Below are 230,169 nucleotides of genomic sequence, written 5' to 3'. Positions count from 1 at the left end.
CGGGCGCGCATGTGCCACTGCCTGATTTGACCGAGAACGTATCGTTCGATTCGCACGAACCCATCGGCAAGCAGATTTTCCGCGCGTTGCGGCAGGCGATTTTCGTCGGACAGATGGTACCCGGCACGCCGCTCTCGGAGAAGGAAGTGTCGGACATGTTTCAGGTATCGCGGCAGCCGGTGCGCGAGGCGTTCATCAAACTGGTCGAGGCCGGCGTGCTGCAGGTCTTGCCGCAACGCGGCACCTTCGTGAAGCGCATTTCGCCGCGCCAGGTCCGCGAAGGGCGTTTCATTCGCGAGGCCATCGAAACAGCGGTGGTGCGCAAAGCCGCCGTGTCTATTACTGACGAGCAATTGCAGGCCCTTGCCGACAATCTGCGTGACCAGAAGCTCGCGGCGAAGTCGAACGATACAGCCGCGTTCCTCGCGCTCGACGAGGCGTTTCACTACGCGATCGCCCAGGCCATAGATTGCACAGCGGCCTGGGAAACGATTCAGGACATCAAGGCGCAAATGGACCGCGTGCGCTATTTGAGCCTCCCTGACGTGTCCCCGCTCGATCTGCTCATCAAACAGCACGCGAAGATTCTGGCCGGCTTGCGCGCACACGATCCAACCGCCGCCGAAGACGCAATGCGCAGCCACCTGCGTGAAATCCTCGTGTCGCTCGGCCCGATTGCGGCGCGCAATCCCGCGTGGTTCGAAGCCGACGAACCGGAGCGCGTGCCGCTGTCCACGTGAAAACGTGACGCTGGCCTGGTCCCGCAAACCTTCGCATTGTGGCAAAGTGTGCCGTTTCAAAGCCACGAGGTGAGGGACCAATGACAGGTCGCCTGGTCTATGTGATGGGGCCGTCCGGCGCGGGTAAGGACGCACTGTTGGGTTTCGCGCGCAAGCGTTTGATGGGCGAGCCGATTCTGTTCGCGCATCGCTACATTACGCGGCCAAGCGGCAATGGCGAGGAGCATGTCGCGCTGAGCGTCGAGGAATTCGCCGCGCGTTCGCTGCTGGGTCTGTTCGCGCTGGAATGGTCGAGTCATTCGCTGCGCTACGGCATCGGTATCGAACTCGATGCGTGGCTCGCGCGCGGTTGTACTGTCGTCGTCAACGGATCGCGTCAGCATTTGCATCATGCTTTGGCGCGTTATTCTGGCGCCGAAGTCGTGCATGTGGACGCCGCGCCGCATATTCTCGAAGCGCGTCTCGGCGCGCGGGCGCGTGAATCGGCGGAACAGGTGGCCGCGCGGCTCGCGCGGCACGCGCCTTTTTCTCTGCCCGATGGCGTTCGGTGCCAGTCAATCGACAATTCCGGCGAACTCGAAGACGCGGGCCATGCGCTGATTGCATTCCTCAAGCAGCAAGCCGGACTATAGTTCCGGCGCTACGTTCGCCATATTCAATTTACGGAACCCATAGTCATGAGCGAAGCCGCGCGGTTTACCGAAGTATCCGACCTGATTCCTGCCACTGAAAGCCTGCGCGACATTCGCCATCACATTCATCACCATCCCGAGCTGGCTTACGAGGAGTTGCAAACCGGCGCGCTCGTTGCGGAGAAACTCGAGCAATGGGGCTGGCAGGTGACGCGCGGCGTCGGTCAAACGGGCGTGGTCGGCACGCTGAAACTGGGCGACGGCAAGCGCAGCATCGGCATTCGCGCGGACATGGACGCACTGCCTATCATCGAACAAACTGGCTTGTCTTATGCGAGCGGGACGCACGGCAAGATGCACGCATGTGGCCATGACGGCCACACGACGATGCTGCTCGGCGCTGCCCAGCGCCTCGCGGCCACGCGCAATTTCTCCGGCACCGTGCATCTGTACTTTCAGCCGGCCGAGGAAAGCGGCATTGATAGTGGCGCGAAGAAGATGATCGAAGACGGCCTGTTCGAGCGTTTTCCGTGCGACGCCGTGTTCGGCCTGCACAATCATCCCGGCGCGGAGCCGGGCGTGCTGTTGTTTCGCAAGGGGCCGTTCATGTCGGCGGGCGACAAGGCGGTCATCACGATTGAAGGCGTCGGAGGCCATGCGGCGCGTCCGCATCTGACGGTCGATCCGGTGGTAGTGGCGGCGAGCATCGTGATGGCGTTGCAGACGATCGTCGCGCGTAATGTCGATCCATCGCAGCCGGCTGTCGTGACGGTCGGCTCGATGCACGCAGGCACCGCGAGCAATGTGATCGCGAGTACGGCGACGCTCGAGCTGAGCGTGCGTTCGTTCAGCCCTGAAGTGCGCGCGCTGCTGAAAAAGCGCATTACCGAACTCGCGCAAACGCAAGCCGCGAGTTATGGCGGCAAGGCCGTCGTGGACTATGTCGAAGGCTATCCGGTCGTCATTAATTCGGATGACGAAACAGATTTCGCAGTTGAAGTAGCGCGCGAACTCGTTGGCGACGACAAGGTCATCGCGCAAACCGAGATGCTGATGGGCAGCGAGGACTTTGCGTTCATGCTGCAAAAGCGGCCGGGCACGTTTCTGCGAATCGGCAATGGAGTGGGCGAGGACGGCTGCATGGTCCACAACCCGCATTACGACTTCAACGACCGCAATCTGCCAGTCGGCGCGGCATTCTGGACGCGGCTGGTGGAGCGGTATCTCAGCCGCTAGGCGCCGCGTCCGCGCACGCAGGCCGCGGGCTTCGAGACTCAACGACAAATCGCCAGCGGCATCAACCGCGCCTTGCCACCATCTCCGAGACGGTTTGCGCGGCGTGTTGCAGCGGCTCCAGAAACACCTTGACCATTTGTCTCGCCGAATTGCGTTGCGCATTGCCGCTGATGTTCATCGCCGCGATCACGCGCCCCTGGCGGTTGCGGATCGGCGCGGAGAGTGAAATCAAACCGCCTTCCAGTTCCTGATCGACGATTGCCCAGCCCTGGCGGCGCACCTGCGCGATCAGCTTCTTCAGTTCTTCCTTGTCCGTTACGGTGCGCGGCGTGTGCGCGTAGAGCGGCGTGGAATTCAACGTTGCTTCGAGCGTTTCGTCGTCGAGTGCGGAGAGCAGTACGCGGCCCATCGACGTGCAATACGCCGGCAAGCGGCTGCCGATCGACAGGTTGATCGTCATGATCTTGTGTGTCGGCACGCGCAGCACATAGACGATCTCTGTGCGGTCGAGCACGGCCGCCGAGCAGCTTTCGTGCACCTGCGCGGACAGTTCTTCCATGACCGGTTCGGCCAGATTCCAGAATGGCATCGACGTCAGATACGCGAAGCCCAGGTCGAGAATCTTCGGCGTCAGACGAAACAGGCGCCCTTCGGCTTCAACGTAACCGAGCGTCTGCAAGGTCAACAGGATGCGGCGCGCGCCCGCGCGCGTGAGGCCGGTCGCGGCAGCGACGTCGGTGAGCGTCTGTTCGGGGCGCCTCGCGTCAAACGCGCGAATCACCGCGAGGCCGCGCGCGAACGACTGCACATATGAGTCGCCCGGTTTGTCCGGGGCTGGTTCGGCGCGGGTGGAAACGGCAGAAGACGGCGGCAGGGCTTTGCTCATGGACCTGAAAAGTGCGTTCGGAAAGTGCGTTTGGAAGGCTCGGACACCGTGCGCGGCGACTCAATCGCGGCGACAGTGCGCAAAGGCGTGACGATAGCTTAAGCCTTCTATTTCGCCAACTTCACGGGCGGCCGGATTAAAAACCCAGGGTTTGCGTGGATGCATCGAGCCTTCTAAAATTTGTATGATGACCCGATGACATGACAATCGAGGCATCGGATGTTCGAAAAGATTCCTGCCCGCGCACTGAGCGATACCGTCGCGCAGCAGCTTCTCAAGCAGATCGACAAGGGCACGTTCGAGCGCGGCGGCAAGCTGCCCACCGAGGCGGTGCTCGCGCAGCAGTTCGGCGTGAGCCGCACCGTGATCCGCGAGGCGATCTCGCGGCTGAAGAACGAAGGCGTGGTCGAGCCGCGGCAGGGCAGCGGCGTGTTTATCGCGGCGCACGGCGCGATTCGGCCGCTGCGCATCGATTACGCGGAAGCGGTCGAGCCGGGCTCGGTCGTGCAGATTCTCGCGCTGCGGCGGGCGATTGAAGCGGAGGTCGCGTCGGAGGCCGCGATGCGCCGGACCGACGCCGACATGATGTCCATCGACGCCGCGCTCGCGAAGATCGACGAGGCCGTGGCCGAAGGCGAAGACGGCGTGACCGAAGACGTCGCGTTTCATCGTGCGATTGCTGCGGCCACCGGCAATCCGTATTTCCTCAAGACGCTCACGTTTCTGAATCAGTATCTCGAAGCCGGCACGGTCGTCACCCGTCGCAACGAAGCATTGCGCGAGGACTTTTCGCGTCAGGTGCGCGAAGAGCACGCGGCCATTGCCGCCGCGATTCGTGCCGGCGATCCCATGGCCGCGCGCAACGCGGCGCAAACCCACATGTACAACGCGGCAAGGCGGCTCGCGGAAGCGGGCATCCGCTGATGTCGAATCGCGCCGGCGCATCGGCGCCAGGCGCATAACAGATTCCATAGAGGTTCAGCATGTCCAGAAATGTCGGTGTCATCGGTCTTGGCGCGATGGGTTTGGGTGTCGCGCGTTCGTTGCTGCGCGCGGGCTTGCAGGTTCACGCCTGCGATTTGCGCAGTGAAGTCCTGCAGGCGTTCGTGAAGGAAGGCGGCGTGGGTTGCGCATCGCCTGCGGAACTCGGCGCGCAATGCGAGGTGGTCGTCACGCTGGTCGTGAACGCCGCACAGACGGAGGGGGTGCTGTTCGGCGAGCAGGGCGCGGTCGCGGCGATGAAGCCCGGCGGCGTGGTGATCGCGAGCGCGACGGTCGCGCCGGACTTCGCAATCGAACTCGGCAAGCGCATTGAAGCAGCGGGTTTGCAGATGCTCGATGCGCCGGTTTCGGGCGGCGCGGCGCGCGCCGCATCCGGCGAGATGACGATGATGACGTCCGGCCCCGCAGCGGCTTACGCGGCGTGCGAGGACGTGCTCGCGGCGATGGCCGGCAAGGTCTATCGCCTGGGCTCCGGGCATGGCGCCGGGTCGAAAGTGAAGATCATCAACCAGTTGCTTGCCGGCGTGCATATCGCGGTGGCGGCCGAGGCAATGGCGCTCGGTTTGCGCGAAGGCGTCGACCCCGACGCGCTCTACGACGTGATCACGCATAGCGCAGGCAATTCGTGGATGTTCGAGAACCGCGTGCCGCACATACTGAAGGGCGATTACACGCCGCTGTCGGCCGTCGATATCTTCGTCAAGGATCTCGGCCTCGTGCTCGATACCGCGCGGCGTTCGAAATTCCCGTTGCCGCTGTCGGCGGCGGCGCATCAGATGTTCATGATGGCGTCGACGGCCGGTCACGGCGGCGAGGACGACTCCGCGGTCATCAAGATTTTCCCCGGCATCGACGTGCCGGCGGCGAAGTAAACCGGAGCGCCCGTCATGACGGCTACAACACAACGCGCGCTGCTCGGCTGCATCGCCGACGACTTCACCGGTGCAACGGACCTCGCGAACATGCTGGTGCGCGGCGGTATGCGTACGGTGCAAACCATCGGCGTGCCGGAACAGGGCGAAACAATCGAGGCCGACGCACTCGTGGTTGCGCTCAAATCGCGAACGATACCCGCCGCGGAGGCGGTCGCGCAATCGCTTGCCGCGCTCGACTGGTTGCGCGCGCAAGGGTGCCGCCAGTTCGTTTTCAAATACTGCTCGACCTTCGATTCGACCGATGCGGGCAACATCGGACCCGTGACGGATGCATTGCTCGACGCGCTATCCGCACAAGATAACGCGAGCGCTTTCACGATCGCCTGCCCGGCGTTCCCCGAGAACGGCCGCACGATTTTTCGCGGACATCTATTCGTGGGCGACGTGTTGCTCAACGAGTCCGGCATGGAAAATCATCCGCTCACGCCGATGCGCGACGCCAACCTCGTGCGCGTGCTGCAACGTCAAACGCAATCGAAAGTCGGCCTCGTGCGTTACGACGCGGTGGCCCAAGGCGTGTCGGCAGTGCGCGAATCGTTCGACGCGTTGCGCAACCAGGGCATGCGCATGGCGATTGCGGATGCGGTCTCCGACGCCGACCTCTACGTGCTCGGCGAAGCATGCGCCGATTTCACGCTGATCACGGGCGGCTCCGGCATCGCGTTGGGCTTACCCGCCAACTTCCGCCGCGCGGGCCTGCTTGAAGATTCCGTCGATGCCGCGCAACTGCCGCGCGTCGAAGGATTGTCGGCGGTGCTGGCCGGCAGCGCGTCGAAGGCAACCAACGCGCAAGTCGCGGCATGGCGCGAAACGCGGCCTGCGTTCCGCATTGATCCGCTCGCGGCGGCGCGCGGCGAAGCGGTCGTCGAACAGGCGCTGACATTCGCTCAGACCTACCTCGATAAAGCCGAGCCCATGCTGATCTACGCAACCGCCACGCCCGACGAAGTCAAAGCGGTGCAGCGCGAACTCGGCGTCGATAAGGCGGGGCATCTGGTCGAAACCACGTTGGCGTCGATTGCGCGCGGCTTGCATGAGCGTGGCGTGCGCAAGTTCGTCGTGGCCGGCGGCGAGACGTCGGGCGCGGTCGTGCAGGCGCTGAATGTCCGCACCTTGCGTATCGGCGCACAGATCGATCCGGGCGTGCCGGCGACGGCAACCACGGGCTCACAACCGCTGGCGCTCGCATTGAAATCCGGCAACTTCGGCACCACCGACTTCTTCGAAAAAGCGCTGCGTCATCTGAACGGAGCCACGCAATGAGCAACGCGCCCGCAATCCACACGACGAACGAAGCGCGCGTGCGCGAAGAAATCTGCGTGACAGGCGCGAGTCTTTATCAGCGAGGCTATACGGTGGGCAGCGCCGGCAACATCAGCGCGCGGCTCGATGACGGCTGGCTCATTACGCAGACCGATGCGTGCCTCGGCCGGCTCGATCCCGTCGATATCGCCAAAGTCGATTTGGACGGCAACGCGGTGTCCGGCGGCAAGCCGTCGAAAACCCTCGCACTGCATCGCGGCATCTATGCGCGCAGCGGCGGGGCGCGCGGCATCGTCCATACGCATTCGACGCATCTGGTCGCGCTCACACTCGCGGGCGTCTGGCGCGAGAGCGACGTACTGCCGCCGATCACCCCGTACTACGTGATGAAAGTGGGCCACGTACCGCTGATTCGTTATAGCCGGCCCGGCGATCCGCAAGTGGCCGCGCAAATCGCGGCGCTTGCCGACAGTGTTCGCGCGGTGCTGCTCGAACGCCTGGGTCCGGTGGTGTGGGAGCGCTCGGTCGCACATGCGTCGTATGCGCTCGAAGAGCTCGAAGAAACCGCGCGTTTGTGGCTCATGACCAATCCGCGGCCAGCGCCGCTGGACGAAGCATCGCTCGAAGAATTGCGCAGCGTGTTCGGCGCGCGCTGGTAGCACACCCGACTCAACACAGTCAGACAGATCGCCCAAGGCGACGCTTCACATTTCCATTCAAGGAGACATTGCATGAGTTCGTATCAGGCCGTATCGAGCCAGCCGATTGCGGCGGCCGTGGGACAACCCGGCGCCGCGGAAGTCGAGCGTACCTACAAGAAAGTGTTCTGGCGCATCGTGCCGTTTCTGATGCTCTGCTACGTGGTCGCCTATCTGGACCGCGTGAATGTGGGCTTTGCAAAGCTGCAGATGTCGCAAGATCTCGCATTCAGCGAAACGGTGTTCGGTCTCGGCGCGGGCGTGTTCTTTATCGGCTACTTTCTGTTTGAATTGCCGAGCAACATTCTGATGCACAAGCTCGGCGCACGCATCTGGATCGCGCGGATCATGATTACCTGGGGCGTGATGTCGGCGCTGTTCGTATTCGTCAAGACGCCGATGCAGTTCTATATCTTGCGCTTCCTGCTTGGCCTCGCCGAAGCCGGTTTCTATCCGGGCGTGATCCTGTATCTGACTTACTGGTTCCCGTCGCATCGGCGCGCGAAGATCATCGCGGTGTTCATGTCGGCCATTCCGGTCTCGGGCATCTTTGGAAATCCGCTATCCGGCTGGATCATGCAGGCGTTCCATAACAGCTCGGGTCTCGAAGGCTGGCAGTGGATGTTCCTGATCGAAGCGATTCCCGCGGTTGCAATCGGCATCGCCACGATCCTGTATCTCGACAACGGCATCGCGAGCGCAAAGTGGCTGAGCGAACGCGAAAAGCGCCTGCTCAACGATGAAATCGCCGCCGCACAGCCCAAGGAAAAAGCAAACGCGCATTCACTGCGCTCGGTGTTCCGCGACCCGCGCACATGGTGGATGTCGCTGATCTACTTCGCGTTCGTCACTGGGCAATACGGCCTGACATTCTGGATGCCGACGCTCGTCAAATCGACAGGCGTGAGCGGCGCGTTCAACATCGGTCTTCTGAGCGCGATTCCGTTTCTCTGTGCGATCGTCGTGATGAATCTGATGGGGCATAGCGCCGATAAACGCCGCGAGCGTCGCTGGCATCTGATCGTGCCGGCCTTGTTCGGCGCAGTGGGCTTCACGGTCGCGGCTTCGTTCGCGAGCAACACGGTGGTGTCGATCGCATTTCTGTCGCTCGCCGCGGCCGGCGTGCTGACCTGCGCGCCGCTTTTCTGGTCGCTGCCCACAGCTTTCATGTCGGGCGCGACCGCGGCGGCCGGCATCGCGATCATCAACTCGATCGGTAATCTGGCAGGCTTCGCGAGCCCTTACATGATCGGCTATCTGAAGGATCTCACGCACAGCACGCAGACCGGCATGTATGTGCTGGCCGGCATGCTGGTGATCGGTGCGATTGCCACCTGGCTCACACCGGCCAAACTGGTCAATCGTTAATCACCCGCGCGGTGCATATGTCGCTGCTATAGCTTCGGTTGCCGCGCGCTGAACACAGCTTGAAAGGAGTTGCCGCCATGCCTCGCTTCGCCGCCAATTTGTCGATGATGTACAACGAGCACGCTTTTCTGGACCGTTTCGCGGCTGCTGCAAGAGACGGTTTTAAAGCGGTCGAGTTTCTGTTCCCCTACGATTTCCGCGCCGGAGAAATCAAGGCGCGGCTCGACGCGAACGGTCTGACGCAAGCGCTCTTCAATGCGCCGCCCGGCGACTGGGCAGGCGGCGAGCGCGGCATCGCGACACTGCCCGGACGTGAGGACGAGTTTCACCGCAGCATCGACACTGCTCTCGAGTACGCACGTGTGATCGGCAATCGCAAGTTGCATGTGATGGCCGGCCTGATCGGCGCAGATCAGCCACGCGAACGGCATCGCGAGGTGTACCTGCAAAACCTCGCGTATGCCGCGAAGGCTGCGCAAGCCGAGGGCATCATGATTGTGATCGAGCCGATCAATACACGCGACATGCCGGGCTTTTTCCTCAACCGGCAGGACGAGGCACAGGCGATTTGTGCCGAAGTCGGCGAGCCGAATCTCAAGGTGCAGTTCGACTGTTACCACTGCCAGATCGTCGAAGGCGATCTCGCGATGAAACTCAAGCGCGATCACGCGGGCATCGGTCACATCCAGATTGCAGGCGTGCCCGAGCGGCATGAACCCGATACGGGCGAGATCAACTATCCGTATCTGTTCGACGTGATCGATTCGCTCGGCTACGACGGCTATATCGGTTGCGAATACCGTCCGCGCGCCGCGACTTCGGCGGGACTGGGCTGGCTCACGCGGTATCTGAACGCCGCCTGATCAATAAAGAGGACACAACCGAACCATGAAAATACTCATTACCGGCGGCGCGGGATTTCTCGGCCAACGTCTCGCACGTGAACTGCTCGCGCGCGGTTCGTTGAAAGACGCGCAGGGCGCGCCGCAAGCCATCACCGAACTGGTGTTGCTAGACGTCGTGCGAGCGAACGATTTCGGCGACAGCCGCGTGCGCACGGAAGTGGGGGATATCGCCGAGCGCAGCGTGCTGGAACGCGTGATCGACGGCAACACCGCGGCGATTTTTCACCTTGCCGCGGTCGTGAGCGGTCAGGCCGAAGCGGACTTCGATCTCGGTATGCGCATCAATCTCGATGCGTCGCGCTTGTTGCTGGACGTTTGCCGTCAACGCGGACACCGGCCGCGCGTGGTGTTCACGAGTTCGGTTGCGGTGTACGGCGGCGATTTGCCTGAAGTCGTGCAGAACGATACGGCGCTCAATCCGCAGTCGTCTTACGGCGCGCAGAAGGCCATCGCCGAATTGCTGCTCAACGATTACTCGCGGCGCGGTTTCGTCGACGGACGCGTGCTGCGCTTGCCGACCATCAGCGTGCGGCCCGGCCGGCCGAATGCGGCGGCGTCGTCGTTTGCGAGCGGCATTATCCGCGAGCCGCTGAACGGCGAAGAGGCCGTATGCCCGGTCAGCGGTTCGACGCGCCTGTGGCTGCTGTCGCCGCGTAAAGCGATTGAGTGCCTCATCGCCGGGCTCGAACTCGATGCCGCCGCGCTCAGCAACCAGCGCGTGCTGAATTTGCCGGGCATTTCCGTCAGCGTCGACGGGATGGTCGCGGCGCTGCGCGAAGTGGCCGGCGAGGAAGTCGCGAAACGCATCGTGTGGCAACCGGATGCGCGCGTGGAAAAAATTGTCGGCAGTTGGCCGGGGCGTTGGGATACCTCGCGCGCGGAGCAACTAGGCCTGCGCGGCGAGCAAAGTTTCGCCGACGTGATTCGCGGCTATATTGCGGACGAGGGCATCCAGATTCGCTGAAATTGTCCCCAAGCCTCGCGTCGCGGCCTTCAATGGGTTCGACGGCACGGGCGCATCAATCGTCAGACGCTTCTCCAGCGCCGCCGCGGCCTGCACGTATTCCCTGGTGCCGGCCGGCGCGCGCTTGACAGCGTTTCGGCGACACGCCTATTATCGAGCCTGGTTGTTCGATATGTGACCGTATGTTCGCAGAAAGAACAAAACGTTTGCCGACTCGAACGCATCGCTCACCATCCTGCGCTAAGCTGAATTGACGCGACGGCTGCCTGGCAGCCGCACGGCCGTGCCCACCCGGGCCGATGCCTCGACGCATCCGCCTGGCACCGCGCGCATCCATGCCTGCAGCGCGGCGCATGCAGCACATCACTGGAGACATCACATGACCGAAGCATTCCTGTGCGACGCGATTCGCACACCCATTGGCCGCTATGCGGGTTCGCTGTCGTCGGTTCGCGCTGACGATCTGGGCGCGGTGCCGCTCAAGGCGCTGATGGAGCGCAACAAGAACGTCGACTGGAACGCCATCGACGACGTGATCTACGGCTGTGCGAATCAGGCCGGCGAAGATAACCGCAACGTCGCGCGCATGTCGCTGCTGTTGGCGGGGCTGCCGAAAGACGTGCCGGGCTCGACGGTGAACCGTCTGTGCGGTTCGGGCATGGACGCAGTCGGCATCGCCGCGCGCGCGATCAAGTCCGGCGAGGCCGCGCTAATGGTGGCGGGCGGTGTCGAAAGCATGAGCCGTGCACCGTTCGTGATGAGCAAGGCGACTAGCGCGTTTTCGCGCCAGGCGGATATCTACGACACGACCATCGGCTGGCGTTTCGTCAATCCATTGATGAAGCAGATGTACGGCGTCGACTCGATGCCCGAGACCGGCGAAAACGTCGCGACCGACTACAACATCAGCCGCGCCGATCAGGACGCGTTCGCGCTGCGCAGCCAGCAGAAAGCGGCGCGGGCGCAGAAGGACGGCACGCTCGCGCAGGAAATCGTCGGCGTGACGATCGCGCAAAAGAAGGGCGATCCGATCACGGTCTCGCAAGACGAGCATCCGCGTGAGACGAGCCTCGAGACGCTCGCGAAACTGAAGGGCGTGGTGCGCCCGGACGGCACGGTGACGGCCGGCAACGCATCGGGCGTCAATGACGGCGCGGCGGCTCTGCTGCTCGCCAACGAAGAGACCGCCAAGCGCTTCGGCCTCACGCCTCGCGCTCGCGTGCTCGGTATTGCCACGGCCGGCGTCGCGCCGCGCGTGATGGGCATGGGCCCGGCGCCCGCCGCGCAGAAGTTGATGGCGCGCCTGAACATGACCATCGATCAGTTCGATGTGATCGAGCTCAACGAGGCGTTCGCTTCGCAAGGCATTGCGGTGCTGCGCACCCTCGGCGTGGCCGACGACGACGCACGCGTGAACCCGAACGGCGGTGCGATTGCGCTCGGCCATCCGCTTGGCATGAGCGGCGCGCGCCTCGTGACGACCGCGATGTATCAACTGCAACGCACGCAAGGGCGCTTTGCGCTGTGCACGATGTGCATCGGCGTGGGTCAAGGCATTGCAATCGCTATCGAGCGCGTGTGATGGTTTAGCGCGCATGCGGCGGCATGTGGCACATCGCTTCGCTTCGACAAACAGCCTCTTCGCGGCAGCGAAGAGGCTGTTTGTTTTTGTGCCGGTATTCCAGCTAAAGGCATTGGATGCGGCCATTTGGGCAATTGAAGCGTTCTATAAGACATATACAATCGTTACGCTGTGCCTTTAGTCAGGCATCCTGAATATATGGGCATTCAACGCGATGCGAAATGGGCACTAATCGCATGAGGCAATTTCTCAAGGAGAGCGTAAATGAAGGCAGCGACGATTGGTGCAGCGCTGGTGGCAGCCGTGCTCGCCGCGGCTCAACCGGCATGGGCGCAAGACGCAATGGCGAGCGCCGCGCAAGGTGTCGTCAGCGCGGTACGGCCGGTGCATATAAAGGCCACAATTGTCGGAATCGATCCAGGCAGCCGCACGCTCACGCTGAAGGGACCGAGCGGCAATGTGGTGATCGTGCTCGTGGGGCAGCAGGTCGCCGGTTTCGACAATCTGAAAGTGGGCGATCGTGTGGACGCGCTGTACAAGAACGCACTGCTCGTGAAGGCCGAGCGCGTTACGGGCAAAGAAAAGGGCATTCGCGAACGTGTCGATACGCAGGTCTACGCGCCTGCATCGGGCGGCTTCGAATCGGCGCGCCAGATCGAAGTGCTCGCGACCGTGCAGAAGATCGACCGCAAGCGGCGCCTCGTCACGTTGCGCGGCGCGTATCAGACGCAAACGCTCGAAGCCGGTCCGCAGGTTGATCTCACGGGCGTCAAGGTAGGAGACACAGTCCATGCGGTGTTCGTCTCGGCCGCGGCTGTGCAGATTACGCCGCAAGATGCGGCGCAAGACACGGCTCAATAACGCGTATGTTTTGCGCGGCGCGATGGCCTTGCGGGCCATCGCGCCGTTGCTTTTTCCACGCCTTCACTCCTGGCATGCCACTGATTTGCGCGAGAGATGCGCGAAGCATGTCAACGCGGCGTCGGCGGTCCCAGGCTCAAACACGCGAGTCGCGTCAGCCAGCGCTTGAAGATGCCGCCCTTCGCGGGCAACGCATAGGTCAGCGACACTTGCGCTGCGCGGTCACCGTCCGCGCTGACCCATATGCGTTCGCCACGTTGCAGCTGGAATGTCTGGCCCGGCGCGATCCAGTGATCGTAAGGCGAACAGATGCGCGTCAGCCAAAGGCGCGCGCCCTTCACGTCGAGCGTACTGTCCGCCTCCACACGCCATGTCAGCGTCGCGCCTGGCGTGACCGGGAAATGCACCACCACCTTGGGCAGACGCTCCTGCTGATGCGCAAAAAGCTGTGCATCGTCCATGCACTGCGGGCTTGCCTGATCCATCTTGCTCTCCGTTATCGAGCCGGCTCACGGAGGCGCCCATAAAACAAAAGGCCCCGTCCGTTACCGGCGGGGCCTTGGGGTCTTGTTTTGCAGATTCAGACTGCTAACGCGCACATGCTCCCAAAGGCCAGCCGATGATGGCTCGCTTCGGATGATTAATCGCTACGGCGATGGAGGTGTGCGTCAACATGCGAATGAGTGTGCCGTTTTGCCGCATGCCTTGTCAATCAAAATCGGCTGGCTTTTTCAGCGACATGCGGCGGCGCCATGCCCGGCCCAGGCAGCGATACAACGCGGCAATTCACCTGCAACAAACTATGTCGGAGTATGTCACGGCGCTGGAAAAACGCGCGCAAAGCCTCGTCCAGCATGCCTCGTTCGCGGTGAAACGGCATGACATATCTGCGCTGCTGATTGTTACGGCGAGTCCTTCTATAGTCCGTTCATCGCCACGCAGCGCAGCAGTCGCACGAAGTGGCCTGAATCCACGAAGGACATACCGTGAACACCCAATCATTCGCAGTCCCGGCCACGACGTCTTCTTCCGCTCGCGGCGCATTTCGCAAACTTGCGCTGACTGCGACCGCCGCAATGCTTGCATTCGGCAGCGCGTCGGCATTCGCGTGGTCGCAGCACGGCACCGCATACACGTCGCGGGGCGTCTATAACGAAGGGCATTACGGCTCGTGCGGCGGCGGCAGCTGCTCGCATGCGGGTGGCGTCGTCGGACCTTATGGCGGGGCTGCAACCAACACCGGCACGGTCACTCGCAATGCGCCCGGCCAGTTTTCGAACTCGGGCACCGCGACCGGCCGCTACGGGAATTCGGTGCAGCACTCAGGCGACACCAATTGCGCCGGCGGCACTTGCTCGCATGCGGGCACGCTTACAGGACCGGACGGTAAAACGGCCGCCACATCCGGCGATGTCACGAAGACGGGCGCAGGGCAGTACTCGTCGTCGGGATCGGTGACGGGTTCGAACGGCAACACGGTCAATCATTCTGCATCGACGGATTGCGCCGGGGCTTCATGCTCGCGTTCGGGTACCGTGACCGGTTCGGATGGCGGCACCGTCACGCACGCTGGAACCGCGACGCGTGTGGCGCCGGGTGTCGTAACGACCTCGACGAGCGCGACGGGCACGCACGGCAATACGGTGACGTCGAGCGGAACAGTGGTGACGACTGGCGTGGTCGCGACGGGCGGCACGACTGTAGTGGTTGCATCGAAGCCGGTCGTTTATGCGCCGCCGGTTGTGATCGCACCGAAGCCGGTCGTCTATGTGGCACCGCCCCCGCCGGCTGTCGTCGTGACGCCGAAGCCGGTGGTCTATGTACCGACGCCCCCGCCGCCGGTTGTAGTCGCGCCGCCTGTCGTGATCACGCCGAAGCCGGTCGTTTATGTGGCGCCGCCCGTCGTCTATGCCCCGCCGCCAGTCGTCTATGTCGCGCCGCGCCGGGTCTACATTGCGCCGGCGCCGCGCCCGGCGGTCTGGGTGCCGGCCCATTGGATCGGCAATCTGTACGTGCCGGCGCACTGGTCCTGATGAGCGAAGCCATGCCATTCAGACAGCGTCCTGGTCGCCTCAGCCGCCTCAGTTGTTTCAGTTGTTTCAGTTGTTTCAGCCGCGCACGAGCGATGCAACTTCGCCGGGCCACGGCGGACCCGCAGCGTCTCGCCATCCCGCATCGACGGCCGCTGCACGCATCGGAAACACGGACGGCTCGGAGGGCGGGTAGGTGGGCGACGATTATTGTGGCGACGGCATTGGTGATCGCCGCGCACAAGTTCATGGCGAACGCCGACGTACCACGCGAGCTTCGTGCGATCGTGCCGTCGACGAACTGCCCGGCACGCTACGCCGCCTTGCTCGATCTCGCGGAATTGGCGCGACGCGACGGCACATCGTCGGAAGTCGTGATGCGTGGATTGAGCGGCGCGGGCGGATCAATGAACGCGTGCCCGCGCATGAGCATCAGCGAAGAGACACATTAGCGGAGGGCCGCAACCGCGGCGCGGTCCACCGTTACTGCGGTTGCGTCAGCGTCAGCGGGAAACGGATCGTGAACGTCGTGCCCACGCCCTCGCGCGAGGAAAAATCAATGTGCCCGTCGAGCACCCGGCACAGTTCCTTGACGATTGCGAGACCGAGGCCGGTGCCCGGAATATCCTCTCCGGCGGCACGCTCGAACTCGTCGAACACGCGGTCGGCGTCGGCGGGCGCAATGCCCACGCCGGTATCCGACACGCGAATCGACCAATGTTCCGGACCTGCCATCGAGAAGCCCAGTTCGACTTGCCCGGACTTCGTGTACTTGATTGCGTTCGAGAGCAGATTGACAGCGATCTGTTTGAGCTTGAGACGGTTCGACGTCACCGCGGGCAGCGCTGCGTCGAACGCCGCGCGCAGCGTCAGCCCCTTCGCCTCGATGGAAGGCCGCGATGACGCGACGAGTTCATCGTAAAGCTCGCGCAGGTCCACCTGCTCGAGCGTCAGCGGCGTGCCGTCGCCGAGTATCACCGAGTACTCCACCATTTGCTCGACCAGCGCCTTCATGTCCGCGGCCTGCCGGTTCGCGAGCGCCAACGCGGTGTCGGCCTTCGCGGGCACGCGAGCAATCAGTTGCAGCGCCATCGAAAACGCGTTCAGAAAATTACGCAAATCGTGAACGACGCTGCGCGTGATATGCATGCGCGACTCATACAGTTCGCTGACGAGCCGCTGCTTCAGCGTCAATTCATGATTGGCGCGCTCGAGCCGGCCGGTGTATTCGTCGATCTTGCGGTCGCGTTCGCTGACCACTTCCTTGATCGACGTGAGCGTCACCATGCTGACCGTTTCCGCAATCATGCGGCGCGCGCGGCTTTCGTGGCGGCGCGTGAATGCGTTGTCGCACGCGGCGTATTCATCGAGCGCATCGGCAAGAACCTGGTGGAACAGATCGAGTTCGCGCACCAGCTCTTCGATCCGATAGCCCTGGCGCCAACGCACCATGCCGTGCCTTCGTGCGTCGCGTTCGATCACCGGTTCGACTCGTTCGAGATCTTCGATATCGAGCGCCGTGCACAAGCCCTCGAGAATCTCCGGCAAATGATCGGCGAGTTGCTGATACGTGAGCTTGTCGGCTTCGACCAGGTCGGCATCGCCGAAAACGGCGTTCATCCATTGCTCGGTAAACCGGACACGCCCGGCGCGAACGAAGTCGGCAAAATTGCGCAGCGGGCTAACGCGTGTGTCAGTCATGATCGTGCGGTGGATGAAGTTTTAAGAATATGCATGCGCTGTGATGGCGCAGCCCATTATCACCGTAAATTGACGACATAGCGCCGAAATCGCGGGGCGGCCGATTCATCCATTCCGGTCCCTTAGAAAATCGACGAACGCGCGCAGCGGCGCGGGCAAATGACGGCGCCCCGGATAGTAAAGAAACGGCCCTGAAAAGCATTGCCACCATGGTTCGAGAATCGGCTGCAATGCGCCGCTGTCCAGATGCGCGCGAAGCATGTCTTCGAACAGATGAATGACGCCGACGCCTGCGACCGCGGCGCTGACCGCAAGGTCGATCGCCGCGCCGGGCCGCACGAGCAGCGGGCCCGACGGATTCAGTTGCACGACTTCGCCGTCGCGCTCGAAGTACCAGGTCGGCGTGGCGCCGCCGGCAAACTGGCCGCGCAGGCACGCATGCGAAAGCAGTTCGCGCGGATGCTGCGGCCGTCCGTGGATGTCGAGATAATCCGGCGCAGCAGCCGTCGCAAAGCGTTGCACCCGTGGGCCAATCGGCACGGCGATCATGTCCTGTTCGAGCCGCTCGTCGTAACGGATGCCCGCGTCGCAGCCGATCGAAAGTACGTCGACAAAGCCGTCTTCCACGAGCACTTCCACGCGTATGTCAGGATAGGCTTTTAAAAACGGCGCGATGACGCCGGGCAGCACGATGCGCGCGGCGCTCGACGGCACGTTGAGCTTTAGCGTGCCGCTCGGTTTGTCGCGGAACACGTTGAGCACGTCGAGCGCGGCTTCCATCTCGCTGAAGAGCGGCGTCAGTTTCTCGAGCAGACGCAGGCCCGCCTCGGTTGGCGCGACGCTGCGCGTAGTGCGGTTCAGCAGGCGTAGACCGAGCTTCGTTTCGAGGCGGCGCACGGCGATACTGAGACTGGACGCGGAGACGCCGCTGCTGCGCGCCGCGTCGCGAAAGCCGCCTGCGCGTGCCACTGAAACGAAGGCGGTGAGGTCATTTAATTCCATGGCGACTGTGCAAGAATTTGAACAACCTGTGCACGTTAGCCCGCCTTATTAAACGGTGCAATCCCGGCCATACTGCGGTTCCATCCAGGCTCAACCAGGCTCAACCAGGCTCAACCAGGCTCAACCACTCACGAAGGAGAGCAGCCATGCCGAATTCCGACACCACGGACACTTTCGCGTTCGCCGGCCGCCCTGTGCGGCGCATGGGCTACGGCGCGATGCAGCTCGCCGGACCAGGCGTATTCGGCCCGCCAAAAGATCGCGACGCCGCCATTGCAGTGCTGCGCGAGGCGGTGGCCGCCGGCGTCAATCACATCGATACGAGCGATTTCTACGGGCCGCATATCACCAACCAGTTGATTCGCGAAGCGCTGCATCCTTATCCAGACGATCTCGTGATCGTCACCAAGGTCGGCGCGGTGCGCGGCAGCGACGGCGCATGGCTGCCGGCGCAGGAACCGGAGGACCTCGAGCGCGGCGTGCACGACAATCTGCGCAACCTTGGTCTCGACGCGCTGGAAGTGGTCAACATGCGCATCATGGGCGACGTACACGCGCCGAGCGAAGGATCGATCGAAAAGCAGGTGGCGGCACTTGCCGAGCTTCAGCAGCGCGGATTGATTCGCCACATCGGCCTGAGCAACGCGACGTCGAGGCAGGTTGACGAGGCACAGCGCATCGCGAAGATTGTCTGCGTTCAGAATCACTACAACCTCGTGCACCGCGCCGACGACGTGCTGATCGACGAACTGGCGGGCAAGGGCATCGCTTATGTGCCGTTCTTTCCGCTGGGCGGCTTTACGCCGATTCAGTCGTCGGCGCTGACGGACATCGCACGAACGATAGGCGCCACGCCGATGCAAGTCGCGCTCGCGTGGCTGCTACAGCGCGCGCCCAACATTCTGCTGATCCCGGGCACGTCGTCCACCAGGCATTTGCGCGAGAACCTGCAAGCCACACACCTGAACCTGACCGGCGAGCTTCTCGCGAAGCTCGATGCGATCGGTCGCGACAACGGTTGAAACGGCACGGCGCGGCTCACACCGAATCCGCAACATGCGCGCGCAACCACTGATGCGCCGGATCGCGATGCGAGCGCTCATGCCATAGCATCGCCATTTCATAGCCCGGCACCTCGACGGGCGGCTCGACCACGCACAGCGCGGCGTTGTTGCGCACCAACCGCGCGGGCACCATCGCCACGAGGTCGGTGCTCGCGAGCGCGGAGATCATGAACAGAAAGTGCGGGACAGACAGCACGACTCTGCGCGCGAGGCCGGATTTAGCAAGGGCTTCGTCGGTCGCGCCCGCAAAGCCGCCGCCCGTCCGGCGACACGATTACGTGCTCCATCTTGTCGAAGCATGCGTTCAAGAATGGACTGCAGAGCGCGGACATCGCAGCCGAGCAGGAAAAGCTCAAGTGGGCCGATGCGGTCATCCTGCAATTTCCGCTCTGGTGGTTCTCGATGCCGGCAATCCTCAAGGGATGGGTGGAGCGCGTCTACGCGTATGGCTTTGCATACGGCGTGGGAGAACATTCGGACGCGCGCTGGGGCGACCGTTACGGCGAGGGTATGCTCGCCGGAAAGCGCGCGATGCTGGTGGTCACGACAGGCGGATGGCAATCGCATTACAGCCCGCGCGGCATCAACGGTCCGATCGACGACGTGTTGTTCCCCATCCAGCATGGCATCCTGTACTACCCCGGCTTCGACGTACTGCCGCCGTTCGTGGTCGATCGCACGAGCCGCGTGGACGAAGCGAAATATGCGGAAGTACGCGACGCACTCGGTGAGCGCCTCGACAATCTCTGGAATACAGCGCCGATACCGTTCCGTCGGCAGAACGGCGGCGACTACATGATTCCGGAACTCACGCTGAAGGACGACATCGCTCCGGGTCGCGAGGGCTTTGGCGTGCATGTCAAATAGTTGCACTGCGGCCGCATGTTCTGTCGCATGCGTTACGCATCAAACCAGGGGATCGTAGGTTTCGCTGAAATTTGGCTGTAAGTCGCCGTTGCTAGAGTCGTCGCTGAAATTTGCTGCCGGTATACCCGTACGCCCGTATGCCGACTGTGTTCCCCGGACACGTAGAAAGGGAGAGCGACACACCATGACTAACGCACGCATGAGTTGCGCACGTCTCTGCTGGCTCGTTCTGATGCTGCTTGTCGCCGCTCCCGCATGGGCATTTCAGGCAAGGGTCGTGACGATTCCTAGCGCGGCAATGCACAAGTCTCTCGCCGCGACGGTGGTGCTGCCCGATCGCTACGCGCGCGGCAAGGCGGCTGATCGTTTTCCGGTTATCTATCTGCTGCATGGCTCGGGCGGCGATTACACAGACTGGAACGCGAATTCGTCTATCGGCAAACTTGCCGACCGCTATCACGTGATACTCGTGATGCCCGACGGCGGCCACGAGAGCTGGTACATCGATAGTCCGGTCGACCCGCGCAGCCGTTATGCCACCTACGTGGGCACCGAAGTGCTTGCCTACATCGACATGCACTTCCGCACGATTCCAACCAGAGAGGCGCGCGCGATCACCGGCCTGAGCATGGGCGGATTCGGCGCGCTGCATATCGCACTGGATCGGCCGGATGAATTCGGAGCGGCGGGAAGCATGAGCGGCGCAGTGGACCCACGCGGTTGCGAGGACGAACCGGGCATCGATCAGGTGTTCGGCGATCCCGCCCGGCATGCGGACTTCTGGGATGACGAGGCGATCGTCGAGCATGCGCACAGCTTTGCTAACGCACACATCGCGCTCACCATCGACTGCGGCATGAACGATTCGCTGGTGCAGTCGAACCGGATGCTGCATGCGCGGCTCCTCGAACTCGGCGTGCCGCATCATTATGCGGAGCGACCCGGCGGTCACACCTGGAAGTACTGGGCCAATGCGGTGCAGTATCAGGTGCAGTTCTTTGCTGACAGATTCAAGCGTAATGGAAGCAGTGCGATGGTTTGATGCGCTGCTTCGCCTTCACGCGTTTTTTTCGACGTTCAGATTCGAGATTTCAATTCGTAACCCGAACTAATTATTTTCGATTCAGTCGATGCCATGAAACACCGCGTCGTCCGGGCCGAGATAAACAGGCGGACGCCACGCTGCATCGCGCATGGAATGCTGAACCAGCTTTTCGACGCCGAGCAGCACTGCGAATATCGCCATCCGCACTGGAATGCCGTTGTCGGTTTGTCGGAAAATCGCGAGCCGCGAATCGTGATTCAGGTCGACGCTCAGATCGTTGGCGCCGGGCCGGCTGTCGCGCGGCAGCGGGTGCATGATCAGCGTATCGCTGCCGCACACGCTGTCCACTAATGCCTGATTGATCTGGAAGTCGGGTGTGTAGCCTTCGAAAGACTCATCGGTGAAACGCTCTTTCTGAATGCGTGTTGCGTACACCACGTCGGCGCCACGCAGTCCGTTCGTCAGATCGTGAGTCTGTTCGATCACATGCCCGTTACGCGAAATCTGCTCGATGATGTAGCCCGGCATTTCGAGCATGGGCGGCGATACAAGCGTGAACTTGATGCCGCGATAGAGCGCCAGCAGCTTGACCAGCGAGTGCACGGTGCGCCCATATTTGAGGTCGCCCACGAGTGCGATATGCGCGCCGTCGACGATCTTGCCGAGCCGTGAGAATTCGCGCTGAATGGTGTAGAGATCGAGCAGGGCCTGGCTTGGATGCTCGCCGGGGCCGTCGCCGCCGTTGATCACCGGCACGTTGGTCGCACGCGCGAATTCGGCCGCCGAGCCTTGCTCCGGATGACGGATCACCAGAGCGTCGACGTAACCGCTCATCACGCGGCTCGTGTCGTAGATCGACTCGCCCTTGGCCATCGACGAAAACGTGAAGCCGGTGGTGTCGCACACCGAGCCGCCCAGCCGGCAGAACGCCGCGCCGAAGCTCACGCGGGTTCGGGTGCTCGCCTCGAAAAAGAGATTGCCGAGCACCGCGCCTTCGAGCACGCGCGAGATTTTGCGGCGCCGGGCGATGGGCTGCATGATGTCCGCGACGCGAAACAGCGCCTCTACCGAGTCGCGCGAGAACTGGTCGACCGACAGCAACTGCGGCTTGCCTTCCCACAGCATCTGACTGGCCAACGACTGGGAGTCTACGCTTTGCGTATACTTTTCGCCGGGCTCGCCATGCACAACGATTTCCGACACGAAACGTTCGACGATCTCCGGCATGGCCCGCGATTCCTGCGAGTCGTCCGGCAAAAGCCATGTATCCAGCGCCCGACGCGACACGCCGATCCGGCCGGCGAAGGTGTCGCGCGTCATGTTCAGGCGACGCATGGCGTCACGGAGGAAGGCTTGTTGCGGGACGCTCATGGAGGCACCTGTCGAAAGAGTTGCGCGCTAATATACGCAGTGCGTATATTAGTTTGCCGGCTATAGAAGTCAAGCAATTTCGGGATGCACTTTGCCAACGCGCGGCAAGCGCGGTTACGCTGCACTTCATGCACCTTGGCCAAGCACTCCGACTCCGCTCGTCGACCGTGACCCACTACGTTTTCGCGAGCGTTGCGCACGCATGCGTGCGCCATTCGCTCGTCAGTGAACAGCGCAGCGAAGAGCGCACTTCGGAACTCAGCGCCAAAGCCAAAAAACAGCCGCTCATCTGACCGGAGCACGCTGTTCCGTCAGATGCGACGGAACAGCGGATCAAGCGCTTCGGCGGTCCTCCCTGTCTTTCCTCCTTCGCATGCTGCCGGAATCGATACGGTCGCTATACGACGTAAAGAGGAAAGACATGTCTATTTTTTCGGGTATCTGGGTTCCGCTCATCACGCCTTTCGCCGACGGTGCGGTCGATCACGCCGCGTTGCGCGCGCTCGTGCGCCGCTACGCCGACGCGGGAATCGCGGGGCTCGTCGCGCTCGGCACAACCGGCGAACCGTGCGGGCTTGACGCCGCTGAACAGGACGCCGTGCTCGCGACGATCCTCGATGCAGCGCAAGCGGGACGTACAAGCAGAAACACGAGCACAAACATCAGTGCGGAGACCGACCCGGCGCTGCCCGTGATTGTCGGCGTTTCGGGTAATTACACGGAGAGCATGCGCGAGCGTATCGAGCAACTAAACCCGCTGCCCATCGCCGGCGTGCTGATGGCCGCGCCGTATTACATCAGGCCCTCGCAGGCGGGCATCGTCAGTCACTTCATGACGCTCGCCGATGCCAGCGACAAGCCGGTCGTGCTCTACGACATTCCGTATCGGACCGGTGTTCGGCTCGAACTCGACACGCTGCTCACACTTGCCAGCCATCCGCGGATTCAGGCTGTGAAGGATTGCGCCGGGTCGCTCGACACGACGCTCGCGCTGATTCGCGACGGCCGCTTGCAGGTGCTCGCCGGTGAAGATCTGCAGACGTTCAACACGCTGTGTCTTGGCGGCAGCGGGGCGATCGCGGCGTCCGCGCATGTGCGGCCAGAGCAGTTCGTCGCGTTGTATCGCGCGCTCGCGGCGGGAGAACTCGATGAAGGCCGGCGCATTTTTCACACGCTCGTACCATTGATTCACGCGCTGTTCGCCGAACCGAATCCCGCGCCGGTGAAGGCGCTGCTTGCATCGCAAGGGCTGATCCGCGACGAACTGCGCCGGCCGATGACGCGTGCGAGCGACGAGTTAGCCGAGCGCCTGATTGCGTTGGACAACACTTGAGCGAAGCGAACTGCCGCGACGGGTCTATTTGAGATGCTGCTTTCGGCTGCGAGGCGATAATCGGCGCCCTCTATCCATTATCGCCGCCGGCATCTGTCCGGCTGACGCCGCATGCAGTCAGTTCTGTTCGTCCTTTTGGTCCTTTTCGTTCTTTTCGTCCGCTCCGTCCGTTTGATGTGTGGTCTGCATACGGTGGTGGCGCGCGGCAGACCGTGCAACACAGGCATCTCGCGCTCGGGGACGCGGTGATGCCGTCCATGTTTCGCGCACGGCGTCAGCTTGCCAGCGGCTCAGTCGGTTTCGTCACGCGCCGTTCGGCGTTGACGCTCGCGCTGGCCGCTGCGAGCGTGGCCGCTCTGCTGGCGCTGGCGGCGGGCATTGCCGTTGGCATGCATTGGTCCGCCAGCGACGGCTCCGGCATGCAGACGGCGAACCGCATCGAGCGCGATTATGCAATCGATCAACTCGGCAAGCTCAACGCGTCGGTGGCGCAGATTGAGCCGCGCATTGCGCGCCTCACCGCGCAAGTCGGCGCGCTGCACGATTTCGAAGCGCGTCTGAATACGCCGCGGCCCGCGCCGCGCGCGCCCGCTGCCGTGACTCCGGCTTCAGGCGCCGATGCCTCAGCAACTGACGGCGAAGGTGAGGGCGGTCCTTCGTTGCCGCCACGCCGCTGCAACGACGTCATGCGGCATCCTGGCGCTCACGCGAACGCCGAGCGGACCGGCCAGCAGATCGATTGCATCGCCGCCACCCTGGGTGCGCTGGAAGATCAGACTGCGGCGCACGCTATCGCTTATGCCGCGTTTCCCGGCCGCCTGCCCGCCGACGGCACGCGTTTCGGTTCGCCGTTCGGCAACCGCACCGATCCCTTCACACATCGGCTCAGTTTTCATCCGGGCCTCGATCTGGTCGCTAAAACGGGTACGCCGATTCTGGCGGCGGCAGGTGGCCGGGTAGCGTTCGCGGGCGAGAAGTCGGGCTATGGCAACGCGGTCGAAATCGATCACGGCAACGGACTCATGACACGCTACGGTCACGCGTCGCGCATTGCCGTGCATGTCGGCGATCTCGTGCTGCCACGTCAATATATTGCGGACGTCGGATCGACCGGCCGCTCGACGGGTCCGCATCTGCACTTCGAAGTGCTGGTCAACGGCGCGCCCGTCGATCCCGCGGCCTACCTGGCGCTCTTCGCACCCGTCCCTCATGGCTGACCGACCTTTCTCCCGCGACGCGGGCGGTCTGGCGCATCGCGCTTATACGCTTGAACCGGTTCGCAGCCTGCGCTTTCGCATGGCCGTATGGGCGATTGTTTGCGGACTTAGTGCGCTCGCCGGTGCGGCTGCTGTAGTGGTCGGCGAGGCACGGCGCACGGGCATTCCGCAGACGCAACAATGCCTGCCCGCGCCCGTCGATAAAAGCGCCGGGCAGACGGAGCTGGCCCGATCGCGCCTCGCGTTGGAGCAGGAGTCGGCGGCGCGCATGGCAGTGCAGAAGACGGCGGATAGCGCCGCAGCCGACGTCACCAGGCTCAACACCGAATTGCAGTTCCTGCGTGGCCAGAGCAAGGCCGCGCCGCACGCGCAGACGCCCACGCCGCGCCGTTGAGCGCGACGCAGCGTCGACGTATCGGCGCATCGCGCGACCACACTTTCATCTCCGGAGTACTGATGTTCAACAAGAAAAAAGGCGCGGGTATTCGGCAGGCCAAGCTCGCTACATTGATCGCTCACGATGTGCGCATCACGGGCGACCTTCAGTTCACCGACGGCCTGCGCCTCGACGGTCAAGTCAAGGGTAACGTCAGCGGTGAGCCGGGCAGCCAGACATTGCTCGTGCTAAGCGACCGCGGTTCGATCGAAGGCAACGTGCACGGCCACGACGTCGTGATCAACGGCAGGATAGTCGGCGACGTGATCGCGGACCATTTCGTCGAATTGCAGGTCAACGCTCACGTGACGGGCAACATCTACTATCAGCAGTTGCGCATGGATTGCGGCGCCTCGGTGGACGGCAAGCTCACGCGGCGCGACGGCGCTCAGGCGCCCACGCCGCTGACGTCGATGGCCGACGCCGGGCGCGACTGAGTTTTATATCATCCCTGGCAGCGATACGCGTTGCGCCGGTTTGTCGTAGCCGGGCGAGTCGCCGTGAGTGAGGTGCGAACCGGCTCGCGTTTGACGCGACATGGCGAGCCGTTCGCTCGCAGTGCGATCGAGCGTCGCGAGCATATCGCGTTCGACGATCACCAGTTTGAACGCCAGTACGATCAGACCGCTTGCGAGCAGTACGTCGCCCGCGAATACCACTGCATAGACCGCGGAAGTGGTCCGCGGGTTGCCGAGCAGCAGCGAGAGATTCGCGCGGTCGAGCAGCACGAGCGTGAGCGGCACGATCGCGCCAAGCGTCGCGATTGCCGCACCAATCGCAACGACGGAGCGCGCCAGACCGACATGGGGACGACGTCGGCGGCATATCTCATACAGCGTGGCGGCGCGGTAGGGCACGAAGAAGAGTGCGAGCAGAACGGCGCGCGGCAACATCGCCATCTCGAAGAACAGTGCGCTGCCGTAGACCACGCAAAACACGCCCGTGACGACGAGTCCCCTGCGCCACGACACGGCGACGCCGAACAGCTCGCGTGTGCCGGCCCAGATCAGAATGCGGCTTTGCAAAGCGAGCGCCGCGGTCGCGAAAAGAAGCAGATCGGTGCGCCAGATCCGATGCAACGCAAAGCATGCCGAAGCCGCCGCAAGCAGATAGAAACCAGTTGCCCAGAAGCGGAACGCGCTCACTTGCGCGAACATGCGCGACAGCACCGTGGCGATCAACGCGCAGCACAGGAACATAATCAACGACAGGGAAGTAAACGTCGCGACATCGAATTTCATGAAGTCTCCAGCACCAGTGCACTCGTTATTGTTCGCTGCTGAAACGGCCATCTGCAAAGCGGCGTCTGGACGACAACGTTTGCGCGACGGAGCGCGACGGAGCGCGGCGCGATGCAATCGCGTTGTGCCGCGTGTTGCGAAAGTCAGCGGACGTCCGCCGTCATCGCTCATCCTCCCAGCAATTCGCCGAAGTCGTCCGCTGTCAGCGGCTTGCCGGGCAGGAGCCTTGCACCCCTGTTATCGACACTTTTGCGGAGTTTATTTAATTGATCTTCAGCATGTTACCGATGGCGTTGGGCATTTCGCGGCACGGGCCGTGGCGCGCTGTAGTATTGTTGAATGCCGAGGTTCTGACTCGGCCCAGTACCGTGCAAGTTGGGCGCATCGGCTCATGAATCCGGACGGCAACTGGCCGGAGCGCCTGCAAACGGTTCAGACGAAACTCAGAGCGGTGTCGGCAGTGACAAGGGCATTGAAAATGTCGAGCGAATGGATGCGCCGCGTCAGGCTGTTTATTCAGCGTTTCTGGCAACCGACCAGCGCGTGCATGACCTGTATGCCAGGAAGTTGGGGCAATCTGATGAGCCTTGCCCACTGGACGATAGCATTCCGGACAGGTCTGCTGACCGGACTCCTGGCCGTACTTCTGACTTTCACACCAGCAGCGAAATTTTTCAGGCATCGATACGGCAATGCGCTGCTCGTCGGGTTGCTGACTACGATTGGCGACGCTTACTCGCACACGAGCCACTATCGCGTGCCCTATCTCGAGCACCTCGTGACGGGTGCAATTTCCGGCCTTCTGGCGCTGGCCGCCTCATATCTCTTCGAAGACCGCGCGAGGCGCCTGCGGGCGGTATGGGCGCGCGTTTTTGGTTAGGGAGCGCTTAAGGGCCAGCGCATGGAACAAGAGCAAATCGTCATACGCCGCGTTTCGCGAGATCGTCCGCACCTTGGGCGATATGACGCGCTACCTCGCGCTGCTCGGACTCGAAGAGAACCAGCGGATGTTGGATGGCTCCGAGTCTACGCATCGGTTTGATCTGCGGTGCGTTGGCTCTGGAGTCGCGTCCGCTGCTCGCGATTGATTCCCACCTCGGTCCCGACCGACTCGCCGATGCACGCGTCCGACGTCAACGCGAAGCCTTCATCCAGCCAGCCGGTGATGCCGCCCGCCATCAGCTTGACGGGGCGTCCGAGTTGCGCGAGCCGCAGCGCGCCGCGCGCGGCACCGTTGCAATGCGGACCCGCGCAATACGTGACGAAGAGCGTGTCGCCGCGATAGGCGGCCAGCTTGGACATGACGATCTTGCCGTGCGGCAGGTTCACCGCGCCCGGCACGTGACCGTGCGCAAAGAGCGCCGGGCTGCGCACATCGAGCAGCACGAAGCCGGGCGTGCCGCTTTGAAGCGCGGCGAATACATCGGCGCAATCGGTTTCGAATTCGAACGATGCCTGGAAATGGGCAATCGCGGCGGCGCATGGCGCGGCGGGCACAGCAGTGACGGCGTTGATATTGGGCATGACGAGGTCTCGGCAAAAGCGTGTGAAGGGTTTTCCTGGTTGTAGCGCGATATCAGGCAGATCGATTGTGGCGCTCGGGCCCGCATTGGATAAGTGGCGCAATCGTCAATCTTCGGTAACATCACGCCATGCACAATCATCTTGTCGTGGCGCTGGCCTATGACCGGCTCTGCACTTTCGAATTCGGCTGCGTGACCGAACTGTTCGCGCTCGAACGTCCCGAGCTCGGCGTGAACTGGTATCGCTTTGCCGTGTGTGCAGGCGAGGCCGGCCCGATTCGAGCGGCCGGCGGCATCGCGATCGCGGCACCGTACACGCTCAAGCTGCTGGATCGCGCGGACACCATCGTGATACCCGGTTGGCGCGATGCGGACGAAGTGCCGCCCGAACCCTTGCTGAAGAAAATTCGCGCCGCGTACCGGCGCGGCGCGCGGCTGTGCTCGATCTGCTCCGGCGTGTTCGTGCTGGCCGCCGCCGGCGTGCTTGACGGCAAGACCGTCACAACGCATTGGCGTTATGCCGCGAAATTGCAGGAGCGCTATCCGCAGTTGCGCGTGCAACCCGACGCGCTCTATGTCGATGAGAAGCAGATCATCACGTCCGCAGGATCGGCGGCGGGGCTCGACATGCTGCTGCACCTCGTGCGCCGCGATCATGGCAGCGCCGTGGCGAACCGGGTCGCGCAGCGGCTCGTGGTACCGCCGCATCGGGAGGGTGGCCAGGCGCAATTCGTGCCGCGGCCCGTGCCGCACGATGAAAGCGGACGCCTCGCGCGGCTGATGGACTGGCTGCGCAGTCATCCCGCGTTGCCGCACACGTTGCGCTCGCTCGCCGATCACGCGGCGATGAGTCCGCGCACCCTGCAGCGGCAGTTCCACAACGCGACCGGCATGGCGCCCTACGAATGGCTCGTGCGAGAGCGGGTGGCCATTGCGCGGGAGTTGCTTGAAGCGCCGACGCCGTTGCCGATGGCGCGCGTCGCGGAGCTCGCCGGCTTCGGTTCAGAAGAATCGCTGCGGCGGCATTTCAGGCGCATCGCACTGACGAGCCCCGGCGCGTATCGCAAGAAATTCGGCGCCCAGGCGGCACAGGGCGAACCTCGTGCAAAAGGACAACCATGATCGACATCCCGCAGACTATCGCCCGCTTCAATGCCGGCCGCGATCCCGAACGCCTCGCAATGAAATACAAGGCGATGCGCACGTCACCGTTCGTATTTTTGCGCGGCACATGCCATCTGTTTTACGAGCGCCTGCCGCAACATAAGGTGCTCGACGATGCGCCGCCGGTCTGGATCTGCGGCGACATGCATCTGGAGAATTTCGGCAGCTACAAGGCGGACAATCGCCTCATCTATTTCGACAACAACGATTTTGACGAAGCGTGCCTCGCGCCGAATTTGTACGAACTGGTGCGTCTATTGACGAGCGTGCTGGTCGGCGCGGGCGATCTGAAGTTGAGCCGCGCACAGGCGCTCGCGTTGTGTCACACGGCGGTGCAAGCTTATAGCGCGGCGCTCGCGTTCGGCAAAGCGCGCTGGGTCGAACGCGAAACGTCGTCCGGCATGGTCCGCGATCTGTTCGATGCACTGGCGAGCCGGACGCGCGCCGCGCATCTTGATCGGCGCACCACGCTCAAAGGCAAGAGCCGCTTGCTCAAGCTGGATGGCAAGAAAGCGCTCGCCGTGAGCGATGAACGACGCGCCGCGGTTACGCAGTTCATGCAGCAGTTCGCCGCCGGCGAGAGCGATCCTGACTTCTATCGCGTTCTCGATGTCGCGCGGCGAATCGCGGGCACCGGAAGCCTCGGCGTGGATCGTTATGTGATTCTGGTCGAAGGCAAAGGCTCGGCGGACGGCAACTATCTGATCGATCTGAAGGAGGCGCTGCCTTCTTCCGTCGTGCCGCACGTGCATACGCCGCAGCCGAAATGGCAAACCGAGGCACAGCGGGTCGTCGAAATTCAGCGGCGTAATCAGGCGGTCTCGCAGGCGTTTTTGCATGCAGTCGAATTCGATCAGCGCTCGTATGTGCTGCGCAGTTTGCAGCCGTCGGAAGATCGCGTCGCGTTGCAGGACTGGAACGGCAAGCTGCCGCGGCTCGAGGGTGTCGTCAACAGCATGGCGGAGCTCGGCGCATGGGCGCATTTGCGCAGCGGCGGGCGGCAGAAGTCGTCGATTGCGGATGAGCTGATCGCGTTCGGCAATCGCACGGATTGGCAAGTGCCGCTGATCGAACTCGCGACGCAATGCGAGGCGCAAGTCGCGGCGGATTGGAAAACGTATTGCGAGGCTTATGACCGCGACGCGTTCGCGGTGTAGCGCGATGCCCGCAATGCACGGCGGATGCGCTGGAGCGGCGCGTGCCAGCGCCGCTCCAGACCAACCCTGATTGCTGCGCGCAAGCGGCCACTGATCTCCTTCGCGGGTCGCTATAGAAGCGCTTCCGCTTTTGCACTGAGGACATTCCGTGGAACACGAAACTCTTTCCTCGCACTCGCCCGCCGACACCTTCACGCCGCCCGCCGACTCCGCGCTGTGGCGTAAGAACTTTCTATTGGGCGCGGCCACCGCTTCATACCAGATCGAAGGGGCGTACGCAGATGAGCTGGGAAGTGTATCCCGACGGTTTGCGTCACCTGCTGATCGGCTTTAAGCGCGAGTATGCAAATTTTCCGCCCGTCTGCGTTGACGAATGCGGCTGACATGACGGATGCCGCCGGGTCCGTAGGCGTGACGGACATGTCCGGCGTAGCGGACGCTGCGGATCTCACGCATCCGGCCACGTGGTCGTGCGTAATCTGACCATCCGGCTCAGCGCAAACACGTAATCGAAAACCTCGATCTGGACGTGCAAGCCGGCGAGTTCGTCGTGCTGCTCGGTCCGTCGGGTTGCGGCAAATCCACGTTGCTGCACAGCATTGCCGGGCTGATCGACGTGACCGATTGCAGCATTGAAATTGCCGGTGAAGACATGACATGGGCCGACCCGAAAGATCGCCGCGTTGCGCTCGTATTCCAGTCACGCTGGAGCAGCGCGACGGCTCGCTTTACTTTTGCACGGAGCACTGGCGGCTCGACGTGTCTAATTACGCGTTCACGAATTCGCGCGTGGATCCGCAATCGCAATTTCAGCCGCAGCCGTATGTGCTCGGCGTGCGGGCCGAAGACGTGCGCATAGGCGAACTGCGTGAAGGCCTGGCGGAGCACGCCAAAGTATTGCTCGTCGAGCCAATGGGCAACCACCGTGTCGTCTGGCTCGACTATGTGCAGATCGCGTCGATCGATCAGCGCAAAACGCCCGTGACGCCAGGCGATACGCTGTCGTTCTCGCTCCACAGCGCGCACGTCTCGCTGTTCGGCGCGGCGGGCGGCGTGCGCTTGCAGCGTGACCATTGGCGTCATTGAAAACAGCATGGTGTGACGGAGAACCGTGTGGCAACGCTGAAAGATGTCGCGGCACTGGCCGGTGTGGGCATGTCGACCGCTTCGCGCGTTATTTCGGGCAAGGGCCCCGTCTCGGCCGACGCGACCGCGCGCGTGCGAGCGGCAATCGAGCAGCTCAACTTTCGCCCGTCATCTATCGGCCGCGCGATGGCAACGCAGTCGCTCGGCATGATCGGCATTTTCGTGCCGACGTTTTTCGGCTCCTACTACGGCACGATCCTCAAGCAGACCGATGCGGAACTGCGCGCTGTGCGCCGTCATGTGGTGGTGGCAACTGGCTGCGGAGAAGCGTCGCCGCGCGAGCAGGCCATCGAGGCAGTGCGTTTTCTGATTGGCCGCGATTGCGACCGCGTTGTCGTAATCAGCCATGATCTCCACGACGAAGACCTGATCATGCTGCATCGGATGCACCCGAAAATGGTGTTCCTCAATCGCGCGTTCGATCAATTGCCGGAAGCGTCGTTTTGCGCGGATCATCGGCATGGCGGCGAACTGGCGGCGCGCACCCTGCTCGACCACGGGCACCGCGAAATCGCCGTGATTTCTGCGCCTTTTACGGTGTCGGACAACCTGACGCGGCTCGAAGGCTTTTTCGCCGAACTTGCGCGCGAAGGCATTGCTCGCCACGACGTGACCTTGATCGAATCGGACTTTTCGCCGGAAGGCGGCTATGCCGCTGCGCAAAAGCTACTCGATTCGGCGCGGTGTTTTACGGGTCTTTTCTGCGCGAACGATACGATGGCTGTCAGCGCGCTGGCGCGTTTTCATCAAGCGGGCATCTCGGTGCCGGACGAAGTCTCGGTGATCGGTTACGACGACGATTACTCCGCCGCTTATGCCGCGCCGGGCCTCACGTCAGTGCATATTCCAACGGCCGAACTCACGCAGAACGCGGTGCGCTGGCTCGTCAACCAGTGCTATCGAACCACGTGGGAGGTATTCCGCGAATTCCCGGTGAGCGTGACGATGCGCGAATCCGTGGGACCGGCGCCGGGTATCGAGCCCGCGTCGATGGGTGTGTCGCGCTTGAGCAGCACTTTATAGTTCGTTTCGAAGGCGGCCGCGCGATTTCACATCACGCGGCCTGATGCGGCTTATTGCCCGCTTACGTGCCGCTGCGCAGCGACTCTTCATAGCGCACACGCGCTTCTTCGTCGAGCCGCGTATCTTCGAGTTCCTGCAGTACGGCGTCGAGATCGACCGGCGTCGTGTCCAGTTCGACACGCCCCGTCAATTGCGCATCCACGTGCAAGGCGCCCGCCTCGTACAGCGCCCAGATTTCCTTGCCGTAACTCGTTTGCAACAGCGCCGGCGCGAAGCGTCCGAAATACGTGGCGAGATTGTTCACGTCGCGCTCGAGCATCGCGGGCGCTTCGAGATTGCCGGCAGCGTCCACGGCTTGCGGCAGATCGATAATGACCGGGCCGTCAGCGGCGAGCAGGATGTTGTATTCGGACAGGTCGCCGTGAATCATGCCGGCGCACAACATGCGCACCACCTGATTGACCAGCAGCGCGTGCAATTCGAGCGCACGCGTTTCGCTCATATCGACGTCGTTCAAACGCGGCGCCACGTTGCCGTCGGCGTCCGTCACGAGTTCCATCAGCAGCACGCCGTCGGTGCAAATAAAGGGCTGCGGCACGCGCACGCCGGCGTTGGCGAGCTGAAATAGTGCATCGACCTCGGCATTCTGCCAGGCCTGTTCCTGCACTTCGCGGCCGTAGCGGCTGCCTTTTTCCATCGCGCGTTGCTGACGGCTGTTCTTGACCTTGCGGCCTTCGCGGTACGACGCGGCCTGGCGGAAGCTGCGCTGCTTGGCGTCCTTATAGACCTTCGCGCAGCGCGTGGAGTCGCCGCTACGGACCACGTAGACCGTGGCTTCCTTGCCGCTCATCAACTGCGAAATGACTTCGTCGATCAGGCCTTCCTCGACGAGTGGGAGCAAGCGTTTTGGTGTTTTCATGCGGCCGCCGTGGCGTGGCCGGAAATGCGGCGGCGATATGCGGCCGGCGGCGAGGAACAGTGGTGCGGAATTCGAGTCATGCCGGATTATAAGGGGTGGAGCGCCACTCCTCTTTAAACACGGACGTGGCTGCCGCCGATGTGATTTTGCGCGAACCGCTGGAAGCGTCCGTTTAAGGCGTTTGGCGGATGCACCGGATTGGACGGATTGCGCGATACATGACGACAAGCGCGAAAACGTTTGCGCTTCGGCGCATACGGTTGCGTGCTCGCATCCGCGCTCATTCCGCGCGAGCAGCTCAACAGTTTTATCCCCTTTTTCCAGGGCCAAAATGCATTTCTATCTGACATGGTTGTAATAGTCGGCAACAGTGCTTTGCGGTTTTCCCCCATTCAATTCGGCGGGGTATCGCGTAGACTTGTCAGCAACAAAAAAGTGTTTACGGGGTGCGAGATGTTGGCCGTTTTCATCATCGCCTGTCCGATCTGCATTGCCGCGTTATTCGGTTTCGCGCGGCATGTCGATCCGCTGACAGGTCACTTCAAGCGTTGAATTTGAACGTCGAGAGTTTTAACAAAGCCGGCAAGTAAGCTCCGCTGCCGGCTTTTCGCCGTTGCGGGTTTCTCCGCGGGACTTGCTTTAAGGTGCCGAGTCGCGGCACGATGCGCGATAACCTGAGTTTAGGGCGGCATCGCGTATGCGAGATTTTCTGGCGAGATTGGCGTCGCGCGCGAGCGTGCTCAAGGGCGTGCTTCCATTGAGCCGCGCCGCGGCGGCGCGAGATGCGCTGGCGGGCGTGCAACTCGCGTCAATGGATATTCCGCAGGTGCTCGGCTATGCGCGCATTGCCGGCATGCCGGCCGTTACCGGGCTTTACACCGTTTTTCTGCCGCTGATCGCGTTCGCCTTTTTCGGGGCTTCGCGACAACTCGTGGTTGCCGCCGATTCCGCCACCGCCACAATTTTCGCAAGCCGTCTTTCGACGATGGCGCCCGTTTCGAGCGCCGAATATGCGTCGCTCGCCGCGATGGTTGCGTTGCTCACGGCGGCGTTGCTGCTCGTCGCGCGCATTTTCAAACTGGGCTTTCTCGCCGATTTCCTGTCGCGCACGGTGCTGGTCGGCTTTCTTGCCGGAGTTGGCATACAGGTAGGCATCGCGATGTTGGGCGATATGCTCGGCTTGCCCGGTCACGCTGCGCGCAGTACCGATCAGCTTGTTCTCGTCGCGCATGACTGGGCGCAGGTCAATGTTCCGACGCTCACCATGTCGGCGCTGGTTGTCGTGGCCGTTCTGTTCTTCAAACGTTTCTGGCCGCGTTTGCCGATGCCGCTGATCGTGGTCGTGGCGGGAATCGCCGCGAGCGATATCTATGGTTTTGCCGGGCAGGGCATTGCGGTGCTGGGTCCGGTCGCGGGCGGGCTGCCGCCGCTGCGCGTGCCGTCGGTCACCTGGCAGCAGATGCTCGATCTCGTGCCGGTCGCCGCCTCATGTTTCGTGATGATCGTCGCGCAAAGCGCCGCGGCGAGCCGCGTGTTTGCCGAGCGCCATCACGAAACGGCCGACACCAATGCGGACCTGCTCGGCATTGCCGCGGCCAACGCAGCGGCCGCGTTTTCGGGCGCGTTCGTGGTCAACGGCAGTCCGACGCAAACCGCCATGGCCGATCGTGCCGGCACACGCAGCCAGTTCGCGCAGCTCGTGTTCGCGGCGGTGGTGGTTGTGGTGTTGCTGTTTTTCAGCCGTTTTTTGCAGTATCTGCCGCGCTGCCTTCTCGCGAGCATCGTATTTACCATCGCGATCGGACTGATCGACCTCAAGACGTTGTTTGCCATTCGCCGCGAAAGTCCAGGCGAATTCGCGCTCGCCGTGTTTACCGCTGCGGCTGTGGTGCTGATCGGCGTCGAGCACGGCATTCTGGTGGCCGTCGCGCTGTCGTTGCTGCGCCACGTGCGCCACAGCTACCGTCCCCATACGATGATCCTCGCGCCCGGCGACGACGGCATGTGGGTGCCGGTGCCCGCGGTGCCCGGCACGCAGACCGCGCCGGGGCTGATCGTTTATCGCTTTGGGGCGGACCTGTTCTATGCGAACGACCATTTTTTCGTCGACGATACGCGCCGTCTGATCGCTCATGCGCCGAGCGCGGTGCGCTGGTTCGTGATCGACGCGAGCGCGATTACCGACCTCGACTATTCGGCGTCACGCTCGGTGGGCGAATTGTGCGGTCTGTTGAAACGCAATGGCATCAAGGTGATCTTCGCGCGCGTGAACCGCTATTTGCGCTCCGATATGGACCGGCACGGCATTACGCCGATCATCGACTCGAGCTGTATTTTCGGCACGTTGCACGAAGCGCTGCGCGCAGCAGGTGTCGAACAGCCCATGGCCAGTTGAAGCGCCGCCCGCCTAGCTCTTCGACGTCAGTATCTTGAGGCCGGCAAAGCCGAACATGATCGCGAGCGAACCGTCGAGCCAGCGCCGGATCGCCATATACACACGCCGCGCAGATGCCGTCGAAAACAGCACCGCGTAACTGCTGAACACCGATACGCCGATGCACATGCAGCCGAGCACGACGGGTGCGGTATGCGACGTGCCGCTCGCCGTCGACATGGCGAGCGAAACGATCGACATCCACACCAGAATGGCTTTCGGGTTCGTAAGATGCAGCAGCAGGCCGCGCAAATAGAGCCGCCTGAGCGGCTCGTCCTCGCGTGCCTCGCTCGCCGGCAATTTGCCTGGAGCGAAGGCCGAGCGCGCCGATTTGAAGCCGAGCCATAGCAGATAAAGCCCGCCGGCGATCTTGATGGCGACGAGGCATTGCGAGTAAGTAGCGAGCACCGCCGACAGACCCAACGACGCCAGCAGCGCCCAGAAGAACGAACCGGACACGACGCCCAGCGCGAAGATGAGCGCCGAACGACGGCCCGCGCTCATTGCCAGAGACATGATCGCCAGATTGCTCGGCCCAGGGCTTGCCGTGCCGACGAAGTACGCGCTGTAGGCGAACAGGACATCGGCGGTGAGAAAGGTGCTGGCGATCATGAGTTGAGCCTCGGGGCAGACAACGGGATCATCGATTCTGCGCGCCGCCGTGCGGCTCGCACAGATACAGTTGAGCGAGCGTCGATCGGCACAATCCTTCGTGTACGCCGCGTTTTATCCTTTTGCCGCGGTGCCGATGCAATCGGCTAGCGCGCCGGCCACCGCCTGCCGGCTATGCTTCGGACGTTGCACGAGGCCGATCTCGCGATCGAACGTCGCGTCTTCGAGCGGCAACGCGGCGACGCCGGCGGGCCATTTGCCGAGGCCCACGGTGTCCGGAATCAGCGCGACGCCAATGCCGCGCGCGACCAGTTGCACGATCGCCGGCAATTCGTCGAGCTCGAGCACGTCCTGCACATTGAGCCGTGAACGGCGCAGAAAACGGTCGACCAGCCGGCCGCCGAACGAGGCCCGGTCGTAGCGGATAAACGGCTCGCTCTTTAACAGTTCGCGCCACGATCGCTTGCCGCGTGTGAGTGCTTTCGGCACGAGTAGCACGAACGGTTCGGTGACGAGCGTGCGCCACTCCAGTTCCGACGGCAGTGCGAATGGCGGCTTGATGATGACGGCCAGATCAAGTTCGCCCGAGTCGACCTGTCCAAGCAGATTGAGCGACACGCCCGGCACGACGCGAATCCGCCAGCCTGGGTGGTCCTCGCGAAAGCGGGCCAATGCGTCGGCGACAAACGACACCTGCGCCGATGCAATTGCGCCTATGCGCAGCATGCCGCTTTCCGCCGCGCCTGCGCCGCGTTCAGAGAGGCGCGCATAGAGCGTCATCATTTCCTCGGCCAGCACGAGCGTTTCGCGCCCCGCGTCGTTGAGCGTGGCCGAGCGGCCCGTGCGGTCGAATAGCGCGAAGCCGAGTTGCTCTTCAAGCCGCTGCATCTGCGCGCTGACGGCCGACTGCGTCAGGCCGATGCGGGCGCCCGCGCCGGAAAACGTGCCGTACTGGCTCACGGCGATAAGGGTTCTGAGTTCGCTGAGCATCGTTGCTGATTGATCGATTCTGGTGTTGGTCAGCTCAAATATATATCGTTTTGCACCACTTTTACTTGTGGTTAAACTTTGAGCCAATAGTCCGCCGTGCCCAATGCGCGGCCCATTTCAACCTCCTCACAAACAGCGAGTCTTCACACCATGAGCGTTGCGCAAACCGTCTTGCCGCCGTTTCATCTGGCATTTCCCGTCCATAGCCTGACTGCGGCGCGGCAGTTCTATGGCGAGTTGCTGGGCTGCCCGGAAGGGCGCAGTTCGGAGGAGTGGGTCGATTTCAACTTTTATGGGCACCAGATCGTCGCGCATCTGGCGCCGGAAGAAGTTGGCCACCGTGAGACCAGCAAGGTCGACGGCGACGCCGTGCCGGTGCGCCACTTCGGCGCGGTGCTTTCCATGGAGCAATGGCAGGCCGCCGCGGACAAGCTGCAAAAGGCGGGCATCGACTTCATCATCGAACCGCACGTGCGTTTCAAGGGCGAAGTCGGCGAACAGGCGACGATGTTCTTCCTGGATCCATCGGGCAATGCGCTGGAATTTAAGGCGTTTGCCGATATGTCGTCGCTTTTCGCCAAGTGAACGTATGAAAAAAGCGTAGGCAAATTGAAATGAAAGGGCGGCCGGCCATTGTGCAGAGCCGCCTGGCAATACTCTTTTCTTACGATAAGCTTCCTGACAATTCCGCCATTTTCGCGCCATGCAGGTGTTGGTTCTAGCGATCTAGCATAAGCTCGAATTCACCTTCACCTTACTTCGGCGCGTTTCATGTGGATCGTCAACGTTGCGCTTAAGCGGCCCTACACGTTCATCGTGATGGCCATTCTGATCCTGCTGGCGACGCCTTTCGTGCTGTTCACCACGCCGGTCGACGTGCTGCCGGAAATCAACATTCCGGTGGTAAGTATCATCTGGACGTACAACGGTTTGTCCGCTGAGGACATGGCCCATCGGATCGCCTCGGTCAACGAACGCAGTTTAACGACCACGGTCAACGACATCGAGCACATCGAGTCGCAATCGCTCGCGGGCATCACGATCCTGAAGGTGTTTCTGCAGCCGAATGCGAACATTCAGACGGCGATTGCACAGACCGTGGCGGTCGAACAGGCACAGCTCAAGCAGATGCCGCCTGGCGCCACGCCGCCTCTGGTGATCAGCTATTCCGCGTCGAGCATTCCGGTGATCCAGCTTGGCTTGTCGAGCGCCAAGCTTTCCGAACAGCAACTCAACGATACGGCGCTGAACTTCCTGCGGCCGCAACTCGTGACGATCCCCGGCGCGGCCGTGCCCTATCCGTACGGCGGCAAATCGCGGCTGATTTCCGTCGACCTGAATACGCGCGCGTTGCTGACCAAAGGTCTTACGCCATTGGACGTGGTCAGTGCGTTCAATGCGCAAAACCTGATCCTGCCAACCGGGACAGCGAAGATCGGAAAGAAGGAATACACGATCAACATGAACGGCTCGCCGCCGACGCTGGAAGGACTCAACGATATTCCGGTGCGCACCGTCAACGGCGCGACGACGTATCTGCGCGAAGTCGCTCACGTGCGCGACGGTTTCTCGCCGCAAACCAATATCGTGCGGCAGAACGGTCATCGGGGCGTGTTGATATCGGTGCTGAAGAACGGCAGTGCGTCGACGCTTTCAATCGTCAATACGCTGCACGGTTTGTTGCCGACCGCACGCGCCGCGTTGCCGCCGGATCTGAACATCACGGCGTTGTTCGACCAGTCGGTATTCGTGAAGGCGGCAGTGCAGGGCGTGGTTCGCGAGGCTGTGATCGCCGCCGCGCTGACGGCCGCGATGATTCTGCTGTTTCTCGGCAACTGGCGCAGCACGTGCATCATCGCGGTCTCGATTCCGCTGTCGATTCTTTCTTCGCTGATCGCGTTGCATGCGCTCGGGCAGACCATCAACATCATGACGCTCGGCGGTCTCGCGCTTGCAGTGGGTATTCTCGTCGACGATGCCACGGTCACGATCGAGAACATCGAGCGGCATCTGCATATGGGCACGAATCTGCACGATGCGATTCTCGAAGGCGCCGGCGAAATCGCCGTTCCCGCGCTCGTCTCGACGCTGTGTATCTGCATCGTCTTCGTGCCGATGTTCTTTCTGACCGGCGTGGCGCGCTATCTGTTCGTGCCGCTGGCCGAGGCGGTCGTGTTCGCGATGCTCGCTTCGTACATTCTGTCGCGCACACTGGTGCCGACTTTGGCGATGCTGCTGATGGGCCACGCGCACAAGCCGAAGGCCGACGCGAAGCCCAGTCTGTTCGCGCGTCTTTATCGACGCTTCGACAACGGCTTTGAGCGCATGCGAGCGGCGTACATTGTGATTCTCAGCAGCCTGCTCGTGCGCCGCGGCCGATTCGGCAGCCTGTTTCTCGGCTTCTGCGTAGTTTCGATGGGTCTGGTTTTCGTGCTCGGCGAAGACTTCTTCCCGAGCGTCGACGCGGGCAATATCCGCTTGCATATGCGAGCGCCGACCGGCACGCGCATCGAGGAAACTGCCCGTCTTGCCGACGAGGTCGAGAAAGTGATTCGCGAGGTCGTGCCCCCGAAAGAACTCGGCACGATACTCGATAATCTCGGCTTGCCGTATAGCGGTATCAATCTTTCGTACAGCAATGCAGGGACGATCGGCACGCTCGACGGCGAGATTCAGATCGCGCTTAATGAAGGCCACGAGCCGACGCAAATCTATATAGACAAGCTACGCGCCATGTTGCCGCAACGCTTTCCCGGCGTGGAGTTCTTCTTTCAACCCGCCGACATCGTCACGCAGATCCTCAACTTCGGCCTTCCTGCAGCGGTGGACGTGCAAATTTCCGGCGTGGATCAACTGGGCAATTTCGACGTTGCGCGCAAGCTGTTGAAACAGGTACGCATGATTCCGGGTACCGTCGACACCCATATCCAGCAGAAGCTCGATGAGCCCGCGATCAACCTGCAGATGGACCGCACGCGTCTGCAGCAACTCAATCTGACCGCGAGCAATGTCGCGCAAAACGTGCTGATTTCGCTGTCGGGAAGCTCGCAGACGTCGCCCGGGTTCTGGTACAACGACCGCAACGGCGTCGAGTACAACGTGGCAGTGCAAACGCCGCAGTACCGCATTTCATCGATCGACGACCTGTTGCGCACGCCGGTGTCCGGCTCCGCAACGGGACCGACGCAACTGCTCGGCAATCTGGTGCGCGTGTCGCCGCAAAACCAGTTCGCGGTTGTCACGCACTACAACATCCGGCCCGTGATCAATCTGTATGTGAGCGTCGATAGACGCGATCTCGGCAGCGTCGCGGATCAGGTCGACAAGCTGGTCGACAACGCGCGCGCGTCGCTGCCGCGCGGCAGCCAGATCACCGTGCGTGGCCAGGTGCAGACCATGCGCAGTTCGTACTTCGGTCTTGGCCTCGGCGTGGCGATGGCGATCGTGCTCGTGTATCTGCTGATCGTGGTGAACTTCCAGTCGTGGGTCGATCCGCTGATTATCGTCAGCGCGTTGCCTGCGGCATTGGCCGGCATCGTATGGATACTCTTCCTGACGGGCACGCATTTGAGCGTGCCGGCACTGACCGGCGCGATCATGACGATGGGCGTCGCCACGGCCAACAGTATTCTGATGGTGGCGTTCGCGCGTCAGCGGCTTTCCGCCGGCGCGCCGCCGCTGACTGCCGCGCTCGAAGCGGGAGCGAGCCGCATTCGCCCGGTGTTGATGACCGCCTTCGCGATGATCATCGGCATGATTCCGATGGCGCTCGGTCTCGGCGAGGGCGCCGAGCAGAATGCGCCGCTCGGCCGCGCAGTGATTGGCGGATTGCTCTTTGCGACGGTGTCCACGCTGTTTTTCGTGCCACTGGTGTTCGCCGCCATTCATACGCGCCTCGCGCGCCGTCATCGTGACGGCGCTGAAGGCAATAGCGAGACGGCGCCGCCGAACCGGCCTGGCGTTGGATAATGAAGTTGAAGAAAACGGCTACCCAGGCTAACGGAGCTAGCTAACCGAGATGGCTAACTGAGATGACCGAAAAAACTCATGCATCGCTGGCGATTCCGTCGCGAGAGACCGAAGGCGGCCACGCACTGCCGCCGCGCAATCGCGAATGGAAGCGCGCGAAGATCGCCATCTGGATCGTGCTGACCTTGCTCGCCGTAGGCGCGTTACGCACGGTGATCGCGAATCTCATGCAAAACCGTTCCGTCGAACAAACGACGAAACAGAACGCCACGCAATACGTGAACGTGGTGAGCCCGACGCCGACCGAAGGCGGCGGCAGCACCACATTGCCGGGCACGTTGCGCGGCAATGTCGAGTCGCCGATCTATGCGCGCTCCACCGGTTATCTGCTGCACAGATACGTCGACATCGGCACGCGCGTGAAGCAGGGCCAATTGCTCGCTGAACTCGACACGCCTGAAATCGATCAGGAGCTCGCGCAAGCTTTGGCGCAGCGTCAGCAAACCAGTTCGAGTCTCGCGCTTGCGAAGAGCTCGCTCGAGCGCTGGCAGCAGCTTCGTCAACGGGATGCGGTATCGCAGCAGGAACTCGACGAACGGCAGAGCACCTACACGCAGGACGTCGCGAATCTCGCCGCCGCCGATGCAAACGTGCAGCGCTTGCGGCAGCTCGAATCGTTCAAGCGGATCGTGGCGCCGTTCGCGGGCGTGGTCACGCAACGCAATGTGGATGTCGGCGATCTGATCGACGCGGGCAGCGGCACGAGCCGCGCGCTGTTTGCGCTCGCGCAGTCGGACCCGCTGCGGGTTTTCGTGCAATTGCCGCAAGCGTATGCGCAAAACGTGTCGGTGGGACAGAACGTCGTCGTCACCCAGGCGGAACTGCCCGGCCACCAGTTTCATGGCGCCGTCACCCATATCTCGGGCGCGATCGATGTGCCCACTCGCTCGCTGCAAATCGAAGTGACGCTGCCGAATCCGGATAACACGCTGCGTCCCGGCGCGTATGTGCAGGTCGCGCTGCCTTCAGTGGCGCGCTCGCAATGGATGGTGCCGGGCAATGCGTTGCTGTTTCGCGCAGAAGGTCCGCGCGTTGCCGTGGTCGACGCAAACGGCAACGTGCAGTTGCGCAAGATCGTCATCGCGCAGGATTTCGGGCAGACGCTTGAAATAGAAAGCGGCATCGACGGGAACGACAGGATCATCATTAACCCGAGCGATTCGATTGCCGACGGCGATCACGTGCAGATCTCGCAGCCGCAAAAGAACACGAAGGGGGCGTCGTGAAGCGGAATTGCGCGGGCCGCATTGTCATCGTCCTTGCAGCGGCTACTAGTGCGGCCTTGCTCGCCGCGTGCACGGTAGGACCGGACTACAAGCGGCCGCAAGCGGACGTGCCGCCCGCATGGAACACGGATTCATACTGGCGCGTCGCGGCTCCGTCACACGCGCCGATAGAGCCGGACTGGTGGAACGTCTACCGCGATTCGACGCTTGCCGGGCTGGAAACGCAGGCGCTGGCGCAGAATCAGACGCTTGTCGCCGCGAGCGCGCACTATGCGCAAGCCAAGGCAACGCTCGCGAACACGCGCGCGCAGCAGGTGCCGGAAGTGGACCTCGCGGCATCGGCATCGCGCTTCAGAATTTCGCGGGACCGGCCGCGCACCAATTACTCGGTGCCGACCACGTCGACGGTGCAGAACAACCTGCAACTCGGCCCCACGATCAGCTACGACACCGATCTGTTCGGCCGCATACGGCGCCAGGTGGAAGGCGCGGCGGCTTCCGCGGAGCAATCGGCGGACGATCTCGCCAACGCGCGGCTCATTCTCACCACCGAAGTCGCGAGCGACTATTTCTCGTTGCGCGAGCTCGACACCGAGATCGACGTACTGAATCAATCGGTGAAGCTGCAGCAGAAAGCACTCGATTACGTGGGCTCCGAACATGAACTTGGCGCGGTGTCCGGGCTCGACGTATTGCAGCAGAAGTCGCTGCTCGACACCACACGGGTGCAGGCGCAACTGCTGCTGAATCAGCGCGCGCAGTTCGAGCATGCGATTGCCGCGCTCGTCGGCGTGCCTGCGCCGCAGTTCGCAATCGAGCCCAAGGTCCTCGACGTTCCGGTGCCGGCGATTGCGCTCGGCGTACCTAGCGACGTATTGCAGCGCCGGCCCGATATCGCGTCGGCCGAGCGCGCGATGGCGGCGGCCAACGCGCAGATCGGCGTCGCCAAGGCGGCGTTTTTTCCGAGCCTGACGCTGACACCGGGCATCGGCTGGGAAAGCACGCAGTTCGCGAGTTTGTTGAGCGCACCCACGCTGATGTGGACGCTCGGCGCGGCAGCGGGCCAGGTGCTGTTCGACGGCGGCCGCCGCGCGGCCAATGTGCAGTTCGCGAGCGAAGGCTACAAGGCGACCGAGGCGAACTATCGGCAAACGGTGCTCAACGCATTCCAGCAGGTGCAGGACGGCATCACGGGTCTTGCCGTGCTCGATGGTGCGGCCAGGCAGTCGGAGGAAGCGGTCGCGGATGCACAGCGTCTGCTTGCGCTCGCTAACGACCGCTATTCGGGCGGCCTCGTCGCGTATCTCGATGTGATCACCGCGCAGCAGTCGTTGCTCAACAGCAAGCGCCAGGACGCGCAGATTCACGGCCAGCAGATGACGCTATCCGTTGCGCTCGTCAAAGCGCTGGGCGGCGGTTGGGATGCGGGCATGGCGACGCCGGGCGTCGGGCAACAGGACATGAAGTCGAGCGGCACGCCGCAAGCACGAGTCGCCGCGCCGTGAGACGCCACATGGTGAAAGAAGCAATGCAAGGCGTTTCGTATAATGCAGACACTAGGGGACGCGCATGAAATTGCTGATTGTTGAAGACGAGCACAAGGTGGTGGATTACCTGCGCTCCGGTTTGACAGAGCAGGGCTGGGTCGTGGACGTCGCGCTCGATGGTGAAGAGGGCACACATCTGGCCACCGAATTCGATTACGACGTCATCGTGCTCGACGTGATGCTGCCCAAGCGCGACGGCTTCAGCGTGTTAAAGGCGCTGCGCATGCGCAAGTCGACGCCGGTCATCATGCTGACCGCGCGCGATCATGTGAACGACCGCGTGCGCGGTCTGCGCGAAGGCGCCGACGACTATCTCACCAAACCCTTTTCGTTTCTCGAACTGGTCGAGCGCCTGCACGCATTGGCGCGCCGTACCCGCTCGCAGGAGTCCACGCTGATTTCCGTCGGCGATCTGTTTGTCGATCTGATCGGACGGCGCGCGACGCGTGACGGTGTGCGCCTCGATCTGACCGCGAAGGAATTCCAACTGCTGAGTGTTTTGGCTCGCCGGCAAGGCGATATTCTGTCGAAGACCGCGATCACCGAACTCGTGTGGGATGTCAATTTCGACAGTCACACGAACGTCGTTGAAACCGCGATCAAACGATTGCGCGCGAAGCTCGACGGTCCGTTCCCATCGAAGCTGCTGCACACCGTGCGCGGCATGGGTTACGTGCTCGAAGTGCGCGAAGAGGCGGAGCAGTCATGAACCGCTCGATCGCGCGACGGCTCGCCCTGATGTTCGCGCTCGTCGCGCTGTTCGTGTTCACGCTCGTCGGCGCGGGGCTTTTTGCGGTGTTGCGCACGCAGCTCGAAAACCATTTGCGCGAATCGCTCGACGACCGCGCGCAAATTGCGCGGCTAATTTGCAATCACGGGCTGACGCCGGACAAATGGCGCATGTCGCGCGAGAAGCTCACCGACATGACGCCGCATGACCGCAGCACCGTGTACGCGGTAACGAGCATCGAGCCGTCGTATAACTACGGCAAGCCTATCGAAGGCTCGACTGTGAAGACGTGGCCCGGCGGCTACGCGCGCGTGAAGCCGGTGGACGGTGGCGAAGATATGCTCACCACCACCGTGTCCATCCCCGGCTATTCCACGCGTCCGCCGATGCAATTGCAGGTCGCGTCGAGCTATTCGCCGAATATTCGCACGATGCGCGTGTTCGGCTTCGCGCTCGCCGCGCTGTCGGCGTTAGGCAGCCTCGCGGTGCTGCTGCTCAGTTATTCGGTGACGCGCATCGGTCTCGCTCCGTTGACGCGCCTCACCCGCGACGCGTCCGCCGTCAGTCCGAACAATCGCTCGCAGCGGTTGAATACCGCGTCGTTGCCGCATGAATTGAACGACCTGGCTAATTCGTTCAACGGCGCACTCGAACGCCTCGACGGCGCATACTGCCGCCTCGAATCGTTCAATGCGGACGTCGCGCATGAACTGCGCACGCCGGTGACCATTCTGATCGGCCAGACCGAAGTCGCGTTGACACGCAACCGCTCCGTCGACGATTTGCGCCACACCTTGCAATCGAATCTCGAAGAGTTCGAACGCATGCGCGCCATCATCAACGACATGCTGTTCCTTGCGCGCGCCGATCAGGGCGAGCGCGCGACGGGGCTCATGGAAGTGTCGCTCGCCGCTGAAGTCGCACATACGCTGGAGTTTCTCGAGATTCCGCTTGAAGAAGCGCGAGTGCATGCACGCTTGCAAGGCGACGCGCTCGCGTGTGTGAACCGCTCGCTGTTCGGACGCGCCTGCACCAATCTGTTGATGAATGCGATCCAGCATTGCGAGCCGGGTGCCGTGATCAGCGTCAGGATCGTGCGCGAAGGGGACCAGGTGCGCGTTGAAGTGGCCAATCCCGGCGAGCCGATCGAGCCCGCCGTGCTCGAACATCTGTTCGACCGTTTCTATCGCGCGGAAGCTTCGCGCACCAATAGCCGCGAGAATCACGGCCTGGGTCTCGCGATTGTGAAGGCGATTGCGGAGATGCATCGAGGTAGCGTGTCGGTGCATAGCGCCCGTGGCATCAACACTTTTGCGTTTTCGATTGCGGCTTGGCGCGCGGAAAGTGTGGCGCCGAACGGGCGTTCAAGCGCCGGCGCGAATGCGGGTTCGAATGCGGGCTCGAATGTGAGCGCGAACGTAGGCCCGAACGTGCCCGATACCTCCGAGCCGGCAGCGGGCACTTATTCGTCGCTTGTGAAAGGCAAGTCGGCCTGAACCGGTAGACGCCTCTGCGGCGCTTGCTCGCTTGCCCGAGTCAGTGCGCTCACGCGCACGCCGAGCAGCCGCAGCTTGCGGTTCAGTTCGACTCGCCGCAGGCATTCGGTAGCCGCGCGCCGTATTTCGGCGGCATCCGCGGTCGGCGTGTCGAGTGTCAGGTCGCGCGTCACCGTGCGGAAATCGTCGTAGCGCAATTTGATGCCGACCGTCTTGCCCACATAGCCTTTGCGCACCAGATCTTCGGCGACTCGCATGCACAGGCCGGTAAATGAGCTGGACAGCGCGGGGCGATCATGACGCGGATGCAGATCGCGCTCGAAGGTGGTTTCGCGGCTCATCGACTTCGGTTCCGACTCGACCACCACCGGCCGTTCGTCGTGCCCTTGCGCAATCTGCATTAGCCACGCCGAGTAGCTGCGTCCGAAATGATCCTGCAACAAGCCCGCGTCTGCCGCGGCCAGATCGCCAACCGTGGCGATGCCGAGCGCCGTCAATTTTTCCGCCGCCTTGGGACCGATGCCGTTGACCTTGCGCACCGGCAACGGCCACACGCGCAGCGGCACGTCCGCCGGCGTAAGAATCGTGAGGCCGTCTGGCTTGTCGAGCTCGGAACCGATCTTCGCGAGCAGCTTGTTCGGCGCCACGCAGATCGAGCACGTGAGCCCTGTGGCCTGATTCACGGCCTGCTTGATGCGCGCCGCGATGTCGCGGGCATCGCCCGGCAACTCGGTGAGATCGATATAGATTTCGTCGATGCCCCGGTCTTCAATGCGATCCGTGAAGGTGGCGACCGCGGCCTTGAAGAGCCGCGAGTAATGACGGTACGAGTCGAAATCGGTGGGCAGCAGGATCGCATCGGGCGCGAGCACGGCCGCCTTCATCATGCCCATTGCGGAGAACACGCCGAGCGCGCGTGCTTCGTACGTGGATGTGGTCACCACGCCGCGCCCCGCATAATCGCGCAGTTTCGCGAAACGGCGGCTGCCGTCTTCGAGCGTTTGCGGCGCGCCGTTGCGGCCGCCGCCGATCACCACCGCCTTGCCGCGCAATTCCGGATAGCGCAACAGCTCGACGGACGCGTAGAACGCGTCCATGTCGAGATGCGCAATACGGCGGTCTGCTGAACTCATGACGGGCGGAAACGGATGGGACCCGTAATAGTACCTCGCTCCGCCGTCGCAAGTACTGCGTGCAAGCGATAGCTCACGCCAATCTGCAGCACGCGGTAGACCTTGTGGCGCTCGACCTTGTCGCCGAGCGAAAGCGTGGTTTGAGGCCTGCGCTAGCAAGCGGGCGTGAAGCGGCGCCCGCCCTGACGTTACTGCTTGATGCCTTCAGCCTGGATGTGCAGCGTGGTCTGCATCTTGAAGCCATAGGTCTTGCCGAAGTCGACGCCGAAATCGTCGCGGTTGAACGTCGCCGTCGATTCCGTGCCGCAGACTTCGCGCTTAAGCATCGGGTTCACGAAGCACTTGAACGATTCGATCTTCAGATTGACCGGTTTCGTCACGCCGTGCAGCGTCAGCGTGCCGATTACTTCGACCGGTTTGTCGCCGTCGAAACGGATTTGCGTGCCCTTGTAGGTCGCGCTCGGGTACGTCGCGACGTCGAAGAACTTGTTCGTGACCAGTTCCGAATCGAGCTTGTCATTGCCGATATCCACCGAGCTCATGTCGATTGTCACGTCGACCGTGCCGGTTCTTGCCGCGCGGTCGAGCACCACGGTGCCGCTGCTCTTCTTGAACTTGCCGCGCCAGGTCGACAGACCGCCGAAGTGATCCGTTTCAAAACTCGGGTACGTGTGCGTCGGATCGAGTTGATACGTGTCGGCAGCCATTGCGTTGAACGACAATGCGGCGGCCAGTGCGCCCGCGGCGAGCAGGAATTGTTTCTTCAAGATGTTCTCCAGGTTTCGAAAAGTGCTATGACGCTTTAGTGTTTCGTTCGAGTGTGTCTAATCACTTTCTGGAAGCGACGAGGTGAAATTTGATGACCACTTCGTCAGCGACGACCGACGTGTCTTTCCATTCACCGGTGCCGACGTCGAACTGCGAGCGCTTGATCGGCAGAGAGCCGTCGAAAGTCTGAGCCGAGCCCTGGCTTGCAATGGTGACCGGCACGACCACGGTTTGCGATTTGCCCTTGATGGTCAGCTTGCCGGTGATCTTGTACTGATTGCCGCCGGCCGGCGCAATCGCGCTGGAGACAAACGTAGCGGCCGGATATGCGGCGCTGTCGAACCATTCCTTGCCTTGCGCCTGTTTGTTGTAATCGTCGGCGCCGAGGTCGTAGCTGCCCGTGTCGATCGACACATTGGCGCTGCCCGCCGCCGGCTTCGCCGGATCGAAGGACAGTTGCGCCGAGAACTTTTTGAACTTGCCGTCAACGGGCACGTTCATCTGCTTCGTCGTTGCAATGACGGTGCTTTTGCTCGTGTCGATGTCGGCATGCGCGAGGCCCGCGCCGACGAACGAAAGGGCGGCGACGCCCGCAAGAATAGAACGATGGAAAGTGGTTTTCATAGTGGTACGCATCCTATCGAACCTGCGCGCGTTGATTGCGCGCAGTGGGGAATTTGATTGCCAACAAGCCGTAATGAATCGACGCCGATGATCTGCTAGTTGACGAATGGGCCGATGCAAGGCGATCGCGGCGCCGCGGAAACCGTCGGTATCGATAGAGCGGGATGTATCGTTCATTCGCAGGTCGTGAATTGTCGCGGTGACTGCGAATAGTAGGGATGTCAATCGAACCTGAATAGCCGGGTGCGACAGAACAGATCGTTGTAGTGGTAGCGCTAATGCCGCGGTGGCGCGTGGCTGCCAACAACGCTGAACGAAGCGTGAGCCGGACTCGAGTTGGGTTATCCTGCGCACCAGGCATTGCCTACGTACAACCATCCATTCGGGGCTTACGTTGTGACTTCGATTTTCCTTTCATGGGGCATCGCCGCATTCGCGACGGCTGGTGTCATCACCCGGCCTTTCAAATGGCCTGAGGCGGTGTGGGCCGTGGCCGGCGCATTGCTGCTGGTCTCGCTTGGGCTGCTGCCGGTCCACCTCGCGATAGAAGCCGTCGGCAAGGGCTCCGACGTCTATCTGTTTCTGTTCGGCATGATGCTGCTCTCGGAAGTGGGACGCCGCGAAGGGCTCTTCGACTGGGTCGCCGTCCTCGCGGTCAACCATGCGCAACGCTCGCCGCGCAAGCTCTTCCTGCTGGTCTATCTGGTCGGCGTGGTCATCACCGCCTTTCTTTCGAACGATGCCACCGCCGTCGTGCTGACGCCGGCTGTGTTTGCCGCGGCGAAAAAAGCGAAGACGGATCCGTTGCCGCTGCTGTTCGTCTGCGCGTTGATTGCGAACGCAGCGAGCTTCGTGCTGCCGATTTCCAATCCGGCCAACATCGTGCTGTACGGCAACCACACGCCCGCGCTCGGCGCGTGGCTGATGCGCTTCGCGCTGCCTTCGCTGCTGTCGATCGTCGCGACGTATGTGCTGCTGCGCTGGACGCAGCGCGAGGCGCTTGCCGGCGTCTGCGAGGCGAATCTCGAACCGCTTCGGTTATCGTCGAGCGGACGTGTCGCGCTGGCGGGTATCGGCGTAACGGCTGTCGTGCTGCTGGCGGTGTCCGCATTCGACATCCAGTTGGGCCTGCCCACCGCGATACTCGGCGCGGCGACCGCGCTCGTCGTGCTCATCCAGGAACGCAAATCGCCGCTGCCGATGATCCGCGAAATATCGTGGAGCGTGCTGCCGCTCGTGGCCGCGCTGTTCGTGCTCGTCGAAATGCTCGACCACACCGGCGTCATTAGCATGCTGGCCGCAATGACGCGCGCCGGAGCCGAACACAACCAAGTGACCACGGCGGGCTGGGCCGGCGCCGCCATCGCGATCGGCAGCAATCTGATGAACAACTTGCCGGCCGGTCTGATCGCGAGTTCCACGGTGATGCAGGCGCATAGCCCCGAGCGTGTGATCGACGCGCTGCTGATCGGCGTCGACCTCGGACCCAACATGTCGATCACCGGTTCGCTCGCGACGATTCTCTGGCTCAACGCAATCCGCCGCGAAGGCGAGGACGTCAGCTTCATGAAGTTCCTGAAGGTAGGCGTCGTGGTGATGCTGCCCGCGCTGGTGCTGGCGCTTGGTGCGCGGATTCTCATCGGCTGAACCGCTGGCTTTTAAGGGCCCACCGGGTTAGAAAACATGCGTCGGCCCGGCGCGCTTTCTATGTGTCGCCGCTCAACGATGGCCGTTTATCTCGGGCGCGATGGCGGCATGATTGAGCAGCGCGACAAGCGACATCCCGCCGACGGTATTGCCCACGAGCGTCGGCACCAGAAAGCGGAAGAAGTAGTCGTGCAAGCTCGCATCCCCGGTCATGAACGCGTAAGCGACCTCCGTCGATCCGGCGATGATGTGCGAAAGATGGCTGACGGCCACCACATACGTAATCAGCAGCACGGTCAACAAGCGGCCCGAGCGCGCACTCGGCAACAGCCACACCATCAGCGCGATCAGCCAGCCGGCGAAAATCGCTTTTACCATGGTGGGCAGCATATGCTCGGAGCCGACCGCCGCGCGCGACACGTCGCCAAATGCATCCACCACGGCGGGCGCGAACACATCGGGTATGCGCAGCATCGCCGCGAAAATCCACGTGCTGATCAGGTTGAAAGTGAGCACGATGCCCCATAAGCGCATGGCTTTGAGGAGCGTGAGCGGATCGCGCCGCGTCAACACGGGCAGCACGACGGTCAACGTGCTCTCGGTAAAAAGCTGCTGGCGCCCCATGATGACCAGCACGAAGCCCATCGAATAGCCGAAGCTCGACACCAGGTGACGCCATGGTGCATCCGGCAAGCCGGCTTCGAGCACCGCTTGCGTGAGAAACGAAAAGCCCATCGACAGTCCCGCAGCCAGCGACGACCAGATCAACGCGCCGATGGTTCGCTCGAGCGCCGCTTCGCCTTCTTCACGGACGATTTCATGCAGCACCAGCGCATGAGGCGCCATGTGGTGCGCCGCCTGATTCTGCTCGCCCTCGTTCAGATGCGGCGAGTCCGCCCCCGCGTCTTCGGCACGGGGAGCGTGATTCCCGGCACTTGCGGCAGGCGCTTCAGAACGCTCGTTCTTCGACGCCCCCGTCATAAACGGGCGCCCTTTAAGCTGCCCGGCGGCGCTTCACAAACGGTTTCCTCCGATTCCCGCAGCGCGGACAGCGTGGCTTCGAGCTTCACGATGCGCGCGCGCTGCGCGGGCATCAGCGCCGCGCTCGACAGCATGTCGAGCCGGTTCTGCCAATAGGAAAGCGGTATGCGGTCATTCACCGAGATCCGCCCGAACACGAGTTCGAGGTGGGCGATCTCTCTGTCCAGGTTCTGGTAGCTCATGACAAATCCAACAAAGGGTCAAGGTAGAGCGACTCCGACACTACATTCCGAGGGCAGCAAGTAGCGTTCCCTGATTCGTCAGGACAACGGGAATTTACCAGGCGTTGTTACCATCTGCATGTCCTATGCTGAAGCACGCGGCAATTACTGCAATCAGCACGTCAGACACAGGTCGACGCGGGACCAACAATACGCAAAGCACCGCAAAAACGGCAGCCAGCGTTCGTTTCATTCGATGTCACGTCACACCGCGTCGCCCTAGACGACGACATGCAGCACGGCGGTTGACGGCGATTCACCGGCCAGCGGAGGATTCATGACATCGAACGACATAACTCTGCAATTGCCTTCCGGCAGCGGTTCTACAAGAATTCGGCCTGTCATTGAACGGATCGCGGCACAAGCAGGCGACGCTCGGTGGCTCTATCCCAGGAGTCAGTCATGAAAAAATTGCTCGCCGCCGTCCTGTTGTGCTGCGCGTCCACTGTCACGTTCGCTCAGGCCGCGCCGCAAGGCGGCAACCCGCAGCGCATGGAGCGCATGGTCCAGCAGTTGCAAACGCGTTTTGCGAATGCCAACACCACGCATGACGGCAAGCTCACCAGAGAGCAGGCCGCGACGGGCATGCCGATGGTCGCGAGCCATTTCGACGAGATCGATACGCAGAAGACCGGCTACATCACGTTGCCGCAGATCGAGGCCTATATGCGCGAACGCGGGGCGGCGCACTGAGCCGCGCGCTTTGCCGCGGAACCTGGACGCCGGCGCCGTGCGCGGACTTTCATCTGCATCGAATCATTCACTCAGGCTTGGCGCCCGACACGCCCCACACGCGCGATGAAACCTGCCACGTCCAGCCGTCTGCGCCTTGCGAGTGCGTCGATCATCGTGTCGATGAGTGCGGTGCTGGCCGGTTGCGTGAGCGTCGGGCCCGATTTCCGGCAGCCGGACGTCACGTTGGAAAACCAGTGGCTCGAGAGCTTGCCGGCCTCGGCGCAGAGCGCGCCCGCTGCGCAGGCCGCATGGTGGACCGCGTTTAACGACCCGGTGCTGAGCGCGCTCGAACAGCGAGCGTATGAGCGCAACCTGTCGCTGCAAGTCGCCGGTTTGCATATCTTCAAGGCACGCGCGCAACTGGCGGTCAGCGCCGAGAATCTGCTGCCGCAATCGGGCAGCGTGTCGGCCGGTGCGAACCATATCAACACGAGCGGCGTCGGCCCGTTTCCGCCCACGCATTTATGGGCCGAGCATCTTCGTGTCAACGCCGGTTGGGAGCTCGATTTCTGGGGCAAATATCGCCGGCAGATCGAATCGGACCGCGCGCAATTGCGTGTGTCGGAAGCGGCATACGATAACGCGCTGGCGTCCATGTTCGCCGATGTGGCCAACGCCTACATCGATCTGCGCGCGCTGGAGCAACGCATCGCCGTGGCGCGGCAGAATCTGAAATCGGTTCAGGAAAGCCTCGCGCTGACAGAGGCGCGCTACAAACGCGGAGCATCCAGTCAGCTCGATGTCGAACAGGCTGCCACGCTGGTCGCTGAAACCGAGGCGCAAATCCCGCCGCTCATCAAGGCGCGCGCGCAGGATCGCGACACGCTCGCGGTGCTGCTCGCCGATCCGCCCGATGCCGTCGATGCGCAACTCAAAGGCAGCAACGCGGTTCCCGTGCCGCCGACGCAGATCGATGTAGGCATTCCCGCCGACCTGTTGCGGCGCCGGCCGGACGTGCGCCAGGCCGCGCTCAACGCGGCGGCGCAGTCGGCGTTGATCGGCGCGGCGAAGGCCAAGCTGTATCCGTCGTTGTCGTTGACCGGACTGTTCGGTTTGTCGTCAGGCGAACAACATGGCATCGGATTGTCGCAATGGGGCAGCAAAACGATCGGGCTTTTTTCGGCGGGCATCACGTTGCCCATTTTCGATCGCGGGCAACTGAAGAACGCAGTGCGCATCCAGGACGCGGTGTTTCAGGAAGCCGTGCTCGATTATCAGAACACGGTGCTGCAAGCGCAGAAAGAAGTGGAGGACGCGATTGCCGCGCTTCGCACGTCGCTGGATGCGCTCGCGGCGTCGTCGCGTGCCTCCGATGCATCGCAGCGCGCCTTGCGGCTCGCCACCGCGCAGTATCGCTCGGGCTCGGTCACGTACGACACGGTGCTGGACGCATCGCGTTCGGCGCTGCGCGACGGCGATTCGCTCGCGCAGAGCCAGGGGCTCGCCGCGCTTGCCGCAGTGTCGCTGTATCGCGCACTCGGCGGTGGATGGGAAGTCGCAGAGGGTCAGCAAGTGGTGAGCGAACGGATCGCCGAAGAGATGGCGCGGCGCACGGATTGGGGACGTCTGCTGAACCCGCCCGCCAGATCGCCGGTCGCGCGCGCGAACGCGGACTCGCCGCCGGACGGCAAATAACCATGCGGGGAATAACAACATGGCCAGACCAAGCGGAGTAAGCGGACCTACCGAGAATGCGTCTATGCGCGGCAAGCTGCGAGGACTCGCGTTTCGTGTCGCGTCTTGCCTCCCATTGAGCGCGCTGACCGGCATCGCATTGTTCGCGGCGCTATCCGCATGTCATGAGAGCAATGCACCGGCCGCGCAGAATGCGCCGCTGCCGCAAGTCAGCGTGACGCGACCCGCGCCGCGCGAGGTGCGCGAGCAACTCGACTTGACCGGCAGCGTCGCGCCTTCGGCGACCGTTACGCTCGTCGCGCGCGTGCAGGGCGTGCTAAAGGAAATCGGTTTCACGGACGGCGCTAACGTCAAACAGGGGCAAGTGCTGTTTCGTATCGAGCCGGACACGTACCGCGCGCAACTTGTCTACGACCAGGCCGCGCTTGATAACGCCGAGCAGGAACTCACGCGCCAGAAGCAGCTCACGTCGGATAATGCGACGTCGGAGTCGTCGCTGCAAAAGGCGCAAACCACGCGCGACCAGGCGCTCGCCAAACGCGACATGTCGCGTATCAATCTCGGCTATACGGAAATTCGCGCGCCGTTCGCGGGCCGCATTGGCGCACGTGCGTTCGATGTTGGCAACGTAGTGGGCGGATCGGATTCGACAAAGCTCGCCACGCTCGACCGCATTCAACCCGTCTACGTGAATTTCACGCTGAATGAACGCGACGCGAACCGCATCGGTCTCTTCACGCGAGCGCCGCACAGCGTGCGCGTCAATGTGCTGGGCGCGACACCGGAGCAAGGCGAGGACGCCACGCTTGAATTCGTCGATACGCGGGTGGACCCAGCCAGCGGGGCAATCAAGCTGCGCGCCGATGTCGCGAACCACGACGCGCATCTGATACCGGGTATGTCGGTTGAAGTGCATATCCCCGCCAGCGCGCCGCAAAACGTGCTGCTCGTGCCCGACACCGCGTTGCTGCGCGAACAGGCCGGCGCCTCGGTGCTGGTCGTGAACGGGGCGAACGTAGTCGAGAAACGAGGGGTCACCACCGGCGGCCTCTACGGCTCGCTGCGGGCGATCAAAAGCGGCCTCAGTGCATCGGATCACGTCGTGACGGGCGGGGGCCTCGCCGTGGTGCCGGGCATCAAGGTGCAGACGATCGACGCCGCCGCGCAGAGCCGCTCATGATCCGCTTTTTTGTCGAGCGCCCCGTATTCGCGAATGTGATCGCGCTGATCGTGATGCTGCTCGGCGCGGTCGCGCTGATCAATTTGCCGATTGCGCAATATCCGCCCATCACGCCGCCCACCGTGCAGGTCGTCGCGCACTTTCCAGGCGCGAGCGCCGCGACCGTGATCGACCGCGTGGCGTTGCCGATCGAAACGCAGGTCAACGGCGTGGAAAACGCGCTCTACATGCAGTCGACCAGCACGAATGACGGCAGCTACACGCTCACCGTCACGTTCGCAGTCGGCACGGATGTTGATAAGGCGCAGGTGTTGGTGCAGAACCGCGTGTCGGCCGCCACTGCGCAATTGCCGCAAGCGGTGCAGCAGCAGGGCGTGACCGTGCGCAAGCGTTCCACCGCGATCCTGCAGTTGTACACACTGCAATCGCCGGATCCGAAGTACAACTCGCTCTTTCTCAGCAACTACGCGGTCATCTATTTGCGCGACACGCTCGCGCGTTTGCCGGGCGTCGGCGACGTCACTGTGTTCGGCACGGGACAGTACAGCATGCGCGTCTGGCTCGATCCGCAGAAGCTCAGCGAGCGCAACCTGAGCGCCGCCGACGTAATGCAGGCCATTCAAAGCCAAAGCAAGGACGTGAGTGCGGGCCAGCTCGGCTCCGAACCGAACGCGGGCGGCCAGGCGTTCCAGCTCACCGTGACGATGCGCGGCGCGCTCTCCGATCCGCATGAATTCGACGACATCATCGTGAGAGCCGATTCGAGCGGCGGCGGCCATTTCGTGCGCATTCGCGACGTCGGGCGTACCGAGCTCGGCTCGTCGAGCTACGGCCAGTTCTTCAATCTGGACGGCAAGCCCGCCGCGGGCATCGCGATTTATCAGTTGCCCGAAGCAAATGCGCTGGAAGTCGGCAACGCGGTCAAGGCCACCATGGCGCGCCTCGCGAAAGACATGCCGAAAGGCGTCAGCTATCAATTGCCATTCGATACGACGATCTTCGTGCGGCAATCCGTGATCGACGTCTACAAGACGCTCTTCGAAGCGGCGTTGCTGGTGCTCGCGGTGATCCTGCTGTTCCTGCAAAACTGGCGCGCGATGCTCGTGCCCGCCACGACGATTCCTGTGACGATCATCGGCACGTTCGGCGCAATCTACTTGATGGGCTTTTCGATCAACCTGCTGACGTTGTTCGCGATCGTGCTCGCGATCGGCATTGTCGTGGACGATGCGATCGTCGTGGTCGAAGGGATCACGCAGCATATCGAGCAGGGCAAGACGCCGAAGCAGGCGGCCATCGACGCCATGCACGAATTGCTCGGGCCGATTGTCGGCATCACGCTCGTGCTGGTGTCCGTATTTTTGCCGTCGGCGTTTCTCGGTGGCGTCACGGGCCAGATGTACCGTCAATTCGCGCTCGTTGTGGTCGCGACCACGATCATCAGCGCAATCAATGCAGTGACGCTCAAGCCGGTGCAGAGCGTGCGCTGGTTGCGGCATCAGCGGGCGGCCAGGCCGAACGTGGTGTACCGCGTGTTCGACAAGGCTTATGCGCGTGTCGAAAAGGGCTATGTGGGCGTGGTTTCATGGTTCGTCGCGCGTTGCAAGCTCGCGCTCGTCATTGCGCTCGTGCTCGGCGCGGCCTCGGCATTTCTGCTCACGCGCGTGCCGACCAGTTTCATTCCGCTCGAAGATCAGGGCTATATGCTGATCGCCGCGCAACTCGCGGACGCTGCGTCGCTCGGACGAACGCGCGAGGCGAGTACCGAGATCGAGAAGCGGATCGGCGCGATTCCGGGCGTGAGTCATGTGGTGTCGATCGGCGGCATTTCGCCGCTCGATAACAACGCGTCGTTGCCGAATGCCGCGCTGATCTACGTGACGCTCGATGACTGGAGCAAGCGCGGCAAGGGCGAGGATCTGCGCTCGCTGTATCTGCGCATGAATAGCGAACTGGCGAAGCTGCCCGACGTGCGTTCCGTGGTTATCGTGCCGCCGCCGATTCAGGGTCTCGGCAATAGCGGCGGCGTGCAGATGCAAGTGATGTTGACCGACGGCTCACAGAATTATCAACGGCTGCAAAGCGCGACGGACGCGCTGATCGCGAACGTGTCGAAGCGGCCCGAATTGCAGCGCGTGTTCAGTCCGTTCCGTGCGTCGGTGCCGAACGTCGAACTCACGCTGGACCGCGCGAAGGCTGAGTCGCTGCAAGTGCCGGTCGGCGATGTGTTCGATCTGCTGCAAGACTACGTCGGTTCGAGTTACGTGAATCAGTTCACCACGTTCAATCATACGTTCCCGGTGTTCGTGCAGGCAGACGGCGCGTTTCGGCGCGAAACGGACGACATTCGCCGCTTGCAGATTCGCAGCAACAGCGGCCATATGGTCGAACTGGGGACTTTTATGGACGCGCGCCCTGGCGTCGGCCCCGCGGTTGCGACGCTCTACAACCTTGCACCGGCGGCGGCCATCAACGGCAATCCGGCAAGCGGCTACAGCACCGGCGATGCGATCAAGGCCTTCGAGCAGGAAGCCGCGCGGATTCTGCCGGCCGGCATTGGCTATGAATGGACGGCGATGTCATATCAGGAGAAGCTGGTGGGCAACTCGGCTTACTGGGTGTTCGCGGTGGGTGTGCTGCTGGTGTTCTGCGTGCTCGCCGCGCAATACGAAAGCTGGCTGCTGCCGGTCGCGGTGGTGCTCGCGGTGCCGCTCGCATTGCTCGGCACGGCGGGCACGCTTGCATTGCTCGGCGCCGCCAACAATCTGTACACGCAGATCGGCCTTGTTTTGCTGATCGCGTTGTCGGCGAAGAACGCCATTCTGATTGTCGAGTTCGCGCGGCATTTGCGCTCGCAAGGCGTCGGCATTGCCGAGGCGGCCGTCGAAGCAGCGCGGCTGCGTTTTCGGCCCATCATGATGACGTCGTTCGCGTTCATTCTCGGCGTCGTGCCGCTCGTGATCGCCACGGGCGCGAGTGCGAGCGCGCGCCGCTCGCTCGGTATCGCGGTGTTCTCCGGCATGCTCGCATCGACCTGTATCGCCGTGCTGTTCATTCCGTCGTTCTACGTGCTGTTGCAGCGCATTGCCGAACGGCAAGCCGCGCGCAAGACGCCGGCCGACGCCTGAAAACAAGGAGCTTTCGCATGGATCGCCCCGCCAAAATCATCGTGCTCGATGACGAAGTCGAACTGCGCAACATGCTGCAGCGTTTTTTGCGCGATCAGGGCTTCGACGTGAGAGTCGCGGAAGACGGCAAGCGGCTCGACCGCTATCTCGAGCGTGAGCCGTTCGATCTGCTGGTGCTCGATCTGATGATCGGCGAAGAAGACGGGCTCGCCATCTGCGCACGTCTGCGCGAGCAGGGCCAGACGTTGCCGATTCTGATGCTGACCGCGAAGGGCGATCCGCTCGACCGGGTGCTCGGCCTGGAAACGGGCGCCGACGATTATCTCGCCAAGCCGTTTCTTCCGCGCGAACTGGTCGCGCGAATCAATGCGCTGTTGCGTCGTCAGAAGATGGCTTCGGGCGAGGTCACCGTGACTTCGCAAAGCGTGCGCTTCGGCGAATTCACGCTCGATGTCGGCAAGCAGCAACTCTCGCGCGGCGGCACGCTGCTGGAGATTCATTCGGCGCAGATGCTGCTGCTCGCCGCGCTTGCGTCGTCGCCGAACCGGCCGGTGAGCCGCGACAATCTGCTCGCGCGCGCGAGGGGCCGCGATCACGATGCGCTCGATCGCAGCATCGACGTGCAGGTGCTGCGGCTGCGGCAGATCATCGAGGACGACCCCTCCAAGCCGCGCTTCATCAAGACCGTGTGGGGCGTGGGTTACATGCTGATCGCGGACGTCGACTCATGACGCGCCCGCTGTTGCACAGAGTGCTGCCGAGAACGCTACTCGCGCGCAATATCGCGTTGCTGATCGCGCTCGTCATGTTGAGCCAGGTGTGTTCGCTCGCGGTGCTGCTGCATTATGTGCAGCGGCCTCGCGTCGAGCGTGCGGCAGCCGTGTTCGCCACCTACGTGACGACGCTCGACAATCTGCTGCAGACGACGCCGCCTGCTGCTCGCAACGCATTGACCGCGCGTCTCGACGCACGCGGGGAGGTGCCGGGCAATGCTGACGCGCAACCGCCGCCGAGTTTGCTGCGCGCGTATCGCACGTATCAGCGCAAGGTATTCCTCACGAGTTTGCGCAAGCATCTTCCCGCCGACATGGAGGCGCGCTGGCAAACCGAAGGCGGCCAGCGCCTCTGGATTCGCATGCATGCGCCCGCGGTCGTGCCGGGCGCCGACGCGCCGGGAACTGGTGGGCTGGCCACGCCATACTGGATCGCGCTGCCGATTCCCGAAGATGCGCAGGGCAACGGACTCGACGCCGCGATAATTCTGTCACTGGGGCTCGCCGCGCTGGCGGCATTGACCGGCTACGCGATTCAGCTTCACCTGAACCGGCCGCTTCGGGAGTTGACGCGGGCGGCGAGCCGCCTGAGCGCCGGCGAAACGCCCGCGCCGCTGCCGACCGACGGGCCCGTCGAAATCGCCGCAGTGAGCAGCGCGTTCAATCAGATGACGCATGCGTTGCAGCAGGCCGAGGCGACGCGCGCGCTGATGCTCGCCGGCATTTCGCACGACATTCGTACGCCGCTCACCAAACTGCGCCTCTCGATGGCAATGGCGATGCCCGAGAACAGCGACAGCAGTTTCGTGGTGGCGGCCGAGTCGTACCTCGATCAGATCGAAACCATCTTGCAACAGTTCATGGATTACGCGGGAAGCGGCGAGCGGGAGCCAGCCGAGCCTGGCGATCTGAACGCGCTGATCGAGCGGCTTGCCGGCGATTTCGCGGGGCTCGGCCATGAGTTCGAGTTGTCGCTCGCGCGCTTGCCGGTTGTTGCCTATCGTCCGGTGAGCATGTTGCGGCTGCTGATGAACCTGATGCAGAACGCGATCGTGTACGGCGGTAGCGGACTGGCGGTGCGCAGTTGGGCAACCGACGACGCGGTGTACCTCGCGGTCGGCGATCGCGGCAAGGGCTTATCGGCGCAAGAGCTGGAGCAACTGAAGGCGCCGTTTCAACGCGGCCGCAACGCGCGGGCGCATAGCGGCGGCACGGGGCTGGGGCTTGCGATCGTCGAGCGGATCGCGCGGCTGCACGGAGGCAGGGTGGAGTTTCATGCGCGGGATGGGGGTGGGCTGGAGGTCTGGGTAGTGTTGCCGAGGGAGGGCAGTTAGGCGGACATCAATGACAATGCAGCCTGTTGCCCCATCCTCACTCCCGATCGAGCCACGCATCCAGCCCCACGCGAAACGCCACGCCCGCAATCACCGGCACCGTCAGCATGAGGATGATGCCGAAGTTCGGAATCGGGTCGCCGTAGGCAATCGGCTCGTACAGCACGACGCCGGCAACGGCCGCGAACACCAGCACGCCGACGGCTACCATCAGAAGATTGCGCGCCGTGATGGACAGCCCTTTGCGCTTTGCCTCGGCAGGGCTTGGGCTGGCAGTGGGGGCGTCGTCGTGTTGGGCAGGCATGATGGCTCTCGTGACAAAAGGGCGGCGGAAGGTACGGCGTCCATCGAACAGCGATACAGGCGCGCGCCTGGCATCATACCAGGGCATGCCCGTGCCGCGAACCTCATGCCGCGCGTGGCTTTATCGATATAAACCAATATATGCCGCATTCCGGGTCGCGGCGCGAAAAGCGCGTTGCCCTCGTCGCGCCGCCGCGCTTTACGACGCCGCTTGAGTCGGATGAAGCCACTGCGCGAGTTCCTGCCGCAACTGCGCGAGGTCGAGCGGTTTGCCGAGCAGCCGCGCGCCGGGAATGCTGTCGCCGATGGGCGCATCCGTGCCGTACCCGGACACCAGCAGCACGCGCACATTCGGCTGCTCACGCAACACAGCGCGCGCGAGGTTGTCGCCCGACATGCCAGGCAACGTGATGTCCGTGCAGAGGATGTCGTAGCGTTGCGCGGGCACGAGCGGCAGCGCTTCCTCCGCGCTTGCCACCGACGTGCAATCGAGCCCCAGCGCGCCGAGCAGACTGCTCAGCGCTTCGCGCGAATCCGCGTCGTCTTCGACGAGCAGCACGTGAGCCGGCGAGCGCACCGGTGCTGCTTCGGAGGCAATCTCGCGACGAGCTTCGGGTTCACGCATGTCCAGGCCCGACCCATCCACCGCCGACGGGTCGTACGCGACCGGCGGCACGCACGCGGCGATCTCCCTGTCGGTCACTTTGCCGACAGGCGGCACGCCGGCCGCTTCGCCTGCCGAGGCGCGCAGCACGCTGCGCACCTTGCGCGCGAGGTCGTCGCGGCGATACGGTTTGGACAGCAGCGTAATGCCGGCGTCGAGCTTGCCGTGATGAACGATCTCGTCGCGTGTATAGCCCGAGGTGAAGAGCGTCGGCACCGCGGGCGAGCGCGCCGCGGCACGCCGCGCCAGCTCGACGCTCTTGATCTTGCCGGGCATCACGACGTCCGTGAACAGCAAGTCGATCGGTACGTCGCTGTCGATGAATTCGAGCGCAACGTCGCCGCTCGATGCGGTCAGCACCTTGTAGCCGAGTTGCGCGAGCATTTCGACGGCGGTCAGGCGCACGTCGGCATCGTCCTCGACGACCAGGATCGTTTCGCCACCGCCCACGGGCGTGCTGGTTCGATCCGCGGCTTCCTCGGTTTCGGGCTCGCAGCAGCGCGGGAAAAACAGCGACACCGTGGTGCCGCGTCCCACTTTGCTTTCGATCAGCGTATGGCCGCCGCTTTGCCTGACGAAGCCGAACACCATGCTCAGGCCGAGGCCCGTGCCGTGACCGTCGGGCTTGGTCGTGAAGAACGGTTCGAAGACGCGCTCCAGTACTTCGGGCGGCATGCCGGCGCCCGTGTCGGTGACCGAAAACACCACGTATTCGCCCGGCGAAAGCTCGGCCTTGTCGCGGCAAAACGCAGCGTCAAGCACGCGGTTCGCGGCGCGCACGGTGAGCGTGCCGTCTGCCTTCATCGCGTCGCGCGCATTGATCGCGAGATTGAGCAGCGCGTTCTCGAGCTGGTTACGATCGGCCTGGACATGCCACAGATCGTCGCTTAATACCGTTTCGATCCTGACGGTTTCGCCGAGCGCGCGATGCAGCATCTCGCTCATGCCCGTAAGCAGTCGGCGCGGATTGAGTACAGTCGGCGAGAGCGGCTGGCGGCGCGCGAATGCGAGCAGATGCGCAGCCAGTTTCGCCCCGCGTTTCACGGCGTCGGTCGCTGCCGACAAACGGCGCAGCGTGGCGGGATTGTCGCCGGCGTCGGCGGCCATCATTTGAAGGTTGCCGTTGATTACTTGCAGCACGTTGTTGAAGTCGTGCGCGACGCCGCCCGTGAGGCTGCCGATCGCTTCCATCTTTTGCGCCTGGCGCAGCTGTTCTTCAGCGACAGCCCGTGCGGCAACCGCGTCGGCGACGCGCTGTTCGAGCGTCTCGGTCAACTGGCGCAACGACTGTTCGGCGACCTTGCGTTCGTGAATGTCGATCAGCACGCCGGGAAGGCGGGTGGGCTCGCCGTTCTCGTCGAACTCGCACTGGCCGTTCGCTTGCACCCACAGGTAGTCGCCATCGGGGCGGCGGATCCGGTATTCCGCGCGAAACGGCTGGCCCGCGCACATCGCTTCGCTGCTCAGACGCTCGATCAGCGACTGGTCATCCGGATGAATCATTTTCTTCGCGTCGCTGTGATCGACGCCTTTCGCGGCTTCTTCGACAGAAAACGAAAAGGTGCGGGCGAAGCGTTCGTCGCCGGTGATCTTTCCGGTGTGCATGTCGACCACCCACGTGCCGAGCACGGCGCCGGTATTGAGCGCGAGTTGCAGGCGTTCATTGGTCTCGTGCAACTCGGCTTCGGCGCGTTGCCGCCAGCGCTCGGTAAGCACACGTCCTGTGGTTTCGACGACGATCGCCAGTACGCCCGCGGGCGCGCCGCTGTCGTCGGCGACGGGGCTGTAGTACAGATCCATCCATACGTCTTCGGGCTTGCCTTCACGCAGCAGCACGAGTTCCTTGTCGCGATACGACAGCGTGCCGCCGGCAAGACACGTATTCATCACCTGACGATTGAATTCGGCAACCTCGGGCCAGCCGATCTCGACGGGGCAGCCCAACAGATACGGATGCCGTCCACCCGCAAAAACGGCGTACGCGTCGTTGTAGATCATATAGCCGGATTTGCCCCACAACAGCACGAGCGGCACAGGCGAGGCAAGCAGCAGTTGAACGGTCGCGGTCAAACTGCGGGGCCAGTCTGCGATGGCGCCGACACCGGTCGCCGACCAGTCGAATTCACTGATGCGCCGAGCCATTTCGCCGCTCCAGCCTTGGCAACCGTGATCTTGTGCCGGAAAGGGCATGCTGCGCTCCACAGAGGTCACGTTGATGAGTGTGTCTCCAGTCTGCCGGTTCACATTGCGTGGGTAAGAGGTTAAGGGGGTAAAGGGCTCGGCAGGGAGCGGGACGATCTTCGCCGTGTCCGCGTATCGCTAATCGCTAATCGCTTATCGGTTCGATGCGGGCTATCGGCTGCGACAATTGTAGGCCACAACGAGGCCGCGGTGACCTGCTTAAGCGATGCCGTGCGGGTTTAGTCTTACGCACTGCTGCACGCTCGCAAGTTTTACCGTGGAATTCGCGCGAGCCCGTTTTAAAGCGGAAAGAAGCGCTAATCGAAGTCCCTGTAAAGCGCCTCGCCGTGTTCTTGTTGCGGCTCATTGCGGCGATTTTCATCTCAAGTCGTTGGGTCGTTCGAGGCGCGCGGGTACTTACAGATTGCTTCACACCATAGGCGCGGGCATTGCCACAAATGTCCGATCGGCGCGCAGGCGGGCTGAAGCAAAGCGGCCTTTGGCGGCGTCATCAAGACCTGACGCGCCAAAGGCAAAACCAGACGGATGCTAGTTGGACAGCGACAGATAAGGCGAAGTGAGCGGCGTCGGCGGGAATGGTTGCAGACCCCTCTGCTTCGTGAAGCTGTAGCGCATATAGACCGCGGCGAGCCACTCGCGATATTGGTAAGCATTACCGAGCGACGCGGTTGCCCCGAACGCGAGTTGCGGCGCAAGCTGGTATTCGCCGACCGCGCTGAGCGAGTACGACACGCCGGTCTTGCTCTGGCTGGGGTACTGGGCGCCAGCGTCGAGCCCGCTGCCGGCAACAGCATCGGCAACGGCTGCGGCGAACCCCTGACGCCTCGAACCGTCGTTGAGCGGAAAATAGTTCGATGCGTCCTGCCGATAATGCTGAACCCCGATTGAACCCTTCACGTCATAGGTAAACGCACCATTGCGCCCCGTCCATTCGACCGGCAAGTTCAGGATCACATACTGTTGCGGGCTGAAATAGCCGCCCTGGCCATACGTAAAGTAGGAGAGGTTCCTGTTGTAGCGCATCAGCGTGCTGTTCACACCGACCGTCAGTGTCTGATCGGCGTCCTTGAACACACGCGTGTAGACGCCGCCGCCGCCCTTGACGGCGGCATTGCTCGACACGTTATGTCCGTCGTAATACTGGAAGGCCGCGTTCACGTACAGACCGTTCGTGCCGTCGTCCCACGCGAGACTGCCCTGCACGCCGCTTGACGTTACGCCGCCCCATTCGAGATTGGCCTCTTGATCGCGAGTGCCGGCGTACGACAACAGACTGTCGGTGACCGCGCGGCGCGCGACTGCGAGTGAGTAGGACACTTTGTCGGTCACGCCGCCGTTATAGCGCGCGCCGCCCACGATATTGACTTCCCGGAAGCCAAGCGGCGTGACGCCAATGTCGCCGCTTACGCTGCGGCCTTCATAGCCGACCGACAGACCTACGCCACTGGCGGTCTGGTCGCCATAGTTGGTGTTGCCGCGGGCCACCGCTAATAGAGACGAAAGCGTCGAGAGTCCCGCTCCGAAGCGCGCCTGCGTCAACGGATTGTCGCTGGCAGTGCCCGCATCGAGCGTGACGGGCGTCGCCGTCACGACGATGTGGCCATTGCCCGCCTTGATGCGACCCTGAACGGGCGCTTCGATGTCGGTGAGCGTGGACAGGCCGTCTTCGCCGGTGCGATTGCGAAACACGATGCCACCCGAGATCGTGCTCGCCTGCTCGCGATTGACCTGCGCCAGTTCATCGGCCACGCCGAGCGTCTGCGTGTTGGCGACGTTCGGCTGCCCGTAGTTGCCGCCATTGCCGTTCACCCCGGGCTGCTGCGGGTAATAGGCTTGTGCATAGCCGGTCGGCGGCTCCGGAATGTACGGCTGCTGCTGCGCGTAATAGCCCTGATTGCCGTAAGCCTGCTGTTGCGGCGGGTAGGGTTGATACGGCTGCTGACCATACGACTGCTGCTGCGGATACGATTGGTAAGGCTGTTGCGCGTAGCCCTGCGGCTGCTGTTGCTGTTGCTGTTGCGGATAGCCTTGCTGTCCGTAATAAGGCTGCTGTTGCGCATAGCCCGCTGTATTGCGGCTGGCTTTCGACGCGCTCTGCTTCTTGTTCGCCGTGCGTTTGCCACTGGCCGCGGCAGTCGTCGATCCATATGGTTGTTGCTGCATCGACCCGGCATTGGCTTGAGCCTGGCGCGCGGCGGGCGACATGGGCCAGGGCGTCGGCGCATAGCCATCCGGCGCGCCGTATTGCGGCTGCTGCGGATAGGGCGCCTGCTGTGCATAAGCCGGGTTGTACTGCTGCTGCGTTGGCTGCATCGGCTGCATCTGGGCTTGCGCCGGCATCCGCGACTGGCCTTGGCCCATTTGTCCCACTTGACCGGTTTGTCCAGGATACGCCTGCAACGGCGCACCGGACTGGCTTGAACCGTAGCTCTCCTGGCCGTAGCCGCCCGAGTCGGCGCCCTGGCGCGGCGCGTTGTATGGAAGCGCGGCGGGCGCGCTGTTCGGCGTATAAGGCTGCGCGGGCGCCGTATGAGGTGCGACGTACGGTGCGGGCTGCGTGGGAGGCGGATAGTTCGGCACGGTCTGCGTCGGCAAGGAAGACTGCGAGTAGGGAGGTGATGCGCGCGCGGCATTCGGACGATTGAAGCCGAGCGCAGCGTTGTCGGCGTCGATCGGCGTCACCGTCGCGGTTTTGCCTTCGAAGGGATTGGTGCCGGGCAGCGGCGCGGCGCCGATGCGGCGCATCGCCGTTTCCCAGCCGCGCGGCACATTGCTGGCTGCGCCATTGCGTGGCGCATTCGCCATCAGCGGCGTATTGGCGGCGACCAGCGAGCGTTGCAGATAAGTGGACGCGAGCGACAGCTTGCCTTCCGCGCGATACATGCGCCCGACGGTCGCGAGCACGCCCGGATCGTTGGGCGCGGCGTTCAAGAGCTGCGTCGCGAGCGTTTCGGCGTAGCTGAACTGCTTCGCTCCCGCCGCAGCGGAAATCGCGGCTTGCAGCAGGTTCAGATCGTCGGGCTTGCGCCGCAATGCGACGCGATAGCTCGGGAGCGCGCTGCGGTCGTCGCCGGCAGTCGCATACAGACGGCCGAGCGCCGCTTGCAGATCGGGATTGTCGGGCATCGACGCGAGCCATGGCGCGATCACGTCGTAGGCGCTGGCGAGATCGCCGCGCTGACGCACGAGGTCGCATTGCTTGATAACGATGCCAAGGTTCAGATTGCCGAAGTCGGTGCGCTGCTGTGGCGTCAATTGCATGGATGCGAGTCGGCGCATCACCATGCCAAGTTCGGCCTCCTGCTGCGTGGCCGACAGAATGCCTGCGTATTGCAGCAGCAAATCCGTATTGCCGGGCGCCGCGTTCATGGCGCCGCGCACGAGACTGAGCGCGCGGTTCGGATCGCCGGCCTGCTGGTAGCCGGCCGCGATCACGCCGATCAGTTCGGGACTGTTGCCTGCCACCGGCTCGGCGGCATGCAGCGTCGCGAGCGCCTGTTGCGTCTGGCCGCTGCGCGCCATGCGCGTGGCGAGCTCGGCTTGCTGATGCACCCACAAGCGATGCTGCAAGGCGGCCATTGCGTCGGTGCGCTGGGCGGTCGGAATGCGTTCGAGTTGCGCGAGACCGGCCGACCAGTCCTGCGTTTCCGCCGACAACAGCGCGCTTGCATACAGCGCGTCGGTCATGTCGGGATGCGTGGCGAGCAGGCCGTCCATCATGCTGCGCGCGTTGGCGACCGCACCTTGGCGCACGTAGATGCGCGCAAGGTCGAGGCGCAGCCACGCGTCGTCGGGCGTATTGAGCAGCGCGTCTTCGAAGAGACTGCGAGCGCTGCCCAGATCGCCGCGCGCTTCGGCCGCGCGCGCTTGCTCGGCCTGCGCTTCGCCTCGCAGACGGTTGATACCGCCGGCCTTCGATTGCTGTTCCGTGTTCAACTGATTGGCGAACTGCAACGCTTCGTCGCCGCGGCCTTGGGCGGCGAGCGCGCCGACGAGTCCGCGAATCGCATCGGGGTTGTCGGCCTGACGGCGCAGCGCCATCCGGTACGCCTGTTCCGCGCCTGCGGGATCGCGGTTCGCGAGCAGCATTTCGCCGAGCAGCAGTTGCGCGGTGACGTCGGACGGATTCAGCGCGATCGCGCGTTCGAACAGCGATTTCGCCTTCGCGAACTCGCCGTTGCTGCGCGCGCCGATCGCATCGCTCGTGTAGGTCCAGTAGGTCGCACTGTCGAGCGCGGTTTTCCAGCGCGCCGGATTACCGCTGCGCGAGGCGCGCTCCAGGTAGTTGCGCGCCTCGGCGAAGTGCTCCTGCTTCAATGCGGCGATGCCCATGCCGCCGAGCGCGTCGGTGTCGTTCGGACTATTGGCCAGGACCGACGAAAACTTCGCGCGCGCCGTGGCTGCATCGTTGCGATCGAGCGCGGTGAAACCATCGGCGATGGTGCGGCCGCGCGCGTCGACGGTGGCGTTTTCCTGCGCGCGCTCACGCGCCGCCTTGTCCTGCTGCACCATCGAATCGAACCGAGCCTTGACCGCGGCGTCGTCGTTCGCGTTTTGCAAATAGGCCTGATACAGCGCGGCGTCCGAGGGCCGCGCGTCCAGCCACAAGAGCGCCTGGCGCCAGCTTTTTTTCGCCGACGCGCCGACCGTGCTGTCGCCCGCGAGTTTTTGCAGCCGCGCGATACCGTCGCGGCGCGTGACGTCGCGATAGGTCAGATGCTGCGCAAAGGCGAGCGCGTAACGCGGATCGTCGGGGTTGTCGCGCGCCAGTTGTTCGAGCCCGCGACGCGCCTGATCCCAGCCTTGCGGCGTCGCTGAGAGCGCCTGGTAGTATTCGAGCTGCAACGCCGGCGTGGCCGGCTTGCCGGTCAAGGCGCGCTGATATTCCTGCACCGCGCTTGCGCTCTGGCCGCTTTGCGCGAGCCGCCGCGCGTCGTTCACGGTCTGGTCGCGCAGACTCGATTCGCCGAGCCGCCGGCCGAGTTCATCGAGGCTCGGATAGTTCGGCGCAACGGCTTTCAAACGCGACAGATATTGCTGCGCGCCCGCGCCGTCCTTGCGGTCGGCGAGCACCATGCCCATGCCGTACAACGCATCGGGCTGTTTGGGATCGATGCGCAGTACCTTCTGCCAGGCCTGCTCCGCGAGGTCGCCGCGATGGTGCGATTGCCAGTACTTGCCCTGATCGATCAATACATTCAATGGGTCTTTGGACCCTTGCCCCAGCGCCTGCGCCAACGCATCGGGCGCGGCTGCCGCCACGCAGCAGACGGTCGTGACGCTCAGCGCGAAGCGCAATGACAACGCGAGGGCGTTCAATCGCATGCGGTTCTCCAGCTCGGCACGAGACGGCCGCTTTCGTCGAAGCGATAGCGTCCGTCGATAAAACCCGTGCCGAACAAGCCCAGCACTCTGTCGTAGTAAACCGGATCGTGGCCCGGCACGTCAGCGTCGAGCGCGGCCAGATGCGTGCGCGCGAGGCCGAGGCCGTGCGCGTCGCCGAGCGCCTTGAAGTACGGCGCGAGCGCGCCCCAGTAGCTGAGCGGGCCTTCGCCGCTTGCCGAGCCGCTGGTGGATGAAACCTTCTCGGGCGGAAAGCCGTTTTGCGCGACTTTGGCGCGCATGCCGCCGAGCGCCGCGAGCCACGGCTTCGCGAGCGGATCGGCGGGTGAGGCGAGACCGGCCCACAAATACACGCGGATCGCGTCGTAGCTGCCCGTGTCGCCGTTTTTCGGATCGACCACGAACTGGCCGTTTTGCCACGCCGCCCAGTCGGGCGTGAAGCCTTGCGGCGCGGTCGTCTTGACGAGCGTGTAGGCGCTTTGCGCGAGCTTGCTCCACGGACCGTTCGGCATTTGATGTGCGAGCGCGCGCAGCACGGGCAACGGCAGATAGCTCGGATTCAGGCGGGTCACGCCGCCATCTCTGAAGCCTTGCGGCCCAGGCAGCAGCATGGGACCGACGCCGGGCAAGCTGGTCATCTCATCGCGGGCGATGCGCTCGGCGAGCGCCTCGCCGAGCTGCGTATAGCTCGCGTCGTGCCAGAGACGGCCGGCTTGCAGCAGATCGTAGGCGATCCACAAGTCGGAGTCGGACGCGGAATTGGGATCGAGCACGCCGTACGAACCGTCCGCTTTCTTGCCCCATTGCCACGAGGGCAAGCGCAGGTTTTGCGGATCGAACTGATTGCCCGCGAGATTGGTGCGGGTCCAGTTCAGAAGCCGGTCAAAGTTAGCGCGATCGTTCGCGACGAGCGCGAAGAACAGGCCGTACGACTGACCTTCGGAGGTGGTCTGTTGAGCCGGCGTCGAGTAGTCGATTACGCGGCCGTCTGCCTGCACGAAGCGCTGGACGAAAGTGCGATAGCCCGTCCAGTCGCCGCATGCTCCGGGTGCGGCGGCGTCCTGCGCGACCTTCGCCAGGTTGGCGAAACTCGCTGACGCCGCCAGTCCCATCCCCAGCCCGGCCATCAGTGCCATGCCTCGTTTCTTGTTGATTCGAACCCGCATATCAGTCCTGTTAGTCCTTCAGACGGCGTGCCGCGATGGCGCGCAGCATCCGGTAGAACAGCCCGGCGATGATCAGCGCCGCGAGCACGCCACCCAGCATCAACAGCAGCGGATGCGAGGACAGCGCCCAGCGCAGATACTCCTGCGGCGACAAGTGGCCGACAAAGTACGCGTCGCCGTTCGACGTGATGGTGACGGTGCGGCCATGGATCACGGCCATCGCGCCTTGAATCTCCGGCAGCACGTCGGCGTCGAGCAGCGCGGCCGACAGATCGGCGTCCGACTGGCCGGCTGCGCTGACGAGAGCCACTGCGCTGCGGGTCTTTTTCAGCGGCGATTCGAAGCCGGTCAGGAGCGCGTCGCCGTTCGAACTCACGAGCGTCAGGTCGGCGCGCGCGGGCAGGCGTTCGACGCCGCGTTCGCCATGCCACCAGTCCTCGAGCTTGAAGACGATGTCGGAGAGCTGGAAGGTGCGCGAGTTGCCGTCGCTGGAGAAGGGCATCGACTTGGCCCAGCGTTGCAAGAGCGGCTGCTTGCCTGGCGCGCCGAAGATCAGCAGGTCCTTGTCCGCGTATGTGTCGACGTCGTCGGCGGTGCCTACCGTCACGCCCGCCACCGGATAGCCGGTCGATGCACCCATGCGTCCCATGGTCAGCAGGTACAGGCTGTAGTCGCTCGAATCCGGGTCGTTCGGCAGAATCACCGCGGTTTCCGACAGATCCGCCATGCGCGTGAACGGGAAGCCGCTGTTCGCGAACGCCGCGAGATCGGGCAGCGCCATGTAATGCGGAAACGACGACAGGTCGATGGTCGAGTTCGGATCGACCGCGCCGATCACGTTCTCGAGCAGGCGGCCGTGACATTCGCCGGTATTCGGAATGTCGTAGTAAAAGTGCAGCCGCAGTTGTGCGCGCGGCGTCAACAGCAGCGGCGGAATGTGCACGGTGCGGCGTGCCTCGGCGGTCTTGTCGGGCAGCACATGCGCGAAATAACGGCCCAGTTCGAACACCGAGCTGGACTCGGCCGGAATCGGCAGCGCCTGCACGAAACCGCTGTTGACGCTCAGGTTCAGCGACGAGCGATCGCGCTGCGGACGCACCGTGTAGCGATAGCGCAGGTCGATCGGCGCGCCCTTGGTGTGCCACATGAACAGATCGGGTGGCACGCGCAGGTTCACGTGGACGGCGTCGGAGTCATAACCGGACACCGTCAGGTCGCGCGCGTCGGCAAGCTCGCCGAAACGCACCGGGCGATTGGTCGGCAGCCAGTTCGGCGCGTCGTACGGCGTGCGCTTCGCCAGCTCGTTCAGCCGCGTGACCGTCGCGCTCGGGCCGGTCAGCGTGTTCTGGCCGATGCCGAGCGCGCGCGCGGCGATCTTCAGCTCGGCTTCCGTGCGCCCAAGCACGAGCAGAAGCTTGCCGCGCGCCGGCGCTTCACGGTCGACTACCGCGATGGTCGGGCCGGAGATTGCCGGAATGGTGACGCCGGCCGGGCGTTGATCGTCGGTGGCAAAGACCACGGCGTTGCCCGACAGCGGCGCATTGTCCTGCTGCGCCGGGAAGATCGCGCCGCGATAGCCGGCGAGCGCGCCGAACCACGAGGCCACGATGCCGCCCGCTTCGAGCGTGCCGGCGGTCGGCTTCTGCGGAAACACGAACGGCAATTCGAGGCGCCGCACGTCGCGTCGGTCGAAGAACGGCTGCGGCAAAGCCGCGAGATCCGGCTTGCTGGCGAGCGACGCGTACGTCAGATCAAGCGAGCTCGCGTTGCTGACGGTCGCCCACAGCGACGAGTTCGCCGGATCTTCGCAGCTTGTCGTGTAATGGCCGATCAGCTGTACGTTCAGGTGATTGAATTCGGTGACGAAGCGCGGATCGATCGACACGTCGCGCGCGACCAGCATGCCGGCCTGTTCGCGCGGTAGGGGCAGGGTTGCCGCGACTTCGCCGTTCACCAGTACCTTGAGTTGCGAGATGTTCGGCAACAGCGCGGGCGAGTAGCTGTAAATCAGATGCAGGATCGCGCCGGTCACCACTTCGTCGCCGCGCACGGAGAACGCGACGCCGTTCTGGCCGTCGGTGCCGCGCAGTTGCAGCGGATCGAGCGCGCCAAGGTCGGCGAACGTGAGCGTCTGGCGGCGGCCGCCCGGCACCAGCGTGCCCGGCTCGGCAGTGGTCGGCGTCTTGACGCCCAGTGCTTTTACCGCCGACGCGGCGAGCGCCGGCGTCGGCGTCGCCAACGGCGTCTGCGGGAGCATGGTCGGATCGTAGGGCACGGCGGGGCTCGGCGCAGGGCCGTTGCCTGTGCCGGTGGCCAGATGCGTGGCCGCCGTGGCCGACGAGGTTGCTTGCGCCTTCTGCGTGGCTTGTGCGCCTGGCGCCGTTGTATCCGCCGTCTGCGCTGCGCCCGCCACTGCCGCTTCGGCCACCGACGCGAGCGGCGCCGCCAGCGCGGTCTGCAACGCGAGCCAGCACGCGAGGCCGCGCATCAGCCGTGAAGAGCGGGGGCGTTGCGCCTGGCGCGTCTGCCGGTCTGCCCCACTGCGGGTTTCAATGTGCTCGTGATTCGAGCGTTCGATGCTTCCCTTCGCCATCCTGTTGCGCATAGATCAGTCTTTGGTCTTTAGCTTCTTGACGTCCACCGGACGGCTTTTCATCGAGCTACGAAGGTCGTTGTAAAGATGCTCGAAGAGGCCCACGATGCCGCGCGCGCCGACCGTCAGCACGTGCGAGAGGCCGCGCAGCGGCGTGTCCTGCTGGCGTCCTTCGGCCCAGCCGGTCCAGGCGTCGGCGCGCGCAAAGGTGGTCTTGACGAACTCGTATTCCTGCTCGCGCGTCATCGTGGCAAAGCGCAGGCCCACGCGGCCGGGCGCCGTGAAGCCGACGGTCGCGGGGAACGCGTATTCCTCGTCGCCGCGAAAGAGCGACACGGTGACGCGCTCGTGCATCGGCACCTGAATGGAGGCGGGCAGCGCGACGCCCACGCCGCCTTCCGAGTAGTCGATGGTCTTGCACGCGAGCGTGCGGCCCGTCGAGAACTTGAGCATCACCGGCATTTCCATCGCCACGCGGTGCACCGCGCGAATCTGCCGGCGCTCGCGCGCGGCGGCCACGCTCGCGCCGAGAATCAGCATGTTGTAGGTAGTCCAGCCCAGATTCAGGAGCGTGGTCTGCACGACGCTGCGCGTATGCCAGTTCAGATAGATATGCACGACGCCCACGCAGAACCCGATCAGGTTCAGCAACAGCAGGAATAGATAGGGCCGCGAAATCGCCCAGTCGAAATAGTTGTTTTCGATCTGGCCGCCCTTGGCCGTCACGTTGAACTTGCCGAGCTTCGGATTGATGAGGGCGAGCAAGGTGGGCGCGGTGATGTAAGACGCCAGCACCGATTCATATACCTCGGCCCAGAACGAATGACGGAACGAGCGCTGCATCCGCGAATTGGTGATGCTCGCGTGCATCATGTGCGGCAGCGCGTAGATCGCGATGGTGCTCGCCGCGGCCTCGATCACGTGCGCGCCGAAGAACAGGTACGACAGCGGAGCGGTCAGAAACACGAGACGCGGGATGCCGTAGAAAAAGTGCATCATCGCGTTGAGATAGCAAAGACGCTGGCCGATCTTCAGGCCCTTGCCGGTAAGCGGATTGTCGATCCGGAAAATCTGCGTCATGCCGCGCGCCCAGCGAATCCGCTGGCCGATGTGGCCGGACAGGCTTTCGGTGGCGAGCCCCGCGGCTTGCGGAATCGCCAGATACGCGGTGGTGTAGCCGAGGCGGTGCAGCTTCAGCGCGGTGTGCGCGTCTTCGGTGACGGTTTCCACCGCGATACCGCCGATCTCTTCGACCATCGTCCGGCGCAGCAGTGCGCAGGAACCGCAGAAGAACGTCGCGTTCCACAGATCGTTGCCATCCTGCACGAGTCCATAGAAAAGCTCACCTTCGTTCGGCACTTTGCGGAAGGTGCCGAGATTGCGCTCGAACGGGTCGGCGGAAAAGAAGTGGTGCGGCGTTTGCAACATCGACAACAGCTTGTCGCGAAGGAACCAGCCGAGGCCGATCTGCAGGAACGAGCGGGTCGGGATGTGATCGCAGTCGAAAATCGCGAGGTATTCGCCGTTCGTGATCTTCAGCGCTTCGTTGATGTTGCCGGCCTTCGCATGGCGGTTGTGCGTGCGGATCGTCCAGTTGACGCCGACTTCCTCGCAGAACGCCTTGAACTCCGGACGCCGGCCGTCGTCGAGCACGTGAATCGACAGTTTCGCGGCCGGATAGTCGAGCGCGAGCGCCGCGTAGATGGTCGGCTTGACCACCGAAAGCGGTTCGTTATAAGTCGGAATGAAGACGTCGACCGTCGGCCATTCGTCGCGCGAGACGGGCAGCGGCATCGGCTTGCGCTTGAGGGGCCACGCGGTCTGGAAGTAGCCGAGCAGCAGCACGAGCGTCGAATAGACTTCGGCGGACACCAGCAGCAGACCCCATGCGGCGTCGAGCGGATGTTCCCAGTAAGTCGTCGACGTGAGTCGCCAATACATATACCGGCCCGACGTGACGACCGACAGCATGATCATCACCATCGTCGCGTAACGGCCATGCAGACGGCGAAACAGCAGCGCGGTGACGAAGCAGCAGGTGGCAAACGTCAGCTGTTCGTAAAAAGCGAGCGGCACCGTGAAGACGAAGTACAGCATCACGAGCGCAAACAGCGTGACGAGACCCGCGACGATGCGGCTATTCCAGAAGCGCGCATCGACGAAACGTTCGAGCCGTGCCGGTTCGATTGCTTCGATGTCCTCCGGATGACGCGTGCTCATGCCGCATTCCCTGGCGAGACAGCGATCGCGTCGACCGCCGACATCAGCCACGTGCCGCACGCGCGAAAGTCGGCGGCGGCCTGGCTAAGCGGATCGTAATGGATGAGCGTGGTGTCGCACGCGAGCGCTTCGCTCACGCCTTCGTCAAGATGAACCACGCCTGGAAACAGCTTGTCGCCCAGCATCTGGCGCAGCACCTTGAGTACGTCTTTGGTCAACTGGCGCGACTGGTCGATCTGGTTCACCACGTAGCCGACGCCCCCGAATTCGGCGCGCGGCGTCGCGTAAGTGTCGATCAGCCGCTCCATCTGCGGAATCGCCGCGTAAGAAGCGGCATCGGCGAGCACCACGTTCAGCGCGTAAGTCGCCGCGCACAACGCCGTGCGCACATAGGTGGACGAACCCGGCGGCGTGTCGATGATGACGACGTCGGAGGCTTCGAGCCGCAAGGTCCGCAGCGCGTGCGTGAGCCACAGCGGGTCGTGGTCGATGTGCGCTTCGAAGCGGCGGCGGTCGTCCTCGAGCACCGCGCCGTAGGGCAGCACGGTCACGCCGTCGACGCCGTCGAACATCACCGATTGCCACAGGTCGCCCGTCAACGTTGCGCGCGAGAGGCCGTCGATGCTGTCGAGCGGCACGCCGAAGTGCAGACGCAGCGCGTTCTGCGGATCGAGGTCGAGCGCGATTACGCGCCGGCCGCTTATGGCCAGCATGGAGGCGAGATTCGCGGCGAGGGTCGTCTTGCCGACCCCGCCCTTGGCGGACACTACCGCGATGACTTTCATGAGCGACGAGGGCCGCTGACGAGCCACGAGTTGTGCGCGGCATGGCCGGCGTTGTTTGCTGCGCTTGCTGTGTTTCGCGGCGCGGCAGTTGTGCCATGCGGCGTGCCGCGCAGGCGGTCGAACAGCGATTGCAGCGGCACAGATTCCGTAGCCGGTGCGGCGGCGCGCGGCGGCGCGGCTTTGGATTGCGGGGCGAACAGTTTGCCGAGGATCGACGCCGACGCCGGTTGTTTCGCGGTTGCGGGCGGGGCGGATGTCAACGTTGCTGGCGTTGCCGGGGTCGCAAAAGCGCGCGCGGGGGCCGGTGCCTGGACCCATGCCGGAGTCGGCCTGGCGGCTTGGGCGGACGCTGTCTGCATTGAAACCGTCGGCGGAACGCTGGCAGCCGGCGTGGTCGCCGTACCGGGTGGAATTGACACGACCGGCGCGATTGCTGCGATCGACGCAATCGGTGCGACGCTGGCCACGGCAACGTCGGCCGCCGCGGTTTGCTTTTGCTCCGCTATCGCCTGCACTGACGGCGGCACGGCGTCGACCCCGACCGGGGCGGGCGCTGCGGTGGCCTGACTCTTCGTTTCCGGCGAGCTGAAACGCGACGCGCCGCGCGGCGTCGCGGGCGGCGCCACGGCGACCGCGACCGGCGGAATGTCCCGCCGATGCGATCGCGTAAAAAGCGGCGCTTTCGCGCGCGTCACCGAAGCGGCGTCTTTCGGCGCGCCGTCCTGACGAGCTGTGGACGCCGCAGTATCGTCGGCAGTCGGCTGCGGCCTGGCTTCGGCGCGCTGCCCGATTGGGGGAATCGGCGGCTGTCTCAGATCCAGCGTCACCAGAAGCGGCCAGCGTGTGCGCGCCGTGTGTGCCTCGTTTTCGCGGCCAATTTCCTGGTACGCCTTGGCGTCGCCGCCGAAATGATCGAACAGTTTTTCGATGTCGCTTGATGAACTCATAATGCCGCCATTCTTTTCATGACCTGCGTTGCCCGGTCCTTACACTCGCTCGTGGCGCAAAACCATTGCGCAAGTGCCTGCCTGCTGCTGACGCGCACCGGTCTGCGCACAGCGTTATTGCCTGTTGTGCCGGTCACACCGCATGGCGGCTCAGACGGAACTCAATGGCCGTGTCGTCCGTGTAGTTGCTGGTTTGCGCGACCGACAGGCCCTGCGCGCCGAGCGCACTCAACCACGTCTGATAGGCGCCTTCGAGAAACGCCGGGGTCCAGGCGAGCGCACTTTTGCCGAAAGCCGGCAGCGGCGCGCAGTAATGGACGATGCGCAGCGACTCCGGTTCATCCGCGAGTTCGACATAGCCCCAATCCATTTCATGCCAACGCGCATTCAAGGTCAGCGCGAGGTCCGCGGTCGAGTCGCTAGCCGGCAGCGGATGCGCGGCGGCGAACCGGCCGCCCACGCGGTGCATCAAGTGACGTAGCTCATCGCGGCCAATCTGCGCTTCGAACTCCGACGCCAATGCGGAGAGCATGCCTCGCCATTGCGGTGACATCTGACGGTCCAGCAGGTAATCGAGAATTGGAACCATGTTTTCTGGAGAATGGCCGTCGCTTCAAATCGCCCAAACCGACGCCGACGACCGGAGGTGCAGGGAAAGTGGCTCGCGTGATTGCGCGCATTCGTGCGACCAGGTAGGACTTACCGCTTTTACCAGGCGCTAGCGCACATTTCGGAGCAGTCTACTTAAGACATTAACTTTTAGCCACATTCGGCCACTTTCATGGCGTGTCCGATAGGCACAAACGCGACAGTCGCGAATTTGTTGCCAAAAGCTCTAATATTCGTCAGATATTTGCCGATAAACATGGATAGAGTGACCGGACCCGCCTGTTAGCCACCCATGCTCTTTACCTTGCCGCAGCAATCCTCCGATACCGGCCTGCGCGAGCGCTTTCACCGGCGCTCGCTCGAACATCAGCGTCCGTTATCAACGGTGACGATGGCGTTCACGGTCGTCGCGTTCCTCTGCGTCGTGGCGGCGCGGGGCCTCGCCGACGGACCGGCGGCTCCGCTCGTCTATCGGCTTGGCTGCGCGTTTGTGTTGGCGTTGCTGGTGCTGGCCATTCCGCACGCAAAGTCGACGTGGACATTCGGCGCCATCGGCGTTGCGTTCTCGCTGGCGCTGCTAGGCGGCGTCGCGCTGAACGTCGCAGGCGTGCAACAACCGCTGCTGTGGACGCTGCCGGCAATGGTGGTGATACCGGTTTGCGCCGCGCCGCTGTGGCTCACGCCGACGCATTTCTTTGTCGGCAGCGCGCTCTTCTATGCGGCGGCGATCCCGATGCTGCTTGGTGCGCAGCGCACGGCCGACGTGGACATCGTTGTATGGATGTGGATCGCGGCGGTCGGTATGCCGACTTCCGTTGTCTTTCATTTCGGCTTCTACTCGTTCCGGCGCAATCACTATCTGCTCGAGAACCAGTTGGCTCAACTGGCGGCCACCGACCCGCTGACCGGCCTGCAAAATCGCCGCGCGTTCGTCGCGCAGGCCGAGCGACGCCTCGCCGACGTTGCACACGGCGCGCCGGTCAGTGCGATTTTTGTCGACATCGACAATTTCAAGTCGCTGAACGACCGGTTCGGTCATGCGGTGGGCGACCTTGCGTTGCACCAGGTCGCCCAGGTGCTGATGGAAGGCACGGGAGCCAGCGAGAGCGTGAGCCGCATCGGCGGCGAGGAGTTCGCCGTGCTCTTGTGCGATGGCCTGGCCGGCGCGCTGCGCCTCGCCGAGCGGCTGCGTGGCGCGATTGCCGCGATTGAACGCCCGGACGGTAATCTGACTGCAAGCTTCGGCGTAGCCGAGCACCGTAGCGGCGAAAGCATCATGGTGCTGCTCGATCGCGCCGACGAAGCCTTGCTACGCGCGAAGCATTCAGGCAGGAACCGCGTGTGCGCCGAGCGCCCGCTGCCTGACGCGCCGCTGCAACTGCTGATCGAGGACGCATGCGGCGTAGACGGTGCCGCGAGTTCGCGGCATCGATGGGAAGACTATTACCTGACCTCGCACTTTCAGCCGCTCTTCAGTTTGTCGCATCAGAAGCAGGTCGGCTTCGAGGCGCTGTTGCGCGGCGAACTCGACGACGGCACGCTGTTGCCGCCGGCCGTGCTATTCGCGCCCAAGCCGTCCGGCGACGAAGGCGTGCTCGATCGCGCGAGTCACGCCGTGCACCTGGCGAACGCGCGCCGGTCACTGCCCGCGGGCGACTGGCTGTTCCTCAACATTCTGCCGGCCACGTTTGTCGCCGAGGGCTATGCCGGTCAACTCGCGGCGATCGTCCGAAGAGTAGGGCTCGCACCGGAACAGGTGATCCTCGAGATTCTGGAATCGCGCGGCGGCAGTGTCGACGAGATGTCGCGCGTGGCGACGTCGTACCGTGAGCATGGTTTCCTGATCGCCGTCGATGATTTCGGCGCGGGTCAATCGAATCTCGACAGACTGCTGCGCATTCGTCCGGACATTGTGAAGCTCGACGGCGAACTGATCCGCGCGACCGGTCACGGAACCGGACAGCCGATCTTGCCGAAGCTCGTGTCGTTGCTGCATCAGGCCGGCATGCTGGTGGTAGTGGAAGGCGTGGAGACGACCGAGGAGCTGATTCTCGCGGTCGAATCGAATGTGGACTTCGCACAAGGGTATCTGCTCGGGCGGCCCGCGGCGGAGATCGCGCCGCCAGGCTCGGTGCATCTGCGAATCGACGATGCTTTCGATGTGATCGCGCAAGGCCGCGCGCATCAGCATGCGTTGTTCGAATCCGAAGTCGAGCCGTACCGGTCTGCGTTGCGAGAGGCCGCGGACGCATTGCGCTCAGGCGTCGACATGGATCGCGCGTTCGCGCTTGTCGCGACGTTCGAGCGTTGCATTAGCTGCTTCATTCTCGACGATGCGGGCAGGCAGGTCGGTCATGAGGTGCAGGGTCCTGCAGGGCTCACGGAGGGTGCGTCGCTGCACCCGGTGGCGAATCCGCGAGACGCGCGCTGGGACCATCGGCCGTACTATCGCAACGCGGTGCTGTTGCCGGGCGTGGCGATTGCGAGCAATCCTTATCTTTCGCTCGCAAGCGGAAGGCCGTGTATTGCGGTGACGCTCGCCCTGCAGTTCGCGGACGAGCGGTGGGTCATTGGCGTCGAGCTGGATTGGTCGGCGCATGGGTTGCCGTGGCCGGCGGGGGAGTGAGGGGACATTCGAGCCGTCCCCTTTGCGAACGGCTTTCCCCTGCGCTTGCGTTCAGTATCCGCCCTTCGCCGCGGCCTCCACTTGCAGGTTCTGTTTATACAAAGCCGCCAGATCCGCTGCCGCGCGGCTTAGCAAACCCGTATCCGTTCCGACCGCGACAAACGTAGCGCCCGCCGCAAGATACTCCGCGGCTATCGCCCGATCCGGCGCGAGCACGCCCGCCGCCTTGCCCGCGCGCCGCGCGCTTTCGATGCCGCCGCGAATTGCATCGCGCACGCTGGCATCGCCCGGTTTGCCGAGCAGGCCCATCGACGCGCTCAGATCAGCGGGACCGAAAAATACGCCATCGACGCCATGCACCGCGGCAATCGCCGACAGATTCTCCATGCCCTGCACGGTCTCCACTTGTACCAGCACGCACAGTTCTTCAGCGGCCCTGTTCAGATAGTCGGGAATTCGATTCCAGCGCGACGCGCGCGCCAATGCGCTGCCCACGCCGCGAATGCCCTGCGGCGGATAACGCGTCGCCGCGACTGCATCGGCGGCCTGTTCAGCGGTGTCGATCATCGGCAGCAACAAGGTTTGTGCGCCGATGTCGAGCAACTGCTTGATCAACGCGCTGTCGCTTCGGATCGGACGCACCACCGGATGCGATGCATAAGCCGCCACCGCCTGCAATTGCGCGAGCGTGCTGCGCACGTCGTTCGGCGCGTGTTCGTTGTCGATCAACAGCCAGTCGAAACCGGCCGTGGCCAGCAACTCGGTCACGTAGGCGTCGGCAAGCGCGGCCCAAAGGCCGAATTGCGGCGTACCTTCGCGCAGCGCGCGTTTGAATGTGTTCTGCGGCAGGGACATGTACGCGCTCAGATGAAGTTCAAACCAATGCCGCCGAGCGGACCATAGTCGACGTGAAAAGTGTCGCCCGCTTTGGCGGCAATCGGGCTCGTGAATGAGCCGCTCAGGATCACGTCGTTTGCATTGAGCATTTCATCGTACGGGGCGATCTTGTTGGCGAGCCACGCGACGCCGGTAGCCGGATGATTCAATACGGCCGCCGCGAGACCGCTTTCTTCGACTGCGCCGTTTTTATAAAGCAATGCGCCGACCCACCGAAGGTCGACGTCCAACGGACGCACAGGGCGCCCGCCCAGCACGATCCCCGCATTGGCCGCGAAGTCGGAGATCGTGTCGTAGACCTTGCGCGGCGCGCGCGTCTCACGGTCGAACTGCTCGATGCGCGCGTCGATAATCTCCACAGCCGGCGTGACATAAGCGGTTGCGTCGAGCACATCGAACAGCGTGACGCCTGGGCCCTTCAGCGGCTTGCTCAACACAAATGCCAATTCGACTTCGACACGTGGCGCAATGAATCGGTCGGCACGAATGTCCTGACCGTTTTCAATGAACATGCTGTCGAGCAGCGGCGCGTAGTCCGGCTCGTCGATCTGCGACGAACGCTGCATCGCACGGGACGTAAGGCCGATCTTGCGTCCCTTGATCACGTGTCCCTCGGCGAGCTTGAGCTTCACCCACTCGCGCTGAATCGCGTAACCGTCTTCGACGGTCATCTGCGGATACGCTGCGGAAAAGTGGCGCAATTGCGTGCGGGTCTTCTCCGCGTGATCGAGTTGCGCGGCGAGTTCGCGAATAGTTTGCTGGTCTAGCATGATGGGTTCTCTATGAGCCGCTATGAGTTTCTGCCGGCCCGCTATTGCGCTTTGAGCCGCGCATGGAGATTGTTGTGCTTCCACGTGCCGGCTACGCTGAATTCATTGATTTCCAGCGACAACGCGAGCCCGCTTTGTTCGAATTCAGCGGCGAAGTGCTGCTTGATCAGCGCGAATAGCGCATCGCCCGTTGCCTTTTTGGTGGCATCGGAGCGGCCCGCGGCGATCTTCAGGTTCGCGTGCAGAAACGCGGCGTCGGCGCGTCCATCGGCAATGCAGTACTGCTCGCAGCGCAGCGCGCGCACGCGGATGCCGCCGGTTGGATAGACACGCTGTTCGTTATCCCGCTGCTCATGGAGGCATTGCGCGAGTGCATTACACAGACGGCCGATACTTTCTGTGTTCGCGAGATTGGCGCTGTATTCGAGTGTCAAATGCGGCACAGTGGCCTCCTTGGTTTGGATTCAAACGGGCAGTGCAGTGACTGGGAAAATCGCATTGATCTGCCCAGTCCCCGAGCTGCCGAAATACGGCGTGACGACTTCCACTCTGCCCTCATAGCGATCCCAGCCGAGCGCGCCAAGCAGCATCGCCGTATCGTGCATGCCGCCTTCGCCCCAACATTTCTCGTTGTAGAGCGGCAGCATTTCGCAGAAGGTTTTCCAGTCACCGGCTTCCCACAACTCGACCACTCTGCGGTCCATCTGTTCGAGAAAGGGACTCCAGACCTTGTGCATGAACTGCTCGGCCGTGCCGTTATTGGCGAAGTGGTGACTCAGCGAACCGCTCGCGAGAATCGCCACAGTGCCGTCATAACGCTCTTCGATTGCCTTGCGCACGGCGAGGCCGAAGCGCGCGCTCGTTTCAAGGTCATGCCACATGCACCAGCCCGCTACGGACACGGCCTTGAAATGCTGATCGCCGTTCATGTAGCGCATCGGCACCAGCGTGCCGTATTCGAGTTCGAGCGTGGTCTCGCTGTGCGCGCGGCTTTTCACGCCCATTTCGTTCGCGACTTCCGCAATCAGATTGCCGAGCCCGACATTGCCGGGATACGCGTATGGCATGTTCTTGATGAAATGCGGCAGTTCGTTGCTCGTGTAAACGCCTTCGAATCTCGGCGCACAATTGATGTGGTATTCGCTATTCACGAGCCAGTGCACATCGAACACGACAATCGTATCCACCCCTGATTCGCGGCAACGCCGGCCGATTTCATGATGACCGTCGATCGCGGGCTGACGGCAGCCTTTATGCGGACCGTCAAGCTCGGACAGATATAACGACGGCACGTGAGTCACTTTTGCTGCCAGCGCGAGCTTGCCCATCGCGGTCTCCCTTTGTTTATGTCGCGAGACGCCGTGCGCGTCACGCGTGAAATGCCCGGCGTGTCAGACGCCCCAGCGCGGAATGTGGTGCGAACCGAGCGACACGCACACGTTCTTCGGTTCAAGGAATACTTCGTAACTCCACGTACCGCCTTCGCGGCCCACACCCGATGCCTTCGTGCCGCCAAACGGCTGGCGCAGATCGCGCACGTTCTGGCTATTGACGAAGCACATGCCTGCTTCGACGGCAGCCGCCACGCGATGCGCGCGCCCAGTGTTCTCGGTCCAGATGTAGCTCGACAAACCGTAGGAGATGTCGTTTGCGCGTCTGATCGCGTCGGCTTCGTCGTCGAATGGAATCAGGCACGCGACCGGACCGAAGATCTCTTCCTGCGCGATACGCATGCGGTTATCCACATCGACGAATACAGTGGGCATCACGAAGTTGCCTTTGCGCATCGAGTCGGGCACGTCAGGCATGTCCAGCCCTCCGCATGCGAGCGTTGCGCCTTCTTTCGGCCCAAGCTCGATATAGCTGCGCACTTTCGCCAGATGCCCCTGGCTGATCATCGGTCCGACAATCGTGCTATCGGAAAGCGGATCGCCCACTGTCAGGCGTTTTGCACGTTCGATAAAGCGCTCTGCGAATTTCGCATAGATCGACTTCTGCACCAGAATGCGCGAACCGGCGGTGCAGCGCTCGCCGTTGTTCGAGAAGATCATAAATACCGCGGCGTCGAGCGCGCGTTCGAAATCGGCGTCGTCGAAAATCACGAATGGCGATTTGCCGCCCAGTTCCATCGAGAACTTCTTGAGCCCGGCGCTCTGCACAATCCGATTGCCAGTGGCCGTCGATCCGGTGAAAGAAACCGCATGCACGTCCCGATGCGCGACAAGCGGCTCGCCCGTCTCCTTGCCGAAACCATGCACGACATTGAGCACGCCGGCAGGAATGCCCGCTTCGAGCGCGAGATTGCCGAGCATCGACGCGGTAAGCGGCGACAGCTCGCTCATCTTCAGAACAGCCGTGTTGCCGAACGCGAGGCAGGGCGCGACTTTCCACGTTGCCGTCATGAACGGCACATTCCATGGCGAAATCAGCGCACACACGCCGACTGGATGAAACAGCGTGTAGTTCAGATGCGTCTCGGTGGGGTACGTATGGCCGTCCACGCGCGTGCACATCTCGGCGAAGTAGCTGAAGTTGTCGGCGGCGCGCGGCACAAGTTGCTTGCGCGTCTGTGAAATCGTCTGGCCTGTGTCTTTTGTTTCGGCTTCCGAAATATCTGGCACGTTCTTCGCGATCAGTTCGCCGAGCTTGCGGATCAGCTTCGCGCGTTCCACGGCTGGCTTGCCGGCCCACGCGGGAAACGCTTCCTTTGCCGCTCGCACGGCGGCGTCGACCTCTTCCGCGCTGCCGCGCGCCACTTCGGCGAGCACTTCCTGCGTCGCCGGATTGACCGTTTCGAAATAGTCTTTCGCGCTGCCCGTATTGCCGTCGATCAGATGTTCGATTCGCATTGCGTTGTCCTTTACTTTTTGTGCTGCCGCTCAGGCGCGGCCGAAGTCCGCGTCTGATGCAATCGTATTCACGAGGCGGCCCAAGCCGTCGATCTCGCACACCACTTCGTCGCCCGCATTCACGTTGACGATGCCCTCCGGCGTGCCGGTCAGAATGACGTCGCCGGGCGCGAGCGTCATGAAGCTGCTCAGGTATTCGATCAGCGCGGGAATGCCGGTCACCAGATCGCGCGTGTTGCCGTGTTGTTGCACCATGCCGTTCACGAACGTGTGCAACTCTAGTTGCGTGACGTCTTCGATGTCGGCTGCGTCGACGAACCAGGGCCCAAGCACCGTGCCGCCGTCGCGATTCTTCACGCGCAGGTTGGGGCGGTAATAGTTTTCGAGGTAGTCGCGGATGGCGTAGTCGTTGGCGATCATGTAGCCGGCCACGTACTGCATCGCATTTTCACGCTTCACGTTGCGCGCGGTTCGGCCGATCACGACAGCGAGTTCGCACTCGTAATGCATGAAGGTCACATCGGCCGGACGGCGCGTGACACCGCGATGACCGATCACCGTGCCCGGTCCCTTGAGGAATACGAGTGGCTCTTCCTGCTTGTTGAACTGCAATTCCTTTGCATGTTCGGCGTAGTTCAGGCCGAGCGCGAAGACGGTGCCGACATCGATAGGTGCAAGCCAGACGACCTGGTCTTCGCGGCATACACGTCCGTCTGCAAGAACCACGCCTTCCGCATGCGGATAGGCTTCGTGAATCGCGCCTGCATACGCTACACGGCCGCGCATCATGGCTGTTCTCCGTCTTGCTCCGTTGCGCCGATAAACGACACACGCAGCGGTGGCAGCGCACCGATCGCCAACGTGGCCTCGTCGCCGATATGAGCGACGGGCGAGCCATGCGGCACGCCCAGCGTGATGACGTCGCCCGGTGAGAGCGTCATGAAGTCGGTGACGTCGGCGAGCAATCGGGCCACATTGCGTACCGACGACGCAGTGCTCGCAGCAAACGCGTCAGCACCGTTGAGCGAGACCTTGATTGCGAGTTCGTCTGGATTCGCGACGTGACGCGCCGCAACAACCGCGGGTCCGACAACGCAAAAGCCATCGCGAGCGCGGAACCGTACCGACGGCCTGTACACGCTTGCATGCGGCACGCTCAGATCGGCCACGAGCGTATAGCCCGCAATGTAGTCGAACGCGTGGTCCGCGCTGACACGCGTTGCAGTGCGCCCAATCACGATGCCAAGCGACGCGCCTACTTCAGCACCCAATGTATCGTCCGGTATGACGACTTTCGCGCGATGTCCCGCGAGCGTGTTGCGCGGCTTCAGGTAAAGAACCGGCGCTTTCGGCGGCGACTTGTACGGGGCGGCGTGCATTGCATCGCCTAGCGCATCGAGCGCGGCTCGGTCGTTGAGCAACGTGCCGTAGACCGCGCCGCGAACCGGCGCACGGCACGCAATGCCGCGCGCGAGCAGCGCTGCCGCGGCATGCGCATCCACATCGCGAGGCAACGCGTCGCCTTCAAGGTGCAGCAGATGATCGGCAAGTGCAAACATGACGTAGCGGTATCCGGGAATGAATGTCTGGCATAAACACTAACATGTTAGTAGTATTGCGCTTGGTATGATCCAGGGTCAATAGCCAGTCGGCTGATCGCGGGTTTTCCCTTAAGTTTCGACGGGCTGCTTTCAATCATCGTCCACTATGTCCGCTTCCGCTTCCACACGAGTTTTGCACCGCAACCTGCCAATGCTCTTGCTGCGCGCCAGAGAAAAGATGATGGAGCGTTTCCGGCCATTGATCACGGCGCATGGCTTGACCGAACAGCAATGGCGTGTGATTCGCGCGCTCAACGAGCACGGCCCGATGGAGCCGCGCCATATCTCCGATATCTGCACGATTTCGAGCCCGAGCATGGCCGGCGTGCTTGCGCGCATGGAGAGCATGGAACTGGTGACGAAGGAACGTTTCGCGGAAGATCAGCGCCGCGTGCTGGTTTCGCTAACCGACACGAGCGTTGAACTGGTGCGCGTGATCTCGAAGGATCTGGAGGCGCACTACCGCGAGCTCGAGCGCAAGGTGGGGCCGGAGATCGTCGAGCGGGTCTATCGCGCCGTCGACGATCTACTGGCGGGTCTCGAGGAAGAAGACGAGTGACGGTGCACGCTGTGAGCGCGCTTGCTCACCAGCCGTGAAAGCGCATCCATTGCACGCTGTGGCCGTCCGGCGTCACGGCGTGATACTCGGGAAACTGTGCGCCGGTCGAACACGCATGATTAGGCAGAATGCGCAGCTTCATGCCGATTGGAAAGCGCTGCGTAATGTCTTGGCTGTCTGCACGCGAGCCTTCATCCGCCGATGAAAGAATGCCGTGCTCCTGGTTCGCGCCGCTCACGACATAACCGGCCAGCGGCGTGCCGTTGAGCAAACACGGCTGGCCGTAGCCGAAGTCATGCGCCTGGTTCGACGTGCCGCGATCGCGGCTCATCGCCATCCAGCCTGCGTCGAGAATAGCCCAGCCCTTGTCGGCCTGATGCCCGATCACGGTGGCCAGCACGCTCAGCGCGATGTCTTCGAGTGAACACACGCCGATGTTGTGCATGACGAGATCGAACAGCACGTAGACGCCGGCGCGCACTTCGGTCACGCCTTCCAACTGCGCGGCGGCTAGTGCGGTTGGCGTCGATCCCACACTGACCTCGGGGCAAGCGATGCCCGCTTCGCGCAAGCGCTGCGCCGCGCGCACGCAGCCGGCGCGTTCCTGCTCCGCGAGCGCGGCGAGCGCTTCGGCGGTGTCGAGTTCGTAACTGGAACCGGCGTGCGTCATCACACCGCCGACCGTCATACCGTTCTCATGAAGAATTCTGCCCACATCGAGCAAGCTTTCGTGTTCTGGCGTGATGCCAGAGCGGTGTCCGTCGGTGTCCACTTCGATCCATACTTCGAAGCTTGCGCCGTGCTGATCGCCAAATGCGGCGATGGCCGCTGCGGCGGTGGGGTTGTCCACCACCAGCTTCAGATTGCAGCCTTGGCGGCGCAGTGCCAACGCTCGCGGCAGTTTCGAAGGGGCGATGCTGACCGCGTAAAGAATGTCGTCAACGCCGGCGGCATAAAACGCTTCCGCTTCTTTCAGCGTGGAAACGGTGATGCCGCGCGCGCCGGCCGCGATTTGCGCGCGCACCACATCGATGCATTTGGTGGTTTTCACATGCGGACGGAATGCGACGCCGAGCGTGTTCATATGGCCCTGCATACGCGCGATGTTCTTCTGCATCCGGGCGATGTCGATAAGGGCGGCGGGGGTGTCTATCTGTTCCAGTTTCATGCTTTCACCGGTAAATTAAGCGCTATTCGAGCGATATGCTTGCGAACGGAAAGGCGGCGGAGTCGGGCTTAATTATAGAGTTTGGCCCGTGACAGCGCGTTCACATGCGCTAACTTATAGATTCAGCGCAGCTTAACGCGACGCTCGCCAGGGCGGCAACGGCCGGAATCTTGCTTGCAAATACTGCATGAAAGTTCGCGTCCGCGCGGGCAGACCGGCGCATTGATGCGTGAGCGCCATGACGTCAGCGTCGGGTGCTTTCCACGCGGGCAGCAAACGGACGAGCTTTCCTTTCGCGATGTCGTCCGCCACGTCCCATTCCGAGCGCAGGATCACGCCACGGCCTTCACATGCCCATTGGCGAATAACGTCGCCGTCATTGCAGCTCAAGTGTGAGGAGACGCGTACGCTACGGCGAGTGCGTCCGCGGCTGAACTGCCACAGCGTAACGTCTTCATTGTTTTCGCGCAGTACGATGCAAGGCATTGTGCCCAGTTCATCGGGCGACTCGGGCGAGCCGAGGCGCTTGACGAGCGCGGGCGCGGCGCATACGAAGCGCGCGTTCGGTGCGATGGTGTAGCCCACGCGGTTCGATATCGGCAACTCGCCGATATGCACGACAATGTCGAAGCGTTCCGTGGTCTCCGTCAGAGGTCGATCGGAGAGTGTCAGCGCAACGTCGACATCCCGATGCTGCTGCTGAAAATCGGCGATGGCGGGCGCCACGTAGCGCCGCCCGAATCCGAGCGGCGCATTGACCTTCAGCGTGCCGATGAGACCCCCACGGCGCATTTGAAGGTCTTCGAACAGCATGTCGAACTGCTGCACGAGTTCCGCGCCGCGTTCGCACAGCAGCGTGCCTTCTTCCGTAAATTGCAGGCGGCGCGCGGTGCGGTTCAGCAGTTGGGCGCCGAGCTTCTTCTCGAGTTGCTGCAAGCGCTGAGTGATCGCCGACGCCGACAGGCCCAGTTTTCGCGCTGCGGCGACGAGGCTCCCGCTTTCGCGAATGGCCAGCAGGAAGCGGATATCGGCGGATTCGTTCATGGGGGCGCTTTTCCAGTTCGGGACTCTGGAGCTTAATGCGTTTGCACGCGCGCTTCCAGTGCCGGCCGGCGATGCAAGGTAAAGTGACGCTTCTGTAACGCAGCCGACAGCTCCAGACGCTACAGTATGCGTTGAACTATTCCCCGCCGCATTTATTCGAAGAGAAGTCCGATGCCGTTGTCACATGAGGCCGATGCCGCGCCCAAAAGTGCCCTGAAACGAGCCATTTTTCTGCACACAGGCTGGCGCAGCGCGGGCACCTGGGTCTGGTCCCGTCTGCGCGCGCTCGACGCCGCCACCGGTTTTTACGAGCCGCTCAGCAATGTACTCGCGGATTTAACCCTTGCCGATGTTTCCGCGAGCCGTCCCACGCTGACCTCCGGGCATCCGCCGCTCGAGGCGCCTTACTTCGACGAGTACCGGCCGTTTCTGCACGAAGGCGCGCGCGGCGTGGCCGGATACAGAAGGCAGTTCAGCATCGATCGTTTCGGTGGTGTGCCGGACGCGGAATTCGCCGCGCTGCATGCGTATTTACAAAATCTATGCGAGCACTCGGCGCGGCAGCGCAGCGTGCCGGTCCTCAAGTTTTGCCGCTCGTCGGGAAGATTGCCGTGGCTCAAGCACGCGTTTCCGGATGTGATGCATGTGGGCGTGCTGCGCAATCCCGCCTCGCAATTCGCTTCCGGCTGGCTGCTTGGCCAGCAATGGCGCAATCCGTTTTTTGTGGCCGCGCCGTTTCGCGTGCTCGGATTGAATCGTGCCGACCCGCTCGTCAAGCAGATCATCGAGATGTGCGATGTGAAGTTGCCGCCCGCCGTACCCGCTTCGGATGACGCCTACGCAATGGCGTGCGAACACTATGCGCGCAGTGCGGAGGGCAACAACGCATACCGCGCATTTGTCGCTTTATGGATGCTCTGCGCGTGGCGAATGGCGGAAGGCGTCGATTTGCTCGTCGATATGGATCTGCTTGGACAGTCGCGTGACTACGCGGCCGCTCTGTGTGCCGGGTTCGAAGCGCAGAGCGGCTTGTCGCCCGACTTCAGCAGCGCGCGTGATCTCGTTGACGAAACACGGCGGCATGCGGCGCGTATCGGCGCAATGGACGGCGGGTCGATGCGCGCCGTGCATTCCGCCGCTCTGAAATTCCTCAAGGCGCAGAGCGGTGTCGACGCTGCGTTTGTCGAACGGGTTCGCGAGAAAATGGTCCTCGCGAACGAGTTAACCGCGCAATGGCGCTGAGATAAAACACCTGTCCGTCACGGTGAAGCGACGGCCTTCTTCGACTCTGCCATCGTTTGAGCCCTCAGCTGGTCATAGCTGTGCTTGTCGAGCGGCATTGCACCGGGTTGACCCAGATCGCTGAGTTTGACGCGGTAGTTTTCGCGCGCACTCCATGCCGTCACAGCCGCGATGATGGTAATGCCGAACGTGATCGCCCCAATCGTGATCGGGACATTGTGCGATCCCGGCGGCGCGACATAGGCGAACAACGCAGGCAACAGCGCGGTAATCGTCGTGCCGATGTTCTGTCCGATCGCCATTGCGGAGACGCGCGAGCGCGTGGGAAACAGCTCCGGATAGAAGCTTGGGAACGTCGCGTTATAGCCTTGATAGATGATGCCCCACATGAGGATCGACATCACTATCGCCAGCGCCACGTTGTGAATGCTGATCGCGTACAGATACGCGAACGAGAGCAGCCCCGCGCCGAGTGCGCCGACGATGATCGGTAGTCGCCGCCCGATCTGGTCCGACAGATTGCCCACATACGGAATCACAAGCACGGCGACGATGTTGCCGATCACCGGAATCCACAAATAGACGCTCTTCGAGAAGCCGATACCGTACGACGCCTGCACCGCATACGCGGCCCCGAAAATCGTCGCGACCACGGGAATGACATTCATCAGCGAGCAGCCGACCACGCGCAACATGTCCTGCCAGTTGTAGCGGAACGCTTCCGCGATCGGCGATTTCGGCACGCCGCCCGAAGCGTCTTCGTTCGCGAAAGCCGGCGTTTCTTCAACCTCGCGGCGGATGATGTAGCCGGCCACCAGCACCAGTGCGCTAAGCAGGAATGGAACACGCCAGCCCCACGAATTGAACGAACTCTCGTCCATGTAATAGGCGAGCGGCAGAAACACGGCAGCAGCGAGAATCTGCCCGGCCTGCACGCCTTGCAGTGTGAAACTCGCGTAATAGCCGCGTCGTCCGAATGGCGCATGTTCGAGAATCATCGAACTGGCGCCCGAGATTTCGCCGGCGACCGCAAAGCCCTGGATCAAACGAAGCACGACGAGCAGCGCGGGCGCGAGCAGGCCGACGTGGTGATAGGTCGGCAGCAGGCCGACCGCCATAGTCGAGAAGCCCATCAGGAACATGCACAGCAGCAATACGTTTTTGCGGCCATGCGTATCGCCCCAATGCCCGAGCACGAACGCGCCGATTGGCCGCGCGACGTAACCCACGCCATAAGTTGCGAGCGACGCGACAATCGCGATCTTCGGATTGCCCGATGGAAAAAACAGTTGAGGAAAGATCAGCGCCGCTGCTTGTGCGTAGATGAAGAAATCGTAGTACTCGAGGGCTGAGCCGATCCAGCCGCTGGCGGTTGCTTTGCGAGCCTGCCCGCGATGCTTGCGGTCGCCCGCCGATGCATTCGTTGCCATGTCGCGCCTCCTGAGCCGGAAATGTTGTGACCTGCTCGTCCGGCTGCATCATTTGGCGTCGGGGACGCGAACAATGCAAGCCAGGATTTATACGCGAGGTAGGGCAGCCCGGAGCGCATGTTGCCCTGCAGCAGATGGCCGGTATGCGCGGCAAGGCCTCAATCGCCACTCAATACAGTTGCCGCGCGAGAACAACACAGTCAAGCGCTGTTCCGCTTCGCTGTGCGGGGAATATGAACCATCCCGTCGATACAGCTGGCGGTTCTCGAATCCGCCTGGACGGCGCAACAAAAAGCCCCGGCTGATCAATCAGCCGGGGCTATTCGCATCGCGCTTCTACACACCCGAGGACGATTCCTCTTCGGCTTCATCGAGCACAGCGTTTTGCACGGCCATGGCGGGGCTCACATAAGGCAGCGCCTGACGAGATTCCTCGATGCTATATCGCAGACGTCGGCCCTCGACGTACACACGCAAGCTCCGGTATTTGATGAGGTACAGCAAGCCCACGAGCGCCGCCGCGAAACCGGACGCCGCGCCGACGCCGAGCGCCCAGCGCGGGCCAAAACGATCAGCGACCCAGCCAACCACGGGCGCGCCGAGCGGTGTGCCGCCGAGCGCGATAGCGAGCAGAATCGCGATCACGCGGCCCCGCATGGCCGGTTCAGTGGAGAGTTGCACGAGACTGTTCGTGGACGTATTGAAGGTTTGCGTCGACACCCCGATCAAGGCAAGTACGATGCCGAACAGCACATAGTTCGGCATCAACGAAGCCGCCGTGCAGCCCACGCCGAACACCGCCGCCGCGCCGAGCAGCAACGCCATGCGCGGTTTGGCCCGGCGCGCGGCAAGCAGCGCGCCCGTGACGGAGCCGACCGCCATGGTCGAGCTCAATACGCCGTACTCGCCCGCGCCCGCATGAAAGGCGGTGACGGACATTGTCGAAATGAAGATCGGAAAGTTGAGCCCGAACGTGCCGATCAGAAACTGCATCAATAACGCGGCCTTCAGATCGGGACGGTTCCACACATACCTGAAGCCTTCGGCGAAGCTGCCCCGCGATGGCGCCATACGCGGCTTCGGGTGTAATTCGCCCACTCGCAGCTTGCGCAATGCACCGAGCACGGCAGCGAAAGACAGCGCGTTGATCAGAAACACCCAGCCCGTTCCGACCGATGCAATCAGCAAGCCCGCGACCGCGGGACCGATCATGCGCGCCGCGTTGAACGACGTGGAATTGAGCGCGACCGCATTCGACAGATCGTTTTCGCCGACCAGGTCGGACACGAAGGTCTGACGCGCGGGTGAATCGAAAGCAGTCACGCAGCCGAGGAGTCCCGCAAAAACGTAGACCTGCCAGAGCTGCACGAGGCCGGTTATGGTGAGCAGGCCGAGACCCAGCGCGAGGCTGCCCATCGCCGCCTGCGTGATGAACAACAGCTTGCGGCGGTCGAAGTGATCGGCCGCATAACCGGTGAGCGGCAACAGAAGCATTTGCGGCCCGAACTGCAGCGACATCACGATACCCACCGAAGTCGCATTGTGTTGCGTGAGTTCCGTGAGGACGAGCCAGTCCTGCGCGGTGCGTTGCATCCATGTACCGACGTTGGAGACGATCGCGCCGCTTGCCCACATCCGGTAATTGAAGTTGCGCAGCGAACGGAAGGTGCTGCTCACCTGAGCCCCCTCCATGCGAGAGTCAGCGGGGTGTATGGCTTCCAACGCACGGTCATGCGCGTGTTTCTTCAAGCAGATCGAGCACTTCCTGCGTCGTGCCGGTTTCGCCGAGGCGCGGGAAGATTCGCGTAAGGCTGTTGGTGTGAGCGTCCAGATGCAGGTCCGTCATAGCGTCGATGGCGAACGCGATATTCAGGCCGAGTTCATGTGCAAAACGCGCGGTGGATTCGATACCGATGCTGGTGGACACGCCCGCCAGCACGATCTGCGTGACGCCTTGCTCGCGCAGATACGCTTCGAGATCCGTATTCGTGAACGCGCCCCAAGTGCGCTTCGTCACCCGATGGTCCGACGCCTGCACGTTCAATTCGGGCACGAGGTCCGCGAATCCAGGCGGAAAGTCGCCCGTGGGGCGCGATTGCTCCGCGCGTCCCGGCGCGCCGCCCGCCACGTTGACGAGCACCACGGGCAGACTGTGGCGGCGAAACGCGTCGGCCAATGCGGCCGCGTGCTTGACGACCTCTCCGGTGGCATGAGCGGTGGGCAGCGCGACGATGCCTTGCTGCAAATCGATCACGACCAGCGCGGTTTTTGCATCGAGTGTAGTCAGTGCCATGGATGCTCCTGCTGTGGTGTGCTTGACGAGTTACGAGTCGATCAGACGTTTGAGCAAATCGACGCCGCTTGCCAGTTGCCGCTGCTCGGCCGCTGAAAAGCGCGTTTGAATAGTGCGAAACAGCCAGTCTTCGCGTGCCGTGCGGCTGGCCTTGATTTTCTTGCGGAAGGCGGGCGTGAGAGACAGAACGGTTTGCCGGCCGTCGTTCGGATCAGGGGCGCCGCTCACGAGACCCGCGGCTTTCAGGACCGAAAGCGTCTCGCCCATGGATTGCGGGCGCATGCCGTGTGCGCGTGCGAGTTCGGTGACCGTAGCCGGTCCGTCGCGCTCCAGCAGACCAAGAACCTGTATCTGCGAAGGCGTGAAATCGCCGAGATGTGCCTCTTCACGCAGACGGCGGCGCAGCTTGCCGTTCAGCACGCGCAGATCTTCGGCTAACGCGTGGAGAGAATCGGAGTCGAGCGCCGGATCGTTCTTACCCATGCGTGTCAGGAAATTTATGAAGGTTACCTGTGCAGGCTACCTTCTTAGATGGCCGCGGTCAAGCGCGCGCTCAGGCGGTGGGAAGCCGCTGCGGTTTCGCCCGAACTTGAGGCGGGTTGCGAGGAGGGGGTGTCTCGTCTTCTGCGCGAATGATCGCGAGCAGTTGTTCAAGCGACATCGGGCGGCCGGTCAGGAAGCCTTGAACCACATCGCAGTGCGCGTCGCACAGCCATTCGAGTTGCGCGGGATATTCGACGCCTTCCGCGACGACGAGCAGGCCGAAACTATGCGCCATCGAAATGATCGCGGTGACGATGGGTTGACCGCCGTTCGGCAATGGGCTGATGAAACTGCGATCGATCTTGATGCTATGCACTGGAAAAGATTGCAGATACGACAGCGACGAATAACCGGTGCCGAAGTCGTCGAGCGACAGACGCACGCCGGCAGCGCGCAATTCCTGCATCGCCTGAATACCCACCGACATGTTGGACATCAACTGGCTTTCCGTCAGTTCGAGTTCGAGCAGCGACGCGGGCAGGCCGCTTTTTTCCAAAGCATTGCACACTTCATTCGTGAAGCCGTCGGTTCGCAATTGACGCGCCGAAATGTTCACCGCCACGTGAACGCTCGCATTCATGCCGGCATTCCAGTTCGCCGCGTCGTGGCACGCGCGCGACAACACCCAACGGCCGAGCGCAACGATCAGGTCGCTGTTCTCGGCGATCGGAACGAATTCAGCTGGCGAAATAGGGCCTTCCGAAGGATGCGTCCAGCGGACTAGTGCTTCCGCGCCGAGCAGGCGGCCAGACAGGCAGTCAAACTGCGGCTGGTAGACGATCTCCAGCCCATCCTGATCCACGGCCTTGCGCAGTTCGGCCTCGATGCGCGCGCGCCGCTGCGCTTCCGCCGTCATCTCGCTCTGGAACTCCACGGCAACGCTCTTGCCCCGGCTTTTAGCAGAGTAGAGCGCGATATCCGCATTGCTGACGAGTTCCGCCATTTCGGTGGTGTCCTCGGGATAGACGCTGAACCCCACGCTTGCCGTCACGGCCGAATCGACGCCGTGCAGAATGAAAGGGCGCGACAGGTTGCGCGCGATGCGGCCCGCCGTCGAACGTGCGCGAACGCGGCTCGCATCGGGCCCGATGACCACGGCGAATTCGTCGCCGCCGATGCGGCTCACGAGGTCATGAGGCCGCACGACATTGAGTAGCGCCTGGGCGACCTGCTTGAGCAGTTCATCGCCGGCGCCATGGCCCAATGTATCGTTGACGGTCTTGAAGTTGTCGAGGTCCACCATCATCAGCGCGACGCGCTTTCTGGCTGCGCTTGCCTTGTGCAATCGCGTCTTCAGTTCATCGTAGAACGCGCGGCGGTTCGGCAGATCCGTCAGCGGATCGGTCGACGCCAGATATTCGAGGTCTTTCTCCACGCGCGACACGCGCTCGCGCATGCGCTTCATCACGAGCAGGGCGATCCATACCGAACACAACGACGCGCCCACCAGGAAGCAGCCGTACTGAACGAGCTGAATTTTTATCGCATCCGTTGTCGCCACGATCACAATATTGCCGAGCAACTGGTCGTTATGAACGATCGGTGCCGCGACGAAGACGTCTTCGAGTGAAAGGCGGCGCGAATCGCCGACGTGCGCCAGCGTGCCTTCGGCGTATTCGTTGCGGCTCAGGCCAGGACTTGCATAGCGCACAAAGAGTTCGCCGTCGGGCGTATAGACGGTCGCGCTTTCCACATGAGGGACTTTGCGCAGCGAATTGAGGACTTCCGCAGTCGAGTCGCGGTCGCCGAACATCGCGGACGCGGTGAGGTTTTCCGCGAGCACCGATGCCTGCACGCTGACGTCGTCGGTCAACGAGATGCGCAACGCGAACGCCTGATAGACCAGCAGCACGACACTGGAAATCAACAGCGCAATCGCGACGCCGACAAGATTGACATGCTCGCGTGGCCGCACCAACCTGGACCAGACCGAGAAGATTTTCATAGGACTGTCCTCGCGAGGCGCATGAGTTTTGAGCTGAGTGTGATGCGCCGGCGTGAAGCCTCGCTAACGTTGATATCGAACTTCAGATGATCGCCGTCGCGCACGAGGCGAATCACCCAGCCCTGCTCGGTTGCGTCGGCTTCGCTTACGATGACGACGGGCGCGTCGGAGGTGAGCAGGGCCTTCACCGCCGAAGTCAATGCAGTGCTCGCCGTCAGCACCGCGAGATGACAATCCACAGGTTTTTCCACGCGAGACAACGGGCGCACCCGCCACGCCTGCTTGCCGGTATGTTTGCCGTCGAGCTTCGCGAGCGCCTGGCCGAGCGGGCTGTCCTGATCCACGCAAACAGAGAGCAGGTTGTCGGTCGGCCGCCCCGATGGCCAGTCCGTGAATTGCGCGAAGTTGAAGATGTACGCCGCCTCGAGCGCGGACAGGTCGACCTGCGCGTCGACGGATGTCTGCGCGAGAAGCGGTGACGCGAATACGAAACAGGCCGCAATGATCCGGATGCGAACGCGATCCATGTCAGAACCCGTAGACGGCCTTGAAGAGGAAGGTTCGGCTTTGCTGCGCAACTGTCTCCTGTGTGAAGCCGGGACCCACTGGGTCGGCGTATCGTTTGTCGGTCAGGTTATAAATCGAAAACGACAGGTCGGCTCCGCGAATCAGCCGGCGTAAACCTAGCGTGAGATTCGCAAGACAGAAGCCGCCGGTGTGGCCGACCGCGGCAAGCCGCGGCGACGTGCATTGCACTTCGAGCCCCGTCATCAGCGCATTGGCGAAGAATGGCACCGCGAGGTTCGCTTTCGCGAGATGCCTCGGCGAGTTTTGCAGCGCGGCGCCTGTGTTCGAATCGTGAGCTATCTGGTACGAGTAGCTTGCGCGCAGGCGCGCGCCCGCCAGTTTTTGTTCGTAGGCCAGCTCAGCGCCTCTCGCCGTTGCGCGGCTGACGTTGCGGAAAATATAGAGGCCGGACACATCCTGCGTCGCGCTGATCAGATCGCGCGCGTTGTAATGGAACAACGAGAGCGTGGCGCGCCCTGTATCGGACACGGCTCTTTCGTAGACCAGTTCGGTGGTCGCGATATGCTCGGCCTTCAGCGATGGATTCTTCAACTGACCGTCTGTGCCACTCACCGCGTAGTACATCTCATACGCGTTCGGCGCGCGATACGCCTGGCCATACAGGAGCTTGAACGTATCACGCGGCGTCAGCTTGTAGACGAGCCCGATGCGTGGACTCAGGTTGCCGCCAGAGGCCGTCTGCTGGTCATAGCGCAAGCCAGCGTTCAGCATGAAACTGGCGGGCAGCGTGATTTCATCCTCGATATAGACACCGGCGCGGTTGCCGCTGTGATGATCGTCCAGTATTTGTGAATACGGGTCGACGTTGTTGTTGTACTGGTCGAGGCGCGCGTCTCTCGCGAAGTCAGTGCCGATCACAATGCGATGCTTCGCGATCGACGATATCGTCGCATGCACGTCGGCGCCGTACCACAGCGCGTGGCTGCCGTCCACGTTGGCTACATCCGGTTCGGGACCATACACGGACGGCATCCGGTAGTCATAGCGGCCCCAGTACAACTGGGATGCCAGCATGACGCCTTCCGACAGCGCATGCTGATAGGTGAGGTCGACATAGCTATGCGTATCGGTCACGCTGAACGGTGCATTGAAGACCACGCCGTACGGCGCGTCGGGAATCCCTTTGGTGCGATTTCCGTAGATGAAGCTGAGCCGGAAGTCGCCGTATGCGGCCTTGGCGAGAAAGTCCTGCGCGCGGTCGTAGTCGAGCCGGTTGGCCACGCCGTGGTTCTGATCGGGCGTGTCGAACGCCGCGTAGTGGAGATCCTGACCGCTTCGCCCATACGAGGTCGCCGAAAGCAGGATGTCCGCGCCTTGCGCGCCATGCCAGCCGTATGACGCGCGCGCTTTCTTTTCGCCGTAGCTGCCTACCGCGACTGCCGCCTCCGCGCCTGCCAGATCGCTGCCGTTCTTCGTGATTACGTTGATTACGCCGAAGAGCGCGTTCGCGCCATACACGGAGGAACCGGGGCCCGGCACATATTCGATGCGCTTGACGAGATCCATGTCGAGCGGAAAGTCCGTGCCGATCGGCGCCTGACCGAACACGCCGTCGTTCGTGCGCATGCCGTCGATCAACAGCAGAAACCGGCTGTTGTAGTCGCCGGGGCGCTGGAAGCCGCGCGCGCCGAGGTACTCGTACGAACGGTCATTGGTGACGTACAGGCCGGGCAGCGACGCGAGCGCCTCGGCGAGCGTGCGCCAGCCGAACTGACGGATGTCCTCGGCGGTAAGCACGACCACGGCGGCCGGTGCGTCGGTGACAGACTGGTCGAAACGGGACGCGGTATTGACGGTGACCTGCATCAGCGCCTCCAGTGGCATCGCGGCCAGTTCGGTTGAATCCGAACCGGGCGCCTCGCTCGCGCGAGGTTCGCTAGCGGCGAAAACGGCCGGCGAACTTAGCGTTGCCAGTGCGGCGACCGAATAAACGACGAGGCGGTGCGAAATGGAAAATGAAGCGCGCGTAGTGAGAGCCATGACAGCCGGTTGGTCTGGGAACGCTCCTTGAAATGGATCGTCATCTGTCAGTTATCGGCTGCGAGAAGGGAAGCTTGAATTACGGCGAGCTTGCGATCCTCTGTTCATGGGGACTCAGGTGTTGCCTCCAGCGGGTGGCGCAATTGTAAAAAGGGCATCGGTGCAGATGGTTTTTGCGCCGTGCATTGGCGCCAGAAAGTGAGGCGAAGCGCTGGTCGCGCCTTTGCTAGATACCCGACTTTAGCGCATGAAGCATGGATTTCGGCGGGACTGGCGTGGGCGGCGGCCGTATCGCGGCACGTGGCTTGCTACACGCCCTGCTTCTTTCCCGTTATTTTTGTGACCGTTATGCAAGCAACTTCCTCCTCCGGAGCATTGGACGCCATGCGACAGGCGATGATCGAACGCGATCTTGCTCATCTCGAACACGTGCTTCTGCGCGCGCGCGCCAGTGCCCGCGACAATTCCGCTTTCCCGCTTGACTACTGGCACGAGCGCCTGCGCCGCATCAAGGACGGCGGGCAACTGTGGGGCGTGCATCTGCGGAAGATCGACACGTTGCAGCGGATACTGAGCGGCGCGGTGCCACCGGGTTAACCCGCTTGTCACGAGCCGCACCGCGGGTCACGTTGCGCGTTACTGCGCGGGTGTCTCCGCAATGTCTCGTGAGTGCCTTGAAGACGCAGCAACGCGTGGTGAGTTGTCCTGGTTGCGCGAATGCATGTGTCAGTGTGGGGGCGTCGTTGACGTGTCGGCGCTCACTGAAGGCGTCGCTTGCTATCGCTTGTTATCGCTTCCATCAGCCGCTCTCCTTTACTGATCAGTGGTTCTCTCCCGCTCGCTGTTCGGTTCTCTCCCCCGTTTAATCTTCATTCGTCGACGCCTGCCCGTGGCGGCACCTCGCATCGCTAACCTACGTTCTCGACATGCCTAACGCGGCGCGCTTCTTGCGTCGTGACGGCAACGCATGCCGGAACTCCGGCAGCGCGGCCAGCGCAGTGCACCCTCGTGCGCGCAAACCACGGAGAGCGGACATGGAAACAGGAAAGGTGGAAGGGGTAGTGAACGAAATGGGCGGCAAGGTGCAGCAGACGGCGGGCGAAATGCTCGGCGACACCGGGACGCAAATGGCCGGCACGGCCCGCGAATTCAGCGGAAAAGCGCAGCAGGTGTGGGCCGATTTCACCGATGTCGTGCGCGAGTCGACCCTCGAGCGGCCGTTCACCGCGCTCGCGATTGCGGCGGCCGCGGGCTTCATTCTCGGTGCGCTGCGCTCGGCCACCGCGCGCGATGTTCGTAGCGACAGGGATTACCGTTAGATACGGTTGGCACAGAGTCGATTGCATCGTCTCGATGGAGGGTTCGTCGCCGGTTGAGGCATCCGGCGGCGAATCTCCTGCGACGGCGCAATTGCTGGCGGGAGATACAGGATGTCGATACATTCCAAAGTGAGCCAGTGGCGCAACGTGGCGCGCTTCTGTACCAATCGCGCCGTCGACTACGCCGAACTCCTGGCGCTCGAACTGGACGAGGCAAAAGCGCGCCTGGTTCGCGAAGTCATCGCAATGGTGGTGCTCGCGGTCGCCGCAATGTTCACGCTCTCTTTTCTTTGCGTGGCCATCATCGTCACGGCATGGAATACGCCATACGTTGTGGGCGTAGCGTGGGGCGTCGCCGCCGCGTGGCTGCTCATATCGATTGCCACCTTCGCGATGATGAGGACGCAGAAACCCGCCGAGCCGTTGCATGTGTTGCGCGACGAAATGTCCGCCGACCTCGAAGCCCTGAAGGATGCTCTCAAATGAAACATGATCCAGCGTGGCATCAGGAACGCCGCGCGGCCATTCTTCAGCGGATGGCCACTTCGCGCGCGCAATTGCTGTCTGCAAACCTGGCGCTGTATGCGCCGCGACGAACCACGAGGGCGGGTGTGCCGGCCGTCAACGTGATCACTTCGCTCGCCGACACGCCTTACGTGGCACTCGTTCTGGCGGCCGGTCTTGCCGCTGTCCTTCTCGGACCCCGCAAGGCGATCGGCACGCTGGCACGCTCCGGCGTGATGGCGTGGCTCACGAAGTCCGCGAGAAACGTGTTTCAGCGCTAACGTGGCCCGCGGCGCGCGCATGACGGTGCAACGGATTTACATGCGCGATGTAGCAACTATCGCGGGTTCTCCATCGCGGCGCGTTGCGATGCGCGCCAATATGCGCGTGTTTTCGCTGCTAGCGCGGTGACGCGCGACCTTCGTAACGATCATCCACTTGCTCAACGCATTCTCGCCCACATGTGCGCGTCCCGCTGTTATTGCCGGGTTCGCGGAATGGCCATTGCTCACCCTTGGAAACCTGTGGGGCGCGCCTGTCTTCGTCCCCGGACACCAGCGAACAAATGAACCGTTCAGTGCGGAGGGATATATGAAGGCGCTCAGATGGCATGGCAAGAAAGACATTCGATGCGACAGCGTACCTGATCCGAAGATCGAACATCCACGCGACGCGATCATCAAGGTTTCGAGTTGCGCGATATGCGGCTCGGACCTGCACCTCTATGACGGCTTCATGCCCGGCATGGAATCCGGCGACATCATGGGCCACGAATTCATGGGCGAAGTGATGGAAGTCGGCAACGAGAACACGGCGCTGAAGGTTGGCGACCGCGTCGTCGTGCCCTTTACGATCATCTGTGGCGAATGCGATCAGTGCAGGCGCGGCAATTTCTCGGTGTGCGAGCGCAGTAACCGCAATAAGGACCTCGCCGATAAACTGTTTGGCCACACTACGGCCGGACTTTTCGGCTACACGCATCTGACGGGCGGTTATCCAGGCGGGCAGGCGGAATTCGTTCGCGTGCCCTTTGCGGACAAAACGCACGTGAAGATTCCAGACGGCCTCACCGACGAGCAGGTGCTTTTCCTCGGCGACATTTTCCCGACCGGTTGGCAAGCCGCGGTGCAGTGCGATATCGAACCGACCGATACGGTCGCTATCTGGGGCGCGGGGCCGGTCGGTCAAATGGCGATTCGCAGCGCCGTGCTGCTCGGCGCGAAGCAGGTGATCGTAATCGATTGCGTGCCCGAACGTCTTTCTATGGCACGCGCGGGCGGCGCGATCACGATCGACTTCAAGGAAGAGAGCGTGCTGGAGCGCCTGAAGGAACTCACCGGCGGTAAAGGCCCCGAAAAATGTATCGACGCCGTCGGCATGGAATCGCACGCCACGCGCTCCGTGGATGCGATATACGACCGCGCGAAGCAGGCCGTGATGCTCGAAACCGACCGGCCGCATGTGCTGCGCGAAATGATCTACGTATGCCGTCCCGCCGGAACGTTGTCGGTGCCGGGCGTATATGGCGGATTGATCGACAAGGTGCCGTTCGGTGCGTCGATGAACAAGGGCCTGACGTGGCGCATGGGACAAACGCACGTGAACCGCTGGACCGACGACCTGTTGCGGCGAATCCAGGAAGGTCAGATCGATCCGTCGTTTGTCATCACGCACACGGTCGCGCTCGATGAAGGTCCGCGCATGTACAAGACGTTCCGCGACAAGGAAGACGGTTGCATCAAGGTCGTGCTCAAACCATAAACGGCTGCACGTCTCTGGTCCATTAATCCGGCGTGCTGGCCGGCCTCTATGATGAATGAAGGTGATGCAAATGGATTCTCGTTCTGAAGCGAAGCAGGAGAGCGGTCGCGCTCTGAAGGAAAGATTGCCGCAGCCGGATTCGGTCGCGCGTGGCCTTGGGTGGTTCAGCATCGCGCTCGGCCTCGCGGAACTCGTTGCACCGCGCATGATGGCGCGGGTCGCGGGCGTGGAGACCGGCGCGGGCGCGATGCGGTTCTATGGATTGCGTGAAGTGGCGTGCGGTGTCGGCATACTCGCATCGCGCAATCCGCGGCCATTTTTATGGGCACGTGTGGGCGGCGATGCACTCGATCTCGGCACGCTCGCGTTGTCGTCGAACAAACTCAGCGCGCGCGACCGGCAACGTGCGACGGTGGCGGCCGTGAACGTTGCATGCGTCACAGCGCTCGACGTCTATGCCGCCAATTGCGCGGCCAGTGCGCGGCGTTTGCCTTCGGTCGACTATCGCGATCGCACAGGCTTCGCGAACTCGCCCGCCGAGATGCGCGGCGCCGCGCTGTCGGACTTTGAAACACCTCGCGATATGCGCACGCCCGATGCGCTCGCGCCATACACGCGCGAACAGCAACCCGCGGCCAAGGTCGAACGCCGGCGAGCGGGCAGCGTCACAGGCGAAGCGTAAACACGAAAGTGTGCCTGCCGCGTGGCGGGCACGCTTTCTTGCGTTGGCTATGTCCGTGGACTTTTTTGCTAGCTGTTTCGGTGCCGCGCCGTCACGCGCTGCAATTCGAGCGGACAAATGTCAAGCGGACAAGTCCCGCTTACTGGTGGGATGCCCCTTAGCGCCACCCGGCTCGAGATCCGGATCGACGTGATCATGCTCAGGCGCATACGGCCCCTCGGACGGATGCTCTTTTCCTTTCGGAACGAGCGTTGCATCCATGTTTCCATGTGGGCGTTGCTCGACTGTGCCATCGGGTTTGACCTTCACGTCGCCGTCGCGAAGTGTTTCGCGCCGCTTGTCCGCGCGTTCGACGGGATCGGACGGTTCTTGACTCATGGCTTTCTCCTTTCAGGATTGATTCACGCTCGCAAGGGGTCGAGCAAGCGCGATACCCGCTGCGGCGCGTGTGGGTCTCTGTTTTGCTGCGTCGCTGAAGAGGCCCGCGGTTTCGATGCGCGCAAGCACGCGCGGGCCGCGACACTGTCCTGACCGAAAGAGAAGGAGAATGCACATGAAAGCAGTGGTATTTCACGGCATAGGGGACATTCGTCTCGACAACGTTCCCGAACCGAAACTGGAGCAGCCCACCGACGCGCTCGTGCGTCTCACGTCGAGCGCGATTTGCGGCACGGATCTGCATATGGTGCGGGGCACGATGGGCGGCATGGTGCCGGGCACGATTCTCGGCCATGAAGGAATCGGCATGATCGAGGAAGTGGGCCGCAGTGTGCGCAATCTGCGCAAGGGCGATCGCGTGCTGATTCCGTCGACGATCTCCTGTGGCTACTGTGCATACTGCCGCTCGGGCTACACCGCGCAATGCGACAACGCGAACCCGAATGGCGCGAGCGCCGGCACGGCATTCTTCGGGGGCCCCAAAACAACCGGCCCATTCCAGGGCCTCCAGGCACAATACGCGCGCACACCAATGGCGCACGCGAGCCTGATCCGCTTACCGGATGAAATCGACGACGACCGCGCGATCCTGCTCTCCGATATTTTTCCCACTGGCTATTTCGGCGCGCAGCTCGCGGGCATTCGTACCGGCGACACGGTGGCGATATTCGGCGCGGGACCGGTCGGCCAGTTCGCTATCGCGAGCGCGAAACTGATGGGCGCGGGCCGCGTCATTGCGGTGGACCGCATTGCGTCGCGCCTCGACATGGCGTGCACGCAAGGCGCCGAAGTCATCAATTTCGACGAGGAAGATCCCGTCGACATCATCCTGCAACTGACCGGCGGCATCGGCGTGGATCGGGTGATCGACGCGGTAGGCGTCGACGCCGCGCGTGCCGAGCGCGGTCCCGCCGCACAAAAAGAGCGCGATCGGCAACAGGCGTTCGACAAGGAAGTGAAGGACATCGCGCCGGATGCGAAGCCGGACGGCGATAACTGGCGGCCTGGCAGCGGACCGTCGCAAGTGTTGACGTGGTCGGTGAGGGCGGTTGCGAAAGCGGGCACCGTGTCGATTATCGGCGTGTATCCGCAGAACGATCGCGTTTTTCCGATTGGCGAAGCGATGAACCGTAATCTCGTCGTGCGCATGGGCAACTGCAACCATCGCGCGATTACACCGCATCTCGTCGAAATAGTGCGCAACGGGTCGTTCGATCCGCTTGCCGTGTTGACGCAGCGAGAGCCGATCACAGACGCGATCGAGGCTTACCGTGCCTTCGACAATCGCGAGCCGGGCTGGATCAAGGTGAAGCTGCAACCGTGAGGGAAGCGTCACGACGTTACCTGCGGGGACTTCCTTTCGCTTTCATATCACGGCGGGCGTCAATGCCCGCAAGGACTCCTGTTTCCAACCATGACAGTCGACCAGCGGCTTCGCAGCATGCGCAAGACCATGCGCGATATGTTCGGCATCGCGCGTTTGCGCGCCGGCCAGGAGGACATTATCCGCAGCGTCTTGCAACATCGGGACACGCTTGCCACGATGCCAACCGGCGCGGGCAAGTCGCTGTGCTACCAATTGCCCGCGCTGCATCTGGACGGCACGACGCTCGTCGTGTCGCCATTGATCGCGTTGATGAAGGACCAGGCCGACAAGCTGCTCGCGGCCGGCATCGACTGCACGCTCGTCAACAGCACGCTGCGTAGCCGTGCCGAACGCGAGGCGCTGCAACGCATCGCGGCGGGCGATAGCGGCATTGTGTTCGTGACGCCGGAGCGTCTTGCGCAGCCGGCTTTCATCGAGACGTTGCGTGCGCGCCCCGAAAATCGCGTGGGCCTCGTGGTGGTCGACGAGGCGCACTGCGTGTCGCAATGGGGACATGATTTTCGTCCTGCGTTTCTCGAGATCGCGGCCGCGGTGAAGGCGCTTGGGCAACCGCCTGTGCTCGCGTTAACCGCAACGGCCACGCCGCGCGTGATCGACGACATCGTGCATTCGCTCGCGTTGCGCGATCCGCGTGTGGTTCGGACGGGCACCTATCGCGAGAATCTGCGCTATCGCGTGGTGCAAGTTAGCGCGGCGGGCGGCAAGGACGGCGCGGCGCGCGCAATGGCCACCAAACGCGAGCAACTGTCGAAGCTGATTGCGTCGCTGAAGGGAACGGGCATCGTCTATGCGGCCACCGTTCGCGACGTCGATCGCATATACGGCTGGATGACGGAGGCCGGCGAATCGGTCTCGCGCTATCACGGACAAATGCGGACCGCCGCGCGCGAAGAAGCGCAGGAGCAGTTCATGTCGGGCGCCACGCGCTTGATGATCGCGACCAACGCGTTCGGCATGGGCATTGACAAAGCGGACATACGCTTCGTGATTCATTACCAGATTCCCGGCAGCCTCGACGCTTACTATCAGGAAACGGGCCGCGCGGGCCGCGACGGCGAACCGGCCGATTGTGTGCTGCTCTTCGATCTGAACGACCGGCGCATCCAGCAGTTCTTTCTGGCGGGACGCTATCCGAGCGTCGAACTCGCGCAACGGGTTTACGACACGCTGGCGGCGCGTATTGCCGAAGAACCCAGGGGCGTCACACTGGCCGCGCTCAAAGACGCATTAGCGGATGTGGGCGCGGGCAAACTGGAAGTTGCGCTGAACATGCTGGTCGACGCGCGTGTGGCCGGCCGCGACCGGCAGCGACGCTATCGGCTGCGAGCACGTGAAGACGCGCAGGAGTCCGCACGCGATACGGTTGCCCGAGCCGCCGCGCAATTCGAACAGATGAGCGCGCACGACAGGGAAACGCTGCAACAGATGATCGACTATGCACAAACTGGCCAATGCCGCTGGCGCGCGATTCTCGACTACTACGGCGACACTCCCGCTATCGAGCGTTGCGGCGTCTGCGACAACTGCGTGAACCCGCCGCAAATCGACGTCGCGCCGGACGCGCTCGTTGCGGCCGAAGCCTCGGCGAATCAGGTCGGGCCGCACGAGAAAAAGGAGCCGCAAAAAAAGGAGCCGCAAAAGCCGCATATCTGGGCGCCTGGCGACGCTGTGCGCGTGCCGCGCTATGGTGCGGGCGAGGTTGCGCTCGCGAGCGGGGAACAGGTGGCTGTGCAGTTCCCCGACGGCAGCACGCGCACGTTTCTGGCGAGTTATGTCAGAGCCGGACGCTGAGCCGCGGACTCGCGTGCGGAGGTTGCTTCGATCCGCGCGCGGAAGTAACGCACAGTCTCTTCAAGGCCGTCGTCAAGCGAGGTTTTCGGCTGCCAGCCGAGCAATTCGCGAGCGCGCGAAATATCCGGCTGACGATGCCACGGGTCATCCGTTGGCAACGGATGCAATTCGAGCGGCGAATTGGAGCCCGTAATCGCGACGATCCGTTGCGCGATCTCGCGCATACTGACCTCATACGGATTGCCGAGATTGACCGGGCCGCCGGGATCGTCGGCCGTATTCATCAAGCGGATAAACGCGTCGATCATGTCGTCCACGTAGCAGAACGAACGCGTTTGCGAGCCGTCGCCATACAGCGTGAGCGGCTCGCCGCGTAACGCCTGCATCATGAAGTTCGATACGACGCGGCCATCGGCGGGATGCATGCGCGGCCCATACGTATTGAAGATACGCGCGATGCGAATGGACAGCCCATGCTGACGGCGGTAATCCATGAAGAGCGTTTCCGCACAACGCTTGCCCTCGTCGTAACACGAGCGTGGGCCGATTGGATTCACGTGGCCCCAGTAATCTTCTTTCTGCGGATGCACGAGTGCATCGCCATACACTTCGCTTGTCGACGCCTGGAAGATTCTGGCTTGTAGGCGCTTGGCGAGGCCGAGCATATTGATCGCGCCGTGCACGCTCGTCTTGGTGGTTTGCACCGGATCGTGCTGATAGTGAATCGGCGAAGCGGGGCACGCGAGGTTATAAATCTGATCCACCTCGACGTAAAGCGGAAAGGTCACGTCGTGACGCATCAACTCGAAGTTCGCGCAGTCGAGCAGATGCGCGATGTTGTCCTTCGTGCCCGTATAGAAGTTGTCGACGCACAGCACGTCGTGACCTTGCGTCACGAGCCGCTCGCACAGGTGCGAGCCGAGAAAGCCGGCGCCGCCCGTGACCAGAATCCGCTTGCGGGTAAGTTCTTTCATGATGCGTCGTCCTTGCGATAGTTCGGCGAAACGCGGCCTTACGCGGTGACTTGCAGCAATACGTCGTGCCAGTCCTGCGCAAAACGGTCGATGTGAAACCGCTCCAGCGCGGTGCGCCGCGCGCCTTCGCTCAGACGCCGCGCCTCGTCGGGATTGCGCAGCAGTTCATGCATTGCGTCGACGAGCGCATTCACGTCCGTATGCACGAAGCCGTTTTCGCCGTTGCGGATAACGGTCGCGAGTTCGGTGGTCGCGAGACCGACAATCGGCATGCCGATCGTCATGGCTTCGACGATGGCGAGCCCGAGACTGGTCCAGCGAATCGGATTGAAGAAGAAGCGATAGCGCGCGCTGAACGCGGCCAGTTCGAGATTGCCGATTTCGCCGATGCCGTCGAGCCGCTGCGCATCCATGCCGACGAGATCGAGCGGCACACGGGTGCGTGTTTCGGCGAATACGTCCGCACCAAGCCGCCGCCCGCGCTGCGCGAGATGATTCACGACGACAATGCCGCGTTCGAGTTCGCCGCTATAGCGCACGCCTTCGGGCACCACCACGCCGTGTTCGATCACGCGCGTCGGCGTGACGCCGCAATCCCACATCAACTGATTGAAGTGCGTGACGTGGACTAGCAGCGTGTCCGGATCGTCGACCCAATGCCATTGCTGAAACGGATTTTCCTGCGGCGGATCGTGCTCGACATACACGCGCGGAAGCCGGCGCTGCGCTTCGCTCAGCACATGCTCGCGGTCGTATTCCCAATGCGTTTTATGCTGATACAGGATCACGTCGAATTCCTGATCGGGCACATCGTCCGCATTGATTTCGTGCACATTTTCGCCCCACGGCAGCACGCCCACTTTGCCCGCGTACCCGGGCGGATTGCCGGGCTTCGTGACGAGATAAAAATCGTGCGGCGCCTGGGTCAGGTAATACAGATAGTTGCCGTGCACGTGCCATGTCAGCACACGGAGACGGCGGCAGTCACGCAACATGATGCAACTCCTCGAACGGCCCGCCTTCGGGCTGTGTATGCAATGCGTACGGAGCGGCAGGATGAGCGCCGTGGACCTGAGTCAGTTGCGCGCGCGCCGTCTCGACGACGCGATCGACGCTGATATTGAGCGCGCAGGGATGGCCGTAAGGGCACTCGCGGAACATGCAGGGGCGGCACGGCGGATAGTCGGCGAGCACGCGATGCCGCGCGTGGTCGAGCGGCGCCCAGCGCTGCGTGTCGCTGCCCGAAGCGATCACAACGGATTCAGTGGCCATGGCCGCGGCAATGTGCGAAATGCCGGTGTCGTTGCAGACCACGAGCCGTGCGTGAGCGACCAGCGCGGCAAGTCCGCCGAGCGACGTCGTGCCGGCCAGATGCAACGCGGGCGCGGTCATCGCGCCGAGCACCGCGCCGGTGAGCGGCGCTTCTGCAGCGGTCCCGGTGATGGCGATCTGCCAGCCGTCGGCGGCGAGACGATCGGCGACTTCCGCGAAACGCTCTGCGGGCCAACGGCGCGACGGCAATTGCGCGCCAGGATGAACCAGCACGAGACGTTGAGCTTCGAGGCCGTGCGCGGCCATCAGCGAAGCATATTCGTCGCCGTCGCGTTCGCTGAGCGGAAACGACAGCTGCCGATTGGAAGTGTGAACGCCCAGCGCGCTCATCAATGCAAGGTAGCGTTCGGACTCGGGCAAGTCATCGGGCCAGCCGATGAATACACCATCGCGTTGCGGCTCGTCAGGCTGCACGAAGCCCGCGTAAGCGCGCGCGCCGAATTGAAGCAGCAGATCGTTCGCGATCCCGCCGCTGCCATGCAACTGGATCGCCAGATCGAAAGCTTGCGCGCGCATCTGCTCATAAAACGCGGGCAGTCCCTCGTTCGATTCGGGCTGCTCGGGAAAGCCCTCCGCGCCTGGAAACACGATCAGTTCATCGACAAGATCCGTGTAACGTTCGACGAACGACTGCGCCCACGGCAAGCCGATCAACGCGATATGCGCTTGTGGCACGGCCGCGCGTAGCGCGCGCAACGCGGGCACCGCGCACAGCATGTCGCCGAGTTGCAGTGCACGGAAAATCACGATGCGGCGCGGCGCGAGTGTCGCGAGGAACGAGGCTGCATTCATAGAAAGAGCACCTTGTAACGGACGGCGCCGTAGAGCCGCCAGAAGATCGAAAGAAACGGAATGGGAATGGACGTCCACGCCATTTCAGCGATGTGTCGCAAACCGCGATCCCGTCCGCGCAAACGCATCACGCAGAAATAGGTGGTCAGCACGAACCACGCCAGCAGTGCGATCGTCCATGTGGCCGCATCGCCGATGAGTGCGCCGATCAGCGCGGCCAATACGGCGCACAGGATCAGGTAGTAGAGCAGCGGAGGCGTCGAGCGAATGCGCGCCTTGAAGAGTTCGGGGTGCTTCTTGTAGAGCAGCGCGTCGAACTGGCTCTTCCTTTGTTGCGAGATGCTCACGCCCCAACGCGCGGGGCGCACGGGATGCACGACCACCGCCTCGTTCGCGCGCACAATCTTGCCGCCCGCTTGCAACAACGTGAATTGCAGATCGGAGTCTTCGCGCCAGGCCGACGTGAAGCGTTCGTCGAAGCCGCCTGTCATCGTCAGAAAGCTGCGGGCGACGAATACATTGGCGGTCGCGAACTCGGCGCTCTCCAGCCCGCTGGCGTCCGCTTCATAGTCGGTCGGCGAGGCCGGCAGCGGCACGACGATTCTGCCCGCGGCGGCAGCCGCGCCCTGGCGAATCGCTGCGAGACCCTCTTGCAGCCACTGCGGATCGGGCAAGGTGTCGTCGTCGGTGAAGGCGATCACTGGCGAGCGCGCTTGCTGCCAGCCGGCATTGCGCGCGCCCGCCGGGCCCTGGGTGCGGGTCACGGGTACATAGCGCACCGCGAGGCCGCGCTTGGCCTGCTCGGCCGCGATCCGTGCGACGCACGCGCGCGTGGCGTCGTCGGGACCGTCGTCGCAGACCACGATTTCGTAGCGGCCAGCGGGAAAGTCCTGAGCAGTCAGTGCGCGCAGGCAAGCGGCGAGCAGATCGGGCCGGCGATAAGTCGGCACGACCACCGACACATCCATGTGCGCCAGCAGCACACCCGGATAGCCGGCGGCAATCGGCTCGGCCGCGCTCTGCGGATTGCCGAATCTGGTTCCTACGTCGAGCGGTCCCGTAGCGGACGGACTCATGCGCCGCTCCGCGCTTTCTCGACGAGGAACGGACCGATCACGAGCGCGTCGAGCGGCGAAGTCCAGAACGACTCGACTGCATCGCGCGGCGAATTCACCATCGGTTCACCGCGCGTATTGAACGACGTGTTGACGAGAATCGGCACGCCGGTGCGCTCGTTGAACGCAGCCAGCAAGTCGTAGTAAAGCGGATGCTGCGAGCGGTTCACGGTCTGCACGCGTGCGGTGCCGTCCACATGCCGCACGGCCGGAATGCGCGCGGCCTTCTCGGCGCGCACGTCGAACACGAACAGCATGAACGGCGCGACGTTGCCGTTCACGAACCATTCGCTCGCGAGTTCTTCCATCACGACCGGCGCGACCGGACGGAAGTCCTCGCGGTCCTTGATCTCGTTGAGCCTGGCCTGCATGTGCGGATCGACCGGCGACGCGAGAATCGAGCGCGCGCCGAGCGCTCGCGGACCAAACTCCGTGCGGCCCTGATACCAGCCGATCACCTGGCCGTTGGCGAGCAGGTCGGCCGTTTCACCGGCAATGTCGCCAAGCCGCCGATAAGGCACCTTCGACCATTGCAGGAACTGTTCGATTTCCTCTTCCGGATACTCGGGGCCGAGGTACGCGTGATCCATTGTCCAATGACGCTTGCGGTCGCCGTTCTCGGCGCGGGTGCGGTAATCGATCCACAGCGCCGCGCCGAGCGCAGTGCCGGCGTCGCCTGCGGCGGGCTGCACCCATACGTCCTCGAAGGGGCCCGCGTCGCGCAGCTTCGAATTCATCACACAGTTCAGCGCGACGCCGCCCGCCATGGTGAGCTTGCTCAGACCCGTCTTTTCATGCAACCAGCCCGCGAGTTGCAGCACGGTTTCCTCCAGCACGCGCTGCAACGAATGCGCGATGTCGAAATGGCGCTGTTCGAGCGGACCACCGCGTTCGCGCGCCGGGCCGAAACGTTTGACGAGGCGCGGGGCGTCGACGGTATAGCTGCCGTCGCCACGATAGTGGACGATGTCGCGGAACACGTCGACGTATTCCGGCTTGCCGTACGAGGCGAGGGCCATCACCTTGTACTCGTCCGACGAATGCAGAAAGCCTAGCCAGTCCGTCACGGCTTCATAGAGCAGACCCAGCGAGTGCGGCAGTTCTACCTGTTTGAGCCGCGTGTATTCGCCGTCGACAAATTGCCCCATGCTGGTCGTCACGCCTTCGCCACGGCCGTCCATGGTGAGCACGGCGGTGTCGTCGTACGGCGCGGCGAGAAACGCGCTCGCCTCATGCGCGAGGTGATGCTCGACGAAGTGCCACTTGAAGCCGTTGTCGCGGTCCACGCCCTGAAAGCGTTTGCGCAGATGATGCGGCGCACCGTCGAGCAATTGCCCTTTGGCGTTCGCGATGTAGCTCAGAAACAGCGGGTCCCACGGCGACGCCGACGGGTCGGAGAGGCGCGTGTTGGCCGGATCGAACGGCAACTCGATGGTCGCGCCGGGACGCTTGGGCATGCCGCTGAAGAGGCTCGGATCGTAGGAGTACGCCACATGGTCGACGTCTCCCAGCGTGATGCCGGCGGCTTTCAGGCAGTAGTCGATCGCATCGAACGGCAGTTGCCAGGTCGAGAAGGGCACGGGGCGCTTCGCATGCTTGACGTGCGTGAAGCGTTCGTCTTCCGCTGCGGCGAGCACCACACCGTCGCGCAGCAAGGCTGCGGCGCTGTCGTGATAGACGGCATTGATTCCGAGTGTGTACATGGGCGTTCGCAGTAAGAGTGGGTTTCAGGGAGCCACGGGTTCATCGGCGAGCGGCGGCGCCGCGTCGCTGTGGTGGGCGTTGGATTGGTTTTCGGACGAACCGGATGTGCCGGAAGAGCTGGACGCGGCCGCCGCGGTGCGCGACTGCACTTGCGCGCGCAATTCGAGCGCCGCGTTCACGACCTCCCCAGGCGCCACGCCAAGCAGGCATGCGTGATGATGTTGCGGACATACGCTGCGATAGCACCAGCGGCATTCGACATCGCGAAACAGCACGCGATTCGGCGTTTGCCACGGCGTGTGCTGAGGATTGGTCAACGCATACAGATCGACGACCGGTGTGCCCAGCGCCGATGCGAGATGCACCGGCCCGCTGTTATTCGAAACGAGTACGCTTGCGCGTTCGATCAGCGCCGCAAGTTCGCCGAGCGTGAGCGCGCCGCTCAAATCGTGCAGTTGCCCGCGAACGGCAGGCGCGGCCGCGTCGATCACTGCATCGGCGAGAGAGCGCTCGCTCGCACTGCCGGAGATCAGCAGCGGCGCGCCGGTCTCGCGCGCGAGGCGCGTCGCCACCTGGCCGAAGCGCTCGGGCGGATATCGGCGCGATGCGGCGGTGGCACCTGGATGCAGCACGATCCATTGCGCTTTTTCCAGTGCGTTGCCTTGCGCCTTGCCGTGCGATTTATCGTCAATGCCTCTCGCGGTTAACTGCGCGTGCAGCGTCTCGCGATCGGACTGCTGCACTGCGAAACGCATGCGCGTGTCGGGCGCTTGCGCGCCAACCTGACGCACGAGGTCGAGCTGCCGCTCGACTTCATGACGCGTGCGCTGTTGGGGCTCCGGCTCGCGCAGCCAGTCCGTGAGCAGCGCATACGGGTTTTCGCGGCAATGCGCGAGCCGCCGTGGGACGCCCGCCAGATAGCACAGCATCGCCGCGGGCAACGGGCTCTGGCTATAGACGGTAAAGATCACGGCGGCGTCGAAGCCGCCGCGCCGCAAGCGTTCCTGCATGCGTCGATCGTCGGCGAGCGAGCGTGAACTCGCGAGCGGATTCGCGACCCACGGCGCTTCATATTCGATGACGTCGTCGACATCATCCAGAAACGGCGCCAGCGCCACGCCGCTGCGCGACGCGAGGAGCGTGATATGACGGCCGGGCGCCGACTCGCGCAATGCGTGCAGCGCGGGCGTGGTCATCAGCACGTCGCCGAGATTGTCGAGCCGCACGCACAGAATGCGCTTGATGTCCTCGCCCCAATGCGCGAGTTGCGGCGTGTCGGGCACGCGAGCGTGAGCGAACGTCGGTTGAACGATCAGAAGCGGCGCATTCATTGAGCGGTTTCCTCGCCGGCGGGCGCGGGGCGCGACGCGGCTTCGGCACTGCGCGCGACGATTTGCGCCGCTTCGTGCAGATCCGCGGCGCGCGCGGTCGGCACTCGCTGTGGTCCTTCTATCCACTCGGTTTCATGGCCGTTGTCGAGCAGAATCGTGCGGCATCGCGCGCGGTTGCCCGCTTCGACATCGTCGAGAATGTCTCCAATGAACCAGCTTCGCGCGAGATCGAGCTTGTGCTCGCGAGCCGCGCGCAGCAGCAATCCGGGCGCTGGCTTGCGGCAATCGCAGCCGGTCGCGTAGGGCGCCACCGTGCCGTCGGGATGATGCGGGCACCAGTACGCGCCGCAGAGCGTTGCGCCGCATTCGACGAACATGCGCGCGAGTTCGGCTTCCACTCCCTTTAACGCCGCGCGCTGGAACTTGCCGAGCGCGACGCCCGACTGATTGCTGATCACGAAGAGCGCGAACGGCTGGCTCGCGAGCAGTGTCAACGCGTCGCGCGCGCCGGGCGCGAGGCGCATCAGCGAGGGATCGATGTTGTAGGGCACGTCGTCGAGCAACGTACCGTCTTTGTCGAAAAACACAGCGGGTTGCAACATGATGAAGGCGGTGCGGAAAACGTGAGCGAATCGCCGGAAGCGGACAACGCGTCCGCCTCGGCTCGGCAAAACCAGGCTGTGTCGCAGCTAGCGTCGGTATGTGGCCTCCTAGCGGAACGACGCGCCGGCCGCGGCTCGCAACGGAACCGCCACGCGTTCCTCCGCGGTTTTCGCCGGCACGAGCCGCGCGGTGCGCATATAGATTTGCGCGAGCGATTCGCCCACGCCGCGCCAGGTGAACTCCTTGCGCGCGCGTTCGAGACCCGCTTCGCCCATGCGGCGCGCGAGCGCGGGGTCGCGCCGCAACAGGTTCAGACGCGCGGCCAGCGCGGCTGGATCGCGCGGCGGCACGAGGAAGCCGGTGATGCCGTCGGCTACCGAATAGCGGATTCCGCCCACATCGGCGCCGACTACCGGCGTGCCGCAGGCCATTGCTTCGACGGGCGTGATGCCGAACGGCTCGTACCATGGTGTCGTCACGAATACGTCCGCGGCGCTATAGAAGTAGCGCAATTGCGCGCGCCCGCGCCGTCCGACGAAGTTGGTCTGATCGGCCACGCCGCATTCGCGTGCGATGCCGCGCAAGCGCGCGATTTCCGGCGTGGCCTTCTCGTTCGGTGCGTCGGAGTTGCCGCCCACCACATAGAGTTGCGCGGACGTCCTGAACGCTTTCTTCAGAAGGCCGACGCCGCGCACCACGTTGTCGATGCCCTTGCGCTGCACAAGGCGCCCCAGTTGCAGCACGGTGAACTGGTCCTGCTGCCAGCCGAGCGCGTCACGGGCGGTGGCGCGATCCATCGGATGAAACTCGTCGGCGTCGAAACCGCACGGCACGATCTCGATGCGCGCGGGGTCGGCCTGGTAGTGTTCGATCAGGTCCGCTTCGTCCTGCGGGCATTCGGCAACTACCACGTCGGACTGCGCAACCAGGTCGTCCTCGATCGCGAAACGTTCGTCAGGGAAGCCGTCGTTTGCTCCCTGATGGATCCGGCGCACCCGGCCAAGCGCATGAAACGTCATAACGAGCGGCACGCCGAGCGCCGCTTTCACTGTCAACGCGGCGAGACCCGACATGAAGAAGTTCGCGTGCATCACGTCATAGGGCGTCTTCTCGCGGCGAAAGAACTCGATGAGAAATGCGGCGAATTCATCCATGAAAGGCAGCAGCAATTCCTTGGGCAACTGCATCGGCGGCCCGGCTGGAACATGAATGACGCGGACGCCCTCCATGTCGGACACGAGCGGCAGCAACGCGCGGTCGCGCCGCGTGAACACATCCACTTGATGACCCATCTCCTTCAGTTGACGCGCGACATTCGCGACGTAAATGTTCTGTCCTCCGCTGTCGACGCCTCCGGCAACGGCGAGGGGCGAGGCGTGTTCACTGATGAGGGCGATCTTCATTGACAATCCTTCGCGAGATGGCATTAGCGGGGCATCAATGGCGCGCTTTGCTGAGCACTCTTATGCAATTTCGCGCAATACGACGCTGTTACCCGGCCACAGCATGTCGTGTGCCTATAAGCTCGCGGCAGACCGCGAAGCGCAATATGGCGCGGGGTACGGAGAAGCGCTGTAGCGTTCCCTTTTTCAAAGGAAACAAGCGGTGTGGCGTTCCCTTTTTCTACAAGCGGTCATGTAAATTCGAGCAGCGGGCGAGGGAGAAGCGCGAAGTTTTTGCACGGCGATGCGCCCTTAATAGTGGCTGTCGTTCACGTTCTCGCTGTGCTAAGTTTTGTCCGATGGCGGGCTCAACGCTTGCTCGTTATGGGCCTCGGCGCGGCAAACCTGTTCCGCGTTTTTCGTTGCGCCGCTTTATGAACCCGCCTGCGAACCTGCTCAAGTTCACTTTTCGGCGGCGGCCCATTGCGCCGCGCCGACCCTCACAGGGACACCATGCCGAACCCCGCCACGCTGCCCCGTTCCCAGTTGACCCGCCGCATTGCCGCGGACCTCATGCGCGCGGTCTGGCGTTATCGCAATCAGACCGTAGCCGCGTTGCTGCTGATGATCGCGGCCAAGCTCTCCACCGTGCTGATGCCGCTCGCGCTGAAGCATGTTGTCGACGAATTGGGGCATCCTGTTGCGCAAGCGCTGTTTCCCGTATTCCTCGTACTAGCGTATGCGTTGCTGCGCTTTCTCGGCGACGCGCTGAACGAAGCGCGCGACGTGGTATTCAGCATCGTCACGCAGCGCACGGTGGCCGCGTTTACCGAGCGGACTTTCGCTCACCTGCATCGGATGAGTGCGCGCTTTCATACCAGGCGCGAGACCGGCGCAATCGTGCGCGACGTGCAGAAAGGCGCTGACGGCATCGGCTTTCTGCTCGGCGTCGCGTTGTTCACAATCGTGCCGACAGCCTTCGAGATCGCCACCATCGTCGCGATCATGATTCACAACTACGCGCGCGGGTTCATGATCGCGATTGCCGCGACTTTCGTCTGCTATGCGGCTTATACATTCATTTTCACGCGGCGGCGGGTCGCATTCCAGCGTGCAGTCAATGGTCTGGAGGCGCAGTCGGATGGCCGGCTCGTGGATAGTCTGCTCAACTACGACACCGTCAAATACTTCGCGACCGAAGACACCGAAACGCGGCGCCTCGGCGCCGTACTCGAGAAATGGGTGCATGCGAGAACCGCGAACCAGCGCGCGCTGACGGCGCTGCATGTGGGGCAAAGCGCGGTGATCGCGTTCGGCATCGGCGCGATCATGCTCCTCGCGGCGCAGCATGTGGTGGCCGGAAGTATGAGCGTCGGCGATCTGATTCTGGTGAACGCGTACGTCATCCAGATCTGCATGCCGTTGAACACGCTCGGCTTCGTATTTCGCGAGACCAACGACGCGATGGTCAACGTCGAGCGTATGTTTGAAATACTGATGGCCCGCGGCCGCGTGGGCGAAGATATCGACGAGCCCGCCGCGAAGCCGCTAATGGTGAGCGCCGGGCAAATCTCATTCGAGCACGTGGATTTCGGCTATGACCCAGCGCGGCAGATACTGCGCGACGTCGATTTCCACGCGTATCCGGGCAAGACGCTGGCGATAGTCGGCGGAAGCGGCTCGGGCAAGTCGACACTCGTGAAACTGCTGTTTCGTCTTTATCAGCCGAATGGCGGCAAGATCCGCATAGACGGCCAGGACATCGGGCAGGTTACGCAGAAGAGCCTGCGCGAAGCCATCGGCATCGTGCCGCAAGATACGGTGCTGTTCAACGAAACCATCGCCTACAACATCGCATACGGCCGGCCTTCCGCAACGCGCGCGGACGTTGTGCGTGCGGCGCGCGCGGCGCAGCTCGACGAATTCATCGAACGTTTGCCGGATCATTACGACACGCGCGTCGGCGAACGCGGCGTGCGGCTTTCGGGCGGCGAGCGGCAGCGCATCGCGATTGCGCGCGCGATCCTCAAGGACCCGCGCATCATTGTTTTCGACGAGGCCACGTCCGCGCTCGATACGCGCTCCGAACGGGCGATACAAACCGAATTGACGCGGCTCGCGCAGGGTCGCACGTCGATTGTGATTGCGCACAGGCTCTCAACGGTGGTCGACGCCGACTGGATTCTCGTGATGGAGCATGGCCGCGTGGTCGAGCAGGGCACGCACCGCGAACTGCTTGCGCGCGATGGCGTCTACGCGAAGATGTGGTCTCTGCAATGGCAGCAGGGAGAACTGGAGCACGCGCAGCGCAAGCTCACCGCGCAGTCGGTGAGTCTCGCGGCATTGATGGCCGGCGTGATCGATGCATTGCACGACGAAATCGCTGCGCGGCGCGTGACCTTGTACCCGGACATCAGCGACAACGATCTGCGCGTGACCGGCGATCCGAGTGTTCTTCAACCGCTGATCGCCGAACTGTGCCGCAATGAGATCGTGCAGGCGAAGCCGGGGCAGCGCATCGAATTGCGCGTCGAGCGGCACAACAATCACGCGTGGGTCAGCGTGCTGGGCATGGGCGAGGAGCCCGCCGAATTGTCGCAAGCGGCGGCGCGCTATATGGAAGAGGCGCTGTCCGCCGCGGGCGGCAGCTTCACGCTGATGCCGTTGAATGGCCGGCTTGCGTATGTGGCGATGTTGCCGCTGCGTCCGCTGGCCGACGCGGATTCGAGGTCGCCGGCGGCGCCGTGGCCGTTGGTGATCGACGGCGCATCGCCACTCGAAGGCCTCTTCGTCATGGCTATCGACGACCAGGAAGATGCACTCGACGCGCTCGAAGCGGTGCTCGCATCGAGCGGCGCACGTGTGCGAACCGCGTCGTCGGGCAAGGAAGCATTGGACTGGCTCGCGCATACGGCCACGACGCAATGGCCGCATGCATTGCTATGCGACATCGTGCTCACGGATGAAGACGGCTACGACGTACTGCGCCGTTTGCGGCGGCTCGAAGCCGAGCGGCAACTGCCGCTACAGGACCGCGTGCCGGCCATCGCGTTGACCGGCTATGCGCAGAGCGAAGACCGCATGCGCGCGAAGATGGCGGGTTTTCAGGCGCATCTGACAAAGCCGGTTTCGCCGGAGAAGCTGATCGGCGAGATTCGTAACCTCGCGATGGCGTCCGCGCGTACCGGCGCGTAGAACGATCGCACGGCGTAGTGGCTGAAGGTAGCCGTTGAGCAGTTCAGGTGCGCGCGTTCGCTTTGCTTACCGTAGGCTTCGCGCGAGTGTTCGGTGCCGGCGCTGCTATCTGCCGCTCGCCTGCGCGCACGCGCTCACGGAGATTCAGCACATGATGCGGCACCATGTTGCGCCGTCTCAACGCCCATGCGAGACCGCGCAGCATGGGAAGGCCGTCGCGCGCGAGCGTGCCTTCCCGTGCGAATGTGGTGAGCGCCTGCATGGTCGCGCGGCAGGCTTCGGGCCAAGGCAGGCGCAGCCACGCAATCCAGGCGGCGTTGCGCGCGAGCGTGCGCCGCCGCAAGCCGCTATCGCGCGCCGGCGACGGGTGATGATGCACGGTCAATTGATCGCAATAGACAATGGCGTGCTCCGATGCGAGCACATCGAGCGCGACGAGTTCTTCTTCGCCGCCGATAAAAAGGCGCGGCTCATAGCCCCCTAACTGGCGAAACAGCGATGTGCGAAACACGCACGCGCCCGCCATGTAGCCGATCAACGCGGGGCCAGGCAAGCCCTCGCTGCCGAGTGGACTGGCGCGCATCACCGAGCAGGTCGGGTCGGTGATCTTGTCTTCTCCTACCACGACGCGCGCGCTCAATACACCGACATTCGGCCACGCATCGAGGAGTTGCACCGCGCGTTGGAGAGAGCCTGGTTCCCACCAGGTGTCGTCGTCGCAAAACGCAACATAGTCCGTGCCGACGTAGGCAGCGGCGCGATTGCGCCCGGCCGCGCCGAGATTGCCTCTGCATTCGACGATGCATACGGTCGGAAACAGCGTCTTCACGAGCGCGACTGTATTGTCGTTCGAACCGTTATCCGCCACGAAGATGGGCGGGCTTTCTGGAAGGGCGACTAAGCGCTTGAGAGTAGCGACAAGTTCGTCGGCGCGGTTGTGTGTCAGAACGACTACCGAAATGCGCCGGGAAAGCGATGTCTTTTCCATGCTGTTCTTTTTTCTTAACGAGGCAATGCCCGCTTCAAGCAAACGATGTGCCTCCGGGTTTCAGTTTGTTTTCAAATCTTTGCAGCAGCCAATATTTTTCCGGTGAGTAGAGCGCGGCTTCGCCTTCTGGACCGAATGCGCGCAACTGGCTCGCATAGGCGGCGATTGCTTCGCGCTTCAGCCGCTCTTCTTGCGCGGTGCCGCAAGTGGCGGCGGTGTCGAGATCGTCTGGGACGCCCAGCATATAGCCGCGTTTCGTCAGTTCTGCAATGCGCCTCGGCACCAGGTCCTCCATGTGCCGATAGGGCACATCTTCATAGGCGAGGAACCGGACGCGACGCATGCCCGGCATTACCGCGAGGCACGCGTCGGACACCAGCGTGTGATCGGAGTGGAACAGGCCCAACGGGATCATCACTGTTTCCGGCTTGTGCTCATCTAACGTTTGTTCGAGTGCGTCGACCAAACTCTCGTGCGACGGAGTGAGCCGATATTGCGCATCGCAGAAGGGCAGATGGGCAGGCTGCGCGCCTAAGATCTGCAGCGCGTGAATGTCCTCTTTCTTACGGGCTTGCATGGCCTGCAACGCGTCGTCGAAGCCCGATTGGCGGTCCCAGTCGGTCAACATGTTCTCGCGGGGCGGCGCCGTGAAAACCGTGCAGACGACGGCGGACGGGTTTGCGGCGAGCAACATGCCGCAACTCAATACGGCGTCGTCGAGATGTGGAGAAACGACGAGTAGACGGTAGCGCGATTGCGTCATAGGTGATGGAAGTGCTTCTGAAGCGCGAACACAAATGGTTCATCAGCAAATCGCGGACCTCGTCCCCGGAGGAACTGCAAGCCGGGGACAAGAGGAACGCACTTTGCTATGCGTTGACTGTACTGTTTGACTACATGGGGCGTCGTGAGCGAATCGAAGAACCCGTCGGCGGCGGCCATACCCGTCGAAGTCCGTAAAGGGCAGGTCACGGAGCAACTTTCTCGCGAGGTCTTCCGCGAACGCTTCATGGCGCGGTTCTACGATCCGGCTTTTCGCGCGGAAGATGAATCGATTGCGCGACTGGAGGCTATCGCGTGGGACGCTTATTCGAACGCGCGCAAATCGCCGGTCACAGTTAAGGCCGGCGTTGGCTATGCCGATCCTGACTACGATCTGTCCGTCGAATGGCGCGCCGCGAGTGAACGGATCAAGGCCGCGCAAGCCCGGCAACGCGACCCGGCCACCCGTTCGCGTGTGCTGATCGTGAATGCCTCATCGCGAAACGACTATACGTGTCCCGGCGAAATGTCGAAGAGCTTCCGTCTCGCGAAGATCGCGCAAGGCGCTGTCGAGCGTCGGGCTTTCGACGTGGATTTTCTCGATCTGTCGCGCCTGAATTCCGATCGCGATCTGCATATCCATCCGTGCAAAGGCTGCGTGTCCACGGCAATGGCGCTTTGTCACTGGCCGTGCAGTTGCTATCCCAATCATTCGCTCGGTCTCGTCAACGACTGGATGAACGAGATCTACGAACGCTTTTCAGCGGCTCACGGCGTGATATTTGTCACTCCCGTCTATTGGTATCAGGTGAGCAGTCCGCTGAAATTACTGATGGATCGCCTCGTTTGTGCGGACGGCGGCAATCCTGACCCGACGTCGACCCATGGCAAGAAGGCCGACGAAGCAAAAAGAATCGAGCTTGCCGGCTGGGATTATCCAAAGCACCTGGCGGGCAGGGCGTACGGCATCGTCGTGCATGGCGACGTCGCGGGTATCGAGGGATCACGTCGTGCCTTGAGCGATTGGCTCGGCTGGATGGGTCTGATCGAATCCGGTCAGAAGTCGCAACTCGATCGCTTTATCGGCTACTACGAGCCATATGCGACGAGCCACGCGGCGTTGGACCGCGACGTCGATCTACAGAAAGAGGTCGTGAACGTGGCCGAGGCGGTGGCCGAATGCGTCGAGCAGATCCGCAACGGACGCAGACAGCCCGATGACGCGCTGGAAACGCCGCGTGCGAAGTGACAGTTACCGCGCTGCGGCTGAGACGGTGGCTGCGCATTAATAACGGACCGCAGCGGTATTTCGATTGTGAACGCAACCAGGAAGGGACGAGCATGACAGACAAGCGGGATGCAGCGACTGAACGACGGCGGCTCGGTGGCTGGCTGCCGACCAATGAGGCGCATCTTGCGCAATACCGCACGGACCTCGCCGAAAGAGCCCGCGCTCGCGCGGCCCACGCGCCGCGAATGGCTGCTGTGGAAAACCTCGCCGCGCTGGTAAACGGAGATCCGGTTCTCCGGATGGACATGACGCGCGCGATCAATCAGGCGCTCGAGGAAGGCTATGTACTCGGCTATTCGTCGATCGAAGAGTTGATGACAATCATCGACTACGTGATGACCTATGCGCCGCCGTTCAGCGAAACCAGTCTGATTCACTGCCCATTGAATGCGGTGCTCGATTGGCCGATGTGCATGCCTTCGGGCTACGCGCTCTTTCGCGATCCCGCGCTGAACGCGCAACTCAAGCGCGTGCTCAATTGCTGGTGCGGGTTTCTGAGTGGGCCGCACTCGCGAGAGCATTTGAATACTTCTGCACCGAATGGATGGTTCTCTCCGGCGGCCGAGAAGAAGATCGGCCTGTCGCAATTCGTTTGTGATCGGGACAAGCCGTATTGGGGCTTTGCTTCGTGGAACGACTTTTTCACGCGCCGGTTCCGCGAGGGCGCGAGACCGGTCGATCAGCCGGATAACGACAAGATCATTGTTAGTGCGTGCGAGGCGGCGCCCTATAACATCCAGACGGACGCCAAACTGAGCGACACTTTCTGGATCAAGGCGCAGCCTTATTCGCTGGTGGATATGTTCACCGCGAGCCAGCGGGAACTCGCCCAGCGCTTCGTCGGCGGGTCCATTCACCAGTGCTTTCTGAGCGCGTTCAACTACCACCGGTGGCATGCGCCGGTAAGCGGAGTCATCAGAAAGGCGTATGCGCTCGACGGCACGTATTACTCGAACGCCGATGCGGAAGGCCGTGACCCCGGCGGTCTGAACGACTCGCAGGGCTATATCACGGCGGTTGCGGCGCGCGCGGTGATCGTGATCGAAAGCGACGATCCCGCCATTGGCCAGGTCGGCTGCGTGTTCGTCGGCATGGCCGATGTGTCGTCGTGCATGATCGAGGCGCTGCCTGGACAACGCGTCGCGAAGGGCGACGAAATCGGCTTCTTCCAGTACGGCGGCTCGACGTGCTGCCTCGTGTTCGAACCGGGCGTGATTAGCAGTTTTGTTCCTCAACCTCCGTTTGAGCATGCGTCCGCAGTCAAGGTGAATACGCACGTTGCGACGGCGAGATAGTGGGAGCGAGGCAATCCGGCTGTTCGAAATGCCGCGAAACGCCAGGCGCTCCGCGGCATTTTTCTTACGAGGCGTCCCATCGCGGTACGCGCCGATTAGCCCGGTTGCTGCCCTGATCCCAGGTCCGCACCCGTCACCGGATCTGTCGTCGTATTGGAAGCGGTGCGCGAAGCCAGCGCGCCGAGCACTTCGACATCCGCTTGCGTCACGTTGACGGTCGGCAGACCGTCGCCGCCATCCACTGCGGGTTGTGGCGATTCGACGAATTCCCATTCCGGCCCTTCGTTCCATGGACCGCGTGCGTCGCCTTCGCCCGCCGACATGTTGTAGTACACATTTGTAAATTCGGGAACGCCCGGCAATTTACCTTGTGGGAAGTTCGGCTGGATAGAGTGCAGCGCTTTCTCGAATGACTTCTGGTGTGCGATTTCGCGTGTCATCAGAAAGCCGAGTGCTTCCTTGATGCCGGGATCGTCCGTGATGTTCAGAAGCCGCTCGTAGACGATCTTTGCGCGCGCCTCGGCCGCGATGTTCGAGCGCAGGTCGGCGGTCGGCTCGCCGATCGTGTCGATATAGGCGGCCGTCCACGGAACCCCCGCGGAGTTCGTCAGCGCAGGCCCGCCGCCGTACAGCAGCGCGGTCGTGTGCGAGTCATTGCCGCCGCCCGTCAGCGAGCGATACAAATCCGCCTCCTGCTCGACACCCTCGGCGAGCTGACCCTTCGCGCCCTTGTTCAACATCGCGACGATGGAGCCGATCACTTCGAGGTGACTCAGTTCTTCCGTTGCGATGTCGAACAGCAAATCTTTGCGGCCCGGGTCGTCTTCTGCGACGGCCTGGGTGAAGTACCGGCATGCGGCCGCAAGCTCTCCCTGAGGCCCGCCGAACTGCTCGAGCATCAGATTGGCAAGGCCCGGATTAGGGGTGGCGACACGCACTGTATATTGAAGTCGCTTGTTGTGAACGAACATTGGCTTCTCCGTTGAGCATGGTTGGGGAAACTGCGGACTGCATGGCAGCCCGCGCATGCGGCATACCCGGAACGAATGCGGTGCGCGCGAGTGGATTGAACGCGCGTTGCGCTCGCCGGGCACATCTGTTGCGCGATGATGGACTCCTGAACATGACTTGGAGTCGCACATGACACAGCGAAAGACCATAGACGATCTGTTCGTTCACATGCTTTCGGATATCTATAGCGCCGAAAAGCAATTGACCAAAGCATTAGCGAAACTCTCGCGGGCGGCGTCCGATCCGCAACTCAGCGAGGCGTTCAAGATTCACCTGGAGGAAACGCAAGGACAGGTAGAAAGAATCGATCAGGTTGTAGAAACGAGCGGCGTGAAGTTAAAGAGAATGAAGTGCGTCGCGATGGAAGGTCTGATCGAGGAAGGGCAGGAGCTTATCGACGAAATGGAAAGAGGCGCGGTACTCGATGCAGGTCTTGTCGCCGCCGCGCAGAAGGTAGAGCACTACGAGATCGCCACATATGGCAGCCTTTGCGCAATCGGCAAGCAGTTGGGCTTTACCGAAGCCGTGAATCTGCTGAAAGCAACGCTGGAAGAAGAAAAGGCCACGGACCTGAAGCTCACCGAATTCGCCGAGCGAGCCGGCAACGAGAAGGCGAAGCAGCAACGGTAAGCGTGGTGTCTTGCGCAGTGAAGAACGCAGCTAGCGCGGTACAGGTGTGTTGATGTTGATATCCCGCCCATTTCAGGGCGGGTTTTTGTATGTGCGGCGCACGCGCGGGTGCGTCCTCGCCCGCTACGCACGCGTCAGGTTTTGTCGCCGACAGCGCGGCTTCCGACCGCATCGAGTTTGCTCTGCAGTTCCGTCTTTCGTTTCGCGATCTTTTGGCTGAGTGCCTTCACATCGAAATTCGCTTTGCGCAATTCGGGAAACAGTTCGTTCTCTTCTTCCTCGACGTGATGCTGCACCATTTCGCTCATCACTTTGAACGTCGCATCGAAGCCTTTGTCGCCTGCCTTCAGCGTTTCGAATTTGCCGATCAACGTCTTGACGAGAAAATGCTCGACGTACGCTTCTTCGACGTCGACTACGTCGCTTGACGGCAGGGCTTCGCTCGCGGCCGGATAAAGCAGTTCTTCTTCAATGATGGTGTGAACGGTCAGTTCCTCACAGGCCCGTTGCGCCAAGGTTGCCTTCGCTTCCTGATCATTGTCTTTTGCCTGCTTGAACGCGGTGAAAAGCCGTTCAACCGCTCGATGATCCGCCATGAGCAATTCGAGTGCATCGTCGGTGTTGGGATTCGATGATTTTTCGGGCATGTCGCTCTCCATGGTGAACGCCGCCTGTCGGCACGTTTGAGGCGAGTACCGCAAGCACTGTGCCCATCGGAAAGCGGCTCAGCTTCTGCCTTTACGCGGCGCCGCAGCATTCATAAGCGGATTGAATGCGGCCGTTTTCGCCGGCGGTTTGGTGGACGTTTCGTCAGCTTTGGTCTTTGACTTGCCGCCACCGCTTGCACCGCGCGTGGTGCTCATGCTGCCCGTGCGACCGGATAATTGTTCAGCGAGTTCGGCACTATCGTCGTCTTCCGCTGACGGTTCTTCGTCTTCTTCTTTCGTCGGTTTGCGTGCGGACTTTTTCGCTTTCGCGGTGCCCGCAATGTGCTCGATCACGGACGTGAACGACTTGCGTGCCGCGCGTGGCGACTCGCCGGGCAGCATCGTCAGGGCAACAACTTCGTGCAGGGAACGTCCGTCCACGGAGCGCTCGGTGGGCTCAGTTTCCCAGTCGGGATTCGCTTGCGAGAATGCGGCGAGAAGCCGTTCAAGGACGGCGGGCGACAATACGCCGCCGTCGTACAGGCTGATGATTGCGCGCTCAGCCAGGTTGAACGGGCTAGCAGAAGTCTTGGCCACTGTTTTCCTCTCCTCGCCGCATGGGTGGCCGCACATTTAAGCTCGAAGTGTGCATCTTTGCCACAGTGCATCGGCGGAAAATGCTCTTCCTCCAAGCACGTTGCTATTCACGCATCGCCTGTGCCATGCGAGGCGGCGGTCAGAAGACGCGCAACGGACTCGACCTGCGTGCCGGCCCCATCGGGCTGCTTTCTTCAAGCAGTATCTGAACGATGCCGCGTGTCGACACGCTGACCCATGCCGCATGGATGTCTTGCACGCGAACCCAGCGGCATCGGCTGATTTCGTGGTCAGGTATCGGCTCGACGCCTTCGGGAATGCGCGCCGCGAATACATAGTGGCGAGTACGTACGCCCCAGAATTCGAAAATGTAGTGAAGCGTAATGTCGCTCAATCGCGTCTCCTCGAGAAGCTCGCGCACGGCGGCGTCCGACACAGGTTCACCGGCTTTGCACCGGCCGCCGGGCAGCGCCCATCTTCCGTTGGACCTTGCGACGAGCAGGATGCGATTGGCGCGCAGGCAGAGTACGGTAGCTCGGTGCTTCATGACATCTCATGCAAAAAAGGCGTGGTTACAAAGCATCCACCGTGCCTCGATGCCAAGGACGTCCGGGAACCGCAAATGCTACTGGCAAGGCGGTGCGTAGGGCCTGCCTGGGGCCATTTATGCAATTCAATTCGAATCATTGTCTGTAGAGGTGGTGAATATGTCGAAGCCACATCGGTTTCCCCCCGCGCTCGCGGTTCCCGCTGTCGTATTTATCATTATCGGCCTGGCGCTCGCCGCGGGCGGAGTCCCGCTTGTCGCGCTCGGCGGCTCACCCTATTACGTGGTGACGGGTGGCGCAATCGCGTTAACCGGCGTGCTGCTGGCCATTCGCCGGCGTTCGGCTCTGTGGCTGTTCGCGGTCATTCTGTTCGGCTCGACGATATGGGCGGTGGTGGAGGCGCGCTTCGACTTCTGGCAGTTGCTGCCGCGCCTATGGGTGTGGCTGGTGCTGGCGTTGTGGCTGCTATTGCCGCCAGTCACGCGCAAGCTCGTATTCGGGCCGCCTGCCGCGCATCGCGAAGGCGTGGTGCCATTAGCCGCCGCCGTCCTCTTGACGGTGCTGCTCGGCATCGTCACTGCGTTCAACCATCCGTACGATCATGCGGGCACGCTGGCGTCAACCGCTGCGGTTCCCGCCGCACCGCTTCCCGGCGATGCAAACCGGCAGGCTGCGGACTGGACCGATTACGGCGGCTCGCCGCTCGGTCAGCGCTATTCGCCGCTTACGCAAATCACGCCGGAAAATGCACGCCAGTTGAAAGTGGCGTGGCAGTTCGAAACAGGCGACAAGCCGGGGCCAGGAGATCCGACTGAAACGACCGATGAGAACACACCGATCAAGGTCGGCAACAAACTCTTTCTATGCACGCCACACAGTATGGTGATTGCACTCGATCCGGCCTCGGGCAAAGAAATCTGGCGTTACGACCCGCATATTCAGAGCCCCGTCGGCTTCAAGCACTGGGAACATATGACTTGCCGCGGCGTGTCTTACCATGACGACGCGATGTATCCCGCGAATGCCACCGTGGCGTCAGCGGCTAATGCTGCCGCAGCGTCGGGTTCCAGTGCGAATGCGGATACCGCCTCGGCATCCGCCACGGCCGCACCGAATGCCGAGGCCTCGGCTTCTGCTTCTGCACCGGTTGCGGACGCGGCGTCGGCAAGTACGGAAGCAGGCACTGCCGCTTCCGCCGCGACAGTCACTGCGGAAGCGGCATCGGGAGTCACTGCGGCTAGCGAGCCCTTGGCGGCCGCGCAGCAGACCGCCAATGCGGCCGCGAGCGCCGAATGCCCGCGCCGCATCTTCCTGCCGACCGCCGATGCCCGCCTGATCGCGCTCAATGCGGACACGGGCCAGCCTTGCACGCACTTCGGCAATAACGGTCAAATCGACCTGCGTGCGAATATCGGTCCATTCACGCCGGGTGGTTATTACTCGACGTCGCCGCCTGCGGTCACGCGTGACCTCGTCATTATTAGCGGCCACGTCACCGATAACGAATCGACCAATGAACCTTCAGGTGTCACTCGCGCGTTTGACGTGCACGACGGCCATCTGGTGTGGAATTGGGATGCAGGCAATCCCGATGCGACACAGCCAATTGGCGCCAATCAGACCTACGTGCGCAATTCGCCGAATATGTGGTCGGTGTTCAGCGTCGACGAAAAACTCGGCATGGTCTATTTGCCGCTCGGCAACCAGACGCCCGATCAGTGGGGCGGGCTGCGCACTCCTGCTTCCGAAAAGGTCGCGGCCGGCGTGGTCGCACTCGATCTCGCGACTGGCAAAATGCGCTGGAATTATCAGTTCACTCACCACGATCTATGGGATATGGACGTGGGCGGTCAACCTTCGCTGATCGATTTGCAGACACCCGGCGGTGTACAGCCGGCGCTGATTGCATCGACGAAACAAGGCAGTATCTATGTGCTGAACCGCGAGACCGGCAAGCCGATCGTGCCGATCACCGAAGAGCCGGTGCCTCAGGGCGCCGGCACCGGCGATCACACATCGCCCACGCAACCGTTCTCCGCACTTAACTTCAAGCCGCCGAAAGCGCGCGAGCGCGACATGTGGGGCACCAATCCTTTCGATCAGTTGTGGTGCCGCGTGAAGTTTAAATCGTTGCGCTATGACGGCATGTTCACGCCGCCGTCGGAACAGGGATCGCTCGTATTTCCCGGCAATTTCGGCGTATTCGACTGGGGCGGCATTGCGGTCGACCCGGTTCGCCAGGTGCTCATTGCGAATCCGAGCTACATGGCTTTTACGTCGAAGCTGATACCGCGCTCACAGATTCCATCCGATAACGGCGACAAGAAAGGCAGTGAGACGAGCGGCATCAAGCTCGCTCGCGGCACGCCGTACGGCTTTGAATTGAACGCGTTTCTTTCGCCTCTCGGCATTCCGTGCCAGGCGCCGCCGTGGGGCTATGTGGCGGGGGTCGATCTGCGCACGAATCGTATTGTGTGGGAACACAAGAACGGCACGATCCGCGATAGCGCGCCTTTGCCGATTCCGATGCCGCTCGGTGTGCCGAGCCTCGGCGGCATGATCACGACCGCTGGCGGCGTGGCGTTTCTCTCGGGTACGCTCGACTATTATTTGCGCGCCTATGATGTGCGCACCGGCGACCGCTTGTGGCAGGCCCGGTTGCCCGCAGGCGGCCAGGCGACCCCCATGACGTATGCCGATAGCAACGGCAAGCAGTATGTACTCGTCACGGCGGGCGGTCATGGCTCGCTTGGCACGAAACAGGGCGACTATGTGATTGCGTACACGCTGCCTTGAAGAACTTCCGATTAGAGGATTGCGCGCCGGCGGATGTCAGAAAGAAGAATCTCTCGATTCGCCGTGCGCCGCGTGCTCGCAGTGGGTGCGCTGGCATCCGCCCTGACTGCGTCCAGCCATGTGCCAGCACATAGGGTTGAAAACGTTACGCGTCAACGAGAAAACATTGCAGCCGCTGCGGCTCGCGCCCGGACTTTTTGTGAATCGCTCAACGCGGCGCCGCGTGTAATACAGCTTTCAATACGCCTGCGACAAGACCGACTGTCGCGACGCCGAGCAGCCACAAGCCGACAAACCATGCAAGTCGTCGCCACATGTCAGTGGTATCCCTCGCCGGGACGCATTTTGCCTTTGAAGACGGAATACGCGTAGACCGTGTAGCCCAGAATCATCGGAATGGTAATCGCGGCGCCTACGAGAAGGAATAGCAGGCTCGCGTGCGGCGCAGCCGCATCGCGGAAAGAAATGGCGGGCGGCACGAGATACGGATAGAGACTAATAAGAAGCCCCGCATAGCAAAGAATGAAGATGCCATAGGCGAAAAGCAAAGGCAGCACGTGGCGCCGCGAGGACAGGCTGCGCCAGAAGCCAGCCGCGAAAAGAATCAGCAACACGGGCACGGGCGCGGTCAATGCAATGGCCGGCCAACGGAACCAGCGCTCTGTTAGTGAGCCTTGCAGCATGGGCGTCCATAGCGTAACCACGACGATCAACGCGAGAACCGCAACGGCCGTGGCGCGTGCGTAACGTCGGCAGCGCTTGTGCAGTGCGCCTTCCGTGCGCCAGATGAGCCAGCACGATCCAAGCAGCGTGTAGCCGACGATAACTGCAAGGCCGCACAGTACGGTGAAACCGGTGAGCCAGTCCCACCAGCCGCCGGAATACGAAACGCCTTCGACGTGTATGCCCTGAAGCAGGCCCCCCAGCACGAGGCCCTGACATAACGCGGCCATGGCCGAGCCCGAGAAGAAAGCGACATCCCACCATGCGCGGCCCACACCTGTCGCGCGAAAACGAAATTCGAAGGCCACCCCGCGAAACACCAGTGCGAGCAGCATCGCGATGATCGGCGGATAGAGCGCGGGCAGGATGATCGAATACGCGAGCGGAAAGACCGCGAAGAGCCCGCCGCCGCCGAGCACCAGCCAGGTTTCATTGCCGTCCCATACAGGCGCAATGGAGTTCACCATCAGGTCGCGATCCTCGCGATGGCGCTCGACGGCGAACAGGATGCCCACGCCCAGATCGAAACCGTCGAGCAGCACATAGGCAAGCACGGCGAACGCGAGGATAGCCGCCCACACGAGCGGCAGATCAATCGTGGCGGATGTCATGGCGATTGTCCTCAGCAGTGGTCGATGCGGAATGCCGTTGCGCGGGTCCCGGTGTAATGCCCGCGCTGCGATGCGGTTTGTCCTTCGCGGGCCCCTGCGTGGCGAACGATGGCGGCCTCGCCATCAGCCGCAATACAAACACCATCGCGGCACCGAACACGATCAGGTACACCACGCCGAAGGCTGCGAGCGATGTCGCGACACCGGGCGCGGCGATGGGCGACACGCTGTCGGCCGTGCGCAAATGGCCATATACGGTGTACGGCTGGCGGCCCACTTCAGTGACAGTCCAACCGCACAGCAACGCGATCAGGCCAGAAGGCCCCATTGCAACCATGAGCCGATGCAGCCAGCGCGCCTGGTAAAGCGAGTGGCGCGCCCGAAGCGCGAGACTCGCGAAACCGGTCAGTGCCATCAGCACGCCAAGGGCGACCATGATGCGAAACGCCCAGAAAACCACCGGCGAAAACGGACGGTCGGCTGGTGGGAATTCCTTTAGCCCTTTAATCGAGCCGTTCCATGTATGCGTGAGAATCAGCGCGCCGAGGTGCGGAATCTCGACGGCGAAGTCGGTCCTCTCCTTTTGCATGTTTGGCATCCCGAACAATATGAGCGGCTGGCCCGGCTTCGATTCCCAATCGCCTTCGAGGGCGGCGATCTTCGCGGGTTGATGCTTGAGCGTGTTCACACCGTGCGCGTCGCCGGCCAGAATCTGGATCGGCGCGACGATGCACGCCATCCATAGCGCCATGGAGGCCATCAGGCGCGCGGGTTCATTGCTGGAGTCGCGCAACAGATGCCATGCGCCGACCGCGCCCACGATGAACGCCACGCTCAGATATGCCGCGAGCACCATATGCACGAGCCGATAGGGAAACGACGGATTGAAAATGATGCTCAGCCAGTCGGCGGGGAAGAAGCGACCGCCGACCAGTGTGAACCCCTGCGGCGTCTGCATCCATGAATTCACGGCGAGAATCCAGAAGGCGCTCATCAACGTGCCGATTGCAACGAGTACGGTGGCGAGAAAATGCAGCTTCGGACCGACGCGGTTCATGCCGAACAGCGTCACGCCGAGAAAGCCGGATTCCAGAAAAAAAGCGGTCAGCACTTCATAGCCCATCAGCGGACCCACAATCGGTCCGGCGCGATAGGCAAAGCCCGCCCAGTTGGTGCCGAACTCATACGACATGACGAGACCCGACACCACGCCCACGCCAAACACCACGGCAAAAATGGTCAACCAGTAGCGAAAGACGGCCAGATAGACCGGCTTGCGGGTGACGAGCCACGCGCCTTCCAGCACTGCGAGGTAGCTGGCCATTCCTATCGACATCGCCGGGAAAATGATGTGGAAGGCGATGGTGAAGCCAAATTGCGTCCGGGCCAGAAAGAGAGCGTCAACCGAGGGTGACATCGCGGTACCTCGAGTAATGGGCGGAAATTAGTGTGCGTGAGTTTTTCAGCGCCTCCATGACAGTGGGCAGCAAGGTCGCCCACGCTCGCATTGGCCGGCATCCGCACCTCATTTTGCACTGCAAGGCGCGTTTGCACAGGGAGCAAACCTGCGGCCCGATCGCGAACGCCCTATGAGACGTCAAGCGCAATGAAAAGCAGCGGTAATACGATTGTCAGGAGCATGCGCTCTTTCAGCGCACAGGTATAGCCTTTGCTCTCCGTTCGTATTGACGTATTCAGATTTTGACGTTCAGGCGGAGACGGCGATGAAAGACAAGGACACGACTCGAGACTACCCCTACGCATCCGGAGGATGGGGATCGCTCAAGGCAGTAACGACAATCCTCACGCAAGAGCATGTCAGTGTGAAAGACAGTGCGGTGCTTGCAAAGCAGAATAAACCGGACGGCTTCATGTGCGTGAGCTGCTCGTGGGCCAAGCCGGCCGACCCCCACGTGTTCGAGTTTTGCGAAAGCGGTGCGAAGGCAACGGCGTGGGATCTCACATCGAAGCGAATGACGCCGGAGTTCTTTCAACTGCACACGGTGACCGAACTGTTGTCCTGGCACGACCACGATCTGGAAGAAGCAGGGCGGCTTACGGCGCCTTTGCGCTACGATCCCGCCACCGACAAATACGTGCAAGTGGAGTGGCAGCAGGCCTTCGATGAAATCGGCCGCGAGCTGAACAGCCTCGCGCCGGACAGCGTGGTGTTCTATACGTCGGGCCGTGCCTCGCTCGAAACCTCATACATGTACCAGCTTCTGGCGCGCATGTACGGCACGAACAATCTTCCCGACAGTTCGAACATGTGCCACGAGAGCACCAGTGTCGGGCTGAAGGAAGCGATCGGAGTAGGCGTGGGCACCATTACGCTCGACGACTTCGAGAAGACCGACCTGATGTTCTTTTTCGGCCAGAACGTCGGCACGAACAGTCCACGCATGCTTCATCAGTTGCAGGACGCACGCAACCGCGGCGTGCCGATTATCACGTTCAATCCGCTTCGCGAGCCGGGACTTATACGGTTCGCGAATCCGCAGTCGCCGGTGCAGATGCTCACGCCCGACAACACGCAAATCAGCACGCAATATCATCAGGTCAAGACAGGCGGCGATACCGCTGCAATTCTCGGCATGTGCAAGGCTGTGATTGCCGCTGACGACCTGGCCGTCGAGCAAGGCCGGCCGCGTGTCGTGGATGTGGATTTCCTCCGCGATCACACGACCGGTTATGAAGCATTCGCGAACTATGCACGCGAGGCGTCGTGGGCGGACATCGAAAAAGTCAGCGGTCTGACCCGCGAAGCGATAGAGGCCGCAGCCGGCGAATACATAAAGGCCAATGCCGTGATGATCCATTACGGAATGGGACTGACGCAGCACAGACTCGGTGTGCAAAACGTCCGCATGGTGTGCAACCTGCTCTTTCTGCGCGGCAATATCGGCAAGCCAGGCGCCGGACCTTCTCCTGTGCGCGGCCATTCGAATGTGCAGGGACAGCGCACCGTCGGCATCACCGAGAAGCCCGAATTGGCGCCGCTCGACGAACTGGCCAGTCAGTTCTCGTTCGAACCGCCCCGCAAAAAAGGCCTCAATACGGTCGAGGCATTTGAGGCCATGCTGAGAGGAGAGATCAAGGGCGTTTTCAATCTGGGCGGCAATCTCGTGCGTTCCGTGCCCGACCGCTTGCGGACGGAACCTGCATGGCGAGGTCTGCGGCTAAATGTGAACGTGGCGACGAAACTGAACCGCAGCCATCTGGTGCACGGCCAGATCTCCTACATTCTGCCTTGCCTGAGCCGAATAGAGATCGATCGGCAGGCGAGCGGCGATCAGGCTGTCTCCATGGAAGACAGTACGGCCTGCATGCACGGATCGCGTGGCGTGGCCGAGCCCGCTAGTCAGAACATTCGCTCGGAGCCGTACATCATCGCGGGCATTGCGAAGGCGACGCTAGGTGCGCGCTCCACGGTCGACTGGGACGCGTGGCGAGACGACTACTCGGTGGTACGCGAGGAAATTGCGAAGACCTATCCGAAGATTTTTCACGACTTCAATGAGCGCATGTGGACCCCGGGCGGATTTCACAAGCCCCTGCCGGCACGCGAGCGGAAATGGGAGACGAAGAGCGGCAAGGCCGAATTCCTGGTGCCCAAAGCTCTCGGAGAAGACCCCGACATGCCCGAGCGAGAAACCGACGCGCTGCGGCTGATGACCCTGCGCTCGGACAGTCAGTTCAATACGACGATTTACGGTCTGGACGACCGTTTTCGCGGCGTAAAAGGCAGCCGCATGATCATACTGATGAATAAGGACGACATAGCCGCGAGCGGTCTTTCGGAGGGCGACAGGGTCGGCTTGCAGACCATTGCCGACGACGGCTTCGAGCGGCGCGTAAGCGGCCTCACCATCAAGGCGTACGACATCCCTCGCGGATGCATTGCCGGCTATTATCCGGAGTGCAATCCGCTACTGCCGCTTTGGCATTACGCGGAGGAGAGCAAAGTGCCCGGTGCCAAGTCCATTCCTGTGAGGATCGTCGACAAGCCAGGCGCCCGGCCTTCTGCGTGAGAGATTCGCCGGGCGCGAATTTACCCGGCGAAACTGTCTTTACGCTTTCTCGCCGCTCTCTCTGTGCTATTAATCGGCGTACCGCGTTCTGCGAGACTTCGGTATGCAGTGCGTCGCGCCGATTACTAGCAGAGACCCGAGCAGGAACGTGGCAATGGGGAACGTGCCGGCCGTATTCACGGCGATTTCACGCGGACGCTCGCCGAGAAGCTGAAGTCTGCGACGCGTCATTCTGGCGCCAAGCGAACGCAACTCACTCTTCAATGCGCGCTCGGCCGCGGGCAGCAGCACGGTTTCCTCATCGGCCACATGATGCATGACCTCGCGCATCAGTTGCTGAAACAGGCCGTCATAGGCTGCATCCTCAGGCCCTGTCGCGCGCAGCTTGGCGATGGTCGCGCGCATTTCGTCATGCTCCGGGCGGCTCTTTTCGAGCGTTTGGTCCGCGCTGAGTACGCCGCCCAGCGCCGGGTAGAAGATTTCTTCCTCCAGTTGCGCGTGAATTTCCAGAGCGGCACAAACGGAATTGACAATGGCGCGCTTGCGCCACCACGCGGTGTCAGCGTGATAGCGATGGAATGCGGTGAGTACATGCATATGATCCAGACGGATCATCGCGGTGATGCTTGGCGACATCGACGAATTGGTCTCGGGCATGGCAGTTCTCCAGAATGACGCGGCGCCTGGCGTCGGTAGGTGGGGATAGTCGGCACGCGAAATCAACATGCGGGCGCTCGCGGATGCGCGACATGCCGCATTCGGCGTACCTGCAACGTCCCGCTCAGTCCGGAATCTTTTCGATGTCTTGCAGCCAGACCGTTGCCTCGCTATCGCTCGGCGCGCGCCAGTCGCCGCGCGGCGATAGCGAGCCGCCCGAGCCGACCTTCGGCGCATTGGGAATGCACGAGCGCTTGAACTGGCTCGTGCGGAAAAAGCGATCCGCGAATATCGCGAGATTGCGCTTGATGTCGGCCAACGTGTATTCGTTGCGCGCCATCTTCTCGCCCGCGGGCCACACGCCGCGCTCGCGATCGCTCCATGCGCAAAGCGCGAGAAACGCGACCTTCGACGGCGTAAAGCCAAAGCGCAACAGGTAATACAGATTGAAGTCCTGCAATTCGTACGGGCCGATCACGCTTTCGGTTTTCTGGTCGATGACCTTATCTACTTTGCCCGGTACGAGTTCCGGGCTGATGTCGGTGTCCAGAATCTGCTCCAGCACACGCGAGCCCGCGTCGCCGACCTGGCCGGATTCGGCGACCCATCGGACGAGATGGGTAATCAGCGTCTTGGGCACGCTCGCGTTCACGCTGTAATGCGACATGTGATCGCCCACGCCGTATGTACACCATCCCAGCGCCAATTCGCTCAGGTCGCCCGTGCCTATCACGATTGCTCGATGGAAATTGGCGAGCCTGAAAAGATGGCTGGTGCGCTCGCCCGCCTGCACGTTTTCGAACGTGACGTCATATTGCTTCTCACCCGAGGCGAAGGGATGGTGCAGATCCTTGAGCATTTGCAGGCAGCCAGGGCGTATGTCGATTTCTTCCATGGAGCAGCCCACAGCCTGCATCAGATCTTTCGCTTGCTGGAGTGTACGGCTGCTGGTCGCGAAGCCCGGCATCGTATAACCGAGGATGTTCGAGCGCGGCAGCTTCAATCTGTCCATGGCTTTTGCGCAGACGAGCAGTGCCTGAGTGGAATCGAGCCCGCCCGATACACCGATCACGACTTTGGAAATATTCGTTGCGCCCAGTCTTTGAAGGAGCCCTTGCACCTGAATGTTGTAGACCTCGGCGCAGCGTTCGTCGCGCGTCGCGGGATCCGACGGCACATAAGGGAAGCGGTTGATCGTGCGCGCAAGCGGCAGATGCTCCGTGTCCGGCAGGGAAACCGGCACGCTGACCGCCTGGAATTTGCCGACCTCGTGCGCGTGGCGGCGCGTCGAGTGGCCGAAAGTCGTTTGCCGCATTCGCTCGCGCGATAGTCGTTCGAGATCGACGTCGCCGTAAATCACATGAGAGGTGTCGAGAAAACGCTCGGATTCCGCGAGCAATTCGCCATTCTCGTAGATCAGGGCCTGGCCATCCCACGCGAGATCGGTCGTGGATTCGCCACGGCCCGCCGACGAATACAGATACGCTGACAAACATCGCGCCGATTGCTGTCCCACCAGTTGATGCCGATAACCCGACTTGCCTATCACGATGTTGGATGCCGACAGATTCACCAGTACCGTTGCGCCGGCGAGCGCGGCGAATGACGAAGGCGGCACGGGCACCCACACGTCCTCGCATATTTCGATGTGAAAGCGAAAGAGCGGCACGGCGGGAATGTCGAACAGCAATGACGCGCTGAACGGCGCCTGCTGTCCGCATAACGTCACTTCTGTAGACGAGGCGTTCTCCGCCGCGCTGAATTGCCGGGCTTCGTAGAACTCGCCGTAGTTCGGTAGATAGCTTTTCGGCACCACGCCGCACAACTTGCCGTTCGAAATGACCAGTGCGCAATTGAACAGCTTATGGTCGATCTTCAGCGGCGCGCCAATGACGAGTACCGCGGGAATGGTCGTTGACGCCGCAATGATGTCGCCGATTGCCGCTTCGCATGCGTCGAGAAGCGCACGCTGATGGAACAGGTCGTCGCACGTATAGGCAGATAGGCCCAGTTCGGGAAACGCAACCAGCACCGCGCCTTTTTGCGCGGCTTCACGAGCGAGTTGAAGTGTTTGCTTTGCGTTGAACTGCGGATCGGCGACGCGGCACACCGGCACAGCAACTGCGACACGCGCGAAATCGTGACTGTAGAGATTGAAAAATGATCGCGTCATGGTGCGCGCCTCACATTCGGCAACTGGTTGAAGTAATACTCGACCCGCGAGAGCGCGTAAAGCGCGGCGCGTTGCCTGATGGTCGTGCGGTCGCCGTCGAACACACGCGTTTCGCTGAACATGTATTCGCCGTCGCGGCGTTTATAGCGCCACGCAAAGCATTGCGTACCCGGCGCGAGATTCGTGCCTTTCGGTGGCGGACCCGCGAGCCCCGTGTTCGCGACCGCGATGTGAGCCGAGCATGCTTCCAGTCCAAACACGCCGGTGGCCATCTCTCTGGCAACGGCCTCGCTCGTCAAGCCGTGCTCTTCGATCGTCTGCGCTTGCACGTTCAGCACGCCGCATTTGCCGGATGGCGAGTACACGACGAATCCCATGTCGAGGCATGCGCCGCTGCCCGGTACATCCGCGATGAGCGATGCGATCAGGCCGCCGGTGCACGATTCCGCGGTGGCGATCACGAGACCGCGCGACGAGAGAAATCCAACCACGCTGCGGGGAATGTTCATTTTGCGTCCTCGTCTATTCAGGTGTAGCACTCATTTCAATGCGAGCAAGTGCGATACCCGTTGCGGGGGGCGTGCATCTGGCGGCACGGCAATTGCTCGGCAGGATGGTCCCTTCATCGGGACGCCATGGTTGTTTGTTCCGTTCGGCTCGCCAATCGGCGAGCCGTTTTTTTGGGTGAACTGCCTCTTGGCATTCATGTGCCATACCGCTCCAATCGGTACAGCGTTTGCTGTTTCTGCTTCGCACGCGATGGAAAAGGAGGCGACGCCCATGATGTTCCCGACAATTGTTATCAATCGTGAGGACCCGTCCTCCACCGACGCGCAGACGTTGCTCGACGAATTGAGCGCCACGCTTGCACTGTTCACCGGCGATGGCGGACAGAGCCGCTTTTCCATTCGCGACGTCGCACTGGAGCGCTCGCGTTTTCTGGTCGCGAGAAGCGGTGCGGCAACGCCCCTCGGCTGCGGCGCCTTCCGGCCACTGGGCGAGCATATCGCCGAGATCAAGCGCCTATATGCGCGTCCCGGCGCGGAGGGCGTGGGCGGCGCGATTCTCGCGCGGCTCGAGAAAGACGCCGGACAGCTCGGCTACCTGGCTTTGTGGCTTGGGACGCACGTGAAGAATCGCCGCGCTATCGAGTTCTACGAGAAGCACGGCTTTCATCGCATTGCGCCGTATGGGCCGTATGTGAGCAAGGCGCAATGGTGCTGCTTCGAGAAGCGTATCGATGGCCAGGCGCCCGATAACCAGCGCAAGGCGACAATGCGCGATGCCTGAAGCATTGGCGCCTGCGTAAAGAGCGCCTCGCCGGTTGTGCGCGATTTACCGCGTTACTTGTGCAATTTTTGACGCAACGATTGAATGTCGTTCGCGGTCACGGGCCGGGCGTCGTTGCCCCATGAAGCGCGAATCCACGAAAGCACGGATGCCATTTGCGCATTTGTGAGCGTTTGAGCGAAGCCCGGCATGGCCTGGCGCGGCGGTCCGCTGATAGTCGCGGGGCTGTTGCCGCCTTCCACCATCAGGCGAATCAGCGATGTCGTGTCTTCCGTGATCACTGCCGGATTGCCCGCGAGCCGAGGAAACACATGAGGCACGCCCGCGCCTTCCACACCGTGACATTGCGCGCAGAACGAGATATAGACACGCGCGCCCACAGATTCGGGCGCGTCAATGCGATTCCCATTGCGCGTCGGCAAATCGGGCTGCGCATGCGGGTCGTAATGTCCCGACGGCTTTTGCGCGGGCAGAGACTTCAGATAATGCGCTATTGCTAGCGCATCTTCGTCGGTCAGATATTGCGTGCTGTCTTCCACTTGCTCGACCATCGAACCGAACGCGGAAACGCCCGCACCGTGGCCCGTCTTCAGAAAGGCAGCGAGATCTTTTTCGCCGATGCGTCCGAGGCCTGAGCCTGAATCGCCAGTGAGATTCGGTGCGAACCAGTTGTCATTGACGCCACCCGTCAGGTATGCGGACGACGATTCGTCGTAGCCGCGTTCCTGATAACCCGGGCCACGAGGCGTGTGGCATGCGCCGCAATGGCCGGGGCCTTGCACGAGAAACGCGCCGCGATTCCATTGAGCGTCGCGTCCGGGCTTCGGCTGATACGGCTCTTTCGGTGCGAACACGAGTTGCCAGAAATAGAGCGTCCAGCGCTGATTGAACGGGAACGGAACCTTGATCGGCGGCACCGGTTGGGAAACAGGCTTTACGGCGTGCATGAAATAGACGTAGAGCGCACGCATATCGTCGGCGGACATTTTCGAAAACGACGCATACGGCATGGCCGGATAGAGCCGCTTGTTGCCAGGCGAGACACCCTCGCGTACCGACCGCTCGAAATCTTCGTAGCTGTACGCGCCGATGCCGTAGCGGCGGTCCGGCGTAATGTTGCTGCTGGTGATCGTGCCGAACGGCGACGTAAGTCCGAGGCCGCCCGCATAGGCTTGCCCGCCGACGGCAGTGTGGCAGCCCGCGCAATCCGACGCTTTCGCGAGATACTCGCCGCGCGCGACGAGCGCGGCGTCCACCGCGCCCGACGGTTGGCTCCTGACGCGCGGCGCAAGCACTGCGCAGAGTATCGCGGCACCGTACAGCGCCAGATGTTTGAAGTGCCGCGTCATGAACCACTGTCCCGGCGCGCGGCCAGCGCATTCGGTATGAACGTCACGGGCGCGCGGTGCATCAGCCAGCGAGCGCCCGTTGCGAGCGCCGCGATCAGATACGCGAGACCGCCGGGCACCCACATCACGAGTCCGCCGAGCTGCTGGTCCTGCAACGGATCGAAGCCGAGCGCCGACGTGGGCTCGATATACGCCGGATACCAGAGCCCCGGCGCGAGCGTCAGTAACGCGCCGAGCGCGCCGGTGTGGACCATCGTCGTGAACAGCGACAACATCGCGTAGCCGCTTTGATCGCGCCGCGTGCCTTCCCCGAAGACGACCCACCAGAACAGCAGCGCGCTCAGCAGGAAACTCGCGTGCTGCAGCGTATGAATGACGGGAGACGCAAGCGCCGCTTCGAAAAGGCGCGGCATATGCCACGCCCACAATGCGGCCGCATGCAGCAGCCAGGCGACGGCCGGCGCGCACAGCGAGCGCCACAGACCACGCAACGCCGGCGTGCGCACTGCGGCCGCTATCGCATGCCGCGACGCAGGCCGGAACGCCCATAGCCAGACGGCGAGCGGTCGGCCAAGCACGAGAAGCGGAGCGGCGACGAGCATCATCAATTCATGCTGGACCATATGCGCGGAAAAGAGCGCGGCGCTCAATGCATCGAGTGGCGAATCCAGCGCGGCCACGAGCGTGAGCCATCCGAGTACAAAGGCGCTCAGTCGGCGAACTCGAATAGCGCGGCCACGTCTGCTGCGTGAGCACAGGCGCCGATAGCCCGCCACATATAGCGCGAGACTCAGGATCAGCAAAGCGACGACCCATGGCTCGAATGTCCAGCGCAGCGCAGGTGGCGCGCTTCGCTCGGCAGCGGTCAGCACATGCGCTTGCGCGCAGACAGGAGCGCAAGCCGTGACGAACGCCGCGGCGAAAGCGGGTAGACGGGTCGTCGACATGTTCACTGCACGCAGGGAGAAATGAGCCATTGCGGTATCCACATTGCGACGAGCGCGAGCGTCGAAATCATGCCGATCCAGGTGGCCGCGCATGCGAGCATCGCGGGCCGCGCGGGTAGTGCGGGCGCGCTCGCGGGAGCAATCGCGTCGGCTTCGCGCCAGCGGTGCCACGCGAGCAGCGTCGCGACCATCGAAAACAGCAGCGCCGTGCCCGTCACGCTGCCGAGAGGCAGGAGGGTTCGCCACGCGCACGAGGGCGTGACGAGTGCATAGTCGGCGCTCAGCGCGGCGAGTACCGCGGAGGGCGCACCAAGGAGCGCAAGCCAGGTTCGCATGGCAACCTCCATCACAACCGTGGAGCGAGATAGATCACCGCGTAGATCGGCAACCAGCTCAGTACGACGAAATACCAGTACAGCGCGTTCTCGCTGACATCGACAAAGCGTTTTCCTTCGAACGGGCCGGTGAACAACAACACGGCGAGCACTGTGGTATCCACGGCGTCGGTAATGAGGTGCGTGGTGTGCAGGCCGAGCAGCAGCCATACGACAGAACCATAGGCGTTCGTGTACCAGCTCACGTTCAGCGCCGCGAATTCGAAGCCGCGCAGGACCAGAAACACCAACGCGAACAGCAGGCATACCGAGAGCCACAAACGCGAGCGGGCGCGTTCCTGGCGGTCGGCGGCCCGCTTGGCGAGCTGATTCGGCCACATGCTCAACATCAGGATCACGGTGTTGGCGGTGCCCCACACCAGCGCAGGCGGCGCCGCGTTGAGCGGCCAGTTCGCGGTGAGGCCGCGCAGATAGAAGTACGCCATCGCGGCGATGGCGAACACAGTGCCCTCGATCAGCATCAGACACACAGTGCTCCACCACATGAGGCTCCGATGTCCGAAGCCGAAGCTCGGCAGATAGCGCACGTCGAGCATCAACGCAGGCGCGGCGCCGTCGTCATTCGACGCCGTGTTCAAGGGCACTTTCCGGAGCTCCGTCATGGCCGTTGCTCCAGTTGAAGCGCCCGCTTATTCTGGCCGCGATTGGGCCAGAACCAGCCGATCAACGCGATGGTGACCGGCACCGAGCCCCACACCACGGCCCACGGCGAAAAGATCGAGCCGATGAACAGCACGGTGGTCGCCACCGCGCTGACAAACGGCCAGATGGATGGCGACGGAAACAGCAGACGCAGGTCGGGCAGCGCATCGAGCGCGGTAGTCGACAGAACTTCGCGCGACTCGGCTGCGAGGCCACTGACATTTGCCGGCTGCGCGCCCGGTTCCCATAGTGGATCGCGTCCGTGAACCACCGGCAGTGCGTCGAAATTGTGCGGCGGCGGCGGACTCGCGGTGCTCCACTCGAGCGTGCCCGCGCCCCACGGATCAGCGCCCGCCACTTCGCCATGCCGGTAACTATGCAGTGCATTGACGATGAAAATCAGCACGCTCACGCCGATCGTCGCAGCGCCGATCGTGGCGGTCAGATTCATGCCGTCCCAGCCCATGCCGCCAGGATAAGTCCACACGCGGCGCGGCATGCCGTGCAGGCCGAGTAGATGCATCGGAAAGAAGGTAACGTTGAAGCCGATAAAGAACAGCCAGAATTGCAGGCGCCCCAACGTCTCGTTCATCAGACGGCCGGTCGCTTTCGGATACCAGTAGTGGAACGCGCCGAATAGCGGAAATACCGCTCCGCCGAGCAGCACGTAATGCAGATGCGCGACCACGAAGTAGGTGTCGTGTACTTGCAGATCGAGCGAAACCGAGCCGAGCATCACGCCCGTCATGCCGCCGAGCACGAGAATAAAGAAGAAGCCGAGTGCGAACCACAGCGGTGTCTTCAGATTAAGGCGGCCGGTCCACAATGTTGCGATCCAGCAGAAGATCTGCACGCCGGATGGAATGGCGATCATCAGACTGGCAGCGGTAAAAAAGCTCTTGCCGAGTGCCGGAATACTCGTCGCGAACATGTGATGCACCCACAGACCGAAGGCGAGAAACGCGGTCATGATCAGCGCGAGCACCATCACCGGATAGCCGAAAATCGGGCGGCGCGCAAAAGTGGGAATGATCGACGAGAGGAATCCGAGCGGCGGAATGAAGATCAGATACACCTCGGGATGGCCGAAGAACCAGAAGAGGTGCTGCCATAACAGCACGTCGCCGCCGCGCGCCGCGTTATAGAAATGCGTGCCGACGAGCCGGTCGAGAATCAACGCAGTGCTGCCGAGCATCACTGCGGGCATCGCGAATAGCACCATGAATTGCGTGATGAGCGTAGCCCACACGAATAGCGGCATGCGATTGAGCGACATGCCCGGCGCGCGCATCTTGAAGATCGTCGCGATCAACACGACCGCTTCGAGCAGCGCCGAAAGTTCGGTGAACGTAATCATCTGCGCCCAGATGTCGATGCCTTTGCCTGTCGAATAATCGGGACCGGCGAGCGGCACATAACTGAACCACCCTGCGTCGGGACCGGCGCCGAGAAAGAACGCGACGTACAGCGTCGCGCCGCCGAACAGGAATACCCAGTACGCGTATGCATTCATTCGCGGAAAGGCGACGCTGCGCGCGCCGATCATCAGCGGCACGAGCCAGGTGGCGACGGCCTGCATGATGGGCACGGCGAACAGAAACATCATCGTGGTGCCGTGAATCGTGAAAAGCTGGTTGTACAGTTCCGGTCCGATGAGACGATTGCCGGGCCGCGCGAGTTGCAGGCGCATCGCGAGCGCGAGCAGGCCGCCCAGCAGAAAGAACACGAACGTCGTGATCACGAAGCGCCGCGCGACGGTCTTATGATTGATCGCGGAAAGCCGGCCGAGCCATCCGGGCGGGTCGCTCCACGTGCGCGCAAGGGCGTCGACGACCTGCGGCCCGGCGGCGGGGCCGTCCACCAGATGGCGTATAGCGCGGCCCGAAGCGGCATGATGTTCACTCATTGAAGGCTTCCGATCCATGCGACGACAGCATCGAGGTCTTGCGGCGAAAACTGGTTCGCCGGCATCGTGGTGCCGGGCTTCATGCTGCCGGGCGCCTTGATCCAGGACTCGAGATTGGCGCGCGTGTTTTCGAACGTGTTGGCGGCGAGCATCGGGCGGCTCATCACATGCGTGAGATCGGGGCCGAGCACGCCTTGCGCAGACGTGCCTCGCACTGTGTGGCAACCGGCGCAGTTGCCGCTCATGAACAGGCGCTCGCCTTGCGCCTGGAGCGCGTTGGCCGGTTGCGGCGCGGGCAGGCGCTGACGCGCGACCCACGCGTCGTATTCGGCGGGCGGCTCCGCGACGACCGTGAAAGCCATCAATGCATGTTCGAGGCCGCAGAATTCGGCGCATTGTCCGCGATAAGTGCCGGCGCGGTCGGCACGAAACTCGATCGTCGATTCGCGGCCGGGAATCATGTCCTTCTTGCCGTGCAGGTTTGGCACCCAGAACGTATGGATCACATCGTCGGCTTTGAGCGAGATCACGATGGGCCGTCCCACCGGCACGTGCAGTTCGTTCGCGACCGCGAAGCCGCCGCCGGGGGACTCGTCGGCGTAGCGCGCTTCCCACCACCATTGATGCCCGGTCATCTGCAGATGAACCGCGTCGGCAACAGGCAGCCGCGACAACGCGCGGTCGGTCATGATGTCGGCAAGCAGCAGGCCGAACAGGAGGAGCACGGACACGATCGACGCGCCGCTCACGACGCGGCGCACGCGTCTTTCCGGACGTTCGAGGGAGCCCAGGTCGGGTCGGGCATCGCGGTTCACGCGCGGCGCGCGCGTCATCGCGAGCAGCAGCGCGATCAGCACGGCCGCGAACACCAGCGAGCAGACTGTCAGCGTGAGAGTCCACAGCCCGAAGATGTGCGACGCCTGCACGCCCGCCGGACTGAGCGCATCATGGGCAGACTCTGCATGGGCGCAAAACGTCAGGCCACAGCAACCGGCGCCGCCGAGCCAAAGCGGAAGCGGGCCGCGCAGCAGCTTGTGTGCAGCGCCTGGCAGGCGGCGTCGAGGTGCGTGGCCTGTTTGCATACTTCCGCGCGGTGGGTTCGGGATGGGGCGTTTGCGACAAGGTAGCAATCGGCGTACCTACGGGTTCCCAAACGCTTACGTCCAGCGGAAGCGGCCCTTACGGAAACACCGCTTCATATCGCGCGCGTTCGCTAATAAAATGTCGCAATACGCATAAAGCCCAAAGGCGGTGACATTTAAAGGCTTTGCGTGCAAGACAATACGGAACAACAGAAGAAAATACGCGGTGCGCCGTTCCCGGCGCATTAAATTGCAGACTAGGTCGTCGGCCTATTCTCCATGGAGCAGGTTAATGGCGCATGCATACGAGCCCGATGACATCATCCAGAATTGGGCCAACATCTGGATTCAATCTTTGCGCGACTATGCGGTGATCGGCCTGTCCGAAGATGGCCGCATCCGATCGTGGAATCAGGGCGGCGAGGCCATTCACGGCTTTGGCGAAGAGGAAGTCATCGGCCAGCCGCTAGATATCTTCTATACCCCCGACGAGCGCGCCAAGGGCCTTCCTCAAACAGCGCTCGCTACCGCGCGACGCGAAGGGCGCTTCGAGAGCGAAGGCTGGCGCCTGCGCAAGGACGGCAGCCCATTCTGGGCAAGCGTGGTTCTCACAGCGCTGCGTTCGGGCGACGGCGCACTGCTCGGCTTCGGCGAGATCGTGCGCGATATGACCGACAAGAAGACGGTGCACGACGCGGTGCTCGAAAGCGAACGGCGCTTTCGCCTGCTGGTCGACGGCGTGACCGACTACGCGATTTTCATGCTGTCGCCGGAAGGCATGGTGACTAACTGGAATTCGGGCGCGCGCCGCATCAAGGGCTACGCGGCGAGCGAAATCATCGGCTCGCATTTTTCGCGGTTCTATACACCGGAGGACGCCAGGACCGGGCTGCCGCAGCGCGGCCTTGCCGCGGCCGCGCGCGATGGCCGCTTCGAGGCGGAAGGCTGGCGCGTGCGCAAGGACGGCTCGCGTTTCTGGGCGCACGTCGTGATCGACGCAATTCGCGACGGGGGCGCGCTGGTCGGATTTGCAAAGATCACCCGCGACATCACCGAGCGCATGGAAGCCAATCGTCTGCTGGAAGAGACCCGCGTCGCGCTGGTGCAATCGCAAAAGATGGAAGCCATCGGCAAGCTGACCGGCGGCGTCGCGCATGATTTCAACAACGTCATGCAGATTCTGCGCGGCAATCTGGAACTGCTGGAAAGCCGGCATAAACGCGACGGATGGACTCGCGAGCGCCTCGACAAGGCGATCGACGCCGTCGAGCGCGGCGCGAAGCTCGCGTCGCAACTGCTCGCGTTCGGACGCCAGCAGCCGTTGCGGCCCATCGTCATCAATCTCGCCGCCGCGATTCGCGGCATGGACGACCTGCTGCGCCGCGCGCTTGGAGAAACCGTTGAGATCGAAACGGTGGTGGCAGGCGGCCTGTGGAATACCCTCGTCGACGTGCATCAGATGGAAAACGTGATCCTGAATCTCGCGATCAATGCACGTGACGCGATGAAGGACGGCGGCAGGCTCACCATGGAAGTGTCGAACTCGATGCTCGACGATCAGTACGTTGCAGGCGTTCCGGATGTGCCCGCCGGTCAATACGTGATGCTCGCCGTGACCGATACGGGCACGGGCATGCCGCCAGAAGTCGTGCAGCGCGCGTTCGATCCATTCTTTACGACAAAACCCGAAGGGCAGGGCACGGGCCTCGGGCTCAGCATGGCCTACGGCTTCGTGAAGCAGAGCGGCGGCCACATCCGGATTTACAGCGAAGTCGGGCTCGGCACGACGGTCAAGATCTATCTGCCGCGCTCGACCGAAGAGGCGGTCGAAACGCCGGCCGCGCCTCCCGTGACGCTGCTCGGCGGCACCGAAACGATCCTGGTGGTGGAAGACGATCAGGAAGTGCAATCGACCGTGGTCGACACGCTCACGGGGCTAGGCTATAGCGTGCTGAAGGCGAACGACGCGGAGCAGGCTCTCGCGGTGATTCGCAGCGGCGTGCATATCGATCTGCTGTTTACCGACGTGGTAATGCCGGGCCCGCTGCGCAGCCCGGCCATGGTTGCGCAGGCAGTGCAGTTATTGCCGCGTATGAAGGTGCTGTTTACATCGGGCTACACGCAGAATGCGATCGTTCACGGCGGCCGGCTGGACCCGGGCGTCGAATTGCTGAGCAAGCCGTACAGCCGCGAACAGCTCGCGTACAAGATTCGCCAGATACTCGGCGCTCCTCCACTCACCCGCAACGGTCACGGCGCGCAACCCGAAGTGCATGCCGCGGCAGTCACGCGCCTGCGCATACTTCTCGTTGACGACGATCTGGAGACGTCCGAGGCGATCGGCGAATTGCTGAAGTTGCTAGGCCACGAGCCGGCGCTTACGGATTCGCCGCAAGAAGCGCTGCGCATGCTCGAAGCGCAACCATGCGATGTGCTGATCACCGATCTGTCGATGCCGGCCATGTCGGGCCTCGAACTGGCGCGCCGGGCCGCGCAATTACGGCCCGCGCTGCGCGTCATTTTTGCATCGGGTCACGAAATGCCGCCGGTCAACACACTGCCGTTTCATTGGGGAGCGCTTCGCAAGCCCTATAGCATGGATGAATTGAGCGCCATGCTGCGCGGCTTCGATCAATAGTGGGCATGCAACTACTCGCTGCGGCCGCGGGGATCGGCGGCAATCCGCTGAACTTCCCGGCCAGCATCCGCTCATAAACGCCGAAGTGGAAATCCACTTCCTCCTGTGTGACGACCGTCACGAAGATACGGACTTGCGACGGCATCATGCCTGGCACGCTGGCAATCGCCGTTTCGAGTTGCGGGGCGCAAGGCCGGTCGTCGGCAGAGGTTGTCCCTACCGATAGTCGTACGTTTTTTCCTCTCGCACTGCAACATCCATGGGCCGCGCTCGTGCGCTCCTGTTGTTCCCGATCGCAATGCGTGTGACGTGCACGGCGGTTCGCAGTCCTTCGGTGCGAAAGCCCCTTGGCGAGCGCAGACGTACGCGATGCCGTGCCAGGAGTGAGCCGGTCTGAATCGAATTCCATGCCTCATTCTCCGACACGTTTTGATCTCGCACGACTATATGGTTTCGCATCTACTTTTCAAGGCAAAAAATTTGCGTGAAGGATCTTGAAATCGATGTGGCGGCATCTATTTTAGATTTCGCTCAGGCAGACGCGCCGTTCCGGCGGCGCGCTGCGTGTTTCGATTTGTCTGTCAGCGGGTGCGGGCGGACGGACTGGAGCGCGTAGGCTCATCCGTCTCCTTGCCCCGGCACTACCGAGGAGGAAACGATCATGAGTGACCTTTACTTCGCGACCGACCTGTTCAGCCAGTTCGATCGTCTGCAACAGCAGATGTCGGCGCTGTTCGGCGGTTTCCCTTCGAGCATCCGCTCCGGCCGCCTGTCGGCTTTTCCGCAAATCAATATCGGCACCACCGACGACTCAATCGAAATCGTGGCATTTGCGCCGGGCATCGATGCGTCGCAACTGGAGGTGTCGATCGATAAAGGTTTGCTGACCATTGCCGGCGAGCGCAAGCGCATCACGCCGGAAGCGGATGAGTCCACGCGCCACTACGCGCAGGAGCGTTTTACCGGCTCTTTTCGCCGCGTGATCGAGCTACCGCAACAGGCCGATCCCGACAAGGTCGAGGCGCACTATTCAAACGGCTGCCTGTCGATCAGTGTCGGCAAGCGCGAATCGTCCAGGCCTCGCGCAGTCACCATTCAGTGATCTCATTGACGATGGAGCGAATCATGAACGATACGACCGAAGTTGTTCAACAGGAGCAGCAACCTGTGGCGCGTGGCGAGCGCGAGCCGGCCGAGCCGCGCACCACGCTCACGCCGCCCGTCGACGTGATCGAGAACGCGCATGGCGTGACGCTGTGGGCGGATCTGCCGGGTGTGTCGAAAGAGAAGCTGGAAGTGCGCGTGCACGACGGCAATCTGCATATCGAGGCGGAGGCGAGCGTGCCGACGCGCGCAGGATTGCGCCTGCAGCATGCGGAAATTCGCGCGCCGCATTTCTCGCGCTCATTCATGCTCGGCGCGGAATTCGACACGTCGAAGATCGAAGCGAATCTTCAGGACGGCGTGTTGAAGCTCGCCATTCCGCGGCGGGAAGAAGCGCGGCCACGCCGCATTGAAGTCAACGTCGGCTAATGCCGCTTGCTACGGCCCCGGCCTGGGGCCGTAGCTTTTCTTGTGTCTAGCCGTATAACTGCGCATCGGCGTTCGATGTCGGCACCGCCGCGCGCGTTCCGGCCAGCAGGCGTTCGTAGACTTGCAGGTAATCGTCGGCCATGCGTGCGGCCGTAAAGCGCTGCTCGAACGAGCGGCGGCATCGCGCGCGATCTATGTCGCCGATGCGCGCCACCGCATTAACGGCCTCTTCGACGTCATCGACGATAAAGCCGTTGACTCCATGCTCCAGCACTTCCGGCACCGCGCCGCGCCGAAATGCAATGACCGGCGTGCCGCATGCCATTGCCTCGATCATGACCATGCCGAAGGGCTCGGGCCATTCCACTGGAAACAGCAGCGCCCGCGCATTCGCGATCAGTTGCTTACGCAGCGTGCCGCCCACTTCGCCGAGAAAGTCGGTGAAGTCGCTCGAACGCTGAAGCAGCGGTTCTATCTGCTGCGCAAAGTACTCGCGCTCTCCAGGGTGAACCTTGCCGGCCATTTTTAACGGCAGTCCCGCACGCCGCGCAATGTCGACGGCCAGATCGGGCCGCTTGCCAGGCATCAGGCGGCCGAGAAACAGCAGATAAGGCGCGGGATCCGGTTGAAATTCGAATTCGTCGCGCGGCAGACCGTGAAGGATCGTTGCTTGCCAATTCGCAGACGGAACGGGCTTGCGCTGATCGTCGGAGATCGACACGAGCGGCGCCGACGCGAACTCACGAAAGAGCGGCCCGTGATCCATTGGCAGCAATTGTCCGTGCAGCGTGGTGAGCGATTTGCACGGCAGCGACTGGGTGAGCGGAAAGTGCAACGGGTCGCCATGAAAGTGCACGACGTCGAACTCATTCGCGAGATGCGCGACGCGAGCCAGTTGCCTCACGTGATGCGTGAGTGTGTCCCACACGGCGGTGTCGCGCCACAATCCGCGCTCGCAAATGGGCACGAGCCGCGCCGCTGTGCGCGAGTCGGCGGTGGCAAACAGCGTGACCTCGTGGCCTCGTCGAACGAGTTCTTCAGTCAGGTAGGAGACCACGCGCTCGGTGGCGCCGTAGGCATTGGGCGGAACGCTTTCATAGAGGGGGGCGACTTGAGCGATTCTCACTGGGCGATCGTGCAATGGAGGTTGAGTTGCGATCGCCGTCCGCGATGAATGCGGACGGCGATCGCCGTGCATGGCTTCAGGACTGGTCTTTTTTCACTTCCGACAAGTCGCTCTCTTTGACTTCCGCTTGCCGGACGGTGGTGCCGTCCTCGCCGGTTTCGGACACGTCGGTTTCGAATGTTCCTTCGTTCGACTCATCGTCGGCTTCGTTCTGCATGGTGTCGTCTGGATCTTTCGGTTTCGTCGCCATTGCGTTCTCCCGCGGGTTTGGTTGGCAACGGCCAACGAGCAAGGCGCGATCCCGCTTGCCGCAGAATGAGTGGTGAGACCGCGCTTCGGGTCCGGGGCAGGAGGTTGTAATGGCTGCCTGTCCCCGCGGAAATTCGTGCAGGAGAGATTCCATCGCTCAGGCGGAAATGCACGTTTGACAGAGAGAACAAAAATCCCGGCGGTTGACGCGCCGCGGCATGCCGGTTGCTGCGCCCCCGGATGTCGCAACGAATATTGCGTCACCCTGGCTACCCCGTTCGAACATGAGTGAGGATACGCATGAAAAACATGACATTAATTGCAGTCGCGTGCGGTTGTTTCAGCCTGCTTCCTGTTGCTGCCAATGCCCAGACAGAAGCCGCTTCAACTACCGCGGCCAATCCGCTGGCGCAGGTGGACAAAGACTTTGTTCAGGCCGCCTCGATGTCTTCGTCGACTGAAATCGACGCGGCGAAACTCGCGACGAGCAACTCCAGCGACAAGGACGTGAAATCGTTCGCGCATCACATGATGCTCGACCACACGAAGCTGACGGTCCAACTGAAGATGGCCGCGCCGCATGGCGTGGAAGTGCCGAAGGACAATTCGGACACCAGTGTGCTCGACGCGCTGAAGCCGCTCAAGGGTAAGGAATTCGATCATGCTTATATCCAGAAGGTCGGCCTCGAAGGGCATAAGCAGGCCATTGCCGCGTTCGAGAAAGAAATTGCCGACGGGCAGAACGCGGATCTGAAGAAGGCCGCCCAAAAGGCGCTCCCGACCATCAAGGAGCATTACCAGCGCGCAGAGCAGCTCGCCTCGAAGAAGGGCGTCGCTCAACAGTAACGGTGCCGCGCCGCAGATAGCGCGCGAGGCGGCGTCCGTCGTTGCATTGCGGCCGGCAACCGTGCGGCGCGCCACGTGGCACGTGGCGTGCTGTGTTTTCATTGCAGCCGCACTGCGCAAGGGCTGCCCTTTGATCAACGCGTCAACTGATAGGAGAGGATCATGCCGCTAAAGAGAGGGACATCCAGAGAAACAGTGTCGCGCAACATCAAGACGGAAGCGAAGCATGGCAAGCCGCAGAAACAGGCGGTCGCCATTGCATTGAATCAGGCCCGCAAATCGGGCAAGAAGATTCCGAAAAAGAGCGACAAGTAACGCGCTCGAAGGACATCGCAACCTTGGGTCGGGAGAACCGCGTGGACACGGGAAGCGCACAGAACACACAGAGCGGGCAAGTCGAACAGACCGGCGGCTGCGCGTGCGGAGCCGTGCGCTTCCATGTGAGCGCGCAACCTCGGCGAGTATCGCTGTGCCATTGCATGACGTGCCGCCGCATACATGGCAGTGCATTTGGCGCGTATGCGATGTTTTCGCGCGACGCAGTGGAGTTTTCCGGCCCGATTCAGGCGTGGCAAAGCTCGCAGGAAGGGCGAAGACATTTCTGCCCGACGTGCGGGTCGGTCGCGTTCATGGAATACGTGGGAAGCGATGAGCTGGACATACCGCTCGGCGCATTCGATCGCACCGGCCTTTACGAGCCGACCTACGAACTATGGTGTTGTCATAAAGAGCCATGGCTGCCCAAAGGTGTCCGTACCGAATACCGGCAGGACAGCCCCGAGTAGTCGAGGAACGACGAGCGGCCGTGACTTTCAGGTAAAGGAGCCGAGATGAACGATCCGAAGCAATCCAATACGCAACCGGGCAATCCGAAGAACGCGGGCAAGCAGAACGGGCAGCAACAGCAGAATCAGCAGAAGACGCCTCAGCATCAGGGTGGCCAACGTCAGCCTTGATTCGCTGCTGAAAGTTTTGCCGGCGCCTCATCTTGGGCGCTGAATGCCCCGCATCACGCGGGAGGTCGCGGCGCACATTCAATGTGCGCCGTGTCCGCGTGTGCGCCGTCGTTATGCGTTCCTTTGCAAAGCCAACAAACAGCCGACGATCGCAATTGCAGGGATTGAGATGGTGAGAAGGAAGTTGCACTTTCATAATAGTTCGCTGCGGGATCTTGCATCGCCCGACGGTACACCCGCCACCGCAAGCGATTACAGGATCTACCCGACCTATCGACGCACCGCGACGGGCACGTTCACCGGCGACCTGAAAGTCGTGCGGACCACGGACGACCGTCTGATCTTTCCGTACGACGGCGCGCCCATGATCGGACCGTTCGAGACCGCGCTCGAAGCACGCGAGGCGGCGGCGCGCAAGGGCGCGGACGTCGTTGCGGCGGATCTGCTGAACCCCGAGCGGTGAGCGCGCTCAGGGCGAGCAGCCCCCTATGAGCGAAGGCGCGAGTCGTCGAGCAGGGACATCCACGATGGGAGACATCGATGAAGACGCTGGACATCGAGCGTTTGCGCCCGACGCAAGTGACTCGCGGATTGCGCGAGATACAGGAGAAAACGAGGTCCTATCAGTCGTTGTCCGGTCACGATCTCGAGATGGCCATTGCGGAAAAGCCTGTCCCGATCGTTCTCGGGCCCGGCGGTGATTCGTTCGCTATCGATCATCATCACGTCGCTGCGGCGCTATGGCATGCCGACATAAAGTCGGCACCCGTCGTGCTGGTCAGGGATCTGTCGACATCCTCGCCGGCCGAATTCTGGCTTACGCTCGAAGACAACCGTTGGACCTATCCGTACGATCAACGCGGCCAGCGGGTCTCTTTCGCCGACATGCCGCCGCATCTGTGGGACATGATCGACGATGAATTCCGCAGTCTTGCCGCGTCGGTGCGCGATGCTGGCGGTTATCGGAAGACGAATGTGCCGTTGGCGGAGTTTCGCTGGGCGGATCTGTTCCGGCACATGCTGCCGCTTCCCGCGAACGACGCCGAATACAACGCGCTCGTACAACGAGCGGTTGAACTCGCTCAAAGCAGGACAGCCCTCGGCCTGCCCGGCTATATCGGTCCTGATGATGAGCAGGGCGCCGCATCCAAAGCCGGCCACGCGCAGGATTAAGCACCTTATTTCGGCCGCGGATGCTGCGTGCCCTTTTCAACGCACGCGTCCACGTCGACGGTTTCCTTGCCATGCGCGCCGACCCGGCTAGCCAGCCGCAGATACGCGGCGGCGAGCCGGCGCAGGTCGTCTTCCGACGCGTCTTCAATACCGATCAACTGATTATTCGCCGCACGATGAGAGGCCAGCAATTCGTTGAGCTTCAGATGCATCGCGACACTGTCCTTGTTCTGACTTTGCTGGATCAGAAAGACCATCAGAAAAGTGATGATCGTGGTGCCAGTGTTGATAACTAGTTGCCACGCGTCGGAGAAGTGAAATACCGGACCTGTCACAGCCCAGACGATGATGGTGATCATAGCGAGCCCGAACGCAATTGGCGAACCGGCAAGTCGCGTGACGGAACTCGCGAAAGCGTCGAACGCTCGCGTGACCGGATTGCTCGCCGCGTAGGCAGGGCTAGACGTCGGCGGAACGGTATCGATACTGTCCGCGCTGGACCCCGCTTCTCCTTGTCGCATTTGTTTCTCCGAGAATTGCCCTTTCTGCATTCGTAGCACACTGTGTGCCGGGGCTTTGCTATTCCCGCTAAAGCGGCTCCAGCTTCAACAACACGAACACCCGCCGCGGTGGCGCATGCCATAACTTCCCGTTTGCTCGCGGGTGTCCGGCGAACCGCCGCCGAGCGAGGGCGCACCGATGACAACACGCGCTGCGGCCTCTCCACACTGCGGACAGAGCGCGGGTTCGTCTCTTTCGGCGATGCGGCGAACGGTTTCAAAGCCGCCGCATTCGGTGCACTCGTAGTCGTAAACTGGCATGGAGTTCGATCTGCGTGATCAATAAAAAGTAACGGCAAATCGCCGCGTGTGGAGGCTGAATAATTTAATCCACGTCCGTTCGCAATTGCTCGAGTTTGGCGCGCACCCGGTCGGCCAGTACTTCTGGACGAAAGGGTTTGCGGATCACTTCCATATCCGAGAGCGCATCGCCCGGCGCATAACCGGTGACGAGAATAACCGGCATCCACGGATAGCGTTGTCTGACGGATTCCGCGATTTGCCGTCCGTTCATCGTGCCGGGCAGAGCCACGTCGCTGATGAGCAGGTCGAAACGGGCGCCCGCATGCAGGAGCCTCAACGCAGCGGCGCCACTATCCGCTTCGAGCACGCGATAACCCTGTTCCCGCAATTGTTCCGCGGTGACTTCGCGGACGATCTCTTCGTCCTCGACAAGCACGATGGTTTTCGCGGGGTCGTTGCGGTTTTCCTCCACATCTTCTCTTTGCACGGAAGCCGGCATGCACAGGCGCACGGTCGTGCCTTTGCCCAGGGCCGTCTCCATCTGCACGATGCCGCCGGATTGCCTGACGAAGCCATAAATCTGACTGAGGCCAAGGCCGACGCCCTGGCCCGACGGCTTCGTCGTGAAGAACGGTTCAAAGGCATGCTCCACGACCTTTGGCGACATGCCGGTGCCGGTGTCGGACACCGCAATGCAGCAGTAACGTCCCGGCTGCGCCTCTTCGAATCCGGTGACGTCGGCTTCGTTCAGGACGACTTCGCTCGTGCTGATGGTGAGCCAGCCGCCGTCCGGCATCGCATCGCGAGCGTTCACACATAGATTCACCAGCGCGCTTTCCATCTGGTTCGGGTCGCATTGCACGAGCCAGGTTCCGTCGCCGAGCTTCAGTTCCACATTGATGCCCGCGCCGACAACCCGGCGAATCATATCCTCCATGTCGTGTGCGACCGCATCGAGGCTTACCAGGCGCGGTTCGAGCGTCTGCTGCCGGCCAAACGCGAGCAGCCTGTGGGTCAGCGTCGCCGCACGGACCGCGCCTTTCTCCGCCCGCTCGACGAGCGTGACGACGTCGGTTGGCCGGCCCTGCTGCATGCGTACGCGAATCAGGCTCAGGCAGCTCATGATGGCCTGCAGCATGTTATTGAAGTCGTGAGCGATGCCGCCGGTGAGCTGGCCAATCGCCTTCAGTTTTTCGCTGTGGCGCAGACGTTCTTCGGCGCGCGAGCGTTCGCGGCTTTCGCGATGAAGCGTATCGAGCGCCCGCTGCAATTCCGCCGTGCGCTCGGAGACGCGTCTTTCGAGTTCCTCGCTGCTGCGTTCGAGCGCTTCACGTGCGCGAGCCTGCTCTTCCATATCCGTCGATGTGCCGAGCCACGTCACCGTGCGGCCTTCGGCGCGGACCGGCGTTGCGCGCGTCTGGAACCAGCGGTAGGCGCCGTCGGACGCGCGACGGATGCGGTGCTCGACTGCATATTCTCCTTTCGCCTCGCACGTGCTCCACGCCGCCATCGTCGCCTCGCGATCGTCTGGATGAATCCCTTCGAGCCATCCAAGGCCGAGACTGTTTTCTTCTGAAATGCCGCTGTATTCGATCCACTGCGGACTGCCCCATGTACGCTCGCCGGTACTCATGGAAGTGAAAACCAGTTGCGGAATCTGCGTTGCCAGCATGCGATAGCGCTCCTCGCTCTCCCGCAGCGAAATGGCATGCTTGCGCGTTTCGGCGGCGATTCGAAGCCGCTCGACGGCCGCGGCGAGCAGGTTCGCGTACGAGCGCAGAAATTCGGTGTCGGCGTCGCTGAAGTCGCGCGGCTTGCGGCTGTCCACTTGCAACACGCCGTACGCCGGCCGGTCTTTTCCGCCAAGAATGACGACGTTGATGAGCGCCTTCACGCCCGCATCGACGATGAACTGCGAGTAACGGAAGCGCTTTTCATTGGCGATGTCAGGGGAAATAGCAGGCTTGCCTGTTTGCAGCGCATAGCCCTCGGATGAGCCGCGCTCCGCTCGCGCCCGCGCCTGGCCGACTACGCCGGGCGGCCAGCCGACGCCCGCACGCACGATGAGGGTGATGCGGTCCTTCTGCAATTCCATGACCTTCGCCATATCCGTTTGCAGCGCTTCGGCGACGAGCCGGCATGCTTCGCTGAGAATCTCATCAAGATCATCCGAGCGAAGCGCAAGTTCGCCGAATCGCGCCAGAATCGCTTGCTGGTTGACAAGAATGGCTTCGCGGTCCGCAGTGCTCACGGCAAGATCCCTTGCTTGCTTGGGTGACGAAAGTGAGCCGCTCGTGTTGCGGCGGCCTAATGCGTATGACGAGCCAGATTCATTCCCGATGCGGCAGATGCCGAGCCGCATCTTCGTCGCGGCACGAAACCTTCCACAGGGTCGCAAGGAACGCGCGATGCTGCATCGTCTGCCACTTAGATCGCGAACGTGAAGGAGATGCACATGCCAACGTCCAGGACGAATTCGAACGGCGGTCCGATCCGCAAATTCATCGATGTCCAGAAGGCTTTGAAGGGCGCCTCGTACCCCGCTGACAAAGCGAGTCTGCTCGATACGGCGAAAGGCAACGGCGCCGACGACGAAGTACTCGACGCGCTGGAACGCCTGCCGGAGCAGGAGTATGGGAGTCCCGCGGAGGTATCGAAGGGCGTGGGTAATGAATGACGGCGAGGAATGACGCTCAGGAGTGACGATCAGGAAACGGCGCACGCGTGAGCACGCGACGCGCCGCCGTCCGCTGTCAAATCTGCAAGCACGCGGAAGTAACTACAAGCTTGTGCTGGCCAGCTGTGCCGGCAGTCAGGACTGCGCGGGTTCAGCAGTTGCGCGCGTTGTGCCGGTCCGGAGCGGCGCGAACGTCACAATTCGGACAGCGCCTCAAGCATCACTGACAAGGTGCCCGGTTCGTTTTGCACGCCGGCGTCAAGATTGATTGCGCCCGGCGTTCCGGTTTCGATCGCGCGCAGCAGACGCGGCGCGAATGTGGCACCGAAGCGCGCGATCATCGCCTCGCGCGCCATGTCGTCGGCGTGCGCGAGATTACGCAATTCGTCGAGCGGTAGGCCGACAAACAGATTGAGCGGATAGGGCGGCTTATCGGGATCGGGATTGGAATCCGAATCCGGAGCGCGAGCCGCCGCGTGCACAGCCGGCGCACGAACACGCAAGCCCGGTTGCAGATGCGCTTGCAGCTCGGCCGTCACTTCGTACTCCGGTGCAAAGGTGAGTGAGGTCCTGGCCTCGCTCTCCAGAAACGGCGCAACTCCGTCGAGACGCGCAAGTTCTCCGTCGCTGAGCAGCATGGTTCCTCTCCTTTCGCGTGCGGTTTTGTTTGCGTGAGATTAGCGTCGAAGCAAGCGGCTTGCCGCGTCGCGCGCGAAGCGCCGATGCGTGGCCAGGCACGCCCGATGCTGCGCCCGCGATACCGACGAACCATTGAAGAATACATGCCGCGCCCCGCGCGACGAACCGAACGGGTGCTACCATGCATTGGGATCTAAAACGCGCGTTGCTGGCCGTATCGATTGCCGCACTGGCAATCGGCGCGTCCGGTTGCAAGAAGGTCGATGACACCAGCAAGGACACCATGAGTTCCGGCAGCAGCGGTGTGATGAGCAACTCCGCGGGCGCGAATGGAACGAGTGGTCAAAGCGACGCCGCCAAGCGCGCAAGCGGTCTCGCGGCGATGGGAGGCCCCGGGACAGCGAGCAGCGCGGCAGCGGCAGCGAGTATGCCTGGCATGCCCGGCAGTGCGGCAAGCGCCGCCTCGGGCAGTCAATAACGCGCCAACGTGCGAGTGAATGCATGAGCATTCGAGCGCTTTGGCGCCCGACTAGAAAGGGACCGCTATGAGCGAATCGTTGCATCGCCCCTCATTGGGCGCGGCCGTGTACTACCAGGATCCGTTCGCCGCGCTGGAGTGGCTCGAACGGGCTTTCGGCTTTACGCGGCAAATGGTGATCACCGACGACGCTGGGCAGCTCGCCCATTCGGAAATGCGTTTCGGCGACAGCTACGTGATGATCAGCCGTGAATGGTCGGAAGACTCCGCGAGTCCGGCTTCGATTGGCGGAAAGAACACGCAATCGGTGCACGTACAACTACGTGAGGGCCTCGACGAACATTGCGCTCGGGCGCGCGCGGCCGGCGCCATCATTACCCGCGAACCGGCGGATCAGTTTTACGGCGACCGTGTCTATGCGGCCCGCGATCCCGAAGGACATATCTGGAGTTTCGGGCAGACCGTGCGCGCGGTATCGCGCGAAGAAGCGGAACGTGCGAGCGGCCTGAAAATAGAAGGCTGGGTATAACGCAACCCAAGCGCCGCGAAAGTGCACCGAGAAGCCGGTTGTTCAGTGCTCGCGCATATTGGCTCAGTGAACCCGCGAGCGGCGGTTGACCAGACGCCAAAGCGCGCTGACGAGCAACGATCCCACACCGAGCGAAACCCCTAGCAGCACGATAGAACTCATGTGATCGCGCACGAGTGGCACGTTGCCGAACAGATAGCCGGCCGCGACAAGCGAGACGATCCAGAGCGCCGCGCCCGCCGTGACGAACGACAGAAAACGCGTGAACGTCATGCGCGAGACGCCGGCGACGAACGGCGCGAAGGTGCGCACGACCGCAATGAAAGGCGACAGCAGAAAGGTCAGCCCGCCGCGCGCCTCATAGAATGCATGCGCTTTGCGCAGCGCGTTCTTGTCGAGCCAGCGATAGTCGGCCGTATACACTTTTTCGCCAATGGCGCGGCCAATCGCGTAGTCGACCACGCTTCCCGCCACCGTTGCCGCGAATAGCAGCGGAATCACGAGCCAGACGTTGAGCGCGCCCGTGGCGGCCAACCCGCCGCAAATGAAAATCAGCGGATCGCCCGGCAGGAAGAATAGCGGCAGAAAGCCGATCTCGACGAACACAACGATAAACAGCATCGCATAAACGGCCGTGCCGTATTGCACGATCAGACTGCTCAGGTGCTGGTCGAAGTGCAGGGCGATCTGCAGCATTTGCATCAGGTGCATGCCGGTCTCACGATAGTCGGATGTTCAGCAGTTTAGTCCTCTGCCGATGCGGATACTTGTCTATTTCGCCGGGCTAATGTCAATATCGCGTGGCGTGCCGGCAATCGAGCCGAACATCAACTATCCAATGACCATGCAACAACCCGCCCACGTCACTTTCCGTTTTGCGGCCCCACACGATGCCGAAACCGTTCGCACGATCGAGTTCGAGGCGGGTCTGCGCTTCGTTAGCGTGGGCATGTCGGGTATTGCGGACGCGCCGCCCATGTGTCTCGCGCTGATCGAGCGCAAAATCGCGGCGCAGGAAATCATCGTTGCGGTGGATGTCGACGGAACGTGCGCCGGATTTGTGATGTTCGAGCCGCAGCCCGCGCGCATCTATATTCAGGAACTCGATGTGCTCCCATTGCACGCAGGGCGGCGCATCGGCGCGGCACTGATCGAGCAGGTCGCACAACTCGCGCGTTCGCGCAAGCTTATGCGACTCATCCTGTCGACGTATCGTGAAGTGCCGTGGAATGCACCGTATTACCGGCGTCTGGGGTTCCGCGAGATCGAAGAAGCCGAACTCGATGCGGCTTTGATCGCAAGGCGCGACGCGCATGTCGCACGAGGGCTCGATGAATCGAAACGCGTATTCATGCAGCGTGATCTTGCATGATGCTATTTCTGTGCGCGGCGCGAGCCGGCCGGCCATAGCACAATGCAAAAGAAAGCGGGCGCCGCCGGAGACTGCTCCGCTACCGATAGCGCCCGCCACTTTCCAGCAGCACGTTGCCGCGCTTATTCCACCGTTTCGAGCGCCGGGTAATCGACATAACCCGCTTCGCCGCGCGCGTAGTAGGTCGCGGGATTCGGCTTGTTCAACGGCGCGTTGGTTGCGAAGCGGCGCACGAGATCCGGATTCGCGATAAACAACTGACCCCATGCCACAGCGTCCGCTTCACCTGCATCGAGTACCTGCTGCGCGGTTTCCTTCGTGAACTTTTCGTTCGCGATATAGGGACCGCCGAATTCCTTCTTCAATTGTGGGCCAAGACGGTCCTCACCGAGCGCTTCACGCGCGGCGATAAACGCGATCTTGCGCTTGCCGAGTTCGCGGGCCACGTAACCGAAAGTCGCTGCGGGATTTGAGTCGGCCATGTCGTGCGAGTCGCGGCGCGGCGCAAGGTGTACGCCCACGCGATTTGCGCCCCACACGTCGATGCATGCGTCGGCGATTTCAAGCAGCAGCCGCGCGCGGTTTTCAATCGAACCACCGTACGCGTCGGTACGCTTGTTGGTGCCGTCTTGCAGGAACTGGTCGAGCAGATAGCCGTTCGCGCCATGCACTTCCACACCGTCGAAGCCAGCCGCTTTCGCGTTCTCGGCACCCTTGCGAAATGCCTGAACGATGCCGGCGATTTCATCGAGTTCGAGTGCGCGCGGCGTCACATAGGGACGCTCCGGACGCACGAGGCTCACGTGCCCTTTCGCGGCGATCGCGCTCGGCGCGACGGGCAACTCGCCATCCAGGAACAACGGGTCGGAAATACGGCCGACGTGCCACAGTTGCAAGAAGATCTTCCCGCCCGCAGCGTGCACGGCTTTCGTGACCAGCTTCCAGCCCTCCACCTGTTCCTGCGACCAGATGCCCGGCGTCTCCGCATAACCCACGCCCTGCGGTGTGACCGAAGTGGCTTCGCTGATGATCAGACCGGCCGTTGCGCGTTCAGCGTAGTACTTCGCCATGAGCGCGTTCGGCACGCGGATTTCCTCGGCGCGCTGGCGCGTGAGCGGCGCCATGATGATGCGGTTCGACAACGTGAGGTCGCCAATTTGCAGCGGGTCGAAAAGAGTCGGCATAAATGTTCACCTTGGCCGAGGCGCGGACGCCTGGCGAAAAATAGTTGCGTGGCAACGAAAAAGCGAAAGGAAGCGGCGATGCGAGACCGGTCAGAGCTTTGAGTTCATATGCTCGAGAAACGCCTGAATAACGGGCTCGTTGCGTTTAAAAAACACCCATTGACCCACACGTTTCGACGTGACGAGCCCCGCGCGCTGCAACGCGGCGAGATGGGCCGACACGGTGGACTGCGAGAGCCCGCAGCGCGCGTCGATCTTGCCCGCGCACACGCCGTGATCGAGCGGGAGTTCCTGGTCGGCGAAATGCGCATATGGCTCGCGCAGCCAGCCAAGAATCTCGCGGCGCACCGGATTGGCGAGCGCTTTATGTATCGCGTCGATGTCCGGGGCGATGGGGGTTCGTTTCATTCGTCAACACCGTCGAGCTGCTTCAATGGGCAGGCGTGGAGGGTGCAGGTGTCCTCACGTCTGCATCGCTACAGGACGAAGTATATATCGGAATTTGACGATATATATCGAGGCACTACTGGCGATGGGGTGATTCAATATCGACATACAAAAAGTCCGCCCTTTTTAAGGGTGCTGTAAACGCGCAAAAAAGCGCACACCCGGCGTCCCATAGTGTGGGGTTTGATCGTATGCATTTGTTTTGCTTATAGTTTTGTTTTTTTGTCGTGGCGTCAGGAGCGCCGCAAAAGCCGAAAAGGGCGGCGTTGCGCTTTGCTTTACGTTCGGATAACTAAATATATGTCCGTACCCGCCCCATCCAGTATTGATTTGCCGGAAAGTTTCATTCTGCTTTCGGTTTCGATCCGAAACGTGCTCGACGAGCCAACAGCGCATTTTGGGGTGTCCTGGGTGCTCGAACGTCGCTGCGATCTTCGCCTCGGTCTGGACGGTTAGCGTCGTCAGAGATGGGGTGCTCGGCGTGGGAGGCTGGTGATCGGCCATTGCAGACGCTCAGCTATCGTCCAACATCGGGCGGCTGCACGGCGCTAACCGGCCGTTCGCCGGAGCCGGATCCTGAGCCCGACGCTCACATCGGCGAACGCGTACTTACGACCCTCACCGGCCGTTCGGTGCTGCTTTGAGCGGACGGCCGTTTCTGAGATTACTCCCGTCATTGGCGCCCGCGTGGAATTCATGGCGAACATGCCGGGCCTCGCTATCGCTCAACCGTGTGTGTAATCGGCCGAATTGGCGACCCAACCCTTGTCGACAAAGTCCTTGCGCGGTGGCGAGAACACGTTGATCAACAGATGACGGCCCGCGCCGACGCCTTCGGTGGTATGGATCAGGTGAACCGGGATCGAGTTCATCGAAGCCGGGCCGGCCCCGACATGCTGATCTTCTCCCCACTGGTTCGCATCGACGCCCCATTGCACGCGCAGGTGATGAACGAAGTGTCCGTCAATCGCGAGCGAGCCCTGCTCGAAATTCGCGTGGCTATGCGGGCTGAGTTTCGAGCGGTCCCGCGCGTCCTGATACTCAACCCAGTTGATGCTGAGTGTGTCGGATTGCAGCATCTTCAGGCGTGGCTTGTCCGCCGGCGGTTGGATGTTGTCGATGTCGGTCACCTGAAGGTCGCCGTTGGCGCGCGTGCGCCGATAACAGGCATCGCTGCCAATGATGCGCGCATCGGCCGACGCATAGTCGTGTTCGTTGCACGCGGCGCCGGCGCGAGATCAGCACGCGATGACGCGATCAGCACGGCGCGGCCACCGTCCTTCGGTCGCACGGCGACCTCGCCTCTCCCGAGTTTTTTGAAAAAATAAGGGAAAACCTTATATAGATTATAGTTTCAGTGTCAACCTTGATTTGGCCACGTTCAAAGACCAGAACACGCTGAAAGACGGGATGCCAAATGAATTTTCAGACCAGAAAGTGGGTCAAGCCCGAAAATCTGAATCCAAACGGAACGCTGTTCGGCGGCAGCTTGCTGCGCTGGATCGACGAAGAAGCCGCTATTTACGCGATCTGCCAGATGGGCAACCAGCGCGTTGTCACCAAATTCATGTCGGAGATCAACTTCGTCAGTTCGGCCCGGCAGGGTGACATCATCAAGCTCGGCATGACGGCGACCCATTTTGGCCCCACGTCGATCACGCTGCGCTGCGAGGTGCGCAACAAAATCACGCGCAAGAGCATCCTGACGGTCGAGAAGATGGTGTTCGTGAATCTCGATGAAAACGGCGAGCCGGCGCCACACGGCCGTACACAGATCCGCGATGCCGACGAGGCGGTTGCCCGCTATCGCGAGAATTCGCGGCCGGTCGCGCAACCGCCCGTCGCAGTCGGAGAGAATGCCATGGAGCGCGTCGAAGCCGATAAGATGCACTGACGTCTGGCGGCCACGCTTTGTTCGTATCGAGGCAAAGAGACGGGTAGCACAAAAGAAACAGCCCGGCTGGATGGCCGAGACTTATGCTGTCGCGTTGCCGACACGGCGAGACGGGCCGCGCGCGCCTGAAAGGCTCGATCAGCTCTGGCTCACGACTGAAGTTGGGAACGTCCATCGATAACTGGCCGGCGGCTCCGGCAGTCACCTGCGCGCCATAGTGGACATAAACCGCTGCCAATAAGCCCGCCGATCGTCCAGCCGACTGCGAGGTGGCTGCCGTCGACGCGCGACGGTCCGTTGCTTCGTCGAAGCCGACGTTCGAATGTCCATCTAAGAGCGCGGTCGAACGGCAGCAGTTGGCCGAGGGTGTGTCAAAACGTGCGGCTTCGACGTTGCGCGCGAAAGTCGACCCGCCAGAATGCTCTGTATCGGCTTTGCGGCACCTGGGGAGGGGTAAAGCGACACCCGAAAACAAGGCAACTTCGAGTTTTGACACGCCCTCGGCCGAAAGCCGCCCCAAAAGAAGTATTGGCAAGTCAACCCTTCTTTCGTCTTTCGATTTCCTGTTTCACACGTTCGATTTCAAGCCGTTTGGCTTCCTTTGTTCCCCATCGTGGCGCTCTGTTCTGGGTGGCTTCGGCGGCTGCACGAATGCGTGCCTTGGCAGCAAGTTGATTGGCTCTGCGTTCGTCCAACTCCCTCATTTCGGCCGCTTGCCGTTCAGCGAAGCGTTCAGCCGCGATGGGTGTGGTTCGTTCAGGTAGTCCGGCAAGGACCACAAGCTTGTCGATATTGTCCCAGGTGCTGATCCAGCCGTCGTTGTAGGCGAACTCGCTAATCAACGGGAGGTTGAGTGCCGTGTAGATCGGGACCCAGTTTTCTTCTTCGCCCTGGCGGCGACGCACAGCGAGTTTGGGATTGAACTGGTACCGCCCGGTGGATACGCGCAGAAACAGGGATCTGTTGTAGGCATAGTCTCTGTCGATTTCGTTCCTCGCCAGCACGCCAGAAAGATGCTGGCGCTTGTTGCGCTCTGGCCGCGCGATGTTAGCGGGTAAGTGTTGCCAGGCATCGAGGATGATTTGGGTCTGGAACGCGCTGTCTGCATTGCCTCGTAGCTTGCTGAACCGGGCTTTGAACAATACCCACAGGGTCTGGAACAGCAAGTATTCAGACAGATGCCGCTCGATGCGGACCAGGCGATCACCCGCTCTGACATCAATGCAGGGCGGAGCCAGGCATTCATAGATTGCCGCCAGCGGGCCAGCAGCGAATTTTGCATCGCCAAATGCCTGACGCAAAGCCCAGTGCAGGGCATTGTGACCATAGTGATCGACGGCATCGCGGTCGGCACCGCGCTCCAGCAGTGCTTCCACCAGCGCCACATTTCCTGCAGCAGCGGCGGCCATCAGCGGCGTCTGGTTCATTGGCAGACGATGATCGACGCCATGCTGGTCACACTGCCTGAGGATGTCCTTGAAGCGGTTGGCGAAGAAAGGGACGTAGCTCTTGCGGGCAAACACCGCGCGCTGCCGATCAAAGGTTCGTGCCTGCTCGAATTTCGCCTCGACTGCCAGCCACTCGGCGAGCTGCGGTTCATCGAAGCAGGTGGCATAGTCAAAGAGTTGCTGCTTGCCCTTGTTGCCCGGAGACTGCTCGCGGAAGACTTTGATCAGTAGTTCCCTGACCTTGGCCTCATCGAACACCGGCCACGGCACCGGGACCTGCTTCAAGATGGTGCGGCGGATGGCCTCCGCCTGCTCCTGCTTGCCCTGCAGTTCGAGTTTGCGTGCTTCCTTCTGCCAGTCTTCGAGCGTGGATTGCCTGGCCTCGATCCTGGTCTGGCCGACGATCAGGTCCAGCAACGCGAACAGATCATGCCCGGTGTCCGACTCGATCATGTAGATGTTCTTGATGGCGCGCGTCAGCGCTACATACAGGGCATTGACGAAGAACTTATAGACTTCGAGCGACTTGTCACTCTTGTCTTTGGCGCGTTTGTAATCCAGTGTCTCGACCGCCAGATCGGTCCTGGCGATGCCCTCGGCAATGTCGTTGAACTCGCCCCGGTGATCCGAGATGAAACGGTAGAGCACGATGTTCTCGTATTCGAGACCCTTGGCTTCGTGGATCGAGAACAACAGCGGCGTGGCAAAGTGCTTGCGGGCGTCGGCCTTGTCCTCATCGCGCATTACCAGGACGGCGAACTGGGCGGATTGGCGAATTTTCTGGTCCAGTTCGCGCTTGGTCGCGTCCTTGTCGGGTATCAGCGTAACCTGGCCGGTCTCGCCGCCGACGGCCTGGACCAGGAAGTTGCTCTCGCGGTCGATGGAGCCGAAGCGCCGCTGCTTGATCTTGAGCAACTGATTGGCGACGCGAGTGGCCTCCAGGCCGTTGCGAAAGTTGGCCATTAGCACGCGCAACTCCTGCCGCTCGGCCAGTTTCGGGTCCTTCCAGAACAGGCTCTTGACTTGGCTCCAGGAAAAGAAATTGGGATGGACAATCTGGTTGGAATCCCCGCAGAGCATGAAATGGCCAGGTTTCTTCAGGGTTTTCAGCACGAGCGCGAGTTGCACGGTGGTGATGTCCTGCACCTCGTCAATAACCACGAAGTCGTAGCGCGGCGCAGCCAGCGCCTGCCAGTCCTGGGCGACCAGATTCAGGTCGTAGAGCTTTGCCTCGGCCAGCCAGGCGCGATACTTCTCAAACAGATCGTAGAGTTGGTCGCGCCGTTCTACGGGAAAGATTGATTGACGCACCCCCAGTGCTTGATACTCGTCGCGCGACAGGACGCCGCCCGCGCTGGCAGCAATCACGCCGCGAATCTCCTCGAAAGCCTGGTGGGCATCGACATCCCTGAAGTTCTGCCGTATCCGGGAGTACCAGCCCGCAAAGTCGCGCCAGCTAGCCTCGCGTCCTGCCGGAACGCGGATCGACTCGACGAACTCCCGGTAGGACAGAAATACGGCATCCTGAGCGCCATGCTCGAAACCGTTGGCGTAATAAAGGTCGCGGGCGCTCTGCGCCAGGAAGGCGGAGTGGGTGACGTAGAGCACCTCACCTTCGGCATGCTTGAGCTTTTCGAGCGTCAATGCGGTCTTGCCACTGCCAGCGCTACCGACGACAACTAGGGGAGGTGGCTGTCGGTAAATGGTCTCCTGCGTGTCATCAAACGAGATCGGTTTGTCGAGCAGGTGAATGCCGGTACGCTCGGGATGGAGATAGCGTAGAGCTTGCGCCTCCCTTATGGCGTCATCAGCGCTGATGTCTGGAATTTTGCTCTCGTCAATGGCCGCGCCGCGCAGGAAACGTGACTTATCGTAGGCGTGATTGGCGATCACTTCCAGCATCAGTGCGCAGACTTCATCGCCGTGGCGCACCAGCGAGAACAACAGCCGGTCGGCGTCATCCAGCTTCGCCCGGTAGAACTTGCCGTGGCTCAGATTGGCGAGCTTCTTGACTTGGGCAGCCCGAAAGTCGTGGCGAGCGATGGCCGCGGACACCTTGTCGTAGCTGGCCTCGACGCGTGAGGTGTCGAGGCCTGTGTATTCGAGAATCTTCATGATGCGGTGAGGACAAGTGCAAGAACAAGAATTCTCTCATGGCCGTCTGGCCAGCCAATCTCATAGCAAGTTTTCCGGTCACTGTTGAACGGCAGTTATCCGACCTGAACCGGACGCCCTATGACAGGGTATTTCCTCATGCTGAATGACTGGTTCTGGCCGATAGCACCAGTTCGATGAACACTTTGCAGAGCCGACATTGGAATCCTCAACGGCGGCTTTCCGGTTGGTGGTGTGAACGCATACTGTCGGCCAACTACGGCCGGTCGCCGGTGCCTTCATACGGACACTGGAACGTCGCCTCCACCTTTGGCAAGGAACATTCGGGTGTCTAACGAGGTTGTTGGGCCATTGGCCACCGCGGCATGCGGCACCGACTTATGTCGCCGCAATACCGACACTGTTTTCGCATTGTGCCGTTTTGCGCTGACGACCCAACATTGCCATCCCACAAAGAAGTGCCTCGCGCATGGACCTGGATCGATCGCGATGTCTGAGTATACAACCGTCAGGCAACATGCATCGCGCAATAGGCGACGGTCCGCTTCAACGCGGCGTCCATGCGGTCCCGCAGCATCTGCTTGTCGGCCTCATTGCCGGCCAGTTCCTCGATCGCCTCATAGCCGCCGCGAAAACCACTTGCCCAACCCGGCTCTACGCTGTCCGGCGCATACAGCCCTTTGATCGCATCGAGCGCAAACAACACTTCCTCGGTCGAGTGTCCGCCGTTGAAGACAAGGCAAGTCATGATCGCCAGATGCAGGTCATGCTGCGATAGCCGCGGATGGGTCCGCGCAAGATAGTGAGCGAAGGACACGACCATGCCGGTCTGGCCGGACGCGCCGTTGACGATCGGCTGCCCGCGCGCGAGCGCATCCTGCTCGAAGAGCGAAAGGCGCTCCGGAGTGACCACCCGGGCGTGCGTCCAGCTCGTTCCTTGCCACGGGCTTTTCGTGGTCGCAGCATTGGGCTGGTAGTGCAGCCAGTTGCCCGGCTGCTGCGCGGCCACCCCGGACAATCGCGACTTGCCTCCGGGTTTTTGCGAGCTGAGGAAATCCGAGTAGAAATCGAAGCAGCGGCGATACCAGCCAGGGCGCCGAATTTCTCCGCGCTCAGACACGTTGTGAATGGCGAGAACCATGCGCTGCGCGACGTTGATCGTCTTGATTGCTTCGATACCGTTCGACGTATCGACCATGCATGCCTTGAGCGTGTCCATCGATGGGCGTTCGAGAAACTCTCGCATTGATGGTGACAGCCCGAACCAGGGCCGCACGTCACTGCGCAGAATGTTTGCCATTTCGTCGAGTACGGCAGGCGGATACGACTCCAGCGTTTCGACTACACCGCGCCCGAGCTCACGCGTCGCGCGCAGCATACCCTTCGTAGGCCAGCGCACCAGATCGTCCACCAGCAGCGATTCGAATGTACGACCGTACAGATTGTCGGCCAGCTGTGGCACGGTCACCGGCTTCGCGATTTCAGCCGCAAGTTTCGTGAATTGATCATGTAGCAGCGGGTCGTCGCTGACGCGTCCAATCGCGTCGTGGAGAAATGCGGCGACGGCTTCGCGGCTGAACGCGCCGGACATGAATAGCTTCTTCGAATCGTCAAGCAACGCATGGTTGACCGGATTGTGTTCCATGCCAAGCAGATGCATTGCGCGCACGAGGATGTCACGCTCGGCGCGCGGCGCGTCGCGCGGACCGCGCGCATTGGTGCTCGTGAGCGGCTCGATCACCGCGTTCTCGAGCTTCGTGACCAACGTCGGCGGTATTAGATGCAGTGGCGCAAAATCTTCGATCCGGCCGAAGCCGTCGAACTTCACCGGACACTGGGCGTTGCCGGCGACAGCGAGAATCTCGTCGGCCACTTTCGCATCGATGCTTAGGCCCATCAACCGGTGAAGCCGTTCGAGCATTCGCTCGGGGTGGATGGTGCGCGCCTCCGCAACCGCGCCAGATGTCGATGCGGTAGGCCGGTTGTCGCGCGGCACGCGTTGGGTCGATAACTTTGCGGTAAGTGCCCGAATATCTCCGCGCGGCGGCGTCGAGTGCGGGCGCGTAACGGCGAGCGGCCTGCCGCCCGCTGCAACGGGCGTCGCCGTGCGTAGGGATGGGCGCGCGCGTCCGCCGAAGGGCAGCAGCGACAGCAGACGGCGCTTCGGCTCATGTGTTGTTGCGGCGTGGGGCGGCGTCGTTGCCGTACTGCTGCTCGTCGGCGCGGGTGTACCAGCAGGTTTCGATGAGATTCGCGTCATAGCCGGGCGGTTCGTGTGAAATATGAGCAATCACTTTGCGATAATGCCCCTCACATCGGCGCGTGCTGACCACGAAAGCGAATCATGAAGGAATTGAGCGAAAGAAAATTATCGGTTGCTGAAGCTTATGCGCGCCACATGGTCCGTTGCCGACAATAATGCTTCTAAAGACTTGCAGCGGCTGCGCTTGGGTAAGTGGCATGAAAAGTGATCGGATACCGTTAAAGTTCGGCGTGGAATGATTCATTCAGGGATGGCGGGAAACGGGGGTAGATGGCCGTTTCACTTTGAAAGCTGCCGTTAGTTGTCGACAGATCGTAGGTCCGAAGTGGGTCGGTCCATGCCTTCTGCATATCTGCTGCGATTAGCGATCCTGCGAGGTCGGCGCCCGCCCAGGTTCGGCCAGTTCCGGCCAGTCGACCGTCGAAGGAGTCGGACATTCTAAGGTCCGCTGCACGCAGCTAAGCGACGTTCAGTCCATGATTTTGTTCGCCGGGTCAATTGCCGCCATCGATGCCTTGGCGCTCGCCTGGCGGAAGACAGCTGTTAGTCGCGCGAGGACGTTAGCGTGACCGTATCAAGGTGACCAATAAGGGCATCAATGAAGGCGCGATGCAGTATCACGACTGCGCCTGCCGGTGTGGAGAATTATCTTTGGCGCGATTCCGCCATTCAAGAAGCCCGTGGTTCAACTCGTGACGGCGGGCGTCGAGATGGGCGTGCTCGGCTTCGCATACGACGAGTTCACCGAGGATCAGCGCAAGCTGGTAGTCGCTGCTCACCCTCGCGGAAAGAACTTCAAGGAGCAGATCATTCACGCCTTTAACGAGGGCATGAAGCACCGGCCGGACTCGACGTTCGGCACGGTCAACGACGATGTGCTTGCGCTAAAGGACCCGGGTTTCCGTCGCAAGAACTTCTGCAGCATCATTCTCGGGAATGCGTGGAACGACTCAAATTACGAGTGCGCTTGCAACGACCCCACACATCAGCACCGCTGAATTGGCCGGCTACCATCAGCGCGCCGGGCGTTCCTTCGGCAGACACGTCGACGCAGCTGCCCGAGCGCGTGATGCTGCCGTAGTGATAGCCGACCAGACCACCCGAGCTGGACGTGTTCCTTTGCGCTGTCGCTTTTTGCAGATGGTCCGCCCAAACCTGAGCGGTGGTGACCGGTGCGTCACTCGGCAGCGGCAGCGCCTTCTTTTTCTCCTATTGTGCGGAGAAGCAAATCATTTCCGCATAGCGTTCTTCTCCGAAAGATTCGTGTTATTTCGCCCCAGCCCTACGCAAGTGCGTGCCTCCTGCCGACATCCAGACATTGGCTGCATCGCCTGAACAGGCGGCGGGAAAATTGACCGAGCCCCATTAGTCGCAACCCTTTCCTGGTCGACGCCAAGCGTCGATTGATAAGGATATCGAACTAAATAACAAAGGCCGGTCCACTTCTCTCGACCACGCACCCTCATTCCCTTGTCGCAGTTTTCTCCGGGCGCGCCCCGACGCTGGATTGGCTTGTCATGATTAAACGACGTGAATTTCTCGGTTTGCTGACTGCTGTCGGCGGTAGTTATGTGTTGAGTGCGTGCGGTGGCGGCGGCTCGGGCAGTGGCGAGGACGCCGCAACTAACAAGGGCGGCACGACCAGTGGGATCAACGCAAGCGGCGCTACCACCAGCACCGGCACCGCAGCGACGACCGCGAGCACGACCACTGCGCAAGGCAGCGCAACGTCCACGGGCGCGAATGGATCGACTTCGGGGTCGTCGGGCAATACGAACAAAGGGGCGTCGAACCGCGGCACGCCGGCATCGGCCGACGGCACGACCATCCCGCCCGCGGCGTCGATCACCGACAATCAGGCGGCCAGCTGGACAGTCGTCAATGGTTCGGTTTACCGGAACGGCATCAAGGCCGGCAACACGTACAACGTGTCGTTGCTGCTCTGGTATGGCGGCGGCATCTATCATGAGGGAACAGGCGGACAGTTCTATGGATGGAATGGTTCGAACTGGTTCTCGTCCAACGATCCGCGCCTTGGTAGAACGTCCGCTGACGGCACGACCATCCCCGGCGCGTCGTACATCATCGACAAAGTGGGCGCGGTCTGGACCGTGGCGAACGGCGTCGTCCTTCGCAACAACGCCGCGGTCGGCACGACGTCGAATGTGTCGTTGCTGCTGTGGTATGGCGGCAAGCTCTGGTATCGAGCAACGGGCGGGCAGTTCTACGTATGCACGGATATCGAGCGATGGTTGCCGTGCACCGATCCGCGCATTTCCGTGGCGGCGGCGAGGGGCACGTTCCATGGCATCAACGGGCATTACGACTATCGCTACACACCCGCGCAGGTCGTGTCGATCATGAGGAACATGGGCTGTTCGACCTATCGCGTCGGCGCCACTGACGATCCGACGCAACTCGGCGCGGTGGTCAGCCTCGCGCAGGCGTTCCAGTCGGCTGGGCTCACGCTGTTCGTGCTGATCGACATCGGCGTGCGCGACTGGAATGGTGTGCTCTTCCCGAGTGAGTCGGTTGCATACAACCGGGGGCGATCATGCGGCGCGACAGTGGCTGCCGCGCTCGCGCCGTACGGCGTCGTGATGTACGAGTGCGGCAACGAATTGACACGCGACGCCGCAATCATTCTCGACTCCACCAACGCCGGGACCAAGGCCGTCGACTTCAACAACACGAATTGGCCAATCATGCGCGGCGTGATGCGGGGCATGATCGACGGCGTCAAATCGGCTCAGGGCACGGCGAAATGCGGAATCAACTTCTGCGTCGCGGACATAGGCGCGGCCGACGCGTTATGGGACGGTATGCAGCCGGACGGCACGAGTGGCTACCCAACAGTGCGCTGGGATATGACGACGTGGCACAACTACGAGGTGTACGGCGACATCTTCAATATCGGGTCCGACGGTTCAGGTCCGGGTTTCGATCTGCCAACCTACTGTAAAGCGCGCTACGGTGCGCCGTTTCTGATCACGGAGTGGAATACGGGTCCGGAAAAGAGCCAATCGTATCGCGCCAACTACATCAGCTCGCGCTATGCGAGCTACTATCAGGCTAGAAAGACGAAGAACGTTCAGTCCGCGATGTACTACGTGCTGGATAGCGGCAACACCACTTACGGCCTGATGATCGACGGCGTTACGGTGAATCAGACATACAACGCATTCGTCAGTTTCATCGCGAGCCATCCGGACAACTGACAGAGGGCGCTGAAGGGGCCAACGAGAAGTACCATCGCATCGGCGGGGCGCTCGCGAAAAGGCGCGCGCCGACTTCATCGCGGCAGACATTGCGCGAGCCGTTCGAACCCCGCGCGCGTCCTGCACACGCCCCGCGAGAAGCGCAGCGTGCGGTTGTGTGAATCGACGAAGAGGCTGGCTTCCTTCAGTTGCGCAACGAGCCGGGTTGCGTCGAGATGCAGGGGCGCCTCGGCCATGATGCTCGCGCCACATTCATTGTGGCCCGCAGCCTGGCGCGCATTCACGTCATGCCCGGTTGCGACGCGATAAAGGGCAGCGCCGAAGGCGTACCCGTATCGAAGCGGCCTGCATCGGATGCATACGTGAACGCGTCGATGTTCCAGTTGAACGGATCTTCCTGGCGGGTCATGCGTCAGATGTGCTTGACGAGTTTCAAGTGATAGACCGCAATGCATGCCAGGCTCAACACCGCGCACGCCATCAGATAGAACGCGGGCGACAGCGGATTGTGCGTCGCGCCGATCATCGCGGTCACGAGCCAGGGCGCGAATCCGCCAAAGACCATCACGCCCACGTTGTAGCTGAAGCCGAGGCCAGTGCTGCGCACCGTAGTCGGAAAGAGCGACGAGAGCACCGCGGCAAGCGGGCCGAAGTAGATGGCCTTCAACGCGCCGGCCAGTGCCATGATCGCGATCAGCACCGCAAACGACGGGCTTTTGATCAGCCAGACGAAGCACGGATAGATCGTGGCCACCGTGGCAAGCGCGGAGATGACCATCATGCGGCTGCGTCCGTAGCGGTCGGCGAGATGGCCCATGAGCGGCGTGCAGACCATCAGAATGGTGCCCGTTACGACCGTGGCCGCGAAGCCGGTCGATGCCGGCAGATGCAACTGCTTCACTGCGTAAGTCGGCATGTAGAGAATCATCAGATAGCTTGCTGCGGTCGACACCGCCATGATGCCGGCGGCAATAAGAATGCGGCCCTTGCTGTGCGCGAGCAGTTCGCGCACAGGCGCGTTGTGCGTTGCTGCGTTCGCGGCGGCGGGCAACGTATCGTCGATATGCCGGCGGATATACAGACCCACAGGCGCGACGAGCAGGCCGAAGATGAACGGCGCCCGCCATCCCCACGACTCGATCTGCGCGGGCGAGCACTGCGTGCTGAGCGCCAGCCCCGCACACGATGCGAGCACCGTGCTCATCCCCTGGCTGGAAAACTGCCAGCTCGCGAGAAACGCCTTGCGCTTGCTCTTCTGTTCGATCATGAGTGCGGTGCCGCTGCCGAACTCGCCGCCGGTCGAAAACGAAATGAGAATGCGCGCCGTCATCAGACCGATGGGCGCCGCGAGACCGATCGACGCGTACGTCGGAATCACCGCGCAGATCAGCGTGCCGATCGTCGTGAGTCCCAGCGATGCGAGCAACGCTGACTTGCGGCCGCGCCGATCGGCATAGCGGCCGAGCAGCAGCGCGCCGAGCGGCCGGAACACGTACGAAAGGCCGAAGGTGCCGAACGTCAGCAGCAACGAGACGGTCTCGTCATGAGCGGGAAAGAACAGCTTCGAGAGCGTGACGGCGAAAAAGCCGTAGGCGGCGAAGTCGAACCACTCCAGTGCGTTGCCGATGCTCGTGGCGACGATGAGGCGCCGCATGGGCTTCGCGGTTGTCTGCTGCGCGCGATCCTCGATGACAGTCGAATCCATGATGTGTGTTCCGTTCAAGAGGCCGAAATGGCGGAAATAGCGGAAAAAGGAGCGTCAGCGGGCGTGCGGCACACCGGGTTCGCCGAGATCCCAGAAGACGCCCGTCATCAGTTGCAAGGCTTCACGCATGACGGGCGCGAGCACATGTTCGTCGGGCGCATGTTGGCGGCATCCCGGATACGAATGCGGAATCCAGATCGTCGCAAGGCCGAGCGTGTCGGCGAAGCATTCGTTCGGAATCGTGCCGCCGAGGTTGGGCAGCAACGTCACGGGCTTGCCGGTCGATGTCTCGATCGAGCGCTCCGCGAATGCAACCCACGGGTCGTCCGGATCGAGCCGCGTCGCGTTGCCTGACGCCTCGATAGTCACCTCTATGCCTTCGAAGCCTTCGCGCGCCAGGTGGGCGGTGATCAACTCCTTCGCGCGCCGCCAGTCGGTGCCGACGACAAAGCGCAACTGGCACACTGCTTCTGCCGCGCGCGGAATCGCGCTGACCGGATTGGCGACGTTGCCCGATTGCATCGCGAGCACTTCGAGCGTGTTCCATGCGAACACGCGTTCGGCGGGCGTGAGGCCGGGCTCGCCCCAGTTCGGCGACAGCGGCGGATCGCCTTCGTCAGTGCCGATCTCCAGATGAGCGACACGCTCGCGCACTTGCGGCGGAATCGGCGGCGGCAGTAGTCCGTTCACGCGAATACGGCCGTGACCGTCGACGAGACTTGCGAGTGCATTGGCGAGCACCGTTGCCGGATTCGCGAGCACGCCGCCCCAGTTGCCCGAATGCCGCGCGCCGAACGCATTGGCCACGCGCAGCCTGAAGTGCAAGGCGCCGCGCGAGCCGAGGAACACGGTGGGCGACGCGGCGCGCTGACGCGGGCCGTCGGAGGCAATCAGCAGGTCCGCCGACAACCGCTCGCGCAACGTTGCGCAGATTACGTCGAGTCCTGGCGAGCCCACTTCTTCACCCATCTCGAAGACGATCTTCGCGTTGAAGCCGAGCTCGCCGCGTTCGGCGAAAACGGCGGCGAGTGCGGCGAGGTTGATCGAATGCTGCGCCTTGTTGTCTGCAATGCCGCGGCCGTACCAGCGCTCGCCTTCCACGCGCACTTGCCAGGGCGTGCGCTCGTTAGTCCAGTTCGCGGCGTCACCATCGATCACGTCGCCGTGGCCATAGAGCAGCACCGTGGGACGCGCCGGCGATTCGATGCGCTCACCGATCAGAAACGGCGGCATGCCGGCCACCGGGTTATCCACGATCTCGCAGGTCAACCCGAGTGCCTTTAGCGCGCCTTCGATCTCGCCAGAAAGATAGCGCCGTAGAAGCGGCGCGGCGTCGGCACGCTGGCTTTCGGTGGCGAGCGCGACGCGCCGGCTCAAGGTTGCAAGAAAATCGCCGCTGTCGAAATGCGAGCAGGCGAGGGCAAGAGCGCTGTGTCGGGACATAGAGGATGAGTCGTATTAAATCGGGTGTCCCCAGATTAGCCCTGCGCAAGTATTTTTGTATTCGCAATCAAACAAGGTACATTTGCGTTTCAGTCAAACCTCAAGCCGGCCTCGCTGATCGACGTCATGCGCAAACTGCTGCAGCCTTCGCTTTATTATTTTTCGGTGGTCGCGCAGACGGGTTCGCTGACTTCGGCAACCGAGAAGCTCGGCCTGACCGTGTCGGCATTGAGCCGGCATATCGCCAAGCTCGAAGGCGACATTGGCGTGCCGCTGTTCGAGCGTCATGCGCGCGGAATGGTGCTTTCGCACGCGGGGCGCCTGCTGTTTCGTCATGCGCAGCGCACGCTCGCCGACGCACAAACCGTGTTCGATGAAATCCAGGGCGACGAGCGGCGGCGCGCGCGCACGCTTACGATTACGTGCACGGAAGGTTTTGCGTTCGACTTTCTGCCCGTGTCGCTGGGCGCGTTTTGCGGCAAGCATCCCGATGTTGCGATTCAGCTCGAGGTTGTACCTTCGGAGCGCGCGAGCCAGATGTTGCTCTCCGGTGAAGCGTCGATCTCGCTTGCGTTTACTTTCAAGCCCGAGCCGGGCGTGGTCGTGCAATTCACGCAGCGCGCGCCGGTGATGGCGCTGATGCACGACGATCATCCGCTCGCAAGCAAGGCCAAAGTCTCGCTAAAGGATCTCGCCGCTTATCCTGTACTGCTGCAGGACAAGGGCACGACGAACCGGCAGCTTTTCGACATTGCCTGCAGTGTCGAGGGCATCGAGATCGTACCGAAGATGACGAGCCGCTACGTCGCGGCACTCTACCGTTTTGCGCAAGTCGTGCCGCACGCGATCATGCCGTCCGGCTACGTGTCGGTAGCGAAGCGCCTCGCCGTGGATCGTTTGACGGCGATTGCCTTCGACAATCCGTTGCTCGCGCAGCGCCGGCTTCAGGTCATGACACTCGCGGGGCGTCAGCTCGACGAGCTTGCGCAGGAATGTCTGGACTGGATCATCGACGATTTGAAGCGGACATCGGAGCGCGGTTAATCATGCGCGCTGCGAGCCGCGCTTATCCTCATGCCGGCTTCAACAATGTCCGCCACTCAGGCAGGCTGCCTTTCTTGTCGAGCGCGTTGACGAGCGGTGCGGCGCGCGCGGCAAGCTGCTCCTGCACGTCGGCCACGGCGGTCGCGAGCGCGCTCGACATGCCGAGGCCGTCGAGCATCAACGCGGCTTCGCGCATTTCTTCCGAGCGCCGCTGACCGTGTTCGACCACCCGGCCGATCAGATACGCCTCGTAGCCAGTATCCCAGCCCACGCCGGGGAAGGTGGCCGCGAGCGAACCCAGCACGCGGCCGTCCACGCCGAACTGGCGGGCGGCGAGCATCGACTGAACGCATAGCGCTTCCATGCCCTTGATCATGATGCTGCGGCACAGCTTGATCGCCGATGCGAGCCCGACTTCCTGCGCTACCGCTTCGCAACGCATGCCGAGTCCGTTAAGGAGTTCCGCCGTTTGCTCGGCGACGCGTCCGCCAAGCAGCATCGGCACGCGAATGCCTTGCGGCGGCACCGGCGCCATGACCGCGGCTTCCACGTAGTCGGCGCCGCTTTGCTGGACCGTGACGCTATTGCGCTGCTTCACCGCGGGCGACACCGAATTGAGATCGATGAACGCCTGGCCCGCTTTGAGATGCGCGGCCGCCGCAGTCGCAACGGCTTCGGCCTGGCTCGCGGTCACAGCCGAAAAGATGAGTTGCGCATCGCGCAGCGCGAAAGCAAGATCGTCGGCGATTTGCGCGCCGCTTCTGTCGGCGCGCTCGATAATCGTCGCGCGCGTGGCCGCGTCTTGCAGCTTGATGTCGAAGACCGACACTGTTCGGCCGACGTTCGTCAACGCGCGCGCGAAGATCGGGCCGACTTCGCCGAAGCCGATAATCGCGATACGGCGGCCGGATCGATGAGTTGAGTGAGGCATGCTGGTACTCTGGGAATAGCGTCCGTGGTGACGCTCAGTCGACGTAGCGCAGACCCAGCTGCTTCAGTGGTTCGCGCATCTGATACATGTCGAGGCCGAGCACCCCCGATGCGAGCTTGTCACGCTTTTGCCCTTCGTTTCCCTCGCGCGCGTTGGCTTTGTCGAGCGTTTCCTGAGCCTTCGCCGATGGCACGACGACTACGCCATCCTGATCCGCGACGATCACATCGCCCGGCGTGACGAGTGCGCCCGCGCAGACCACCGGAATGTTCACCGAGCCGAGCGTGACCTTGATCGTGCCCTTCGCCGAGATCGCCTTGCTCCAGACGGGGAAGCCCATTTCGGCGAGCACGCTCACGTCGCGTACGCCCGCATCGATAATCAGCGCGCGAGCGCCGCGCGCCTGGAAACTTGTTGCGAGCAGGTCGCCGAAATAGCCGTCCGTGCAATCGGCGGTGATGGCTGCCACCACCACATCGCCCGGTTGAATCTGTTCGGCTACGACGTGCATCATCCAGTTGTCGCCGGGATGCAGCAGGACCGTGATGGCCGTGCCGCTCACCGGCGCGCCCGCATAGATCGGGCGCATGTACGGCTTCATCAGGCCGACGCGTCCCATGGCTTCGTGCACGGTCGCGCTGCCGAGCGCGCCGAGGCCGTCCGCGACGCGGCTGTCCGCGCGCGCGATGTTGCGATAAACCACGCCGAGTTCGTACATGTTCAACGTCCTTGTGCTTGAAGTGCGGCATCGAGGCGCGGATACACGCGCCGCGCATTGCCTTCGTAGACCTTGTAGCGCTGTTCCTGGTTCATATCGGCTGCCTCGACGTAGCGCCTGGTGTCGTCGAAGTGGTGGCCGGTTTGCGGATCGATGCCGCGCACCGCACCGATCATCTCGCTCGCGAACAGAATGTTGTCGACGGGAATCACGTTAGTAAGCAGATCGATGCCCGGCTGGTGATAGACGCAGGTGTCGAAGAAGATGTTCTTGAGCAGATGCTCTTCGAGCAGCGGCTTCTTCATTTCCTGCGCGAGGCCGCGAAAGCGCCCCCAGTGATACGGCACCGCGCCGCCGCCGTGAGGAATCACGAAGCGCAGCGTCGGGAAGTCGCGGAACAGGTCCGACGTGAGGCACTGCATGAACGCGGTTGTGTCCGCGTTCAGGTAGTGCGCGCCGGTGGTGTGGAAGCACGCATTGCAGCTCGTGCTCACATGAACCATCGCGGGGATGTCGTACTCGACCATCTTCTCGTAGATCGGGTACCAGTAGCGGTCGGACAGTGGCGGGCTGGTCCAGTGGCCGCCCGAAGGGTCGGGATTCAGATTGATCGCTACGTTGCCATATTGCTCGACGCACTTCTCGAGTTCAGGGATGCAGGTGGCGATATCCACGCCTGGGCTTTGCGGCAGCATCGCCGCTGGAATGAAATGCTCGGGGAACAACTGGCTCACGCGGTAGCACAGCTCGTTGCAAATGGCCGCCCACGTGCTCGACATGTTGAAGTCGCCGATGTGATGCGCCATGAAACTCGCGCGCGGACTGAACACGGTGAGGTGGAGGCCGCGTTCGCGCATCAGGCGCAACTGGTTGGTCTCGATCGACTCGCGCAGTTCGTCGTCGCTGATGTGCAGTTCGGACGGCTTCGGTGCCTCTGCGGGATTGCCTGGCGCGGCGATCTGGCGGTTGCGCCAGGCCTCCAGCGATTTCGGCGCGGTCGTGTAGTGACCGTGAATGTCGATGATCATCAAGTGTGTCTCCGAATCGGAATGCCGTGTGGCGAAATCTTTAGCGTGGCAGCGCGTTGTCGGGGCGCGCCGCTTCTTGCGCCTCTTCTATAGCCGATGCCGCGTTCAACAAAGGCTCGGCGTCGCCGCCCAGCGCCTTCGTGACGCGCGCCGCAAACTCGAGCAGGCGCGGACGATAGCGCTCCATTTCCTCGATGCCCATGCGCGCGGACGGCCCGACGATGCCGAGCGCGCCGACCAGTTCCTGGCCGACCCGAAACACGGGCGCGGAAATGCCTGACGTTTCGCGGTCGCGTTCGCCGATCGACACATACACGTAGCGAGCGCGGACCGTTTCGTAGGGCTCGCCCGGCTCATTGGCAAACGCGAGCAGCACGCGTCCGCCCGCGCCGCGTTCGAGCGGTTGCGTGTCGCCTTGCTGCACTTCCGCGCGGATCGAGTGACGCGACGCGATGCGGTACAGGCAGACACGGTGATCGCGCTCGCGCACATGAAACGAGACAGCCTCGCCGGTCTCGACGCTCAGCTCCTTCATTGCGGGCAGCAGGATGTCGCGCAGATCGAAGCCGGCTTCGTAGACAGCGCTGAGATGCATCGCGGCCGAGCCGATCCAGAAGCGCCCGTCGTCGCGGCGAATCAGAAGCTGGTGATGGCACAGCGCCTGCGCGAGCCGCGACAGCGTGCTCTTGTAAAGTCCCGTGCGCTCCGAAAGCTGGGTGAGGGTGAGCGGTTCGTCGTCTCGGCGAAAGGCAAACAGAATCGACGCGGCGCGATCCAGTACGTCGATCCCACTCGGTGTGACGCCTTGCGGCGGGCGCACCGTCTCGCTGCTGCGGGGCATGTCCATCTCCATGAAGTTCTATCAGATAGAACCGATAATCAGTAGATGGAACAATGCTATTCCGATCGCTAGCCGCAGTCAATCCGGGCAACAGCGTCTGCTCAGTAATATCCCTGAGCGACAGCGGACGATGGTATCGCTACCATCGCATTCATCCCGAAAGCTCTGTCACGCCGGCAAGTCTTGCCGCGGGATGGTAGCGATACCATGGAGACATCAGTGTCGAATCGCAAAACATCCGAGCAGCTGCGTAGCTATCGCTGGTATGGCGTGAACGACCTTCGCTCGTTCGGCCATCGGTCGCGGACTGCGCAAATGGGCTATCACGCGTCCGATTACATGGGCAAGCCGGTGATCGCCGTCGCCAATACGTGGAGCGAAATCAACTCGTGTCACACGCACTTCAAGCAGCGCGTGGAAGAGGTGAAGCGGGGGATCTGGCAGGCCGGCGGTTTTCCGGTCGAGATGCCGGTGATGACGCTCGCCGAACCGTTCCAGAAACCCACCACGATGCTCTACCGCAACTTCCTCGCCATGGAGACGGAGGAACTGCTGAAGTCGTATCCGTTCGACGGCTGCGTGCTGATGGGCGGCTGCGACAAGACCACGCCCGGCCTGTTGATGGGCGCGATCAGCATGAACCTGCCGTCGATCTTTCTGCCCGCCGGCCCGATGCTGCGCGGCAACTGGAACGGCCGCACGCTCGGCAGCGGTTCGGACACGTGGAAATACTGGGCCGAATTGCGCGCGGGGAAGATTACGGAGGATGAGTGGAAGGGCATCGAGAGCGGCATCGCACGCTCGCCCGGCCATTGCATGACGATGGGCACGGCGTCGACCATGACGAGCGCCGCCGAGGCACTCGGCTTGACGCTGCCCGGCTTTTCGTCGATTCCCGCCGTCGACTCGCGCCATGCGCAGTTCGCTTCGCTGACCGGTCAACGCATCGTCGAGATGGTGTGGACCGATCAGAAGCCGTCGGACATTCTCACCGCGAAATCATTCGATAACGCCGTGACCACGGTGCTGGCCATGTCGGGCTCGACCAACGCGATAGTCCATCTTGTTGCAGTCGCGCGCCGCGCCGGTATCGATTTGACGACCGCGCGCTTCGACGAACTTTCGCGCATCACGCCGGTGATCGGCAATCTGCGTCCGTCGGGCCAATATCTGATGGAAGATTTTTTCTATGCCGGCGGCCTGCGCGCGTTGCTGGTCGAACTCGGTGAGTTGATCGACGGCTCGCAGATGACGGTCAACGGTTCGACGCTCGGCGAAAACATCGCGGGCGCCGAGATTTTCAACGACGACGTGATCCGCAAGCGCAGTAATCCGGTGGTGGCACGCGACGGGCTCGCCGTGCTGACCGGCAATCTCGCACCCGATGGCGCCGTGATCAAACCGGCGGCGATGGAAGCGCATCTGCAGAAGCATCGCGGCCCAGCAGTCGTGTTCAAGGACTACGCGGACATGGCGGTGCGCATCGATAGCGAAGAACTGGACGTGAGCGCCGATTCGGTGATCGTGCTGCAACACGCGGGTCCGGTCGGCGCGCCAGGCATGCCCGAATGGGGCCAATTGCCGATTCCGCAGAAGCTGTTGAAGCAGGGCGTGCGCGACATGGTGCGCATTTCCGATGCGCGCATGAGCGGCACGAGTTACGGCGCGTGTGTGCTGCACGTCGCGCCGGAGTCGTTCGTCGGCGGGCCGCTCGCGCTCGTGAAGGACGGCGACATGATCGAACTCGATGTGGCCGCGCGGCGTCTGCATCTCGAAGTGAGCGACGAAGAACTGGCCGCGCGCAAGGCCGCATGGCAGCCGCCGAAGCTTCCCTTCGAACGCGGCTTCGGCGTCATGCATCAGTTGCATGTGCTGCAGGCGAACAAGGGCTGCGACTTCGACTTCCTCGAAGAGCCGGTCAAGACAGCGGCTGCGCAGACCCCGGCGCAAGCGGCGCAAACGGAGCCGGCCACGCAAGATTCGCCGGACGCGCAGCGCAGCGAACCCGAAATCCACTAATTGAACCGGAGCCTTTGATGACCGCATCCGAAATCGCCGTGAGCGAAGCGACACTCGAACAATTGAGGCACGTGAGCACGGCCACGTTGACCACGCAACTCTTCAAGCGCGGCTTGCGCAATGTGTTTTTGCAGGGCGTCGCGCCGCTCGTCAAGCCGGCGCCCGGCATGCCGAATGTGGTCGGCCCGGCGTTTACGCTGCGCAATATTCCGGCACGTGAAGACCTCGATCACGTAGGCGTGTTTCAGGACCCGGATCATCCGCAGCGCAAGGCAGTCGAGACCGCGCCAGCCGGCAGCGTGCTGGTGCAGGACTGCCGCGGCGAGCGCTCGGTTGCATCGGTCGGCTCGATTCTCGCGCTGCGTCTCGCAAAGCGCGGCGTCGCGGGCATGGTATCGGACGGCCCCGTGCGCGACAGCGGGACCATCGCTGCATTGGGCTTGCCGATCTGGTGCGCCGGCGCAAGCGCGCCGCTGAATCTCGCAAAACATCATGCGGTGGATATGAACGTGCCGATTGCGTGCGGTGGCGTGCCGGTGTATCCGGGCGATATCGTCGTCGCGGACGTGGACGGTGTCGTCATCGTGCCGCGTGAAATGGCCGCCGACGTCGCGTGCGATGCCGCCGAGCAGGAGCAACTCGAAGTGTTCATCGCGCAGCGTATCGACGAAGGCCGGCCCTTGCGCGGCACCTATCCGCCGAACGGGGAAACGCTGGCCGCTTACGCGCAATGGCGAGCACAACAACAATAAGACGCCTGCTTCGACCCATCGCAGGACACAGGCTCGCGCTAACGGCGCGGGCATAGGAGACGCTGTGACAACTACGACCCCGGCCATTGCCGAATCACGCCTGATCAATCGCCTTGCCCTTCGTTTGATGCCGTTGCTGGGGCTGCTTTATCTGGTCGCTTATATCGACCGCTCCAATATCAGTTTCGCCAAGCTGCAAATGCTCGGCAGCCTGGGGCTTTCCGAGGTCGCGTATGGACTCGGCGCGTCGCTGTTCTTTATTGGCTACCTGATTTTCGAAATTCCCAGCAACGTCATGCTGCACAAATACGGTGCGCCGCGCTGGATGGCACGCATCATGTTGACGTGGGGCATCGTCACGATACTGCTCGCGTTCACGCAGAACGCCACCATGTTCTACGTTCTGCGTTTTCTGCTCGGCGCGTCGGAAGCCGGTTTGTATCCTGGCGTGATCTATTACCTGACGCTGTGGTTTCCGTCGCGGCATCGCGTGCGTATGCTCGGCTATTTCACTGTGGGCAGCAGTCTGGGCAATATGGTCGGCGCGCCGATCTGCGGCTGGCTGCTCGACAAGGGCGGCCTCGCGGGCCTGGACGGCTGGCAACTCGTGTTCATCGTCACGGGGCTGCCATCGGTTCTATTGACGGTCGTCGTGTTGTACTTGCTGCCCACGTCGCCGAAAGAAGCGAAGTTCCTTTCCGCGGATGAAAAGCAGTGGCTCGCCAGCACGCTCGAGGCCGAACGCGCGCAGATCAAATCGGGCGCCGCCGCGCATGGTTCGCTGCTGAGCGTGCTCATGGAGCCACGCGTGATCGGCATGGCGCTCTACTACATGATGCTGTCGATTTCCGTGTATGGCGTGAGCTACTGGTTGCCGACCCTGGTGAAGGGCTTCGGCGTAAGCAACACGACCAATGGTTTGCTGAACATCATTCCATGGCTGATGGCGACGATCATGCTCGCGTGGCTGCCTTCGAAACTGCGCGGCAGCGGCAATCGCGCGATCATCGCGATGCTGGTTTCTGCGCTGCTGGGTGTCATGTGTTTCCTGAGTGCTGTGTTTCTGCCGACCAACACGCTGCGGTTTATCGCGCTCTGCTTTGGCGCGCCGTGCATGTATCTGCTCATCCCGTGCTTCTGGACGTTGCCGCCGAAATTCCTGTTCGGCGCGCGGGCTGCGGCCGGAATTGCCGCGATCAATTCGCTGGGAAATATTGGCGGCTTCATCGCGCAGAATCTCGTGCCGTGGGTTCGTCAGACCACGGGCAGCGTGAAGGCACCCATGCTGATTCCGGCTACCTGTCTGCTGGTTTTCGCCATCATCACGTTGTTTATCCTACGTCGTGAGAGAGGCGCTCGCATGGCGCAAGGGCACGTGGCGGTGACCGAGTAAATCGCGCGGGACATCTGAGTATGTCGCCTGTTTGCCTAAGTGGATCGCGGTCTACCGCGGTTTAGAATACGCGCGCGATCCATTACCTCCTGTCAGCACACCATGCCCAATCAAAAACCGCCCGCTGCTGCCGGCGCCGATCTGCCCGAGGCGGCGGCGCCCGTCAGACGCATGCGTGGCGGCCCCAAAGGCTTGCGCATCACCGATGTCGCCGCGCAGGCGGGCGTTGCGCCGATCACGGTGTCGCGTGTGTTCAACAGCCCGGAGACCGTGGCGCCCGAAACGCTCGAACGTGTGCGGCAGGTCGTGCAAAAACTCGGCTATGTGCCCAATCGGCTCGCGGGCGGCTTGTCGTCGTCGCGCTCGCGGTTGATCGCGGCGATCGTGCCGACCATCGCGCACTCGCTATTCTCGGAAACGATCCAGGTGTTCAGCGAGACGATGTCGCGCGCGGGTTATCAGGTGCTGCTCGCATTGAGCGGCTACAACGATTCGAGCGAGGAGGCGTTGCTCGACGCCGTGCTGAGCCGGCGCCCTGAAGGCGTGCTGCTGACCGGCGTCGCGCATACGGACTCGCTGCGCGAACGGCTGGCCAACGTCGGCATTCCGATCGTCGAAACGTGGGACATGACGGATCAGCCGATCGACATGCTGGTCGGCTTTTCGCATTACCAGATTGGCGTCGCGGTGGCCGAGCATTTCCTGCAAAAGAAAGTGCGCAAGCCCGGACTCCTGTCGGCGAACGACGCGCGGGCGCTCGCTCGACGCGGCGGGTTCCGCGAGCGGCTCGCACAATCGGGCATTCGGGACATTGCCGAGGTGCTTGTTGCGCCGCCGAGTTCGGTGGCTGTCGGAAAGGCTGCGCTGTCTCGTTTGATTGAGCAGGCGCCGGACATCGATGCGGTGTTTTGCGGATCGGATCTGCTGGCTATTGGAGCGTTGGGTGCGGCTAAACAGTTGGGCCTGAGCGTGCCGTTGCAACTGGCGATCTGCGGATTTGGGGATCTCGAGTTCGCGACCGAGACGACGCCGCAACTCACTTCGGTGCGCGTGGATGGCACGCGTATCGGGCTTACCGCGGCGCGTTGCCTGCTGGACCGGCTGGCCGGCGCCGACAGAGACAAGGTGACCGACGTCGGTTTCGAGATCGTGGAGCGAGCCACCACCTGATGCCGTTTCAGCCATGCGTTGCGCGAGCGGCAAGCGGGTTATCCCTATTCAAGTAACTGTGCCCATTGCATCCCCATGCCGCCGCGGCCCGTTCGCCAGGCATTCCAGATACCACGTCAATCTTCTATCGTAACGATGCCGATAATCGAGTCGGCACGGCTCGCGACGCCGCCCGACGGCGATGCACGTCCATTCGTCATCCGAGACTTTAGCGAAAGGTGTCACCCGCCTTCCACGCCGTAGTTCAAGAGGCAGCCAGGATAAGCCAGGCGAACGCGACGACGCTTGACCCAGATCATAAGAATTGCTTCGCACACATCGATATCAAGCTTGTTTCGTTTTGCTTGTCGAAGATCATGTTCCGTATACGGGCACGCTCTTAGAATTCGACGGCGCATGAAGTAGTGGGTCTGGTCTTCATGGCGAGAACATTTTGTGGTGTTTCAGATCGGTCTATGGGAATCAGGCAGATATGGTGAATAAAAAGACCTTTGAACGGGTGTTGATGCCCTTGGGGGCAGGACTCGTCGCGTCGCTCTCGGGGTGCAGCAATCTTGAGGTGCTCGATCCGAAAGGCAGCGTGGGCCTGGCCGAAAAGTCTCTGATCAGTACGGCCACGATGGCTATGCTGATCGTGGTCGTGCCGGTGAGCCGGGAAGGCGTCGAGTACGCGTGGTTCAATAACGTGGAAACGAAGCCGGGCATCGGCTATCCAAAGCAGTGGGAGAACCAGGAGAAATGGAACGGCGGCTGGAAGCGCAACGCCGACGGTTCGATCGAGCCGCGCCAGGGCGGCCGGCTGAAGGTGCTGTCGCGCCTCTTTGCGAATCCGAACCTGCCGCGGATCGACGACTACTACGAGCCGTTCACATTCGACTACGAGCACTTGCAGGCCGCCCCGGAAATGAAGGCGCCGCCTGTTGCGCGACCGCGCAGCCTGATTACCGGCAAGCGCATGGAAAAAATCGAGTGGGGTCCGAACTGGGAAGAAATTCTCGGCGGCGAGTTCGAGAAGCGCAGCAAGGACAAGAATTTCGACGACGCGCAGAAGGACATCTACGGTCAGTTCGAAAACACTTTCATGATGTATTTGCCGCGGCTCTGCGAGCACTGCCTGAATCCGGCGTGCGTCGCGAGTTGTCCTTCGGGCTCGATCTACAAGCGCGAGGAAGATGGCATCGTGTTGATCGATCAGGACAAGTGCCGCGGTTGGCGCATGTGCGTGTCCGGTTGTCCATATAAGAAGATCTACTACAACTGGCAATCGGGCAAAGCCGAGAAGTGCATCTTCTGCTATCCGCGCATTGAAAGCGGTCAGCCGACCGTGTGTTCCGAAACCTGCGTCGGCCGCATTCGTTATCTCGGCGTACTGCTGTATGACGCCGATCGGATAGAGACCGCCGCCTCTGTCGAACGCGAGACCGACCTATATCAGGCGCAACTCGATGTGTTCCTCGATCCGAACGACCCGAAAGTAATCGCACAGGCGCGCGCCGACGGTATCCCCGAGGCATGGCTCGAGGCAGCGAAGACGAGCCCTGTCTACAAGATGGCGATGGACTGGAAGGTGGCGCTGCCGCTGCACCCGGAATATCGCACGCTGCCGATGGTGTGGTACGTGCCGCCGCTTTCGCCGATCACGACAGCGGCAAGCGAAGGCCATATGAGCCTGAACGGCGAAATACCCGACGTGACGCAACTGCGCATTCCGGTTAAGTATCTGGCCAATCTGCTGACCGCCGGCGACGAAGCGCCGGTGATCCGCGCACTCGAGCGGATGTTGGCGATGCGCGCATATCAACGCGAAAAGCACATCGACGGCCGCGAGAATCCGGCGGTGCTGGAGCAGGTCGGTTTGAGCCGCAACGAAGTGGAGGACATGTACCGCGTAATGGCGCTTGCCAGCTACGAAGACCGCTTCGTGGTGCCGGGCACGCACCGTGAATATGCGGAAAACCTGTATGACCTGAAGGGCGGTTGCGGCTTCTCGTTCGGCAACGGTTGTTCTGACGGCGCGAGCGCGACGAGCCTGTTCGGCGGTAAGAAGAAGCGCACGATCCCAATCAAGGCGGAGGTATGAAGGTCCCGACATGAATGCGCAACCTCACTATGTCGCTGCGCGCGTGCTGGCCGCGTTGCTGGGCTATCCGGACGCGGCGCTTCGCGCGATGCTGCCGGATTTGCGCTTCGCGCTGCGCTCGGACGGCTCGCTGTCCGATGCATGCCGCGAAGCCGTGGCCGCGTTGATCGATGCTTTGCAACAGGCCGATCCGCTCGAAGCCGAAGCGCGTTACGTCGATACGTTCGATCGCGGACGCAAGACGTCGCTTCATCTGTTCGAACATGTGCATGGCGATTCAAGGGAGCGCGGCCCGGCGTTGATCGATCTTCAGGAAACTTACGCACAGCAGGGCCTGTTGCTCACGACGGGCGAACTGCCGGACTACTTGCCGGTCGTTCTGGAATTCGCCGCGATGCAACCGCAGCACACCGCGCGCGAGTTTCTTGCGGAGATGGCGCACCTGTTGCAATCGATCCATGCGGCGTTAGCGCGTCAGCAAAGCCCGTATGCGGCAGCGGTCGCGGCTGCACTGGATCTGGCCGGAGAGCCGGTGCAGCCGCCCGATGCCGTGCCCCAGGCGCCTGCGGAACCCTCGGTCGATGACCAATGGGCCGAGCCCGCGGCCTTCGGCGGATGCTCGTCCGCCGGTCAAAGCAGCGCACCCGAGTTTCGGACTATCCAGATTGTCCGCCGTGACGCCGCGCCGAGCAGCACGTACAAGGAAGCCGCGCTATGAACACACTCGACACGCTGTTGTTCGGCATCTACCCGTACTTTTGCGTCACGGTGTTTCTGCTTGGCAGCCTGTTGCGCTATGACCGCGATCAGTACACATGGAAAAGCGATTCGTCGCAGATGCTGCGCACTGGCACTCTACGCTGGGGCAGCAATCTGTTTCATATCGGCGTGCTGTTTCTGCTGTTCGGGCACTTCTTCGGCATGCTCACGCCGCACTTCGTGTACGAGCCGTTCATCAGCGCGGGCGCCAAGCAGATTGTGGCGATGGTTTCGGGCGGCGTGGCCGGCACCCTCGCGTTTATCGGCGTGACCATGCTGCTGCGCCGCCGCCTCGGCGACCCGCGTATTCGCGCGACGTCGAAGGCGAGCGATGTGGTCCTGCTCGTGCTGTTGTGGCTGCAACTGGTGCTAGGGCTCGGCACGATTCCGCTGTCGGGCCAACATCTGGACGGCAGCATGATGCTCAAGCTGGCCGGTTGGGCGCAGCATATCGTGACGTTCAGGTCAGGTGCAGCGGCGTTGATCAGCGAGGCGAGCTGGGTTTTTAAAGCTCATATGGTGCTGGGCATGACGCTGTTTCTGATCTTCCCGTTCACGCGGCTCGTGCATATATGGAGCGGTTTCGCTTCGCTCACGTATGCGCTGCGTCCGTGGCAAGTGGTGCGGGATTCGGCGGATGAATCTGCCTGCAGGTCATAACGTGCTACCGCCGCGGCGTCGCAGCTAGCCTGCTCGAGGGTGCGCCCGCTCGGTGTGCGCCCTCGGGAAGGCCTTAAAACCTCACGCCGGCTCCGCCTTCAGATCGGTGTCACGGCCATAGCGCGTGATCACGCCATTCCATGCGACGCGCGCGAGCCAGCGCCGACTGAATCGATAGCTCGCCGACACCGCCATGAGCGCTGAGACGCGGCCATCGCCGGTACGCGAGGCTTCAATAGCGACAACTCTGAATCGGCCAATGCGGGAAGTTGCGAACTTCTAATGGGGAGTGGCTTTCACGATGGCGTGCGGAATAAATAGCGCCCACACGGTATCAGGCCAAAATTAATGCTGGCAACGCGTCGACATACATTTCACGGACTGGGCGCCTGGTTTAATGCAGCGGCAACGGAGGAATTCTTCCTGGTCGGCAGCGCGGGTGCCTGCGACACAACGAGAAGTAACCGTCTGTTCTCCGAGGAAACGTCGGATGAAACCGCGTTAACCACGAGAAAGGATAGTTCGTATGGCGAATCATCCCGGAAATTTCGATCGGCGAGCAGCGCACGATACGGCAGCGCGCCGGTAAACGTCGGACGAAAGCAGGTCGTTTTTTCTTCACTGGGCCTCCGCGGCAGCCGCACTATGAACAAATTGCTGCCCCTTCTTTAGATAACAAACCATTCTTCTGGGGTCGAATACCCATAGTTCGTGCCCATCTAATCTTCCGATCATCATGTGAAAGCAGGAATTTTCGCGGCACGCGAAGTTCTCGGAAAGATTCGTGCTTTTTGGCCGAAAAGTACTATTTCTTATGTGACCTATCCCATATTCCCGGGTACGATTTACCCCGGTCGCGACAGAAAAGCGAACAATTTTCCGAGTTGTGCAGGTCAGTGACCTCCATCGGTAAAACGTTTGCGTAGCGGAAAGTCGCTGCCCGCAGTAGGTATCGTAGGCGGTCGTTCCAGCTCTATTCATTGAAGCATCGCGGCGTCGAGCTGATCGCGCATCGCGACGGGCGAAGCTTTGTCCGTCGGCCAACCAGATTCAATCCACGTTGTCTCGGACAATGTGATCGCCATATTAAGGTGACGAAGATGCGACATGTCATTTTGCATCGATAAGTACACCGAATTAATAACAAGCTGTCCTGCAGGAACGCACTAGTTCGAAACCTCAAGAACTAATCTTTTTGATCTTTTATCGAGAACTTTCTCGGCAGTGGAAAAAAATCAACCATGGTAAAACGACGACAATTCATTGGCGGCCTGACGGCCCTTGCCGGCTCCTATCTCCTGAGCGCTTGCGGCGGCGGTGGTTCTGAAGACGCAAGCGCGAGTAGTTCATCAGCAAAGGCTTTAGCAGCTCCGACGGCGAAGAAGGCTGCCGCGGCATCTGCGAGCGGCACCGCCATGCCGCCAGCGGCTTCCATCACTGACAGCTCCGGCGACGTATGGACGCTCGTCAACGGCGTGATTTACAGGAACGGCCGAACTGTGGGCAATACATATGATGTGTCGCTCGTGCTCTGGTACGGCGGCAAGATCTGGCATTGCGGCACCGGCGGTCAGTTCTACGTGAACGCGGACGTCGAAGGCGAATGGCGGCCCTCGAGCGATCCGCGCATCGCCGTCGCACCGGTTGCGGGCAGCTTCTACGGCATGAACGGGCACTACGACTACACGTACACGCCTGCGGAAATCGTCTCGATGCTGAAGGCTATGAATTGCACCAGCTATCGCGTCGGCGTCACGGATGACCCGAGGCAGTTGAATGCAGTGGTCAAGCTTGCGCAAGCTTTCCAGGCGGCCGGACTCACACTGGTGGTGCTGATCGATCAGGGTGTCTACGGCGCCGGCGGCAGTGTGATGGGCAGCGAGTCGGCCGCCTATAACCAGGGCTTCTCGATCGGCTCGACCGTTGCTAACGCGCTGAAGGGATACGGCGTAACGATCTACGAATGCGGCAACGAGTTGACGCGACAAGACGCGACCGTGGTTGACTTCACCTACGCAGGCACGAAGGCGAGCGACTTCAACAACGCGAACTGGCCGATCATGCGCGGTGTCATGCGTGGGATGATCGACGGCGTCAAGTCGGCGCAGGCGTCCGCAAAGTGCGGCATCAATTTCTGTGTTGCGGATGTGGGCGCGTCAGACGCGCTGTGGGATGGCATGCAGCCCGATGGCAGCGGCGGCTATCCGACCGTGCGTTGGGACATCACCACCTGGCACAATTACGAAGTCTATGGCGACTTGTTCAACATTGGGACCGATGGCGCCGGTCCGGGCTTCGACCTGGCGACGTATTGCAAGGCCCGCTATGGTGTGCCGTTTATCGTCACCGAATGGAACGCGGGGCCGGAGCGATCGCAAAGCTATCGCGCGAATTACATTTCGGACAGGCTGGCTGCGTTCTACGACGCAAGAAAGACGCACAACATCCAGTCTGTGATGTACTACGTGCTCGATAGCGGCAACGATACATACGGCATTATGATCAACGGCAAACCGTTGAGCGAGCCGTACAACGCATTTACCAGCTACACCTCGAGCCACGCTGACAACTGATCGGGATTGCACTCGCATCGGTCAATGAACCTGGTTCTCGCCTGGCTTGCAGGCGAGAACCAGGTTCTTTTCGTCGATTCTCGGATTTTCTTTTCCATGCCAATTCGGCCAGTGGCGCCAAGCTAACGGCAGAAAGTCTCGGGCACCAGTTTTCCCCACTCGTAATCGATGCTGTCTGGCGTGAACGGCAGCACGCCGGCGCCCGGTGTGAACGTCAGTTCACCGAAGTAGACGTGGTTATCGGGCGCGTACAGGTCGACCCGAACATAGTCGAAGTCTTCGCAAAGCCTAACGGCAGCGTCCACAATGGCATTCAGGTTCTCGGGACGAGGGGCCGGTACCGGACTGCGTTTGTAATAACCGATTGCTATGTCCAGGTGATTCCAGTCGACGTCGTATACGTCGCCGCGCGTGTCGGCGCCGAATCGGTCCGCAATCACCAGAATGTAGATGACGGGTTGTCCGCTTCTTCCGCCAAAGCAGTGCAGCTTGAAGTCGGCGGGGATTTTGCCGCTCTCATCGAGCAGCAGTTTCTCGAAGAAGATGCGCGGCTTGATGTGGCGATAGTGTCTTTCGCGAGCGATCTTGTAGAAGTCGAGAGACAACCAGTAATTCGCGAGTTCCTGTAGCGCCTCGAAAGAGGTGGCCGATTTGTCTCTCACCACCTCCACGTAGCTGCTGCCGTGATTCGCCTTCATCACGAACGAGTTGGGCAAGGCATCGAATACTTCTTGTGTGAAGACATCCGGGGCGCAGATCAAAGGTATCACGTGCTTTTCGCCCAGCTTTCGCGCGACATAGGCTCTAACTGTGAGCTTGTCGGTCAACTCCACGAACCATGGGTCCGGGCGTAAGCTCTTCTGCAGGATCTTCTCGTTGAATGTCGTGGGGCGAAGCAGATTCGGATAACGGCCGATACATTTGTGATGCAGCATGCTCAGAAACACTGGCGCCGGAAGCATCGACTTGGCCGCTTCCTTCAATCTTCTGATGGCCGGCTCTCTGCGCGGTGATTGTCTCGCGACGCCGGCAGAGCGTATCCAGTCATCCGGTACGGCGTCTTTCGACGGGTCGGCCTGATCGCGCCGGCGAGCAGGTGTGCCGGCTTCGTTTGGGAACTGCGCAGACTTCGTCGTTGTCATTTTTTTGTCCTTATCGAATAGCTTTTCCACGCTTCTTGCGTACACGCAGTGAGGCGGTGCGATCTATCCGTCGCGGAGGCTTCCGTCTGCACTGCGCCGACCACCAATCTCAATCGTCGATTGCTAAGCACCGTTCCGCGACTTCCAGGCGCTGCTGCGCGCGAAACTGCGTGGGCGACATGCCATAGCGTTCCTTGAAAAGACGGCCGAGGCGATTGCCGTCACCCATTCCGCACCGTCGTGCAATTTTGTCGACCGGCAGATCGGTATTGCGCAACATGGCCCGAACGACTTCGAAACGGGTGCGCAGCAGATATTCGAGGGGCGTCATGCCGAACTCGCATTTGAAGCGGCGCTGATAGTTGCGCTTGCTCATCGCGGCGCATTCCGCCGCCTTCGCAACGGAAATAGGATTGCTGTAGTTCTCCTTGATCCAGCGCGCGGACTCGCGGATCTTCTCGGTCGTCGTAGTAATGCTTGCATCGTCCAGATCTAGCCTGTCGGATTCGACGTAAGTCGTTTGCAGCATGTCGGCGATCTTGCGGGCGACTTCCGAATTGAGGTCGCGTTCAATCTGTGCCAAGGCGAGGTCGGTTGGCGTCGCGCTGTTGGTCCGGGTTGTAGTAGGTGCATCGTCGAACAGAAAGATGGGCACCGTGGAATGCCGCGGGTCCTTACAAACGACGACCAGATTTGCGCCTTGCTGAATGTCGAACGATGCAATGGAACCTTGACGCGCGATCCATGAAAGAAGGCGATCATTCGACTCGAGCGCCGTCGCCGCGTCCTTACACGCTACAAACAACGCGTGGAAGTCGCCGAGCTTGTTGCGCTCGATGCCTTGTGTCCAGATCGAAATGCCCGAAGAACTTGTCACGAGCCCTCCCGTTTCTGAGAGCACTGAAAGACGATAGGCGGAACCGTCGGCGAGCCCTTCTGATTCGTTGGCAAGACGGAATACGTCGCCGATTGCTCCAGCCGTCGCCATCGAGCATTCCTGACAAACTAGAAGTCCAATGTGCTTCGCAGGTTTCTGCGTCGCCACTTCGGGTCCGTGCCGGTGCACATCGATGTATGACGTAATAAAATCGGTGGAAGTCGTCACGCTTAGTTCTCCAAACAGGGTGAATCACTGTCTATGTGACGAGATTAACGTACCCCAACCGGCCTGGCCAACGTGGCCGGCAAGTGAGGGTGTTTTGGCGCATTTATCATGAATTGGGAAATACTTACCTCGCGAGCCCAAATAAATCCATACGAAAAGGCCGCTGAATCAGCAATTTTTGCCTTCAATAAATTGGCCGTGTTTATCGAGGAACGAAGTTAACTTATGGGGCGAAGCCCCGTGTGACAAGGCAAGGCGGGCATTGGCCCAAGATGCACTGCGTTTTGGGCCAATGAACTGTCACTAAAATCGGTGCGACGGCGGATTAGCACACCCGTATCACTCTGTTACATCCATTGCAGATAGCTACAACACTTTCTGTACTGAAGTGTTGGGCGGTAATAGCCTCCACGGAATCGGCCAATAGCACCCGAATTTCTGCCCGTGTCGATCCGCTCATTCACACGCAGGCTATGCTTTATTGCAGCATCTGTAGCAATAGCGTTTGCCTTGTTAGGCGCTATCGAATGTCAGCAATGCGCAATTTCTTCTCCCTTTCGAGGAAGCTGTCGACTGGGTCGTAGTAATTGCCGTGTCCTGAAAGTGCTCTGCACTGAGGATGCACGACGAGGCAACGCTCACGCGAGTCCGAAAGCTGGACCGCGAGTTGCGAGCTGGACCGTGCAACCGCTACCGGTGCATCACAACACTTTAATTTGTGTACTACGAAATAAAACGCGAAGCGTGGCGTAGATCCTATCGTTTCGCAATCTTGGGGGATGGAAGACTCTGGAGACAGGGCTCGCCGCATTGTTAGCGGCGCGGCCTGTGATCGTTCAAGCAGGTGGACAGCCACTTGGCTTGGCAAACCATGACGCAGATCCGACCTCGCGTTGGGCTGCGCCATATGCATTTTTGCCGGCAACGGCCGACTTGCGGACTGTTGGTGCAGCCAAGGCGGTGTCGATTCATTACTGTGCCCATCAAACATGAAAGGATCAAACCGGTGGATTACTACCCTCTAAATTCGCTCCCCCCGGCGGCCGGCACGGAGCGTGGCCAACTTAGCGCAAGTGCCATGTTTCGCCTGATGCGCGACCATATCTGGGAAATCGTAACCACCACGGTTGTGGTTCTCACTTTGGCCGCCGGCTATCTACTCGTTGCGTCGCCGATCTATTCGGCGGATGTGCTCGTGCGCGTCGATCCACCAGAGCCGAACGCGCTGGGTCTCGCACTCCAGAACCAGGAGAACCTGCCTCCGCCCGCGCCGTCCCCCGTCACTGAAATGGGGGTCATGCGTAGTCGTTCGGTACTGGAGCCTGTGATTCAACGCTTCCGGTTCGATGTGTCGGTGACGCCGCATACGATGCCCCTGCTTGGTGATATCGCGGAGAAGTTCGCGACACCGGGAGAGCCGTCCCGTCCCTGGTTGGGACTCAAGTCATTTGCGTGGGGAGGCGAGCAGGTAAAAATCGGCGCGCTCGATGTCCCGAAAGATCTGGAAGAAGAAAAAATGACGTTGATTGCGCGCGACGATAACACCTACGAATTGCGCGGCCCACAGGACCAGGTATTCCTCGAGGGTACGGTGGGCAAAGACGTGTCGGGCAACGGAATTTCGATGCGTGTGGACCAACTGGTTGCACGACCCGGAACGGAATTCACCGTCGTTCGCTGGAACTCGGTCGACGCCATCAAGCGTTTTGACGCGCTCATCAAGGTTAGCGACAAGGTCAAAGACTCCGGTCTTCTACAGATCGAGTACACGGACAAGAGCCCCGCGAAGGCCGCGGAAGTCGCCAATGCATTGGGACAGCAATACCTCACGACGGCGATCGCCAGTCGGCAACTCAACGACACCACGACGCTCGCGTTCATCAACGGAGAACTTCCCCGTTTGCTCGCAGATTTGCGAAAAGCCGAGGAAGCGCTAAAGGCATTCAGAGCCAATTCCCAATCAATGCAGCCGACGGCTGAGGCCCAAGCCTATCTGCAAGGCGGTCTGGATATCGACCGTCAGATCGCGACGCTGCAACTGCAACGCACGCAACTTCTCGAACGCTATACGCCGCAGAGCCGCTGGGTTCAGAGCGTCGATACGCAACTCGCGCAATTGAAGAGTGCGAAGGCGAGCTTCGATGGCCATTTCAACGGCATGCCGGCGTCGGAGCGCTCGAGCGTGGATCTGATCCGCGCGCAGAAGGTCGCGGAGACGATTTATCTGGGCATGGTGCAGAAAGCGGAGCAATTGCAGGTGCGTCGGGCCAGCACCACGGGCGGCGCGCATATCGTCGACCAGGCAATCACGCCTCATCGACCCGTCAAACCGAAACCGATACTCGTGCTTCCTGGCGGCCTCGCATTGGGCATCGTCTCCGGGGTCGTGCTCGTGTTCATGCGCCGTCATGTACTGACGGGCGTGACCGATCCGCGTTACGTCGAACGCCGAATGAGCGTGCCGGTTTTCGGCGAGATCCTGTTCAGTCAACAGCAGTCTCTGATCGACCGGACCAATGCGGGGGCCAAGTCGCTGCCCGGCGCGCCGGCGCGAGCCGGCTTACCTCAGCCGGCGACAAGTGGTGTACCCGAGATACAGGTGGCAGGAGGCGGCAACAGGGTGCTTGCCGAACGCTTCCCGCATGACACGTCGGTGGAGGCGCTGCGGGCGGTGCGCACGTCGCTGGCACGCGATCTCGCGCATGCACGCAATAACGTCCTCATGGTTATTGGGCCGACTCCGTCAGCGGGGAAGAGCTTTGTCGCCGCAAACATCGCGACTTTGCAGGCTGAGATCGGCTCGCGAGTTCTTCTGATAGATGCGGATATGCGTCGTGGTCATCTCGCATCGCTCTTTAATCAGAACAATCGTGGCGGACTCTCCGAAGTTCTGTCCGACCGCATGCCGTTGCGCAACGCACTCCGTCATACGGGAATCGACGGTTTGTCGTTCCTCTCGTGCGGATCGCGTCCGGACAATCCGGCCGCTTTGCTGGCGCGGCCGCGTTTCAAGGAAGTGCTGGAGCGCCTGAGTGCCCAGTTCGATCTGGTGATCTTCGATACGCCGCCATTCCTCGCAGTGACCGATGCGTCGATCATTGCAAGCGAAGCGGGCGCATCGCTGCTGGTTTTGCGCTCTGGAATGCAAAGCGAGGAAGAAATCGAGGACACCATCAAAAAGATGGAGCGCGCAGAGGGCCGTATTGCCGGCGCGGTGTTCAACGGTATTCCGCTTCGGCGCAGTACCCGCACTTACGGCTATGCGACGAACTATGCCAGCGATTATGGCGACCTCGACGCAACCAGTGGATCTCTCCGCACGTGAGCGAGTTGCCACCGTCGTTCGATGAATTCGCAAAACGGAGAAACAGATGGCGTTTGCAATCAACGGAAAATTCACTTCGCAGCCGGTCACGGGTGTTCAGCGGGTCGCGTATGAGTTGACGAGAGCAATGCAAATGCGAGTACCCCCCGGCGAGCAGCTGGAGATATTCGTGCCGCGCAATGCGATCGAGCCGGGCGCGTCGCTGAAATGGCAACGGCGCTTTCCGTGGTTGCTCGGTACGCTATGGGAGCAGATTACGCTTCCCATCGCCGCCAGAGGTGTCAGGCTTCTCAACTTGTGCAATACCAGTCCGGTGTTCAAACGCCGGCAGGTCGTGATGGTTCACGACATGGCGGTGTACGACGTGCCAGGTGGATTCTCCAGAAAGTTCGTGCTTTGGTATCGCACGTGCTTCTTTCTGCTGCCGCGAATGGAGCCGATGATTCTCACCGTGTCGAAGTTCTCCCGATCGCGCATCTGCCACCACCTGAAAGTCGACCAGTCGCGAGTAGCGGTAGTGAGCCCCGCCGCGGATCATCTCGACCGTGTTACGTCGGACCCTTCGGTAATGGAGCGCCTGTGCCTCGTAAAAGACACCTATTGCGTTGTTGTCGGCAGTCTGGACCCGCGAAAGAACCTGCAACGCGTGCTGGAAGCAATCGAGAAGCTCGGACACCTCGATCATGTCAAGTTCGTCGTGGTCGGCGGCAAGAACGCGCGCATTTTCAATAGCGAGCTCGCTGAACAGGGTCCGAAATCGGAGAGCGTAGTCTGGGCTGGCTTTGTCACCGACGGCGAGTTGAAAGCGCTCTATGAAAACGCGGGCTGTCTTGTGTTCCCGTCCTTGTATGAGGGATTTGGTTTGCCGCCCCTCGAGGCGATGTACTGCGGTTGTCCGGTTGTCGCTTCGTCGCGGACCTCGATACCCGAGGTCTGTGGAGAAGCGGCGATGTATTGCGACGCGACATCGGCGGACGACATCGCCGCAAAAATCTCTTTGATGATGACAGACCAAGCACTGCGGCAACGCCACAGAGCAATGGGTCTCGAACGTGCGCGCGAGTTCCGCTGGGATATGACGGCGCAAACCGTGCTGGACATTCTGAAAGGGCAGGCAGGCGAACGGTTGGCGGGCGTGCCGGCCAGCGCGTCGGCGAGCTAGCGCATGTCGGTGGGCAGGCCAATGGATCGCACTTCAAACAGTGCCGGCAGACGGCGAGTGTTGGGCACAATCGCGGCTTTGCTTGCGGCTATTCCGCTTGCGCGAGGCAAGACGTCGCCGGCGCCGACCGCGGTGCCGCAGGCGCTCGACGCCGGCGGTCGCAGAATAACGGAAATGATCGGGACGAACGGATGGGCGGGATCAAGTCGCGACGTTGAGATGTGGCGGCAGATGGGCATCACCTGGGGGCGCGATTCAGTGGGCCCCGGCCAGCCGGATTCACCGACGGAGGTCATGCGTATCGACAAGACAGGGTCTCAGTTCGACAGCGACCTTCCGTCGGCGCTGATTGCGAACAATCGCAATGGCATCCGGTCGCTGTTGCTGCTTGGCTATACGCCGCCATGGAACGCCACCGTGCCGGGCGACAGCAATTCGGCTCCGGTGGACGTGCGCGCATGGACGCGCTATGTCGAGGCAGTCGTTCGAAAGTACTCGGCACCACCGTTTAACTTGCGCTATTTCCAGATCTGGAATGAGGCCGCCGGCAAATTGTCCGGGGGATTGGCTCAGGCGACCTTCTGGCACGGTCCGAACTTCAACGAGGACGGGAAACGCTCGAAACCGTACGAGCGTGCCATGCAGGATTACGTCGAGCGGGTGCACCTGCCGGCGGCTCGCATCATTCGCAAGTACAACGCGTATATCGTCTACGGCGGTTGGCCAGATCAGGGCGGTGTTTCGAACTTCTGTAAGTGGCTCGAGTACAGAAGTCCGGGTTCGAATGAACGGATGCTGGACTGGGTCGACTATCTGGACACGCACTACCTGGGCGTCGCCGACCTCGATCCGCTGTATCAGCAGTATGTGAAGAATGGTCCGGCGAAGGGCATCTGGCAGACCGAAATCGGCGATGCGTACATGAAGAATCCGCATTACCTGCCGGAGTACTTCTTCGATTTCGCGGTATGGGCGTTGGACCGCAACTGGGACAACGCCAACAAGTACGTGTCCATGATCTACCACTGGGACGGCTACGAACCGTTTCGTCTTACTCATCGCGGTCCGCCTGCGCGCACCTACAACGTATCGGGCCGGAGTCTGATTGTGCTTCGTCAGACGGTTTCCGGCTCGCTGGCAAGTTTGTCGAATCAGTTGAAATTCGGTCCGGGCGCATCCGGCAGTGCATTGCGCTCAGGCAATGACATCGTGTTGCAGGTGAATGCCGCAGCGGGCTGGAGAACGTTGACTGTGGCGGGCCTCAAGCGGCCTTCCGCGCGCACGGTAAAGATTGACTTCATCGATGCGTTGACGGGCACAGTAAGTGCACCGGACGCTATTACGACCACCTGGAGTAATGACGGCTTGCAACTCGGATTCAAGGTGCCGGACAGGGTCAATGGCGCGGGAAACGATCCGCCCACCCATCTTGCGTATATCGCTGTCCGTCCGCTTGCGTAGCAATTCCGACTCACCGAAATCTCAGATAGCGTCGAATGCCATGAACCAGGTCACAGTCGTCATTTGCAACTACAACTACGAACGCTATCTCGCGGACGCGATCGACTCCGCGCTCAACCAGGACTATCCGGACACGCGGGTTGTCGTCCTCGACGACGGCTCGACCGATGGCTCGCGGGCGATCATGGAAAGTTACGGTTCCCGCGTTACCGCGATCTTCAAGGAAAACGGCGGCCAGGTATCCGCGTACAACCACGCGATACGCGCACTAGACTCGGAGTACGCGATCCTGCTCGATTCGGACGATATCCTGTACCCGAGCGCCGTGTCGGAAGTCATGCGGGTCTTCGCGAGCGGTTCGTGGGCGAAGGTGCAGTTTCGACTTGACGTGATGGACGCAAACGGAGCACTGACGGGCGCTTATGTGCCGCACAGCGAACCGCCCACGAATTGCGGAGAGCTTCTGCGGACCGGCTGGCTGTATCCGTCGCCGCCCGCGTCGGGCAATGCCTATCTTGTGAGCGCGCTCAAGCGCGTCTTTCCAGTTCCCGCTCCAGGAATAAACCGCTACGGCGCCGACTTTTTCGCGATCTACGGCGCGGCGTTAGTGGGCCCCGTTGCCACGGTGCGCAAATCGCTTGGCGGTTATCGCGTGCATAACGCCGATGGCGGCACGGTGTCATTTGCCAACTCCGAACAGATCTCCAAAGCACCGAAAGCGCTGGGCATGCGATGGGCGATCCTGAGGAACATTGCGCGGTCGCGTCTGAACATCGAGCTTCCGCCGACATTTCATGACTTCGGCCACGAGAAGGCGATCTTCTGCTCGAGCGTCTATCGCGCGACGCTCGCTACTCGCTGGCGCTGGATGATGCGCGATTCGCGCAACTATTTGCATGCGATCGTCGCGAACCCGTTCTGGAGCGTCAAGAAGAAATTCGGCACGCTGTTTCTTTCCGGCTTGTGCCTTGTGCCGTACTCGCCGCTTTCTGACTTTGTCGTCCGCTACATTTCCAACCCGCTTGCGCGCCGTCGCATAGCGCAGCGGTAAGTCAGGAAGATGCCTTTGGAGAACGGAATGGAAAGACGAGACAACGCAAGCGTCATTGCGTTTGTTTACGGCGGATATCTGATGAGGTACGTGTACCTCATCATCGTGGTGCCGTTTTACGGAAGAATGCTCGGCGTGTCCGAGTACGGACGCGTGCTGGCCTCCATGTCGCTGATGAACGTGATATGGATGCTCGTGAGCTACGGGTTCACTTTCGTTGGAATGCGCGAAGTCTCGAAGGCGCATTCGGCGAAGGAATGCAATGCGATCTATTCGTTGCATGTGAGCGCACGGCTCATGCTGGCCGCGTTGGGCGGATGCATCGGCCTTGTCGCCACCATGTGCTCGCCGATATTGTCGGAGCGGCCACTAATCGGTGTGCTGGCCACATTGCTCGGCATCGTGTCGGCGCTGAACCTCGGCTGGCTATTTCAGGGACGTCAGCACTTCCGCACACCGATCATGATCGAAGTGTTCGGCTTCGCGTTGAGCCTCATTCTGGTGCTGAGCCTCGTCAAGCGGCCTGCCGACTCCGTATGGGTGCTGGCGAGCCTGCTAGTCGCGGGCGTCGCGTCTTCGATCATTTCCTATGGCATCACCACTGCGCAATTGGGAATGCCGCATCTCAAGCTGGACGGCGTGATGCCGCTGATTCGCAGCTCCACGATGCTGTTCTGCTACTCGTCCGGCTCCGTTGTACTCACGGCGTCGTCGACCTATCTGTTGACGCTGCTGTCCACGCCGGCGGAGGTCGGCTATTTTGGTGCGGCCGAACGTTTCGCGACTATCGGACTGAGTCTGATGGGCCCGGCATCGCAAGTGTTCGTGCCCACCATCTCGCGGCAACTCGCCCATGGCGACAAGGAGGGCGCGCATGCCACCACTCGTCGAGGCGCAACACTGCTGCTCGGTTACGGCTTACTCGTGTTCTGCGGCGCGTTGACGCTGTCGCCCTTTGTCTTGCCGCTGATTCTCGGCCCGGCCTTCGAACCGGCCGCACGCGTCCTTCAATGTTTCGCGTGGATGTTCCCGTTCGTGGCCTTTAACGAATTCGTCGCGTTTTACGTGTTTGTGCCACGCAAGAAGGATCGGCTGCTTGCGTTTGCGGGAGTCGCCTCAGGGGTGGCCAATCTCGCTGCCGCGCTTTTGCTTGCTCCGCATTTTGGATCGATCGGCATGGCAGCCGCACGCGTCATCGGAGAGGCGACGCTGGCGGTCATCCTGATGGTCATCATGGTCCGGCTCGAACTGGTCGGTCTTGTGCCGGGCGCTCGACGTGCTGCCGGCATGCTGGGGTTCGCGTGGGGCGCGAGAGCCCAGGCGAGCGCGACTAAAGACAAGTGAACCGGATTGCCGGATGGCAGGTGTCCGGCGCGTAATCTCACAGGAGGTTGAAGTGAAAGTCGCTATTGTTCACGATTGGTTGGTGGTTTCGGGCGGCGCAGAGAAGGTACTGAAGAGCATCATCGAGTGCTTTCCGAAGGCGGACGTCTTCTCGATTGTCGACTTTCTCGAAGACCGTGATTGCGTGAAGGGAAAATCCGTCAACACCTCGTTTATTCAGAGGATGCCTTTTGCGCGGAAGCGCTACAGGGCATATCTGCCGTTGATGCCGATCGCGATCGAGCAACTCGACCTGTCTGCATACGACCTCGTTATTTCGAGTTCGCACGCGGTGGCCAAGGGCGTGCTGACCGGGCCGAACCAGATTCACATCAGCTATGTGCATTCGCCTATTCGCTATGCCTGGGACTTGCAGCATCAGTACTTGCGCGAATCGAACCTGAACAGGGGGCTGAAGTCGATCATGGCGCGCGCGCTGCTGCACTATATCCGCGGTTGGGATTCGCGCTCGGCAAATGGGGTGGATCATCTGCTCGCGAATTCGCAGTTCATCGCACGACGGATCAAGAAAGCGTATCAGCGGGACGCAACCGTCATTTATCCGCCGGTCGATCTGGACAATATGGTCATGGGCACGCAGAAAGAAAACTTCTACGTGACGGCGTCGCGCATGGTGCCGTATAAGCGCATCGATCTGATCGTGCGAGCTTTCTCGCAGACGCCGGAGCGTCGGCTCGTGGTGATCGGCGACGGCCCTGAAATGAAGAGGATAAAGGCGATTGCTGGAGAAAACGTCACGATACTCGGCCACCAGCCTCTCGAAGTTCTAGTCGATCATTTGCGGCGAGCTCGCGCATTTGTGTTTGCCGCGGAAGAGGACTTCGGTATCTCGGTGGTGGAGGCGCAGGCATGCGGCACGCCGGTGATTGCATTCGGCAGGGGCGGTGCGCTTGAATCGGTGGTGGGTTTGCCTCTCGAGCGGCCAACCGGGGTTTTCTTCGGCGATCAGACGACAGAATCGCTATTGGAGGCGGTAGTGCGGTTCGAGCGCAATGCCCCTTTGTTCGATCCGCGCAATTGCCGCAAGAACGCCGAGCGGTTCTCAACTGAGAACTTCAAAACGGCACTGACGGATTTTATCGATGCGCGGCTTCTGCGTAGTTCGATCGAACAGCTCCGCCCGTATCTTGTCCGCGAACGCGCGGTAGAAGAGCGTCACCTCGCGAGCGTGCCTTCGTAAGACTGAACGCGATATCGGACCCGGCCGACGTAAGCCATGATCGAGTGAGCATGGCTGTGAATCTCCGGCGAACGCGTTTCAATCAGACGTTGGAGCGGCGCATGATGTCCATAGGCGAGCGCGGAAACGAATAGAAGGCTCGCGGTCGACCACGCGGGCCGCAAGCGATCGAACTCGACAGAAAGTGCGGCTCGCAGGAAAGACATGGCCACGAGCGCGCCCAGAATCCAGCCTGAAACCACTTCGGGCAACGAATGCGAATGATCCATCACACGCGACACACCGGTCAGCGCCCCGATTGCCAGACCCGCCACGATGCCTATTGACGGTGGCAGCCGCCACCACTTCAACTGCAGTGTGATCGCCACGATCCACACCGACGTCGACAACATGGCGTGGCCGCTGATCACGCGAAAATCAGAAGCTGGAAACGATATGCCCCAGCCGGCGTAGACGATCTTGCTCGCGCCGACAACGGCGACCCCGGCGGCGAGCGTGGCGATCCATCGGCAAGCCAGTCTGACATCGAACAGGGCTATCCAGCAGGCGCAGACCGCCGCAATGGGCAATGTGACGGCCGCATCGCCCAGGTTGGTAAATACAGTCCACATAGGGTTCTCTTTGTTGTTGGTCTTCGCTACAGCGGGGAGACGTTGCCGCTATAGCGTCGCGTGGCGCGCGGGAATTTGTCAGACGCGCGAACGGATGAGCGAGTTCCGCCGATTGAATTCGGCAAGGATCGTATTGGCCGAATGCGACGCCAGCAGCAGCGAGATGACGAGTGTGAGGATCAGGACATTCGAAGGCGACACAAGGCGATGTTCGGTGGCGGCCATGACCAGCAGGCACACGGACGAGATTTCGACGAATCGGAATGCGGCGAAGTTTTGCCCGCCGCCGACTAGCGCCGCAGCAGCTGCGCCGTGTTTGCTCCAGTCGACGAGCTTCCAGAAGAAGTTCAGCATCAGGAAGAGCCCAACCACCCCGAGTTCCGCGAGGAAATTCAGATAGGAGTTATGCGCGTGTGAATCGCTGTGTTCGACCGTGATGTCGGACGGCGCGCCAAACAGATGAAAGTAAGAGGCCACGTTGCCGATGTGATCGTCGAATGAGCCGAAGCCCAGGCCCACAATCGGGCTCTGCTCGAAATAGGCGAGCGCGCGCGGCCATAGCCATTCATACCGGATGTTGAGATTGGCGACCTTGGCATCCTGATTCTGAATGTTGAAGGTATAGCCCATGTAGTCGACGCTCGGGTCTGTGTTAATCACCGCCATTGCGAGAGAGCCCGCAATCAGGCCGCCCATCAGCACGGCGAGCAGCCAGCGCTTGCGGCCGAAATAGAGGTATGGCAATACGGCGACGGCGCCCAGCAGCGAGCCGCGGCTGTAGGTCGAGAACAGCATCAGGGCATTGATGGCGATCAGCCCGAGCAACAGCTTGCTTCGCTTTTGCAGATAGCACGCCACACCCAGGCAGAACAGCATCGCGAAAAATCCCCCGGCCGCGTTGCGCGCAATGAAGTAACTGCCGAAGCTGTTGTCCGGGTTCGTAAAGATACTTAGCAATCCGGTTTGCACGATGTAAACGGCGTAGACCGGAATGTTGATTCCTACCGCAAACATGAAAAACGTGCGAAGCACTTTATTCAGTTCGAGACGATGCATATACAGGCAACCGGCAAAAATGGGAGCGTATGAAATGAAGAAATTGCCGTCGCGCCGGTAGAACTCAAATTCGGTAAACGCTTTGGGATCATAGAGCAGCGTGGAGACGGTGATCAGGACCGTCAACGCGGTCAGGGGCGTAATGAATGCTGGGTACCTGCGTCCAAAAAACCGCCACGAATATAGAACGATCGGGACGAACCCGACCGCGCTCACCGGCACCAGATTCGTGACGGTGAGAAACAGCGCAAGTAGCGAAATGTAAACCATCGCGACTCCAGAAAAACGAATGGCGCATAGCCTGCAATGACGAGGCCCTTGGTTGCGAACAGAACGTGGTTGAGATGCGGCGCACCGGTACGGGACGGCTCGCCTGGAACAAGATCGGGGTCCTACGTTTGCACGAAGAAGGTTTCCAACTTGCCTGTGAAGGTACCACGTATAGGCACTGATTTCCACGCGCTGCCGCACATACGGGGCGTAATTGAAACTTGATGTAAGCGGCTGCGCACACTGATGCCACGGCCCGGGCCAAAACCTCAACTGATCGCGCCACCATTGCTGTGGTGCAGCGTAACGTGACTATGATTGATTTTGTCGAGTAGTGGCTTTAGTGGCATCGGCTTCTCTGGCGCCACGCTGAAAAAATGTGCCGTTCGTTTTTTGCACGCGACCGGCCGCCGTCTGACTTCGGGAGTGCGGATGCTCACGGGCGTGAACCGCTGGTGTGTGTCGCATGTTTGCGCAGACTGAACGGCTGGCGTAGTTCGCTGATGCGCCCATTCTGTCATTGATCACATGTGAGACCAGACCAGCGCAGTGCCGACGCATCGAGTCGGCGCTTATGCGATTAATTGCGGTCGGGCTTGCATGTCTAGGAGCGATAAAAAATGGAAAAAATTTTTGCAACTGATGGCGAGACGAACGTCGACGCTCACGGCGAAGCGTCCGCCCAGTGCCCGCCGCTTACCCAGGTGATTCTTGCAGGCGGCTCGGGTACACGTCTATGGCCAGTGTCGCGCGAGCAGTTCCCGAAGCAGCTCATCGACGTGATTGGCGATCAGACCTTGCTGCAGGCCACGATGGGACGAATGGACGACTTTAGTCCTTTATGGACTGTGACTCCGGAGCCGATCATCGTTTGCGGGGCCGAGCATTACTTCGCAACTTACGAACAGGCACGAGAAGTCGGCGTCAATGCGCGGATCGTGGTCGAGCCTGGGCGCCGCGACACGGCGCCGGCGCTGACACTTGCCGCACTGGCTGCGTCCGCGGAAGATGAGGACGCCATTCTCGTCACCATGCCCGCGGATCACGCCATTGCGAATCTGAAGGCTCTTCATAAGGCGATCGAAATCGCAGCTGGCTATGCGGATGCAGGTGCGATTGCAACACTCGGCGTTCCGCCCACTGGCGCCGACACCGGCTTTGGCTATATCCGCCTCGGCAACGCGCTGCAGGATGGCGTGCATCGAATCGAACGTTTTGTCGAAAAACCTGCGCCCGAGCTAGCCGCGCAATATGTCGAGTCCGGAAATTACTGGTGGAACAGCGGCATGTTCGTGGTGCGGGCCTCCGTCTGGCTCGATGTCATTCAGCGGTTCCAGCCGCAAATTCACGATGCGTGCGTGCGAGCCTATGAAGGCGCCAAGCTCACCGACGGATGTGTCGTCCCGGACGCTGAAGCGTTCTTGCAATCGCCGTCCGATTCGATCGATTACGCAGTGATGGAGCATCTCGGCAAGGCCGAATCACCCTTTGCCGGCATAGTCGTGCCGCTCGACGCCGGATGGTCGGATCTCGGCTCCTGGGACGCCGTGTGGCAGGCGATGGAAAAGGACGAATCCGGCAACGCGTCGAACGGACGCGTGCTATTCGAGGGAGCGACGGCCACTTACGCGCGCTCGCAAGGCGGGCGGTTGCTTGCTTGCGTCGGCACAAACGACCTGATCGTGGTTGAAACGGACGACGCCGTGCTCGTCGCAGACCGTTCGCATGTGCAGGACATCAAGGGACTCGTGTCACGCATCAAAGCCGAGAAATCGCCGGAAGCGGACGCGCACAGAAAGGTTCGCCGCCCGTGGGGCTTTTACGATTCGATCGACCATGGCGACCGCTTTCAGGTGAAACGAATCGTGGTGATGCCGGGCGCACGCCTGTCGTTGCAGATGCATCATCACCGGGCCGAGCATTGGGTCGTGGTAAGCGGCACCGCGCTGGTCACGCGCGGCGACGAGCAATTCCTTCTGGGCGAGAACGAGTCCACGTATATCCCGCTGGGCATCCGTCATCGCTTGGAGAACCCGGGTTGCGTACCGCTGCAAATCATCGAAGTGCAATCCGGAAGCTATCTCGGCGAAGACGACATCGTCCGATTCGACGACAAGTATGGCCGTGCGGGTTGATCGACCGTGGCGAACCAGAGTGTTTTCCAGGGGGCTGCTATGAGACTGATTACAGGTCTATTGGCGAGATCATTCGATGTTGCGATGATCGTCGGAGGCGCATTCATTGCCTCGCACATTCGCTTCGACGATCTCGCGCAGCATCGTTCCTATGTGGCATTCGTCGCTTTTGCGGCGGCGTTTTCGCTCGCTGTGTTCCCGGCATTGGGCGTCTATGAGTCGTGGCGCGGCCGCTCCAAAAGAGTACTGGTGGGGCAGGTGGCGCTCGGCTGGCTGGTGGTGCAGGCGTGCGCCCTGGCACTGATGTTCTCGTTGCACCGCATCGACTTTGTGTCCCGGCTATGGTTCGCGTATTGGACGGGCCTGGCCGGATGGGGGATGATTGCGGGCCGCATGGTGACGCATGTGCTGCTCGGACGCGTTCGGAATGCCGGGTTGAATTTGCAGAAAGTCGCAGTTGCGGCATGCGGAGAGCATTGCGACGAGATTCTGCGCAAAATGGAACTCGAACCCGCCGCGGGTTTTCGTGCCAACGCTGTCTACAACCTGCGCCCGGGAATCGCGACCACGACGTCCGTACCGGTGTTCGAACAGCGCGCGGCCTTTGCAAAGTATGTGCGTGAACACCACATCGATGAAGTATGGCTTGCGCTGCCGTTATCGGAAGAACGTGCGATTCTCGAATTGGTCGGTGAGTTTCGCAATGATCTGATCAATGTGCGTTTCATGCCGGACGTGAGGGCCCTCGCGCTCTTCGATGGAAGCGTGACCGAGCTGCTGGGCTTTCCGACGATCAATCTTGCCGCCTCGCCTCTGCCGCCGAATGCACTGGTGAAGAAGGAGCTTTTCGACCGCATCTTTGCACTCGTTGCGTTGATTGCGGTGTCTCCGATTCTTCTTGCGTGCGCCATCGCGGTCAAACTCAGCTCGCCAGGTCCGGTGTTCTTCAAGCAATGCCGCAAAGGCGCGGACGGACGCGTGTTCATGATCTACAAGTTCCGCAGTATGCGTCTGCATGAACAGAAGCAGGGCGTGCTCGAGCAGGCGACGCGCGGCGACCCGCGCATTACACGAGTGGGGCAGTTCTTGCGCCGCACCAGCCTGGATGAGTTGCCGCAGTTCTTTAATGTACTGCGCGGCGATATGTCCGTGGTGGGGCCACGGCCACACGCGCTCGAACATGACGATCTGTATCAGGACATCGTGTCCGGCTATATCCAACGCTACCGGATCAAGCCCGGCATCACGGGGTGGGCACAGATCAACGGCTTTCGCGGAGAGACGGACCGGATTGAAAAGATGGAGGGCCGCGTAGCACACGATTTGTACTACCTTCGAAACTGGTCGTTCGCACTCGACGTCAAAATCATTTTCGCGACTGTATTCAAGGGGCTGCATCATCCCAACGCCTACTGATTCATCCGTCGGATCGAGGCCCCGCAATACAGTACAGGACAGGTGGGAGACGTAAGCTTATATCGCGGCGAGCTATGAAATTATTCAACCTTGAAACAGCAGTCAGACGTTCCTTGAAGAAGGTGGGGCAATACAGGTTCCACCGGGATCATGGCGCGCAGGCGGGACGAATTCTCCAGTTGCTGGAGAAGAAGTACGGGCGTCCTGATCCGGCACATCTCAAGCTCGCCGACATCTATGCACGCGATGTATTCGGCGACGCGATTTACGCGCCATGGCTTCGTGTCTATGCTGCATTCAGCGGGGCATTCAAGGAAGGCTGGATTCCCGACAACTACTACGGCGGAGTTGTCGTGCCCAGCATGAAGGGTGGATACGGCAGGATCTCTAACCTGAAGCCGATGTCGCGGCTTATCTTCGGCGGCGACGCGTTTCCCGACGTCGCCTATTTCGCCAACGGCCTGTTTTTCACTGAACGCAACGTGGTGGTTCCCGAACAGGAACTGAAACAGGTCGTTTTCCGTCAGTGCGATAAGGTCGTTTTCAAACTGGACGGCTCGGCGCGAGGCAAAGGCATCTATTTCTTCGACCGGGAATCGTTCGACTGCGAATTGATCAGGTCGCTCGGCAACGGTGTCATTCAGAAGTTCATCGTGCAACATCCGCTATTCAGCGCGTTTGCTTCAAAGTCCGTGGCGACCCTGCGTATGACCACCGTGGTCGATGAACTCGGCCATGTTTCTGTCCGCGCGTGCTTTTTGCGTATCGGCCGGGCGCACGATACCCACATCAGGAATGACGACGAAGTGTGTGTGCCGGTCGACCTGGTCACCGGTGAACTGGCGCGCAAAGGCTTCCTGAGCGACTGGGGCGCCACCGAGGAGCATCCGGATTCAAAGGTCAGGTTTGCTGGCGTGAAGATTCCAGCATTCAGCGATTGCGTCGATACCGTGCTGCAACTTCATGGCAAGATTCCCTTTGCGCGCTGCATAGGATGGGACGTCACAGTGGGCGATGACGGCAAAGTGCAGGTGATGGAATGGAATGGCGAGCACAACGATGTGAAGTTCAGTGAGGCGACCCAGGGCCCGTGTTTTTCTGATTTGAAATGGGAACTGCTGAATGCCAGTGCCGTATGACAGTATTGAGCGAGGAACGTCACGTGAGCGAACAATTGTGGTGCGTCCATATTGAGGGGCCTGACGACTTCGTCGCTGCGGTTTCAAAAGAAGCGGCGGAGCGCGAGGCGTCGGCTATCAATGCTCATGTCGAGCGCTCGGGACAAGGCGAGCGTGCCGCGCCAGTGCGAGCGGTGGCAATGGAGTGGCCGTTCACGCCGGAGAGCCATGCGCGCGCGGTAGAAAGCGACTGGGAAGATTTGCAGCGCATGCCGCACAGAGGGCGGCAGCCTGCTTCGTCATCGAACATATTGACGAATATCGCGAGACGAGTGAAGGAACTCATCGAGGTCGCGCGGGGTGCATGACTGAACGGTCATGCGGTTATCCAGCATGCGGTTATTCAGTCGAGAAATTCAGACCCCCAGCCGTTTCACAATGGCTGTCTTCACGACCGGCACGCCGATCTGCAACAGCTTGCGGAAGCCTTCGTCTCGTCCCACCTTCTGAACGGCGTTATCGATCATCGCCTGCATCACGTTCGCCGGATAAAAGTCCTGGAACAGACTGTTTGCGCCGATTCTTTCAAAGACGTGATGCAGGAACGAGCCGACAGGAGGTCCGATCCGCTTGAACAAGCCCATCTTCACCACGCGATTGTTCCAGAGATGAAGCGCGTACGAGTTGGCGCACCGCGTCGCGCATTCGTCGAAATGCTGCGGCAGGAATACCTTGTAGTAGTCGTCGAAATGTATCGGATAAAATTCGCTTTCTGGCATACCGGCCTTTACGCCATACACGGCGGTAAGCAGACGCGGGCCGGTGTCACCCCATTTGATGTTGGTCCCTTTCATTGCTTCAATGCGCAGTAGAAGATCCAGCAGGCGGTGATCGGCCGGATCGAGCCGAAGCAAAGCCGTACAGATGCTGGTTGCTGACTCTCGCCCGATGATGTTGCCGTTGACGCTGCGGTCGAAATCGCGCAGCAGCAGCATGTCGGTGTCCACCCAGATCTCCTCGGTTTTCGTAAACATCACGAACCGGAAATAGTCGGTGAAATGCGCCATCGAGGGAACGCCGTCGATGGAAAAAGCAGTCAATGCGTCGGGCGACACAATCGCGCTGGCGTCCTTCGCGATGACGCCCTTTGGTAAGTTCTTTACCTCGCTATAGCAATATAGAGCCACGTCACTGCCATAGGTCGTGAACGAACTCAGACAGGCCACCTCATAGGCCGATAGTTCCGGGCCATGCCAAAACGACGCGAAACTAGCGTTGCTCATGATCGATCCATAGAGAATATCCGGTGCGGCGGGCGTCGAGCTTCGCCTGATTGAGGATCGGCCCCGCAGCGGGGGAACGCGGGCGCCCCTGCCCTGGTGCGGCCTTTAGCGGGATATTAGACAAGCAGACAATGCAGGTCTCGGAGAAGGCCGTAAATGTGGGACAAATGTCGCGAAACGTTGAGTCCGATTGCCGAACGCGAGGTGCGGCCGCTGCCTCATGAGGCAGCGGCCGGCTAAGTGCGACGCGCCACTTCGCCACCTCGCCCTGGATCGACCTAGTGCAAGCCCGACGCCCGCCCGCTCGGCGGAACGACATTGCCGGAACTGTCGACGATAGCGACCGGCTCGTTTCGCGCGCCGGGCGGCTGTTCGATCGCGAGTGGACTGGTGACATTCGTGCGGCCCCCCGATGCCGTCCCGATTGACGTTGCGCTGTCGATCATGGAAAACAACGTGGTCAGATAGCTTTGAACACTGTTCTGCACCACCTCGGCGAGTTCATTGCGAGTGTCCACCGCAATGTCCTCAACGTGCCCCCAATAGGCGCAGGTCTTCTTTATTGCTGCCGGGAACTGCTGAAATTGCAGATCGAATACCTGATTGAAGGACTCGGAAGAAAGCGCCGCATCGACAAGCGCGCGTTGCTCGGAAAGAGATGTCTTGACGGTCTGCACGTTCAGTTCGACAATTTTTTCAAGGCCAGAGACAGTTCGCGCTGCAAGTTCATAGGCGGCAATTGGATGGCCTTCGTAACGGACGTCGGGCTGACTCAATACAACGGCATTCATAAGATGCTCCGTATAAGTGCGAGTGGGTAAAATGCGCGACAACGCGCAGGGGTTCAGCAACTGCTATACCTGTGTGCGTCAGCAGATCCCAAAAGGGGTGTGCAAGGGTGTGCAATGCATTGTGAACCGCGCGGCGACGTTTAAGTGGCTACTGGCTGGCCCTGCCAGGCAGGTTTCATGGTCGTAACGGACGTCCATTAGAGCTGCACCGCGAGCGCGCCGCACTGCGGCAGCGAGCAATACCCATGCCTCGTGTGCGTCACGCTAGGCAGGCACCGGACGATGAGAAATTCGACTTTCGACTGTTATTGTGGGCGCCAGCTACCTTGACGACGAATGGACCGATTGCCATGACCGAACTCGACCTCTCCGGCATCTACCGAAGCTACATCACCTGCCTTAACAGGCAGGATTGGCAGAACCTGCAGCAATTCGTTCACGACGACGTCTACTACAACGATCGGCGAATCGGTTTGTCAGGCTATCGCAAGATGCTGGAAAGGGACTTCCGGCAAATTCCGGATCTTCATTTCAACATCGAACTGCTGGTTGCCGACCCGGCTTATTTAGCTGCCCGACTGCGTTTCGATTGCACACCCAAGGGAACGTTTCTCGGCCTCGACATTAACGGCAGGAAAGTATCTTTCGCGGAGAACGTCTTCTACGAATTTCGTGGAGAAAGAATCGGACAAGTGTGGTCGGTTATCGATAAGGCGGCTATCGAGGCCCAGTTGTAGCAAAGGCGCAAAGCGAACCTGCAAATTACCGGTTGCTGCCGAGCGTCGTCTCTGTCACTCCGCTGCCGAGCGCCTGAAACAACGCAGCGGTGTCGGTGAAGCGGTTCGCTTGCGCGCGGGTTTGGTCGATTGCAGTCTGCAAGGCCTGGCGTTCGGCATCGAGAAGACTGATCTGACTGATTCCGCCTGCCGCATATTGCCGACGTGCAACGCCGAGGCTGGCTTGCGCTTCCTGTGCGGCCTCGGCACGCGCTTGCAGTTCATGCGCGTCGTTCTGCATTGCGGTGAGCGAATCGGCGACCTGCTGCAACGCCTGAAGCACGGTCTGCTGATAGCCTGCAAATGCCGCGTCATAGGCGGCCTGCGCCCCGCGTTTCCTCGCACGCAGTTCTCCGCCGTGAAAAATCGGCTGCGTCAGATTGAGGCCAATGTTCCAGATGTTCAGGCCAGTCACGATGTCGCGAATCCGCGTGCGCTCTGAGCCGATTCCCGCGGACAACACGAATTGCGGGTACAGGTTCGCGGTTGCAACGCCGACGTTCGCACTGGCCTGGTGCAGCAACGCTTCGGACGCCCGTATGTCGGGCCGCGCGCGAGCGAGCGTCGACGGCAACGTGATCGGAATGTCGACAGGTAAATGCAGCGCATCAAGAGCGAGTCCGTCGAAATCTGCTTTCGACGGTGCTGCTCCGAGAAGAATCGCCAGTTGGTGGTCCGCCGCCGCGAGCTGTGTTGCAAGCGGCGGCAACGAAGCACGGGTCTGTGCGAGCAGCGTGCGCTGGCTGCGCACATCGAGTTGCGATACGCCGCCCGCGGCGAGGCGCGCTTCCATGATCGACAGTTGATGCGCTTGCGCATCGGCGAGGCGTTGCGTAAGCACGATCTGCTGTTGCAACGACGCCCGCCGCACAGCGGTAGATACAACATTGCCCGCAATGCTGAGCCGTGCCGCATCGAATTCGTACGATTCATAATCGACTTGCGCCATGCTTGCTTCGAGTTCGCGCCGATTGCCGCCGAAGATGTCGAACGCATACGAAACACTGACCGATGCGTTGAACAACGAAAAAGGTCCCGGGGTTTCGACATTCGGAATGCCGAATGCCGCGGGATCGACTTTCTGTCTCGCGCCGGAAAGCGTTGCGTCGATGCTCGGGAATTGCGTGGCACCCGCTAGAGCGGTGTAGTTCTCGCGGGCTTCCACCAGCTTCGCTCGAGCTTGCGCGAGTGTGGGGCTCTGACGCAAGGCCTGATCCACGAGAGGGTTCAATGCATCGCACTGGAATTCCTGCCACCACATAGCGCGCGCGCTCGGTGCCATGTTGAACGTCTGCGCGGATCCCGCCGGTCCATTGGACGAGACAGTGCGCTCGGGCAATGCGTCACGCGTATAGGTTTCGGTGTCCGGCGCCGCGGGTGCATGAAAGTCCGGGCCGACTGCGCAGCCGCTAAAAGCCAGTGCGCACGCGATAAGAAGTGCTTTCATGGACGTGGTTTCCTAGTCGAGCGTGCGCCGGTAGAAGCGCAGCGCGATCGCCATCACGATAGCGGTGAACAGAGCCATGGGCCACACCGACGGCCACAAGTCCGCCCATCCGTCGCCTTTCAGAAGAATGCCTCGAATGAGCCTGTTGAAATAGGTCAACGGCAACAGATTGCCGATGAATTGCGCCCACTGCGGCATGCCCGCGAATGGGAACATGAAGCCGGACAGCAGGATATTCGGCAGAAAATAGAACACGGTAAGCTGCATGGCCTGCAACTGATTCTGCGCGAGCGAGGAGAGTGTGATTCCCACGGTCAGATTCGCCGCAATGAAGAGCAACGCCGCGAGATAGATCGCCACCGGACTGCCGACGAACGGCACATGAAACACGAAGCGCGTCGCGATCAGAATGATCGACGCCTGAATCAGGCCGATCGCGACATAAGGCACGATCTTGCCGGTCATGACTTCAATCGGCAGCACCGGCGTGGCAAGCAGGTTTTCCATCGTGCCGCGTTCGCGTTCGCGCGTCACGGCGAGGCCCGTCATCATCACGAGCGTCATTGTCAGAATGACGCCCATGAGTCCCGGTACGACGTTGTATTGCGTAATGCCTTCGGGGTTGTATAGATTGTGAACCTGTACGCCGAATGCGCTCTGCCTGCCGTTCAGATATGCGAGCGGACCGGTGATGTCCTTGTCCGCGACAGGCTGCACCAGATTCGGCAACGCGGCGACAGCGGTGTGCGTCGCGGTTGGATCGGTCGCATCGGCTTCCACGAGCAGTGACGGATGCTCGCCCCGCAGCAGCTTTCTCGAGAAATCGACGGGTATGTTCAGCACGAATTGCACGCGGCCCTGTGCGAGCGCCCGGTGTCCCGCTTCCTCGTCGGGCAAGGTTTCGACGATGTTGAAATACGCAGAGTTGGTCATCGCGGCGATAAAGCTGCGCGAAAACTCACTCTGATCGTGAACGATGATCGCGGTTGGCAGATGCTTGGGGTCGGTGTTGATTGCGAAACCGAAAAGCGCGAGCTGAACGATGGGCACTCCGACGATCATCGCGAATGTGACGCGATCGCGCCGCAATTGCAGAAACTCCTTCAGTACCACGCTCCACCAGCGCGTCAACGAAAAGACGGTACCTGTAGTCACGATCGCGCTCCGAAGTTGTCTTTCGATTGGCTCATCAGGTAAATGAATACGTCTTCGAGTCCTGTTTCGATCGGCTCCATGCGCAGTGCGGTGCCTGCGGTGGTCTGCCTGATCGCGCGCTCCAACGCCGCATGATCGCTGCCGCTTGCATGCAGCGCGGCGCCGAATACGACGGTTTGATCGACGCCAGGCGTCGCGCGCAATTTCTCCGACAGTTCACTCAAATGCTCGCCTTGAATCGACCACGTTGCGAGGTTCTGCGCTTCGATTACTTCTTTCGACGTGCCTTGCGCAAGCAGTTTTCCGTATGCGATATACCCGAGCTTATGACAGCGCTCGGCTTCATCCATGTAGTGGGTGCTGACGAGTACGGATATGCCACGCGCCGCGAGCCGGTGCAGTTCTTCCCAGAAGTCGCGTCGCGCGGTGGGGTCGACGCCTGCTGTCGGTTCGTCGAGCAACAGCAGTTTCGGTTCGTGCAGCATGCAGGCGGCGAGCGCAAGACGTTGCTTCCAGCCGCCGGATAGCGACCCCGTCAACTGACTCGCGCGGCTTTGCAGTCCCAGCGATTCGAGTGACTTGTCGACGACTTCGCGCCGGTTGCGCATCTGGTAGATACGCGCAACGAAGTCGAGGTTCTCGCGAATGGTCAGATCTTCCCAATACGAAAAGCGTTGGGTCATATAGCCGACATTGCGCTTGATCTGCGCACTCTCGCGGCGAATGTCGTAACCGAGGCATGTGCCAGTGCCGGAGTCGGGTGTGAGCAGTCCGCACATCAGGCGAATCGACGTGGTCTTGCCGCTGCCGTTCGGCCCTAGAAAGCCGAAGATCTCGCCACGCGCAACTTGCAACGAAACGTCGTTGACCACATGCTTGTCGCCGAAATGCTTGTTCAGATTATGTACGTCGATGACGTACTCGGGCGCATCGGTAGTCATTTCAACGCCACCGTCACCGGCTGACCGGGATGAAGTTTCACTGCATCCGCAATGGACGGATGCGCTTCGATCATGAAAACGAGCTTCGCCCGGCTTTCGTTGCTATAGATAACAGGCGGCGTGTACTCGGCATTGTTCGACACGTATGTGATTTTCGCCGGCATGTCCGCTGCGCAGCCGTCGCAATGTATCGTCACGTCGCGGCCCGGCGCGAGTGCGCCAATGACGGTCTCCGGCGCGAAGAAGCGCACCTTGATGTTCTGCGGCGGTAACATCTGCACGACCGGGCTGCCTGCCGGCACCCATTCGCCGGTGCGATAGAGGGTGTCGTAGACGAGGCCGTCGGCAGGCGCATTGACGCGCTTCTGGTCCAACTTCCACTGCGCTTGCGCGACCATGGCCTCAGCGGCCGCGACCTGCGCCTGTTGCGCGGCGATCTGTTGTGAGCGGCCGGGCAAACGCGCCACTTCTACCTGACTCGTCAGTTCGCGTACTTGTGCGGATGTTGCGTCCGAATTGGCACGCGAGTCGTCGAGCTGTGCTTTCGAAATGCCGCCCGCGCTGTACTGCGCTTCGTCGCGCGTCAGTTGCAGCGCTGCCTTGCGCGCATTCGCGACGGCTTCCGCGAGCTGAGCGCGATTGACATTGACTTCGGGCGCGCGCTTGCCGGTCTGGATGTCGGCCAGTTGCGAGCGCGCAGCCGTGAGTTGCTGTTGCGCCTGCTTCAGAGCGGCAGTTTCGTCGACGGCATCGAGTGCGAACAGAGGCGCCTCCGCTTTCACGGTCTGGCCGCGCGCGACTTGTAGCTGCGTGAGCTTGCCCGCCTGCGACGAGCCGAGATAAACGTATTCGCCCTCTATATAGCCCTGATAAGCGTTGTCATCGCGATGCGAGCAGCCCGCGAGCAACACGCCGATGAGCAGCAATAGCGCGCGCTGCGTGATTGAAGCAATTGACGTGCTTGAGTTCATCATTGGTTTTGTCCACTCGACGCGCCCGCTGATGGCGCGTGTTCAGTAAGCAATCCATTCGCGATAGCGGAGGTGGCATTCATGATCTTCACTGAGTGTCCGATCCGCAAGGATGAAGTAAAATGGATAATATGTGAATGTGAATTCGAATTCAAACTAATTCAAGGTTGTGATTGACCCATGCCAACGAAACCAGCGAGGACCATCGCCACACGAACGAAGCGCACGAAAGAGGCAAAGGAACCCGATGCGCCGAGAGTGCTGAAAGAACCGAGAGCGCCGAAACAGTCCAGGCCGGTGAAGCGCACGAGCCGGCCCGATGGCGCGGCCACGCGCCAGCATCTGCTCGATACTGCGGGACAGGTGTTCGCCGCGCGCGGTTTCGCCGATGCCACCAGCAAGGAAATATGCGAGCGCGCGGGTACGCCGATGGCGTCGGTGAATTATCACTTCGGCAGTCGTGAGGCGCTTTACGAAGCAGCGCTCGTGGAGGCGCACCGCCAGGTCGTGAGTCTCGATGAATTGACCGCGTTGACAGAAGGGCCGGGCGAGCCACGGGAAAAGTTACGCGCGGTGATCTCGCGATTCGTCGGTCTTTCGACTAGTACGGGCGCGCCGTGGGGCTTCATGCTGATGTTGCGCGAGGTACTGTCGCCGTCGCCCGCAATTCCCGCGCTCATCGAAAAGGCGGTACGACCGAAGGCCGCTGTTCTGCTCGGCTTGATCGGCGAAGTATTGCAGTTGAATCCGCAAGAGCCGTTGGTGCAGCGAGCGTTGATGTTCACCGTGCTGCCCTGTATCGCACTGATGATTGCGCCCAAGCAGATGCAAGCGGCGCTGCTGCCCGCCGTTGCAAAAGACAGGACTGCGCTTGCAGAAGACTTTATTCGCTTCATGATGGCGGGGCTCGATGCAATCGCGGCCGCACATAGGGTGCGCAAATAAACAGGCTTTGAACCGGCGCCCGGTTGAGTCTACTGATCGAATGCGATCCCACGCCTGCGTAGTTCACGCATCGCGCTGTCGAGATGGGCGCGTGCGCTTTCCTTGTCGCCCGCGCGCATCTGTTCGTAAGTGCGCTGCGCCACATCGTGCGGCACGGGTTTGAGCGGGCGATTGCTGCTCATTGCCTTCAGTTGAACTTCCGCCGCTCGCTCGAGGTAATAGAGGTCGTCCCACGCTTCGGCAATACTGCCACCCGCCACCATGACACCGTGATTTTTGAAGAACACGATATCCGCGTCGCCGATCGTTTCGGCAATGCGGTCGCCTTCCGAATCGTCCAGCGCGAGACCGTTGTAGTTCTCGTCGATGGCGGTGCGGCCATAGAACTTCAGCGCGGTCTGCCCGAGCCACAATAGCGGCGGACCTTCGAGCAGGCACAGTGCGGTCGCGTTCGGCATATGCGTATGAAAAGCGGCCTTGACGCGCGGCTTTAACCGATGCAAACGCGCGTGGATATAAAACGCGGTCGCTTCGGGCTTGCCTTCGCCGGCCACGACATGTCCGTCGAAATCGCAGATCAAGAGACGCGATGCGGTGATCTCGGAGAATGCATAACCGTAGGGATTCACGAAAAACAGGTCCTCGTGTCCTGGCACGACCGCGGAGAAGTGATTGCAGATTCCTTCTTCGAAGCCGTACTGTGCCGCTAGTTGAAAACATGCCGCCAGTTCAATGCGCGTTTGCATGATGGCGTCAGATTCGAGTCGCAACGTCGAAGACGGTTGCGCCGAGCCAACGGATGAAAGGGTATGCGCCATGTTGGTCGTTCCTGAAAGTCACCAGCCGAGTGTAGCGAAAAGCGTCGGCACCTGATCGAGTGTGGAGAGCGTTGCGTCGGGCGTGTAATCGGGCAGCAGCGTGCGGCCCGTCGCACGATCGATCCACACGCAACGAAAGCCGATATCGCGCGCGGCCGCATGATCGAGATGCGGACTCGCGCAGATATGCACAACTTCCTCGGGCGTCACACCGAGTTCGCGATGCGCGTAATCGAACAACTGCCGCGCCGGCTTATAGGCACCGGCCTGCTGTGCGGTGACAACGCGGTCGATATAGCCGCCCAATTGCGCGACGTTGCCGGCGATGACGTCGTCGTCGGTATTCGACACGATGCAGAGGCGATAGCCATCTTGCTTGAGTCGCCGCAACGTGTCGACCACTTCCGGGAACGGCGGCATTGCGGAAATGCGGTCCGTCAATATGCGGGCGTCGCTTTCATCGCGCTCGTCGCCGGCGAGGCCCAGTTCCGCGAGCGCAAGACGAAGACCAACGCCCGCGACCTCGCGAAACGAGCGATGCGGTGGAGTCTGTTCGAGCGCATGTTCGTGCCGGTCATAGACCGCGATCACTTGCGCCGGATCGATGTCGCTGCCTCGCTTCGTTTCCAGAATTTCGCGGACGGCGGCCCGCAATCCTTCGTCCCACTGGATCAGTGTGCCGTAGCAGTCAAATGTAAGCCACCGTGGGCGCGGGGTATGTTGCAGTGACATGAATGTGCTCCAGAAGTGATGGATCGACGAATGGCGTCAGATTAGGCGCATTGACAGTTATTTGAAAATTAAATTAACCTCTTGACGTCAGTCGCACTGCAAATAACGAAGCGAGCCCATCATGCTTGATCTCGATCTGTTGAACACGCTGATTTGCGTCGTCGATGAAGGCAGTTTTACGCGCGCGGGCGAGCGGGTGCATCGCACGCAATCCACCGTGAGTCAGCAGGTGCGAAGACTGGAAGAACTCGTCGGCCGCACGCTGCTCATGCGTGACCGCACCGGCAATCAGGTGACGGCGACCGAGCACGGCGAATTGCTCGCGCAATACGCGCGACGCTTGCTTGCATTGGCGCAGGAAGCGCAAGACGCGTTGATGAGCGACGTTGCCGTCACGCCGCTTCGCATCGGTGTGCCCGAGGATTTCGACGCGCGACGCATGTCGGCGATGCTGTCTGGCTTCGTCAAGACGAAGCCAGGTGTGCGCCTGGAAACAGTGGCCGGCATGAGCGCCGACCTGCAACGCAGGCTGTCGAACGGTGAGATTGAAATCGCGCTGATCAAACGCGAGCCGGGCAGCGGCGAGTGTCTTGCATCGTGGCCGGAGTCGCTAGTGTGGGTGCGAAGCGCGAATACTGAAGGACCAGCGGAGTCTTCGGACGAGCCTATTCCGCTGGCGCTGTTTCCGCAGGGCTGCGTGTACCGCCAGCGCGCGATTCGCGGTCTCGACAAAGCGCATCGGCGCTGGCGTATTGCGTTCGGCAGTCATAGCCTGACGGGCATTCAGGCAGCGGTTTCTTCGGGCTTGGGCATTTCGGTTCTGCCGACCACAGCGGTACTTCCTGAGCATCGCTTATGCTCCGGTTTCCCGCCTTTGCCGCCGACGGAGCTTGCGCTTGTCAGCTCCGGCGGCGTGCTAAACGCGCATCAACGCGCGTTGGTCGATTTTCTTCTCACGGAGATGAAGGTATAGACGGAAAAGGCCGGCGAACCGGCACGCCGGCCCTAACACCTACGACAGGTGATGTACTTCCTGCAATCCAAACACGGGCGTCGGAATGCCTTCCATGCGAGCCTTCAGTTGCAGCGACAGATACTGCGAGTAGTGCCGCGACTGATGCAGATTGCCGCCATGAAACCACAGCGCCTGCTGCTGCGTGGGCTTCCACATGTTGCGCTGTTCGCCTTCCCACGGCCCCGGATCCTTTGTGGTGTTCGAACCGAGTCCCCACACTTTACCGACCTTGTCGGCGACTTCGCGTGAGATGAGATCGGCGGCCCAGCCGTTCATCGAGCCATAGCCAGTTGCATACACGATGACATCCGCTTCGAGTTCGCTGCCGTCGCTGAGCAGCACGGAATGCTCTTTCAGTTCGACCACGTCCACGCCGCTTTTCAGCTTGATCTTGCCGTCCGCGACGAGTTCCGATGCGCCGACGTCGATGTAATAACCCGAGCCGCGCCGCAGATACTTCATGAAGAGGCCGGAATCGTCGTCGCCGAAATCGAGCATGAAACCGCTCTTTTCGAGGCGCGCATAGAACTCTGCATCGCGCTCCTTGATTGCGTTGAAAACGGGAATCTGGAACTCGTGAAGGATCGCATACGGAATGGATGCGAAGGTCAGATCGGCTTTCGCCGTCGTCATGCCTGCCGCCACCGCGCGCTCGGAATAGAGATCGCCGAGCGCGAGTTCCATCAGCGAATCCGACCTGACGATGTGCGTGGACGAGCGCTGCACCATCGTCACGTCAACGCCGGCCTCCCACAGCGCGGCGCAGATGTCGTGAGCCGAATTGTTCGCGCCGATCACGACGACCTTCTTGCCGTGATACGCGTCCGGCCCAGGATGCTTCGACGAATGATGCTGCTCGCCTTTGAATACCTCCATGCCTTTGAAGGCTGGAATATTCGGCTTGCCCGACATGCCGGTGGCGAGCACTAGCTGCTTGGGCCGCAAGGTTATATTGCGTCCGTCCCGCTCGACCTCCACGATCCATTCTCCTTTCGCTTCGTCATAGCGCGCGGATTTGCAGGTGGTCGCCCCCCAGTAGTTGAGTTCCATTACCTTCGTGTACATCTCCAGCCAGTCGCCGATCTTGTCTTTCGGCGTAAAGACCGGCCAGTTGTCGGGGAAGGGCAGATAGGGCATATGGTCGTACCAGACCGGATCGTGCAGACAGAGCGTCTTATAGCGCTTGCGCCACGCGTCGCCGGGCCGTTCATTCTTATCGACGATGATCGTCGGCACGCCCAGCTGCCGCAGCCGCGCACCGAGTCCGATACCGCCTTGCCCGCCTCCGACAATCAGGCAATACGGTTGCTCCGACGCACCGAGCGCGTCGAGTTCGGCTTCGCGCCGCTCTTTCCAGCTCGTGCGGTCACGGCGCGCGCCGTGTTCGGCGCCCATCGGCCGCATCGGTCCTTTTGGTTCTTCATGACCCTTCAATTCCGCCATCGTCGTGAGCAAGGTCCAGATGCGGCCTTCCTTGAGACGAATGAATCCGCTACCGCGCGCGGCCTCGGTTTCGAAAGTGATCCAACCTTGCGCGATGCCGTTGGCTGCCGTTGCCGGTTCGTTATCCGCCAGCCGAAGCTTCGATGGCTTGATCTTGCCCAACTGTGCATTCAGCATCGCGGCGATCTGTTCGCGGCCTTCGAGTGTCTTGATGTTCCAGGTGAACGCAACCAGATCGCGCCAATAACAATCGGGCTGAAACAGGTCGACGGCGGTTTCGACGCCCTGGCTGTCGCCGCGTTTCAGCGCGGCTTCGAGGCTCTCGAGAACGTTGGATATCGCTTGATTTGCATTGTTTCCAGACATGGTTGCTCCTCCATATGAAACGGATAGTCGAACATCAGTGGGAACGCGGGTTCTGTGCCCGCTAGGGGAGTAGCGCCGCTAGCACCTGTGCGGCGGCAAAATACGCAGCTTCGCGATGCGCCGGTACAGGGTTGCGCGTGACACGCCGAGCGCTTTCGCGGCCACCTCGGTACGCCATTTCGCGTCGTTCATCGCGTCGACGATGCGGTTGCGTTCGAGTGCATCGCTGTCGGACATGACGCGTGCCTCGTGCGGCGCGACGCTGTCAGCGCTACCGCTACTGCTACTGCTACCGCTACTGCTGCTGCTACTGCTGTTGTCGCGCGGCGTGGATAACGTGCGTCTTGCGATTCGTGCGGCGGACGGCGGACGCACTCGCGCATAGAGCGGCGAGCCGGTCTCGTTCAGCCTCAGCGAAACGAGGCCGCGGCTTGCCTTCGCGTCGAACAGGCGCTCGGCCGGAACATCGACAAGCTCCGACACGTGACGCGGCAACTGGTTGAGCGCCGGCAGACATTCGCGTGCGCGCCGGTTCGCGGCAATCACCTGGCCGCACGCGTCGATTGCGATCAGAATTTCCGGCTGGGCTTCCACGTAATGCCGGTTACGATGCGCGAGCAGCACCCAGCAATCCGTCGCCGCATTGAGGAAGTAGGCGTCCTCGATGAGCAGCGCGCTTTGCCGCACGATGTGATTGACGAGCCGCTGGCTTTCGCGATCGTCGGGGGAGCGCACGGCCGACGCATCGAGCACGCCGAGCAACTCGCCGCGCAAACCGAAAATGGGCGACGCGCTGCAGGTCAGTGTGGTGAACGCGGCGCGAAAGTGATCCGTTCTATGCACGGTGATGGGCTCGGCGTCGAGCAGCACCGTCGCGATGCCACAGGTGCCTTCTTCGCTCTCCGACCAGCATGAGCCGAGATAAAGCCCGGCGCGTTTGAAGTCGTGCCGGCGGTCCTTGTCGACGCGGTAGTCGATCGTCACGCCCTGCGCGTCGGTCAGCATCACGCAGTAGTCGGCTTCGCGCACCATCTCGTGCAGCCGCGACAGGCACTGGCCCGAGGCGCGCAGAAACGATTCCTCGCGGTGCTGCACGTCGCGCAATTCGGGCACGGTGAGAATGCGCGGCCCGACGGTCGCGCCGGGGTCGAGATGATATTGCTCGAGCGAGCGCTTATAGGACGACGCCAGCCGTTTACCGTCGACGCCAGGGCGCTGCGTCCGTCCTTCTATGACGTTGCATATGCGGTCGATATGTCTCGTGGACGGAACGTAGGGCATGACGAGCCTCCGGGCGAACTCAGCGCGAACTGGATGCTGGAGACATTCTGCGCCGTTGCGCGCCGGGTGTCTCCGAGGTCTGAAACGTACGGTACGTTTTTAGCATGCGCGAATCGGAAGGGCACACTGCAGTGCACCATCGTGGCCGGTGAGACTTTTTTCTCAACCGGGAAAATGCACGTCACGCGTCGTCAATGCCTGACTGGAAAGCGAAAGAACCGGCGCGCCGGCCGGTTCTTTATCGAATGGGACTGTCTGCGTGACGGTGAGCTTCACCTGTTCGATGCCCGTGCTCCGCTCGCACTACGCCGACGCAATTTCACCATGATGTCCGTCACCTGTTTCACTGGGCGCACAACCTCGCCCACGGTTTGACCGGCGTTTTCGACGAGCTGCGAACCGTTTGTCACGTTCGGCACCGACGCGTCGATTCGATCCTTGATCTCTTTTGCGGCTGACGCGCTGCGCTGCGCGAGCGTGCGGACTTTGCCGGCGACCCCCGCGAAGCCGCGGTCGTCCACGTTACTGTGCAGGGCATGACAGACCGGGCACTGAGCGATTGCCGCGCGTCGTCGCGTCGAGCGCCTGAATGCCCGCAGCGAGATTTGCGGCGACTTGCTGAAGCGCCTGCCGGTGAGCGGCCACGAGCGCATCGTTGCCGCCGCTCACCGGTTCGACGACGACGCTGCGGCACGTCAGCACCGCCTGATCGGACAACGCCCGCACGCTCCACACCGCATCAATCAGCGCATGGGAGCCCGGCCAGGATTCGAAACGCTGCACGCTGACGTTGACCCGATAGACGGGCGCGCCGACAGGGTGCGGAGAACGGGACACATCGATCGCATCGAGCCGCTGCGCGAGGTTCTGCGAAAGCGCCTGGCGGATCTGGTCGGATGGCAACGAGGCCCAGCGCGTTTGCTCGAGTACGTCCACGCGATTCGCACCGGTCTGCACCACGAACGCCGTTCGCGCGATTTGCGCGGGCACGTCGACGGGCGCGACTTCGATCATCAGCGCGGGAGTGGCGGCGTTGCGCGTGGCGGCAGGTGAGTCGTTTCCGGCGAGCGTGTAGAACCGGCTCGGCGGCGATGAACATGCACTGAGCGCGGCCAATCCGGCGTATACCGTGTATCGGGTCAGTGCAGTCAACGCCGCAAGCGAACGGCGAGCGCCCACAGCCTTCCCGCGACCCAGATAGTGAAACAGACGGCGGCTCATGGCTTGTCTCCCGATTTGCCGCGCACGAGCGACTCTGGGTGACGCTCCAGATAATCAGTCAGCGCGTTCAACGACTGCAGCGTGCGCGTCAATTCCTGCAACGCCTGATGCACGTCGGACTGCATCGGCGAGTCTTGCCGGAGCGTGGTTTCGGCGGAACTGAAGGTCTGTTTCGCCGCCGCGAGCGTGTCGCGCGCCTGCGGCATGACTTCCGTGTTGAGTTGGGCGAACAGCTTGTCGGCGTTTTTCAGCGAGTTGTTCAGGTTCGTGCCGATCTGATCGAACGGAATGCGCTCCAGTTTTTTCGCGATCTCGGCGACCTGTGTTTGCAACGCGTCGAGCGAGTTCGGAATGGTCGGCAGTTCGATCGGATCGCGGGTCACGTCGAATTTGACGGGCGCGGCCTTGGGGAACAGATCGAGCGCGATATACAACTGGCCGGTCAGCAGATTGCCGGTGCGCAACTGTCCGCGCAAGCCCCGCTCGACCAGATGTTGGAGCAGTCCCTGACCTTCCGCCGTCCCGGCTTCGGGAACCGGGGTGCCGTGGGCGCGCCTCCTGAGGCGGTCGGGGTACAGTTCCAGCGTGACTGGCATCGTGAAGCTGCGGGTGCCGGGGTCATAGTCGACGCCGATATCTGTTACCTGTCCGAGCACGATGCCGCGGAAGTCGACCGTCGCGCCCACGGACAATCCGCGCAGCGACTGATTGAAGTTCATCACGGCGCGCACCGGAATGCTGTCGGGCGCACGCATCGCGTCCGCTTCGTCGGACGCAAGACGGAAGCTCGAGTAGTCCGCCGCCTGCGGTCCCGGTGGCTGCCCGGGTGGCGCACGGAACGAGAGCCCCCCGATCAGGATCGACGTGACAGACTGCGTGTTGACGACGAACCCGTTGGAGTCGAGCCGCACGTTCACGCCGCTTGCGTGCCACCAGCGCGAATTCGTGCCGACGTACTGGTCGTACGGAGCCGCGATGAACACTTGCATCGTTACACCCTTGCCGTCCTTGTCGAGCGAAATTCCGTATACCTGGCCTACCTGCACGCGCCGGTAAAAGATCGGCGAGCCGATATCGATCGAGCCGAGCGAATCGCCGCGCAGCGTGAAGCGATGACCTTTCTGATCGCCGGTGACGGGTGGCGGTGCTTCCAGCCCGACGAACTCGTTGCGTGTGTCCTTCGAGCGGCCAGCGTCCACACCGATATATGCGCCAGAGAGCAGCGTCCCGATTCCAGTCACACCGCTTGCGCCGATTCGCGGACGAACCACCCAGAAGCGCGTGTCCCTGACCGCGAAGTCCTCGGCCTGCTTGCTCAACTGCACGCCGACTTCCACGTGTGAATGATCTTTTGACAGCGTGGTCGTTTTGACCGACCCGACCACGACGTCCTTGTATTTGACCTGCGTCTTGCCCGGTTCGAGACCTTCGGCGTTGTTGAAGCTGATGGTGATCGTCGGGCCGCGTTCCGTAACGGACTTGACGACGAGCGCGATGCCGATCAGCGCTGCGATCAATGGAACCACCCAGACGAGCGAGGGCAGCCAGCCGCGGCGCGGCTCGATGCCCGGATCAGGCGCGTCGGGCAGCATGTCGGGGCCTTGCGGGCTATTCATGATGCGTCTCCAGAGCAGGGCGGGCCGCGTCCGGGCTGCCGCCCTCGACGCTGTCCCAGATGAGTCGTGGGTCGAACTTCATGGAGGCGAGCATTGTCAGGACGACTACGCAACCGAACGCAAGCGCGCCCGGTCCCGCCGTGATCACAGCAAGCGATTCGAATCGAACCAGCGCGACAGTCAAGGTGATCACGAACACGTCGAGCATCGACCAGCGGCCGATGCGCTCGACGATCCGATACAGCTTCACGCGTTCGATAGGACGCCACGCCGAACGGCGCTGTGCGGTGGCGGTGAGCAGAACGAGTACGGAGAGCTTGAGCATGGGCACGAGAATGCTCGCGACGAATACGACGATCGCAAGCGGCCACGAGCCCGAGGTCCAGAAATAGATGACGCCGCTGATGATCGTGTCGTCTTCCGAGCCGACTAGCGATGAGGTATGCATGACTGGCAAAAGATTAGCGGGGATATAGAGCAGCGCGGCTGAAATCAGCAGCGCCCATGTGCGCGACACGCTGTCGGGATTGCGCCGATGCAGGAGCGCGCCGCAACCCTCGCAATGCTGCGTGCGGCGCCGGGGTTTTGGCTCGCGTGGTGCACATGGAGCATGCGCTGCACCTGGCGCCACGCGTGCGCAAGCGTGGCAGGCGAGCAATCCGGCATTCGACGCCGTGAGTGTTTTCATCGCGTTGCCCGTCCTTTGTGCCATGGGCCGCGTGATGCGCCGGTACGGAAGGCGACGCGTCGACGACGCGCCGCGCGGCCCGCGCCGAGTTCATCGGCGATGTCCCAAAGCACGCGCGGATCGAACATGACGACAAGCACCAGCATTAGCGTGAGCGCGCCGAACGCGAACAGCGCCGCTTCCGGCACCACTCGCGCGAGACTCACCATTTTCACGATCGTGACCAACACGCCGAGCATGAACACTTCGATCATGCCCCACGGTCGGACGAATTGAATGGCGCGCAGCACGCGGTTAAAGCCAGGCGGCACATAGCCCTGACGGATTGCAATGAGCACATACAGCAGCGCGACGAGTTCGGTCAGCGGAAACAGCACGGTCGAGCAGAACACCATGGCTGCGACGATCTGCATGTCCGCGTTCCATAGCGCGACGAGTGCGCCGAACAGACTCGTGCGCGAAGTAATGCCACCCGTTTCCAGTTCGAGGATGGGAAAGCCCTGCGCGATCACGAAAGTGAACAATGCCGCGAGCGTGAGCGCGCAAATGCCGTCGAGCCCGCGCGAGATGCCGCGGTACAAAATCGCGCCGCAGCGCAGGCAATGCGCGGATGACTTGCCGTCTAGCCGCGGCTTGCGAAACAGTGCGTCGCACTCGTGGCAGGCAACCAGTTTTTTGTAATCCATGAGGACATCGGCTTCAGAACCGGCGATGACGGCGATGCACTGCCGCCGTTATTGGTGCGTGATTAAGGGCGCTCAAGGCTGCACGGGTTCCCATGACGGATCGGGATCGAACGATTTCAGCGCTGCCGCTTTTTTCGCTGAATCGCGTCCCAGGTCCTTCTGATAAAGCTGGCCGTCCTGATTGACGGTCAAGCTCATCACGCCGGTCTTGCCATACTCGGCCGGCCACACCACGAGACCGTAACCCTTCGTCATCGTGCCGTTCTCGATGTAGTTCAGCGCGCCGCCTTTCGCGTGCGATCCCTGTGCGGTCAGAATGCGGAAGTGATAACCGTGATAACCGTCCTTGCTGATCGACGCGGTTTTCGGCATCGCGGCCGCGAGCGGACCGAGGGGACTTTCCGCTTCGCCCGGCGCTGTAGGCCAGTACAGCCCGTCATGCTGGCCCGGTGTGCTGAGCAGGCGCTGCGCATAGTGCTGCGTTGACGCGTGATAGTCGCGCTGCGCGTCGAGTTAGGCGAGCGAGGTCATCATCGCCGCGCGTTCGTTGCGGCCGATCCTGCGCGTCAGAATTTCATCGCTGCCCGACGCGGGATCGAAGCGCCATCCGTTGGCCGCCTGCACGAGCGGAACCGGCAAGGTCCAGCCGCTGGTGCCGACCGAGAGGTGCCTGGTCGCGCGGCCGTGAAGCGGCACGGCGTCGTCGACGATCCGATGGCCCGCTGCCCACGCGCCGAGGAATTCGTAGATGTCCTCTTCGCCGACGTCTTTAGACGGGATGAAACGGTTGAAGTCCTTGCCGAGCACGTGCTGCATCGCTGGGTGGTCGTTGGTGGCGAGGGCGTCGACGAACGCGTTGACGGCGGCGTCCGGTGTCGGATAGACGGCTTGTGCGTGCGCCGATACAGCGCAAAAGAGTGACGCGGACATCGCGATGGCGGTGTAGGCAAGCCGACGCGCGAAGGGGAGCGCGGTGGCGTTCGCGAAGCGGACGCCGATTGTTTGAATGTGGTTCATGAGCGGTTCCCTGAGATCGTTCAACGTTGCCGGCCGAAGTGGTGTTGTCCGCCGCCGCCCGCACCGAGACCACCGCTGCGTTGTTGTCCGCCGCCGGCTGCACCGAGACCACCGCCGCGTTCTTGCCCGCCGCCGCCCGCGCCCAAACCGCCGCCGCGTTGTTGTCCTCCACCGGCCGCACCCAGATCGTTGCGA

General features: G+C 61.8%; 198 protein-coding genes and 8 pseudogenes (2 of these 206 running past the window's edge). 97 read left to right on the top strand and 109 right to left on the bottom strand.

Annotated features, from left to right (window positions below; all coding sequences use genetic code 11):
* From C0Z16_RS07835 to C0Z16_RS07825, 3 genes are all read left to right on the top strand, one after another.
* Positions 1-740 carry the 3' portion of a GntR family transcriptional regulator gene (locus tag C0Z16_RS07835; RefSeq protein WP_102631704.1) on the top strand. It extends 94 nt beyond the left edge of the window, so 740 of the gene's 834 nt are visible here — the last part of the coding sequence; its start codon lies off the left edge, out of view; it ends in the stop codon at positions 738-740.
* A gap of 80 nt (positions 741-820) precedes the next feature.
* Positions 821-1,372: a phosphonate metabolism protein/1,5-bisphosphokinase (PRPP-forming) PhnN gene (phnN, locus tag C0Z16_RS07830; RefSeq protein WP_102631597.1), complete on the top strand. Its 552-nt coding sequence runs from the start codon at positions 821-823 to the stop codon at positions 1,370-1,372.
* Positions 1,373-1,417: 45 nt separating this feature from the next.
* On the top strand, positions 1,418-2,608 hold the full coding sequence (locus tag C0Z16_RS07825) for a M20 aminoacylase family protein (protein WP_102631596.1): 1,191 nt from the start codon (positions 1,418-1,420) through the stop codon (positions 2,606-2,608).
* 61 nt (positions 2,609-2,669) lie between these two features.
* Here the strand turns inward: C0Z16_RS07825 and C0Z16_RS07820 are convergent, their stop codons facing one another.
* Positions 2,670-3,494, bottom strand: a complete 825-nt coding sequence (locus tag C0Z16_RS07820; RefSeq protein ID WP_102631595.1) for an IclR family transcriptional regulator — start codon at positions 3,492-3,494, stop codon at positions 2,670-2,672.
* 219 nt (positions 3,495-3,713) lie between these two features.
* On the opposite strand from C0Z16_RS07820, the gene C0Z16_RS07815 reads away from it, so the two are divergent.
* The 9 genes from C0Z16_RS07815 (at position 3,714) to C0Z16_RS07775 (ending at position 13,072) form a co-directional block, all read left to right on the top strand.
* Positions 3,714-4,418 (top strand): FadR/GntR family transcriptional regulator, encoded by a 705-nt coding sequence (locus C0Z16_RS07815; protein ID WP_102631594.1) that lies wholly within the window; start codon positions 3,714-3,716, stop codon positions 4,416-4,418.
* Between the two features lie 59 nt (positions 4,419-4,477).
* A complete protein-coding gene (ltnD, locus tag C0Z16_RS07810) occupies positions 4,478-5,368 on the top strand; it encodes an L-threonate dehydrogenase (RefSeq protein ID WP_102631593.1) in 891 nt (296 codons plus the stop codon).
* A 15-nt stretch (positions 5,369-5,383) separates the two neighbouring features.
* Positions 5,384-6,694 (top strand): 3-oxo-tetronate kinase, encoded by a 1,311-nt coding sequence (gene otnK, locus C0Z16_RS07805; protein WP_102631592.1) that lies wholly within the window; start codon positions 5,384-5,386, stop codon positions 6,692-6,694.
* Entirely contained in the window at positions 6,691-7,353 is a 663-nt protein-coding gene (gene otnC, locus C0Z16_RS07800; RefSeq protein ID WP_102631591.1) for a 3-oxo-tetronate 4-phosphate decarboxylase, read from the top strand. The genes otnK and otnC overlap by 4 nt, the downstream gene beginning before the upstream one ends.
* A gap of 72 nt (positions 7,354-7,425) precedes the next feature.
* On the top strand, positions 7,426-8,760 hold the full coding sequence (locus tag C0Z16_RS07795) for an MFS transporter (protein ID WP_167403499.1): 1,335 nt from the start codon (positions 7,426-7,428) through the stop codon (positions 8,758-8,760).
* A gap of 77 nt (positions 8,761-8,837) precedes the next feature.
* Positions 8,838-9,623: a 2-oxo-tetronate isomerase gene (gene otnI, locus C0Z16_RS07790; RefSeq protein WP_102631589.1), complete on the top strand. Its 786-nt coding sequence runs from the start codon at positions 8,838-8,840 to the stop codon at positions 9,621-9,623.
* A gap of 25 nt (positions 9,624-9,648) precedes the next feature.
* Complete coding sequence (denD, locus tag C0Z16_RS07785; protein WP_102631588.1) at positions 9,649-10,629, top strand: D-erythronate dehydrogenase; 981 nt, start codon at positions 9,649-9,651, stop codon at positions 10,627-10,629.
* Between the two features lie 379 nt (positions 10,630-11,008).
* On the top strand, positions 11,009-12,211 hold the full coding sequence (gene pcaF / locus C0Z16_RS07780) for a 3-oxoadipyl-CoA thiolase (protein ID WP_102631587.1): 1,203 nt from the start codon (positions 11,009-11,011) through the stop codon (positions 12,209-12,211).
* Between the two features lie 264 nt (positions 12,212-12,475).
* Positions 12,476-13,072 (top strand): hypothetical protein, encoded by a 597-nt coding sequence (locus tag C0Z16_RS07775; protein WP_102631586.1) that lies wholly within the window; start codon positions 12,476-12,478, stop codon positions 13,070-13,072.
* Between the two features lie 110 nt (positions 13,073-13,182).
* On the opposite strand, the gene C0Z16_RS07770 is transcribed toward C0Z16_RS07775, so the two are convergent.
* On the bottom strand, positions 13,183-13,557 hold the full coding sequence (locus C0Z16_RS07770) for a DUF2917 domain-containing protein (RefSeq protein ID WP_102631585.1): 375 nt from the start codon (positions 13,555-13,557) through the stop codon (positions 13,183-13,185).
* A 501-nt stretch (positions 13,558-14,058) separates the two neighbouring features.
* On the opposite strand from C0Z16_RS07770, the gene C0Z16_RS07765 reads away from it, so the two are divergent.
* Both C0Z16_RS07765 and C0Z16_RS38675 read left to right on the top strand, forming a co-directional pair.
* Positions 14,059-15,105 (top strand): hypothetical protein, encoded by a 1,047-nt coding sequence (locus tag C0Z16_RS07765; protein WP_102631584.1) that lies wholly within the window; start codon positions 14,059-14,061, stop codon positions 15,103-15,105.
* Positions 15,106-15,314: 209 nt separating this feature from the next.
* Positions 15,315-15,554 carry a hypothetical protein gene (locus C0Z16_RS38675; protein WP_244201199.1) on the top strand — a complete coding sequence of 80 codons (240 nt, stop codon included), beginning with the start codon at positions 15,315-15,317 and terminating at the stop codon, positions 15,552-15,554.
* Between the two features lie 31 nt (positions 15,555-15,585).
* Here C0Z16_RS38675 and C0Z16_RS07755 read toward each other — a convergent pair whose 3' ends face one another.
* Both C0Z16_RS07755 and C0Z16_RS07750 read right to left on the bottom strand, forming a co-directional pair.
* On the bottom strand, positions 15,586-16,803 hold the full coding sequence (locus C0Z16_RS07755) for a sensor histidine kinase (protein WP_102631583.1): 1,218 nt from the start codon (positions 16,801-16,803) through the stop codon (positions 15,586-15,588).
* Positions 16,804-16,908: 105 nt separating this feature from the next.
* Complete coding sequence (locus tag C0Z16_RS07750) at positions 16,909-17,805, bottom strand: LysR family transcriptional regulator (protein WP_102631582.1); 897 nt, start codon at positions 17,803-17,805, stop codon at positions 16,909-16,911.
* 146 nt (positions 17,806-17,951) lie between these two features.
* Between C0Z16_RS07750 and C0Z16_RS07745 the strand changes: the two genes are divergently transcribed.
* Positions 17,952-18,827, top strand: a complete 876-nt coding sequence (locus tag C0Z16_RS07745; RefSeq protein ID WP_102631581.1) for an aldo/keto reductase family oxidoreductase — start codon at positions 17,952-17,954, stop codon at positions 18,825-18,827.
* A 16-nt stretch (positions 18,828-18,843) separates the two neighbouring features.
* On the opposite strand, the pseudogene C0Z16_RS07740 reads toward C0Z16_RS07745, so the two are convergent.
* Positions 18,844-19,171, bottom strand: a pseudogene (locus tag C0Z16_RS07740) (LysR substrate-binding domain-containing protein); the annotation flags it as partial.
* Between C0Z16_RS07740 and C0Z16_RS07735 the strand changes: the two are divergent.
* Both C0Z16_RS07735 and C0Z16_RS07730 read left to right on the top strand, forming a co-directional pair.
* A pseudogene (locus tag C0Z16_RS07735) lies at positions 19,152-19,736 on the top strand (NAD(P)H-dependent oxidoreductase); the annotation flags it as partial. The pseudogenes C0Z16_RS07740 and C0Z16_RS07735 overlap by 20 nt on opposite strands.
* A gap of 199 nt (positions 19,737-19,935) precedes the next feature.
* The gene (locus C0Z16_RS07730) at positions 19,936-20,778 is read left to right on the top strand and encodes an alpha/beta hydrolase (protein ID WP_102631580.1); all 843 of its coding nucleotides are present in this window, start codon (positions 19,936-19,938) and stop codon (positions 20,776-20,778) included.
* Between the two features lie 81 nt (positions 20,779-20,859).
* Here the strand turns inward: C0Z16_RS07730 and C0Z16_RS07725 are convergent, their stop codons facing one another.
* Complete coding sequence (locus C0Z16_RS07725; RefSeq protein WP_102631579.1) at positions 20,860-22,152, bottom strand: aspartate carbamoyltransferase; 1,293 nt, start codon at positions 22,150-22,152, stop codon at positions 20,860-20,862.
* 421 nt (positions 22,153-22,573) lie between these two features.
* Here C0Z16_RS07725 and dapA point away from each other — a divergent pair, with 421 nt between their 5' ends.
* The 4 genes from dapA to C0Z16_RS07705 all read left to right on the top strand — a co-directional run bounded on the left by dapA (position 22,574) and on the right by C0Z16_RS07705 (position 25,575).
* Entirely contained in the window at positions 22,574-23,485 is a 912-nt protein-coding gene (gene dapA / locus C0Z16_RS07720) for a 4-hydroxy-tetrahydrodipicolinate synthase (RefSeq protein WP_102631578.1), read from the top strand.
* A 248-nt stretch (positions 23,486-23,733) separates the two neighbouring features.
* Positions 23,734-24,702 carry a M23 family metallopeptidase gene (locus tag C0Z16_RS07715; RefSeq protein WP_102631577.1) on the top strand — a complete coding sequence of 323 codons (969 nt, stop codon included), beginning with the start codon at positions 23,734-23,736 and terminating at the stop codon, positions 24,700-24,702.
* Positions 24,695-25,096, top strand: coding sequence for a hypothetical protein (locus C0Z16_RS07710; protein WP_102631576.1), 402 nt, complete (start codon positions 24,695-24,697; stop codon positions 25,094-25,096). The genes C0Z16_RS07715 and C0Z16_RS07710 overlap by 8 nt, the downstream gene beginning before the upstream one ends.
* A 62-nt stretch (positions 25,097-25,158) precedes the next feature.
* The gene (locus C0Z16_RS07705) at positions 25,159-25,575 is read left to right on the top strand and encodes a bactofilin family protein (RefSeq protein ID WP_102631575.1); all 417 of its coding nucleotides are present in this window, start codon (positions 25,159-25,161) and stop codon (positions 25,573-25,575) included.
* 3 nt (positions 25,576-25,578) lie between these two features.
* Here C0Z16_RS07705 and C0Z16_RS07700 read toward each other — a convergent pair whose 3' ends face one another.
* Complete coding sequence (locus tag C0Z16_RS07700) at positions 25,579-26,379, bottom strand: hypothetical protein (RefSeq protein ID WP_102631574.1); 801 nt, start codon at positions 26,377-26,379, stop codon at positions 25,579-25,581.
* 478 nt (positions 26,380-26,857) lie between these two features.
* Between C0Z16_RS07700 and C0Z16_RS07695 the strand changes: the two genes are divergently transcribed.
* Positions 26,858-27,259 carry a hypothetical protein gene (locus tag C0Z16_RS07695; RefSeq protein WP_102631702.1) on the top strand — a complete coding sequence of 134 codons (402 nt, stop codon included), beginning with the start codon at positions 26,858-26,860 and terminating at the stop codon, positions 27,257-27,259.
* A gap of 146 nt (positions 27,260-27,405) precedes the next feature.
* On the opposite strand, the gene C0Z16_RS07690 is transcribed toward C0Z16_RS07695, so the two are convergent.
* On the bottom strand, positions 27,406-27,903 hold the full coding sequence (locus C0Z16_RS07690) for a rhodanese-like domain-containing protein (protein ID WP_102631573.1): 498 nt from the start codon (positions 27,901-27,903) through the stop codon (positions 27,406-27,408).
* A 128-nt stretch (positions 27,904-28,031) separates the two neighbouring features.
* Here C0Z16_RS07690 and ftrA point away from each other — a divergent pair, with 128 nt between their 5' ends.
* From ftrA to C0Z16_RS07665, 4 genes and pseudogenes are all read left to right on the top strand, one after another.
* Positions 28,032-29,024 carry a transcriptional regulator FtrA gene (gene ftrA / locus C0Z16_RS07685; protein ID WP_102631572.1) on the top strand — a complete coding sequence of 331 codons (993 nt, stop codon included), beginning with the start codon at positions 28,032-28,034 and terminating at the stop codon, positions 29,022-29,024.
* Complete coding sequence (locus tag C0Z16_RS07680) at positions 29,021-30,223, top strand: DUF2252 domain-containing protein (protein ID WP_102631571.1); 1,203 nt, start codon at positions 29,021-29,023, stop codon at positions 30,221-30,223. The genes ftrA and C0Z16_RS07680 overlap by 4 nt, the downstream gene beginning before the upstream one ends.
* Before the next feature lie 384 nt (positions 30,224-30,607).
* Positions 30,608-31,309: pseudogene (locus C0Z16_RS39320) on the top strand (ATP-binding cassette domain-containing protein).
* A gap of 27 nt (positions 31,310-31,336) precedes the next feature.
* The gene (locus C0Z16_RS07665) at positions 31,337-32,392 is read left to right on the top strand and encodes a LacI family DNA-binding transcriptional regulator (protein ID WP_102631569.1); all 1,056 of its coding nucleotides are present in this window, start codon (positions 31,337-31,339) and stop codon (positions 32,390-32,392) included.
* A 61-nt stretch (positions 32,393-32,453) separates the two neighbouring features.
* Here the strand turns inward: C0Z16_RS07665 and C0Z16_RS07660 are convergent, their stop codons facing one another.
* Positions 32,454-33,311 carry a PA4780 family RIO1-like protein kinase gene (locus tag C0Z16_RS07660; protein WP_102631568.1) on the bottom strand — a complete coding sequence of 286 codons (858 nt, stop codon included), beginning with the start codon at positions 33,309-33,311 and terminating at the stop codon, positions 32,454-32,456.
* Positions 33,312-33,575: 264 nt separating this feature from the next.
* Here C0Z16_RS07660 and C0Z16_RS37370 point away from each other — a divergent pair, with 264 nt between their 5' ends.
* Complete coding sequence (locus C0Z16_RS37370; RefSeq protein ID WP_208638625.1) at positions 33,576-33,863, top strand: hypothetical protein; 288 nt, start codon at positions 33,576-33,578, stop codon at positions 33,861-33,863.
* 145 nt (positions 33,864-34,008) lie between these two features.
* A complete protein-coding gene (locus C0Z16_RS07655; RefSeq protein ID WP_102631567.1) occupies positions 34,009-35,706 on the top strand; it encodes a SulP family inorganic anion transporter in 1,698 nt (565 codons plus the stop codon).
* A 12-nt stretch (positions 35,707-35,718) separates the two neighbouring features.
* Here C0Z16_RS07655 and C0Z16_RS07650 read toward each other — a convergent pair whose 3' ends face one another.
* Complete coding sequence (locus C0Z16_RS07650; RefSeq protein ID WP_102631566.1) at positions 35,719-36,357, bottom strand: LysE family translocator; 639 nt, start codon at positions 36,355-36,357, stop codon at positions 35,719-35,721.
* 114 nt (positions 36,358-36,471) lie between these two features.
* Positions 36,472-37,347, bottom strand: a complete 876-nt coding sequence (locus C0Z16_RS07645; RefSeq protein WP_102631565.1) for a LysR family transcriptional regulator — start codon at positions 37,345-37,347, stop codon at positions 36,472-36,474.
* Between the two features lie 150 nt (positions 37,348-37,497).
* Between C0Z16_RS07645 and C0Z16_RS07640 the strand changes: the two genes are divergently transcribed.
* The 6 genes from C0Z16_RS07640 (at position 37,498) to C0Z16_RS07615 (ending at position 46,375) form a co-directional block, all read left to right on the top strand.
* Positions 37,498-37,932: a VOC family protein gene (locus C0Z16_RS07640; RefSeq protein ID WP_102631564.1), complete on the top strand. Its 435-nt coding sequence runs from the start codon at positions 37,498-37,500 to the stop codon at positions 37,930-37,932.
* Between the two features lie 186 nt (positions 37,933-38,118).
* The gene (locus C0Z16_RS07635; protein WP_102631563.1) at positions 38,119-41,316 is read left to right on the top strand and encodes an efflux RND transporter permease subunit; all 3,198 of its coding nucleotides are present in this window, start codon (positions 38,119-38,121) and stop codon (positions 41,314-41,316) included.
* 62 nt (positions 41,317-41,378) lie between these two features.
* Complete coding sequence (locus tag C0Z16_RS07630; protein WP_102631562.1) at positions 41,379-42,602, top strand: efflux RND transporter periplasmic adaptor subunit; 1,224 nt, start codon at positions 41,379-41,381, stop codon at positions 42,600-42,602.
* Complete coding sequence (locus C0Z16_RS07625; RefSeq protein WP_102631561.1) at positions 42,599-44,107, top strand: efflux transporter outer membrane subunit; 1,509 nt, start codon at positions 42,599-42,601, stop codon at positions 44,105-44,107. The genes C0Z16_RS07630 and C0Z16_RS07625 overlap by 4 nt, the downstream gene beginning before the upstream one ends.
* Positions 44,108-44,171: 64 nt before the next feature.
* Positions 44,172-44,858, top strand: coding sequence for a heavy metal response regulator transcription factor (locus C0Z16_RS07620; protein ID WP_102631560.1), 687 nt, complete (start codon positions 44,172-44,174; stop codon positions 44,856-44,858).
* Positions 44,855-46,375 (top strand): heavy metal sensor histidine kinase, encoded by a 1,521-nt coding sequence (locus tag C0Z16_RS07615; protein WP_102631559.1) that lies wholly within the window; start codon positions 44,855-44,857, stop codon positions 46,373-46,375. Before C0Z16_RS07620 ends, C0Z16_RS07615 begins: the two co-directional genes overlap by 4 nt.
* Here C0Z16_RS07615 and dinB read toward each other — a convergent pair.
* From dinB to C0Z16_RS07600, 3 genes are all read right to left on the bottom strand, one after another.
* A complete protein-coding gene (gene dinB / locus C0Z16_RS07610) occupies positions 46,342-47,508 on the bottom strand; it encodes a DNA polymerase IV (protein ID WP_102631558.1) in 1,167 nt (388 codons plus the stop codon). The two genes, C0Z16_RS07615 and dinB, sit on opposite strands and share 34 nt — an antisense overlap.
* A 188-nt stretch (positions 47,509-47,696) precedes the next feature.
* Positions 47,697-48,275, bottom strand: coding sequence for a YceI family protein (locus C0Z16_RS07605; RefSeq protein ID WP_102631557.1), 579 nt, complete (start codon positions 48,273-48,275; stop codon positions 47,697-47,699).
* Positions 48,276-48,336: 61 nt separating this feature from the next.
* Positions 48,337-48,900, bottom strand: a complete 564-nt coding sequence (locus C0Z16_RS07600) for a YceI family protein (RefSeq protein WP_102631556.1) — start codon at positions 48,898-48,900, stop codon at positions 48,337-48,339.
* 396 nt (positions 48,901-49,296) lie between these two features.
* Between C0Z16_RS07600 and C0Z16_RS07595 the strand changes: the two genes are divergently transcribed.
* A complete protein-coding gene (locus C0Z16_RS07595) occupies positions 49,297-50,547 on the top strand; it encodes an arsenic transporter (protein ID WP_102631701.1) in 1,251 nt (416 codons plus the stop codon).
* A gap of 72 nt (positions 50,548-50,619) precedes the next feature.
* Here C0Z16_RS07595 and C0Z16_RS07590 read toward each other — a convergent pair whose 3' ends face one another.
* Together C0Z16_RS07590 and C0Z16_RS07585 are read right to left on the bottom strand one after the other, a co-directional pair.
* Positions 50,620-51,528 (bottom strand): formate/nitrite transporter family protein, encoded by a 909-nt coding sequence (locus C0Z16_RS07590; protein WP_102631555.1) that lies wholly within the window; start codon positions 51,526-51,528, stop codon positions 50,620-50,622.
* Positions 51,525-51,770, bottom strand: a complete 246-nt coding sequence (locus C0Z16_RS07585; protein WP_102631554.1) for a hypothetical protein — start codon at positions 51,768-51,770, stop codon at positions 51,525-51,527. Before C0Z16_RS07585 ends, C0Z16_RS07590 begins: the two co-directional genes overlap by 4 nt.
* 441 nt (positions 51,771-52,211) lie before the next feature.
* Here C0Z16_RS07585 and C0Z16_RS07580 point away from each other — a divergent pair, with 441 nt between their 5' ends.
* From C0Z16_RS07580 to C0Z16_RS07555, 6 genes are all read left to right on the top strand, one after another.
* Entirely contained in the window at positions 52,212-52,502 is a 291-nt protein-coding gene (locus tag C0Z16_RS07580; RefSeq protein WP_102631553.1) for an EF-hand domain-containing protein, read from the top strand.
* Positions 52,503-52,607: 105 nt separating this feature from the next.
* Positions 52,608-54,179, top strand: a complete 1,572-nt coding sequence (locus C0Z16_RS07575) for an efflux transporter outer membrane subunit (RefSeq protein WP_102631552.1) — start codon at positions 52,608-52,610, stop codon at positions 54,177-54,179.
* Between the two features lie 19 nt (positions 54,180-54,198).
* A complete protein-coding gene (locus tag C0Z16_RS07570; RefSeq protein ID WP_102631551.1) occupies positions 54,199-55,359 on the top strand; it encodes an efflux RND transporter periplasmic adaptor subunit in 1,161 nt (386 codons plus the stop codon).
* Entirely contained in the window at positions 55,356-58,487 is a 3,132-nt protein-coding gene (locus C0Z16_RS07565) for an efflux RND transporter permease subunit (protein ID WP_102631550.1), read from the top strand. Before C0Z16_RS07570 ends, C0Z16_RS07565 begins: the two co-directional genes overlap by 4 nt.
* Positions 58,488-58,504: 17 nt before the next feature.
* Positions 58,505-59,218, top strand: coding sequence for a response regulator (locus C0Z16_RS07560; protein WP_102631549.1), 714 nt, complete (start codon positions 58,505-58,507; stop codon positions 59,216-59,218).
* Positions 59,215-60,594 carry an ATP-binding protein gene (locus C0Z16_RS07555; RefSeq protein ID WP_102631548.1) on the top strand — a complete coding sequence of 460 codons (1,380 nt, stop codon included), beginning with the start codon at positions 59,215-59,217 and terminating at the stop codon, positions 60,592-60,594. The genes C0Z16_RS07560 and C0Z16_RS07555 overlap by 4 nt, the downstream gene beginning before the upstream one ends.
* Before the next feature lie 37 nt (positions 60,595-60,631).
* Here C0Z16_RS07555 and C0Z16_RS07550 read toward each other — a convergent pair whose 3' ends face one another.
* From C0Z16_RS07550 to bcsD, 9 genes are all read right to left on the bottom strand, one after another.
* Positions 60,632-60,898 (bottom strand): hypothetical protein, encoded by a 267-nt coding sequence (locus C0Z16_RS07550; RefSeq protein WP_102631547.1) that lies wholly within the window; start codon positions 60,896-60,898, stop codon positions 60,632-60,634.
* 198 nt (positions 60,899-61,096) lie between these two features.
* Complete coding sequence (locus C0Z16_RS07545; RefSeq protein ID WP_102631546.1) at positions 61,097-63,751, bottom strand: response regulator; 2,655 nt, start codon at positions 63,749-63,751, stop codon at positions 61,097-61,099.
* A 540-nt stretch (positions 63,752-64,291) separates the two neighbouring features.
* On the bottom strand, positions 64,292-69,088 hold the full coding sequence (locus tag C0Z16_RS07540; protein WP_102631545.1) for a cellulose synthase subunit BcsC-related outer membrane protein: 4,797 nt from the start codon (positions 69,086-69,088) through the stop codon (positions 64,292-64,294).
* A complete protein-coding gene (bcsZ, locus tag C0Z16_RS07535) occupies positions 69,079-70,272 on the bottom strand; it encodes a cellulose synthase complex periplasmic endoglucanase BcsZ (RefSeq protein ID WP_102631544.1) in 1,194 nt (397 codons plus the stop codon). Before bcsZ ends, C0Z16_RS07540 begins: the two co-directional genes overlap by 10 nt.
* Positions 70,273-70,282: 10 nt before the next feature.
* Positions 70,283-72,877: a cellulose biosynthesis cyclic di-GMP-binding regulatory protein BcsB gene (gene bcsB / locus C0Z16_RS07530; RefSeq protein WP_102631543.1), complete on the bottom strand. Its 2,595-nt coding sequence runs from the start codon at positions 72,875-72,877 to the stop codon at positions 70,283-70,285.
* A 3-nt stretch (positions 72,878-72,880) separates the two neighbouring features.
* Positions 72,881-75,085 carry a UDP-forming cellulose synthase catalytic subunit gene (gene bcsA / locus C0Z16_RS07525; RefSeq protein WP_102631542.1) on the bottom strand — a complete coding sequence of 735 codons (2,205 nt, stop codon included), beginning with the start codon at positions 75,083-75,085 and terminating at the stop codon, positions 72,881-72,883.
* Positions 75,082-75,870, bottom strand: coding sequence for a cellulose biosynthesis protein BcsQ (gene bcsQ, locus C0Z16_RS07520; protein WP_102631541.1), 789 nt, complete (start codon positions 75,868-75,870; stop codon positions 75,082-75,084). Before bcsQ ends, bcsA begins: the two co-directional genes overlap by 4 nt.
* Complete coding sequence (bcsP, locus tag C0Z16_RS07515) at positions 75,867-76,817, bottom strand: cellulose biosynthesis protein BcsP (protein WP_102631540.1); 951 nt, start codon at positions 76,815-76,817, stop codon at positions 75,867-75,869. The genes bcsQ and bcsP overlap by 4 nt, the downstream gene beginning before the upstream one ends.
* 133 nt (positions 76,818-76,950) lie before the next feature.
* On the bottom strand, positions 76,951-77,406 hold the full coding sequence (bcsD, locus tag C0Z16_RS07510; protein ID WP_102631539.1) for a cellulose biosynthesis protein BcsD: 456 nt from the start codon (positions 77,404-77,406) through the stop codon (positions 76,951-76,953).
* Positions 77,407-77,718: 312 nt separating this feature from the next.
* On the opposite strand from bcsD, the gene C0Z16_RS07505 reads away from it, so the two are divergent.
* Complete coding sequence (locus C0Z16_RS07505) at positions 77,719-80,052, top strand: bifunctional diguanylate cyclase/phosphodiesterase (protein ID WP_102631538.1); 2,334 nt, start codon at positions 77,719-77,721, stop codon at positions 80,050-80,052.
* Between the two features lie 51 nt (positions 80,053-80,103).
* Here the strand turns inward: C0Z16_RS07505 and hpaI are convergent, their stop codons facing one another.
* From hpaI to C0Z16_RS07470, 7 genes are all read right to left on the bottom strand, one after another.
* Complete coding sequence (gene hpaI / locus C0Z16_RS07500; RefSeq protein WP_102631537.1) at positions 80,104-80,907, bottom strand: 4-hydroxy-2-oxoheptanedioate aldolase; 804 nt, start codon at positions 80,905-80,907, stop codon at positions 80,104-80,106.
* An 8-nt stretch (positions 80,908-80,915) separates the two neighbouring features.
* Positions 80,916-81,719 (bottom strand): 2-oxo-hept-4-ene-1,7-dioate hydratase, encoded by an 804-nt coding sequence (hpaH, locus tag C0Z16_RS07495; protein WP_102631536.1) that lies wholly within the window; start codon positions 81,717-81,719, stop codon positions 80,916-80,918.
* 41 nt (positions 81,720-81,760) lie between these two features.
* On the bottom strand, positions 81,761-82,162 hold the full coding sequence (locus tag C0Z16_RS07490; RefSeq protein WP_102631535.1) for a 5-carboxymethyl-2-hydroxymuconate Delta-isomerase: 402 nt from the start codon (positions 82,160-82,162) through the stop codon (positions 81,761-81,763).
* Positions 82,163-82,183: 21 nt separating this feature from the next.
* Positions 82,184-83,047 carry a 3,4-dihydroxyphenylacetate 2,3-dioxygenase gene (hpaD, locus tag C0Z16_RS07485; RefSeq protein ID WP_102631534.1) on the bottom strand — a complete coding sequence of 288 codons (864 nt, stop codon included), beginning with the start codon at positions 83,045-83,047 and terminating at the stop codon, positions 82,184-82,186.
* A 63-nt stretch (positions 83,048-83,110) separates the two neighbouring features.
* On the bottom strand, positions 83,111-84,568 hold the full coding sequence (hpaE, locus tag C0Z16_RS07480; RefSeq protein WP_102631533.1) for a 5-carboxymethyl-2-hydroxymuconate semialdehyde dehydrogenase: 1,458 nt from the start codon (positions 84,566-84,568) through the stop codon (positions 83,111-83,113).
* Positions 84,569-84,598: 30 nt separating this feature from the next.
* A complete protein-coding gene (locus tag C0Z16_RS07475; RefSeq protein WP_102631532.1) occupies positions 84,599-85,357 on the bottom strand; it encodes a fumarylacetoacetate hydrolase family protein in 759 nt (252 codons plus the stop codon).
* Positions 85,354-86,127 (bottom strand): fumarylacetoacetate hydrolase family protein, encoded by a 774-nt coding sequence (locus tag C0Z16_RS07470; protein WP_102631531.1) that lies wholly within the window; start codon positions 86,125-86,127, stop codon positions 85,354-85,356. Before C0Z16_RS07470 ends, C0Z16_RS07475 begins: the two co-directional genes overlap by 4 nt.
* A 193-nt stretch (positions 86,128-86,320) precedes the next feature.
* Between C0Z16_RS07470 and hpaR the strand changes: the two genes are divergently transcribed.
* Entirely contained in the window at positions 86,321-86,728 is a 408-nt protein-coding gene (hpaR, locus tag C0Z16_RS07465) for a homoprotocatechuate degradation operon regulator HpaR (RefSeq protein WP_042277081.1), read from the top strand.
* 25 nt (positions 86,729-86,753) lie between these two features.
* Here hpaR and C0Z16_RS07460 read toward each other — a convergent pair whose 3' ends face one another.
* Positions 86,754-87,896, bottom strand: a complete 1,143-nt coding sequence (locus C0Z16_RS07460; protein ID WP_102631530.1) for a DSD1 family PLP-dependent enzyme — start codon at positions 87,894-87,896, stop codon at positions 86,754-86,756.
* 132 nt (positions 87,897-88,028) lie between these two features.
* On the bottom strand, positions 88,029-88,940 hold the full coding sequence (locus C0Z16_RS07455) for a LysR family transcriptional regulator (protein ID WP_102631529.1): 912 nt from the start codon (positions 88,938-88,940) through the stop codon (positions 88,029-88,031).
* 171 nt (positions 88,941-89,111) lie between these two features.
* Here C0Z16_RS07455 and C0Z16_RS07450 point away from each other — a divergent pair, with 171 nt between their 5' ends.
* The gene (locus tag C0Z16_RS07450; protein ID WP_102631528.1) at positions 89,112-90,182 is read left to right on the top strand and encodes a hypothetical protein; all 1,071 of its coding nucleotides are present in this window, start codon (positions 89,112-89,114) and stop codon (positions 90,180-90,182) included.
* Between the two features lie 17 nt (positions 90,183-90,199).
* On the opposite strand, the gene C0Z16_RS07445 is transcribed toward C0Z16_RS07450, so the two are convergent.
* The 7 genes from C0Z16_RS07445 to C0Z16_RS07415 form a co-directional block, all read right to left on the bottom strand.
* A complete protein-coding gene (locus C0Z16_RS07445; RefSeq protein WP_102631527.1) occupies positions 90,200-91,612 on the bottom strand; it encodes an MFS transporter in 1,413 nt (470 codons plus the stop codon).
* 336 nt (positions 91,613-91,948) lie between these two features.
* A complete protein-coding gene (locus C0Z16_RS07440) occupies positions 91,949-93,289 on the bottom strand; it encodes an MFS transporter (protein ID WP_102631526.1) in 1,341 nt (446 codons plus the stop codon).
* Between the two features lie 52 nt (positions 93,290-93,341).
* Entirely contained in the window at positions 93,342-93,905 is a 564-nt protein-coding gene (locus C0Z16_RS07435; protein ID WP_102631525.1) for an isochorismatase family protein, read from the bottom strand.
* Positions 93,906-93,935: 30 nt separating this feature from the next.
* A complete protein-coding gene (locus C0Z16_RS07430) occupies positions 93,936-94,388 on the bottom strand; it encodes a MarR family winged helix-turn-helix transcriptional regulator (RefSeq protein WP_102631524.1) in 453 nt (150 codons plus the stop codon).
* A 70-nt stretch (positions 94,389-94,458) separates the two neighbouring features.
* Positions 94,459-96,393 carry a putative bifunctional diguanylate cyclase/phosphodiesterase gene (locus tag C0Z16_RS07425; RefSeq protein WP_102631523.1) on the bottom strand — a complete coding sequence of 645 codons (1,935 nt, stop codon included), beginning with the start codon at positions 96,391-96,393 and terminating at the stop codon, positions 94,459-94,461.
* The gene (locus C0Z16_RS07420) at positions 96,390-96,920 is read right to left on the bottom strand and encodes a YfiR family protein (RefSeq protein ID WP_102631522.1); all 531 of its coding nucleotides are present in this window, start codon (positions 96,918-96,920) and stop codon (positions 96,390-96,392) included. The genes C0Z16_RS07425 and C0Z16_RS07420 overlap by 4 nt, the downstream gene beginning before the upstream one ends.
* Before the next feature lies 1 nt (position 96,921).
* Positions 96,922-98,961, bottom strand: coding sequence for a TonB-dependent receptor plug domain-containing protein (locus C0Z16_RS07415; protein ID WP_102631521.1), 2,040 nt, complete (start codon positions 98,959-98,961; stop codon positions 96,922-96,924).
* Between the two features lie 384 nt (positions 98,962-99,345).
* On the opposite strand from C0Z16_RS07415, the gene C0Z16_RS07410 reads away from it, so the two are divergent.
* The 6 genes from C0Z16_RS07410 (at position 99,346) to C0Z16_RS07385 (ending at position 103,227) form a co-directional block, all read left to right on the top strand.
* Positions 99,346-99,558, top strand: a complete 213-nt coding sequence (locus tag C0Z16_RS07410; protein WP_102631520.1) for a hypothetical protein — start codon at positions 99,346-99,348, stop codon at positions 99,556-99,558.
* Positions 99,559-99,995: 437 nt separating this feature from the next.
* Positions 99,996-100,280 (top strand): CsbD family protein, encoded by a 285-nt coding sequence (locus tag C0Z16_RS07405; RefSeq protein ID WP_102631519.1) that lies wholly within the window; start codon positions 99,996-99,998, stop codon positions 100,278-100,280.
* A gap of 111 nt (positions 100,281-100,391) precedes the next feature.
* Positions 100,392-100,766: a phage holin family protein gene (locus C0Z16_RS07400; protein WP_102631518.1), complete on the top strand. Its 375-nt coding sequence runs from the start codon at positions 100,392-100,394 to the stop codon at positions 100,764-100,766.
* Entirely contained in the window at positions 100,763-101,065 is a 303-nt protein-coding gene (locus C0Z16_RS07395) for a hypothetical protein (protein ID WP_102631517.1), read from the top strand. The genes C0Z16_RS07400 and C0Z16_RS07395 overlap by 4 nt, the downstream gene beginning before the upstream one ends.
* Before the next feature lie 310 nt (positions 101,066-101,375).
* Positions 101,376-102,545, top strand: a complete 1,170-nt coding sequence (locus tag C0Z16_RS07390) for a zinc-dependent alcohol dehydrogenase (RefSeq protein ID WP_102631516.1) — start codon at positions 101,376-101,378, stop codon at positions 102,543-102,545.
* A 70-nt stretch (positions 102,546-102,615) separates the two neighbouring features.
* A complete protein-coding gene (locus C0Z16_RS07385; RefSeq protein ID WP_102631700.1) occupies positions 102,616-103,227 on the top strand; it encodes a hypothetical protein in 612 nt (203 codons plus the stop codon).
* Between the two features lie 120 nt (positions 103,228-103,347).
* Here the strand turns inward: C0Z16_RS07385 and C0Z16_RS07380 are convergent, their stop codons facing one another.
* Positions 103,348-103,605 carry a hypothetical protein gene (locus C0Z16_RS07380; protein WP_102631515.1) on the bottom strand — a complete coding sequence of 86 codons (258 nt, stop codon included), beginning with the start codon at positions 103,603-103,605 and terminating at the stop codon, positions 103,348-103,350.
* 175 nt (positions 103,606-103,780) lie between these two features.
* Between C0Z16_RS07380 and C0Z16_RS07375 the strand changes: the two genes are divergently transcribed.
* Complete coding sequence (locus C0Z16_RS07375) at positions 103,781-104,989, top strand: zinc-dependent alcohol dehydrogenase (RefSeq protein ID WP_102631514.1); 1,209 nt, start codon at positions 103,781-103,783, stop codon at positions 104,987-104,989.
* 90 nt (positions 104,990-105,079) lie between these two features.
* Entirely contained in the window at positions 105,080-106,843 is a 1,764-nt protein-coding gene (locus C0Z16_RS07370; RefSeq protein WP_102631513.1) for a RecQ family ATP-dependent DNA helicase, read from the top strand.
* Here C0Z16_RS07370 and C0Z16_RS07365 read toward each other — a convergent pair.
* The 8 genes from C0Z16_RS07365 to C0Z16_RS07330 all read right to left on the bottom strand — a co-directional run bounded on the left by C0Z16_RS07365 (position 106,822) and on the right by C0Z16_RS07330 (position 116,097).
* Positions 106,822-107,817, bottom strand: a complete 996-nt coding sequence (locus C0Z16_RS07365; RefSeq protein ID WP_102631512.1) for a UDP-glucuronic acid decarboxylase family protein — start codon at positions 107,815-107,817, stop codon at positions 106,822-106,824. The genes C0Z16_RS07370 and C0Z16_RS07365 overlap by 22 nt on opposite strands.
* Before the next feature lie 38 nt (positions 107,818-107,855).
* Positions 107,856-108,812 carry a glycosyltransferase family 4 protein gene (locus C0Z16_RS07360; RefSeq protein WP_102631511.1) on the bottom strand — a complete coding sequence of 319 codons (957 nt, stop codon included), beginning with the start codon at positions 108,810-108,812 and terminating at the stop codon, positions 107,856-107,858.
* Complete coding sequence (locus C0Z16_RS07355) at positions 108,802-109,941, bottom strand: glycosyltransferase family 9 protein (protein ID WP_102631510.1); 1,140 nt, start codon at positions 109,939-109,941, stop codon at positions 108,802-108,804. Before C0Z16_RS07355 ends, C0Z16_RS07360 begins: the two co-directional genes overlap by 11 nt.
* A complete protein-coding gene (locus tag C0Z16_RS07350) occupies positions 109,938-111,017 on the bottom strand; it encodes a glycosyltransferase family 2 protein (protein ID WP_102631509.1) in 1,080 nt (359 codons plus the stop codon). The genes C0Z16_RS07355 and C0Z16_RS07350 overlap by 4 nt, the downstream gene beginning before the upstream one ends.
* Positions 111,014-112,759: a carbamoyltransferase family protein gene (locus C0Z16_RS07345; protein ID WP_102631508.1), complete on the bottom strand. Its 1,746-nt coding sequence runs from the start codon at positions 112,757-112,759 to the stop codon at positions 111,014-111,016. The genes C0Z16_RS07350 and C0Z16_RS07345 overlap by 4 nt, the downstream gene beginning before the upstream one ends.
* A gap of 24 nt (positions 112,760-112,783) precedes the next feature.
* Complete coding sequence (gene waaF, locus C0Z16_RS07340) at positions 112,784-114,091, bottom strand: lipopolysaccharide heptosyltransferase II (protein ID WP_102631507.1); 1,308 nt, start codon at positions 114,089-114,091, stop codon at positions 112,784-112,786.
* Entirely contained in the window at positions 114,088-114,693 is a 606-nt protein-coding gene (locus C0Z16_RS07335; protein WP_102631506.1) for a D-glycero-alpha-D-manno-heptose-1,7-bisphosphate 7-phosphatase, read from the bottom strand. The genes waaF and C0Z16_RS07335 overlap by 4 nt, the downstream gene beginning before the upstream one ends.
* A gap of 108 nt (positions 114,694-114,801) precedes the next feature.
* The gene (locus tag C0Z16_RS07330) at positions 114,802-116,097 is read right to left on the bottom strand and encodes a glycosyltransferase family 4 protein (protein WP_102631505.1); all 1,296 of its coding nucleotides are present in this window, start codon (positions 116,095-116,097) and stop codon (positions 114,802-114,804) included.
* A 492-nt stretch (positions 116,098-116,589) separates the two neighbouring features.
* On the opposite strand from C0Z16_RS07330, the gene C0Z16_RS07325 reads away from it, so the two are divergent.
* Positions 116,590-119,271 (top strand): ATP-binding cassette domain-containing protein, encoded by a 2,682-nt coding sequence (locus C0Z16_RS07325; RefSeq protein WP_102631504.1) that lies wholly within the window; start codon positions 116,590-116,592, stop codon positions 119,269-119,271.
* A 43-nt stretch (positions 119,272-119,314) separates the two neighbouring features.
* Here C0Z16_RS07325 and C0Z16_RS07320 read toward each other — a convergent pair whose 3' ends face one another.
* Together C0Z16_RS07320 and C0Z16_RS07315 are read right to left on the bottom strand one after the other, a co-directional pair.
* Positions 119,315-120,259, bottom strand: a complete 945-nt coding sequence (locus tag C0Z16_RS07320; RefSeq protein WP_102631503.1) for a glycosyltransferase family 2 protein — start codon at positions 120,257-120,259, stop codon at positions 119,315-119,317.
* Between the two features lie 34 nt (positions 120,260-120,293).
* Positions 120,294-121,022: a PIG-L deacetylase family protein gene (locus tag C0Z16_RS07315; RefSeq protein ID WP_102631502.1), complete on the bottom strand. Its 729-nt coding sequence runs from the start codon at positions 121,020-121,022 to the stop codon at positions 120,294-120,296.
* 246 nt (positions 121,023-121,268) lie between these two features.
* Here C0Z16_RS07315 and C0Z16_RS07305 point away from each other — a divergent pair, with 246 nt between their 5' ends.
* Together C0Z16_RS07305 and C0Z16_RS07300 are read left to right on the top strand one after the other, a co-directional pair.
* Entirely contained in the window at positions 121,269-122,270 is a 1,002-nt protein-coding gene (locus C0Z16_RS07305; protein ID WP_102631500.1) for a flavodoxin family protein, read from the top strand.
* 92 nt (positions 122,271-122,362) lie between these two features.
* On the top strand, positions 122,363-123,607 hold the full coding sequence (locus tag C0Z16_RS07300) for a phosphatidylserine decarboxylase family protein (RefSeq protein WP_102631499.1): 1,245 nt from the start codon (positions 122,363-122,365) through the stop codon (positions 123,605-123,607).
* A gap of 95 nt (positions 123,608-123,702) precedes the next feature.
* Here the strand turns inward: C0Z16_RS07300 and C0Z16_RS07295 are convergent, their stop codons facing one another.
* Positions 123,703-124,578 carry a manganese catalase family protein gene (locus C0Z16_RS07295; RefSeq protein ID WP_102631498.1) on the bottom strand — a complete coding sequence of 292 codons (876 nt, stop codon included), beginning with the start codon at positions 124,576-124,578 and terminating at the stop codon, positions 123,703-123,705.
* A 169-nt stretch (positions 124,579-124,747) separates the two neighbouring features.
* On the opposite strand from C0Z16_RS07295, the gene C0Z16_RS07290 reads away from it, so the two are divergent.
* Positions 124,748-125,248, top strand: a complete 501-nt coding sequence (locus C0Z16_RS07290; RefSeq protein WP_102631497.1) for a YciE/YciF ferroxidase family protein — start codon at positions 124,748-124,750, stop codon at positions 125,246-125,248.
* A gap of 134 nt (positions 125,249-125,382) precedes the next feature.
* Here the strand turns inward: C0Z16_RS07290 and C0Z16_RS07285 are convergent, their stop codons facing one another.
* From C0Z16_RS07285 to C0Z16_RS07275, 3 genes are all read right to left on the bottom strand, one after another.
* Positions 125,383-125,895 carry a hemerythrin domain-containing protein gene (locus C0Z16_RS07285; protein WP_102631496.1) on the bottom strand — a complete coding sequence of 171 codons (513 nt, stop codon included), beginning with the start codon at positions 125,893-125,895 and terminating at the stop codon, positions 125,383-125,385.
* Between the two features lie 78 nt (positions 125,896-125,973).
* Entirely contained in the window at positions 125,974-126,492 is a 519-nt protein-coding gene (locus C0Z16_RS07280) for a hypothetical protein (protein ID WP_102631495.1), read from the bottom strand.
* A 139-nt stretch (positions 126,493-126,631) separates the two neighbouring features.
* Positions 126,632-127,039: an NUDIX hydrolase gene (locus C0Z16_RS07275; protein ID WP_102631494.1), complete on the bottom strand. Its 408-nt coding sequence runs from the start codon at positions 127,037-127,039 to the stop codon at positions 126,632-126,634.
* A 160-nt stretch (positions 127,040-127,199) separates the two neighbouring features.
* Between C0Z16_RS07275 and C0Z16_RS07270 the strand changes: the two genes are divergently transcribed.
* Positions 127,200-129,836 carry a glucose/quinate/shikimate family membrane-bound PQQ-dependent dehydrogenase gene (locus tag C0Z16_RS07270; RefSeq protein ID WP_102631493.1) on the top strand — a complete coding sequence of 879 codons (2,637 nt, stop codon included), beginning with the start codon at positions 127,200-127,202 and terminating at the stop codon, positions 129,834-129,836.
* Positions 129,837-130,153: 317 nt separating this feature from the next.
* On the opposite strand, the gene cydB is transcribed toward C0Z16_RS07270, so the two are convergent.
* Both cydB and C0Z16_RS07260 read right to left on the bottom strand, forming a co-directional pair.
* The gene (gene cydB / locus C0Z16_RS07265; protein ID WP_102631492.1) at positions 130,154-131,170 is read right to left on the bottom strand and encodes a cytochrome d ubiquinol oxidase subunit II; all 1,017 of its coding nucleotides are present in this window, start codon (positions 131,168-131,170) and stop codon (positions 130,154-130,156) included.
* Positions 131,151-132,587, bottom strand: coding sequence for a cytochrome ubiquinol oxidase subunit I (locus C0Z16_RS07260; RefSeq protein ID WP_102631491.1), 1,437 nt, complete (start codon positions 132,585-132,587; stop codon positions 131,151-131,153). The genes cydB and C0Z16_RS07260 overlap by 20 nt, the downstream gene beginning before the upstream one ends.
* A 307-nt stretch (positions 132,588-132,894) precedes the next feature.
* On the opposite strand from C0Z16_RS07260, the gene C0Z16_RS07255 reads away from it, so the two are divergent.
* The gene (locus C0Z16_RS07255; RefSeq protein WP_102631490.1) at positions 132,895-135,201 is read left to right on the top strand and encodes an FdhF/YdeP family oxidoreductase; all 2,307 of its coding nucleotides are present in this window, start codon (positions 132,895-132,897) and stop codon (positions 135,199-135,201) included.
* A 69-nt stretch (positions 135,202-135,270) separates the two neighbouring features.
* Here C0Z16_RS07255 and C0Z16_RS07250 read toward each other — a convergent pair whose 3' ends face one another.
* The 3 genes from C0Z16_RS07250 to C0Z16_RS07240 form a co-directional block, all read right to left on the bottom strand.
* The gene (locus C0Z16_RS07250; RefSeq protein ID WP_102631489.1) at positions 135,271-135,858 is read right to left on the bottom strand and encodes a hemerythrin domain-containing protein; all 588 of its coding nucleotides are present in this window, start codon (positions 135,856-135,858) and stop codon (positions 135,271-135,273) included.
* 124 nt (positions 135,859-135,982) lie between these two features.
* Positions 135,983-138,031, bottom strand: a complete 2,049-nt coding sequence (locus C0Z16_RS07245; protein ID WP_102631488.1) for an NAD(+) synthase — start codon at positions 138,029-138,031, stop codon at positions 135,983-135,985.
* The gene (locus C0Z16_RS07240) at positions 138,028-138,540 is read right to left on the bottom strand and encodes a CinA family protein (RefSeq protein ID WP_102631487.1); all 513 of its coding nucleotides are present in this window, start codon (positions 138,538-138,540) and stop codon (positions 138,028-138,030) included. Before C0Z16_RS07240 ends, C0Z16_RS07245 begins: the two co-directional genes overlap by 4 nt.
* A gap of 271 nt (positions 138,541-138,811) precedes the next feature.
* Between C0Z16_RS07240 and C0Z16_RS07235 the strand changes: the two genes are divergently transcribed.
* Positions 138,812-139,321: a GNAT family N-acetyltransferase gene (locus C0Z16_RS07235; protein WP_102631486.1), complete on the top strand. Its 510-nt coding sequence runs from the start codon at positions 138,812-138,814 to the stop codon at positions 139,319-139,321.
* A gap of 53 nt (positions 139,322-139,374) precedes the next feature.
* Here C0Z16_RS07235 and C0Z16_RS07230 read toward each other — a convergent pair whose 3' ends face one another.
* Genes C0Z16_RS07230 through coxB form a run of 6 tightly spaced genes read right to left on the bottom strand, consistent with a single transcriptional unit; the run spans position 139,375 to position 145,642 of the window.
* A complete protein-coding gene (locus C0Z16_RS07230; protein ID WP_102631485.1) occupies positions 139,375-140,670 on the bottom strand; it encodes a c-type cytochrome in 1,296 nt (431 codons plus the stop codon).
* Positions 140,667-141,647 carry a cytochrome c oxidase assembly protein gene (locus C0Z16_RS07225; protein WP_102631484.1) on the bottom strand — a complete coding sequence of 327 codons (981 nt, stop codon included), beginning with the start codon at positions 141,645-141,647 and terminating at the stop codon, positions 140,667-140,669. The genes C0Z16_RS07230 and C0Z16_RS07225 overlap by 4 nt, the downstream gene beginning before the upstream one ends.
* Positions 141,620-141,952 carry a hypothetical protein gene (locus tag C0Z16_RS07220; protein WP_102631483.1) on the bottom strand — a complete coding sequence of 111 codons (333 nt, stop codon included), beginning with the start codon at positions 141,950-141,952 and terminating at the stop codon, positions 141,620-141,622. The genes C0Z16_RS07225 and C0Z16_RS07220 overlap by 28 nt, the downstream gene beginning before the upstream one ends.
* An 11-nt stretch (positions 141,953-141,963) precedes the next feature.
* Positions 141,964-142,614 carry a cytochrome c oxidase subunit 3 gene (locus tag C0Z16_RS07215; protein ID WP_102631482.1) on the bottom strand — a complete coding sequence of 217 codons (651 nt, stop codon included), beginning with the start codon at positions 142,612-142,614 and terminating at the stop codon, positions 141,964-141,966.
* Positions 142,611-144,560 carry a cytochrome c oxidase subunit I gene (ctaD, locus tag C0Z16_RS07210; RefSeq protein WP_102631481.1) on the bottom strand — a complete coding sequence of 650 codons (1,950 nt, stop codon included), beginning with the start codon at positions 144,558-144,560 and terminating at the stop codon, positions 142,611-142,613. Before ctaD ends, C0Z16_RS07215 begins: the two co-directional genes overlap by 4 nt.
* Entirely contained in the window at positions 144,557-145,642 is a 1,086-nt protein-coding gene (gene coxB / locus C0Z16_RS07205) for a cytochrome c oxidase subunit II (protein ID WP_102631480.1), read from the bottom strand. The genes ctaD and coxB overlap by 4 nt, the downstream gene beginning before the upstream one ends.
* 292 nt (positions 145,643-145,934) lie before the next feature.
* Here coxB and C0Z16_RS07200 point away from each other — a divergent pair, with 292 nt between their 5' ends.
* On the top strand, positions 145,935-148,280 hold the full coding sequence (locus C0Z16_RS07200) for a hybrid sensor histidine kinase/response regulator (RefSeq protein ID WP_102631479.1): 2,346 nt from the start codon (positions 145,935-145,937) through the stop codon (positions 148,278-148,280).
* Between the two features lie 31 nt (positions 148,281-148,311).
* Here C0Z16_RS07200 and C0Z16_RS38655 read toward each other — a convergent pair.
* Positions 148,312-148,689: pseudogene (locus C0Z16_RS38655) on the bottom strand (hypothetical protein); the annotation flags it as partial.
* 252 nt (positions 148,690-148,941) lie between these two features.
* On the opposite strand from C0Z16_RS38655, the gene C0Z16_RS07190 reads away from it, so the two are divergent.
* Entirely contained in the window at positions 148,942-149,382 is a 441-nt protein-coding gene (locus C0Z16_RS07190; RefSeq protein ID WP_102631478.1) for an Hsp20/alpha crystallin family protein, read from the top strand.
* A gap of 23 nt (positions 149,383-149,405) precedes the next feature.
* Positions 149,406-149,813, top strand: a complete 408-nt coding sequence (locus C0Z16_RS07185) for an Hsp20/alpha crystallin family protein (protein ID WP_102631477.1) — start codon at positions 149,406-149,408, stop codon at positions 149,811-149,813.
* 46 nt (positions 149,814-149,859) lie between these two features.
* Here the strand turns inward: C0Z16_RS07185 and C0Z16_RS07180 are convergent, their stop codons facing one another.
* Entirely contained in the window at positions 149,860-150,939 is a 1,080-nt protein-coding gene (locus C0Z16_RS07180) for a glycosyltransferase family 4 protein (RefSeq protein WP_102631699.1), read from the bottom strand.
* Positions 150,940-151,015: 76 nt separating this feature from the next.
* On the bottom strand, positions 151,016-151,189 hold the full coding sequence (locus tag C0Z16_RS38100; RefSeq protein WP_167403496.1) for a hypothetical protein: 174 nt from the start codon (positions 151,187-151,189) through the stop codon (positions 151,016-151,018).
* A gap of 299 nt (positions 151,190-151,488) precedes the next feature.
* Between C0Z16_RS38100 and C0Z16_RS07175 the strand changes: the two genes are divergently transcribed.
* The 6 genes from C0Z16_RS07175 to C0Z16_RS07160 all read left to right on the top strand — a co-directional run bounded on the left by C0Z16_RS07175 (position 151,489) and on the right by C0Z16_RS07160 (position 154,163).
* The gene (locus C0Z16_RS07175; protein WP_102631476.1) at positions 151,489-152,034 is read left to right on the top strand and encodes a DUF4142 domain-containing protein; all 546 of its coding nucleotides are present in this window, start codon (positions 151,489-151,491) and stop codon (positions 152,032-152,034) included.
* A 162-nt stretch (positions 152,035-152,196) separates the two neighbouring features.
* On the top strand, positions 152,197-152,349 hold the full coding sequence (locus C0Z16_RS38095; RefSeq protein ID WP_167403495.1) for a hypothetical protein: 153 nt from the start codon (positions 152,197-152,199) through the stop codon (positions 152,347-152,349).
* A gap of 41 nt (positions 152,350-152,390) precedes the next feature.
* Positions 152,391-152,819, top strand: coding sequence for a GFA family protein (locus C0Z16_RS07170; RefSeq protein ID WP_102631475.1), 429 nt, complete (start codon positions 152,391-152,393; stop codon positions 152,817-152,819).
* A 45-nt stretch (positions 152,820-152,864) separates the two neighbouring features.
* The gene (locus C0Z16_RS39315; protein WP_279635054.1) at positions 152,865-152,990 is read left to right on the top strand and encodes a hypothetical protein; all 126 of its coding nucleotides are present in this window, start codon (positions 152,865-152,867) and stop codon (positions 152,988-152,990) included.
* A 169-nt stretch (positions 152,991-153,159) separates the two neighbouring features.
* The gene (locus C0Z16_RS07165) at positions 153,160-153,453 is read left to right on the top strand and encodes a DUF6723 family protein (RefSeq protein WP_102631698.1); all 294 of its coding nucleotides are present in this window, start codon (positions 153,160-153,162) and stop codon (positions 153,451-153,453) included.
* A 77-nt stretch (positions 153,454-153,530) separates the two neighbouring features.
* The gene (locus tag C0Z16_RS07160) at positions 153,531-154,163 is read left to right on the top strand and encodes a ParB/Srx family N-terminal domain-containing protein (RefSeq protein ID WP_102631474.1); all 633 of its coding nucleotides are present in this window, start codon (positions 153,531-153,533) and stop codon (positions 154,161-154,163) included.
* Between the two features lie 5 nt (positions 154,164-154,168).
* Here the strand turns inward: C0Z16_RS07160 and C0Z16_RS07155 are convergent, their stop codons facing one another.
* The 3 genes from C0Z16_RS07155 to C0Z16_RS07145 form a co-directional block, all read right to left on the bottom strand.
* Positions 154,169-154,684 (bottom strand): low affinity iron permease family protein, encoded by a 516-nt coding sequence (locus tag C0Z16_RS07155; RefSeq protein ID WP_102631473.1) that lies wholly within the window; start codon positions 154,682-154,684, stop codon positions 154,169-154,171.
* Positions 154,685-154,768: 84 nt separating this feature from the next.
* Entirely contained in the window at positions 154,769-154,984 is a 216-nt protein-coding gene (locus C0Z16_RS07150; RefSeq protein WP_102631472.1) for an FmdB family zinc ribbon protein, read from the bottom strand.
* A gap of 64 nt (positions 154,985-155,048) precedes the next feature.
* Positions 155,049-157,217 (bottom strand): response regulator, encoded by a 2,169-nt coding sequence (locus tag C0Z16_RS07145; RefSeq protein ID WP_102631697.1) that lies wholly within the window; start codon positions 157,215-157,217, stop codon positions 155,049-155,051.
* A gap of 204 nt (positions 157,218-157,421) precedes the next feature.
* Between C0Z16_RS07145 and C0Z16_RS07140 the strand changes: the two genes are divergently transcribed.
* The gene (locus tag C0Z16_RS07140; protein ID WP_102631471.1) at positions 157,422-157,643 is read left to right on the top strand and encodes a DUF2795 domain-containing protein; all 222 of its coding nucleotides are present in this window, start codon (positions 157,422-157,424) and stop codon (positions 157,641-157,643) included.
* Positions 157,644-157,837: 194 nt separating this feature from the next.
* Here the strand turns inward: C0Z16_RS07140 and C0Z16_RS07135 are convergent, their stop codons facing one another.
* On the bottom strand, positions 157,838-158,281 hold the full coding sequence (locus C0Z16_RS07135; RefSeq protein ID WP_102631470.1) for a hypothetical protein: 444 nt from the start codon (positions 158,279-158,281) through the stop codon (positions 157,838-157,840).
* Between the two features lie 182 nt (positions 158,282-158,463).
* Between C0Z16_RS07135 and C0Z16_RS07130 the strand changes: the two genes are divergently transcribed.
* A complete protein-coding gene (locus tag C0Z16_RS07130; RefSeq protein ID WP_102631469.1) occupies positions 158,464-158,760 on the top strand; it encodes a hypothetical protein in 297 nt (98 codons plus the stop codon).
* A gap of 67 nt (positions 158,761-158,827) precedes the next feature.
* The gene (locus C0Z16_RS07125) at positions 158,828-159,289 is read left to right on the top strand and encodes a VOC family protein (protein WP_102631468.1); all 462 of its coding nucleotides are present in this window, start codon (positions 158,828-158,830) and stop codon (positions 159,287-159,289) included.
* Between the two features lie 63 nt (positions 159,290-159,352).
* Here C0Z16_RS07125 and C0Z16_RS07120 read toward each other — a convergent pair whose 3' ends face one another.
* Positions 159,353-160,000 carry a VTT domain-containing protein gene (locus tag C0Z16_RS07120; protein ID WP_102631467.1) on the bottom strand — a complete coding sequence of 216 codons (648 nt, stop codon included), beginning with the start codon at positions 159,998-160,000 and terminating at the stop codon, positions 159,353-159,355.
* Between the two features lie 133 nt (positions 160,001-160,133).
* Here C0Z16_RS07120 and C0Z16_RS07115 point away from each other — a divergent pair, with 133 nt between their 5' ends.
* The gene (locus C0Z16_RS07115) at positions 160,134-160,661 is read left to right on the top strand and encodes a GNAT family N-acetyltransferase (protein WP_102631696.1); all 528 of its coding nucleotides are present in this window, start codon (positions 160,134-160,136) and stop codon (positions 160,659-160,661) included.
* Positions 160,662-160,783: 122 nt separating this feature from the next.
* On the opposite strand, the gene C0Z16_RS07110 is transcribed toward C0Z16_RS07115, so the two are convergent.
* The 3 genes from C0Z16_RS07110 to C0Z16_RS07100 all read right to left on the bottom strand — a co-directional run bounded on the left by C0Z16_RS07110 (position 160,784) and on the right by C0Z16_RS07100 (position 163,422).
* Positions 160,784-161,845: an alkene reductase gene (locus C0Z16_RS07110; RefSeq protein WP_102631466.1), complete on the bottom strand. Its 1,062-nt coding sequence runs from the start codon at positions 161,843-161,845 to the stop codon at positions 160,784-160,786.
* A gap of 90 nt (positions 161,846-161,935) precedes the next feature.
* Positions 161,936-162,253, bottom strand: coding sequence for an ArsR/SmtB family transcription factor (locus C0Z16_RS07105; protein WP_013591875.1), 318 nt, complete (start codon positions 162,251-162,253; stop codon positions 161,936-161,938).
* 764 nt (positions 162,254-163,017) lie between these two features.
* On the bottom strand, positions 163,018-163,422 hold the full coding sequence (locus C0Z16_RS07100) for a cupin domain-containing protein (protein ID WP_175130661.1): 405 nt from the start codon (positions 163,420-163,422) through the stop codon (positions 163,018-163,020).
* Between the two features lie 287 nt (positions 163,423-163,709).
* On the opposite strand from C0Z16_RS07100, the gene C0Z16_RS07095 reads away from it, so the two are divergent.
* Positions 163,710-164,186 carry an acyl-CoA thioesterase gene (locus C0Z16_RS07095; RefSeq protein WP_102631465.1) on the top strand — a complete coding sequence of 159 codons (477 nt, stop codon included), beginning with the start codon at positions 163,710-163,712 and terminating at the stop codon, positions 164,184-164,186.
* 536 nt (positions 164,187-164,722) lie between these two features.
* Here the strand turns inward: C0Z16_RS07095 and C0Z16_RS07090 are convergent.
* Together C0Z16_RS07090 and C0Z16_RS07085 are read right to left on the bottom strand one after the other, a co-directional pair.
* Entirely contained in the window at positions 164,723-167,749 is a 3,027-nt protein-coding gene (locus C0Z16_RS07090; protein WP_102631464.1) for an ankyrin repeat domain-containing protein, read from the bottom strand.
* Between the two features lie 508 nt (positions 167,750-168,257).
* The gene (locus C0Z16_RS07085; protein ID WP_146014292.1) at positions 168,258-170,009 is read right to left on the bottom strand and encodes a hypothetical protein; all 1,752 of its coding nucleotides are present in this window, start codon (positions 170,007-170,009) and stop codon (positions 168,258-168,260) included.
* Positions 170,010-170,671: 662 nt separating this feature from the next.
* Here C0Z16_RS07085 and C0Z16_RS07075 point away from each other — a divergent pair.
* Both C0Z16_RS07075 and C0Z16_RS07070 read left to right on the top strand, forming a co-directional pair.
* Positions 170,672-171,010 (top strand): annotated as a pseudogene (locus C0Z16_RS07075) (HD domain-containing protein); the annotation flags it as partial.
* Positions 171,011-171,529: 519 nt separating this feature from the next.
* Positions 171,530-173,230: a hypothetical protein gene (locus C0Z16_RS07070; RefSeq protein ID WP_175130662.1), complete on the top strand. Its 1,701-nt coding sequence runs from the start codon at positions 171,530-171,532 to the stop codon at positions 173,228-173,230.
* A gap of 74 nt (positions 173,231-173,304) precedes the next feature.
* Here C0Z16_RS07070 and C0Z16_RS38650 read toward each other — a convergent pair whose 3' ends face one another.
* Genes C0Z16_RS38650 through C0Z16_RS07055 form a run of 4 tightly spaced genes read right to left on the bottom strand, consistent with a single transcriptional unit; the run spans position 173,305 to position 176,378 of the window.
* Positions 173,305-173,466: a hypothetical protein gene (locus C0Z16_RS38650; RefSeq protein WP_244201196.1), complete on the bottom strand. Its 162-nt coding sequence runs from the start codon at positions 173,464-173,466 to the stop codon at positions 173,305-173,307.
* Positions 173,467-173,510: 44 nt separating this feature from the next.
* Complete coding sequence (locus tag C0Z16_RS39310; RefSeq protein ID WP_279635053.1) at positions 173,511-173,639, bottom strand: hypothetical protein; 129 nt, start codon at positions 173,637-173,639, stop codon at positions 173,511-173,513.
* A 3-nt stretch (positions 173,640-173,642) separates the two neighbouring features.
* On the bottom strand, positions 173,643-174,935 hold the full coding sequence (locus tag C0Z16_RS07060) for an MFS transporter (RefSeq protein ID WP_102631461.1): 1,293 nt from the start codon (positions 174,933-174,935) through the stop codon (positions 173,643-173,645).
* Between the two features lie 54 nt (positions 174,936-174,989).
* Entirely contained in the window at positions 174,990-176,378 is a 1,389-nt protein-coding gene (locus tag C0Z16_RS07055) for a M20 family metallopeptidase (protein WP_102631460.1), read from the bottom strand.
* A gap of 126 nt (positions 176,379-176,504) precedes the next feature.
* Between C0Z16_RS07055 and C0Z16_RS07050 the strand changes: the two genes are divergently transcribed.
* The gene (locus C0Z16_RS07050; RefSeq protein ID WP_102631459.1) at positions 176,505-177,422 is read left to right on the top strand and encodes a LysR family transcriptional regulator; all 918 of its coding nucleotides are present in this window, start codon (positions 176,505-176,507) and stop codon (positions 177,420-177,422) included.
* A 28-nt stretch (positions 177,423-177,450) separates the two neighbouring features.
* Here the strand turns inward: C0Z16_RS07050 and C0Z16_RS07045 are convergent, their stop codons facing one another.
* Genes C0Z16_RS07045 through C0Z16_RS07030 form a run of 4 tightly spaced genes read right to left on the bottom strand, consistent with a single transcriptional unit; the run spans position 177,451 to position 180,940 of the window.
* Positions 177,451-178,353: an NAD(P)-dependent oxidoreductase gene (locus C0Z16_RS07045; RefSeq protein WP_102631458.1), complete on the bottom strand. Its 903-nt coding sequence runs from the start codon at positions 178,351-178,353 to the stop codon at positions 177,451-177,453.
* 34 nt (positions 178,354-178,387) lie between these two features.
* The gene (ligK, locus tag C0Z16_RS07040) at positions 178,388-179,071 is read right to left on the bottom strand and encodes a 4-carboxy-4-hydroxy-2-oxoadipate aldolase/oxaloacetate decarboxylase (protein ID WP_102631457.1); all 684 of its coding nucleotides are present in this window, start codon (positions 179,069-179,071) and stop codon (positions 178,388-178,390) included.
* 2 nt (positions 179,072-179,073) lie between these two features.
* A complete protein-coding gene (locus C0Z16_RS07035; protein WP_102631456.1) occupies positions 179,074-180,099 on the bottom strand; it encodes an amidohydrolase family protein in 1,026 nt (341 codons plus the stop codon).
* 40 nt (positions 180,100-180,139) lie between these two features.
* The gene (locus tag C0Z16_RS07030) at positions 180,140-180,940 is read right to left on the bottom strand and encodes an IclR family transcriptional regulator (protein ID WP_102631455.1); all 801 of its coding nucleotides are present in this window, start codon (positions 180,938-180,940) and stop codon (positions 180,140-180,142) included.
* A 207-nt stretch (positions 180,941-181,147) separates the two neighbouring features.
* Between C0Z16_RS07030 and araD the strand changes: the two genes are divergently transcribed.
* From araD to C0Z16_RS06990, 8 genes and pseudogenes are all read left to right on the top strand, one after another.
* On the top strand, positions 181,148-182,959 hold the full coding sequence (gene araD / locus C0Z16_RS07025; RefSeq protein WP_102631454.1) for an L-arabinonate dehydratase: 1,812 nt from the start codon (positions 181,148-181,150) through the stop codon (positions 182,957-182,959).
* A 17-nt stretch (positions 182,960-182,976) separates the two neighbouring features.
* On the top strand, positions 182,977-183,711 hold the full coding sequence (locus C0Z16_RS07020) for a ribonuclease activity regulator RraA (protein WP_102631453.1): 735 nt from the start codon (positions 182,977-182,979) through the stop codon (positions 183,709-183,711).
* A 64-nt stretch (positions 183,712-183,775) separates the two neighbouring features.
* Positions 183,776-185,104, top strand: a complete 1,329-nt coding sequence (locus C0Z16_RS07015) for an MFS transporter (RefSeq protein ID WP_102631452.1) — start codon at positions 183,776-183,778, stop codon at positions 185,102-185,104.
* Between the two features lie 102 nt (positions 185,105-185,206).
* On the top strand, positions 185,207-186,274 hold the full coding sequence (locus C0Z16_RS07010; protein ID WP_102631451.1) for a LacI family DNA-binding transcriptional regulator: 1,068 nt from the start codon (positions 185,207-185,209) through the stop codon (positions 186,272-186,274).
* A 472-nt stretch (positions 186,275-186,746) separates the two neighbouring features.
* Entirely contained in the window at positions 186,747-188,354 is a 1,608-nt protein-coding gene (gene narH / locus C0Z16_RS07005; RefSeq protein WP_244201195.1) for a nitrate reductase subunit beta, read from the top strand.
* A gap of 10 nt (positions 188,355-188,364) precedes the next feature.
* Positions 188,365-189,072: a nitrate reductase molybdenum cofactor assembly chaperone gene (gene narJ / locus C0Z16_RS07000; protein ID WP_102631450.1), complete on the top strand. Its 708-nt coding sequence runs from the start codon at positions 188,365-188,367 to the stop codon at positions 189,070-189,072.
* A pseudogene (gene narI, locus C0Z16_RS06995) lies at positions 189,069-189,801 on the top strand (respiratory nitrate reductase subunit gamma). Before narJ ends, narI begins: the two are co-directional and overlap by 4 nt.
* A gap of 1,213 nt (positions 189,802-191,014) precedes the next feature.
* Positions 191,015-192,346, top strand: coding sequence for a hypothetical protein (locus C0Z16_RS06990; RefSeq protein WP_102631448.1), 1,332 nt, complete (start codon positions 191,015-191,017; stop codon positions 192,344-192,346).
* A gap of 122 nt (positions 192,347-192,468) precedes the next feature.
* Here the strand turns inward: C0Z16_RS06990 and C0Z16_RS06985 are convergent, their stop codons facing one another.
* Both C0Z16_RS06985 and C0Z16_RS06980 read right to left on the bottom strand, forming a co-directional pair.
* On the bottom strand, positions 192,469-193,308 hold the full coding sequence (locus C0Z16_RS06985) for an ATP-grasp fold amidoligase family protein (protein ID WP_407070660.1): 840 nt from the start codon (positions 193,306-193,308) through the stop codon (positions 192,469-192,471).
* 289 nt (positions 193,309-193,597) lie between these two features.
* Positions 193,598-194,476, bottom strand: a complete 879-nt coding sequence (locus C0Z16_RS06980) for a GlxA family transcriptional regulator (RefSeq protein WP_102631446.1) — start codon at positions 194,474-194,476, stop codon at positions 193,598-193,600.
* A gap of 1,195 nt (positions 194,477-195,671) precedes the next feature.
* Between C0Z16_RS06980 and C0Z16_RS06975 the strand changes: the two genes are divergently transcribed.
* Genes C0Z16_RS06975 through C0Z16_RS06950 form a run of 6 tightly spaced genes read left to right on the top strand, consistent with a single transcriptional unit; the run spans position 195,672 to position 204,176 of the window.
* Positions 195,672-197,918: a polysaccharide biosynthesis tyrosine autokinase gene (locus C0Z16_RS06975; protein ID WP_102631445.1), complete on the top strand. Its 2,247-nt coding sequence runs from the start codon at positions 195,672-195,674 to the stop codon at positions 197,916-197,918.
* Positions 197,919-197,964: 46 nt separating this feature from the next.
* Positions 197,965-199,080: a glycosyltransferase family 4 protein gene (locus tag C0Z16_RS06970; RefSeq protein ID WP_102631444.1), complete on the top strand. Its 1,116-nt coding sequence runs from the start codon at positions 197,965-197,967 to the stop codon at positions 199,078-199,080.
* 21 nt (positions 199,081-199,101) lie between these two features.
* Positions 199,102-200,541, top strand: a complete 1,440-nt coding sequence (locus tag C0Z16_RS06965; protein ID WP_167403494.1) for a hypothetical protein — start codon at positions 199,102-199,104, stop codon at positions 200,539-200,541.
* Positions 200,542-200,581: 40 nt separating this feature from the next.
* Positions 200,582-201,592, top strand: a complete 1,011-nt coding sequence (locus tag C0Z16_RS06960) for a glycosyltransferase family 2 protein (RefSeq protein WP_102631442.1) — start codon at positions 200,582-200,584, stop codon at positions 201,590-201,592.
* 27 nt (positions 201,593-201,619) lie between these two features.
* On the top strand, positions 201,620-202,936 hold the full coding sequence (locus C0Z16_RS06955; RefSeq protein WP_102631441.1) for a lipopolysaccharide biosynthesis protein: 1,317 nt from the start codon (positions 201,620-201,622) through the stop codon (positions 202,934-202,936).
* 52 nt (positions 202,937-202,988) lie between these two features.
* Positions 202,989-204,176 carry a glycosyltransferase family 4 protein gene (locus C0Z16_RS06950; RefSeq protein WP_102631440.1) on the top strand — a complete coding sequence of 396 codons (1,188 nt, stop codon included), beginning with the start codon at positions 202,989-202,991 and terminating at the stop codon, positions 204,174-204,176.
* Here C0Z16_RS06950 and C0Z16_RS06945 read toward each other — a convergent pair.
* Complete coding sequence (locus tag C0Z16_RS06945; protein ID WP_102631439.1) at positions 204,152-204,787, bottom strand: phosphatase PAP2 family protein; 636 nt, start codon at positions 204,785-204,787, stop codon at positions 204,152-204,154. The two genes, C0Z16_RS06950 and C0Z16_RS06945, sit on opposite strands and share 25 nt — an antisense overlap.
* A 78-nt stretch (positions 204,788-204,865) precedes the next feature.
* Positions 204,866-206,113, bottom strand: a complete 1,248-nt coding sequence (locus tag C0Z16_RS06940; RefSeq protein WP_102631438.1) for an O-antigen ligase family protein — start codon at positions 206,111-206,113, stop codon at positions 204,866-204,868.
* A gap of 620 nt (positions 206,114-206,733) precedes the next feature.
* On the opposite strand from C0Z16_RS06940, the gene C0Z16_RS06935 reads away from it, so the two are divergent.
* The 4 genes from C0Z16_RS06935 (at position 206,734) to C0Z16_RS06920 (ending at position 211,150) form a co-directional block, all read left to right on the top strand.
* A complete protein-coding gene (locus C0Z16_RS06935) occupies positions 206,734-208,248 on the top strand; it encodes a mannose-1-phosphate guanylyltransferase/mannose-6-phosphate isomerase (RefSeq protein WP_102631437.1) in 1,515 nt (504 codons plus the stop codon).
* A gap of 39 nt (positions 208,249-208,287) precedes the next feature.
* Positions 208,288-209,664 (top strand): undecaprenyl-phosphate glucose phosphotransferase, encoded by a 1,377-nt coding sequence (locus C0Z16_RS06930; protein ID WP_102631436.1) that lies wholly within the window; start codon positions 208,288-208,290, stop codon positions 209,662-209,664.
* A gap of 74 nt (positions 209,665-209,738) precedes the next feature.
* Positions 209,739-210,803 carry a sugar-transfer associated ATP-grasp domain-containing protein gene (locus tag C0Z16_RS06925; RefSeq protein ID WP_175130739.1) on the top strand — a complete coding sequence of 355 codons (1,065 nt, stop codon included), beginning with the start codon at positions 209,739-209,741 and terminating at the stop codon, positions 210,801-210,803.
* A 23-nt stretch (positions 210,804-210,826) separates the two neighbouring features.
* Positions 210,827-211,150 (top strand): hypothetical protein, encoded by a 324-nt coding sequence (locus tag C0Z16_RS06920; RefSeq protein ID WP_407070658.1) that lies wholly within the window; start codon positions 210,827-210,829, stop codon positions 211,148-211,150.
* A gap of 48 nt (positions 211,151-211,198) precedes the next feature.
* Here the strand turns inward: C0Z16_RS06920 and C0Z16_RS06915 are convergent, their stop codons facing one another.
* Positions 211,199-212,065: a hypothetical protein gene (locus C0Z16_RS06915; RefSeq protein WP_102631434.1), complete on the bottom strand. Its 867-nt coding sequence runs from the start codon at positions 212,063-212,065 to the stop codon at positions 211,199-211,201.
* 278 nt (positions 212,066-212,343) lie between these two features.
* Positions 212,344-212,856, bottom strand: coding sequence for a phasin family protein (locus C0Z16_RS06910; protein WP_102631433.1), 513 nt, complete (start codon positions 212,854-212,856; stop codon positions 212,344-212,346).
* 350 nt (positions 212,857-213,206) lie between these two features.
* Between C0Z16_RS06910 and C0Z16_RS06905 the strand changes: the two genes are divergently transcribed.
* Positions 213,207-213,593, top strand: a complete 387-nt coding sequence (locus C0Z16_RS06905) for an ester cyclase (RefSeq protein ID WP_102631692.1) — start codon at positions 213,207-213,209, stop codon at positions 213,591-213,593.
* 25 nt (positions 213,594-213,618) lie between these two features.
* Here C0Z16_RS06905 and C0Z16_RS06900 read toward each other — a convergent pair whose 3' ends face one another.
* Genes C0Z16_RS06900 through C0Z16_RS06885 form a run of 4 tightly spaced genes read right to left on the bottom strand, consistent with a single transcriptional unit; the run spans position 213,619 to position 218,146 of the window.
* The gene (locus C0Z16_RS06900; protein WP_102631432.1) at positions 213,619-215,079 is read right to left on the bottom strand and encodes an efflux transporter outer membrane subunit; all 1,461 of its coding nucleotides are present in this window, start codon (positions 215,077-215,079) and stop codon (positions 213,619-213,621) included.
* Positions 215,080-215,091: 12 nt separating this feature from the next.
* Positions 215,092-216,234, bottom strand: a complete 1,143-nt coding sequence (locus tag C0Z16_RS06895) for an ABC transporter permease (RefSeq protein WP_102631431.1) — start codon at positions 216,232-216,234, stop codon at positions 215,092-215,094.
* Positions 216,231-217,175, bottom strand: coding sequence for an ABC transporter ATP-binding protein (locus C0Z16_RS06890; RefSeq protein WP_102631430.1), 945 nt, complete (start codon positions 217,173-217,175; stop codon positions 216,231-216,233). Before C0Z16_RS06890 ends, C0Z16_RS06895 begins: the two co-directional genes overlap by 4 nt.
* Positions 217,172-218,146: an HlyD family secretion protein gene (locus tag C0Z16_RS06885; protein ID WP_407070659.1), complete on the bottom strand. Its 975-nt coding sequence runs from the start codon at positions 218,144-218,146 to the stop codon at positions 217,172-217,174. The genes C0Z16_RS06890 and C0Z16_RS06885 overlap by 4 nt, the downstream gene beginning before the upstream one ends.
* A gap of 180 nt (positions 218,147-218,326) precedes the next feature.
* On the opposite strand from C0Z16_RS06885, the gene C0Z16_RS06880 reads away from it, so the two are divergent.
* Positions 218,327-219,091 carry a TetR/AcrR family transcriptional regulator gene (locus C0Z16_RS06880; protein ID WP_102631428.1) on the top strand — a complete coding sequence of 255 codons (765 nt, stop codon included), beginning with the start codon at positions 218,327-218,329 and terminating at the stop codon, positions 219,089-219,091.
* 29 nt (positions 219,092-219,120) lie between these two features.
* Here the strand turns inward: C0Z16_RS06880 and C0Z16_RS06875 are convergent, their stop codons facing one another.
* Together C0Z16_RS06875 and C0Z16_RS06870 are read right to left on the bottom strand one after the other, a co-directional pair.
* Positions 219,121-219,909, bottom strand: coding sequence for an aldolase (locus tag C0Z16_RS06875; protein ID WP_102631427.1), 789 nt, complete (start codon positions 219,907-219,909; stop codon positions 219,121-219,123).
* Between the two features lie 18 nt (positions 219,910-219,927).
* Positions 219,928-220,641 (bottom strand): haloacid dehalogenase type II, encoded by a 714-nt coding sequence (locus C0Z16_RS06870; protein WP_102631426.1) that lies wholly within the window; start codon positions 220,639-220,641, stop codon positions 219,928-219,930.
* Positions 220,642-220,762: 121 nt separating this feature from the next.
* On the opposite strand from C0Z16_RS06870, the gene C0Z16_RS06865 reads away from it, so the two are divergent.
* Positions 220,763-221,614 carry a LysR substrate-binding domain-containing protein gene (locus C0Z16_RS06865; protein ID WP_102631425.1) on the top strand — a complete coding sequence of 284 codons (852 nt, stop codon included), beginning with the start codon at positions 220,763-220,765 and terminating at the stop codon, positions 221,612-221,614.
* A gap of 39 nt (positions 221,615-221,653) precedes the next feature.
* On the opposite strand, the gene C0Z16_RS06860 is transcribed toward C0Z16_RS06865, so the two are convergent.
* From C0Z16_RS06860 to C0Z16_RS06820, 9 genes and pseudogenes are all read right to left on the bottom strand, one after another.
* Positions 221,654-223,465 carry an NAD(P)/FAD-dependent oxidoreductase gene (locus tag C0Z16_RS06860; protein ID WP_102631424.1) on the bottom strand — a complete coding sequence of 604 codons (1,812 nt, stop codon included), beginning with the start codon at positions 223,463-223,465 and terminating at the stop codon, positions 221,654-221,656.
* A 78-nt stretch (positions 223,466-223,543) separates the two neighbouring features.
* Positions 223,544-224,746 carry a sigma-54-dependent Fis family transcriptional regulator gene (locus tag C0Z16_RS06855; protein WP_102631423.1) on the bottom strand — a complete coding sequence of 401 codons (1,203 nt, stop codon included), beginning with the start codon at positions 224,744-224,746 and terminating at the stop codon, positions 223,544-223,546.
* A gap of 272 nt (positions 224,747-225,018) precedes the next feature.
* Positions 225,019-225,267: a methyl-accepting chemotaxis protein gene (locus tag C0Z16_RS06850; protein WP_407070657.1), complete on the bottom strand. Its 249-nt coding sequence runs from the start codon at positions 225,265-225,267 to the stop codon at positions 225,019-225,021.
* 1 nt (position 225,268) lies between these two features.
* Complete coding sequence (locus C0Z16_RS06845) at positions 225,269-225,967, bottom strand: PqiC family protein (protein ID WP_102631422.1); 699 nt, start codon at positions 225,965-225,967, stop codon at positions 225,269-225,271.
* Complete coding sequence (locus tag C0Z16_RS06840) at positions 225,964-227,583, bottom strand: PqiB family protein (protein WP_102631421.1); 1,620 nt, start codon at positions 227,581-227,583, stop codon at positions 225,964-225,966. Before C0Z16_RS06840 ends, C0Z16_RS06845 begins: the two co-directional genes overlap by 4 nt.
* Positions 227,576-228,271, bottom strand: coding sequence for a paraquat-inducible protein A (locus tag C0Z16_RS06835; protein ID WP_102631420.1), 696 nt, complete (start codon positions 228,269-228,271; stop codon positions 227,576-227,578). Before C0Z16_RS06835 ends, C0Z16_RS06840 begins: the two co-directional genes overlap by 8 nt.
* Positions 228,268-228,957, bottom strand: a complete 690-nt coding sequence (locus C0Z16_RS06830; RefSeq protein ID WP_102631419.1) for a paraquat-inducible protein A — start codon at positions 228,955-228,957, stop codon at positions 228,268-228,270. Before C0Z16_RS06830 ends, C0Z16_RS06835 begins: the two co-directional genes overlap by 4 nt.
* Positions 228,958-229,029: 72 nt before the next feature.
* Positions 229,030-229,974 (bottom strand): annotated as a pseudogene (locus tag C0Z16_RS06825) (DUF2950 domain-containing protein).
* Between the two features lie 20 nt (positions 229,975-229,994).
* Positions 229,995-230,169, bottom strand: a pseudogene (locus C0Z16_RS06820) (DUF3300 domain-containing protein) (it continues 1,119 nt past the right edge of the window).

Origin of the sequence: Paraburkholderia rhynchosiae, from assembly GCF_002879865.1 — a bacterium.
Taxonomy (GTDB): Bacteria; Pseudomonadota; Gammaproteobacteria; order Burkholderiales; family Burkholderiaceae; genus Paraburkholderia; species Paraburkholderia rhynchosiae.
This window is presented reverse-complemented; position numbering and strand designations above follow the sequence as displayed.

Excerpts from the sequence above, each read along its gene's own strand:
- phnN (WP_102631597.1), top strand. The coding sequence starts at position 821 with ATGACAGGTCGCCTGGTCTATGTGATGGGGCCGTCCGGCGCGGGTAAG.
- C0Z16_RS07825 (WP_102631596.1), top strand. The coding sequence starts at position 1,418 with ATGAGCGAAGCCGCGCGGTTTACCGAAGTATCCGACCTGATTCCTGCC.
- C0Z16_RS07820 (WP_102631595.1), bottom strand. The coding sequence starts at position 3,494 with ATGAGCAAAGCCCTGCCGCCGTCTTCTGCCGTTTCCACCCGCGCCGAA.
- C0Z16_RS07815 (WP_102631594.1), top strand. The coding sequence starts at position 3,714 with ATGTTCGAAAAGATTCCTGCCCGCGCACTGAGCGATACCGTCGCGCAG.
- ltnD (WP_102631593.1), top strand. The coding sequence starts at position 4,478 with ATGTCCAGAAATGTCGGTGTCATCGGTCTTGGCGCGATGGGTTTGGGT.
- otnK (WP_102631592.1), top strand. The coding sequence starts at position 5,384 with ATGACGGCTACAACACAACGCGCGCTGCTCGGCTGCATCGCCGACGAC.
- otnC (WP_102631591.1), top strand. The coding sequence starts at position 6,691 with ATGAGCAACGCGCCCGCAATCCACACGACGAACGAAGCGCGCGTGCGC.
- C0Z16_RS07795 (WP_167403499.1), top strand. The coding sequence starts at position 7,426 with ATGAGTTCGTATCAGGCCGTATCGAGCCAGCCGATTGCGGCGGCCGTG.
- otnI (WP_102631589.1), top strand. The coding sequence starts at position 8,838 with ATGCCTCGCTTCGCCGCCAATTTGTCGATGATGTACAACGAGCACGCT.
- denD (WP_102631588.1), top strand. The coding sequence starts at position 9,649 with ATGAAAATACTCATTACCGGCGGCGCGGGATTTCTCGGCCAACGTCTC.
- pcaF (WP_102631587.1), top strand. The coding sequence starts at position 11,009 with ATGACCGAAGCATTCCTGTGCGACGCGATTCGCACACCCATTGGCCGC.
- C0Z16_RS07775 (WP_102631586.1), top strand. The coding sequence starts at position 12,476 with ATGAAGGCAGCGACGATTGGTGCAGCGCTGGTGGCAGCCGTGCTCGCC.
- C0Z16_RS07770 (WP_102631585.1), bottom strand. The coding sequence starts at position 13,557 with ATGGATCAGGCAAGCCCGCAGTGCATGGACGATGCACAGCTTTTTGCG.
- C0Z16_RS07755 (WP_102631583.1), bottom strand. The coding sequence starts at position 16,803 with ATGACTGACACACGCGTTAGCCCGCTGCGCAATTTTGCCGACTTCGTT.
- C0Z16_RS07750 (WP_102631582.1), bottom strand. The coding sequence starts at position 17,805 with ATGGAATTAAATGACCTCACCGCCTTCGTTTCAGTGGCACGCGCAGGC.
- C0Z16_RS07745 (WP_102631581.1), top strand. The coding sequence starts at position 17,952 with ATGCCGAATTCCGACACCACGGACACTTTCGCGTTCGCCGGCCGCCCT.
- C0Z16_RS07730 (WP_102631580.1), top strand. The coding sequence starts at position 19,936 with ATGAGTTGCGCACGTCTCTGCTGGCTCGTTCTGATGCTGCTTGTCGCC.
- C0Z16_RS07725 (WP_102631579.1), bottom strand. The coding sequence starts at position 22,152 with ATGAGCGTCCCGCAACAAGCCTTCCTCCGTGACGCCATGCGTCGCCTG.
- dapA (WP_102631578.1), top strand. The coding sequence starts at position 22,574 with ATGTCTATTTTTTCGGGTATCTGGGTTCCGCTCATCACGCCTTTCGCC.
- C0Z16_RS07715 (WP_102631577.1), top strand. The coding sequence starts at position 23,734 with ATGCCGTCCATGTTTCGCGCACGGCGTCAGCTTGCCAGCGGCTCAGTC.
- C0Z16_RS07710 (WP_102631576.1), top strand. The coding sequence starts at position 24,695 with ATGGCTGACCGACCTTTCTCCCGCGACGCGGGCGGTCTGGCGCATCGC.
- C0Z16_RS07705 (WP_102631575.1), top strand. The coding sequence starts at position 25,159 with ATGTTCAACAAGAAAAAAGGCGCGGGTATTCGGCAGGCCAAGCTCGCT.
- C0Z16_RS07700 (WP_102631574.1), bottom strand. The coding sequence starts at position 26,379 with ATGAAATTCGATGTCGCGACGTTTACTTCCCTGTCGTTGATTATGTTC.
- C0Z16_RS07695 (WP_102631702.1), top strand. The coding sequence starts at position 26,858 with ATGTCGAGCGAATGGATGCGCCGCGTCAGGCTGTTTATTCAGCGTTTC.
- C0Z16_RS07690 (WP_102631573.1), bottom strand. The coding sequence starts at position 27,903 with ATGCCCAATATCAACGCCGTCACTGCTGTGCCCGCCGCGCCATGCGCC.
- ftrA (WP_102631572.1), top strand. The coding sequence starts at position 28,032 with ATGCACAATCATCTTGTCGTGGCGCTGGCCTATGACCGGCTCTGCACT.
- C0Z16_RS07680 (WP_102631571.1), top strand. The coding sequence starts at position 29,021 with ATGATCGACATCCCGCAGACTATCGCCCGCTTCAATGCCGGCCGCGAT.
- C0Z16_RS07660 (WP_102631568.1), bottom strand. The coding sequence starts at position 33,311 with ATGAAAACACCAAAACGCTTGCTCCCACTCGTCGAGGAAGGCCTGATC.
- C0Z16_RS07655 (WP_102631567.1), top strand. The coding sequence starts at position 34,009 with ATGCGAGATTTTCTGGCGAGATTGGCGTCGCGCGCGAGCGTGCTCAAG.
- C0Z16_RS07650 (WP_102631566.1), bottom strand. The coding sequence starts at position 36,357 with ATGATCGCCAGCACCTTTCTCACCGCCGATGTCCTGTTCGCCTACAGC.
- C0Z16_RS07645 (WP_102631565.1), bottom strand. The coding sequence starts at position 37,347 with ATGCTCAGCGAACTCAGAACCCTTATCGCCGTGAGCCAGTACGGCACG.
- C0Z16_RS07640 (WP_102631564.1), top strand. The coding sequence starts at position 37,498 with ATGAGCGTTGCGCAAACCGTCTTGCCGCCGTTTCATCTGGCATTTCCC.
- C0Z16_RS07635 (WP_102631563.1), top strand. The coding sequence starts at position 38,119 with ATGTGGATCGTCAACGTTGCGCTTAAGCGGCCCTACACGTTCATCGTG.
- C0Z16_RS07630 (WP_102631562.1), top strand. The coding sequence starts at position 41,379 with ATGACCGAAAAAACTCATGCATCGCTGGCGATTCCGTCGCGAGAGACC.
- C0Z16_RS07620 (WP_102631560.1), top strand. The coding sequence starts at position 44,172 with ATGAAATTGCTGATTGTTGAAGACGAGCACAAGGTGGTGGATTACCTG.
- C0Z16_RS07615 (WP_102631559.1), top strand. The coding sequence starts at position 44,855 with ATGAACCGCTCGATCGCGCGACGGCTCGCCCTGATGTTCGCGCTCGTC.
- dinB (WP_102631558.1), bottom strand. The coding sequence starts at position 47,508 with ATGAGTTCAGCAGACCGCCGTATTGCGCATCTCGACATGGACGCGTTC.
- C0Z16_RS07600 (WP_102631556.1), bottom strand. The coding sequence starts at position 48,900 with ATGAAAACCACTTTCCATCGTTCTATTCTTGCGGGCGTCGCCGCCCTT.
- C0Z16_RS07590 (WP_102631555.1), bottom strand. The coding sequence starts at position 51,528 with ATGACGGGGGCGTCGAAGAACGAGCGTTCTGAAGCGCCTGCCGCAAGT.
- C0Z16_RS07585 (WP_102631554.1), bottom strand. The coding sequence starts at position 51,770 with ATGAGCTACCAGAACCTGGACAGAGAGATCGCCCACCTCGAACTCGTG.
- C0Z16_RS07580 (WP_102631553.1), top strand. The coding sequence starts at position 52,212 with ATGAAAAAATTGCTCGCCGCCGTCCTGTTGTGCTGCGCGTCCACTGTC.
- C0Z16_RS07575 (WP_102631552.1), top strand. The coding sequence starts at position 52,608 with ATGAAACCTGCCACGTCCAGCCGTCTGCGCCTTGCGAGTGCGTCGATC.
- C0Z16_RS07570 (WP_102631551.1), top strand. The coding sequence starts at position 54,199 with ATGGCCAGACCAAGCGGAGTAAGCGGACCTACCGAGAATGCGTCTATG.
- C0Z16_RS07565 (WP_102631550.1), top strand. The coding sequence starts at position 55,356 with ATGATCCGCTTTTTTGTCGAGCGCCCCGTATTCGCGAATGTGATCGCG.
- C0Z16_RS07560 (WP_102631549.1), top strand. The coding sequence starts at position 58,505 with ATGGATCGCCCCGCCAAAATCATCGTGCTCGATGACGAAGTCGAACTG.
- C0Z16_RS07555 (WP_102631548.1), top strand. The coding sequence starts at position 59,215 with ATGACGCGCCCGCTGTTGCACAGAGTGCTGCCGAGAACGCTACTCGCG.
- C0Z16_RS07550 (WP_102631547.1), bottom strand. The coding sequence starts at position 60,898 with ATGCCTGCCCAACACGACGACGCCCCCACTGCCAGCCCAAGCCCTGCC.
- C0Z16_RS07545 (WP_102631546.1), bottom strand. The coding sequence starts at position 63,751 with ATGCCCTTTCCGGCACAAGATCACGGTTGCCAAGGCTGGAGCGGCGAA.
- C0Z16_RS07540 (WP_102631545.1), bottom strand. The coding sequence starts at position 69,088 with ATGCGATTGAACGCCCTCGCGTTGTCATTGCGCTTCGCGCTGAGCGTC.
- bcsZ (WP_102631544.1), bottom strand. The coding sequence starts at position 70,272 with ATGCGGGTTCGAATCAACAAGAAACGAGGCATGGCACTGATGGCCGGG.
- bcsB (WP_102631543.1), bottom strand. The coding sequence starts at position 72,877 with ATGCGCAACAGGATGGCGAAGGGAAGCATCGAACGCTCGAATCACGAG.
- bcsA (WP_102631542.1), bottom strand. The coding sequence starts at position 75,085 with ATGAGCACGCGTCATCCGGAGGACATCGAAGCAATCGAACCGGCACGG.
- bcsQ (WP_102631541.1), bottom strand. The coding sequence starts at position 75,870 with ATGAAAGTCATCGCGGTAGTGTCCGCCAAGGGCGGGGTCGGCAAGACG.
- bcsP (WP_102631540.1), bottom strand. The coding sequence starts at position 76,817 with ATGAGTTCATCAAGCGACATCGAAAAACTGTTCGATCATTTCGGCGGC.
- bcsD (WP_102631539.1), bottom strand. The coding sequence starts at position 77,406 with ATGGTTCCAATTCTCGATTACCTGCTGGACCGTCAGATGTCACCGCAA.
- C0Z16_RS07505 (WP_102631538.1), top strand. The coding sequence starts at position 77,719 with ATGCTCTTTACCTTGCCGCAGCAATCCTCCGATACCGGCCTGCGCGAG.
- hpaI (WP_102631537.1), bottom strand. The coding sequence starts at position 80,907 with ATGTCCCTGCCGCAGAACACATTCAAACGCGCGCTGCGCGAAGGTACG.
- hpaH (WP_102631536.1), bottom strand. The coding sequence starts at position 81,719 with ATGCTAGACCAGCAAACTATTCGCGAACTCGCCGCGCAACTCGATCAC.
- hpaD (WP_102631534.1), bottom strand. The coding sequence starts at position 83,047 with ATGGGCAAGCTCGCGCTGGCAGCAAAAGTGACTCACGTGCCGTCGTTA.
- hpaE (WP_102631533.1), bottom strand. The coding sequence starts at position 84,568 with ATGCGAATCGAACATCTGATCGACGGCAATACGGGCAGCGCGAAAGAC.
- C0Z16_RS07475 (WP_102631532.1), bottom strand. The coding sequence starts at position 85,357 with ATGATGCGCGGCCGTGTAGCGTATGCAGGCGCGATTCACGAAGCCTAT.
- C0Z16_RS07470 (WP_102631531.1), bottom strand. The coding sequence starts at position 86,127 with ATGTTTGCACTTGCCGATCATCTGCTGCACCTTGAAGGCGACGCGTTG.
- hpaR (WP_042277081.1), top strand. The coding sequence starts at position 86,321 with ATGCTCTTGCTGCGCGCCAGAGAAAAGATGATGGAGCGTTTCCGGCCA.
- C0Z16_RS07460 (WP_102631530.1), bottom strand. The coding sequence starts at position 87,896 with ATGAAACTGGAACAGATAGACACCCCCGCCGCCCTTATCGACATCGCC.
- C0Z16_RS07455 (WP_102631529.1), bottom strand. The coding sequence starts at position 88,940 with ATGAACGAATCCGCCGATATCCGCTTCCTGCTGGCCATTCGCGAAAGC.
- C0Z16_RS07450 (WP_102631528.1), top strand. The coding sequence starts at position 89,112 with ATGCCGTTGTCACATGAGGCCGATGCCGCGCCCAAAAGTGCCCTGAAA.
- C0Z16_RS07445 (WP_102631527.1), bottom strand. The coding sequence starts at position 91,612 with ATGGCAACGAATGCATCGGCGGGCGACCGCAAGCATCGCGGGCAGGCT.
- C0Z16_RS07435 (WP_102631525.1), bottom strand. The coding sequence starts at position 93,905 with ATGGCACTGACTACACTCGATGCAAAAACCGCGCTGGTCGTGATCGAT.
- C0Z16_RS07430 (WP_102631524.1), bottom strand. The coding sequence starts at position 94,388 with ATGGGTAAGAACGATCCGGCGCTCGACTCCGATTCTCTCCACGCGTTA.
- C0Z16_RS07425 (WP_102631523.1), bottom strand. The coding sequence starts at position 96,393 with ATGAAAATCTTCTCGGTCTGGTCCAGGTTGGTGCGGCCACGCGAGCAT.
- C0Z16_RS07420 (WP_102631522.1), bottom strand. The coding sequence starts at position 96,920 with ATGGATCGCGTTCGCATCCGGATCATTGCGGCCTGTTTCGTATTCGCG.
- C0Z16_RS07415 (WP_102631521.1), bottom strand. The coding sequence starts at position 98,961 with ATGGCTCTCACTACGCGCGCTTCATTTTCCATTTCGCACCGCCTCGTC.
- C0Z16_RS07410 (WP_102631520.1), top strand. The coding sequence starts at position 99,346 with ATGCGACAGGCGATGATCGAACGCGATCTTGCTCATCTCGAACACGTG.
- C0Z16_RS07405 (WP_102631519.1), top strand. The coding sequence starts at position 99,996 with ATGGAAACAGGAAAGGTGGAAGGGGTAGTGAACGAAATGGGCGGCAAG.
- C0Z16_RS07400 (WP_102631518.1), top strand. The coding sequence starts at position 100,392 with ATGTCGATACATTCCAAAGTGAGCCAGTGGCGCAACGTGGCGCGCTTC.
- C0Z16_RS07395 (WP_102631517.1), top strand. The coding sequence starts at position 100,763 with ATGAAACATGATCCAGCGTGGCATCAGGAACGCCGCGCGGCCATTCTT.
- C0Z16_RS07390 (WP_102631516.1), top strand. The coding sequence starts at position 101,376 with ATGAAGGCGCTCAGATGGCATGGCAAGAAAGACATTCGATGCGACAGC.
- C0Z16_RS07385 (WP_102631700.1), top strand. The coding sequence starts at position 102,616 with ATGGATTCTCGTTCTGAAGCGAAGCAGGAGAGCGGTCGCGCTCTGAAG.
- C0Z16_RS07380 (WP_102631515.1), bottom strand. The coding sequence starts at position 103,605 with ATGAGTCAAGAACCGTCCGATCCCGTCGAACGCGCGGACAAGCGGCGC.
- C0Z16_RS07375 (WP_102631514.1), top strand. The coding sequence starts at position 103,781 with ATGAAAGCAGTGGTATTTCACGGCATAGGGGACATTCGTCTCGACAAC.
- C0Z16_RS07370 (WP_102631513.1), top strand. The coding sequence starts at position 105,080 with ATGACAGTCGACCAGCGGCTTCGCAGCATGCGCAAGACCATGCGCGAT.
- C0Z16_RS07365 (WP_102631512.1), bottom strand. The coding sequence starts at position 107,817 with ATGAAAGAACTTACCCGCAAGCGGATTCTGGTCACGGGCGGCGCCGGC.
- C0Z16_RS07360 (WP_102631511.1), bottom strand. The coding sequence starts at position 108,812 with ATGTTGCGTGACTGCCGCCGTCTCCGTGTGCTGACATGGCACGTGCAC.
- C0Z16_RS07355 (WP_102631510.1), bottom strand. The coding sequence starts at position 109,941 with ATGAATGCAGCCTCGTTCCTCGCGACACTCGCGCCGCGCCGCATCGTG.
- C0Z16_RS07350 (WP_102631509.1), bottom strand. The coding sequence starts at position 111,017 with ATGAGTCCGTCCGCTACGGGACCGCTCGACGTAGGAACCAGATTCGGC.
- C0Z16_RS07345 (WP_102631508.1), bottom strand. The coding sequence starts at position 112,759 with ATGTACACACTCGGAATCAATGCCGTCTATCACGACAGCGCCGCAGCC.
- waaF (WP_102631507.1), bottom strand. The coding sequence starts at position 114,091 with ATGAATGCGCCGCTTCTGATCGTTCAACCGACGTTCGCTCACGCTCGC.
- C0Z16_RS07335 (WP_102631506.1), bottom strand. The coding sequence starts at position 114,693 with ATGTTGCAACCCGCTGTGTTTTTCGACAAAGACGGTACGTTGCTCGAC.
- C0Z16_RS07330 (WP_102631505.1), bottom strand. The coding sequence starts at position 116,097 with ATGAAGATCGCCCTCATCAGTGAACACGCCTCGCCCCTCGCCGTTGCC.
- C0Z16_RS07325 (WP_102631504.1), top strand. The coding sequence starts at position 116,590 with ATGCCGAACCCCGCCACGCTGCCCCGTTCCCAGTTGACCCGCCGCATT.
- C0Z16_RS07320 (WP_102631503.1), bottom strand. The coding sequence starts at position 120,259 with ATGGAAAAGACATCGCTTTCCCGGCGCATTTCGGTAGTCGTTCTGACA.
- C0Z16_RS07315 (WP_102631502.1), bottom strand. The coding sequence starts at position 121,022 with ATGACGCAATCGCGCTACCGTCTACTCGTCGTTTCTCCACATCTCGAC.
- C0Z16_RS07305 (WP_102631500.1), top strand. The coding sequence starts at position 121,269 with ATGGCGCGGTTCTACGATCCGGCTTTTCGCGCGGAAGATGAATCGATT.
- C0Z16_RS07300 (WP_102631499.1), top strand. The coding sequence starts at position 122,363 with ATGACAGACAAGCGGGATGCAGCGACTGAACGACGGCGGCTCGGTGGC.
- C0Z16_RS07295 (WP_102631498.1), bottom strand. The coding sequence starts at position 124,578 with ATGTTCGTTCACAACAAGCGACTTCAATATACAGTGCGTGTCGCCACC.
- C0Z16_RS07290 (WP_102631497.1), top strand. The coding sequence starts at position 124,748 with ATGACACAGCGAAAGACCATAGACGATCTGTTCGTTCACATGCTTTCG.
- C0Z16_RS07285 (WP_102631496.1), bottom strand. The coding sequence starts at position 125,895 with ATGCCCGAAAAATCATCGAATCCCAACACCGACGATGCACTCGAATTG.
- C0Z16_RS07275 (WP_102631494.1), bottom strand. The coding sequence starts at position 127,039 with ATGAAGCACCGAGCTACCGTACTCTGCCTGCGCGCCAATCGCATCCTG.
- C0Z16_RS07270 (WP_102631493.1), top strand. The coding sequence starts at position 127,200 with ATGTCGAAGCCACATCGGTTTCCCCCCGCGCTCGCGGTTCCCGCTGTC.
- cydB (WP_102631492.1), bottom strand. The coding sequence starts at position 131,170 with ATGACATCCGCCACGATTGATCTGCCGCTCGTGTGGGCGGCTATCCTC.
- C0Z16_RS07260 (WP_102631491.1), bottom strand. The coding sequence starts at position 132,587 with ATGTCACCCTCGGTTGACGCTCTCTTTCTGGCCCGGACGCAATTTGGC.
- C0Z16_RS07255 (WP_102631490.1), top strand. The coding sequence starts at position 132,895 with ATGAAAGACAAGGACACGACTCGAGACTACCCCTACGCATCCGGAGGA.
- C0Z16_RS07250 (WP_102631489.1), bottom strand. The coding sequence starts at position 135,858 with ATGCCCGAGACCAATTCGTCGATGTCGCCAAGCATCACCGCGATGATC.
- C0Z16_RS07245 (WP_102631488.1), bottom strand. The coding sequence starts at position 138,031 with ATGACGCGATCATTTTTCAATCTCTACAGTCACGATTTCGCGCGTGTC.
- C0Z16_RS07240 (WP_102631487.1), bottom strand. The coding sequence starts at position 138,540 with ATGAACATTCCCCGCAGCGTGGTTGGATTTCTCTCGTCGCGCGGTCTC.
- C0Z16_RS07235 (WP_102631486.1), top strand. The coding sequence starts at position 138,812 with ATGATGTTCCCGACAATTGTTATCAATCGTGAGGACCCGTCCTCCACC.
- C0Z16_RS07230 (WP_102631485.1), bottom strand. The coding sequence starts at position 140,670 with ATGACGCGGCACTTCAAACATCTGGCGCTGTACGGTGCCGCGATACTC.
- C0Z16_RS07225 (WP_102631484.1), bottom strand. The coding sequence starts at position 141,647 with ATGGCTCATTTCTCCCTGCGTGCAGTGAACATGTCGACGACCCGTCTA.
- C0Z16_RS07220 (WP_102631483.1), bottom strand. The coding sequence starts at position 141,952 with ATGCGAACCTGGCTTGCGCTCCTTGGTGCGCCCTCCGCGGTACTCGCC.
- C0Z16_RS07215 (WP_102631482.1), bottom strand. The coding sequence starts at position 142,614 with ATGACGGAGCTCCGGAAAGTGCCCTTGAACACGGCGTCGAATGACGAC.
- ctaD (WP_102631481.1), bottom strand. The coding sequence starts at position 144,560 with ATGAGTGAACATCATGCCGCTTCGGGCCGCGCTATACGCCATCTGGTG.
- coxB (WP_102631480.1), bottom strand. The coding sequence starts at position 145,642 with ATGCAAACAGGCCACGCACCTCGACGCCGCCTGCCAGGCGCTGCACAC.
- C0Z16_RS07200 (WP_102631479.1), top strand. The coding sequence starts at position 145,935 with ATGGCGCATGCATACGAGCCCGATGACATCATCCAGAATTGGGCCAAC.
- C0Z16_RS07190 (WP_102631478.1), top strand. The coding sequence starts at position 148,942 with ATGAGTGACCTTTACTTCGCGACCGACCTGTTCAGCCAGTTCGATCGT.
- C0Z16_RS07185 (WP_102631477.1), top strand. The coding sequence starts at position 149,406 with ATGAACGATACGACCGAAGTTGTTCAACAGGAGCAGCAACCTGTGGCG.
- C0Z16_RS38100 (WP_167403496.1), bottom strand. The coding sequence starts at position 151,189 with ATGGCGACGAAACCGAAAGATCCAGACGACACCATGCAGAACGAAGCC.
- C0Z16_RS07175 (WP_102631476.1), top strand. The coding sequence starts at position 151,489 with ATGAAAAACATGACATTAATTGCAGTCGCGTGCGGTTGTTTCAGCCTG.
- C0Z16_RS38095 (WP_167403495.1), top strand. The coding sequence starts at position 152,197 with ATGCCGCTAAAGAGAGGGACATCCAGAGAAACAGTGTCGCGCAACATC.
- C0Z16_RS39315 (WP_279635054.1), top strand. The coding sequence starts at position 152,865 with ATGAACGATCCGAAGCAATCCAATACGCAACCGGGCAATCCGAAGAAC.
- C0Z16_RS07165 (WP_102631698.1), top strand. The coding sequence starts at position 153,160 with ATGGTGAGAAGGAAGTTGCACTTTCATAATAGTTCGCTGCGGGATCTT.
- C0Z16_RS07160 (WP_102631474.1), top strand. The coding sequence starts at position 153,531 with ATGAAGACGCTGGACATCGAGCGTTTGCGCCCGACGCAAGTGACTCGC.
- C0Z16_RS07155 (WP_102631473.1), bottom strand. The coding sequence starts at position 154,684 with ATGCGACAAGGAGAAGCGGGGTCCAGCGCGGACAGTATCGATACCGTT.
- C0Z16_RS07150 (WP_102631472.1), bottom strand. The coding sequence starts at position 154,984 with ATGCCAGTTTACGACTACGAGTGCACCGAATGCGGCGGCTTTGAAACC.
- C0Z16_RS07140 (WP_102631471.1), top strand. The coding sequence starts at position 157,422 with ATGCCAACGTCCAGGACGAATTCGAACGGCGGTCCGATCCGCAAATTC.
- C0Z16_RS07135 (WP_102631470.1), bottom strand. The coding sequence starts at position 158,281 with ATGCTGCTCAGCGACGGAGAACTTGCGCGTCTCGACGGAGTTGCGCCG.
- C0Z16_RS07130 (WP_102631469.1), top strand. The coding sequence starts at position 158,464 with ATGCATTGGGATCTAAAACGCGCGTTGCTGGCCGTATCGATTGCCGCA.
- C0Z16_RS07125 (WP_102631468.1), top strand. The coding sequence starts at position 158,828 with ATGAGCGAATCGTTGCATCGCCCCTCATTGGGCGCGGCCGTGTACTAC.
- C0Z16_RS07120 (WP_102631467.1), bottom strand. The coding sequence starts at position 160,000 with ATGCACCTGATGCAAATGCTGCAGATCGCCCTGCACTTCGACCAGCAC.
- C0Z16_RS07115 (WP_102631696.1), top strand. The coding sequence starts at position 160,134 with ATGCAACAACCCGCCCACGTCACTTTCCGTTTTGCGGCCCCACACGAT.
- C0Z16_RS07110 (WP_102631466.1), bottom strand. The coding sequence starts at position 161,845 with ATGCCGACTCTTTTCGACCCGCTGCAAATTGGCGACCTCACGTTGTCG.
- C0Z16_RS07105 (WP_013591875.1), bottom strand. The coding sequence starts at position 162,253 with ATGAAACGAACCCCCATCGCCCCGGACATCGACGCGATACATAAAGCG.
- C0Z16_RS07095 (WP_102631465.1), top strand. The coding sequence starts at position 163,710 with ATGAATTTTCAGACCAGAAAGTGGGTCAAGCCCGAAAATCTGAATCCA.
- C0Z16_RS07090 (WP_102631464.1), bottom strand. The coding sequence starts at position 167,749 with ATGAAGATTCTCGAATACACAGGCCTCGACACCTCACGCGTCGAGGCC.
- C0Z16_RS07085 (WP_146014292.1), bottom strand. The coding sequence starts at position 170,009 with ATGACGCGAATCTCATCGAAACCTGCTGGTACACCCGCGCCGACGAGC.
- C0Z16_RS07070 (WP_175130662.1), top strand. The coding sequence starts at position 171,530 with ATGATTAAACGACGTGAATTTCTCGGTTTGCTGACTGCTGTCGGCGGT.
- C0Z16_RS38650 (WP_244201196.1), bottom strand. The coding sequence starts at position 173,466 with ATGGCCGAGGCGCCCCTGCATCTCGACGCAACCCGGCTCGTTGCGCAA.
- C0Z16_RS39310 (WP_279635053.1), bottom strand. The coding sequence starts at position 173,639 with ATGACCCGCCAGGAAGATCCGTTCAACTGGAACATCGACGCGTTCACG.
- C0Z16_RS07060 (WP_102631461.1), bottom strand. The coding sequence starts at position 174,935 with ATGGATTCGACTGTCATCGAGGATCGCGCGCAGCAGACAACCGCGAAG.
- C0Z16_RS07055 (WP_102631460.1), bottom strand. The coding sequence starts at position 176,378 with ATGTCCCGACACAGCGCTCTTGCCCTCGCCTGCTCGCATTTCGACAGC.
- C0Z16_RS07050 (WP_102631459.1), top strand. The coding sequence starts at position 176,505 with ATGCGCAAACTGCTGCAGCCTTCGCTTTATTATTTTTCGGTGGTCGCG.
- C0Z16_RS07045 (WP_102631458.1), bottom strand. The coding sequence starts at position 178,353 with ATGCCTCACTCAACTCATCGATCCGGCCGCCGTATCGCGATTATCGGC.
- ligK (WP_102631457.1), bottom strand. The coding sequence starts at position 179,071 with ATGTACGAACTCGGCGTGGTTTATCGCAACATCGCGCGCGCGGACAGC.
- C0Z16_RS07035 (WP_102631456.1), bottom strand. The coding sequence starts at position 180,099 with ATGATCATCGACATTCACGGTCACTACACGACCGCGCCGAAATCGCTG.
- C0Z16_RS07030 (WP_102631455.1), bottom strand. The coding sequence starts at position 180,940 with ATGCCCCGCAGCAGCGAGACGGTGCGCCCGCCGCAAGGCGTCACACCG.
- araD (WP_102631454.1), top strand. The coding sequence starts at position 181,148 with ATGGAGACATCAGTGTCGAATCGCAAAACATCCGAGCAGCTGCGTAGC.
- C0Z16_RS07020 (WP_102631453.1), top strand. The coding sequence starts at position 182,977 with ATGACCGCATCCGAAATCGCCGTGAGCGAAGCGACACTCGAACAATTG.
- C0Z16_RS07010 (WP_102631451.1), top strand. The coding sequence starts at position 185,207 with ATGCCCAATCAAAAACCGCCCGCTGCTGCCGGCGCCGATCTGCCCGAG.
- narH (WP_244201195.1), top strand. The coding sequence starts at position 186,747 with ATGGTGAATAAAAAGACCTTTGAACGGGTGTTGATGCCCTTGGGGGCA.
- narJ (WP_102631450.1), top strand. The coding sequence starts at position 188,365 with ATGAATGCGCAACCTCACTATGTCGCTGCGCGCGTGCTGGCCGCGTTG.
- C0Z16_RS06990 (WP_102631448.1), top strand. The coding sequence starts at position 191,015 with ATGGTAAAACGACGACAATTCATTGGCGGCCTGACGGCCCTTGCCGGC.
- C0Z16_RS06985 (WP_407070660.1), bottom strand. The coding sequence starts at position 193,308 with ATGCTTCCGGCGCCAGTGTTTCTGAGCATGCTGCATCACAAATGTATC.
- C0Z16_RS06980 (WP_102631446.1), bottom strand. The coding sequence starts at position 194,476 with ATGGCGACGGCTGGAGCAATCGGCGACGTATTCCGTCTTGCCAACGAA.
- C0Z16_RS06975 (WP_102631445.1), top strand. The coding sequence starts at position 195,672 with ATGTTTCGCCTGATGCGCGACCATATCTGGGAAATCGTAACCACCACG.
- C0Z16_RS06970 (WP_102631444.1), top strand. The coding sequence starts at position 197,965 with ATGGCGTTTGCAATCAACGGAAAATTCACTTCGCAGCCGGTCACGGGT.
- C0Z16_RS06965 (WP_167403494.1), top strand. The coding sequence starts at position 199,102 with ATGGATCGCACTTCAAACAGTGCCGGCAGACGGCGAGTGTTGGGCACA.
- C0Z16_RS06960 (WP_102631442.1), top strand. The coding sequence starts at position 200,582 with ATGAACCAGGTCACAGTCGTCATTTGCAACTACAACTACGAACGCTAT.
- C0Z16_RS06955 (WP_102631441.1), top strand. The coding sequence starts at position 201,620 with ATGGAAAGACGAGACAACGCAAGCGTCATTGCGTTTGTTTACGGCGGA.
- C0Z16_RS06945 (WP_102631439.1), bottom strand. The coding sequence starts at position 204,787 with ATGTGGACTGTATTTACCAACCTGGGCGATGCGGCCGTCACATTGCCC.
- C0Z16_RS06940 (WP_102631438.1), bottom strand. The coding sequence starts at position 206,113 with ATGGTTTACATTTCGCTACTTGCGCTGTTTCTCACCGTCACGAATCTG.
- C0Z16_RS06935 (WP_102631437.1), top strand. The coding sequence starts at position 206,734 with ATGGAAAAAATTTTTGCAACTGATGGCGAGACGAACGTCGACGCTCAC.
- C0Z16_RS06930 (WP_102631436.1), top strand. The coding sequence starts at position 208,288 with ATGAGACTGATTACAGGTCTATTGGCGAGATCATTCGATGTTGCGATG.
- C0Z16_RS06925 (WP_175130739.1), top strand. The coding sequence starts at position 209,739 with ATGAAATTATTCAACCTTGAAACAGCAGTCAGACGTTCCTTGAAGAAG.
- C0Z16_RS06915 (WP_102631434.1), bottom strand. The coding sequence starts at position 212,065 with ATGAGCAACGCTAGTTTCGCGTCGTTTTGGCATGGCCCGGAACTATCG.
- C0Z16_RS06910 (WP_102631433.1), bottom strand. The coding sequence starts at position 212,856 with ATGAATGCCGTTGTATTGAGTCAGCCCGACGTCCGTTACGAAGGCCAT.
- C0Z16_RS06905 (WP_102631692.1), top strand. The coding sequence starts at position 213,207 with ATGACCGAACTCGACCTCTCCGGCATCTACCGAAGCTACATCACCTGC.
- C0Z16_RS06900 (WP_102631432.1), bottom strand. The coding sequence starts at position 215,079 with ATGAAAGCACTTCTTATCGCGTGCGCACTGGCTTTTAGCGGCTGCGCA.
- C0Z16_RS06890 (WP_102631430.1), bottom strand. The coding sequence starts at position 217,175 with ATGACTACCGATGCGCCCGAGTACGTCATCGACGTACATAATCTGAAC.
- C0Z16_RS06885 (WP_407070659.1), bottom strand. The coding sequence starts at position 218,146 with ATGAACTCAAGCACGTCAATTGCTTCAATCACGCAGCGCGCGCTATTG.
- C0Z16_RS06880 (WP_102631428.1), top strand. The coding sequence starts at position 218,327 with ATGCCAACGAAACCAGCGAGGACCATCGCCACACGAACGAAGCGCACG.
- C0Z16_RS06875 (WP_102631427.1), bottom strand. The coding sequence starts at position 219,909 with ATGGCGCATACCCTTTCATCCGTTGGCTCGGCGCAACCGTCTTCGACG.
- C0Z16_RS06870 (WP_102631426.1), bottom strand. The coding sequence starts at position 220,641 with ATGTCACTGCAACATACCCCGCGCCCACGGTGGCTTACATTTGACTGC.
- C0Z16_RS06865 (WP_102631425.1), top strand. The coding sequence starts at position 220,763 with ATGCTTGATCTCGATCTGTTGAACACGCTGATTTGCGTCGTCGATGAA.
- C0Z16_RS06860 (WP_102631424.1), bottom strand. The coding sequence starts at position 223,465 with ATGTCTGGAAACAATGCAAATCAAGCGATATCCAACGTTCTCGAGAGC.
- C0Z16_RS06855 (WP_102631423.1), bottom strand. The coding sequence starts at position 224,746 with ATGCCCTACGTTCCGTCCACGAGACATATCGACCGCATATGCAACGTC.
- C0Z16_RS06845 (WP_102631422.1), bottom strand. The coding sequence starts at position 225,967 with ATGAGCCGCCGTCTGTTTCACTATCTGGGTCGCGGGAAGGCTGTGGGC.
- C0Z16_RS06840 (WP_102631421.1), bottom strand. The coding sequence starts at position 227,583 with ATGAATAGCCCGCAAGGCCCCGACATGCTGCCCGACGCGCCTGATCCG.
- C0Z16_RS06835 (WP_102631420.1), bottom strand. The coding sequence starts at position 228,271 with ATGAAAACACTCACGGCGTCGAATGCCGGATTGCTCGCCTGCCACGCT.
- C0Z16_RS06830 (WP_102631419.1), bottom strand. The coding sequence starts at position 228,957 with ATGGATTACAAAAAACTGGTTGCCTGCCACGAGTGCGACGCACTGTTT.